Consider the following 230,686-nt stretch of genomic DNA (forward strand, 5'->3'; position numbering starts at 1 on the left):
AACGAAAGTGGTTGGAATACACAACTTGATGATGAATTTGCCAAATGGGATATTCAGCAGCGTGAGGTTATTCATCCTTGGGGGATTTTTAAAAAAACAAACACGTTTCATTATGTACCCTATCATGGATTGGCGTATGACGGATATGCAAAAGATAAAATTACATTTCCAACAGAATTTATGCATGGTTTATATGATGGTGGACATGGGGCAGGTTTAGATGATTATTGGAAATTAATGTGGCAGATGCCTTTAAATGCAGGTGGTTTTTTATGGGATTTTGCAGACGAGAGCGTGGTTCGTACTGATAAAGGAGGTGTTCTTGACGCTGATGGAAATCATGCACCTGATGGTATTGTTGGGCCGTATGGCGAAAAAGAAGGCAGCTATTTTACGATTAAGGAAGTATGGTCTCCTATATTTATTGAAGATAGGTTTATCAGAGACGGCTTTAATGGCAAGTTTAAGGTAGAGAACCGCTATCATTATACGAATTTAAACGCCTGTAAGATGACGGCCAAATGGGTTTCTTTTGAAGGACCAAACGGTGCTGCAGGGGAACAAGTAAATGTTGAAACGAATGTAATGATGCCCTCAATCACTCCTGGGAGCAGAGGTGTTTTTAAAGTTGATTTGCCAGATGCTTGGCAAAAGAATGATGTGTTGTATTTAACAGCGACAGACCCTAAAGGAAAGGAGATTTTTACTTGGTCGTATCCTGTTAAAATGCCAAAAGAACACAACGCATTACAAGTTGTAAATGAAGAGAAAGGAAAATTATCACTGAAGGAAACAGAGGAGAATATAGTGGTTACTGTAAAGAATTTAGAGCTTACATTTTCGTCAAAAACCGGACTTATATCAAAAGTGGTAAGAGGAGATGCTCTGATTCCATTAACAAACGGACCTGTTATTTTGGATAGTAAAAATGAGGTGGTTTCTGTAACGGTTAGAAAATCTAAAAAGAAAGTCGAAATAACGGCGCTTATGAAAGCCAAGAAAAAATATTGGGACTGGAAAGAGAATACAGAAATGTATCAAGACTATATCAAATGGACGGTGCATCCTAATGGTATGGTAGATCTGCATGTTAGTTTTAAAACTTCCCGAAAGACGAAGGTTTGTAAAGGGATTACTTTCACGTTTCCAGAAACGGAAGTTGCTGGTATGAAATGGTTGGGAGATGGTCCGTACCGAGTTTGGAGAAATAGAATGAAAGGAACTCAATTAAAAGTTTGGGAAAACGATTATAACAATACCATAACGGGTGAGTCAGGTTATGTATATCCAGAGTTTAAGGGATTCTTTTCTAGTTTGTATTGGGCAAAAATTAGAGGAAATCATAAAAATGGTTTTAATGTTTATTGTCATTCAAAAAACACTTTTTTGAGGATGCTAACACCAGAGGCTCCAGCAGAACCTTTAAGAGGTTCGGCAGTTACAAAGTTTCCTAAAGGGGATATTTCTTTTGTGAAAAATATTCCAGCGATTGGTTCAAAATTTAAAAATTTAGGAGAAATGGGACCAACCAGTAACGAAGAAATGATTTTTGGAAACGATGATGAAATGATAAAAGTAGACTTAACTTTTGAATTTTAGTGTTGCTTTTATTACAAAGAGAATTTAAATAAACTAAACAATTAACATGATGCATAAATTTCTATACCTACTGATGTTTGCAATGGTAACCGTTGCCTGTCAGAATAAACAAGAAAAACAACAACCAATGAAAGGTGATCAAAAGGAATTTCCTTTTTTTATACCTGCAGAGAAACCAGATCGTCCTTTGAGTGCGGCTGTGCAAAGAAATTATGATGCTTATGAGAACATCCGTCCTGAGCAAACAGAATTGTATACACAGTTTAAGTATACAAAATTAAAAGGGCTTGATTATAATGATGGTGATGGTACGATTACAAGGAGAGATCCTTCAAAAGTAATTTTTGAAAATGGGAAATACTATGTTTGGTATACGGGTAGAAAAACACCAGTAAAACCCGTAGGGATGTCGCGTGCCAAAGAGGCAACGGATGTAATTCCTTCTGCTGATTGGGATTTAGCAGATATTTGGTATGCTACTTCTGAGGATGGTTTTACTTGGAAAGAGGAAGGTATAGCCGTGCCAAGACCGCCAAAACCACAACCTGGATGGAGGTCTGTTACCACTACAGATATATTAAAATTTAAGGGCAAGTATTATTTATATTTTCAGGCATTTATGGAGGCTAGTGGATTAAGAGGTGACTTTTGTCCAGTATCAGTTGCCGTGGCCGATTCTCCAGATGGCCCATGGAAACATACTGGGAAAATCGTTATTCCTAATGGTCCGGAGGGTTCTTGGGATCAATATTCGATTCATGATCCGTACCCTTTAGTACACGATGGTAAAATTTATTTATACTATAAAGGAGATTTTGATAAGCGTCCGGAGTTAAAACCTTCTAAGATAAGAATGCAAGGATTGGCAATTGCAGAAGACCCATTAGGACCTTTTGAAAAACATCCCTTGAATCCCGTTATTAATTCTGGACATGAAACAACTTTATTTCCTTTTAAGAAAGGAGTTGCAGCAATCGTTCAGCGAGATGGGCAAGAGCATAATACCATTCAGTATGCAGAGGATTGGGTGAATTTTGAAATAGCTGCCATTACAGAATTATTACCCGTAGCGGCGGGTCCATATATACCAGATGCTTTTACGGATACTAAAGATGGTAAAGGGATTACATGGGGAATTTCTCATTTTATCAATGCAGGCGGAAATTGGAGACATTCCATCCTGACTCGTTTTGATTGTGATTTGAGTACAGAAATTCATGATGATGAGATGAAAAGACATTATTATAACTACTCTCCAGAGTTTCATTACAAAAAGCACGGTTTAAGTAAGAAACAGCGAAAAAGAATTTCAGAAGAAAACAACAAAATAAAAACACAACAGTAGTTTAAAACAGAGAACACTAGGTGAAACGAGATCGATTAGTTTTTAAGTTTTTTTGCTTCCTAATCTTAGGAGGATTCCATTATGTGTGTACGGCTCAGATAAACCATGTTAAGGTTGATATGAATACGCAACATATTGTAGGTGATATAGAAGAGTTTGACCGTGAAAAGTACATTACGATACACGCGAGTTTGTCTAGTGATTGGGCTGGCGATCATGTTGTGTCAGATATTAGAAAGGATTTTTTAAAGGGGTATGATGTGTATCTGGGTAGAGAAACTGGAGGTTTAAAAGGGGCTTTGAATGCTGTAAAAGAAGATCCAAATAGACCTGGCTTTGCCGATGTTACGGATATTCAAAAATTGGGGGCAAAATTTGTACAATCTTATCAAAAGAAACCCAACTTGTTTGGCTACGAAAAAAGGTTGAACAATATGGTTGTTGGAGCTCAGTTTCATCCAATTTGGCCAGAAGGAAAACTTACCAGAAAGGGTTGGGCGCTATCTGAATCAAGTTTCAACAAGGAACCATTCGGAACTGCTAGTGGTGAATTTATGGCTCACTACCTTAAAAGTTTTTATCCAACTGGGGAAATGAAAAAACCTAGGTTTATAGAAGTAATAAATGAACCGATGTGGGATTTAGTACCTAAAAAAAATAGAGGTATTGCGGAGAAGGAAGAGGCAGCGGTAGCTAAGATGGCTGAATTTCATTCTACCGTGGCTCATGAAATAAAAAAAATAAACCCAGATGTTTTAGTGGGAGGTTTTACTTGCGCATTTCCGGATTTTGAACAGTATGATTTTAAGAGGTGGGAATATCGATGGAAAAAATTCATTGATTTGACAGGTGATGATATGGATTTTTGGTCGTTGCATTTTTATGATTTCCCATGTAAACAGAAATATGAAAATGGCAAACTAAGCTATATTAAAAAGTATCGTAAAGGAAGTAATTTAAAAGCTTCGTTAGATATGTTAGAACAGTATAGTATGATAAAGTTTGGAAAGATTAAACCTATGGTCATCTCGGAGTATTCGGTTCAAGCACATCGGTATAGGGATTTAGCATGGACTCCTTGGAGAGATTTTCTGTATGTAAAAAGTGCCAATGCTATGTTGATGACTTTTATGGAGCATTCAGAATCAGTGGCTATGGCAATTCCGTTTTTTATGTTAAAATGTGAATGGGGTAGAACTAAAGACGGACATCCCTATAGAAGTAGGTTATTTAGACAGCAATTTGAGAAAAAAGGTGAAAGTGGGGAGCAATGGGTGTATTCGGATTTAGTTCAGTTTTATCAACTATGGTCTGATGTTAAGGGAAAGAGAATTGCTATTGAATCAAACAATATAGATATTCAATCCCAAGCTTTTATGGCGGGTAAAAAGATGTATGTTATTTTAAATAATTTATCCGAACAGAAACAATCTATGGCATTAGATGTTTTAAACCCGAAAGGTTATAGATTAAAAAGTATTAAGGTAAAACATCATTATGCTCCTTATAAATCAATTGAAGTTGAAAGAGAGGGAATAATTGAGGAATCCATTTTCAAAAATATGTTGGATAATGTTGTGCTAGAAGCAGAAGGTACCATGGTTTTAGAATACAGTTTTCAGAAATCTATAAAAATAGCCGAAGCACTGGAGGAGTTTAAATATTACTCAAAAGAATATTATCAATCTATTGAAGCGAATACTGAGCTTACCTTTACTGTAAATAGTGTTGTTGTCAATCAGTGTAGAAACGCAGTACTAAGAGTTGGAGTCGGAAGAAACCATGATAAAAGTTTAAAGCCTAGGATTCAAATCAATGGAAAAAGTCTAGAGTATTCAGAGGTTATTGCTGGTGATTTACAAGAGCAAAGAGATCGTTTTTATGGAGTTCTAGAAATTCCAATTCCTGTAGAGTATTTAACAAAGAACAACCATGTAAGTATTGGATTTCCAGATAATGGAGGACATGTAGCATCTGTAACGATGAAAGTTTACAATAAAAAAAATAAATAGATGAATTTGATTAAGTTTTGTAGTGGAGTCCTGTTAGCTGGTTGGATGCTTGCTGCCTGTAGTGGTTTGCCTAATAGCGAGCATAAAAAACCAGTTGTTTATAAGCCAACCTTTGAGTCATTAAAACAACATGGGGCTGCTCCAGAGTGGTTTGCGGATGCTAAATTAGGGATGTATTTTCATTGGGGCCCCTATAGTGTTCCGGCTTACGGAAGCGCTTGGTATCCTCATAATATGTATAAGGATAATAATAAGGTTAGGAAACACCATGAAGAAACTTACGGAAGTATTTTAGAATTTGGGTACGAAGATTTTATTCCAATGTTTAAGGCTTCTCAATTTGATCCCGATGATTGGGCATCTTTATTTAAACAAACGGGAGCAAAGTTTGCAGGGCCCGTTGCGCAGCATCATGATGGTTTTGCTATGTGGGATAGTGAAGTGAATCCTTGGAATGCATCTGATATGGGGCCAAAAAGAGATATTTTAGGGGATATGTTTGAAGCTCTTCAAAAGCAGGGGTTGAAAACCATAGCCACATTTCATCATGCAAGAAATGGACAGCGAAATGCAAATAATCCTGAGTTGTGGAAAACAGCCTATAATAGCCATTATGTTTATCATCCAGATTTGCCAACCGCAACCAAAGATCCAAAATTGCGCAAGTTATTTGGAAACTTTGAAACGATAGAGGAGTTTAATGACTATTGGTTGGATCAGGTAAACGAAGTGGTAGACAAGTACAGTCCAGATATTTTATGGTATGACTCTTGGCTAAACCTTATCCCAGAAGAGAAAAGAAATGAAATGGCTGCGCATCATTTTAATAATGGATTGAAGCAAAATAAAGAAGTGATGTTAGCACATAAACAGCAAGATTTACCTTTGGAGTATAGTGTGTTAGACTATGAGCAAGGTGGTAGAAAAGATTCATGGCCTACTCCTTGGATGACGGATATGACATTAGGTCAAAGCAGATGGATGTATGTGGAAGGGCATCCTTATAAAACTGCAGATTTGGTGGTGAGAAATATGATTGATATTTGGAGTAAAAACGGAGTAGTGTTGCTTAATGTTTCTCCTACTGCAGAGGGTGTAATCAATCAAGAACAAAGGGATGTTTTAAAAGAAATTGGAGATTGGATGCAAGTGCATGGGGAGGCTGTTTACGGCACAAGACCACATAATTTATATGGTTTTGGAAATGCTTCAACAGGGCATGGTCATAATGCAGGACAATCTTCATCCGTTGAGTATACAGCAAGTGACATTCGTTTTACGGTAGCAAAGGATAAAAAAGCCATGTATATTTTCTTTTTAGGAGAACCAAAACAAGGCAAAAAAATTGCCATGAAATCAATTGGAGGGTATCATAGAAATATTCCTCCAGGAAAAATAAAAAAAATTACTCATTTGGGTTCCAATACGAATACTGAATTTGATGTAACAACGGCTTCGTTTTATTTGACGATTCCAAATGTAGAAATGAATAAAATCGCGAATGTGTTTAAATTAGAGTTAGAGTAGTTTAGACATGTAAATTATGTTAGTTGATTTTAATACCCGTCCATATTGGAGGGGTATTTTTTTTACGAAAAAATAGAGAGATATCCTCTGTAGAATTGAAAAGTATAACCATTGTATAAAAAGCATTGAGTTTCTGTCTAGCATATAAAATGGTATATTAAGCAGTCAATTCATAAGTTTGTTTTTTAACAGGTAGTTGTTTGGGTTGATTCTTTTTTGAAGAGTTTGTGCTAGATACCGTAAAGATGTTCTATAATTGATAGAATCTAATGATATGAGAAAACTGGTTTTTGTAAGCGTTTTGTTGAGTTCAATTTCTTTTTGTGGTTTTGCGCAAAAGTTGCAGAAAGAGATGAAAAAACCGAATGTTATATTGGTCTTGACGGATGATCAAGGAATTGGAGATTTAGGTTGCCATGGAAATCCTTGGTTAAAAACACCAAATATTGATAAGTTTTATAAACGGGCTATTCGAATGACCGACTTTCATGTGAGTTCTGTATGTACCCCTACAAGGGGAGCAATTATTTCTGGAAGATATCCTATTAATAATGGAGCTTGGGCAACGTATAAAGGGCGAGATGCTTTATCAGAGGGAACACCTACGATGGCTGATGTTTTCAAGCAAAATGGTTACATAACAGGGATGTTTGGAAAATGGCACTTAGGTGATAATTATCCGGTTAGACCGAGTGATTGTGGTTTTGATTATGTGGTTCAGCATAAGGCTGGTGGCGTAGGAGAGTTGTCTGATTATTGGGGGAATAATTATTTTAACGATGTGTATTTTGTAAATAACAAACCTAAGCAATTTAAAGGGTATTGCACTGATGTATGGTTTGATGAAGCAATGAAGTTTGTTGCTAAGCATAAAGAAAATCCATTTTTTATCTATTTGGCTACGAATGCTCCACATAGTCCTCATTATGTAGACCCAAAATACGCAAAGCCTTATAAAGAAAAAGAGGGGGAAGAAATAGTAAATGCAGATTTTTACGGGATGATTGCCAATATTGATGAGAATTTTGGAAAATTAGATCGGTTTTTAAAAAAGAAAGGACTTGCAGATAATACTATTTTAATTTTTATGACTGATAACGGAGCAACGGGTGGCTTGAGTCGAGATGGGAAGCGAGGTTATAATTATGGATTTCGTGGTAGAAAAGGAGATAAAGTAGAAGGAGGGCATCGTGTACCTTTTTTTATTCGTTGGAAAGATGGAAAAATTATAGGAGGTAAAGATATTGGAACAACAACGGCACATGTAGATTTGATTCCAACCTTAGCGGGATTGTGTGGTATTCAAGTGCCATTAAATGTGCATTCAGATGGGGTTGATTTCTCTCCAGTATTGAGAGGAGAAAAGAAAAACCTGGAAGAACGAACCATTTTTGTTCATAATAGACAAGATTGGCGACCACCAACAGATGTAGCTAAAACGTGCATTGTAAAAGAAAATTGGCGTTTGGTAGATGGTAAAGAATTATATGACATCCAAAAAGATAGAAAACAAAAAAATGATCTTTCCGAGGTTTATCCGGAAGTTGTGGAACAATTGTTAAAGGATAATGCGGCTTTTTTGAAAGTAACTAAACAATACCCAGAATATTATCAGTTTCCATCTTTTGTTGTAGGTGGGGCAGGCCAAGTGGAAACAAAACTTACCATACAGCATGCCATTGGAAACGATAAACCCATTTGGAAAAGTGAGCAGGTAGCAGCGGGTGTTTTAAATCAGAACAATACGCATGCCCTTAGAGTAGCCTCAAAAGGGTTGTATAAAATTTCTTGTAGGAGATGGCCAAAAGAGTGTTCAGGAAAAATTTTAGGAGTTCCTGAAAGAAATCCAAAGGATTGGTTTTCATATAAAGCGATTTCTCCTGAAAAGGTTCGGATACAAATAGCGAACCAGATTTTAGAAAAAAACATTCATGATGAGGATGAGGAGGTTGTTTTTTATGTAGCATTAGATACTGGAAAAACCTTTTTGATTACAGATTTTGTAGAGGGAAAGAAATCTTATGGGGTTTATTATACCTATGTAAAAAAGATGAATGATTGATGCATTTTTAAGAGGTTGTTTTTTTAGAATTACGGGTTAAGTCATGTTTTTGATCTGTGTTTTACTCATGCATAAAAGTTGTAATAATTATATAAACTTCGGATTCAAAAGGGTTTATTAGGGGTAATATTAAGGTAAATAGTACATTTCCTCTAATAAGAAAATCATATGTATAGTCTTGTTTTTTTATAATAAGTTAAGTTTGAGAATCAGAAAATTTTCAACTAAAACTAGGATTATAATGAAAAATACATGGATTAATTTATTAAGCTTTTTTTTGATAATAACGCTAATTTCTTGTGATAAACAAGAAATTTGGGACGTTAGAGATTATGGTGCACTTGCAGACGGAACCACTGTGAATACCGAAGCTATTCAAAAAGCAATTGATGCCTGTGCAAATGCAGGTGGTGGAACGGTTTTAGTCTCGGGTGGGACCTATGTTTCTGGTACGATTCTCTTAAGAAATAACATCAATTTTAAAATTGAAGAAGGGACTACTCTTTTGGGGAGTATCAATCCAAATGATTATCCGGTGGTAGAGCCTTTTATAGATGCAACAGGTCAGTTTAGAGGTCAGTGTTTTATTGGTGCGATAGATGTTTCTAATACTTCTATTACTGGGAAAGGAACGATCAATGGTCAAGGAGAAATGTTTACTCCTAAAAATATAAAAAAGACGGTTCAAAAATTGGGTATTACGTTGGTAGAGCCTAACCTTGAAGGGTTGGTATCAAAAACGAATAAATACGTAAGTGATAAAATTAGAATGTCCAATCGTCCATTTTTGGTTAGAATGGTGAGGTCTAAAAATGTAACATTGAAAGATATTCATTTACGTCAGCCTGCAGCTTGGACTTTACACTTTTTAGAATGTTCTAATTTTCTAGTTGATGGAATTGATATTCATAGCCATGCTAACAGAAATAATGATGCTATCGATATTGATTCAAGCACAAATGGTGAGATTAAAAATTGCACCATCGATTCGGGGGATGATGCTATCTGTTTTAAATCAACCTCACCCAAACCAACAACGAATATAGAAGTACATGATTGTAAATTAAAAAGTTATTGGGGTGCTATAAAGTTTGGAACGGAATCGATGGGTGATTTTAGAGATATTACAGTTAGGGATTGTTTGGTGCATGATACCCGTGGGGGAGGTATCAAGGTGTTAAGTGCTGATGGTGCTCATGTAGAAAATATTTTGATTGAGAATATTAAAATGGAAAATGTAGAGATGCCAATTTTTATACGTTTATGTGAACGTAGATTAGTGTACCGAAATGCAGAGAGAAAACCTGTTGGATCCATAAATAATGTTGTTATTAGAAATATAGATGCGTATGTGTCTGAAAACAATAAGTTGAGGATGACTCCGGCAACGGGATTTTATTTTTCAGGAACTCCAAATCATAAATTAGGCAAAATAACTGTTGAAAATGTAAAGATTAGTTTGCCAGGAGGAGCTACTAAAAGTGATGCTGCTGTTGTAGTACCAGAAAATGAAATTCAATATCCAGAATTCACCAAATTAGGGGCTACACCGGCATATGGACTTTTTGCAAGACATATTGAAAACTTAACAACGAATAATGTTTCTTTTAGTTTAAGAGAGAAAGATGAAAGAAAAGAAGTAGTTAAGATTAATGTAAACTAGTTTGTTATGGTAAAGTTGTTTAAAATTTGTTTGTTAGCAATTCTAGTTTCATCAAATTTAGTTGCTCAAAAAAAGTCTGAGAATCCAAATGTGCTTTTAATTTATACCGATGATCATAGGTATTCTGGTATTCATGAATTGGCCGGCCAAGCAGTAAAAACTCCAAATATTGATGCTTTAGCTAAAGAAGGAATTATTTTTACAAATACGTATTTAATGGGTTCTTATAATGGTGGAACTTGTATGCCAAGTAGGGCACAATTATTATCCGGAAGGAAATTATTTGATTTAAAAGGAATTGGAAGAGTACTTCCAAAGGAGCATACTACAATCGGTGAAACGTTTTTAAAAGCCGGTTATAATTCTCATATGGTTGGAAAATGGCATCAGGATAATTATTCGTTGGGTAGAATGTTCAATAGCGGTAATACAGTCATGAGTAGGGGTATTTATTTAACAGATCATTATAGAATGCCCTTGTGGGATTGGAGAGCTGATGGAAAATACAAAAAAGAGGATGCTTATATTTTTGTGTACGATGAAAAAGGAAATGTAACCAAAAGAAAGGTTAGAAATGGAGAGAAAAAAGGGCCTATGAATACCGAAAAGAATGGGCCTCATACTTCTGAGATATATGCAGACCAAGCTGTAGATTTTATTAGAAATAATAATAATAATAATAAACCATTTTTTATGTACTTGGCGTTTCATGCTCCACATGATCCTAGACAAGCGCCGAAAAAATATAAAGACATGTATCCTGAGAGGAAGATGAAGTTAATGCCTTCATATTTACAGCAACATCCTTTTGATAATGGACACATGACCACTAGAGACGAAGCTCTAGATACATGGCCACGAACTCCTGAAATTGCACGTAAACATTTATCAGATTATTATGCCATTATTACACATTTAGATGCTCAAATAGGAAGAGTAATCAAAAGTTTGAAAAAAACAGGACAATATGAAAATACAATTATTGTTTTATCTGGAGATAGTGGATTGGGTGTTGGAAATCATGGCTTATTAGGGAAACAAAATATTTATGATGAAGATGGAATTCACGTCCCGTTAATCATTTCGGGGAAAATGAAAGGAAAAGGAAAAAGATATGATGCCTTTAGTTATATACACGACATCTATCCTACAATTTGTGATATTGCTAATGTGAAAATCCCTCAATTTTAATAAACGGAAAACCGTTAAAAAAGGTCAAGATTAGAAAAGGTATGGTACGCATAGATAGAAAATTTTCTAACAAGGATCGGATTTCATTAAAACTTCCTATGAAGTTAAAGATTACTCAGTGGGGGCAAAATAAGGAAGGTTTTGCTGTTGAAAGAGGACCTTTGGTGTATTCGATTCCTGTTGAAAAAAAAGAAATTATGTTCCCTTATATTGGAGATCCAAAATTGGTGAACTTTCCAAATAAATTAATGTATCCAACATCTGATTGGAGTTATGCTTTGGAGGTTGATAAGTCAAGTGATTTTCGATTTGTCTCATCAAAAAAAGAAAAAACGGATTACCCTTGGGATGTAGAAAATACACCAGTAAGGATTAAAGTGTCAGCAAAAAAAGTTCATAATTGGAAAATTGATGGGACAAAACACGCTCCTTCATTTCCTAATGAATTAGAACTAGATAATAAAATTGAAACCTTAGAACTTGTGCCTTTAGGAGCAACATATTTAAGAATGACTCTTTTTCCTAAAACAAAATAAAATATTATGGTTAGAAGAATTTTATTGGTTTGGTTTTTTGTGTTTTTCAATTTTCTATTGATGGCTCAAAAAAAACAACCAAATATTTTGTTTGTAGTTGCTGATGACATGTCTCATACCGGTATTTATGGATATGATTTTGTAAAGACACCATATTTTGATTCTTTAGGGAAAGAGGGGTTGATTTTTAATCATATGTATACTCCTAGTAGTAAATGTGCACCTTCAAGGGCTGTAATGTTGACAGGTAGAAATCCATGGCAATTGGAAGCTGCAGCAAATCATCAACCTATTTGGCCCGATAAATTTAAAAGTGTTGTTGAGGTATTAACGGATAACGATTATTTTACTGGATATACAGGAAAAGGTTGGAGTCCTGGAATTCATCCAAAAGGAAGGGATTTAACTGGGAAAGCATTTAATACCAAAAAAATTATCAATCCACCACTAAAAAAAGTATCGGTTTATAATTATTCAGAGAATTTTAAGGATTTTATGAATGACAAGCCGGAACATAAACCTTTTTTCTTTTGGTATGGTAGCAAGGAACCGCATAGAGGTTATGAATATAAAAGTGGTGTTCGACTAGGTAAGAATACCGATAGTGTAAAGTTTATACCACCATTTTGGCCTAATAATGAAGTAGTTAAAAACGATATTTTAGATTATGCAGTTGAGGTAGAATACTTTGATAGGCATTTGGGAGAAATATTGAATCACCTTGAAGAGCTTGGTGAATTGGAGAATACATTAATTATTGCGACTTCTGATAATTCAATGCCTTTTCCAAGGTTTAAGGGGCACCCTCATGAGTTTTCTACTAGGATTCCCTTTGTTGTAAAATGGCCAGGTAAAATAGAAAACCCAGGTAGAAGCTGTGATCAATTTGCAAGTTTTATTGATTTGGCACCCACTTTTTTAGAGGTAGCAGGTATCTCAGAAGAACAGGCAAATATGCAACCGATTCAAGGAAAAAGTTTAACTGACTTTTTTGAGAATAAGGTAATAGGAAGAAATGATGTGCTTACAGGAAGAGAACGAAATGATATGGCTCGCCCAAATGGATGGGGGTATCCAGTGCGGAGTTATCACAAAGATAATTATGTATATATGCACAATTTTGAGCCCAATCGTTGGCCATGTGGTACAGAAGAATCGGGATACAAGGATACTGATTATAGCCCTACTAAAAGAGTTGTAATGGAGTCAGATAGAACTTCGGTTTATTATGAGCTTTGTTTTGGGAAAAGACCTAAAGAAGAGTTGTACGATATTTTAAAAGATCCTTTTTGTATGGTTAATTTGGCGGATGTTGAAAAATATAAAACCCTTAAAGCGAATATGAAAAAAGCACTGTTTACTAAGCTGAAGGCCCAAGGAGATCCCAGAGTGATAGGTGATGGCTCCATATTCGACCAGGCCCGTCCTTCTAGAATGGCATTGTATCCAAAGCAAGTTGAAGATTTGAAGAATAAGCAAAATAAGAAGAAAAAAAATCAGAATAAATATGAATAGGATTAGAAATCTAAATATCAAGTTTGCTTTTTGTTTAGCTTGTTTTATTTTGATAATGTTTCAAGTAAAATCGCAGTCTAAAAAACCAAACATTTTATTTATAGCAATTGATGATTTGAGGCCACAATTGAATGTGTATGGGCACAATCAAATGATTACTCCTAATTTGGATGCTTTGGCTTCTGAAGGAAGGTTGTTTAAAAATCATTATGTTCAAGTACCCACCTGTGGGCCCTCTAGAGCCGTCATGTTAACCGGGAAAAATTTAAAATCAAAGGATGAAATCCAACATCATCATTTAGGGAAAACTTTGGCAAGAGAAACGGAACCTAACACCCCAGAAACCTATATTCAACTTTTAAAAAAGCACGGTTATTATACTGTTGGAATGGGGAAAATAAGTCATAGCATCAGTGGGAAAAGAAAAAATAAATATGAATTGCCCTATAGTTGGAGTGCTTTTATTAGTAATAAGAATGGATATCAAATGTATGCTAATGGAGATAAAAGAGATAAAACAAAAACGCCTCCATTTGAAAAGTTAGATGTTAGTGATGAAACTTATCCTGATGGAAGAGTAGCGCTGCTAGCCATGAAAGAATTGGAGAATAGAAAAGCAGCAGATACACCATTTTTTATGGCGGTTGGTTTTTTAAGGCCACACCTACCTTTTTCTGCTCCTAAAAAATATTGGGATCTTTATGATCGTAAAGAAATTCCGTTGTCTCCAAATCCAGATGCACCTATTGGAGTATCAGATGAATTTTTGCATGAAAGTAGTGAGTTTTTTGGGCAATATTATTCTCCAGAAAGAGGAGGAGCTAGAAAACGTATTTCTGATGCATATGCTCAGAAAGTTATTCATGCAAATTTTGCTTCTGTTTCTTATGTAGATACACAAGTAGGAAAAGTATTGGGTAAATTGAAAGAGTTGCAGCTTGACAAAAGCACCATTGTTATCGTTTGGGGAGATCATGGTTGGCATTTAGGAGATCAATCAATATGGGGCAAACATAGTTCTTTTGAAAATGCTTTAAAAAGTACATTTATTGTTAAAACACCTAAAATGAAAAAGCCTGGTGTGTCAACAGCAGGTCTAGTTGCAGCTGTAGATATTTATCCCACTATTTGTGATTTGACAAATATTCCAAAACCTGATGGAGTAGATGGGAAAAGTTTTATTTCTGTTATAAAGAATCCAGAGAAAATTACGAGAAAAGCAGTGTTGAGTTATTGGAAAGACATCGTTAGCATGAGAACGGAAAGGTATCGATTGGCTGTTTTTAATGATGGAAAGAAACAAGAAATAATGTTGTTTGACCATATGAACGATCCGAATGAAACGATTAACATTGCAGATGAAAATCCGGAAATAATTAAAAAAATGTGGCCAAAATTGAAACAGTTAAATAAAGGTTATCTTCCAAATTTAAAGTAATAAGATATAGAAGATAAAGTTTTAATTTGTTTGTTACTTAGAAAAGAAAAGAGTCTAATATGAAAAAAATACTAATCTTATTGGTTCTGATATTAGGTGTCAGGAGTGTACAGGCACAATCAAAAACAGAAATGTCAACAAATGTAGAAAAGGCAGGGCTGCTTTTTTCTGATGATTTTAGTACAGATTTATCTGATTGGGTGGTTCATGAAAAATTTAATGGTGCATTTTTTGCAGAAGATGGGGTATGGGTTACCAAAGAAATTGAAGGTGCTGGACATGGTTCTACTGCTAGGATATATAGAGAGTACAAGGATATTGTTGTTGAATTTGACTTTATATTTGATGGAGGTAAACGATTTAATATCGTTATGGATGATACTACTTGTAAAACAGTTTGGGCAGGACATATTTGCAGAGTATCATTTTCTAAAACAGGCTTTATGGTTCAAGATGATAAAACTGGAATCATGAATTTAACCCTCCGAAATCAGATTAAAAATGACCCAAATAAAAAGAAAGAATTAAAAGATTTTTTAGATTCTAAAAAATCTTTTGTCAAAATGAATTTTAACCAAGGAGAATGGTATCATGTTAAAATCATTAAAAACAAGGATGTTTTGGAGTGTATTGTGAAAGATAAAATTGCCTGTCTTAGATCGGAGGGAATAAATCATCCGATTTTGGATAGGTTTGGTCCTACCATTACAGGGGCAAATATTCTTTTTGATAATTTAAATATATGGCGAATAAAAAAATATTAGTCTGTTAATACTGGCTTTAGTATAGTATGTGCCCATAACGAACTCAACAGTTATGTTAGACTAAAAGTTTTGTTCTTTAGTAAGAAGTCAAGCAAATTCTGACTTCTCCCTGTCTTTTTATGAGTTTTGTGAATTGTGAAATTTTTAATTTTGGAGTTCACAGTATATATTCATTTTGATGATGAATGCCCTTCATCAGTTGCTTGTTTTATGAATATATGTATACTGTCATTTGAGTTGATTCATATATGATAATAAAATAATCATTTGTTTTATATATGAAACCTTAAATTTTAGATGTTTACCAAACTAAATTTCTAAACCTTGCAAGGTCATTTAGATTAGTTTTTCATCCATTTTGGGTGATCTAACCACAAATTAATCCAAAACAAAATGAACAAATCTTTATTACAAACGTTAGTTTGGTGTGTCTTGTTTTTAAGTCATAATATACATGCCCAAGCTCCTATTGATTTTACAAAAATTGATCAATCTAAAATCACTTCGAATGATGCTGTTGTTTGGCGTCAATTCGGTCCAGGTGGTTCTGGAAATAATTATTATCTGTATTGGCATCCCACAGATCCCAATGTTGTTTTTCAAGGTCCAAATATGATCAACGCCTATAGGTCTTTGGATCAAGGAAAAAATTATGAGGGCTTGTTAGACTATGATGGACCAGGCCATAAAACAGATGAAAGAGGACCGGCAGAGATGACAACTCCTGATTTTTCATATCAAAATCCAGATTTCGGGTTTTGTTCACGTGAAGGGAGAAGTTATATATTTAAAACAACAAATAAAGGAGCTACTTGGACGCGTGAAGATGTTATGTCTGCAAATTTCGAAGGCCAGCTGTTAAATACTATTGAGGTAGATCCTACAGACGACAATATTTGGTATGTAGGTTCGGGTAGTATAAGAGATTGCAACCACTACTTTCATTCAAATGAAAAACCACATGGTTTTAGTTCAAGTCCACATGCTGCCAATCATATTGGGAAAATATGGAAAACAACCAACAAAGGTGCTTCATGGAATGAAATAACACCCGAAGGTATGGATCCGAGTGCCCAGATTACAAGAATATTTGTGCACCCTGGAAATCACAATACTGTTTTTGCGGCAACTACTTTTGGGTTTTACAAAAGTACAAATGGAGGCCAAAGTTGGACGGTAGATTTAAATTCTGGTTTGGATAATAATATCATCCGATCTATGGATATGCATTATAATGAAGTTACTGGAAAAGTAACCTTATATGCTATTGATTTGGTAAAATATATTCCAGATGGAAATACCGTTAGTTATAACGGTGGAGTTTATAAAAGCTCCAATAAAGGTAGCACTTGGCAAAAGATCAATAATAATATGCCATTACCACAATCTATTTTGAAAGATTATTCTGTTAAGAAATTATATTACAAATTGGCTTTAGGGAAGTGGTTTGGACTTTCAGAATCTCAAGCTGCTATTACATATCCTGATTTACCGGATTCACTTTTACATTCGGTAAGTATGGTAAGGGTAAACCCCAAAGATCCTAATAAGATTATTGTTCTTAACAATTATAAGTCACAATATACTTTTAGCGGTGGAATGATGTGGAGATCTGATAATGGAGGAACAGATTGGTTTGTTACATTCAGAAATGGTAAAAATTGGCAAGATAAGCACAAAGCGATTTGGGAAGGAAGAGGGAATCCGGTTTCACACAATGTTTCTTTTAGAGCACAGCATGAGTGGGAATTAAGAGATAATTACGATCGAAAGGCTGGAGCAACTGTAGAATTTAATAGTGATGGTTCCAAAATAATGTTTCAGGTAGCAAAGGTCGTTTGTATTTCAGATGATAATGGGAATACTTGGTTAGAAAATGATGAGGTTGATGCTTCTACAGATGCAAGTGAACATTGGGTTGGAGCAGGAAATAGTAATATGCCTGGTTCAGATATCGTACAAGATCCAAGATTAGAGCATCTTTATTTATGCTCAGGAGAAAATTCTATTTTTAGAACTACTGATGATGGTGAGAATGTGAGAGCAAATGCACAGGCAGTGTATAAAATTAACATTCCTAATAAAGTAGCACCTCAGGAATGTTCTGTTTCTACAATGGTAATTGATCCAAATGATGTAAATACTATGTATTCTGTACATTTTAGACAAAAATATCAAGGTCAATTGATGAAAACGACCGATGGTGGACTAAATTGGGTTGAACACGGAAAAGTACTTGATTTTCCAGAAAATAATATAAATGCAAAGATTCATCAGTCAAGTTTGATTATAGACAAAGAGGATACCAGTATTTTTTACCTGTGTATCCCGTCAAAACCTGTAGATGATGTTGTAAAAGTAGATGTTGGAGATATTGTTGATCCTTTTGGAGTGTATAAGTCAGAAGATGGCGGTTTTACATTTACTCAAATTAATAATGGGTTTGAAAACGTACCAAATAACAAGTTGAATGTGCTTAAGATGAGAATGGATCCTACAGAATCTGGAACTCTTTATGCAACAGTAAGTGGAGCGAGTGGTGGTCTTTATAAGTTAAGCAAAGGAACAAATACTTGGGTAAAAGTAAACACGCCTTCGGGAGTCTCTGATGTGAATGATTTATTTTTCACAAATGATAAACTGTATATTACTTGTGGGTCTCCATCAAATACAAATGCTGCTGTAGGAGGGGTTTTTGTAAGCGAGAATAGAGGAGGTTCTTGGAAGCAACTATTTAAAAGTAGAAATGCAAATCATATAAGGGTTGCAAGTTATGATGAAAAAGTTCTTATGATGTCAATCCCATCTTCAAACATGATAAATCCAGGAATTTATAGGTCCTTAGATTCTGGTGAAAACTGGGTAAAACTGAATGTAGGTAATTCACAGTCTGATCGAATAGTTGATTTGGAGATTGATTTGAAGAAGAAAGGAATCTATTGGGTTACTACATATGGAGCAGGTTTTTATAAAGGCGTTGATTCTGAGTTAGCAACTAGCACTTCAGAAATTTCTAACTTGAGAGGGCCTGATAGTGTTTCAGCAGGAGATGAAGCAAGAGTTTCTGTAAGTTATGATGCTAAGGAGAAAGTAGATTTACATTTTAGATTGGTTCAAAAAAATCCATGGTTGGTCCTTACGGAAGGTGTTAAAAGTGGAGTGGCTATTGGAGTTGGTTCAAAAGGTATAAATCTTGAGGTTCCAGATGATGTTAAAAATGGAAAGCATGTTTGGCAAGTAGGGATAGTTCCTTTTGGAAAGTCATGGTCTGCGAAATTGAGTCAAATAAACATAGATGTTGAGGTAGAGACTTTAAACGATTTGGTAGCTATCCAGAATATCGGAAGCGATAAGTTTATAACCTATGATCCAGCCACTTTAAAATTATCCTGTTCCGCGACTACAATTGGAACCAATGAAACATATGAGTGGATTGATTTGGGCAGTGGACAAATTGCTTTGAAAGCAAGTAATGGTAAATATGTGAGTTCAGAGAACGGAACTAAAACAATAACATGTAATAGAACTGATGTGGAAGCTTGGGAAACCTTTACTCTTATTGAAAAAAGTAGTGATGTATATGTTTTTCAAGGAAATAATAATTTGAATCTAGGAGCTGGTATGCAGTTTAATAAAACGAATTCAGGGTCTTGGCAGCAATTTAAAATAATTCAACAGGGTGCGGTATCTGCAAAAGGTGTTGAGAAAAAGGGTAACGCTGAAGTAGAAGGTGTAAATGATTTTGAGTTTAGAGTGTATCCAAACCCGGTCTCTCATGGGACACTTGGGGTAGAGGTCTCGAATTTTCAAAAAGGAGCAGAATTAAGTTTGTTTAATGATAAAGGTCAGTTAGTTCTTTATCGCGTGTTAAGCGATGAAAAATCTGAGATATCGCTAGAGTCATTGTCTAAAGGCTTTTATGTAGTACGGATTGTAAATAAGGATAAAATGTTTAATCAAAAATTAATAATAGAATAAAAAAACAACCCCTTCTTGCAAATTCAAGAAGGGGTTTTAAATTATTGGGAGATAGGTTTGTTAAAAATGTTTTTTTGATATAGGTAGAGTGCTTTGATTTTTTGTGAGTCTATAGGTGTTGACATTGAAAAAGAGTTAAAAAAATATGAATATATTTGTGCTATCATCGTGAAAAAAAATCACACAAAAAATCTAAATTAGAAGTTTGAAAGAGAGTTTGTTCAAAGTGAAGCTTGTGTTTTTTGTGTAATGATATAAAGGAGGTTTTTGGTCCTTGTTAAATTATATATAGTATGAAATTTTTAGATAAAAGAAATCCCATTGAAGTATTATTAGTTTTATTTTTTCTTGTAGTAAGTTTTGTCGCAACGAGCCAAAAATCACCAAATATAATTTTGATAATGACCGATGATCAAGGATATTTCGACACTGGGTTTAACGGTAATGGAACTATAATGACACCAAATTTGGATGCTTTGGCAGCACAAGGTGTTATTTTCGATCGTTTTTATTCTGCATCTGCAGTTTGTTCGCCAACGAGGGCTAGTGTAATGACAGGTCGTAATCCATATAGAACAGAAATTCCGGATGCGAATTCTGGTCATTTGAAAAATGAAGAGATAACTATTGCTGAATTGGTTAAAGAGAAAGGATATGTTACTGGACATTTTGGTAAATGGCATTTAGGGATTCAAACGAAAAAGGTTATGGACGCTAATAGGGGAGGAAAAGAAGAAAACTTCGCTCATTATAGTATCCCTAGTATGCATGGTTATGATACTTATTTTTGTACTGAATCAAAAGTGCCTACGTTTGATCCAATGGTATATCCAAAGGAGTTTTCTGAAGGAGAATCTTTAAAATATGGATGGACAGCTGTGGCTGAAGGTGAGAAAACTAAAAACTATAATACTGCATATTGGGAGGGAGAGGAGCAACAATCTAAAGGTGATTTTGCTGGTGATGATACCATGATAATCATGGATAAGGTGATTCAGTTTATTCAAAATGCTGTAATGGATAACAAACCTTTTTTTACTACAATTTGGACCCATACGCCACATTTACCAGTTGTAACAAGTGAATACTATAAGAGTAAGTATTCATTATTATCAAATGAAGAACAATTGTATTATGGATCCATCACTGCTTTGGATGATCAAATAGGTTGTTTGTGGGAGGAACTTGTGGAGCAAGGTGTTGCTGATAATACCTTACTTTGGTTTTGTAGTGATAATGGACCTGAAAAGAATACTCCAGGTAGATCAAAACCATTTCGTGGAGGAAAAAGGAGTTTATATGAAGGAGGGTTGAGAACTCCTTCTTTTGTGGTTTGGTGTAATGGAGTGAATGGAGGAAGGCGTGTTAGTTTTCCTGGGGTTACAAGTGACTACCTACCAACGATAACCGCTTTACTTGATATTGAATACCCGAAAACTCGACCTTTGGATGGTGTGAATCTTATGCCGTTCATAGAAAATGATACTTTGAAAAGAGAAAAACCAATTGGTTTTAAATATAAAGATCAAATTTCATGGGTCAACCATCGATATAAGTTGATCTCGAAGAACAATGGAGCTACTTATCAACTGTATGATTTGATTAAAGATAAAGAAGAACGTTATAATATTTTGGCAATAGAGTCTGTTATTGCTGTAGAAATGATGACAGAATTAGAAGATTGGTTGTCTTCTGTGGAAGATAGTGCAGAAGGAAAAGACTATATAGAGTGATTTTTTACTGTTTTTAGTGTTGATAAGATTAAAAAAAATAGATGCAATCCACTTTTTGTAATAAAGGGTGGATTTTTTTGTAAAGTTTCATGTTTGCGTTTTTCGGTGTTTATATGCTGATACTATTTGTTGAATCGGTTATAAGTTCGGGTATTGTTTCTGTTTATATAAAAAAGATTTTGTTTTAAAACGCATGTTTTAAGGGGTGTAGGTTTAGGGAATAAAATAATTTCAAAAAAAGCGATTTTTTTCATTGTTGTAACGATAAAAAGATCTAGTTTTGCATCCGCTAAGGAAAACAGCTATTGTTGTTTTGGAAGGCAAGGAGTTCTTTAAAATGCTGGTAAAATTTAGGATTAAGAGTTTTAAAAAATAAATTAAATTTTATTTTTTTATAACGAAAAAAGGTTTTAGATTTGCAGCCGCTAACACGCCAAGCGTTGTTAGTAAAAAAAGAAACAAACCAGATCTATGATCTGACGTTCATTGAAAATATTGAAATTGACAGCGTAAAATTAAAGATTAAATTACGTGTTTTTAGTAACACGAATTCTGATTAGAGTAAGCTAGTATCGTATAAAAATAAGTCACTTCGGTGACTAAAAAAAATAACGATGAAGAGTTTGATCCTGGCTCAGGATGAACGCTAGCGGCAGGCTTAACACATGCAAGTCGAGGGGTAACAGGGAGAAGCTTGCTTTTCTGCTGACGACCGGCGCACGGGTGCGTAACGCGTATAGAATCTACCTTGTACAGAGGGATAGCCCAGAGAAATTTGGATTAATACCTCATAGTATAACTGAACGGCATCGTTTAGTTATTAAACATTTATGGGTACAAGATGACTATGCGTCCTATTAGTTAGTTGGTAAGGTAACGGCTTACCAAGACATCGATAGGTAGGGGTCCTGAGAGGGAGATCCCCCACACTGGTACTGAGACACGGACCAGACTCCTACGGGAGGCAGCAGTGAGGAATATTGGACAATGGAGGCAACTCTGATCCAGCCATGCCGCGTGAAGGAAGACTGCCCTATGGGTTGTAAACTTCTTTTATATAGGAAGAAACACTCTTACGTGTAAGAGCTTGACGGTACTATATGAATAAGGACCGGCTAACTCCGTGCCAGCAGCCGCGGTAATACGGAGGGTCCGAGCGTTATCCGGAATCATTGGGTTTAAAGGGTCCGTAGGTGGACTAATAAGTCAGAGGTGAAATCCCATAGCTCAACTATGGAACTGCCTTTGATACTGTTAGTCTTGAGTTACTTGGAAGTAGATAGAATGTGTAGTGTAGCGGTGAAATGCATAGATATTACACAGAATACCGATTGCGAAGGCAGTCTACTACGAGTATACTGACACTGATGGACGAAAGCGTGGGGAGCGAACGGGATTAGATACCCCGGTAGTCCACGCCGTAAACGATGGACACTAGTTGTTGGGATTTATCTCAGTGACTAAGCGAAAGTGATAAGTGTCCCACCTGGGGAGTACGGTCGCAAGATTGAAACTCAAAGGAATTGACGGGGGCCCGCACAAGCGGTGGAGCATGTGGTTTAATTCGATGATACGCGAGGAACCTTACCAGGGCTTAAATGTAGGATGCATTAGGTAGAGATACTTATTTCTTCGGACTTCTTACAAGGTGCTGCATGGTTGTCGTCAGCTCGTGCCGTGAGGTGTCAGGTTAAGTCCTATAACGAGCGCAACCCCTATTTTTAGTTGCTAACAGGTTAAGCTGAGGACTCTAAAGAGACTGCCGGTGCAAACCGTGAGGAAGGTGGGGATGACGTCAAATCATCACGGCCCTTACGTCCTGGGCTACACACGTGCTACAATGGTATGGACAGAGAGCAGCCACCTGGCGACAGGGAGCGAATCTACAAACCATATCACAGTTCGGATCGGAGTCTGCAACTCGACTCCGTGAAGCTGGAATCGCTAGTAATCGCATATCAGCCATGATGCGGTGAATACGTTCCCGGGCCTTGTACACACCGCCCGTCAAGCCATGGAAGCTGGGAGTGCCTGAAGTCGGTCACCGCAAGGAGCCGCCTAGGGTAAAACTGGTAACTAGGGCTAAGTCGTAACAAGGTAGCCGTACCGGAAGGTGCGGCTGGAACACCTCCTTTCTAGAGAAAGAGATGTTAGGTTATGAAAATTAAGAATTGTTTAATTCTTTAATTGCTGTTCAATTTTATATTATATACAAGACTAAAAGAAACAGAGTCTCGTAGCTCAGCTGGTTAGAGCGCTACACTGATAATGTAGAGGTCGGCAGTTCGAGTCTGCCCGAGACTACTTTTTTAAAAAAGAGTTAGGTATATAACATATAGGAAATTTTAGAAGTTGAGTATTCGTTAGAAGTCTAACGACTAACTACCCAATACTAGCTACTAGTAATTTTGGGGGATTAGCTCAGCTGGCTAGAGCGCCTGCCTTGCACGCAGGAGGTCATCGGTTCGACTCCGATATTCTCCACAAAAGTCAATTGACAATTATCAGTTGACAATTAGCAATTTTATAATTGTTATTTGTTATTTGAGAATTGTTTATTGCAAAGAGTTCATTGACATATTGAAATACTGATATCGTATGATATTAGAAGTTATATTTTAGAAAAACTAAAATTAATAACGAGCTATAATACAAATAGAGGCATGCATAGCATGCAAACCGTAGAAGGTATTTAGTTTGGGATAAGTATTAATACTTATTTCCTGCTACTAATTACATGATACAAATAATAGAATAAAAGAGCAAAAAGTACAAAAAGCTAAGTAAGGGCGTATGGCGGATGCCTAGGCTCTCAGAGGCGATGAAGGACGCGATAAGCTGCGATAAGCTTCGGGGATTTGCACATAAGAATTGATCCGAAGATTTCCGAATGGGACAACCCAGCATGTTGAAGACATGTTACTCCGCAAGGAGGGCGAACCCGGTGAACTGAAACATCTAAGTAACCGGAGGAAGAGAAAACAATAGTGATTCCGTTAGTAGTGGCGAGCGAACGCGGATTAGCCCAAACCAATCTTGTTTCGGCAAGTTTGGGGTTGTAGGACCACGACATTTGATGTTAATTGAATCAGAACAAACTGGAAAGTTTGGCCATAGAGGGTGATAGCCCCGTACGGGTAAGATTAATTATTGATAGTGGTATCCTGAGTAGTGCGGGACACGAGTAATCCTGTATGAATCCACCGGGACCATCCGGTAAGGCTAAATACTCCTGAGAGACCGATAGTGAACTAGTACCGTGAGGGAAAGGTGAAAAGAACCCTAAGTAAGGGAGTGAAAGAGATCCTGAAACCGTACGCCTACAAGCGGTCGAAGCACATTTACTGTGTGACGGCGTGCCTTTTGCATAATGAGCCTACGAGTTACTGTTTCTAGCAAGGTTAAGTGATTCAGTCACGCAGCCGTAGCGAAAGCGAGTCTGAATAGGGCGTATAGTTAGTAGTAGTAGACGCGAAACCTGGTGATCTACCCATGGGCAGGTTGAAGCTGTAGTAACATACAGTGGAGGACCGAACCCGTTGACGTTGAAAAGTCTTGGGATGACCTGTGGGTAGGGGTGAAAGGCCAATCAAACCAGGAAATAGCTCGTACTCCCCGAAATGCATTTAGGTGCAGCGTTGTGGTTTAGTTTATTAGAGGTAGAGCTACTGATTGGATGCGGGGGCTTCACCGCCTACCAATTCCTGACAAACTCCGAATGCTAATAAATATACACAGCAGTGAGGGCATGGGTGCTAAGGTCCATGTCCGAGAGGGAAAGAACCCAGACCATCAGCTAAGGTCCCCAAATATATACTAAGTTGAACTAACGAGGTTCGATTGCATAGACAGCTAGGATGTTGGCTTGGAAGCAGCCATTCATTTAAAGAGTGCGTAACAGCTCACTAGTCGAGCGATCGAGCATGGATAATAATCGGGCATAAGTATATTACCGAAGCTATGGATTTATGATTTATCATAAGTGGTAGGGGAGCATTCTAGTTGCGTTGAAGGTGTTCTGTAAGGAATGCTGGAGCGTCTAGAAAAGAAAATGTAGGCATAAGTAACGATAAGGCGGGTGAGAAACCCGCCCACCGAAAGACCAAGGTTTCCTCAGCGATGCTAATCAGCTGAGGGTTAGTCGGGACCTAAGGCGAACCCGAAAGGGGTAGTCGATGGACAACTGGTTAATATTCCAGTACCTGCTCACGTTAAAAGTGACGGATTCGTATAGTTGTTGCGTACTGACAGAATAGTACGTTGAAGGGAGTGGTAACACCCCGATAGTACACTGAGACTTCGGTCAAGGTGATAATACAGCGAAGCGAGTTCCAAGAAAAGCGAGTGAAGCAGCCCGTACCCTAAACCGACACAGGTGGTTGGGAAGAGAATTCTAAGGTGCTCGAGTGATTCATGGCTAAGGAACTAGGCAAAATCGCCCCGTAACTTCGGGAGAAGGGGCGCCCATCTATGATGGGCCGCAGTGAATAGGTCCAGGCGACTGTTTATCAAAAACACAGGGCTCTGCTAAAACGAAAGTTGATGTATAGGGCCTGACACCTGCCCGGTGCTGGAAGGTTAAGTGGAGGAGTTAGCTTCGGCGACGCTCTCAAATGAAGCCCCAGTAAACGGCGGCCGTAACTATAACGGTCCTAAGGTAGCGAAATTCCTTGTCGGGTAAGTTCCGACCTGCACGAATGGTGCAACGATCTGGACACTGTCTCAGCCATGAGCTCGGTGAAATTGTAGTATCGGTGAAGATGCCGATTACCCGCTACGGGACGAAAAGACCCCGTGAACCTTTACTATAGCTTAGTATTGACTTTGGATAAGTAATGTGTAGGATAGGTGGGAGACATCGATCATGCGTCGCCAGGCGTATGTTAGTCGTCCTTGAAATACCACCCTTTGCTTGTCTAGAGCCTAACCCTGCGAAGGGGACAGTGCTTGGTGGGTAGTTTGACTGGGGTGGTCGCCTCCAAAAGAGTAACGGAGGCTTCTAAAGGTACCCTCAGCACGCTTGGTAACCGTGCGTAGAGTGCAATGGCATAAGGGTGCTTGACTGCGAGACTAACAAGTCGATCAGGTTGGAAACAAGAGCATAGTGATCCGGTGGTTCCGCATGGAAGGGCCATCGCTCAAAGGATAAAAGGTACTCCGGGGATAACAGGCTGATCTCCCCCAAGAGCTCACATCGACGGGGGGGTTTGGCACCTCGATGTCGGCTCGTCACATCCTGGGGCTGGAGAAGGTCCCAAGGGTTGGGCTGTTCGCCCATTAAAGTGGCACGCGAGCTGGGTTCAGAACGTCGTGAGACAGTTCGGTCTCTATCTGTAGCGGGCGTTAGAAATTTGCGTGGATCTGACTCTAGTACGAGAGGACCGAGTTGGACTAACCTCTGGTGTATCTGTTGTTCTGCTAAGGGCATTGCAGAGTAGCTACGTTGGGAAGGGATAAGCGCTGAAAGCATATAAGCGCGAAACCCACCACAAGATGAGATTTCTTTAAAGGGTCGTGGAAGATTACCACGTTGATAGGCTATAGGTGTAAAGGCAGTAATGTCATAGCCAAGTAGTACTAATAACCCATAGGCTTTTGTACAAAGAACTTCCGCTAGGCAACTAGCGGGAGGGAAACTCTTTATACATTCTATTACTCAATTATTATAGCACTTCTAATTTGAATATTATATCTCTGGCATCTGTGATGCATTTCAATATGTTAATTATTAAATACTGGTTTAAGAAATTAGACTAGCAAAGACCTTAAGGTGGTTATTGCGATAGGGCTCACCTCTTCCCATTCCGAACAGAGAAGTTAAACCTATCAGCGCAGATGGTACTGCCTAACCGGTGGGAGAGTATGTCACCGCCTTTTTTTGAAACCTCAATCAGTAAAATGATTGAGGTTTTTTTTTGTGATAAACTTAAATAAAGCCGATTGCTGTTGTTTTTTGTAAAGGGCTATTGGATTCTTTTGTCCTTATTTCTATCTTTTGTTTTACTATTTAAATCATTTGTTCAATTTGATTTCTTAAGGAATTCTTTAATTTGTAGTATCCAAAACACTATAGATGCGCAATGCTTTAATTTTTCTTTTTTTATTTATTGTGAATTGTGTCACAGCAGGTGGTAGTTTAAAAAAGTTAAGTAGTGTAGAAGGACTGTCCCAAAACGATGTAAATGTTATATACCAGGATAGTCGTGGTTTTGTATGGATAGGAACCAATGATGGTTTGAACCGTTATGATGGTTATAATTTTAAAATATATCGAAAAATACTTAGGGGAAATAACGGGTTATGTAGTAACATTATAAACTCGATTGTAGAAGATTCTTCTGGTAATTTATGGTTTGGCTCTACTTCTAATGGTGTCAGTAAATATGATGTGAAATCTGAAAAATTTACAAGTATTATAAGTGATTCAGATTTATTAGATTCTAATACCGCTGATGGTTCCTTAAAACTTTTTATTGATAGAAATCAACAACTTTGGGTAGTCAAAGGAAATCTTATTCGAATAATTGACATTGATAGTGGTTTGATTCAAAGTGTTTCATCGATAGAAAATGTAGCTTGTACTTATCTTTCCATAAATCAGTTGAAAGATGGAACTATAGTTATTGGAAGCTCTATTGGTTTATTTTTAATCAATGAATTTAATTTGGAATTATTCAAATATATTGAATTTCAGTTTCCTATAATTGATATTAGTTTATGGAAAGAACATTTATTTGCTGCCAACAAACATGGTGTGTTTCGCTATAATCCTGATAAAGAAAAAATGGTACGACTTGGGGGGATTTCTGGTTGCAAAGAGCTGTTGATTAAGGATAATAGGCTATTTGTAAGTTCTGTGTCTAAAGGATTAAAAAGTTACATTCTTTCGGAAAGATTAGGAGGTGTTAATTATATGTCCGATAATAAACTAAATTCCATTTGGAATGAGTTTGATTTTTCTATTGTATCGTCAGTATTAGTGGATCAAACTGGTTTGATTTGGATTGGAACTAGTGGAGATGGTGTGTATCTATATAATCCAAAAGGTTCTTTCTTTAATCATTTTACTTCCGAAGAAAAAGAAGGAAGTCTATCGCATAAAACGATACGCTCGGTAGTAGAAGATTCTGACGAGAATCTATGGATCGGTACTGAAAACGGTGGATTAAATTATTTGTCAGCTGAAAAAGGGTCCAATTATGAAAGTGGCTTTGTGCAGAAAGCAAAAGTGGATGACTTTGTTACGGTACTTCATTTAGATAAAGTGAATGCTCGTGTTTGGGTTGGTACGCCGTCTGGGGTGAAAATATTTGATATTTCCACATCGAAGGAAGACAAAATATTAAAAAAGGCATTACCGCAGATCAATTCCATTTTTTCAATTTTAGTAGATAGTGATGGTATCATTTGGATTGGTACCTATGGTAAAGGTTTATTTAGAGTGAAGTCAAGTGGTGATGGACAATTCAGTACCTCACAGTTTAGTTCTTTTGATGAGGAGGGTAATTTCCCTTCTAATATTGTTAGAAGTTTGATAGAAGACCATAAAGGAAATATTTGGGTGGGTACTGCTGATGGTTTGTGTAGAATTCCCAAGGAATTAAAAGTGACAAATACTCCCCGGTTTGATGTTTTTAAAAATATTAAAAATGATATATCAAGTTTAAGTTTTAATTATATATTACCCTTGTTTGAATCAACTTCAAAGGAATTATGGATTGGAACTTTAGGGGGAGGATTAAATAAATTATGTTATACCAAGGAAGGTGAAATTTATTTTGAAACATATAGTACTGCCGAAGGTTTGCCAAATGATGCAGTCAAAGGAATTTTGGGAGACGAGCTAGGGAATCTTTGGCTTTCAACCAATAAAGGTTTGAGTTGTTTTAATCCTATCAAAAAAACAATTCGGAATTTTGATATGAGTGACGGTCTTCAGGACTTTGAGTTTAGGGATTTATCTTGTTATAAAAGAGGCTCTGGTGAAATGGTATTTGGAGGTGTAAATGGGATAAATACTTTTTTCCCAAATAAAGTGACCATCGATACGACCTCGAATCAAGTGGTATTTACAGATTTAGAAATTTTAAATAAGCCAATTACGGTTGGGGATAAATTTAATGGTAGGATTATCATAGACAAGTCTATTGATTTTGTTCAAAATTTGAAACTTGGCTATGATGAGAACAGTTTTACAATTTACTTTTCTGGATTGCATTTTGCATCCCCAGAAAAGAATCAATTCAAATATAAATTGGAAGGCTTTGATAAAGATTGGGTATCTACTACTTCATTGTCTCGTTTTGCCAAATACACCAATATAAGCCCTGGAAATTATACTTTAATGGTACAGGCTACCAATAACGATGGTTATTGGAATACAACGCCCAAAATGATTAAAATTACAATAGCTACACCTTGGTGGTTTTCTACTGTGGCAATAGGAATGTATTGTATCATGTTTATCATTGGTTTTTGGTTTGTAAGGAGATTTACCATTATCGGTATTCAAAGAAAAGCACAATTAGAAATGGAAAGTTTTGAAAAAGATAAAATTCAGAAATTGGCCAAGCTTAAATTGAAATTTTTCACGAATATTTCTCATGAATTTAGAACCCCTTTGACTTTAATCATTGCTCCTATCACAAAATTGATTAAAGAAACTTCCGAGTCGACAGACGCAACTAAAGTGGAAAGTTATCAGGTGATTTATAGAAATGCGAATCGTTTGTTGCGATTGATAAATCAGTTGTTAGATATTAGAAAGTTTGAACAGGGAAAAATGAGATTACAAGTTGCACCGGTCGATGTTGTTGCTTGTATTCAAGAAGTTGCTAATTCTTTTTTGTTTTTAGCCAATGAAAAGGAAATTGATTTTAGTATAGATTGCCAATTAAAAGAATTGATAATTTGGTGTGATCAGGACAAATTTGAGAAAATTTTAATGAACATTTTATCCAACGCATTTAAATATACTCCAACAAAGGGAGTCATTTCCATTATGATTAGAGAGAAAAGCGCTACTGTTGAGATTTCTATTAAAGATAACGGTATTGGAATAGCCTTGGATCAACAAAAAAACGTATTCAATAGATTTTATCAAACAGAAACAATAGCTGAGTTAGAAGCCGAGGGTTCTGGGATTGGACTGTCCTTTACCAAAGGGTTGGTAGAAATGCATCACGGAGAGATTTTATTAAAAAGCAAAGAAAATATTGGATCTACTTTTATAGTTTGTTTGAAAAAAGGGAATCAGCATTTTCAGAATAATGCGTTAGTGGAACTTCAAGAAAGACAATTGAAAACTAAAACAGCTGCTAGAATGCATAATGAAGCATTGCCATCTCGTTTGGGTCTTGCAAAAGAAACAAAAGAGTTTTCTGTTTTAGTTGTAGAAGATAATGCTGAGCTAAGAAAGTTTATAGTTGAAAATTTATCGATCCATTATAATGTTGCAGCTTCTGAAAATGGAAAAGAGGCTTTACTAAAATTAAAACAAGTCAGCCCTGATATAATTGTTAGCGACGTTATGATGCCCGTTATGGATGGTTTTGAACTTTGTGAGACGGTGAAACAAGATGTAAATTTTAGTCATATTCCTTTGGTTTTATTGACTGCAAAAATTGCTAGTGAAGATAAAATTACAGGATATAACCTTGGTGCAAATAGCTATGTAGAAAAACCTTTCGAACTTGATGTTTTGGTTGCCCAAATAGATAACTTGTTGGATCATAAGAGACAACTAAGAGAAAAATTTCAAAAAGATATTGAAATCAATATTTCTGAATTTGTTACTACAAAGGTGGATGATATGTTTTTATCAAAATTATTGCAGAAAGTGGAAAATGGATTACAAGATAAAAATTTTACAGTTCAGGTGTTAGCTGGAGAATGCGGTATGTCTCAATCAAATTTAAATAAAAAACTGAAAGCACTTACAGGAAAAACCACCAACGCTTTTGTTAGATCTATTCGTTTGAAAAAGGCAGCTAGTTTGTTACAAACTGGAAGGTATTCAGTTTCTGATGTTACGTATGAAGTAGGTTTTTCGGATCTGAAATATTTTAGAAATAGTTTCAAAGATGAATTTTCGGTGTCACCATCTGAATATAAAAAAATGAAGATTTCTGAAGAATAACTACATTGGGTTTTGTTTAAATACCTAAAAATCAATATGTATTTGAATATACCCCCTGTTTTGAGTTGGTTTTCTCCCCCATAAAATATTTTTAGAACTATTAATTTGGCTACTATAATTAACTAAGGATAAATTATGAAGGGTAATGTTTGGGCTAATCAATTAACTATTTGGTTTTTATTTTTTTTCGCTGTTTCGACGGCACAAGAAAGTTCGGTTTTAATAAATATCAATAAAGAATTTAATAGCAATTCAATTCTATTAAAAACTAGATTAAGAGAGCTAAATAGAGATATTAATAATTTTGGAATTTTATTAGATACTGAAATAACCCATAAAAAATTGTTAACAGGTTATAGGTATGAGCAATTTTATGATTGGGATTTGTATTTCGAAAATATTTATATGTCTTATTATGGGATTTCAAAATACAATTTCGATAATTTAGAAGGCTTTTTTACAATACAACATCCTGATGGATTTATAAAGCGTTCTTTTGGTCCCAAAAATTTTGGAGCGGATCATCATTTCAAGCCGTTTATAGCCCAGATTATTGTCCTAGGTTCTCGTCAAACAAAAGACTGGACTTGGGCTAAAAAATATTATAGTCAAACCCAGTTATATTTAAAGCATTGGTTTGAATACGATACTGATAAAAACGGATTAGCTTATTGGTCTGGACAACAAAAAGGAAAATGGTCTGGAGCGGCGGACCACAGTGGTATGGACAATCAAAATACCAGAACTATTGGATTAAGTGAGGGGGTGGATTTGAATTGTTATCTGGTAAGGGAATTACAAGCAATGGCGATCATTGCGGAAAATATAGGAAGGGAAAAAGAAGCTAAAGCGTATAGAAAGAATTCTGAAAGATTAAAAAAATTAATCAATAAATATTTATGGGATGATAAATCAGGCTTCTATTACGATAGAAATGAGGAAAATGGAAACACAACCTTTGTGAAATCCGTTTCGGGTTTTACGCCAATTTGGGCGGGAGTGGCATCCAAGAAACAGGTAGCTCGAATGGTAGAAGAACATTTAAAAAATCCCAAAGAATTCTGGACAAAATTTCCAATTCCTAGCTATGCGTTAACAGAACCAGATTACCGACAGAATTATCAAGGGCAAAAAGGTTGTAATTGGAAAGGGTCTACTTGGATTCCTACCAATTATATGGTTTGTCATGGACTTATGAATTTTGGATATCAAAAATTGGCAAAAGAGATAGCTCATAAGACCTATAATATGGTGTTGAATAATAAGAACACCCGTGAGTTTTATAATGCAGAAACGGGTGAAGGCTTAGGAATGAACCCCTTTTTTGGTTGGTCATCTTTGGCTTATATATTGCCACTAGAATTGGAACTGAACTATAATCCTACGGATCTTAATCAGTTAGAGATTTTGAAGTTGTCAGAAAATATTGGCGTTAATTTTAAATAAAATGCGATGATTAGGATTGTAGTTATTTTACGTTTCGGATTTTTTTTTAGTGTGTGTATGTTGAATACAAATTGTAATTCTAAAAAGGTTGCTAAAAAACCTAATATTCTATTTTGTATTGCTGATGATGTAAGTTTTATACATACTTCGATAAATGGAACCTCAGAAATTCAAACGCCTAATTTTGATAGAGTTGCAAAGAGTGGTGTTTTATTTAACAACGCCTATTGCAATGCCTCTTCTTGTGCTCCATCAAGAGCTTCAATTTTAACGGGAAAGAATATTTGGGAATTAGAAGAAGGTGGTTTACTGTTTGGAGGGCTAAAGAAAGAATATCAAACCTTTACAACTTTATTAAAGAATAATGGGTACACGGCAGGTTACAGCGGGAAAGGATATATGCCTGCAAACAAAAAGGCTCCTTATCAGACAGAGCCTTTAGCAAAAGAATTTAATACGGTAAAATATAAAGCGCCTAAATATGTGTCTAGTAAAGATTATGCAGGTAATTTTGAACAGTTTTTGTCACAAAGAGAAAAGGATATACCTTTCTTTTTTTGGTATGGTTCTCATGAAGCTCACAGAAAGTATTCCCCTGGCATTGGCCTTAAATCCGGAGTAGATATCTCTAAAATAAAAGTTCCCGGATTTTTACCAGATACAGATATCGTAAGGAGTGATATGGCAGATTATTTTTATGAAGTACAATGGTTTGATACTCATTTGGGAAGAATGATTGAAGCGCTTGAAAATTCTGGAGAATTAGAGAATACAATAATTATAGTAACAGCGGATAATGGAATGCCATTTCCAAGAGCAAAATCTACTTGTTATGAATACGGTACTCATATGCCTTTGGCGATTTGTTGGGGAAATAAAATTAAAGGAGCTACAAAAGTTGATGATTTTATAAGTTTTATTGATTTTGCTCCAACTTTATTAGAAGCGGTAGGGTTGGATATTCCTAAAGGAACAACAGGAAAAAGTTTTTTGGATGTTTTGCTATCCGGAAAAAGCGGACAAGTAGATCCTAATCGAAATAAAGTATTTACAGGTTTAGAACGACATGCTTACTGTAGACCAGAAGGGTTAGGCTACCCTATTCGTACCATAAGAAAAGGCGATTGGTTGTATATTATAAATTTTGAGTCGGATAGGTTTCCTGCTGGAGATGCAACATTTAATTCGGTACATCAAGGCTATTATGGTGATATTGATTCGGGTCCAACGAGAAAATATTTGATAGATCACCAAGAAGATTCGGAAGTACGTTATTATTTTGATTTGGCGGTAAAAAAACGTCCTAAATATGAATTATATGATATTAAAAAGGATCCTTTTAACCTAAAGAATCTTGCTTATTATGAGGATTATAAAAATTTATGTAATGACTTAAAATCTGAGCTTTTTGAATATTTAACTAATACAAATGACCCGAGAATGATAGGCAAATCACCTTGGGATGATTATCCGTATTTCTTCAAAGGTTTAGAAAAAAAACACTTGAAACCGATCGGTAAAAGAGACAGCAATTAAAAATATTAAATAAAGAATATGAAATTTAAAACAAACATGCTTTTGGTAGCCGCATTAACCATGGTAGCAATTGCAAGAGGACAAAAAGAATTTAAGCCAGAATGGGAGAGCTTAAAAAAGCATAAAGTAACTCCAGAATGGTTTGCTGATGCAAAACTAGGAGTTTATTTTCATTGGGGAGTTTATAATGTTCCAGCAAACGGAAATGAATGGTACGGTAGATTTATGTATGAAAAAGATCGCAGAAAAACCTGGGGAAAAGATATTTACGATTACCATACAAAAACTTATGGAAGAGATATTCATTATCATGATTTTATACCCCAATGGAAAGCAGAAAATTTTTCAGCAAAACGTTGGGTGGATATGTTTGAAAATATGGGAGCTAAATTTATTGGAACTATAGCAGAACACCATGATGGGTTTTCTTTATGGGAAAGTGAGGTGAACCCTTGGAATTCATTTGACAAAGGTCCTAGAATAGATGTTGTAAAACAAATTTCACAGGAGGTAAAAAAGCGTGATTTAAAATTTATGACAACCTTTCATCACGGTTTTCATATGATGTTTTTCCCTAAAAAAGAAAACAGTGCACTCAGACCCTTAAGTGAGCACAATGCGGTTTATAAAAATCCAGAAGTTCCACAAGACCCTAAATATCGTGCACTTTATGGTACCATGTCTTATCAAGAGGAGTGTGATATTTGGTTAGGGAAATTAGATGAAGTAATAAATGAATATTGTCCAGATTATATATGGATGGATTTTGCCCAAGGGTACATTCAAGAAGCGCATCGTCAACAATTTTTAGCCAATTATTTTAACAAAGCTCAAGAGTTGAATAAAGAGGTTGTTGTTAATACAAAAGGTGATTTTTTTCCTACCGATGTCGCAGTTGTTAATGTTGAGAGAGCAACTATGGAAGATATCACACCTTTTGTTTGGGTAACAGATTTTCAATTAGGAAGTTCTTGGGGATATAATAAAGATAAACGTACAGCAATAAATCCGAATAAAGCCATTCGAATACTTGCTGAAGTTGTTAGTAAAAATGGAGTAATGATACTTGCTGCTGCTCCTATGGCAGAAGGTGTAATTCCTGAGGAACAAGCAAAAGCAATGGAAGGAATTGGTGCTTGGTTAAAATTATATGGAGAATCTATATACAACACAAGACCTTTTGTTGAATTTGGACAAGGACCAACGGAGTTAAAAAGAAATCCTAATGACAATTGGAATGCTTATGGTTCTATCAAAGCAGGTTTGAATAATTTAAATAGTGAAGATGTTCGATATACTAAAAATGGTAAAAATGTTTATGCAATTCAATTAGGATGGCCAGGTTCTAAAAAGGAAACTACATTAAAAACGTTTGCCGGAAAAGCTAAGGATTTAAAAATAAAATCGATAGTTGTATTAGGCTCAAAAGAAAGAATTAAGTGGAAAAAAACTTCAAAAGGATTGGTGGTTACTTCTCCAAAAAAGAAGCCTTCCGAAGGAGATGCTGCAATTGTTTACAAAATAAAATTGAAATAATTTATTATGAAATATAGAATCGGAATTTTCATTTTTTGCTTTGTTATTGGATTAAAGTCCATGAATGCGCAAAAACAACCAAATTTCATTGTCATTTTCACTGACGATCAGGGCTATGAAGATTTAGGATGTTTTGGTTCCAAAAAACTTAAAACCCCTAATATTGATCAAATGGCAAGAGAAGGGGTAAAATTAACTAGTTTTTATGTTGCCTCATCTGTGTGTTCACCGTCGAGAGCGGCGTTACTAACAGGAAGAATGCCAAAACGAGTTGGAGTTCCGGGTGTTTTGTTTCCAAGGAAAAACCAAAAAGGATTGGATCCGAAAGAAATTACCATTGCAGAATTACTGAAACAGAAGAACTACAATACAGCCTTGGTTGGAAAATGGCATTTGGGACATGATAAAAAATACCTTCCCTTAAATCAAGGTTTTGATTCCTACTTTGGTATACCTTATAGCAATAATATGTCTATCGCGGCTGGTATTGATGTTTCTCCGAACATTGTGTTAAATGATGATTATACACTAGAAAAAATGCACTCAGATATGAAGTTGGTGGATGCTTCTTCAGGAAAAGAAGCTAAAAAGATTTTAAAAGACAAACCGCCTCTTATGCGTGGAAATCAAATCGTAGAATACCCAACAAATCAAAGTACTTTGACTGAGAGATATACAAAAGAGGCTGTTTCATTTATTGCAAAAAATAAAGAAAAACCTTTCTTTTTGTATTTAGCCCATTCTTTTCCTCATGTGCCAATTTTTGTGGGGGATAGGTTTAAAGGATCTAGTGGTACCACTCCGTACTATGATGCTCTTCAAGAAATAGATTGGAGTGTTGGGGAAGTAATGAAGGCAATACGAGACAATGGTTTGGAGGAAAATACTATTGTAGTGTTTACTTCAGATAATGGTCCGAATAGTCATGGTTCTGCAAAACCTTTGAAAGGAAGAAAGTTTGATACTTATGAAGGTGGACAAAGAGTTCCAGCTATATTTTGGGGGCCAAAGAATGTCAAATCAGGATGGGTTAGTAACCAAATAACTTCTTCTTTAGATGTTTTTCCGACGATTGCAAGTTATGCAGGAGTTTCGGTTCCAAAGGATAGAGTTTTTGATGGATATGATATTTCTAATTTTTTAAATGGAAAGTCAAAAGTTTCCCCTCGTAACGAAATGTTTTTTTATGGATCAAATTCAACAAAAATTGATGGCGTAAGAGTTGGAGATTGGAAATATGTGATTAATGGTTATAGAAAATCTTCATGGCGGAAATTAAGTGAGGAAGATAAAATACCAAAGCTTTATAATCTAAAGAAACAGATTTCAGAAAAAGAGAATCTTATTGATGTATATCCAGCTAAAGCTCAAGAGTTGATTGCAAAAATGAATGAATTTGATATTCAAATAGAAAAGGATTTAAACAAATAAAACTTTACTTCTCGCTATCTATGAAATATAAGATGATTTTTTTGCTAATTGTGTATGCTATGGGTGCCTGTACTTATGGGCAAAACAGGCCAAACATTATTTTAATAATGGCCGATGATATGGGGTATTCTGATATCGGTTGTTATGGAGGAGAAATAAAAACACCAAATTTAGATCAGTTGGCCCAAAAAGGTATTCGTTTTACACAATTTAAAAATAATACTAGATGTTGCCCCACTCGAGCAGCATTATTAACAGGTTTGTACCCTCATCAAGCGGGTGTTGGAGGAATGGTAGGTAATGGTTATGGCGATCTAAGCAAGGCAGCAGTTACGCTTGCTGAAGCTTTGAAAACGAATGGTTACGCAACTTATATGACGGGTAAATGGCATGTAGCAGATTCTCATACGATAAATGATATCCATAATTGGCCAATACAAAGAGGGTTTGATAAATTTTATGGTACGATTAACGGGGCTGGTAGTTACTTTGACCCCTATACTTTAACAAGAAATAATACGCCAATTCATGTAGAAAAAGAAGAAGAATTTTATTACACAGATGCAATATCGGATAGAACGGTAGCCTTTATTGATGCCCACATGAATGGGAACTCGGAGACTCCTTTTTTTTGCTATGTAGCCTATACAGCTCCCCATTGGCCCTTACATGCAAAACAAAAAGATATTGCAAAATATAAAGGTGTATTTGACAAAGGGTGGGATGTATTGAGAGAAGAACGTTTAAGGAGAATGAAGAAAATGGGGATTGTTCCTAAAAATACTCAATTAAGTGCTCGGGATTTTCGATCAAAACCTTGGGAGTCAATAGAAAATAAAACTTGGGAATTGCAACGAATGCAAACCTATGCTGCGCAAATAGATAATATGGATCAAGGAATAGGGAGAATTATGGATCAATTAAAATCTGCTAATGTATTGGATAATACGGTGGTTATGTTTTTATCTGACAATGGTGGTTGCGCAGAAACATTGCAAGGAGTTGAAAATTGGGTGAGTGAAAAAGAAGTGACTCGTACAAAAGAAGGTTTTAAGGTTGAAGCTGGCAACGATGCAAACATTACACCAGGACCAGCAACTAGCTATATGAGTTACGGTCCTGCATGGGCAAATTTAAGCAATACTCCATATCGAAAATTTAAAAAGTCTGGTCATGAGGGAGGGGTTTCAACTCCTTTTATATTTCATTGGCCTAAAGAAATAAAAAAAGGAAATATCATACAAAACCAATTGGCCAGTATTATTGACATTATGCCTACAATTTTAGAGCTATCAGAAACAGATTATCCGTTGTTTTATAAGAATAATAAAATAATTCCTTTAGAGGGGCTCAGTCTAATGCCTTTACTGCAAAACAAAAAATTGAATCGTGATGAGTGGTTTGTGGAACATGGTTCTAACAAAGCATATAGAAAAGGAGCATGGAAAATTGCATGGTCAAAAGATAAGGGGGATAAAAAATGGGAGCTTTTTAATTTAGAAAAAGACCCTACTGAACAACATAACTTGTCAATGAAATACCCAGAAAAAATGAACAAAATGATAAGTGTTTGGAAGGAATGGGCTAGCCGAGTGAACGTAACCAGGAAAAAATAAATCTAATGAAAAATAACCTAAAATTTTTATATATCGTTTTTACATTTCTGATTCTTACAGCTACTGTAATTGCTCAAAAAACAGATTTTATTATTCATACAGACATGCAAACTGGAGGGATTCAGAAAATTATGAATAAGAATGATAAGTATAATATGAATTGGGTTTTTAACACTGATGGAAGTGAACTAGAATGGTTTACTCCTGAATTTGGTTGGGGATTGGGGTTTGTTACTGTAGACCTGGAAGGCAAAAAGGAGACTTTTAAATGGAATTCAATATCTGATATTTCAGAAAAAGATGGGAAGACTATTTATACCTATAATTTTCCATATTTTAATATGATTATCACAAGATCATTCAACAATCAAGGAGAACTTATAGAGAATTTTAAAATTGAAAATACCGGTTCAATCGATTTGAAAGTTGTTGATATGGGTATTTACACACCGTTAAAAGATTGGTATGCTGGGGGTGCGGAAGTTTGCATGACAAGCCGTTGTAATGTCCATGTTTGGGCTGGAGGATATAATTCCTCTTATCTAAATGCGATTAGGATGGGAACAGAAGCACCTCATTTAGGACTGGTGGTTACTGATGGAAGTATTCGTCATTATGAACTAGTTAATACGAGTACCATGCCAAGAAAAGTTGCAGGCTCTAATCTGCGCGGCGGAATTACATTAAAAGTTGCACCAGCTACTGTGAAGCCTCATGATTCCTATGGGGTAACATGGAAAGTGTTTTGGCATAATGGATATGAAGATTTTTATCAGAAAGCTATGGCTAATGGAACTGTTATTGCAGAGGCAGATAAATATTTTATTCCATTGGGTGAAATTGTAAAACTAAGATTTAAGTCGCACAAAAAGTTAGAAAATGTGAGTTGCACTGTTGAAGGAACAGCCATTAAATTTAAGCAGACAGACAATCTAATTACTGCCGAATTCAAAGCAAAAAAAATAGGAGACAAAGTTGTAACCCTAAATTATAATGGCAAAAAAACCGTTATCAATCTATATTTCTCACTTCCCACAAAAAAGTTATTGAAAAAAAGAGTCGATTTTATCATTGATAAGCAACAAATGAAAGATAAATCTGATTCACGTTATGGTGCTTACATGGTATATGATAATGAAGAAAATGAGATATATCAAAATATACCTTTTAAGGTTGACCACGATGAAGGAGCAGAACGTTTAGGAATGGGTGTGGCTATTGCAAATTGGTTACAACAATTTCCTAATTCAAAAAAGAAATACAAAAACTCTTTAGAAGAGTATTATCAATTTGTTCGTTATAAATTACAAACACCAGCATACAAGGTATACTCTACGGTAGACCATAAAAAAAGACATCGAGGGTATAATTATCCATGGGTAGCTGCTTTTTATGCGGAGTTATATAAGCAAACTAAAAATCCAATTTATATCGAAGATTGTTATCATACCATGAGAAAATGGTATCAAGAATTTGGCTATGATTTTTATGCTATATGTGTGCCTATTAAAAAAAGTATCGATTATTTAAGAGAAGCAGGGTTTAATGACGAAGCTGAAATTCTTTTGAATGATTATAAAATGGTAGCTAAGGAATATGATAAAAATGGAATTAATTATCCAAGTCATGAAGTGGTTTTTGAGCAATCAATAGTATCACCCGCAGTTAATTTCTATTTAGAACTTTATCATATCACAAAAGACAAACATTATTTAGATGAAGGTGAAAAGCATCTTAAAATATTAGAAGCGTTTAACGGACAACAACCTGACTATCATTTGAACGAAATAGGTATTCGTCATTGGGATGGATATTGGTTTGGGAAAAGACAATCATGGGGAGATACTATGCCACATTATTGGTCGGCATTAACAGGAAGAGCCTACATTCAGTATTACGTGGCTACAGGAAACGAAGAATATCTACGAAGAGGAAAAATATGTTTAGAAAACAACCTGTGTAATATTAGAAATAATGGAACGGGAGCTGCTGCTTATATCTATCCAGAAAAAGTGAACGGTGTCAAAGCTGAGTTTTACGATGAATTTGCCAATGATCAAGACTGGGCATTGTTTTTTTTTCTAGAAATGAATGAAATATTAAAGTGGAACTAGTATAACTAGTTAGTGCACAAACCCAAATATGAACCAAATTATAATAATGACTACTTCTAAAATAAAAAACATAGTTCAGATAATAGTGCTGTTTATGATAATTTCCAATATCAATGCTGAGACTAGAACCGCTGATGCAAACAATATCAGTCAGATTATTAATTGGATGAAAGATGGTGTCACCACAAAAATTTTCTTTCCATCTGGGATTTATAATTTCACATCAACTATTAGTTTAGAAAATGACAATTTAATTTTAGAAGGCAGTGGTAATGAGCAAACTATTCTTCGTTTAGCGGCAGTAAAAAACGCACTTATTGATGCTAAAGGGAATAATTCAAAAATTAGCAAACTTACCTTGGACGGAGGGATGAATCAAAAAACATGGGGAAATCCAATTTTTAGATTTAACAAAAGTAAAGGGCATCATTTTGAAGAGGTTTTGTTTACCAACTCAAAATGGATGGGAATTGGAGGAATCAATGCCTATCCAACGGATGGATTAAAGCTTATCAAATGTGAATTTAGTAGTATCAACTTAATGTGTCTCCAAATTTTTAATCGCAATACAAACAAACGAAATGGGGAAGTAATTGTAACCGTAGATAAAGTGATTGTAGACGAATGTATTTTTCACGAAGGCTATGAAACAGCTATTTCTTCAGACAACGGAAATGACAGAGAAGATCCAGGTGATGGAATCGGAAGAAGATATACCGAAAGTACCAGTTTGAGTGGGACAGAAATAACCAACTGTATTTTTGAAAAAAGCAAACAGTTTCATATCGCCATGGTGCAAAGTAAAGATGTTATCATACAAAATAACATTTTTTATGGCATGACTGACGATGCTGGTGGAGGGTGTCAACCTATCCATATGGAGCAATTTACTCATAATATAGAAATCTACGACAATAGCTTTTATATGGACGATACCGTAGAGCAAAAATATATGTATATCCATGTGAACGGTACTGAAGGTCACAAACGAGTAACACAGCAACAACCAAGTAATACCTATGCTACATGGACTTACAATGTTTACGGAAGTAATGAACGTAGAGCAAATACTAGCTGTGCAAAACAAGGAAATATTAATAAAGATTGTAAACGAGATGTGCACGCCTATGGACCAAGAAATATTTATGTTGCGGGAAATACATTTAACCCTTCCACAAAAGTGAGTCATTATGTAAGTGTTCATGAAGGAGAGAATATACAAATAGGTACCAAAAAAGATGGTACTGTCGCTTTAAATAATTTTATTGGAGGAGATGAGAATACTATTAAAATTCATTTTGGAGGGAATGATCAAGGAACGGGAGATGTTTTAATTAAAGCAGGTCAAAATATTGTTGCTTCCAATATTGAGATAAAGGAGGTGTATTTTGATTTACCTCCAATTAGGGAGGAAAAACCTATTGAGATTGAAGTAAAGCTTGATACTCCTGAAAATGAAATCAAGGAGCAGAAATTATCTATTTACCCTAATCCATCTAAGGGAATTTTAACTTTTATAACACCTGTAGATATTGAGAAAGTTAACATTTCAAATTTGTCTGGGAGTGTTTTAAAAACTTACCAAAAAAAGGAAGTAAGCGAAAATATTTTGAACATAGATTATTTGAACGCTGGTTTGTATGTTATCAATATTCAACTTGAAAATGGTGTGCATACAACAAAAAAGTTAATCATTGAGAATTAGATTATACTATGGAGAAAAGAGAATATTTTAGAAAAACTCAAATAAAAATAATAACCTCATTACTAATTCTAATGCTAAGCAATTTAGGTTTAGTGATGGCTCAGGAATTAAAAGAATCTAAACACTATAATTTTGATCCAACCAAAACTGAAGAGTTGAGGGTACGAGATGGTTTACCCAATTTCTTTCAAAAATTAAAAGCAGGTCACGATGTTAAAATTGGATATATAGGTGGAAGTATCACCAACGGTGGTTTATGGAGAACAAAATCATTAGATTGGTTTAAGAGTGAATATCCAAAAGCCAATATTACGCAGGTAAATGCCGCAATTGGAGGTACAGGACCGGATTATGGGGCTTGTAGAATTAACAAGCATTTGTTGGTTCACAATCCAGATATGGTATTTATTGAATACCGTGTAAACAATGGTGGGGCTTTTAACGGAAGAGCTTTGGAAGGATTAATACCGCAAATATGGAAAAGCAATCCAAACACTGAAATCTGCATTGTTTATACCATTTCTAAAGGTATGATTGCAGATATTCAGAAGGGGAACCAAACGAATGCAGGAAAAAATATGGAGCCTGTTGCCAATCATTACGGAATAACTTCCATTGAATTTGGTTTGGAAGTTGTAAAGTTGCTAAGCGAAGATAAACTTGTTTTTCAAAAAGGAGACAGTCCGATAAATGGGAAAATACTCTTTAGTAAAGATGGAACCCATCCCTTAGAAGCAGGTCATGATATTTATAGAGATGTCTTGGTTCGTTCTATGAAAAAAATTGAAAACCACGGAATTCCTGGACTAAACGTCATTCCTAAGCCTTCTCAAAAAAACATTTTTTCGAATGCTTCTTTAGTTCCAGTTTCCAAAGCTAAATTTTCATCCAAATGGGAAAAAGTGGATTTAGGGACTGATATTCATATCAATGATAATTTGACAGATAAAAACGGAGGCTATAAAACGTTGTTTGAAAAAGCTAAAAAAACCGAAGTAATTGGTGAAAGTTTCACCCTAAAGTGGGAGGGTTTTATACTTGGACTTACTGCAATTCTAGAAGCCAAAGGTGCTATTCAATTGGAAATTTCAACAGATGGTGCAAAACCAAAACTTTTCGATTTAAAATCACGCAATGGTAAAACTCAAAAAAAATATATTTTTTTAGATGAAGTTGCATCTGGTTCGCATACAACAACCATAAAGCTTGTGAAACTTGAGAAAGGTAAAGTATTTCAAGTAGGGCAATTTTTAGAGGTTAAAGAATAATAATTAATATGAAAAAAAAGATTCACCTAGCTGTCTTAATATTACTCTTAACAATGAGTTTTCAATCCTTTTCACAAGAAAAGGAAGAGACTTGGCATATGCCTGATTTAGAGGTGGATTTTAAAGAATATAAAGAAGGTGTATATGTAGAATTAAAAGATTCTATCCCGATTCGAGGAACATTATATAGAATCCGTGTCCCAGAAAATTGGAACGGAACCCTATTAAACGATTTGGATTATTATAAATCTGCCAATTCCCCTCGTAATGTTAAATTGTTAGAAATGGGTTATGCCTTGTCAGGCACTAAAAGACGTCCTGGCCGAATGAAAGCTTATGATCCAGCTCATGAAATTCACGATTTAATTTCTGTCTTGGACATATTTGAAGCTCGTTTTGGAAAACCTGCGAAAACTATTCAAATTGGTTGTTCAGGAGGAGGAACTGTAACAATTGCAATGGCTGAAATACATGCCGATAGAATTGATGGAGCTATTGCATTATGTGGAGCAACAAGTCCATGGATGGCAAATACTCATTTAGATGCTTTATTTGTTTTAAAAGCTTTGTTAGCTCCAGAGTTGCCTCTTGTTAATTTACCCCTTAGAGGAAAAGAAACGGAACGGATAACTTTAGCATGGAAAAATGTAGTTGAAGAAGCTCAAAAGACGCCTGAGGGGAGAGCAAGAATTGCTTTGGCTATAACAATAGGTCAATGGCCTGCTTGGGGAGGAAAGGGAAAAGCACCCATACCCAAACCTGACTTAAAAAACACAGAAGATTTACAATTTAGTATGTACAAAAGTTTATTAGGTTTACTACCTAGCCGTGGAACTTTTGGGACTACAATGATAGAATTGGCAGCTCCCGGGCAGATAAAATTCAATACAGGGGTTGATTATCATTTATTCTACAATAATGGAAATGATTTGTACAAAAAAGCGGTTGAAAATCTTTATAATCAGGCAGGTGCAAACTTAAAATCAGATATAGATAAAATAAATGCATTTCCACGAATAAAAGCCGATGCTTCGGCAAAAAAATGGTGGAGCAAACCTGGTAGAACGCACGTGGGTGAACCGAAAATTCCATTTTTACGTATGAGTACTTGCGGTGATGGTTTGGTTTACCCATCAATGGTAAAAGGTTATGAAGACTTGGTGGCAAAAAATGGCTATTCAGAATTGCTTAGAACTGCTTATGTTAATAGATGGGGGCATTGTGCTTTTTCCCTTGGTGAATGGTTGGCTGCTATTGATACAATGGTAAAACGTATTGAAACTGGTGAGTGGCCAAGTACCCAACCTAAAGCCATGAATAAATTGGTAAAATCACTCGCCCCAGATAGCAAGGCTGAATATTTTAATTATAGAACTGTAAAAAAATACAATCGTACTTGGGTACCTGGAGTTGAAGACTTTCTTGGAAAAGACTAAAGTTAAATTTTTAATGAGAAAAAGTAATAGATGAAAACAAAATATTATGAAGAATAAAATAAAATTTCAATTCTTAATTATATTATTTTTTGCAACTACTTTAGGTGCAAAAAACATTAAATTATATAACAATATTTGTATTCATGACACTACAAAATCGATTGCTGTTTCATATGCACAGAAAGCATTAAAGAAAGATTTTCAACGAAAATTTGGAACTACGAAATCACAAGAAAAAACGATTGATATTTTTTTTAAGATTGATGAGAATTGGGATGCATTTGATAAATACAAAATTGAAATAAAAAGTGGTGAAATAATTTTTACAGGTTCTGATGAATTAGGTTTGCTACATGGAATTTATACTTTTTCAGAAGACTATCTTGGAATAGATCCGTTTGTTTATTTCACTGATATTGTTCCACAACCTGTTCATTTTATAAAAGTGAATACAGGTACGATAACTTCAAAACCTTATACTTTCAAGCACCGTGTGTTTTTTGTTAATGATGAAGATTTGATTGTAGGGTTTCAAATGGAAAAACTAGAATATGGTTTTAACCTTGAGTTTATGGAGCACCTTTTTGAAACCATGTTGCGTCTTAAAATGACAGGTGTAATCCCTTCAACTTTGGTACTGGCGGATGAACCTCACCTAAAACTGGCATCGGATATGGGTTTATACATCGCCCAACATCATGCAGAACCGGTAGGAAGTGTGCCTTTGTATTGGCCCAAAAACATTCCCTATTCTTGGACTACGCACAAGGAACATTTTGTGAAATTCTGGAGAGATGCGATAGAAAGACAAAAAGGAAAAAACGTAATTTGGACTTTAAATTTTAGAGGACACTTAGATGGTCCATTTTGGAATGACGATCCGAATGTTTCTCATGATAGCCCACTCACCGACAAGGCCAAAATTGTAAATGAGGTGATTCAAACCCAATACAATTTAATTAAGGAAATTACCGGTAACAAAGAACCGTTGGTATGTGGATATTTATGGAGTGAACTGGGAGGAATGTACCGAGAAGGTTTGTTGAAATTTCCTTCCCAGACAATGATTCTATATTCGGATCAAGGCTATGGTGAGTTTCCTAAAGGAACTTGGGAATCTACAAAAAAAACGGAACTAGGTAAAGGGGTTTATCAACATGTTTCTTACCATAACCGTAAAACACATTTGCGCATCAATACCATTCACCCTGATATGTTACATCGAGAAATGGATAAAGCCATAAGTCATGGGCTTACAGATATGATTGTACTTAATGTGGGGAACTTTAAAGAAAAAATATTTGGCATTCAACAAATGGTAAATTATATGAATGATTTTGATAGTTATAAAAAATACACCACAGGTACCTATTATTTCGATTGGTATGTTAATAACAAGTATCATACAAATTCACCCGCTGTAATTCAGAGTTATAAAGATTTTTTTACAAATCAGTTTCATTTGGGTAACCCGAATCGTAAGCCCGGAGATGAATGGTTTTTTTATTATGTAGAACAATTATTGAACATGGCTTACCAGAAAGAATTCAATAATAAATTTGTCAAAAAAGAATTTCCGGGAAATGGTAAAGAGCAGTTTTTAAAACAAAAAGATTTTCAATCTAAAATGAATTTTCTTCTAAATGCTTATACTAAAATATACCGTTCTGCTGAATCAAAATGGGAAATTTCAGTACAACACGCTCTAGAAGCTAAAAGCGAATTATCAGGTAGTGCCTTAAATTTTTATACTATTGATATGGCTTTGCCTACTGAAAAAATGTTTCATTTAATAGGTATGGTTTCTGATTTTACGGAGTCTTTAGATTACTACTTAAAAAAAGATTATCATAAAAGTCAATTGAGAGCTTATGCCGCTCTAGAACATGCCAAAAAAGCCAATGAAATTGAATCAAAAATAGAACAAAATGGTTCTGGAAAATTTAAAAATTGGTATCGTTGGGATGAAACGGCATTAACTTTTCGAATCGAACTGGTGCTAGAAAACTACTTAGCCCATATAAAAGATCTCAAATATTTCAATTTGGAATATAAAAACAGAAATAGTAAAACACCTGGTGTTCAGCATAAATATCAACCCTTCTTTGAAAGTGAATATCAAAAGGAACTTATTTACATGAAAAATGCAAAGTAAACAATTCAGAAAAAATAAATATATGAATACAAATAAAATGAAATCGATTATTGGAGCAATCACTTTCTTAGCTTTTTTTAGTACGGAGGTTTGTGCGCAGAAAAGCAACAAGCCAAATGTAATAGTGATTTTAGCGGATGACATTGGGACTGGAGATATTTCTCATTATAGGAAATTGCATAGCGACAATATTATTCTGGAGACTCCAAATATTGATAATCTAGCAAAAGAAGGAATGTATTTCACAAATGCGCATTCTCCTGCAGCACTTTGTGCAACTTCTAGGTATTCTATAATGACAGGGAATTATTGCTATAGAAGTCAACTTCCTTGGGGGGTTTGGTCTGGAGTTACAAAATCAGTAATTAAAGAGGATCAAATGACTTTGGGAAGGTTAATGAAACAAGCAAATTATAATACAGCCTTTTTGGGAAAATGGCATATTGGAACTGCTTTTGGTGGAACAAAAAATCCGAATGAAATTTTTGACACTAAAAAAAGAGAAAAAAGTAATCCTAGACTGCCCATAGATATTACAAAAATTCTTTATGGACCAAAACAATTAGGATTTGATTATAATTTTGTGCTTCCAGCGGGAATTCAAAATGTTCCTTATGCTATTTACGAAAACGATCATTGGTTTAAACTGAAAAAAGATTCACATATCAAAGTGATTGATAAAGCATATATGGATGGTTTAGGGACGGATCATTTTAACAAACCAGGATGGGGTGACTCCAATTGGAATCCTAGTGAAATAGGCCCACTTTTAGCAAACAAAGCGGTAGCTTATATTGCTGAGAATTCTCATAAAAAAGATCCGTTTTTTATGTACTATTGTTCCCAGGCCGTGCATACGCCTCATGCTCCTCCGGTTGAGATTAATGGAGTAAAAATAAAAGGAACCACACCTTCCAAGCATATGGATATGATTAAGGAGCTGGATCAGCAGGTAGGAATGTTGGTTTCAGAGTTAAAAAAACAAGGTGTTTATCAAAACACAGTCATTATTTTTACTTCTGATAATGGAGGTTTGCAAGTAGATAAAAATACCGCTAAATCAGGGCATAAGGTTAGTGATATTTACAGAGGATCAAAAAACACGCCTTATGAAGGCGGACATCGTGTACCGTTTATAGCAGTTTGGCCAAACAAAATTAATAAGGAGATAATATCAGATAGACCGATCATAGGACTAGACGTTTTAGCAACACTGGCGGGTATTACAAAACAAAAGCTAAACAAAAAAGTAGCTCAAGATTCTCATAACTTACTTCCCCTGTTTAAAGAAAGTAAAAAGGCGAAAACACGTGATGTATTATTAATTCAAGGGGGAGCAAAAAAGGAATTTGTTATAAATGATAGTGGTTGGAAATTGATCATTCAAGTAAATAAAAAAACAATGGCTTTTGGTGATAGTGAACCCATTGCATTATTTAATTTGAATGATAATATTACTGAAGACGAAGCAAAAAATTACATCAACAATCCTAAATATAAAAATAAGGTGAACGAACTTTTTAATAAATACAAAAAAATTATCAGCGAGGGCCATTTTACAGGGAACCATAAACTTTAATATTGCTGTATGAAACATGTAATGAAATCTGTTTTATTTCTTTTTCTAAGCTTTTTATCTTTGATGAATTTCGCGCAAAAAAAGCCAAATATTGTTTTGATAATGGCGGATGATGTTAGTTGGAATTGTTTTGGAGCATACGGAGCCGAAGATTATAAAACTCCTAATATAGATGCGTTGGCAGCAAAAGGAATGAAATTTAACCACTGTTATTCTATGCCTATCTGTACTCCCTCTCGAGTAAAAATAATGACTGGGAAGTACAATTTTAGAAATTACACTCATTTTGGATATTTGGATCCTAATGAAAAAACGTTTGGACATTTAATGAAAGAAGCAGGATATAAAACTGCTATTGCAGGAAAATGGCAGTTGAATGGTTTGTATCATATGGCAGAAGGCTGTTCTGATAAAAATCGCCCACAGAAAGCCGGTTTTGATGCGTCTTGTCTTTGGCAAGTGACAACAGGAAAAACAGGTGAAAATGGAGGAGAACGTTTTTGGAGTCCACCGTTACTTCAAAACGGAAAATTTTTGACAATTGAGGATAATAAAGGGAAATATGGTCCAGATATTATGTCTGATTTTGTCTGCGATTTTATTGAAGAAAATAAGGATACTCCTTTTTTTGTTTATTACCCTACGGTTTTGGTACATAGTCCCTTTGTTCCTACACCAGCTACTATTGGAAATCAAACAAGAGGTCAAGAGGCTAATAAAACTCCTAAGAATGAGGGACAAAAGAAAGCTAATTATGTTGCGATGGTAAATTATTTAGACAAGCTGGTAGGAAAGATTGTACAAAAACTTGAGGAGGTGGAGCAACTAGAGCATACGTTGATTTTGTTTACATCAGACAATGGAACGGCTTCTATCACTTCTAAATGGAAAGGTGAAAATATTAGAGGAGCTAAGGGGAAAACGGTAGATATGGGAACTCATGTACCCTTGATAGCCTATTGGAAAGGGAAAACACCTAAGGGATATATTAGTAATGATTTGATTGATTTTACAGATTTCTACAGTACTTTATCAGAAGCAGCGCAACATGAACCAACAAACAGTGAACCTATTGATGGTCGAAGTTTTTTACCGCAAATAAAAGGAACCCAAGGAAATCCAAGAGATTGGGTTTTTTGGTATTATCAGCCGTATTGGGGAAGTCCTGAAAAATTTAAAGGAGTAAAATTTGTAAGAAATCAAACTTGTAAGTTATACAGTACAGGAGCTTTTTTTGATATCGAAAATGACATTCATGAAAAAAATAATTTAGAAGTAATAACAAATAATCCATCGTTAAAAGCAACTCAGAAAGAATTGCAAAAAATTCTTGATAAAGCACCTCCAGCTCCTATTGTAAAGGGAGGAAGGAAAGCCAAAACAAGAAAATTATATCCAGAATGGAAAAATATCGTAAATCCAAATGACTAAAGAACAAAAAGTAATGACCATGAAGAATGTTGTTTTCAAAAGAATTGTCTGGGTACTCCTGATGAGCTACATGCACTTTGGAATATCGCAGGAGAAAAGACCCAATATTATTTTTATCCTAACAGATGATCAATCTTATGGAATGATGGGCTGTACAGGAAATACAATAATAAAAACACCACATATAGATAAACTGGTAAATAAAAGTGTGCTGTTTACCAATGCGCATGTTAGCAGTGCTATTTGTACTCCAAGCCGAGTTTCTATTCTGTTAGGTCAATATGAACGTAAACATGGCGTAAATTTTAATTCAGCCACAACGGTTTCAAATGAAGCATGGGAATCATCTTATCCAGTTTTAATGCGTAAATCAGGCTATTATACTGGGTATATTGGGAAAAATCATTCTCCAATAGGCAAAGGTGGTTATGAAAATGGTTTGATAGAAAGTAGTTTTGATTTTTGGTATGCAAGTCATGGAGGGGTTTATTTTTATCCGAAGGAAAAAAGAGAAATTTTTCAGGATGCCATCGCAGACACACAAGTAGAAATTTTAGAAGAGGGGGTTAATCAATTTTTAGATCCGAATGCACGTCGATTGGACGGAGCGATTAGTTTTTTAGATCGTCGACCAAAAAATAAACCTTTTTTGTTGAATTTGAATTTCAATATTCCCCATGGGGCAACAACGGGCACCATGCGTCAAAAGGCAACAGATGATGCCATTTACAGGACACTTTATAGAGATTTAGAAATTCCATTACCTGAAAATTATATTGCAAGAGCCGACATAAAAACACCTAAATTACCTCCAGAGATTCATCATGCAAATGATCGACAAGCGGGTTATAATTATGTAGATACTCCTGAAGGTTTTAGAGAAAGGTATATACGACAATTACAGTGTCTTACTGGGGTTGATAGATTGGTAGGGAAACTTCTTAAAAAGCTAAAAAAATTAAAACTTGATAAAAATACCATCATCATTTTTACCTCTGACCATGGCTTATTTATGGGGGAGCAAGGTTTGGGTGGAAAATCATTGTGTTATGAAAAAACAACACATGTACCCATGTTTATGTATAATCCCAAACAGAAGAAAGGAATTAAAAGTAATGCTTTAGTGCAGACGATTGATATTGCACCAACAATGCTTGCATTGGCCGGTGTACAGATTCCTGAAACCATGCAGGGAAAAGATATTTCTGGTTTTATTAAAGGTAAGGATCCTAAAGTAAGAGGGTATTTATATACAGAAAACCTTTGGTCTACCACCTTTGGAAACCCTAGATGTGAGGCGGTTCAAACGAAAAACTGGAAATACATACGATACTATAAAAACAATAATATTTCTTCGAGAAAAAAAGTTGAACTAGCAAAGGAATATGGTATTTCTCAAAGGGTGATGCTCTATGAAGTACACGCAAGTCAAGTCGCTATTTATAGAAATTTTATTGAAGGCCCAATCAACGGCGAGGAACCCGTTTACGAGGAATTATACGATTTAAAAAATGATCCTCATGAACTTCACAACGTGATTGAAGCTCCTGGAAATAATAAAATTTTGGAAGAATTGAGAGATGCTTGGAAGGTTGAAATTAAAAAAGCCAGAGGTAAAGGAAATCCAAAAGTATATAGTTATTCTAATATCAGGTCAAAAGTGTAGAGAAGAGGGAAGCGGATTTTTATTATTTTTTTTGAGACGAAGTTCTGTTATTAAGGTTAAAATGAGAGTTAAAATTATTCGGTTTGCACATTTGTAGTAACAACCAAAACATTTGATACCATACCTAGAGCATGTTTGTTGCATCTTTGGAATTACTAAAATAACAAAGATGAAAAACACAACAACAGCTTGGGTACTTACATTGTTTCTATCAATTCAAGTAGCTATAGGACAAAATCAAAAACCTAATATATTGGTCATTTTAGCTGATGATTTAGGGTATGCAGATTTAGGTTTTACAGGTGCAAAAGACATTAAAACTCCTAATTTAGACAAACTAGCAAAAGGAGGGGTTATTATTAAAAACGGTTATGTTACACATCCTTATTGTGGACCATCAAGAGCTGGGTTAGTAACAGGGAGGTATCAAGCACGTTTTGGAATGGAGATTAATTTAACTAATTCTCCTTTTGATATGTATAATGGTTTACCCCTAGAAGAAAAAACATTTGCTAGGAGGTTACATAAATCTGGTTATAAAACTGGGGCCATTGGAAAATGGCATTTGGGAGGTTCAGATACATTTCACCCGAACAACAGAGGCTTTGATTATTTTTATGGTTTCTTATCTGGTGGACATTCCTATTTTCCAGAAAATGTAAAGACGAACATGCCTTTGATCAATCCGAAAAATAATAAACCGCATTATAGTGCTAATGAAGGTAGCTATTGGCCTTTGACTAGAAACAATAAACCTGGGGAGTTTGAAGAGTATTTGACAACCGCATTAAGTAAAGATGCAGCAAAATTTGTGACCAGTAGTAAGGACCCTTTTTGCTTGTATTTGGCCTATAATGCACCTCACATGCCTTTAGAAGCTCCAAAAGAAACGATAGAGAAATATGGTCATATAAAAAATAAAAGAAAAAGAGTCTATTCTGCTATGGTAGATGAATTGGATAAGGGAATTGGAATCGTTGTGGAGGCACTTAAAAAGTCGGGTAAATACGAGAATACATTGATATTCTTTTTATCAGATAATGGAGGACCTACTAAAAAAGGTGATGATTGGGCGAACAATGGTAATTTCAAAGAGGGTAAAGGTAGTATGTATGAAGGAGGGTGTCATGTTCCTTTTATAGTGCATTGGCCAAAAGGAAATTTCAAGGTTAAAGAATTTGATGGTTTAGTATCTGCTTTGGATATTGCAGCAACATCAGTAGCTTTAGGAGATGGAGATTCCTCTGGAGAAGCTTTAGAAGGAACGAATTTGATTCCATATTTACAAGGGAAACAAAAAGGGTCACCTCATGACGCTTTGTATTGGAGAATGCAGGATGGAATGGCTTGGGCAGTAAGAACTGAAAAAAGTAAATACCTCTTGAGAAATAAGAAAAATGCAAAACCTGAGTTTTTTGATATGAAAAAAGACCCGTATGAATCGGTGGATTTAGTTTTGAAAGAAAAGAAAAAGAAAAAGGAACTAGCTGAACTTTGGAATGAATGGAACAAGGGAAATAAATCGAATATATTTTTACAGTCGGGTAATTATCAAAAGCTTAGATTGAAAATGTACAAGGATTTATATGATAAATTAGAAAAGAAAGCGGCTGAAAAAGAGTTGCTTGAAATTGAATAATATGAAAATAGGTTTTAAAAACACAGTACATTTTGTTGTGTTTCTCTTATGTATTTATTCGAATGCTCAAAATAAGAAGCCAAATATTTTGGTTATCGTGGCAGATGATTTAGGCTATGCCACCACAGGAGTATATGCGGGGAAAGCATCGAGGTGTCAAACACCAAATATTGATCAAATTTCAAAGGAAGGAGCTCGCTTTACAGACGCATATGTAACGGCATCGGTTTGTGGGCCTTCTAGATCTGGTTTGTTAACTGGTAAATACCAACAGCGTTTTGGTGTTTATGCTAATTATGATAGTCAAAAAGGACCCGGAGTACCTGCTTCTGAAAAAGTGATGGGAACTTATTTCAAAGAAGCAGGGTATGCTACTGCTGCCATTGGGAAATGGCATGTAGGTGTAAAATTAAAAGGACAACATCCATTAGATAGAGGGTTTGATACCTATTATGGTTTCAACAGTGCTCAAACGGATTATTTTAATTCTCCAATTTTATTTGAGGGCAGAAAGAAGGTTAAAAAGCATAACTATTTAACTTTTCAGTTTACAGATGTTGCCATTGATTTTATTGAAAAGAATAAGGCCTCGGAGCAAGATAAACCTTTTTTTATGTATTTAGCGTACAATGCAGTTCATGGTCCGAATCAAGCGCCTAAAGAGTATATTGATAAATATAAAAACGAGCCTAAAGGAATTGCCAAACAAATGGCCATGGTTCATGCTTTGGATGATAGTATCGGACGTTTGATGAAGTCATTGAAAGAGATGAATTTGGAAGAAAATACATTGGTGTTTTTTTTAAGTGACAACGGAGGTTTGCCCAATTGGTGGAAAGGAAGTAATGAACCTTGGAGAGGTTTTAAACGAGAGCAGTGGGAAGGAGGTTATCATGTTCAGTTTTTGATGAAATGGCCGGGGAAAATTCCTTCTGGTGTTGTTAGAAATGAAATGGTTAGTTCTTTAGATGTTTTGAAAACAAGTTTAGCCGCAGCAAACATCAAACCATCCAAGAAAGATATTCTAGATGGTGAAAATATTCTCCCTGTTTTTAAAAGTGAAAAAAAGAAAGAAATTCACAAAACACTATTTTGGGCAGGATCTCATGTTGCTAGATCAGGAAAGGAGTATAAACGAGGAATGAAATTGCCTTATAGACAAGATGATCCACCACCTGCATGGGCCGTTAGAAAAGGGAAATGGAAATTGGTTCAAATGTTAGAATACAATGCTCCCATGTTATATGATTTGTCTAATGATCCAAGGGAATCAAACGATTTAGCAGCATTATATCCTAAGAAAGTGAAAGAGTTTTCTAAAGAATTTAAGCAATGGTTTAAAGATATGGAAAGCCCTGTTGCTTGGAATGTTTCTTATTTTAAACAGCTGCAAGCCATTGAATAATTAGAATAGTTTTTGAATCCTTGAAGTGAGTTTTTTTCATAATTTCTTCAGGGATTCGATTGCTTTCTGGTTTTATTCAAAAGGAATAACCTTTAAAGTTTCTAAATTTAAATTTGTTCTTTCTTTTCCTTCCGCTTCAAAAACTGCTGTAAAATTTTTATTTCCGATCGAATACCTTTTGTTGAAAGCTTTTAAAGAGTCAATATTGGTGAATTTTTCAACGGTTGCTTTGACACCTAAATCATGATTAGAGAAGAATAAAAAAACTTGATTGTTCAACGGACCTTTAAATTTTGAAACGATTGCAAGATCTTTATCCCCTTCGCTACCAACATCAATTCTAAAAAATTTTGTTTTATGGGTTATTGGGTCGATATAAGATATTTTATTTTTTTTGATATTAAAGTTCGGATTGGAACCGTTGAATAAAGAAATAAATTTATTCTCATTTTTCAAGGGACCAGTATAAATGATGTTGGTACGTTTGATATCTTCTACAGAAATTGATGAAGAAAAACGAATGTCAAAAGAATTCTCAAATTTGGTGAATAATTGAGTTAAACAATGAGATGAAATTACACCCATACTAGAAGAATAAGAATAATCTGATGGGCTAGTAGTATGTTCCAGTTCTGGTTTTTCTGAAATCAGATTTAAGTATTGATGAATGTTATTGATGTTATAGGACCTTGTCCATCCACTAGATCCCGTAATTGTTTTCCCTGCAATTCCAAAAACATCTCCTACAATTAACGTTGTTTCTTTTTTATTTGAGAAAAAATCTTTCCAAATTTCAGGATACGTTTTAAAGTAGGTTGTTACTAAAAATATGCTAGTTACAATCCCCAATGTGATATAAGGAAATGCTTGAATAATGTGTTTTTTTGTAAAAGAGGGTTTGTTTTTTGTTTGGTTTTCAAAATCAACATGGTATTGGCCTTTTTCGATAGTTAATTTCCATAAACTGTTTTGACCATCTGTTTGATAATATTTATCTAATTTTTTTCTCAGGTGGTACATGTTAACCCTTACTCTAGGGTTGTTTCTATCAAAATTTGATTTCTCTCCAAAAAACTCAAAATCGATAACATCTTCTTTAAGATAAGTACCCTCAATGGTAGCTTTTACTAAATATCTTAAAAGAGCTGAACTTTTTGGGGACTTCTGAAAAACTTTGCTCTCTAAGATGTTTTCAGTAAGTTCAAGTTTTTTTTCGTTTGAAAGCATTGTTAATTAGGTTTGTACGGTTTTTTTGTTTTTGAATTTAACCGTTACAAATACAGTTAAAAATTGGTTAAATATACTGTTTTTAATTAAAATGAAGTATTTTAGAGCCTAGGTTTGATACAAATACGTGTGCGAACACAAATTTTCCTGTCAAATTTTTTATTACTTATATTATACACAAAACATAACTTCAACATAAATAAATCAATGAGAAAAAAGATCATCTTTTTAATTTTAATCGCGATCGGATTAAATTTAAATGCGCAAAAATCAAAAAACCTTTTTAATGGTAAAAATCTAAGAGGTTGGGAGGTTTTAAACGGAACAGCAGAATTTAGAGTAGAAGATAATGTAATTGTAGGTGTTTCTACGACGAATACGCCTACTACATTTTTAGCCACCAAAAAAGAATACACAAATTTTATTTTGGAGTATGAATATATTATCGGAGAAGGATTGAATTCTGGAGTTCAGATACGAAGTCATAATACGAAAGAGAATCATTTTTATGGATTACAAGTAGAGGCAGATGATAGCGAAAGAGCATGGTCTGGAGGATTGTATGAGCAAGGTAGAAAAGGATGGCGCTATCCTTTAGAATATAATCCTGCCGCAAAAAGTGCAACTAAGAAAAGCGGAGAATGGAATAAAGTAAAGGTAATTGCCTATGGAAACCATGTGGCTACTTGGATTAATGGTGTCAATGTTTCAAATCTTTTAGAGGAAACGGTTGAAAAGGGAATTTTTGCTTTACAAATACATTCTATTGGTAAAAATAAAGAGAAAGAAGGAAAGCTTAATAAATGGAGAAATATCAAAGTGACGGAACTTAAATCTGCCCCAGAATTTGGGGTGTTAACGGCTCCTCAGGTTAGTTATTTACATAATGAATTAACAGAAGCTGAAAAGCAAGCAGGTTGGAAGTTACTATGGGATGGAAAAACATCTGAAGGTTGGAGAGGTGCTAAACGCAATGATTTTCCAGAAAAAGGGTGGTCTATGGAGAATGGTATTTTAACAGTACATGCCTCTGGAGGTGGCGAATCTGAGCATGGTGGTGATATTGTTACAACTAAAGCTTATAAGAATTTTGAACTAGAGTTAGACTTTAACTTTACGAAAGGGGCAAATAGCGGAATAAAATATTTTGTTGATACGAATTTAAATAAAGGAAAAGGTTCTGCAATTGGTTGTGAATTTCAAATCCTTGACGACAAGCATCATCCCGATGCTAAAAAAGGAGTGAATAGTAAAAGAACGATAGGGTCTTTATATGATTTGATAAAAGCAGATTCCAGAATTCATGTGAAAGGTTTAAGACCTTTGAAATATGTAAATGGAGGTGCTAATTATAATAGAGCTCGTATTGTTGTAAATGGATCAAAAGTAGCACATTACTTAAATGGTTGTAAAGTTGTTGAGTACGAAAGAGGAACACAGCAATGGAAAGCACTAGTGGCTTATAGTAAATATAGCAAATGGCCAAATTTTGGTGAAGCATCTGAAGGTTTGATCTTATTGCAAGATCATGGAGATGAAGTACATTTTAAAAATATTAAAATAAAAGAATTGAAATAATTCCAAAAAAGCATTTGAAATGATAACAAGAAGAGAATTTGTAAGAAATACTGCGTTAACAACTGCCGGAATAGGATTGGTTAGTGCAACGGGTTTTTCAAATATATTAGGAGCTAACGAAAGAGTAAATATTGCTATTTTAGGCTGTGGGGGCCGTGCGCATAGTTTGGCTAAAGCCATTGGACAAAGTGGGAATAGTAAAGTAACGCATATTTGTGATGTAGATAAAAATAGACTAGATAAATTTCAGGGATATGTTTCAAATACAAATGGAAATACACCTGTTAAGGAAAAAGACTTTAGAGTTTTATTAGAAAATAAAGATATAGACGCTGTTGTAATTGCAACGCCAGAGCATTGGCATGCACCGATGGCAATTATGGCAATGCAAGCGGGTAAACATGTATATGTAGAAAAACCGTGTAGTCATAATCCTCATGAAAATGAATTATTAATCGCTGCTCAAAAGAAATATGACAAACAATGTCAGATGGGGAACCAACAGCGTTCTTCCAAGACATCAGCTATCGCTATGGCAGATATCAAAGATGGTATTATCGGAAAAGCTTATGCCGGAAAGGCGCATTATAGAAATGCTCGTAAATCTATTGGTGTAGGAAAACAAGTTGAGGTTCCTTCTTTTTTAGATTGGGATTTATGGCAAGGACCTGCTCCAAGAGAGTCATATAGAAATAATGTACATCCTTATAATTGGCATTGGTTTAAAACTTGGGGAACGGGTGAAATACATAATAATGGAACTCATGAAATAGATATCTGTCGTTGGGCATTAGGTGTAAATTATCCAACAAGAGTAGTTTCTGCTGGTGGACGTTTGCATTATCAAGGAGATGATTGGGAGTATTACGATACACAAATGGCAAGTTATGAATTTGAAGGTGGGAAAATGATTACTTGGGATGGTAGAAGCTGCAACGCATACAAACCAACTGGGGGGCGTGGTGCAACAATTTTTGGAACTGAAGGAACAATTGTTTTGGATAGAGGAAAATATGAACTGTTCGATTTAAAAGGAAAGAAAATAAAAACACTTAGAGAAAATCAACAAGGTACTTCTAATGATACTGCTGATACTCGCGGGTTTGACGGTTTAACGGTGAATCATATGAGAAACTTTGCGAATGCAATTTTAAAAGGAGAAGCGTTAAAGTCTCCCATTGCAGACGGAGCCATTTCAACTCAATTGTGTCACTTAGGAAATATATCTCAAGCCTTAGGTGAAAGTTTGGATGTAGATCCCAAAACAGGAAGAGTAATTAAAAATAAAAAAGCTAAAAAAATGTGGAAAAGAGATTACGAAAAAGGTTGGGAGCCTAAACTGTAATAATTCCATTAAATTATAAAGCGTATTTGTTTGTTTTAAAATGCAATTGAATACGCTTTTTTTGTATTTCCATAATAACCAACTAAATTTAAAACCATGATTATTAAATTTATAAACCTAATTGCGCTCGTCTGTATTTTGATGGGTTGTGATGAACCAATAAAGGAACCGAGTTCAAAAGAAATAAAAACGATTGCCACAAAGGTTGCAGATTGGCAAATTGAGACTTTTGAAGATATGGGTACTTACCGTGCACTGCCAAAAGGAGAGCTTAAAAAATGGCAGAATAGAAATCGATATAACGATTTGGATTGGACCTGTGCAGCCTTGTATGCCGGGATGTTTGAGTTTTCTAAAATTACCGGAGATCCAACCTATACGAAATGGTTATATGGGATAGGAAAAAAGAATCAATGGAAATTACATAAAAGAATGTTTCATGCTGATGACCATGCCGTAGGACAAATGTATTTGAGTTTACATACTCTTTTCGGTAAAAAAGGGCTTGTCAATCCAACGAGGAAACAATTTGATGCCATCATGGAAAGTGAAAAAAAAGATGATTTGCATTGGACTTGGTGTGACGCATTATTTATGGCTCCGCCGGTTTGGGCAAGATTATCAAAAGTGACCAAAGATGAGAAGTATTTGGAGTACATGGATCAACAATATCATATGACCTATGATTTGTTGTGGGATACTGAGGAGAAGTTTTTCTTTAGAGATAAATCTTATTTGAAACAAACCGAAAAAAATGGTAAAAAACTTTTTTGGTCCCGCGGAAATGGATGGGTGTTTGGTGGCTTGGCATTGATGATTCCAGATTTTCCAGAGAATTGGAACAAAACCCCTTTCTATATAAACCTGTTTCAGGAAATGGCGAGTAGTTTGAAAAATACCCAAAGAAAAGATGGAACCTGGTCTTCAGGTTTATTGGGTGGAGAAACGGCTTACCCTATTAAAGAAGTGAGTGGTTCTGCTTTTTTTGTGTTTGGTTTGGCATGGGGAATCAATAATGGAATTTTAGATGCAGAGGTATATACACCGGTAATGTTAAAAGGTTGGAATGCTCTTGAGAAATGTGTTTCAAAGGAAGGTATGGTTGGATATATTCAGCCTGTAGGAGCGGCTCCTGGAAATAGTTTTAAAGAGTATACAGAAGTGTATGGAACAGGGGCATTTTTAGCGGCAAGTTCAGAGGTGTATAAATTTATTAAACAGAAAGAACTGTCCTCTCATAAATCCGAAAATACAAAGGAAATTACCTTTATGAAAGATGGTGGTTGGTGTTGGTACCAAGACCCAAGAGCTATTATAAATAATGGAAAATTAGTTATCGGAGGTGTAAGTGGTCAAAATGGTGATGTAAAAGTGAGTGTTTTTGATCTTGATAAAAAGACGGATGAAGGTACGGTAGTTTTGGATAAAAAATTTCAAAGAGATGACCATGATACGCCTGCATTTTACGCAAGACCGGATGGGAGTATACTTTCCGTTTGGGCAAGACATGCGAATGAGAATAAACATTATTACAGTATTTCTTCATCCAAAAATTATTTAAAATGGTCAGATACAAAAACCTTTCGGCATGATTATTCAGGGAGAGGTGGTGTCACTTATATGAATTTACATTATTTGGAAAATGAAAAAACTTTGTACAATTTCTTTAGGGACGGTCCTTCATTTAACCCTACTTATATGACCTCTAAAGATCATGGTTTGACCTGGGGAAATAGAACTCACTTTATTGCTGATGATGTTGAGGGTAGACAGCGTCCGTATGCTAGGTATATACAAAAAGATGCGAATACGGTTGGAGTTTCTTTTACAGATGGTCACCCAAGGGCCTATGGGAATAGTTTGTACTATGCAGAGTTTAAAAATGGGACCTTCTATAATGTAGATGGTTCAAAGATAAAAGTAGCGAATGGTGAGCCATTGAGAACCCCTGAAGCTGAGAAATTGTTTCTAGGTAGTGAGACAAAGAAAAAACCAAAAGGATTTGAAAGTGTACCAAATAGTGCGTGGACCTGTGCTATGGGGAAAGATGAAAATAACAATCCGCATATTGGGTATACTTTGTATTTGAGTAATGATGACCATCGATTTAGAATTGTTTTATGGGATGGATCAAAATGGATAGATAAAGAGATTGCCTATGCCGGAAAATGTTTATACACTATGGAAAGTAGTTATACGGGGCTAATGACTTTTGATCCTGAAGATCCAACACGTGTTTATATTTCTACCGATGTAAACCCTAGTACGGGAGCCCAGATGAATAATATTCATGAAATATATACTGCAAAAATAAATGCCAATGATGATATTTCAAGTATTCAATGGAAAGCACTTACAAAGGATTCTGAATTCAGAAATATCAGACCTATTTTACTTTCGGATGAAGGGCATAAAGTGTTAATTTGGTTAAATGGACCTTGGGATTCTTTTGTGAATTATCATGCTGATGTAAAAGGTTTGATTATAGAATAATATGAGAAAAATACTATTTATATTAGGTTGTTTTATGCTAACTACAAGTGGAATAGTTAGTCAACAAAAACAAAATATTTTATTGATTTGTGTGGATGACTTACGTCCTGAATTGGCTTGTTTTGGAGCGGAATATATAAAATCACCACATATTGATGCATTGGCCAAAAAAAGCAGAGTGTTTTTGAATCATTATGTAAATGCTCCTAGTTGTGGTCCCTCTAGGTATACCTTGCTTACAGGGGGTTATGGACCACCAAAGAATGATGCTTTGTTTTTGAGATCAAAAAAAGCAAAACAAGGTTTGAGTTCACCTAGTATGCCTGAATGGTTTAAGGATGCTGGGTATACTACTGTTTCGATTGGAAAAGTTTCGCATCACCCTGGTGGTCTGGGTGGAAAAAATTGGGATGATCCTAATGTTGTTGAAATGCCCAATGCGTGGGACAAACACCTGATGCCTGTGGCAGAATGGAAACATCCAAGAGGAGCTATGCATGGTTTGGCTAAGGGAGAAATAAGGGTGAAAAGTGGAGAAATGGACGTGTATCAAAGTGTTGCCGGAGACGATTTCTTATATCCCGATGGAAGCATCGCAGAACAAGCGATAAAAACATTAGGTACTTTGACTCAAAAACAAGAGAAACCTTTCTTTTTAGCAGTAGGGTTTATTAGACCTCACTTGCCATTTGGAGCTCCAGAAAAATATTTGAATTTATACAAAAACACTACGTTACCGGAAATTCCAAGTCCACAGAAACCAATAGGAACATCTACCTGGCATAAATCAAATGAATTTATGAAATACAACCGTTGGGGGAAGAATCCTAATGAAGATAAAATATTTGCAGAGCAAGTTAGGTTGCATTATGCCGCTTGTGTGAGCTATGCAGATGCCCAGGTTGGTAAGCTGTTAAAGGAGTTAAAAAGAACAGGTGCAGATAAAAATACTATTGTAGTTTTATGGGGAGATCATGGATGGAATCTTGGCGATCATGGCATTTGGGGAAAACATAATTTATTTGAAGAAGGGGTGCATTCTCCGCTTATGATTTCCTACCCAGCTCTTAAAAAGAAAGGAAAGAAATCAAATTCAGTTGTGGAAACGATTGATCTATTTCCTACTTTATGTGAGTTAACAGGAAACAATGTTCCGGAATTTACGGAGGGTAAATCGTTGCTTTCTATTTTAAAGAATCCAAAAAAGAAAGGTCATAATGCCATTTCGTATAATCCAAGAGCAACTTCACTTCGAACGGATAGATATCGATTTACAAAACATAAAACAGGTGCGGTAGAATTATATGATCATGAAAAGGATCCTTATGAGATGAAGAATATTGCTTCAAATAATGAAGAACTGGTGGAAGAGTTAACGGTTCTTTTTGAGGCTAAATTAAATAGAAAAAAGTAATAATAAAGTTCTAGTCTATATAAGGATCAGTTGTGAAGGGTTTTGATTTTTAATTTTTTCTTTATCTAGGCTAAGTTTTTGTCTATACAAATTGGTAAATAGTGTAGGTATTGTATAATCGGATTCAAAGCTGCCAATTGTTGGTTTAATTATTTTTGGAATCAAGAGATTTCTTTTTGATTTTACAGATAATAAATAAATTCAACTTAATATGTTCAAAAGCTTTAAATTCCCGTACAAAGGGTTGTTGTTAGTTAGTTTAATTGTAACCTTTTCTTGCGGTTCAAGGGATTCTGAATCGATTGAACCATCACAAAAAGGTTTTCCGAATCGATTGCCAATGACAAAACCAAACAGGGAGATGAGTGCGGCATTGAACAGATTATACGATGCATATCCTGCACCAAAACCCCAAGCAAATGAATTATTTTCTCAGTTTAAATACACAAAACTTGAGGGATTTGATTATCATAATCATGATGGAACGATTAGCAGAAGAGATCCGTCAAAAGTCATTTTTCATGAGGGGAAATATTACGTTTGGTATACCTATAGAAACACACCTACTCCGCCACAAGGGGCTGCAAAGAGCACAGACAGAATTCCTTCTTCTGATTGGGACTTAGCAGAGATTTGGTATGCCACTAGTACTGATGGATTTCATTGGGAGGAGCAAGGAGTTGCCATTAGTAGGCCAGAGAAACCTATTGTAGGTTGGAGATCTGTCACAACAACGGATATATTGAAATGGAAAGGGAAGTATTATTTGTACTACCAAGGGTTTATGGAGGCAAGTGGTAAACGAGGAGATGATTGTCCGGTTGCAGTTTCTTATGCAGATTCTCCAGAGGGACCTTGGACACCCTACAATAAAATTGTAATTCCAAATGGAGCGAAAGGAGAGTGGGATGAATTTTCAATTCATGATCCGTACCCGTTAGTCTATAAAGGAAAAATATATCTATATTACAAATCGGATTTTGGGGTAAAAGGAGATTGGATAAGAATGCAAGGTCTTGCTACAGCAGACAATCCTTTAGGTCCTTTTACGAAACATCCCTTGAACCCAGTCATTTCTTCGGGGCATGAAACTTCTTTATTTCCTTTTAAAGGAGGAATTGCTGCAATGGTTTATAAAGATGGTAATGAGCATAATACAGTTCAGTTTGCTGAAGATGGAGTGAATTTTGAAATTGCAGCTATTACAGAGATGATGCCTTACGCAGCAGCTCCATTTGTGCCTGATGCTTTTACAGATACGAAAAACGGTAGAGGGATTACATGGGGAATGGCACATTTTATAGGAATGGGGGGCAGAGGAAAATTCCATTCCATGCTAGCACGTTTTGACTGTGATTTAAGTCAGGATATGAATGATCATGAGATGAAAGAGCCAAGAGTAAAATATACTCCTGAAGATTACTTTAAACGAAGTCTAAGCACAAAACAGAAAAAACGTATTCAGAAACAAAATGAAGCTCTTATTGGGAACTAAATTTTTGTTGGATTGAATAGGTTGATAATCTACGTTCGGAGCTAGTTTTGAAAGGTGAATCTACAGAATCCGAGATCCAAATTAAATCCTTAGGTATAGGTGTTTATTTAGTTAGCGTAGCGGATTATAAAGGGAAATTGATGAAAATATAATTAGCATACAATTCCCCAGTTTTTATAAGTTGGTAACATAGGCCTCCAAGCTGTCTGAACGTTTCAAACCTATTTTTTTTCTGATTCTAGACCTAGATATATTTACACTATGGGCTTCTATGTTTAAAATTCGAGCCATTTCTTTGGTTGTGAATTTAAGTTTGATCAAGGCGCAATGCTTTTGTTCGGTTGGGGTGAAGTTCGGGTGTTTTTCTTTGAGCCTTGTGTAGAATTCAGAATTTACTTCCGTAAATCTTAGGTTGAATTCATCCCAGAGGTTTTCGGCCCCCTTTTTGTATTTGTTATTTAACGATTTGTACGAACTAGGAGATTTTTCTTTGAGTACGTTTAAAAGATCATCAATGGCGCTGTCCTTATCAATTAATTGCAAAGCATAAGAGGTAAGTTCTTTGCTTTTTAGTTCCATTTTAGCTTCGCTTTTTTGCCTGATAAGCGTTGATTGCAATTCTGTTTGTTTTTTTTCAAGAATAGTTTTTTTAAGTTTTAATCTCATTTTTCCTATGATAATAATTACTAGGGTAATGAGGATTACCAATGCTAACACGATTTTTAAAAGAAATTGAGTTTCTTCCTTTTTTTCAATAATTATGTTTTTTTCATCAAGAAGATGATCTTTTTTACGAATGGATTCTAGGTAGCTATTTTTAATTTCGAACAGATCAGAATAGGCATCGGTTCTAGCTCCATTGATACTGTCTTTGATATAGCTCCGTTCTCTTAACAGGTAATAGGCTTTTTTTGCCTTTTTCTTTTTCATGTACTGACCCGCTAATTCTAACATTACCTTGGGTTCTAGTATGGCATTAAAGTGAAGTTTGCGAATTGCCTTTAGACTTTGTTCATAATAATAAATAGCACTATCCGTGTTTTTTTTAGCTTTGTTTAATTCACCTAGAGTAAAATATAATTTAGATTTGTGTCTGATATTTTTTTCATCTTGATTAGCTTTTAGCTTGTAAAGAATTTTAGCTGCTTCTTTGGGATCTTTAAGTGCAAGAAATAAATTGGCTCGTTCTATGTTTGATGATAGATAAACATAATTGTTGTTCGCTATCATATTCTTTGAAAATTCCAAAGAATCTAAATAGGTTAGTGCTTTTAAGTAGTCACCTTCATTTCTTTTTCTCGTTGCTAAGTTTAAGTAGTTTGCATTCAGCTGGTTTTTGTCACTTGCCTTGTTGATAGTTACTTTCTTAGAGAAGTTTAATGCCTGTTGGAAATGATAAGTAGATTCTTTAGGTTTATTGAAAAAATCATACAAAAAAGATATTTTTCTATGGATTACAGCTTTTAAGGAGTAGTTGTTAGTTTGCTCTACATAGTATAAACTTTCCCAAAGTAGTTCAAAAGCTTTGCTTGTTTTTCCTTTTGCTTTTTTATAGTCAGACATTTGATATAGTGTCTGAGCTGCCTTTTCATAGTTGTTGTTGTTTTTAAAATATTCATAACATTTGCTATAAATATAATAAGAATTGTCAGGGAAATATGAGTATTGAGTTGTGGCAGTTGAAAGCTTCTTAGTATAGTATGTTAAGGAATCATTTTCTTTATTTTTTTGGCCTCTAATACTTAGTGTGGTACATAGACTAATAAAGATAATGAGGTTAATCTGGTTGAATTTCAATTACTTGTGGTTTTTTTGGTTAGTTTGAGTTTCTGTTGACAAATATACTAAGTAAAAACCATCAATATACTTCAAAAAAAATATTGTATACTTTTTATATATTTTTTTAATCCATAAATTCAGTGTTTTCGGTTTCGTTTTTTTTCTCAGTTTGTTGTTCGATAGCGTTAAAAAACAAATCTCTCAAATTTTGTTATACAAAACATGAGAGATTGTGTCCTTTTAATTTTGAAACTTGTTTTTTAGCGCTGCAATCTACCGGTTGTATTTCCTGCAAGAATACTATTCACTTCTTCAACAGTTGCAAAATTTACATCTCCTTCATAAGTGTGTTTTAAAGCACTTGCCGCTGTTGCAAATTCCATTGCTTTATAATCATCATAATTTTGTAACGCATAAATGAGTCCAGCTGCATAGGCATCACCGGTTCCAATTCTGTCTACAATGTGCGTGATGTCAAGGTCTTCAGTTTCTCTGAACTCTACGCCGTTCCACATGCGAGATCTTATTTTGTGCCATGAAGAATTTAACGAAGTTCTTATTTTGTCAAATACTTTTTTGATAGTTGGAAATGTTTTCATCAAGTCTTTACTTGCAGCAATAAAGTCCTCTTCAGAATAGCTGTAATTAGTCCCTAATACTTCATTTATTTCATTCACACCACCAATAAAAATGGTAGCATATTGTAATAGATCTTTTAAGACTATTTTAGGATCTGCTCCATATTTCCATAATCCACTTCTATATGTTGGATCTGCAGAAATTTCAAGTCCTTTTTCATGTGCTAACATTAATCCTTCTTTCAGTGTTTTATAGGCACCTTCTGACAAAGCAGGTGTAATTCCAGTCCAATGAAACCAATTTCCCTTGCTTAAAGAATTTTCCCAATCTACCATTTCTGGTTGAATTTCAGAAAAAGAAGAATGCGAACGGTTGTAAGAAATAGAACTAGGTCTCATAACCGCTCCAACTTCTAAAAAGTAAACTCCAAGTGGTCTTTTTGATCTAACAATACATCTTGTGCTTACACCAAATTTTCTTAAATATGATATTGCCGTATCCCCAATAAAATCATCTGAAATACAGCTAATGTGTTTTACTTTTCCTCCAAAATTTGCTATAGAAATACCGACATTAATTTCAGTCCCTCCAAAGTAAAATTCTACAACATTATTTTGAATGAATTTTTTGTTTCCTCTTGGAGAAAGACGCATTAGTACCTCTCCAAATGTAATTACTTTACCCATAGTTTGTGCATTTAAGGTTTCAATTTACGCATTTGTTCGTGGAATTAATATATCTAAGTTCATTTATTCGATTTATACATTATACGAAATACTCAACCGATTATCCTATAATTTCTATTGTGTTTTTTTATGATAAAGTTAATGTGCTTATTACAGTTGTTATTTTTTAGAATCTTATATTTACCTTCCATTCATTAAAAAAGCTATAAATGAAAAATTTATTTTCAAAATCATTTTTAAGAAGTACTCTGTTTTTATTTGTAACCATTGCATTTTTGGTAGTTAGCTGTAATACAACTTCTAACATGAAAAAAGGAGTAAAAACGAATGAAAAAATTTCTAGTATTCCTATTGATTCTAATGTTGTAAAAGGGGTTTTGTCCAATGGAATGACCTATTATATTCAAAAAAATGCAAAACCAGCTCAAAAGGTAGAATTGCGTTTGGTAGTAAATGCAGGTTCTATTTTGGAAGATGAAAAACAATTAGGATTGGCTCATTTTATGGAGCATATGAATTTCAATGGTTCTACACATTTTAATAAAAATGAACTAGTAGATTACCTGCAAAGTATTGGAGTTAAATTTGGAGCTCATCTAAATGCATATACTAGTTTTGATGAGACGGTTTATATTCTTCCGATTCCTTCGGATGATGAAGAAAAATTGGAAAAAGGATTTTTGATTTTAGAAGATTGGGCTTTTAATGCATCCCTTACAGAAGAAGAGATTGACAAAGAACGTGGTGTGGTTTTGGAAGAATATCGATTGGGTTTAGGTGCTGAGAAAAGAATGCTTGGAAATTATTTGCCAAAATTAATGTATGATTCTAGGTATGCAGAAAGGTTGCCTATAGGGACAAAAGAGGTACTAGAGAATTTTACTTATGAAGATTTGAGAAGATTTTATAGAGACTGGTATCGTCCAGATTTAATGGCTGTTGTGGCAGTAGGAGATGTAGAGGTGTCGGTTTTGGAAGAAAAAATAAAATCGCATTTCGGTAAATATAAAGCTCCAAAAAATGTAAAAAAGAGAGAAATTTATAATACCCCGAATCATAAGCAGACTTTTGTGGCTATTGAAAAAGATGTAGAAGCTTCAAGATCTGTAGTACAAGTGTATTATAAAGATCCGGATTTAGCGAAAGAGGTTGCTACGGAGCAGGATTATAAAGAACAGTTGATCAATAGTTTGTTTTCTAATATGATTAACAATCGATTTGATGAGTTAAGAAATAAAGAAAATCCACCTTATGTTTTTGGAGGTGCAAGATATGGAAGTACTTGGGCAAGAAATAATAAGGTGTATCAAAGTTATGCTTTAACAAGTGAAGAAGGGCAATTAAATGCTTTGAAAGCTTTAGTAGTTGAAAACGAAAGAGCATTGCGATTTGGTTTTCAACAAGGGGAGTTGGATCGTGCAAAAATTAGTATTACCAACAGATATGAACGTGCTTATAAAGAACGTAATAAAAATGAATCTAAGAGCTATGCAAATGAGTACATCCGTAACTATCTAAAAGAAGAAATTATTCCTGGTATTGCTTGGGAGTTTGAAATGGTAAAAAAATATGTGCCAACCATAACTTTAGAGGATTGTAATGGGTTGTTAACGAAGTACATTCATGAAGATAATAGGGTAGTTGTATTTACGGGGCCGGATAAAGAAGGAGTTCCTGAGATTACTGAAGCTGAGGTGTTGGGTGTATTGGATAATGTGAAAAACATGGAATTAACTCCGTATGAGGATGCAACTGTAGATGTTGATTTGATGCGTGGAATACAGCTTAAGAAAGGTGTGGTTTTAAGCGAAACAACGGATAGTATCAATGAAATTACCAGGTTAGAGCTTAATAATGGAGCTAAAATAGTATACAAACAAACTGATTTTAAGGACAATCAAATTGTATTTACAGCATTTAGTTATGGAGGCACCTCTTTGTATTCAGATGAAGAGTTTTTAAAGACCGATATTGCTAATTCAGCGTTAACTGAAGCAGGTGTAAACGGTTTTTCTAAAACAGAATTAAAGAAAATTCTTACAGGAAAAGGGGCAAGTGTAACCCCAACGATTCATACTTTAAGTGAGGGTATGCATGGAAGTGCAACTCCGAAAGATTTTGAGTACTTGTTTCAGTTAGTACATTTGTATTTCACCAAATTAAACAATGATCCAAAGGCATATAATTCTCATATTGCTAAGATGAAGGCTTATTTAAAAAACGCTTTATCTGAGCCTAGAACTTTTTTTGGTGTTGAGGTGGATGCCTTTTTGAATAGTGAAAATCCTCGCTATGTTGGTTTTCCAACGGAAGAGAATTGGGCTAATACAGATTATAATTTAGCTGTTGAGAAATATAGAGAGCGCTTTGCAGATGCAAGTGATTTTAATTTTTATTTTGTTGGGAATTTGGATCCGCAGGTGCTCAAGGATTATGCTGAATTGTATATTGGAAGTTTGCCTAGTACTAAAACAAATGAATCTTTTAAAGATAATGGTTATAGACCTTTATATGGAGAGCTAGAAAAGCATGTCCAAAAAGGAACCGAACCAAAAAGTTTAGTGAAAATTCAATTTAGAGGAGAAACAACATATGATGCCGAAGAGGATTATTACTTAAAAAGTTTAGGAGAGGTTTTGTCGATTAAGCTAATTGAGAAGTTACGAGAGGAAGAAGGTGGTGTTTATGGTGTAGGAGCTAGAGGCGGCATGTCCAAAAATCCTTATGGATCTTATCAATTAACCATTAGTTTTCCTTGTGGACCAGAAAAATTAGAGATGTTACAAAAAAGTGCTTTAGAAGAGTTGCAAAAAATTATTGATAACGGGCCACAAGCTAAGGACTTGGCTAAAGTTAAAGAAACGCAATTGTTAGAGCATAAGGAACAAATGAAAAAGAACAGATTTTGGTTGAATAGAATTAAAAATGCGGATTTCAATAAAAAAGAATTAAAGGATCCGAATTTAAAAGTTGATAGAATCAATGATTTGAAGGCTAAAAACATTCAGGATGTGGCTAAAAAATATGGGGTGAAAAACAAGTTTGTTGCTACGCTAAACCCAGAAACAGTAGTTAAAAAATAGTATATGGAGTACAATATTAGATTTGGTGTAAAGGAGGATATGGGTGCAGTTTGGTCTTTGATAAAAGAATTGGCTGTATTTGAAAAAGAACCCGATGCTGTGGAGGTAACCGTGGCTGATTTAGAAAAAGATGGCTTTTCTGAACAGCCAAAATTTCAAGTTTTTGTTGCAGAGCTTTCAGGAGAAATTGTTGGTATTGCCTTGTTCTATTATAGGTACTCCACATGGAAAGGACCAACAGTTCATTTAGAAGATTTGATTGTGAAAGAGGAAAAACGAGGTTTGGGAATTGGGAAAGCTTTGTATAATGAAGTAATGCGCTATGCCTTTGAAAAAAAGGTGCGTAGAGTGGAATGGGATGTTTTAGACTGGAATACAAATGCGATAGATTTTTATGAAAAATCTGGTGCCATTATGTATAAAGATTGGAATGCTGTAAAAATGTATGAAAAAGAATTGGCTGCCTATATAGAAGTTATTGGACGTTAGTTTTATTCTTCGATGTCAATCGGTTCCCAAAGTTCAATTTTGTTACCATCTAGATCGAGAACCCAAGCGAATTTTCCATAAGAGAATATCTCAGGTTTGTCAATTATTTCAACTCCCGAATTGGCTAGGTCTATTAGTAATTGATCTAAATCTTTTACACGAAAGTTGATCATGAATTCTTTAGAGGAAGGTTTGAAATAGTTTGTCTCCTTTGGGAAGGGAGACCATTGCGTGCTTGCCGGTTTAAAAGTTTCATCTTTCCACCAGAAAGTACTTCCGTAATTATCTGTTTCTAAGCCCAAATGCCTACGATACCATTCTCTAGTGGCTTGTGGGTTTTTCGTTTTGTAGAATACTCCGCCGATACCCGTAACTTTTTTGTTGCTGGTTGGTTCAGGTTTTGGTTTTGTGTGAATGTCAAAAAAATGAGCTGCAACTTTATCTACGCAAGTTTGTGCCAGTTTTATTTTAGATTCAACTGTCCAGCCTGCGACATGAGGAGATAATAAAACATTTTCGGATTGAATTAAATACTCGAAAGCAGGTGGTAATGTTTTGTTTTCAAATAAGTTTTCAAAAGAACCTTTTTCGTATTCTAAAACATCTAGACATGCTCCAAGAATTTTTCCCATTTGCATGGCTTGTACAAGATGGTCTGTAACAACAGCACTCCCTCTGGCTGTATTAATCAAGAAAAAAGATTTTTTAAAATGAGAAATAATATCCCAGTTTATCATCTTGTCTGATAGTTCGTTAAATGGAGTGTGAATACTTAATACATCTGCTCGTTCTTGGATTTCTGTAAGCGTTGTTTGTCTGCAATTTTCATCCCCTACATTTTCTTTAATGTCATAACAAAGTACTTCAACATCAAACCCCCTTAGTTTTTTGGCAAAGGATTTTCCCATATTTCCGTAGCCAATCAGTCCAACAACTTTACCATCTAATTCAAGTCCTCTATTTTCTTCACGCAGCCATTTCCCTTCTCTAATTTGGTTGTCTGCTTGTTTGATTTTATTAAAGAGAGCTAATAGCATTCCTAGCGCATGTTCACCTACAGCATTTCTGTTTCCTTCTGGAGCAGAAATTAATTGGATGCCTTTTTTGGCAGCATATTCAATATCTATACTTTCTAGTCCTGCACCAACTCTAGCAATGAATTTTAAGTTATGACCCTTGTCTATAAATTGTTTGTCAATTTTAAAACGACTTCTGATAACAACTCCTTCATAGTTATGTATTTTGGATTCAACCTCTTCCTTGTTTGAGGTAAAATCTTCTTCATTAGAACATCCTAATTTCTCTAAACCTAATTTTAAAACAGGATGATTGCTATCTATATGTAAAACTTTCATGTGAAATGTAGGAACAAATATGTTAGTACTGTTCTGATTTGTTAGGGAAATCTTGTGATTTTACATCTTCGCTATATTGTTTAAAAGCATTTGACATATCATCATATAAGCTCAAATATCTACGTAAAAATCTAGGATTGAATTCATGTGTCATTCCAACCATATCATGAGTAACTAAAACTTGACCGTCTACACCTGCACCTGCACCAATACCAATTACTGGAATTGAAATCTCTTTGGCAACCTTTTCTGCCAAGGCAGCGGGTACTTTTTCTAAAACAATAGAAAAACATCCTAGTTGTTCAAGTGCTTTTGCATCTTTTAAAAGTTTGTCTGCCTCTTCTTCTTCTTTAGCTCTAACGGTATAGGTTCCGAATTTGTAGATAGATTGTGGTGTTAATCCAAGGTGTCCCATTACAGGAATCCCAGCTTTTAATATTTTTTTTACAGATTGTTTGATTTCTGTACCACCCTCTAATTTAATAGCATGTGCGCCAGATTCCTTCATGATTCTGATGGCAGATCTCAAAGCTGTTTTAGGATCTGACTGATAGCTACCAAAAGGTAAATCTACCACCACCAAGCTTCTTGCGCATCCGCGTACTACAGAGCTCGCATGGTAAATCATTTGATCTAAAGTAATAGGTAATGTCGTTTCATGTCCTGCCATTACATTTGAAGCAGAGTCTCCAACTAAAATGGCATCGATTCCAGCAGCATCCACTATTTTTGCCATAGTGTAATCGTATGCGGTTAGCATAGAGATTTTTTCACCGTTGTGTTTCATTTCAATCAGTGAATTGGTAGTAACTCTTTTGTACTGTTTTTGTGCGGTAGACATGGTATGTTTAATTAAAAGTCAGATCGCAAAAATACGGAAAGATTTATGAAAATTGCACAAGGCATTTCAAATAGCCAAAGTTTTTAAAAGAAAATCGGGATAACCATAATGATTATCCCGATAGAAAAATTTAGTGAGTCGCTAATTTTTTCTTCTTTTTATTTTGTTTTTTCTTTTTGGGATATAATTCATCTATAGTCCAATAAGTATCTCTCAATTTTGTTTGATTTCTGATTCTATTCAGTTTCCAACCTGTCACAGGAGATGCATCATTAAGCTCTAGTCTTATATAGGTAAGCACTGCTGCAAGCCAATTGTTGTCTTGATGTCCCATTGGAGCCATAACTCCGGCATATTCTTTTCCATCAATAGGTCCGGTTAATCCGTTGATTACAATTTTTGAGGTTATTTCCCAATTACCAGTAACACGAGGAGATCCTACTAAACTTGGAGCTAGACCTTCAATTCCTTTTCCGTCTCCTCCATGACAAGAAGCACAGATAGATTTAAAATTTAGATATCCTTGAACCACGGATTTACGTACGTTGACGTTTTGTAAAATGTATTTTTTCTTAAGTTCTTCGATTACTGGAGGTACCTCTTTAAGCCCTTCTCTTGCAGTAGTTGCGATCACATCATTTCCAAACTCTCTATAGGCTATGGTTCGCATTGTTTTTTTTGCATTCTCATGAGAACTAGATCTTAAAGAAAGTAGTACTTGTAACAATACCTCTTTGTCTTCATCTTTTTTTAGGGCATCAACAGCCGCAAGGATGGTTTCATCGTTTTGTTTTAAATAAGTTTCACTTATTCTTATTGCTGTTCTTCTAATTCTAGGATCCTCATCATTAAATTTTTCTAGTAAGATCTTTTTATCAATAGAATTTAATCCGTCTAAAGTCCACAAAGCATGCATTCTTTGCAATGGGTTTTCACTATTTGAAACGATGTTTTTTAGTGTTGGCACAACAGACTTGTCTCCTTTGATTACAATCAGCTTTTGTGCGTTCATTCTATACCATGCATTGGCATGACCTAAGAATTCTGTTAATTCCTCTGGTGTTTTATTTAGTAATTTAACTGTTTTACTTGGAGTGTAGTCTTCATGGACAATTCTATAAATTCTACCTTTTCCTATGTTTTTATCAAGTTTTTTTCTTTCCACAACAGGTCTTAAAAAACTTCCTTTTCTAACCCAATTCCCCTCTTGAATAATTCCACGATACATATCTACGATATACAAACAACCATCCGGACCTGTTTTAGTTTCTACTGGTCTAAAGTTCATATCTGTAGAAGCTAAAAATTCAGTTTCATGGTAGGGGTTACTTAATACTTTTTGACCCTCAACGATATTTACTTTTGCACGGCGAATTAAGCGTCCTACAGGTTCAGGAATAAACAAGTCGCCATAAGCAGGTAAGTTGTCTCCTAAAAAGATAGATTGTCCACAGCTTGCGGTAAAGTGATTTAAGGTTCCATCTTCTCTTAATCGCTTCATTCCTCCTTGTACATCAGGGGTACCGATGATAGGCCATACCTTGTCAAAATCAGGTTCCCATTTACCAGGCATTTCAAGATTACCATAAGATGGGTGTTGCTGGTATCCTAAAGCCGGAACCTCACTACCTGCGCTTGAATAAAAAATTTGACCTTGTTCATCTTGTGTTAATCCCCATTGACCTGCTGGAGCATCAGCCAAAGTATCTGTTACAATTTTATTTCCTTTAAGTTTGTATCTAATAGATCCTTTTGATAAATACATGAAATTATCAATACTATAAATCATGCTTGCAGGTTGGTGCTCAAGATTAGAATTATCTCTTTTGGGGATTTTGTGCATTAATTTTTTTTCATCTGCCACCCCGTCACCATTGGTGTCTCTGTAGCCCCAAAGATCTCTCTGAAAAGTACCTCCAACAATTAAACGGTCATCTAAAGGAAGTATAACTCTAGGTAAGATAATACTATCGATAAAAATTGAACTTTTGTCCATTTTTCCATCTCCATTAGTATCTTCAAGTAATTTTACTCTACTCCAAGGCTTGTATTGATCCGTTCCATCAATGTCTTGCATATAAGTTAGCATTTCGGCAACATATAATTTTCCATCCGCATCCCAAGCCATTGTTACAGGTTCATTTACCATAGGTTCACTTGCTACCAGTTCTATTCGATAGCCTTCTGGTAAGTGCATGGTTTTTAGGGTTTCCTCTGGAGAAAGAAAGTCAACTACAGGATCTTTTATGATTTCAGGTTTCTGGTATATTTTGCCTTCTACTATTTCCTTTTTATCACAGCTGGTGGACAAAGATGCCATTCCAAGCAAGGAAAGCATTGAAATTGAAAAGTAAGTGTTTAAGAACTTCATTGGGTATTGTTATTAAAATTGTAAATCGGTCTACTAAAGTACAGAATTTCAAAGTTTTTTATGTACAAAATAAGTCATTGAAGAATCTTATACATATTTTGTATAGATAGAATGCTATCAAAAAGAGGGGAAACGCGACCCTATGGTTTTTTACTAGGATTAATTATTCGTTTTTACTGTGGATAAGTAATTTGAATAATAATTGTTAGGAATTGAAGTTTCCTTATATTTAGCCTCTAATAGGATCGTAACTAGTACAAACTATGGCATCTGAAAAAATACACACTTTAGACCCAGATAAATGGATAACGCTGCATTCAGATTATTTATTTAATTACACTATATCTAGGGTTAATAAAACTGAGATTGCGAAAGATTTGGTTCAAGAAACTTTTTTTGCTGCTTTGAAAGCAATGAAAAATTTTGAGGGGAAAGCAAGTGAAAGGACTTGGTTGGTAGCCATTTTGAAAAGAAAAATCATTGATTACTATAGAAAGATAAATTCAACCAAAGGAAAAGCGGAGGTGAGAATGAATTTCTATAATGATGGTGAAAATGAAGGAGATTGGTTAGAAGAAAGGGTTCCGCAGACTTGGGGGAACGATGCAGATAAAGACATTGAAAATGCTGAATTAGGTGATGCTTTGTCAAAATGTATCGACAAACTACCTGAGAAATATGCTATGGTTTTCAGGATGAAAACATTACAAGATTTTGATACGGAAGAGATTTGTAAGGAGCTAGATATTACATCGTCTAATTTGTGGGTAATAATCCATAGGGCTAGGACTCAGTTGAGAAAATGTATGGAAGATAATTGGTTTATTAAATAAGAGTATTCATGGCAAAATTTAAAATAACTTGTGATGAGGCCACTACTATATGCGACAAATCGCAATATGGAAAGGCGACGATAATGGAAATTATTAAGTTAAGAATCCATTTTTTAGGATGTAAACTTTGTTCAATTTATACCAAGCAGAATAATCTGTTGTCTAAAATTTTGAATAAAAATAAAGGAGGAAGTGCCATTTGTAGTCTGTCTGAAGAGGAAAAAGAACAGATGCGTATTTTGTTTGAAAAAGAAAGTGCAAAAATAAAATAAGTTTGTAGCGTTATATGGATTTTTTACCAGAGAAATTGGATGATTATGTAGTTGATCACTCTCAAGCAGAACCGCAAATTTTAAAGGAGTTAAATAGAGAAACTTGGCAAACGGTTTTAAATCCACGAATGCTGAGTGGTGGATTTCAAGGAAGAGTACTTTCTATGATTTCTAAATTAATTCAACCTAAAAATATTTTAGAAATAGGTACCTACACGGGCTATTCAGCTTTGTGTATGGCTGAAGGGATGCAATCAGATGGTGTTTTGCATACCATTGATAAAAATGAAGAATTGTACGATTTACAAAGAAAGTATTTTGATAAATCAGAATTCGGAACTCAAATAAAACAGCATATAGGAAATGCATTAGAAATTATTCCTACAATTCAAGAGAAATTTGATCTTGTTTTTATTGATGCAGATAAAGCAAATTATTCTAATTATTTCAAGCAAATTATTGATAAAATGAACTCTGGTGGTGTCATTCTTTCAGATAATGTTTTATGGAGTGGAAAGGTAATTGAAAAGTTGAATCCGAAAGATGTTGATACAGCCGCTTTATTAGAGTATAATAAATTAATGAATGAAGATCAACGAATAGAAACGGTATTATTACCAATTCGAGACGGATTGACATTAAGTAGAGTGAAATAATTTATTGAATTGACAAATGCAGTTTTGTTGCAGTTGTTTGAGTAGAGCGTTTAATAAATTAATTAAAATTGTCTTTTGATGGGACCACTCATGTCCTCAAGATCTTCTTTTACTGAATCAATCTCTTTTTTGATGTCTTTGGTAACATCTAAATCAATTCCGTTTTTTTCTGCACTTGTGTTGATTTCTCTCTTGATGTCGTTTGTAGCATCTTTAATTTGACGCATTCCTTTTCCAAGTCCTCTAGCAATCTCCGGAATTTTATCTGCACCAAATAACATTACTACAATAAGTAGAACTACCATTACTTCCGGTGCTCCAATAAATAACATCATAATTTGTATAATTTGTGACAAAGATAGTAATTAGGCATGAGAAAATTTGAATAATATTTTGAATTGATGCTCTATAACTTTACTCATTTGCAGATGAAATAAGCCAAGTTGCAGATTGCATTAGTATACTTTTAGATTTTAGAATAAATTTGTTGTATCAATTTTGAGTTTGTACCTATGAAAAAATCGGCAATAATTTTATTACATATCGGAGTTTGGCTTTGCTACTTTATTGTTGCATTGGGGTTGATGGCTGCTTTTTTCCAGGGAAATGAAAATCCAGAAGAATCTTTAATGGAAAAGGCATTTGGAATTATTACCATGTTTGGTTTGATCCCATCGGTTTTTTCTTTTTACCTCTACTATTTTTTTCTGTTTCCAAATTTCTTTAAGAAAAAGCAATATTTTGAAACCTTGGTTTACGGACTTGTAATTTCTACTATTGCTGGGTTGATTGGTTATGGAATGTTGTATTTGTTTGTTGATGCTACTTGTTCACAAGAAGAAGAAGATGCTTTTTGGGGAATTGTAATTTTCATTTCTTTTATAGCAACCATAAGTGGAGTTATTGCCTTGGTGATCCAGGGATTTATTACTTGGTTTCAGGATATGAAGTTGAAAGAAGCATTGATTGAAAAAAATCATAAAATAGAATTGGCGTTGGTAAAGTCTCAGCTAGATCCGCATTTTTTGTTTAATACGATTAATAATATTGATGTGTTGATATTAAAAGATCAAGATGAAGCGTCAAATTACTTGAATAAATTATCTGATATTATGCGTTTTATGCTTTTTGAAACCAAAACCGAAGAGGTGTTGCTGTCAAAAGAAATTGAGTATATCGAGAAGTATATAGAGTTGCAAAAAATAAGAACTGCTAACACAGATTATATTCACTACAGTTTGGAAGGGGATGCGAAGGACAGAAAAATTGCCCCAATGGTGTTTATCCCTTTTATAGAAAATGCTTTTAAACATTGCACCAACAAAAAGTTGAGCAATGCGATACGGATAAAAATTTCTATTGATACAGATTGCATAAAAATGTCTTGTATTAATAAATATGATCCTAATAGGAAGGTGAAGGAAGGAAGTAATGGTCTTGGGAATGATCTCATTGAAAAAAGATTACAACTTTTATATGAAAATAACCATACCTTAGAGGTTCAAAAAGAACATAATACCTATTCTGTAAACGTAAGTATTTGCCATGAATAAATATAGCTGTATCATTATTGAAGATGAGCCACTTGCTTTAGAGCGTACCAAGTTATTTGTTGATAAAATTCCGTTTTTAAATTTAGAAGCTACATTTGATAATGCTTTGATGGGGCTTGCGTATCTAAAATTACATCAGGTTGATTTGTTGTTTTTAGATATTAATATGGACGAATTAACGGGAATAGAATTGTTAGAGAGTACCCAACTAGATTGTCAAGTAATTATTACCACCGCTTATCAAGAGTATGCTTTAAAGGGGTACGAATTAAATATTACAGACTATTTATTGAAGCCTTTTAATTTTGATCGTTTTTTACAAGCAGTAACAAAAGCTTTGGGCAATATTCAGCAAAAAACTCCCACTACACTAACACAAGATTATATTTTTGTGAAGACAGAAAATCGTTTGGAGAAAATAATGTTGCAGGATATTATTTTTATTGAAGGAATGCGTGATTATCGCAGAATTCATACTATAAATAAGCGAATTATGACTTTGCAAAATTTTAAAGAGTTGGAGGCAATAATTCCATCAGACTTGGTGTGTAGAGTACACAAATCCTATATGGTTTCTTTGCATAAAATTGATTCTATTGAACGTAGTAGAATTCATATCGGTAAAGAAATAATACCAGTTTCGGATACTTACAAAACTGAATTTTTTAATAAAATTCATAACACTTAGTGTTATTTTAGTTTTTGTCATTTTCTCTTTATTGCGTGAACTGAGCCTTACCAATCTGTTGATGTTTACAGAATATTCGTCTTTCTATTACTGTTAGAGTATCGTTTCTTGAGTTGCTGATTAAATAAGCCGTTTTGCAGACACTATTTTCTACTTTGCATAATAGAGTTGAACAGTTTGTTTAGTTGTTAGATATTTGAATAACAATAAAAAATCTAACAGGTATGGAAACAACTACAATTCAAGAAATCAAAGAAAAATGTGAAACAAAAAACTCTTATAATTCATCCATGAGTTGTTTGTATGGGATGGGGATGTTTGGTGCTGCCTTTTATTTTCTATCCAATGCCACTAGTTTTGGAGCAGGTGTAATAGGGTTGCTTAAATCTATTGTCTGGCCAGCGGTTTTGGTATATGAAGTGTTTTCAAAATTAGGGTTGTAATTAAAATAAATAGCGCTATGAGTTTGATGATTTTTAAAACCAATATCAAGTCGAGAAGAAAAGCGAGAATGTTTGGAGCCATTTTTAGAAGGCATCCATTTATTTATTCTTGGTCTATAGATTTTGAAGATAGGGATAAGGTGTTACGCATAGAATCTTCTAACGATTTGCAAAGTGAAGCGGTTGTGCAAATGGTAACCAATCATGGTTTTGTTTGTGAAGATTTACCAGATTGATTGAAGTTTTGTGTTTTAGTTCTGGGGTTATCTTTTTTGTCTTTTTTTAATTGTTGAACTAGTTCAACAAATTGTTCAATGAAAAAATTAAACTTTGTCATCCAAAGAAACCAAAGTTAAAAACAGAACAATTTTTACAGAATTATGAATTTATTTAAAAGTCTAAAAAGCTATTTTGCGATAGCTGTATTTCTGATGATGTCCTTCGGATTAAAAGCACAAATTACTCACGATATTTCCGACGAGCAAGCTTTGAATGCCGTTTTGGTGGCTAAGAAAAAAGCAGAAGCTTCCAATGTTTTAGTCAATATAGCAGTTGTGGATGCAGGTGCCAACCTGAAAGCCTTTTTACGAATGGATGAGTCTTATTTAGGGAGTATTGATGTAGCTATAAAAAAAGCAGAAACCGCTCGTTATTTCAATATTGATACAGGTAAACTTGGAGAATTAACGCAGCCTGGCGGAATTATTTATAATATTGAACACTCTAATGGAGGTTTGATTACCTTTCCTGGTGGGATTCCAATAAAAGATAAAAATGGTAAAATTATTGGAGCCATTGGTGTTAGTGGAGGTACTATCGAACAAGACAGAGAAATAGCAACAGCAGGAGCAAAATCAATCTTAAAATAATATTTAAATCAATCAGATTATGAATCAACTAATGAAATACTTGTTTCTTACTACAATACTTTTCTTTGAAGTAGGAATGGTAACCGGACAAGAAAAACCAACGTTACACAGAATGGATTTTAAAGATCTTTCTGCACAAAACACAGTAACAGTAACTAGTTACAAAAAAGGGGGAAAACAGTTTGTTTATGCCGGTGGTTTTGGAAATATTGATGTTTTTAGCATGGATAGTTTAGGGGTATTGACATCAATAAGTAACCATGAATTGTACATGAAAAAAGGACCTGCAAGAGGTATGGTTGCAGATAATATTCAGGGTAATGATTTTCTTTTTGTAGCAAATAAACATGGAAACGCTATTGAAACATTTGCAATTGATGACAAAGGTTCTCTGAATCGTGTTGCCTTAAAAGAAGATACGGACCAAACGCACTTGGGTACTGCAATTACCTTACAGGTGGTTCATATGAAAAAAGCATCGTACTTATTTGTTGGTGGTTTAGAAGAAACACCTGGATTGAGTTCTTTTAGAATTGAAAAAAATGGAGAACTTACACATATTCAATCTATGAAGGATGATGAAAAAATTCATACGGATGGAATTATTGGGATGTATATTCATAAAATAAAAAGTCGTACTTATTTATACACAAGTGGTTTTCAAGATAACGGAGTAAGTAGCTTTAGAGTTTATGAAAGTGGAAAGTTTAAAAATGTAAATAACATCGATGATAACGAGACAGATCGATATTTGACAGGAGCTTACCCGGTAACAGGTGTTCAGTTAGGGAAAAATTATTATGTGATTGTTGGGCATAGACATCATAAGTATTACAAAAGAGGAAACTTTATCAAAAAGAAAGATTTTGTGTACCATGGTGATGGTGTCAGTGTTTTTAAAGTGGGTAGCAACGGTGCTTTAAAACCTCATTTTGTATTGAAGGATGATGAGCAAACAAAATTATCAGGTCAAACTAGAATTGAAATAATTTCCACCAATAATAACGAGGCTTTATTGGCTGTAGGAACGAGAGATGATGCGAGTATTCAGTTATGTAAATTATCTGAAGATGGAATTTTATCTCCCGTGAATTATTTAGAAACTGGCTATTCTATTTACTATGGTTTGAATTCTTTGAACGTTGGTGGAACAGACTTTTTAGTAGCAGGTTCCTTTCGTTTTGGATTGAAAAAATTGGTGAGTTACAAAATAGCACCTGAGAAAACAGAAAATAAAGCCAAAGTGTTAAGGCATTTGGTTAGCTTAAAATTTAAAGACACATCAAGTGAAGAAGAGGTACAAGGTGCGTTAGCTCTTTTTGAGAATTTAAAAAAAGAAATTCCAGAAATTTCTAAATTAGAATGGGGGGCTAACGACAGTACTGAAGGTCATACCAAAGGTTTGCAATATACTTTTACGTTAACTTTTAACGATGTACATGGAAGAGAGATTTATTTATTTCATGAAAAACATCAAGCTTTAGTTAAAAAAGTAGGACCGCTATTAGCAGATGTATTTGTGTTTGATTATTGGACCAAAGAATAATTGTTTTGGAGTAGAATTTTTAACACCATAGAATTTCTAAAAAATAAAAATTATGGAAAATTTAAAAAATAAAAAAGCAATTATCACAGGAGGTGGAAGAGGTTTGGGAAAGGCCACTGCCTTGGCTTTTGCCAAAGAAGGGGTTGATGTAGCGATTACTGGAAGAAATGAAGCCGCTTTAAAAAATACCGTTAAAGAATTACAAGAATTTGGCGTGAATGCTGTGTATTCCGTATTTGATGTTGGCGTGTATCAAGAGGTGCAAGTTGCAATAAAGGAAATAATAGCAAAACTTGGGACTGTTGATATTTTAGTGAATAATGCTGGAATTGCTTCTATCGGTTCTTTTAATGATATGCCTGTCACAGAATGGACTCAAATTATTCAGACCAATGTTTTGGGGATGTACCATGTTACAAAGGAAGTTTTACCCTATTTAATTGAAAAAAATCAAGGTGATGTTATCAATGTCTCCTCCACAGCAGGTTTGAATGGGAACCCTAATATTTCAGCGTATTCTGCTTCAAAGTTTGCAGTGATAGGAATGTCTGAATCTTTGATGAAAGAAGTTCGAAAGAATAATATTAGAGTTTGTACACTCACGCCGAGTACTATAGAATCTGACATGACGGTAGAATTGGGGATCGCTGCTAAAAATTCTCAAGAATCTGTTTTACAACCTGAAGATTTTGCTGATTTGATTGTGGCTGGGCTAAAATTACCCAGAAGAGCGATGTTGAAAGGAGCATCCTTGTGGTCAACAAATCCATAAGATATAATTGGTTTAAGCATATTTTGGAACTACAATTGGAAGGTAAAACTTCCGTTGTAGTTTTTTTGTTTTGAGGGAACTCCTTTTTTAGGTTTTGCTATATTTGAAGGGGAAATTTAAATTTAGATTGCAATGGAGCAAATGGGTAAAATTACAATGGATTGGTTGACAAATTGGCTTTTGGGATTAGGAGCAGATCCTAAATCTATTCAGTTAATTGAATTTGTGCTGATGGTGTTTGTTGTTGCAGTTATTGCCTTTGTAGCTGATTTTATTGTCAAAAGAATTCTACTTGGTTTTATTGAGTCTATTGCTCGAAAAACAAAAACTACTTGGGACGATCTATTGGTTGAAAATAAAATATTTACCAATCTGGCTCACATAGCACCTGCTCTAATAGTTTATGTAGCCACACCTTATGTTTTTCATGATTTTCCTAGTTTGACACCCTATGTGTTACGATTTGTAAATGCTTACTTTTCGGTTATTTTCATCATTGTAATTGTCCGGTTACTAAACACACTAAAAACTTTTCTAGAGACTAAGAAAATTTTCAGAGAAAATCCGTTAGATAGTTATTTTCAATTGGTCAAAATCGCTGTTTATATCACTGGAGTTATTGTGGTATTATCTTTTTTACTAAACAAATCTCCACTTTATTTCTTTAGTGCTTTGGGAGCTATGACTGTGGTTTTGTTATTGGTTTTTAAAGATACGATTCTAGGATTTGTTGCTAGTATTCAGTTGGCAGCAAATGACATGGTGCGATTAGGAGATTGGGTTTCCATGCCTAATTATGGTGCAGATGGGGATGTGATAGAAATGAAATTGACAACCATAAAAATTCAGAACTGGGATAAAACTGTTACCACCATTCCAACCTATGCGTTTATCTCTGAATCTTTTAAAAATTGGAGAGGGATGTCAGAATCTGGTGGGAGAAGAATTAAACGTTCCTTGCATATAAAAATTAGTAGTGTTGCTTTTTGCACTAAAGAAATGTTAGAGAGGTTTGCTAAGTTTCAGTTGATAGAAAATTATATTCAAGAGCAAGGAAGGAATATTGAAAGTTACAATATAGAAAATCAGATAGATAAAACCCATTTGATAAACGGGAGGCATTTGACCAATATTGGCGTGTTTAGAGTTTATGCAGAGGCCTATGTGAAAAATATTCCTGATATCAATTTAGAGATGACTTGTATGGTACGTCAATTAGCCCCTACAGAAAATGGTTTGCCTATTGAAATTTATACGTTTAGTAGCCGAAAAGAATGGGTAATCTATGAAGGTATTATGTCTGATATGTTCGATCATTTATTAGCAGCAGTTCCAGAGTTTGATTTGGAAGTTTTTCAGAATCCTACAGGGTCAGATTTTGAAAAGTTACGAGCTTAGCGTGTTAATTACAAATTTCATGAATTAAATGTATCGAATACAGATGCATGGGAATTTTGGGTATCTTTACTAGCGTAAAAAAAAATTGCTAGATGATTAAAAAGCTATGCCTTGGCCTACTGATGGTATTGGTAATTGCCTGTGAAAAACAAGCAACTGTAAAAACACCAATATCAAATTTTAAAAATTTTATTTATAGTACTACTAGAGGAGTAATTTCTAAGGAAGCTCCTGTGAAAGTGTATCTTTCTAAAGATGTAACACTTTTTGAGGTCGGGCAAGAAATTCCGACTAATATTTTAGAGTTGACTCCATCCGTAAAAGGAAAGTTAATTCTTTCTAGTAAAAAATCTTTGTTGTTTACCCCTGATCAGGATTTGAAATCCAAGCAAAAGTATAGCTGTAAATTGCAGTTAAGTAAACTGTACGAAAATGTAGGTAAGGAATACGAAAATTTTCACTTCTATTTTAAAACCAAATCGCCAAATTTTTCTATTAAAATGAAGGATTTGCAATCCTATACGCAATCTTCTCAATATGTAAAAGGGCATATCGTCTCTGCAGATGTGATTACTTTAAAACAAGCTAAATCTTTGATACATGCTAATCAAGAAGGGAAAGATTTAAAAATAAATTGGTATGACACGGAGGATAAAAAAGACACTTATTTTGAGTTTGTAATTGATAGTATTGAACGTGGTATTGAAGATTCTAAAGTAGAGATTCAATGGGATGGAAAACCTATCGGTGTTGACAATAAAGGGACTTCCAAGGTTAAAATTCCTGGGAAAAATAACTTCTCTGTGCTAAGTATTTATGTTCGTCAATCTCCCGAGCAGCATCTATGTGTAAATTTTTCTGATCCGCTCTTGAAAAGTCAAAACTTAAAAGGTTTGGTGACTGTAAAAAATGCAGCCAAATTGAAATATGTAATAGAGGGGAATTTATTAAAAGTATATCCTAGCAAGCGTATTGCAGGGAAGGTAAATGTAACTGTGTTTAGCGGAATTAAAAATGAAAATGGGTACAGGTTAAATAAACGTTTTTCTGATGCTATTACCTTTGAGCAGTTGAAGCCTCAAATTCGTTTGATTTCAAATGGTTTGATTTTACCAGATTCTAAAAATCTGAAATTCAATTTTAAGGCCGTGAATTTAAAAGCTGTTGACGTCAATGTTATCCAACTTTATTCAACAAATATTTTAAGTTTATTGCAAAGAGATGATTTAAGCACTTCCAATAGAAATAATTTAAGAGCTTCAGGAAGAAGTATTCTAAAGAAAACCATTCCCTTGGTTCAAAATGATATTGATAATGATGGGAAATGGAAAAATTATGCGGTAGATCTTCAGTCATTAATACGTGCAGATCAAGGATCGGTTTATCGAGTAGAATTATCGGTTAGAAAATCTTATTCTTTGTATGGATGCGAGGGAAATCCATTAGCAGAGAACTATCAAATTCCGGAACAAGACATATTTCAAAAAGGGAATGAGCAGGAAGGGGAGGATGCTTACTGGGATTCCTTTGACTCTCATTATTACTATGATGAAGATTATGATTACAATTGGAGAGATAGAGATAACCCATGTACCGAATCTTATTTTTATGGAGGGAAAAAAATTGGAGCCAATATTTTAGCCTCTAATGTTGGGGTTATCGTTAAAAAAGGAGTTCGTAATTCTTATTTCTTTGCCGTTACAGATATTCTTACAACTAATGTTTTGGCAAATGCACATATAGAATTGTACAATTACCAAAAGCAATTAATCGCCAATGCCGATACAAATGGTGAGGGGATTGCAACAATCCTATCTAAATCTAAGGCGGCTTTTGCCATAGTCTCTTCAGGAGCTAGTAAAACCTATGTAAAGCTGAATGATGGAAATTCATTGTCATTAAGTAAGTTTAATGTTGCCGGAAAAAAAATTAGAAAAGGTTTAAAAGGGTATTTGTATGGAGAACGCGGTGTGTGGAGACCAGGAGATACCATTCATACTTTTTTTGTTTTGAATGATACGGATAACCTTTTGCCATCCGGACATCCTGTAAAAATTGAGGTAACAGATCCTCATGGGAAATTGAAATATCAAACGATTAAAAATGATGGTGTCAATGGTTTCTTTAGGTTTGATATCCCTACAACGGATAGTGATGCTACAGGAAACTGGAACGCTAAAGTAAAGGTGGGAGGTGCTACTTTTTATAAAACCTTAAAAGTTGAAACGGTTAAGCCAAATCGATTGAAGATTAATATCAACTTTGAAGATGAGGTGCTTACAACTAAATTGCCAATAAAGGCAGAGGCTGAGGTAAAATGGCTTCATGGAGCGATTGCAAAAAATTTGAAAACTGAAGTGAAAATGAAGTTGTCTTCTTCTTCAAAGGGATTCGAAAATTTTCCGGGATATATTTTTAAAGATCCAATAAAAGAATTTAAAACAGAGGAACTTACCGTTTTTGAAGGGAAGGTTGATGCTCTTGGGAAAGCGAAAATAAATAAGAAGATAAATTTAAAAAATACGGCACCAGGTAAGTTAAAAGCAACTTTTTTAACGCGTGTGTTTGAAAATGGTGGTGATTTTTCATCGGATGTCGTATCAAAAGACATTGCTCCTTTTACGACTTTTGTGGGTATGAAATCTCCTGAATCTAAACGATATGGGAATTCCTATGAAACGGATAAAAATATTCCCTTTTCGATAGCTACAGTCAACCATAAGGGAGTACCCGTTTCAAGAAAAAATTTAATGGTAAAAGTGTATGAGATCAGATGGTCTTGGTGGTGGAGCTCTAATTCTGACAACCTCGCTACTTATGTGAATTCTGAACATAGATATTTGTACAAAACGATTAAAGTAAGTACAAATGATAGGGGTACGGCGATAGCCAATATCAATATTCCTAATCGTAAAAGTGGACGTTATTTGATTCGTATTACAGATCCGGTGAGCGGACATTCAACGGGTAGGACAGCATATTTCTTTAGAAATTGGTGGTCGAATTCTACAAAAGGAAATGCTGAATCGGCAACGATGTTAGTGTTTAATTCTGATAAAGAAAAATACAATGTTGGTGATGTTGCAGAAATTACCTTTCCGTCTGGTTCAGAAGGGAATGCTTTAGTGAGTGTTGAAAATGGATCAGAAGTATTAGAAACACAATGGGTAAAAACAGTGAAGGGACAAACAAAAGCCAGAATAACTATAACTCCAGAAATGTCTCCCAATGTTTTTGTAAATATTTCTTTGTTACAGCCTCATGCAACAACACAGAATGATTTGCCATTGCGATTGTATGGAGTAATTCCAATTATAGTAGTGGATAAAAACACAAAACTGGAACCTGTAATCTCTATGGAAGATGAGTTAAAACCAGAGACCACTTATGCGGTAAAAGTAAGTGAAGCTAATGGAAAAAGGATGACTTATTCCTTATCTGTGGTAGAGGAAGGTTTATTGGATTTAACTCGCTATAAAACACCTAATTTGTGGAATGTATTTTATACACGTGAAGCTTTAGGGGTTAGGACATGGGATATTTTTGATGATGTAATGGGGGCTTTTGGTGGAGCAATTAGTCAAGTTTTTGCTATTGGTGGAGACGAAGATGGGAAGAATAAAAAGGCAACGAAAGCGAATAGGTTTAAATCTGTAGTTTCTGTACTTGGACCCTATGTGTTAGAGCCAGGTGAGACCAAGCAACATAGAATAAAAATGCCAAATTATATTGGTTCGGTAAGGACGATGGTAGTGGCAGCAGATAATACTGAAGAGGCCTATGGAAAAGCAGATAAAGCGGTACCAGTTAGAAAATCTTTGATGGTTTTAGCGTCGCTCCCGAGAAAATTAAGTCCAACTGAAAAAGTAACCTTACCAGTAACAGTATTTGCCATGAAAAGTGCTGTTAAAAATGTAGAGGTTAGTTTAAAAATTAGTGATGGAATTGAAATCATTGGGCAATATAAAAAGGTAGTTCGATTTGATGCACCAGATGAAAAAATGGTTTATTTTGATTTGGAGGTTCTAAAAGGACAAGGGATAGAAAATATTCAAGTAATTGCAAAAAGCAATGGTGAGGTTTCAACACAAGAGATTGAAATTGATGTAGTCAATCCAAATCCAAAAACAAGTAAATATATTGATTTGGAAGTTGGAGCTAATGAAACTTTAAATGCCGATTTTTCTTGTATTGGAGAGAAAGGAACCAACAAAGTTGATGTGGAAATATCTACAATTCCACCTATGAATTTTGCATCGCGAATGGAATATTTAATAAGATATCCACATGGCTGTGTAGAACAAACAACCTCAAGTGTATTTCCTCAATTGTTTTTAGAAGATATATTTGATATTACCGCTGATAAAAAAACACAGATCAAGTCAAATATAGAAGAAGGTATTGAAAGGCTTGGTGATTTTCAATTGCCAAATGGAGGCTTGTCGTATTGGATTGGAAATACCTATGTGAGTGATTGGGGAACTAGTTATGCAGGGCATTTTATGATTGAGGCTCAGAAAAAGGGATATTCTTTACCGCTTACATTTATGAGTAATTGGTTGAGATATCAAAAGCAAGCTGCTAGAGAATGGAGGTCTAGTTATAAGTACTGGAATTCTGGGATGACACAAGCATATAGGCTATATACGCTCGCACTTGCCGGAGAACCAGATTTAGCAGCAATGAATAGGCTAAGAGAGTATCCTAAAATTTCCAATATTTCTAAATGGAGATTGGCAGCGGCTTATGCTTTGGCAGGTCAAAAAGAGGCGGCTTCCAAATTAATAGCTTCAGCTTCGGTTGATTTTGAAATTAAACAAAGAGATTATTATACCTATGGTTCTTCTTATAGAAATAGAGCAATGGCTATGGAAACTATGTTGATCATGGAGGGTAGTGAGGTGCATGATATGGCAAAAATTATTGCAAAAAGATTGTCCTCAGATCATTGGATGAGCACTCAAACAACGGCATATTGTTTACTTTCTATGGCCAAAATGGTCATAAAAAATGGAGGGAAAGATTTGAATTTGAGTTATACGGTTAATGGTCAGCAAGAGTCAATTGTAACAAAAAGTACCGTAGCTCAACGTAGATTGGAAGTTCTAGAAACACAGCCAAATAAATTTTCGATTACAAATAATATAGGAAATACATGTTTCGTGAGAATTGTGAATTCAGGAACATTGTCATTGGGAACTGAAATTGCGACTTCAAGAAACCTTAAACTCTATGTGAAATATGTAGATTCTAAAGGGAATCCTGTTTCATTTGAGAAACTACGTCAAGGGACTGATTTTGTTGCCATGGTAACACTCACAAATCCAAATACAGAAAGAGTCAATGATATTGCATTGAGTCAAATTTTCCCTTCTGGTTGGGAGATTGTAAATACTAGATTTACTGATTTTGGTGAGGCAACCGATAATCAATGTGATTATACGGATATTAGAGATGATCGAGTTAATTTTTATTTTTCAATGAAAAAGAATGAGGTTAAAACTTTTACGGTTCGTTTGAATGCTGCTTATTTAGGTAAGTATTACTTACCAGGTGTTCAGGCGGAGGCAATGTATGATAATGATTACTTCTCTAGAACAAAAGGGCAATGGATAGAAGTAGTGAAATAACTGAATAAACGAAATTTTATCGGGTGTTGATGGGTCGTGTCTCCAAAAAGAATTTGGTTGTAATCTTTGGGTTTATACTCTTAATAGGGTATTATTTTTCATTGCCAGCAGAGGTTTTTAAGAATCCAAAATCTACAGTAATTCAAAGTAGAGAAGGAGTCCTCTTGGGAGCAAAAATTGCCGATGACGGTCAATGGAGGTTTCCGGATATTGATAGTATACCCTATAAATTTGAACATTGTATTTTACAATTTGAGGATGCTTATTTTTATAATCATGTTGGTTTTAATCCTGTGTCTATTGCAAAAGCTTTGTGGGGGAATGTTACAAAATCAGGTATAAAAAGAGGTGGTAGCACCATTACACAACAAGTGATTCGTTTGTCTAGAAAGGGGAAAAACAGAACCTATACAGAGAAATTATTGGAGCTTATTTTGGCAACCCGTTTGGAGTTTCGCTACTCTAAAAAACATATTTTAAAAATGTATACTTCAAACGCTCCCTTCGGAGGGAACGTTGTGGGTTTAGAAGCTGCATCATGGCGTTATTATGGTCGTTCGCCTTATCAATTATCTTGGGCAGAGAATGCTACTTTAGCGGTATTGCCAAATGCACCGAGTCTTATTTATCCTGGTAAAAATCATGATAAGTTAGTGGTTAAAAGAAATAGACTTTTAAAGAAAATATTAGATAAAAAAATAATTGATTCGATTACTTATAGTCTTGCTATTCAAGAGGAGTTGCCTAAAAAACCACATGCATTGCCTTCCAAAGCCCCCCATTTGTTAGAGTATATGGCAATTAAACATAAGGGGAATTCTATCAAAACAAGTATCCCAAATCAATTACAGGTGAATGCCAATGAAATAGTAAAACGGCATTATTTAAATTTAAAACAGAATGAGGTTTATAATATGTCTGTTTTGATATTGGATGTTCATACGCGTAAAGTTTTGGCGTATGTTGGGAATACACCAACAGATGAGGAGCATCAGAAAAATGTAAATGTAATACATAAACCTAGGAGTACAGGGAGTGTGTTAAAACCTTATTTGTATGCAGCGATGTTAGATTCAGGAGAGATGTTACCCAATACCTTAATTGCAGATGTTCCAACTGAGATAGCTTCCTATAATCCTAAAAATTTTAGTCTAGAGTATGATGGAGCTGTGCCAGCAAGTAGAGCTTTGGCTAGGTCCTTAAATATTCCAGCGGTTAAAATGCTACAGAGTTTTGGTTTGAGTAGGTTTTATGAGTATTTAAAAAAGTTGGATTTAAAAGATGTCAAGCATGATTCTGGACATTATGGCTTGACTTTGATTTTAGGGGGAGCAGAAAGTAATTTATGGGATCTATGTAGAGTGTATGCAGGTTTTTCAGGAACGATAAATCACTATTCGAGTACTTCAGGTAATTATTTTGCAAATGAGTTTGTAGATCCGGTATTTAAAGAAAAAGAAAGGGTGAATTTTGGAAAAGCCTCTCCGCAGAAAACGATTTTTGATGCAGGTTCTTTGTTTCTAACATATGAGGCTTTGAAACAAGTGAATCGACCTACAGGTGCAGAGAATTGGGAGTTTTTTGATTCTTCTAAAGAAATAGCATGGAAAACAGGGACTAGTTTTGGATATAGAGACGCTTGGGCTATAGGTAGTACCAAAGATTACGTAGTAGGTGTTTGGGTAGGAAATGCAGATGGAGAAGGACGGCCAGGTTTGTTGGGGGTGTCAAGTGCAGGACCCGTGATGTTTGATTTGTTCGATCTGTTACCTCAGTCTAATTGGTTTTCAGAACCCTATAATGCCTTGGAGCAAGTTGTTGTATGCAGAGAAAGTGGAAGTTTAGCTAAGGAAATTTGTCCTAATAAGGATACGTTAATGGTACAATATAAGGGAGTTGATACTGAACCTTGTCCCTACCACTATTGGGTACATCTCGATAAAAATGAAGCGTATCAGGTAAATTCTTCTTGTGAAAATATTACCGACATTACTCATAAAAGTTGGTTTGTATTACCTCCCTTAATGGAGTATTATTTTAAAAAGAAAAATCCTTTTTACAAACCATTACCTAGCTATAGGATGGATTGTTTGGGAGATAAGAAACGAATCATGGATTTTGTATATCCTAAAAATAAAGCCAAGATCTATTTGCCAAAGGGATTTGATGGAGCAAAAGAAGAGTTGGTAATGAAGTTAGCCCATAATATTCCTGAAACTAAAGTTTATTGGTATTTAGATGAGCAATATGTTGGGGAAACTAAAAGTATTCACGAGAAATTAGTTCCTGTTACTATAGGGAAGCATGTAATCACAGTTGTTGATGTGTTGGGGAATGAGAATAAGTTGTTTGTGGAGATTTTGAAATAGATTTATTTAAATTTCTTCATTCTCCTATCATACATCACAATACTTCCTGCGACGGATACATTCAAACTCATGGGGGTGTCAAATTTTACTAAATGATGAGATTTTTCAATAGCGAGTCGAGACATACCGTGGTCTTCAGCGCCTAAAAGATATACACAACGCCTAGGATGTTCAAAGGTTTCAAGGGGTACTGCTCGTTCGTCTAATTCTACGCCCACCAACATGGCTCCTTTCGGTAGCTGTTTGTAAAAATCTTCAAAGGTATCATAATGAAAATACGGCATTGCACCAACTGCTTTGTGGGTGTCGCAGGCTTGCTTAGCGTATCTATTCCCGATGGTAAATATATAGCTGGCCCCCATGTTTTGCGCAGATCTCCATAAAACCCCTAAATTCTCTGGCGTTTTACCATTTTGTATTCCTATTCCGAAAAAGCCTTGTTCTAAATTATCAATCATTGTTCTTTTTTGTAAATGTTAGGGAGCGAGATGTTAAAGGTAACTGCAATAATTCTAATCAATATGATCGAACTTATAGGGATGATTTGTAGGTAAGGGTTAGGTAGTTTTAAATACACCAATAACATGTACAATGCACCTCCAAATAAACTTGCTGTGGCATAAATTTCTTTTTGAAAAATAACTGGAATTTCATTTACAATAATATCTCTAATAACTCCACCAAAAACACCTGTTACAGTCCCCAATAATACACAGATAAATGGGTTTAAATGATAATCAATTCCAATTTGAACTCCGGTAATTGTAAATAATCCTAGGCCAATAGCATCATAAAAAAATATAGGTTTGTGAAAAAAATGAAGTTTGCTTCTAAAAATCATTGCAATAAAAGCACCGCTAACAACAGCATAAATAACATGTGTGTCAAATAACCAAAAAACATCTCTATCCGCCAATAGCATGTCTCTTACCGTTCCGCCTCCAACAGCGGCAACAAATGCTACAATCAATACACCAAAAGGATCTAGTTTGTTTTTAAGAGCGACTAAAGCACCTGAAATGGCAAAAACAAAAGAACCCATCACATTTATATGTCCGATAATAATTTCCATTTAGCGTTTTTCATGATGGTTGGATAACGTAGTGAACTTATTTTTTAGTCAACATTCTTTTGATTTCATTAAGCTTCATTAATGCCTCAATTGGGGTAAGTGAATCAATATTAGTTGCCAAAATTTCTTCTTTGATATCCTCTAAAAGCGGGTCGTCTAATTTGAAAAAGCTCAGTTGTAAATCTTCTTCTTCTTTCGCAGCACTTAACTTATTTTTAATATCATCTCCCGTATGATTTTTTTCTAGTTGTTTCAGCATTTTATTAGCTCTATGGATAACCTGTGTAGGCATTCCTGCTAATTTTGCTACATGAATACCAAAACTATGCTCGCTTCCTCCTGTAACTAATTTTCTTAAGAAAATAACAGTGTCCTTTAATTCTTTTACCGATACATTAAAGTTTTTTACTCTCTCAAAAGTATTGGTCATATCATTGAGTTCGTGGTAATGGGTGGCAAACAAAGTTTTCGCTTTGGTCGGGTGTTCGTGTATGTATTCTGCAATAGCCCAAGCAATAGAGATACCATCATAGGTACTTGTACCACGACCTATTTCATCTAATAGGATCAAACTTCTATCGGAAACATTGTTTAGGATACTGGCGGTTTCATTCATTTCTACCATAAACGTAGATTCTCCCATTGAGATATTATCACTGGCTCCAACACGTGTAAATATTTTATCAACAACTCCAATTTTTGCATTTTGAGCAGGAACGTAACTTCCCATCTGTGCTAATAATACAATCAAAGCAGTCTGACGAAGTATGGCTGATTTACCCGACATGTTTGGTCCCGTGATCATAATAATTTGCTGAGACGTTCTGTTTAAGACCACGTCATTTGCGATATACTCTTCTCCGGCAGGAAGTTGCTTTTCAATTACAGGGTGACGACCATTTTTTATTTCTAGATCCGTTGTTTCATCCAGTAAAGGCCTCACATAACTGTTTTCTGTAGCAATTGTAGCAAAAGAACTCAAGCAATCTATTTGTCCAATCAATTGTGCATTCAGTTGCATTTCTTTGATGAAACGAGTCAGATACTGAATTAAATTAGCATAAATTTCTTGTTCTAGTTTTGCGATTTTTTCTTCAGCTCCTAGAATTTTTGTTTCATATTCTTTTAATTCTTCTGTGATGTAACGTTCGGCATTTACAAGCGTTTGCTTGCGAATCCATTCTTCAGGAACTTTGTCTTTATGCGAATTACGAACTTCAATATAATAGCCGAATACGTTGTTGAAAGCTATTTTTAAAGAACTAATTCCGGTACGTTCAACTTCACGTTGCACCATGTTGTCTAGGTAGTCTTTTCCTGAAGTAGAAATTGCTCTTAAATCATCCAATTCTTTAGAAACTCCAGCTGCAATACTATTCCCTTTGTTGATGTTTACGGGCGCTTCTTCAAACAAAGTAGCTTCAATTTTCGCTCGAAGTTCTTTGGTGTCATTTAATTGTTTTCCAATGTTCTTTAAAGAAGCGTTACTGCTTTTTTCTGCGGCTTCTTTAATTGGGATAATTGCTTTTAGAGAGTTTTTTAAAAAGATTACTTCTCTAGGATGAATTTTACCGGTAGCCACTTTAGAAACCAGTCTTTCAATATCGCTAATTTGCTTTATTTGATAGGTAACTAAATCATAGAAATCAGGAGTATCAATAAGATACTTAACAATGTCCTGACGTTTTTTTATTTGTTCGATATCTTTCAAGGGCAATGCCAACCAGCGTCTTAACAATCTTGCTCCCATGGGAGAAATGGTTTTGTCGATTACCTTTAGTAGGGTTACTGCATTGGCTTCCGTTGAGGCATATAATTCTAAATTGCGAATCGTAAAGCGATCCATCCAAACATAATTGTTCTCTTGTATTCTTTGGATGGATGCAATATGTTCTACTTTGTTGTGTTGTGTTTCTGACAAATAGTACAGAACTGCTCCAGAAGAAACTATTCCCTCTTGTAAATCATCAATACCAAAGCCTTTTAAAGAGTTTACTTTAAAATGATTGTTCAGACTTTCATTGGCAAAATCAGCTTGAAAAACCCAATCATCTAAATAAAAAGTATGAAAGTTCGTTCCAAAAACTTCATTGAACTTTAGACGATTTTGTTTTTGAATCAGTACCTCACTTGGTTGAAAATTCTGCAATAATTTATCAATATATTCAGCAGATCCTTGAGCGGTGAAAAATTCACCTGTAGAGACATCTAAAAAAGAGATACCAACCACTTTTTTTCCAAAATGAACCGCTGCTAAAAAGTTATTACTGTTGGATTGTAAAACTTCATCGTTAAAAGAAACCCCTGGTGTTACCAATTCTGTGACCCCGCGTTTGACAATTTTTTTTGTCATTTTAGGATCTTCTAATTGATCACAAATAGCAACACGCATACCCGCTTTTACTAATTTTGGCAAATACGTATTGAGTGAGTGATGTGGAAAACCAGCTAAGGCTGTTTCACTCTCACTACCTGCTCCTCTTTTTGTGAGGGTAATGTTTAAAACGCGAGCACATTTAATGGCATCTTCTCCAAAAGTTTCGTAAAAATCACCGACTCTAAAGAGCAACATTGCATCAGGGTATTTAGCCTTAATGGTGTTGTATTGTTTCATTAAAGGAGTTTCCTTTTTTGCTTTCGTTTTTGCCAAGATATTCGCTTTTAATTCTGTGAAGTGCGAATTTACGTTTTTTGATTCTGTGGTGCAAAACTTTCAGATAGGGTGACTAGAATTACTCTGTTTATCTATGATTATATAGAAGAAATAAAAAACCCTCTTTAATTAAAAACTAAAGAGGGAAAATTGCTATGAAAAAGATGTAATAGCTTAACTATTACATTTGTAAAATTACGTTATAATGGTTTTGGTCCCTCGTATATTTCGATGAACGGCACGAGTTTGAGGTTGAAATGAACTTTTGTAGGGGTGAAGTCCTTTTTAGGGTTGTTTTATTGGTGAGTTAAAGTGTTGTTTGGAAAAAGTGGGGCTTAGTATTTTATAATTCTAATGGCCCATTATATTTGTTCATGGTATTTCCAATTCCGGCCGTTCCAAATTCTTTAATAAGGTTGGCTCCCTTGAAAAGGAGTTCTGGCATATATCGATTTTCTTCTTTAGACCATTCTCCTAAAACATAGTTAGACTGTTTGCCTTTTGAGAAATTTGCACTTACACCAAATCGAAAACGTGGATAGTTTTGATTTCCTAATTTTTCATTGATATCTTTCAAACCATTATGTCCACCCGCACTTCCTTTTGCTTTTAATCTGATGGTACCAAAATCTAGGTTTAGGTCATCTGAAATAATAAGGATGTTTTCTTGGGCAATTTTTTCTTTTTCCATCCAGTATTTTACGGATTTCCCACTTAGGTTCATATAGGTAGAAGGTTTTAGTAGAATAAAAGTTCTTCCTTTGAATTTAAAGTTCCCAATATCACCAAGCTTATCTGTAGAGAATTTGATATTTTCCATAGAGGCTAATTCATCCAATATTTTGAATCCAATATTGTGACGAGTGTTTTCATATTCAGCTCCTATATTCCCTAGTCCTACAATTAAGAATTTTTTCATAATAGTTGTTCTGTATTTCAATTTTCAAAATTAACAATAATGGTGAGATATGAATCAAAAAAAGGTTCCTTTTGAAATTTCAAAAGGAACCTTTAAGTTATAATGCTTGAATAAATTTATTCAGCAGCAGCTTCTTCAGTAGCTTCTTCTTCAGCTTCATCAGCTGGAGCCTGAGCAGCTCTAGACATTCTTACTTGAGCAACAACAGTGTTCTCTGGGTGTAAGATTGTACAGTTAGGAATTTCAACTTCTCTTACAAATAATTTGTCTCCGATATTCAATTTAGAGATATCAGCATCAATTGTATCAGGTAAGTTTCCTGGTAAAGCCTTCACTTTTAATTTACGGTTAGGGAAACGTAAAGCTCCACCAATCATAACCCCTGGAGAGTTACCAACTAAAGTAACAGGGATTTCCATAGTAACTTCTTTATCATCGAATAATTGATAAAAATCAATGTGTAAGATTTTGTCAGTTACAGGGTGAAATTGAATGTCTTGTAAGATACAAGTAGCAGGAGTTTCACCTTCCAATTCAATCGTTGCAGTATATACATTTGGAGTATATACCAAGTTTTTAAAAGCTTTTTCTTCAGCTGAAAAATGAATGGCATTTTCTCCTCCGTATAATACGCAAGGTACCTTGTCAGCATTACGTAGTGCTTTTGTAGCAGCTTTTCCTACGCTTTCTCTTTTCGATCCTTTGATTGTAATAGATTTCATTATATATATATTTATTAATATTCTCTAATTATATGATAAACTGGTCGCTAATTGACTTGTTATCTTGTACTTTGTGCATAATATCCGCGAACAAAGGCGCGCAAGTTACAACTTTTATTTTAGAACTCTCTTTTCTTAATGGAATTGAATCAGAAACAATCAATTCTAATAATTTAGAGTTTTCTATTTTTTCATAGGCATTTCCAGAAAGTAATGGGTGAGTGATAATAGCTCTTACACTTTTAGCTCCTCTTTCCATCATAACATCAGCAGCTTTTACAAGGGTTCCTCCTGTGTCGATCATATCGTCAACAAGAATCACATTTTTCCCTTCAACTTCACCAATAAGTTCCATCGTGTCAATCACATTCGCTTTTAAACGTTGTTTGTAACAGATAACTACTTCACTTTGCAAATGCTTAGAGTAAGCATAAGCTCTTTTAGATCCTCCCATGTCTGGAGAGGCCATTGTGATATTATCAAGTCCTAAGCTATGGATGTAAGGCATGAAAATAGTTGAACCAAATAAATGGTCTACTGGTTTTTCGAAAAATCCTTGGATTTGATCTGCGTGTAAATCCATAGTCATAATTCTTGTCGCTCCAGCCGTTTGTAATAAGTTAGCAACTAATTTAGCTCCAATTGCAACACGAGGTCGGTCTTTACGATCTTGACGTGCCCATCCAAAATATGGCATTACAGCAGTAATGTGTCTAGCAGAGGCTCTTTTTGCAGCATCTAAAATCAATAGCATTTCCATTAAGTTGTCAGAATTTGGAAACGTAGATCCAATAATGAAAACACGACGACCACGAACAGATTCTTCGAAAGCTGGCTGAAACTCACCGTCGCTAAACCTTGAAATATTAATGTTTCCAAGTTCCGTTCCGTAATGTTTTGCAATGCTTTCTCCTAGTTCAAAACTTTGCGAACACGCAAATACTTTTGGTGCTAATTGATTGATAGACATACTATAATGTGTTTGTTTAATTAAATGTGATTTATTGCGGTTGCAAAAATAGAAATAATTTAAGAGCCTACCTCGATATTTTTTAATAAAAATGTTTGTAATTCAATTTTTTTTATAAATTTGCAATCCAATTGCGAAAAGCCTTGGTGGCGGAATTGGTAGACGCGCTGGATTCAAAATCCAGTTCTTTCGGGAGTGTGGGTTCGATTCCCACCCAAGGTACAAAAGCCTCATTTGACTAAAGTTGAATGAGGCTTTTTTTTGTAGTATTTTGATAGATTGGAAGTGTTTTATAGTCAGCTTTTTGAAATTGTTTAGGTTTGGGTTAAAAGTTGTTTTGGTCCTTTAGCTTAATAAAAGGTCTTTTCACCTTTAGTTATGGTCGCTTCACAATAAAACTCTAAAAAATAGGTTGTTTGAACTATATATTTGTTATGTCATAAGGCAAAAAACATTTAAATAGATACAAGATGAGAGGAAAGGTGATAAATACAGCAGAACTACAAATAGTAGAAATTATTATAAAAAACTGTTACAGAAAGCTGGAGACTCATAAATTAGAAGCTCATCTGTATTCAATGTTTGATACCAAAAAATTTGAAGATGCAAGACCTATTGCTGAAGAGTTGTTAGGATGTGTTAATGAGTATATGTATTCTTCTGAAGAGCCTGTTGTGAATATTGATTTCAAACGTGGGATGGATGAACTGAACTTTTGGTGTATGCGATTGACAAAAAGGTTGAATGGAAGGGACGATGTAGAATGCAAGGTGGCAGTGGAGTTGTTGATGGACTTGATAAATGACATCAATTCTTGTGAAGTTAGAATGAATGATAATTTGGCACGGTTGGGTTTAGTAGCATAGATTATTATGTGTATGCCCAATATGTCAGAAATAAATTGTAGATATTTAAACCCTTATGGATTTTGTCCATAAGGGTTTTTTATGGTTAAAGTTTTGTAGGGATGTTGAATAAGATTATTTTTGCGCAAAATAATTATTTTCTTGAAACAGGTATTTTCATATATTTTGCTTTTCTCCTTGGTGATACGCCCTCTATTTATTGTAGGGCATATAGCTTACTATGAATTGAATATAGATTATATCACAGAGAAGTTTTGTGAAAATAAAGAAAAACCTGAGTTGCAATGTAACGGTAAATGTCATTTGGCGAAAGAGTTGAGTGTTGTAGCTGTAGATATTGAAGCAGATTCTGGCAAAGAAGTAAGTTTGATTAGCTCTTATAAATGCTTTACTCCTTTGTTTTTTCAAAAAATCAAACCAGATTTTCTTAAGTTAAAAGCATTGTTTGTTACTTCAAAGGATAACATGTTTCGTTATGATGATAGTTATTCATTTCACAAAGAGCTAAGTCTTTTACGACCTCCAATTGTATAGTTTTTATAAAAGAGTAAGATGTTTTAACGTCTTATGGTATCTCATGGAGCTTCTGTTTCATCGAGTGAAACACTTATTGTTTAAAAACAAATACATTTAAAATGAAAAACTTAAAAAATATATTTTTAGGAGGGGTTGCCTTCTTGTTAATTAGTGCATGTTCTGATAACGATTCAGAAATGGAGCATAATAGCGGAACTCATGTGTCTGCAATAATAAAATTAGACCATTCTTTGGCTATTGGAGATGAATTTACCGTTCAACAACAGATGGATGGTGAGGATCAGACATTAATTTTAGATAAATTCAAATTTCTTATTTCCGATTTAGTTGTGAAAACTGCCGACGATCAGTTGATTGAGATTCCGAATAATATTGCAGGGAGTTTGATTGATTTATCAAAAGCTGATGATAAAGAGGTGCTAGTGTATCTTACAGAAATTCCATTTGGGGAATATAAATCAATCTCGTTTGCAGTAGGAGTAAGCGATGAGGTTGCCAGCGGCAGTGCTGATGATCAAACAAGGCTCTTTGAATTGGCTCAAGTTGATATGAATTGGAGTTGGAATCCGAACTCTTATATCTTCTCTAAAATTGAGGCTACAAACAAAATGAATGTGATGCATCATATGGCAAAATCAGAAGATTTGGCTGATAATTTGTCAATTCATATTGGTAAAAAAGGAGATTTCGATGGGTATAGAACGGTGACGATTGACTTTCCTCAAAACATAACTATAAAATCTGAGGTGTCACCAAGTGTTCATGTGAAGGTGAATATTGAAAAGCTTTTTGTGCCTAATAATGGTGTTTCTGTTTATTTGGGAGCTGTTAGTAAAGCTGACTTTGCAGATAATTATCCAGGTATTTTTGAAATCCATCATGTGCATCCATTAAATGGAGCTGTGGTGTTAGAAGATGTTGAAATGGATATGGAAGATCATACAGAAGAAGAAGGTTCTGAACATAATCACTAAATGCTAATTGCAGTTGTTGGTTGTTTATTGATGATTGTTGTCTTTTATTATGAGGTACCTAAAAATATTTAGTGTAGTTGCGTTGCTGTTTATTAGTTGTGATAAACAGATGGAGCAAGATAATTCTGTTTTTGAGATTGAGCTTGAACAGCCTGTGAATTTCCCGTCCCCCACCTATGATTTAATGGATAATCCAATTGATGCTGCAGGCTTTGAGTTGGGGAGAAGACTTTTTTATGATGTGAAGTTGTCGGACGGAAATTCTATTTCTTGTGCTGAATGTCATAATCAAGCTTTCGCTTTTACACATCACGGACATGATTTAAGTGAAGGAGTTTTGGTGGATCAGTTTGGGGTTAGGAACTCTCAGCCTATCCAAAACTTAGCTTTTATGGATGCTTTTACTTGGGATGGTTCGGTGGAGTTACTTTGGAGACAACCTGTGGTTCCAATAACAGAACAAGTTGAAATGAACGAGACTTTGGAGAATGTAATAAATAAGCTGAAGCAGGATGTGAGTTATCCTTTGGAGTTTGAAAAGGCTTTTGGAGAGGACGCGAACGTTGTAAATTCGGTAAATATGTTAAAGGCTTTGGCTCAGTTTATGGGAGCAATGGTTTCTAGCAATTCAAAGTATGATAAATATGTGCGTGGTGAAGCTGGTGGAGAGTTTTCCAAGTCAGAGAAGGAAGGTTTACACTTGTTCCGTCAAAAATGTGCAAGCTGCCATACGGGTGAGTTGTTTACAAATCAAGATTTTATAAATAACGGGATTGGTGTTAATGCCAAGTTACCGGAGGAGTTGGGAAGGGCAAGAGTTTCAAGTTCAAATCCAGATTTGACCTTAGAGGAAGGAAAATTACATTCAGATTATTATAAGTTTAAAGTGCCTAGTTTGAGGAATGTTGAAAAAACTTTTCCTTACATGCATGATGGTCGGATTGTTTTGTTAAAACAGGTCTTGGATTTTTATGATACAGATACTTATCCTTTTGTTCAGAAAATGGATAATTTGGATCCAAGGTTAATTCAAATGGTGGATGGAAAAGAAGAGTTAGGGATCCCTATGACAGAAGAAGAAAAAGAGTTGATAGTTTTGTTTTTAGAGACTTTGACAGATGATGAATTTTTAAATGATACACGTTTTGCAAAACCTTAAATTTTCTTTGATATTTTTCTTGATGAGTATTACAGCATTTGCTTGTGATGTTTGCAGTTGTGGTTCTGCTAATAATAGTGTGTTTACAAATGCAATTCATGGTAATTTTATAGGAATGAGCTATAACCATATGTTCTTTCAGTATAAAGAAGGTGTGTTTGAGGATAGTCCTGTTGCTGATGACAGAATTAACACAGTAATGGTTACTGGGCAATATCAAATCAATGATAGGATTTTGATAACTGCAATGCTGCCATACCGTTTTAATTATCGTTATACCAGTGAGCAAGATGTAAGTGTAAGTGGTTTGGGAGATGTTTCTATCTATGGTTTGATTAGTGTGTTGAATAAGGCAAGCAAACATGTTTTAAAGTTAGGGGTAGGATTAAAGTTGCCCACTGGAAAGTTTGATTTGCAAAGCTCTCAAGATAATAAAACATCTTCAACACAATTAGGTACTGGTAGTTTAGATGTTGCTCTTCCTTTACAATACGCTTTTGGTTTTGGTGATTTTTCTTTCAATTTGAGTGCAGTTTATTTTGTTAAAAATACCAACAGCGAATCTTTTAAATATGGAAACCAAACTCAGGTAAATACAAGTATAGCTTATGCAGTTCCCATAAATAAAGGTTTTATTATGTCGCCATATGTTGGTGTAAATTATGATCAATTCAAAGCTTCTGAACGTTTTGAAATTATTGATCACCGCACCTCAGGGTATATGACAAATACCAATTTTGGAATTCAAATGGAAACAGAAAGAGTAATTATGGGGGTGAATTCTCAACTGTCTCTGGATCAGAATTTGATACAGCATGAAGTTCTCTTTAAGTATGGATTAGGACTTTTTGCCTATTGGAGGTTTTAAAGTTAGACTCAAAATAAAAAACCGTTAGATGTTATCTAACGGTTTTTTTATGCTTTAGGTATGGGTTTTGTTATACCAACTCGTTTGCGATAAGATACTCTGCAATTTGAACTGTATTTGTAGCTGCTCCTTTTCTTAGGTTGTCAGCAACAATCCACATGTTTAAAGTGTTTGGTAAAGATTCATCTCTACGAATACGTCCTACAAAAACTTCATCTTTATCATGGGCGAAAGCCGGCATTGGATAAGTGTTTGTGTCAAGATTATCTTGTACTACAACTCCTGGGAAATCATGTAATAACTGACGTACTTCAGCTTCGTCAAAATCATTTACAAATTCAACATTTACTGATTCAGAATGTCCACCAGCAGTTGGGATACGCACCGCAGTTGCAGTTACAGCAAAAGAATCATCTCTTAAGATTTTCTTAGGTTCTTTTACCAATTTCATTTCTTCTTTTGTGTATCCATTTTCCATAAAAACATCACAATGAGGAATTGCATTTCTGTTGATAGGATAGTGGTAAGCCATTTCTCCTTTGATTCCTTTCGTTTCGTTTTCCATTTGTCTTACTGCAGCTACTCCAGTTCCTGAAACAGACTGGTATGTAGAAACAATCAAACGTTTCATTTGGTATTTTTCATGCAATGGAGCCAAAGCCATCACTAATTGAATAGTAGAACAGTTTGGGTTTGCAATAATTTTATCTTCTTTAGTTAGAACGTCACCATTGATTTCAGGAACTACCAATTTTTTAGTAGGGTCCATTCTCCAAGCAGATGAGTTGTCTACTACAGTTGTTCCAGCTGCTGCAAATTTAGGAGCCCACTCCAAAGAAGTATCTCCGCCTGCAGAAAATAAAGCAATATCAGCGTTCATTTTAACAGCATCCTCTAAAGTAACTACTGTGTATTCGTTTCCTTTGAAGGGTAATTTCTTACCAGCAGATCTTGCAGAAGCAACAGGAATTAATTCTGTTACAGGGAAGTTTCTTTCAGCTAAAACTTTCAACATTACAGTTCCTACCATTCCAGTAGCACCAACTACAGCTATTTTCATTGTATTTAATTTTAATATTTGAGACTGCAAATATCGGATATTTCAATTTTAATAAAACACGGGATGTGTAAAAATTATGCTAAATGTTTAAATCTTATCAAATTTAAACGAAGGGTGTTGGAATTTAACAATTTAAATATTGTTCGATTATCTCCCCCAATTGCTACCAACGGTAAATTGCCATGTCCATTGCTCTGGGCCCTTGGCAATATCAATACCAGCATGAAGTCCGTAATCTTTTGCTAAAAAATAGCGAAAACCACCACCTCCTGCGGCTTTTATGTTCTGTCCAAAATCAGAATAAGTTTCCATAGCATCACCGGCTCCAATAAAACCTACTAAACTCCAGCGCTTATATAGGTTCCATCTCCACTCAGTTTCTAGGGTTAGTACATTGTTTCCTTGATATCTCAATACTGGAATTCCTCGAAGAGAAATAAAAGGAAGTGCGTAAAAAGGAGTTTCGTCCGTTGTGGATTGAATTTGCATTCTGTATGATGAGAATAATTTATTTTTAACGACTGGTAGGTATCCGTAGGTTCTAAAGTTGGTATCCCAATAATCTTGGTCTCCACCAAAAATCTCAGAGAATTTCCCTACTTCTAAAACAGATTTGATTCCTTTGGTAGGTGTTAAGGTGTTGTCTCGTCCGTCAAACTCAAATACCCCGTGCAGTCCTGCATTTTCTATTTGCCCTTCAATAACATCTAGATCAGGAATATTGATTCCAGTATTAAAAGAGATATGATTATTAAAGTATGTGTAGTTTAATCCAACAAAGAGAGGGGTGTCTTTTTTAACTCGAAATAGAATTTCTTGAAGCGTTAAAAAACCCTGCATGTTAAATTCATGTTTTTTATCAGTGATACCACCAAGTCCTGGGCCGTAAAAAGTTAAGTTAGGAGATACAAACCCTAAAAAACCTAAATAGCGAATATTGTCTTTGTAATAAGATCCTTTGTGTCCTATAAAACCAGCCCAAGTTCCGTTTTCTGTATAAGCTCCCCCTCCGAAAGTAATGGTTGGAGAGAGTCCTAAGGGACGTGTGTCACCTTCTTTTTTCTTGTGAAAATAGGAAAGAACTAGTCCTCCACCGTAACCAACTGCAGGTTCTGTAATGATAATTGGTACAGGAAGAAATCCTGCTGTAGAATTTAGAAAATTACTAGCATCAAATTGATCGTCACTAGCGTGTCTAAATAGGTGTTTTTTTTCCTGAGCAGAACTATTGATTGTTATGGAGTAAAACGCAATTAGTAATAGGAACGAAATTGACTTTTTCAAAGCAGAGTATTTTCGAAGGTTCAAAGCAAAAATACTTAATTATGTTGAACCAAGTAGTATTTAGTTTTTTAATAAAATACTTTATAGTCTTTTCTTATTATATCGATACAAAAGCGTATTTTTGCAAAAAAATAAGTTTAACATAAATTAGTATAGCATGCAACTGTACAATAAGTTAAGCGCGGAAGAACGCGCACAATTAATAGATGAAGCGGGGAAAGACCGTTTGACAATTTCTTTCTATCAATATTTCAAGATAGAAAACCCACAGCTTTTTAGAGATAAATTATTTTTAGAATGGGATGCCCTTGAGGTTCTTGGAAGAACCTATGTTTCGTATGAAGGAATCAATGCGCAGATATCTGTTCCTGCAGAGAATTTTTTAGAGTTGAAAGATCAATTAGATGCGATTTCTTTTTTGAAAGACATCCGTTTGAATGTTGCTGTTGAGCACGATAATAAATCTTTTTTAAAGCTAAAAGTAAAGGTTAGAAATAAAATTGTTGCAGATGGATTAGAGGATTCAAGTTTTGATGTTACCGATATAGGGGTGCATTTAAAAGCTGAGGAATTTAACAAGATGTTAGAGGATCCGAATACAGTTTGTGTTGATATGCGTAACCATTATGAAAGCGAGATAGGGCATTTTGAAGGTGCCGTGACTCCAGATGTAGATACTTTTAGAGATTCTTTAGATTTGATTGAAGAAGATTTGAAAGATCATAAAGAGGATAAAAACCTTTTAATGTATTGCACAGGTGGAATACGTTGTGAAAAAGCAAGTGCCTATTATAAACACAAAGGTTTTAAAAATGTTTTTCAGTTAGAAGGTGGGATTATCAATTATGTACGTCAAGTTGAAGATTCAGGGATAGAAAATAAATTTAAAGGAAAGAATTTTGTTTTTGATCACAGAAGGGCAGAACGTATTTCTGAAGATGTAGTTTCTAATTGTCATCAGTGTGGTGAGCCTTGTGATGTACATGTAAATTGTGATAATCAAGCTTGTCACTTACTCTTTATTCAATGTGCTTCGTGTCAGGAAAAAATGAATACCTGCTGTTCTGAAGAATGTAAAGATATTGCAGCACTTCCTTTTGAGGAGCAAAAAGAATTGAGAAAAGGAAAAGGAAATAGCAATAAAATTTTCAAAAAAGGAAGATCTGAAGCCTTGAAGTTTAAAAAATAGTATCATGCAAAAAATCGAATTGATGGCGCCGGCCGGGAATTTTGAGTCCTTGCAAGCAGCTATAGATAATGGAGCAGATTCTATTTATTTTGGGGTGGAGCAATTGAATATGCGAGCTCGCGCTTCCATAAACTTTACTCTGGATGATTTGGAAGAAATTCAACAACGTTGTGAAGCAAAAGGTGTTCGCTCGTATTTGACTTTAAATACGATTGTTTATGATCATGATTTGTCTATTGTTAAAACACTGATCAAGCGTGCGAAAGAAGCCAATATTACGGCTGTTATCGCCATGGATCAGGCGGTTATTGCTTCGGCAAGAGAAGTTGGGATGGAGGTACATATCTCCACGCAAATAAATGTAACTAACATTGAAACGGTTAAGTTTTACGCAATGTTTGCTGACACCATTGTTCTTAGTAGGGAATTAAGTTTGCGACAAGTTAAAAATATAACAGCGTTAATTGAGAAAGAACAGATTAAAGGCCCTTCTGGTCGATTGGTTGCGATAGAGATTTTTGGTCATGGTGCCTTGTGTATGGCTGTTTCTGGAAAATGTTATATGAGTTTGCATTCTGCTAATTCCTCTGCAAATAGAGGAGCTTGTAAGCAGAATTGCAGAAAAAAATATACTGTTATAGATCAAGAAACGGGTTTTGAGATGGAGCTGGATAATGAATATATTATGTCTCCAAAGGACTTGTGTACTATTGATTTTTTGGATGAAATTTCTGATGCTGGTATCAAGGTGTTAAAAATAGAAGGTAGAGGAAGAGCTCCAGAGTATGTAGCAAGGGTAATTCGTTGTTATCGTGAGGCCATTGATAGTTTAGAAGCGGGTACTTTTAGTAAGGAAAAAGTGATTTCTTGGATGCTAGAGCTGGAAAAAGTTTATAATAGAGGATTTTGGTCTGGCTATTATTTAGGACAAAAACTAGGGGAATGGAGTAAAGGTTCTGGGTCTCATGCTACTCAGAAAAAAGTCTATTTAGGAAAAGGTATCCACTATTACCCAAAAGTTAGGGTGGGAGAATTTAAAATTGAAGCTTATGATGTTGCAGTGGGAGATACCATTTTAGTAACAGGTCCAACCACTGGAGCTCAAGAAATGGAGGTAAAAGAGCTTTTTGTTGATGAGAAACAAGCTGAAAAAGCCCGTAAAGGAGAAACATTTACTTTAAAGGTTGATTTTAAAATCAGACCTTCAGATAAATTATATAAAATAGTAGAAAACGTAGTGGAAGCATAATGGTTGTTATTACACTTCAAAGGAAAAAATGCATCGGTTGTAATTATTGTGTTGAGTTAGCACCTGGACAATTTCAGATGTCTAAAAAAGATGGAAAATCTGTATTGTTACATAGTGCAGAGAAAAAAGGTTTTTTTACTATAAAAACTCCAGATGAGTCAATTTATGAGATTTCTATGGAGGCGAAAAAAGCTTGCCCTGTAAAAATAATTGATGTAAAACAAGTCTGAGTTTCTCTGCTTTAGTATTGAACTAATAGATTTAACAAAATAAAAACTACAGAACGTTTACATGCGTTCTGTAGTTTTTATTTTTATAGTATCTTTACGAATTCAAGGAAATTTGTAAACGATTTTCTAAGGCTAAATAAATCAGCTTTTTAAACGTTTACTTATTGATTATAAATATACATACTGGCAGTACTAAAGTCGGTATCCAAAAGAGAAACTTATATATGGGCTGTACTTCGTGCTCTACAAATAAATCCGGAGTTCCTGGAGGGTGTAAAAGCAATGGTGCTTGTGCAACTGGGAGCTGCGATAAATTAACTGTTTTTGATTGGTTGTCTAATATGGCATTACCAAGTGGACAAAAACCTTTAAATATTGTTGAGGTTCGTTTTAAAAACGGAAGAAAACATTTTTATAGAAATACTAATAATTTTCAGTTAACTATTGGTGAAATTGTTGCTGTGGAGGGTTCTCCAGGTCATGATATTGGAACTGTTTCTTTAACCGGTGAGCTTGTGAGAGTTCAAATGAAAAAGAAAAAAGTTGCTGAGGATAGTGATGAAGTGAAAAAAATATATCGAAAAGCGAGTGTCAGAGATATAGAAATCTGGCAAGCTGCTCGAGATAAAGAAATCGAAACCCAACGACGTGGACGTGAAATTTTAGGTCGATTAGGTTTAAAGATGAAGCTTTCTGATGTTGAGTATCAGGGAGATGGAAATAAAGCTACTTTTTATTATACCGCAGAGGATAGAGTAGATTTTAGACAGTTGATAAAAGACTTGGCAAGTGCTTTTAGCATTCGAGTTGAAATGAAACAAGTTGGTCTGCGTCAAGAGGCTGCTCGATTAGGAGGTGTTGGTTCTTGTGGGCGTGAGTTGTGTTGTTCTACTTGGTTAACAGATTTTAGAAAAGTAAATACTGCTTCTGCGCGTTACCAACAGCTTTCTTTAAATCCGCAAAAATTGGCGGGTCAATGTGGAAAATTGAAATGTTGTTTGAATTTTGAATTAGATTCTTATTTAGATGCGTTGAAAGGTTTTCCAAAGCAAGATGTTGTTTTAGAAACTGAAAAAGGGCGTGCAACTTTTGTGAAGATGGATATCTTTAAAGAGTTGTTGTGGTATGCTTCAAAAGAAGAAGGTTTTAAGTGGTATAAGCTTACTTTAGAACAAGTTCAGGAAGTGATTGCTATGAATAAAAATGGTGAAAAATCACCAAGTTTAGAGGAACTTGAATCAGAAACTTTGGTTGCCACAAAAATAGATTTTGAAAATGTGGTAGGACAAGATAGTCTAACACGTTTTGATAAGCCTAAGACCAAAAGTAAAAGAAGAAATAAAAAGAAAAAACCTGGACAGGGACAAAATCAACAGGGAAATTCTGGACCAAGAAAACAAGGGTCAAGAAAACCAAATAGCGGTCAGCAACAAAATAAAGAAGGTGGGCCAAAAAGAAAGCAGGGTAATAAAAATTCAAATCCAAATCAAAAGGATGCGAATGGTAATCCAAATGCAAAACAAAATGCAAATGGTTCAAAGCAAGGAGCGCCTAAAAAGCGTCGTCCACAAAATAAAAACAAGCAAAACCCTAACGCAAAGCCAAATCCAAATGCAAAACAAAATGCAAATGGACCAAAGCAAGGAGCGCCGAAACCTGCGGGAGCCAAAACAACTGAGGCTGGTGTGAAGAATGAAGGAGGAACTAAAAGACCGAAAAGAAATAATAATAGGAGAAAAAAACCTAATCCAAATAATAAACCTAATCCCAATGCTACAAAAGACGCATAAATTTGGTGCTGTTTTATTGCTGTTTGTCTTGTTAATTAGTTGTGATGAGTATCGCGTGTATGACAAGTATGCATCAGTTGGAATTGATGGATGGGAAAAACAAGATTTTGTGAGTTTTGAATTTGCGATAGCAGATTCTTTACAAGATTATAATTTATTTATTCAATTGAGAAATACGAGTGAATATGAATATTCCAATTTATTCTTGATTACAGAGCTTCAATATCCAAGTGGATTTCATGTTGTGGATACTTTAGAGTATAAAATGACGGATTCCTTTGGGAATTGGTTAGGGACCGGCTTTACGGATATTAAAGAAAACAAACTTTTTTTTAGGGAGAATTTTAAGTTCTCAGAATTAGGAGAATACAATATTAATATTCAACAAGCGATGCGTAAACGTAATGAAATTGAGGGTTTGCAAAGCGTAAAAGGAATATCTGATGTTGGTTTTCGTATTGAAAAGAAAGCTGAATTAAAAGAGTAAAACTGTAATTGTTATAATAAAATTGAAAAAGTTAGCTATATGGCTGAAAAGAAAAATAAAAAAGATAGTACTCCCAATTCCTTTAGAAAATATACAATTTGGTTTTGGGGGTTGATTTTTGGAGGGTTAATATGTATCTCTTCTCTGTTTTTATTGGCTTCGATGGAAGTCTTTGGTGAATTGCCAACGTTTGAAGAGTTAGAAAATCCTGAAAATAATTTTGCAACCGAAATTATTTCAATTGATGGTAAAACCCTTGGGAAATATTATAATGAAAACAGAACACCGGTAAAATATAAAGATTTACCTAAAAATCTTGTGGATGCATTAGTTTCTACAGAGGATGAAAGGTTTTATGAGCACTCTGGGATTGATTTTAAAGGAACTTTAAGAGCTGTAGTGAAACTTGGAAAAGGTGGAGGTGCAAGTACTATTACCCAACAGTTAGCAAAACTTTTGTTTACTGAAGGTTCGGGTACTAGAAATAAGTTTAAAAGAATTATTCAAAAAATAAATGAATGGGTGATTGCCGTTCGATTGGAAGAGCAGTATACCAAAGAAGAAATTATTACCATGTATTTAAACAAGTTTGATTTCTTGTACAACGCAATTGGTATTCGTTCTGCTTCTAGAATTTATTTTGGAAAAGAACCTATAGATTTAAAACCTGAAGAGTCTGCGGTTTTGGTTGCGATGTTGAAAAATCCAAGACAATACAATCCGAATAGAGAAATTTCTAAAAAGAAATCTTTGGCAAGAAGAAATCAAGTATTGTTTCAATTGCAAAGAAATAATAAAATCTCTGAGAAAGAAAAAGATTCATTGCAACAATTACCAATGGATATTGATTTTTCGCCAGAAGGTCATAGTGATGGTTACGCAACTTATTTTAGAGAATATTTACGTGATTACATGAAAAAATGGATCAAAGAAAATCCAAAATCCGATGGAACTTACCATAATATTTACCGAGACGGGTTGAAAATTTATGTGACTCTAGATTCAAGAATGCAACGCTATGCAGAGGAGGCAGTTCAAGAACATGTTTCTAATTTGCAAAGAGTATTTTTCAAAGAGCAAAAACGCAACCCAACAGCCCCTTTTTATGACCTAGAAAAAGAGGAGATTGAGGCGACTATGCTTCGCGCAATGAAAAATACAGATAGATATCGTTTGTTGAAAAAGGCTGGTAAGTCAGATAAAGAAATAAAGAAAGCGTTTGCAACGAAAAGAAAAATGAAAGTTTTTTCTTGGAAAGGAACTATTGATACTGTTTTTACACCGTACGATTCAATTAAATATTACAAACATTTTTTACATAGTGGTCTGTTGTCTATTGAGCCTCAAACAGGGCATATTAAAGCTTGGGTAGGAGGAATCAATAATAAATATTTTCAATACGATCATGTAGAGCAAGGAAAGCGACAGGTAGGGTCTACATTTAAGCCTTTTGTATATGCATCAGCTATTGATCAATTACAGTTATCTCCTTGTGAAAAATATCCAAATACGATGTACACAATCCCTAAGGAAGCTTATGGTATGGATGAGGATTGGACACCAAAAAATTCAGGAGATAGTTATGGTGGTGAGTTGACATTAAAACAAGCTTTAGCGAAATCCATTAATGTGATTACAGCAAGATTGATTCATATGGTTGGACCAAAAACGGTGGTAAGATTAGCCAAACGAGCGGGGATTCATTCTGATATTCCGGCTTATCCTTCTATCGCTTTGGGGACTATTGATGCAAGTTTGTATGATATGGTTGGAGCGTATTCAATGTTTGCAAACAAAGGATTGCGTGTGAATCAAATGATGTTACTGAGAATAGAGGATAGAAATGGTACAGTTTTGCAGGAGTTTACTCCGAAAACAGAACAGGTTTTGAGTGAGGAGTCTGCTTATGTAGTAGTAGATTTGTTGAAAGGAGTTACAGAAGCAGGTTCAGGAGTAAGGTTAAGAGGTAAGTGGGGGAAATATCCAGATAGTATTTCTACAGGATACCCGTATCAGTTTGAAAACCCTATTATGGGTAAAACAGGAACAACACAAAATCAATCAGATGGTTGGTTTATGGGAGTTGTACCGAATCTTGCCACTGGAGTGTGGACTGGAGCCGATGATAGGGCGACCCATTTTGAGGGGATTGTGCAAGGTCAGGGAGCCACGATGTCTTTACCTACTTGGGCATTGTATATGAGAAAATGTTATGCAGATCCAACTTTAAATATCAGCAAGGAAGAGTTTGAAAAACCAGAGCATATAGGGATTCAGTTGGATTGTGAGGCACCCCCTCTTATTGATGAAGAAGGAGTTGAAATTCCAGTTGAAACTGTTGAGGAAGAAACGGAATTTTAAAATATTTATAAGAAGTATTAAAAAAAGTGTAAAGAAGAATCTTTACGCTTTTTTTGTATTTTTAAATCACTTCAAAAAATCAAAAATGAAAGAGTGGACGCCTTCAGAGAAAGTTTTTAAGAATAGTAATATTTATAAGACTATGGAAGAGCTTTCCATGAAAACTTATGCGGAGTTTTATAATTGGTCTGTGACTCATAAAGAATCTTTTTGGAAAGAGACTGTAGCGCGTTTAGGAATTGTACTTAATCAAAACTATAGTGCTATTGTGGATACCTCTCAAGGAGTTGAGAATGCACAGTGGCTATATGGAGCTAAACTCAATATTGTAGATAGTTGTTTTCAGAATGATGATGATGCGGTGGTTTTAATTCTAAATGATGCATTTGGAGGAATTCAAAAAATTTTTCAGGAAGAATTGCTTCAAAAGGTGAATTCAGCTGCAAATGGCTTTTATGAAATTGGTTTGAAAAAAGGAGATACCGTAGCAGTTTTTATGGTGATGAATTTTGAGGCGGTGGTGCTTTATTTAGGGGCAATCAAAGCAGGATTAAAAGTGGCAACGATAGCGGATAGTTTTTCTGTGGAGGAAATTTCTGTTCGTTTAAAAATAACCAAACCTAAACTGTTATTTACACAAGATGGTTTTAAAAGAGGTGAACGAACCCATTTGCTGTATGACAAATGCAAAAATTTGGTTAGGTGTGTTGTAGTAAATTGTTTAGGAGAACCAGTAAGATTAAATAGCCAAGATATTGAGTATGCAGATTTTTTAAGTTCTGAAAAAGAATTTATTTCTGTGAAAGTAAAACCAGATACCATTTCAACAATTCTGTTTTCTTCAGGTACAACTGGTGAGCCTAAGGCAATTCCATGGGATCATACGACACCTATAAAATCTGCTAGTGATGGTTTTTATCATCATAATATTCAAAAAAACGATGTGGTATGTTGGCCTACTAATTTAGGATGGATGATGGGACCCTGGTTGGTATTTGCAGCATTGATAAATAAAGGAGCAATAGCTTTGTACTCTGGTAGTCCTTTAGAAAAGAATTTTGGAGCGTTTGTACAAGATGCTAAAGTGAGCATGTTAGGTTTGGTGCCGAGCATTGTCAAATCATGGAAATTGCATAACTCTATGGAACCGTATGATTGGAAATCCATACAATGTTTTAGTTCTACGGGAGAAGTTTCTAATCCGGAAGAAATGGAATATTTGATGGACTTAGCGGGAGGGAAACCTATAATAGAGTATTGTGGAGGTACGGAAATTGGAGGAGGTTATATCGCGAGTAGCATCGTTCAAAACAATATACCAAGTCAGTTTTCTAGTCAAGCTTTAGGAGGGGAGTTTGTTTTGTTGGATGAGGAGGGGATGGAAAGTGAAGAAGGAGAAGTTTTTCTTGTGCCTCCAATATTAGGGTTGTCTACCCAATTGCTAAATAGAAATCATCATGAGGTTTATTTTAAAGACGTGCCAAAATATCAAGGTAAAACACTAAGAAGGCATGGAGATTCCCTGCGTAAACTTCAAAATGGTTATTACAAAGCCAATGGACGTACAGATGATGCTCTGAATTTAGGGGGTATAAAGGTGAGTTCCGTTCAGATTGAATCTGTTTTAAATACCTTAAGCTTTATTAAAGAGTGTGCAGCTGTGGCTGTTTCTCCCAAAAATGGTGGACCTAGTGCCTTGGTTGTATATTTTGTAGCTCAAGATACTATTGAGAGAAAAGAAGCGTTAAAAAAAGTACAAAACTGTATCAAAATAAAATTAAATCCTTTGTTCAAAGTGATAGATTTAGTGAAAATTGATAACTTGCCGCGCACTGCTTCAAAAAAGGTAAAGCGAAAAGAATTAAGAAATACATATCAGAATTTAGACAACTAACATGAAGGTAATATCATACAATGTAAACGGAATTAGAGCAGCTCTTAAAAAAGGGTTTATGGATTGGTTGACAGCAGCAAATCCTGATGTTTTATGTTTGCAAGAAATTAAGGCACAGGAAGATCAATTGGATTTAAGTGTTTTTGAAGAGGCTGGTTACAAATATAATTATTGGTATTCCGCTCAAAAGAAAGGTTACAGTGGAGTTGCTATTTTATGTAAAGAAAAACCGAACAACGTTGTTTTTGGAACTGGGATTGAATCCATGGATTTTGAAGGGAGAAATTTACGAGTAGATTTTGATACAGTTTCTATCATGAGTTTGTATTTGCCTTCTGGAACTAATTCAGCTAGACTTGAATTTAAATTTAAGTTTATGGATGAATTTCAAGAGTATGTTACAGAGCTTAGAAAAGAAGTTCCGAATTTGATTATTTGTGGGGATTATAATATTTGTCATGAAGAAATAGATATCCATAACCCAAAAATGAAAGGCGTTTCTGGTTTTTTACCTGAAGAGAGAGCCTGGTTAGATACTTTTATCAATACTGGTTTTATAGATAGTTTTAGATTCTTTAATAAAGAACCAGATCATTATAGTTGGTGGAGTTATAGAGCAAATGCTAGAAATAATAATAAAGGTTGGAGAATTGATTATCATTTGGTGACAGAAACTCTTAAAGATAGATTAGAAAGAGCTTATATTTTGCCAGAAGCAAAACATTCTGACCATTGTCCAATTGTTGTAGAATTAAAAAAATAAATAAAATGTTTAAAAAAATCACCCTAAGTATTTTAACTGCTGCGTTGGCAGTATCTTGTGTTTCTAAAAAGGTTTTTGTTGATTTAGAAGATAAATACAATCAGTTAAAAGATGAAAAAAAGGAGTTGTTAGTTCAGAATGATGAATTACAGTTGAACAAAAACAAAAACAACGATTACATTAAAAAATTAGAGGCAAAACAAACAGATTTATTGCAAAAAAATAAAGCTTCTCAGAGAGAAGCGGATGCTTTAAGGAACTCTTATATTGAGTTGAAAAAAACGTATGATATGTTGGCTTCAAAAAGTTCTACAGCTTTGGAGCAAAATGCAGTTGAAAACAGAAAGTTGCTGTCTCAGTTAGATGAAAAAGAAACGAAATTAATGGAGGAAGGAGCTCGTTTGAGAAAATTAGAAGGTGAACTTTCTGCTCGTTCTAGTAGAATTGATGAGTTGGAGAAATTGATTGCTGAAAAGGAAGCTGCGATGCAAGACTTGAAGAATACAGTTGCCAATGCTTTAAAAGGATTTGAAGGGAAAGGATTGACAATTGTAAATAAAAATGGGAAAGTATATGTTTCTATGGAGAACAAATTATTGTTCAGTTCAGGAAGTTGGGCCGTTGGAGAAAACGGAAAACAAGCCGTTAGAAAATTAGCAAAAGTATTGTCAGACAATCCAGATATTAGTGTTTTAATTGAAGGGCACACAGATAACGATCCTTTCAACGGACCTGTTATCAAAGATAACTGGGATTTATCTGTAAAAAGAGCAACTGCCATCGTTAGGATTCTTGAGGATGCCAACGTAAGCGAAAAGCAGATTACTGCAGCCGGTAGAGGAGAATTTGTTCCTGTTGCGAGTAATAACTCAAAAGAAGGAAAAGCAAAAAACAGAAGAATTGAAATTATTTTATCTCCTAACCTAGATGAAATTGCCAAATTACTTACTGAGTAGTTTATATTAAATACCAAACATGAAACCTATTAGAGTAATTACAGCTTTCCTTGCGATTGCTTGTATCAATTTGTCTTATGGACAAGAAAAAGAAGTAGACTCGGTTACAGTTGTTCAAGATTCTATACAGGTTGAAGTTACTGCAGTACAAGATACTATTGTCAAGGAATTAGTAGTCAATCACCCAGTTGTGATTGATAGCTTGTGGTTAGAACTAATGTACAGTTCACCATTATATGAAGCTTTGCCTGTTACCTTTGATGGGGAAATTTCTAAAGTTTCCATAAATGATGTAGAGCTAACTACCGAGTTGTTAAAGGAACGCTTAGAGCACTTAAATGAGCAAACGCCATTTAATTTAGAGTACAATCCAGAGTTGGAACGTTTGATTAAATATTATTTGAAAACTCGTTCTAAGTACTATCCAAAAATGATGGCAAGAGCCTTGTATTATTTTCCAATGTTTGAGTCGTATTTGGATAAATATGATATTCCACTGGAAATAAAATACCTAGCTGTAGTAGAGTCTGGTTTGAATCCAAGAGCCAAATCATGGGTGGGAGCTACAGGAATGTGGCAGTTTATGTATCAAACGGGAAAGCAGTTTGATTTAAATATAAGCTCCTATGTAGACGAAAGACAGGATCCTGTAAAATCAGCTGAAGCAGCATGTAAATATCTTGAGGTGTTGTATAAAACTTTTAATGATTGGGATTTGGCGCTTGCTGCATATAATTCTGGTCCTGGAAATGTTTCTAAAGCAATTAGAAGATCAGGAGGACATCGAAATTATTGGAATATCAGACCTTTTTTACCTCGTGAAACAGCAGGGTATTTGCCTGCCTTTTATGCGAATATGTATATTTTTGAATATGCCAAAGAGCATAAAATAGCACCAACAACACCTATGGTACATCATTTTGCAACGGATACCATACGGGTAAAAGCAACCTTGACATTTGATCAGTTGAACGAAACTTTAAACGTTAGCAATGAAATGTTACAGTTTCTAAATCCTGAGTATAAGTTGGATATCGTTCCTTATGTAAAAGGCAAAAATTATGCGATAAGATTGCCAATACAAAAGGCGGGAGATTTTGTTGCAATGGAAAAAGAAATTTATGCACTCGCAACCAAAGAAGCTGCAGAAAGAGAAAAACCATTGCCACAGTATTTTGAGATGAATCAAAGGATCAGGTATACTGTTAAAAGTGGTGATTATTTAGGGAAAATTGCAAATAAGTATGGAGTGCGTGTTTCAGATATAAAAAAATGGAACGGCATGCGTACAACAAATTTAAAAGTGGGACAAAGATTGACTATTTATCCCAAAAAATTAAATTTTACGGTTTCTAAAGCTGCATCAACATCATCAAAAAAAATTGAAAAAAAGGTTCCGGCAAATGGGAAAAGAATGGAATATATTGTGCAAAAAGGAGATTCTTTATGGAGTATTTCTAAAAAGTATGAGAAAATTACCGTTCAGCAGATTAAAGAATGGAATGGAATTTGGGATGGGAATAGTATCAGTCCCGGAAAAAAAATTATTCTCTATAAAATCTAATGAATACCAATATATGTAAACTATGAAAAATATATTTTTAGCATTAAGTCTAGTAACAGTATTGATTGCTTGCGAATCGAAAAAAGAAGAAAAAAGAGTTTTTTTAGATTCCAATGGTAGAATGAATCATGTTTTAATTGTTATGGATAATAGCAAGTGGAACGGTGACGTAGGGATTAAATTAAAAGAAATTATAATGACCCCTGTGTTAGGGATGCCTCAGCAAGAAAATCAGTTTGATGTGTCTCATGTTGCGGAGTCCTCTTTTGGAAAGATGTTTAAAGCAAGTAGAAATGTGTTAATTGTTGATATAGATTCTATAAGTGATTTTCAAACGATGCAAAATGTTTATGCGAAACCGCAGCAAATAGTAAAAATAACAGCACCAACGGATACGGCATTGATAGAAATGTTGGAATTGTATCAGGAACAAATGATAACGTCCTTTAAGAATTTTGATATTGAGAATGTGCAAAAAACTCATAGGAATAAATCGTATGGAAAAACATCCTTTAAAACATTGAACGATTTGGGCTTAGAAATGACAATTCCAAAATTTTTCAAAAAAGTAGATGATACAGGGGAGTTTTTGTGGTTACGTCAACATTTATCAGGTGGTATAGCAAAAGGAGACGGGACTTCTAATATATTAGTATATAGCGTTCCTATGCCTGCTTCTAAAAAAGGACTAGTTCAGAGGATATCTAATATGAGGGATACCATAGGGAAAAAGTATATTCCTGGAAGAAAAGAAAATATGTTTATGGTTACAGAAAAACTATACACACCAAGAGTATTTCAAACAAAGATGGGAGAATTTCCTTGTTATGCAACCTATGGGAAATGGGAGGTTTTAAATGATTTTATGGCAGGTCCATTTTTAAATTATGCCATCGAAGATACTACGAATAATAGGTGGATTGTTGTAGAAGGATTCGTTTATGCACCTTCTGTAAATAAAAGAGATTATATGTTTGAGTTAGAGGCGGTTTTGAAATCGATTGACATCAAATAGCTTTAATTCAGTTTAAGCAAACTTTTTAATTCCTTTTGTTCAAGTAGATAAATGATTGAAAGGAAAATTAATAGAAAACAACTATTGACAAAATAATTTCCCTTGAAGTAATTAAAGGAGAGGGTGGAAAGGGCAATGGTTGTTGTTAGGTATATAGAAATTCTAGTAATATCATAAGGTACAGGGTAGTGCTTTTGTCCGATTATATAAGAGATAAAAAGCATGCTACCATAAGCGGTAACCGTTGCCCAAGCGGCTCCCATAAAGCCGATTTTTGGAATTAATAGATATAACATTGAAATGGTTATTGCTGCTCCAAAAACAGAAATATACATTCCATAACGAGTTTTATCAGTCAGTTTATACCAAATAGATAGGTTGTTGTAAATTCCTAAAAATAAGTTCGCAATTAGGATCAGTGGCACTATAGAAATTGCTTGGTAATATTCTTTTTTGCCTAAGAAAATTGTCGCTATAAAATCAACATAAGAAACAATTATTAATACAAACAAGGCACCTATGATCACAAACCATTTTAATATAATAGCATAAGTTTTAGGAGCGTTTTCTTTATTTGCTTGATTGAAAAAAAAGGGTTCTGCACCTAGTCTAAATGCCATGATGAATAAAGACATAATTACGCCAATTTTGTAAGCACCTGCATAGGCACCCATAACCTCTTTTCCTAACCAGTCTTCTAGGATCAATTTGTCTAGGTTTTCGTTTGTGGTATAGGCTAATCCAGCAATCAAAATAGGCCAAGAATAGCTCAGCATTTTTGCTAAAATATTTTTGTCAAAAGAAAATTTGAATTTAAATATTAACGGCAGTACACAAATAAAAGTTACACTACTTGCAATTAAATTTGCGATAAAGATATAGCCCTCCTTAAAATTTGGGTCAAAAGAATTTTCTAAAAATAAGATGTTGTTTGATCCCTTTTTAGGTAGATACCACAAAAATAAAAGATTGAAAATTGTATAAACACCAATATTTAAGAGTCTGAATAAGGTGTATTTTTTCGATAATCCGCTAACTCTTAAGTAGGCAAATGGAATTACAATAAGGGTGTCTAAAATGGAAATCCAAACTAATAATGAAAAATAGATGGGGTTAGAAAAACCTAAGGCATTTGAAATACTATCTTTAAATAATAATAATGCAATTAGCGCCATAATGCTAGTGCATAAAATAGAACAAAAAGCGGTAGAAATTACTTTGCCTTTTTCTTTTTCTGAGTTAAAAAAGCGAAAAAATGCCGTTTCCATACCATAGGTCAATATGATGTTAAAGTAGGCTGCCCAAACATAAAAACTTGTGTTTACACTATATTCACTTGGTGTTAGTGAACTAGTATGTAGTCTTACAAGTAATACGTTGATGGCTTTGGGTAAAACTGCGGCAATACCATAGATGATAGTGTCTTTAAAAAAACGCTTAAAAGTACTCAATTGTATCAGTTTGAATTCGGGTCAAATATAGTGATATTTAATGCAGAGTTTAGGGTAAGGAATCCTAATAATGCTATGATTTGTTGCATTAAAATTCTTACTTTTGGTCTTTGCATTAATTGAATTAATATATGAGTGAGTCTTTAAAAGTAGCAGTATTTGGTGGTGGAAGTTGGGCCACTGCAATTGTAAAAATGCTAAGTGAGAATCTTTCAACGGTGGGCTGGTACATGCGTTCTGAGTCTTCTATTGAATATATTAAAGAAAACAAGCACAATCCTAATTATTTATCTTCGGCAGAGTTTAATGTAAGTCAGCTGTTTTTGTCTGATGATATCAATGAAATGGCGGGTTATGCAGATGTGTTGATTTTTGCGATTCCTTCAGCGTTTTTAATGTCTGAACTTTCTAAGGTAACCGTTGATTTGACTGATAAAATAATATTTTCAGCGATTAAGGGAATTGTTCCTGAAACCGGTTTAATTGTAGGAGAACATTTACATATTCAACATCAAATTCCTTTTGAAAATATAGGAGTAATTACTGGACCTTGTCATGCTGAAGAAGTTGCCATGGAACGACTTTCTTATTTGACAATTGCCTGCCAAGATGAAGAGAAAGCAAGTGTTTTAAGCGAGGTGATTTCTGGGGATTACATTAAATGTAAAATCTCTGATGATATTATTGGAACAGAATATGCTGCAATGTTAAAAAATATTTACGCAATTGCGGCGGGTATTGCCCATGGTTTGGGATATGGAGATAACTTTCAAGCGGTTCTAATGTCTAATGCTATTAGAGAAATGAAAGGCTATATTAAAAAAGTTCATAAAATGAAGCGTAACATTAATAACTCAGCCTATCTAGGAGATTTATTGGTTACAGGATATTCTACCTTTAGTAGAAATAGAATGTTTGGGAATATGCTTGGTAAGGGATACACTGTAAAAGCTGCAATGATGGAAATGAGTATGGTTGCAGAAGGGTATTATGCTGTAAAAAGTGCCTTTGAGTTAAATGAAACTTATAAAGCAAGTACTCCTATCATTGATGCTGTGTATAATGTAGTATATCTTAAAAGAAGTCCGAAAAGACAGTTTAAACTTTTAACGGATTTCTTAGACTAATTAAAACTGTAAACAAGAAGGGTTTGGTGATTTAACATCATAGATATAAGTTAATTCTCCACTAGCTTTGTCAATTAAAAAAATGGCAATATTGCTAGATTTTTTGTTTGCAACCAGTAAAAAATTTCCTTTTGGTCCTAGTGTGAAGTTTCTTGGCCAGTCTCCATGACAGCTAATAGATTGTATTTTTCTTAAAGAGCCATCCTTTTTATTTCTTTCAAAAACTACAATTGTGTTTTCCCCACGATTGGATCCATACAAGAATTTTTCATCGTTAGAAAGGTGAATGTCCGCACAAGAATTTTTTCCTTTATAATTTTCTCCTAAGGTAGAAGTATCATTGATTTTTTTATAGTCAGTTCCGTTGTTTTTTAAGGTACTGATAGTCGCTCCATATTCATTAATTACATAAATAAAATCGGCATTCTTTGTCATAGCAAAATGTCTTGGTCCGCTTTTATCTGCCATTGTGATGGTTTGTTTAGGAGTATAAATAGAATCGGAAAAAGAATAGCGTTCTAGGGTGTTGATTCCTAAATCGGCGATAAATAGATCGTTTTTGTAAAATTGCGCAGAATGGGTGTGTGCTTTTATGCTATCGTTGTTAAGATTGACTACTTGTTGAATAGTATCGATTCTACCATCATTTAAGATAGAAAATAAACTAAAGGTCCCTCCCGTATAATTTGAAACTACTAATTTATCCCCTTTGGAGTTTAAACTTAGATGACAAGGGTTTGCGCCATAAGAACTTATTTCAGCATTTTTTTCAAGCATTCCATCACCCAAAACTTTAAAAGACGCTATGGCTCCACTATTGGAATTAAGGTAGTTTTTTGACTCACTAACAGAATAGACTGTTTTTTTATCTGAACTAATGGCTAAATAAGATGGACTTGTTGCTTTTGTAACGAGTTTACCATTTTTTAAGGCTCCGGTTTCACTATTGAATTCAAAAGTATAAATACCTTCACCTTTTGCATCTCCATTTGTGTACCCACCCACATATAGTGTTGTTGTGTTTTGAGCAAACGTTAAAAGTGAAGAGCAAACAAAAAGTGTACTTAAAAATAATTTTGTAGCGATAAGTCTCATTCTTTAGTTTAAAATGGGTTATAAAAAATAAAGATAGGTAATCTCATTAAGATTGCCTAAGAAACCTGTAAACATTGAGTTAAAATAAACCAATGGTGATTTTATTTAACAACTACCCCCTCTTTTTTTAACAAAGGAATCATTCTAAGTGTACCCTCTTTAACGGTTCCTTTTTTAAAAGTGAATGTTTTATCATACATTTTTGATCCTTCGAAAAAAGTTACATCAAAAATATTGTTTAGACGCAGCACTGCAGGATTTATATATTCTACTTTTGCGTAGGATTTTGCAGGTAATTTGTCTATTTTTTTTCTAAGAACTGAGGTTTTTAGTTTGGTAGTTTCTTCATCACCTTTAGAAACTATCAAAAACATTTCTAGATCTACTTCTTTATTGTTTATGATATAGGCATTCCAATCATCGCATTTAAAATCCTCATTGTACTCTTTTACAATGGCCATAAATACATCTTTCACTTCAGGAATAATGATGTCTTTTTTCATTAAAGAACAGATTTAAATTGTTCTAAGAAACGTACGTCGTTTTCGTAAAACATTCTGATATCCGGAATTTGGTATAATAACATAGCAATTCTTTCAATTCCCATTCCAAAAGCATAACCACTATATTTTGTTGGGTCAATGTTGGCGTTTTTCAAAACATTAGGGTCTACCATTCCGCATCCCATAATTTCTAACCAACCAGTTCCTTTGGTAATTTTATAATCAGTTTCAGTTTCTAATCCCCAATAAATATCCACTTCAGCACTAGGCTCAGTAAAAGGAAAGTATGAAGGTCTCAGTCTTATTTTTGATTTACCAAACATTTCTTTAGTGAAATATAACAACGTTTGTTTTAAATCGGCAAAAGAGACATCTGTATCAATATATAGTCCTTCAATTTGATGGAAAATACAATGAGCTCTTGCAGAGATGTCCTCGTTTCTAAAAACCCTACCCGGAGATAAAGTTCTAATAGGAGGAGTGTTGTTTTCCATATACCTAGTTTGTACTGATGAGGTATGTGTTCTTAACAATAAATCTGGATCTTTTTCAATAAAAAAAGTATCCTGCATATCTCTTGCAGGGTGATATTCTGGCAAGTTTAATGCCGTAAAGTTGTGCCAATCATCTTCAATTTCAGGACCTTCAGAAACAGTAAAACCAATTCTGTCAAATACTTCAACAATTTGATTTCTAACAATAGATATTGGGTGTCTAGCACCTAAATTAATCGGTTCAGATGGACGTGTTAAGTCGCCATAAAAACTTTTTGATTCCATTGTGTTCTCAAATGAGTTCTTAAGTTCGTTTACTTTATCCGTAGCAGCTCCTCTCAATTGATTTAAAGCTTGACCAATATCTTTTTTAAGATGATTTTCAACATCTTTAAAGTCGTTAAAAAGATCTTTTAAAACTCCTTTACTTCCAAGGTATTGGATTCTGAATTGTTCTACCTCTTCTTTGGTAGAAGCATTAAATGCTTTTACATCACCAATCAGCTCTTTTACTTTATCTAACATTGTATCTGAAATTAGGCTGCAAATTTAAAAAAAGAAAAAGACCTGTACTATTTTTTTGTGTGAATAGTAAAGTTGTTATTGGAATAGAAAATTTTAGTTTCTTGGTTAAAATTAGGATATTTCTCTAAAACGTTTTTCTTGAAACTAAAATTTTGTGTTATGATATAGTCGAAATCCAAATATTTAAGATTAACTAGTGAAGTTTAACAGGTCAAAATAGCTCAAAAATAAATGAAAGAAGTCCTAAAAATTTTCTAAGGAACTAGTTAAATTTTCAACAAATAGTTTCAACCTTATTTTTCTAAAAAATATTTTCTGTACTTTGGGTAACGGAATTTTAAAGAACTAAACATTATGCAAGAAATAATTGACGAATTTATGGATTTGGTAAGGCAAAGGGATGGGAATCAACCAGAATTTTTGCAGGCAGTACAAGAAGTAGCCGATACTGTTATACCTTATATCAAAAGTCAAGATATATATAGAGGGCAACATATTTTAATGCGAATGGTAGAGCCTGAACGTGTGATAACCTTTCGTGTGTCTTGGGTAGATGACAATGGAATTATTCATGTAAATAGGGGGTATCGAGTGCAAATGAATTCGGCAATCGGGCCTTACAAAGGAGGTTTGCGTTTTCATAAATCTGTAAACATGAGCATTCTAAAATTTTTAGCATTTGAACAGGTATTTAAAAATGCCCTTACAACACTTCCAATGGGAGGAGGAAAAGGGGGATCTGATTTTGACCCAAAAGGAAAATCAGACAAAGAAATAATGCGTTTTTGTCATGCTTTTATGAGTGAATTGTCTAGGCATATTGGTCCGAATACGGATATACCTGCTGGTGATATTGGTGTAGGAGCAAGAGAGATTGGTTTTTTGTTTGGCGCTTATAAAAAATTGAAAAACGAATTTACCGGTGTTCTAACTGGAAAAGGACTTAGTTGGGGTGGATCCTTAATTCGTCCAGAGGCTACAGGTTATGGAAACGTTTATTTTGCTCAAGATATGTTGCGAGAACAACAAGATTCTTTTGAAGGTAAAAAAGTAGTGGTATCAGGTTCAGGGAATGTTGCCCAATTTGCAGCGGAAAAAGCGATTCAATTGGGAGCAACGGTCTTGTCTTTATCTGATTCTTCTGGAAGTATACATGATCCTGATGGGATAAGTGAAGAGAAACTTGCTTTTGTCATGGAGTTGAAAAATGTTAAAAGGGGACGTATATCTGAATATGTAAAAAAATATCCTTCTGCAACTTTTATGGAAGGAGAGAAACCATGGAGTATTGTTTGTGATATTGCTTTGCCGTGTGCCACTCAAAATGAATTAGACGGAGATGATGCGAAAACTTTAATAAAAAATGGATGCATTTGTGTTAGTGAGGGAGCAAATATGCCTTCAACACCAGAGGCAATTCATGCATTTCACAAAGCGAAAATTTTATTTGCTCCAGGTAAGGCATCCAATGCTGGTGGAGTAGCAACTTCTGGTTTAGAAATGACCCAGAATTCTTTACGTTTTAAATGGTCCAGAGAAGAAGTTGATCAGAAATTGAAAGAAATAATGCAAGATATTCATGAGTCTTGCGTAAAGTATGGCAAAGATGAAAATGGTTATGTTGACTATGTTAAAGGTGCTAATATTGCCGGTTTTGTTAAAGTTGCAGATGCTATGCTAGCTCAAGGAGTTGTGTAATTATTAATTTATGAAACTAAAAAAAGGCTACTGAATTAAGTAGCCTTTTTTATTTTTACATCCCTACAAGTTTTAGGGCTTTTTCCATGAGTTCTGGTTTGCTTTTAAAATATCCCATTACAGTAGATAGTAGTTTAGGATTTGAAGTTATATAATCCATTACTTTCTTTTTTGAAGTTGGATTTTTAGCAATAACCTGAGAAATTTCTTTCTTTGTTCCCTCATTGTTTTTTAAATAATTGATAGCTTCATTTGTTAATTCAGGACTTTCATCCAATTTAGCCGCTATTTGCTTTTGAGTTTCCGGCTGGTTAAATAAGGCTTCCATTTGAGCTTGATTTGTTGAACTAGAAATGTTTTTCGATAATCCAGATAAATTCTGAGCAGAAAGATTCGAAAGGCCAGTTAATAAAAAAGCAACGAATAATAATTTTGATATTTTCATGATTAAATTTTTTAGATCAATGCAATGTAATCAATCTAAATTAGCTGTGTGATAGACCTTTGTTAAGCTATTTGAAAAAAAATTAGAAAACTAAAGTAGTTTTCTAAAGAAACCAAGTTAATTTACTTCACTAGGAATAGTGAAAAATTATTTTTTTTACGAAAAAATAAAAATCATTTTAATTATGAAAATCTCCTTCTTTTTATGGAGTTTTAATTTAAATTATTGCGATTTTATTTTTTTGATTTATTGTTGTTTAGTTTCTGCTAAGGATATGATCAGCCTGTTTTATTGAGAAAAATCATCATGTAAATAAAACAACACATATGGTTTAATTTATTGAAAATCATATGATTCCCTTCATAAGACATTTGTTTTGGTAGCGTAATGGAGATGATTGCTACATTGGAAAAGTATTTTTTAACCTAGAATACATAAACCAAAACCAAACTAAATGAACAAATTTAAACTAACCAAAAAACTATTGTTTTTTGTGATGATGGGTATTTTGCCATTTTCAATTTTTTCGCAAACAGTAACTATTGACCAAAGTGTACAACGATTTCTTGGAGGTACTTCAGAATTAGACCGAACCAAGTATTTTACAATCCATTCTGCTACTACTTCCGATGCGGAAATGAACCAGTTTTATGCCGATTATAATGTATCTAGAGGTCGAGGTTTCTGGGGACCGTTTTCCTATGCTAAAGGTCAAACGGGGAGTGTCGCGAATTATCCTGCTTACAAAGGAGGAGGTACACAAGTAAGAAATGTTTCTCGATTTATTTCAACTGAGCATCCTGGAAATATTTTTGTGGATGGTATGGATGCTAATGCTGCTGGAAATTGGGCCGCAGAGTATTGGAAAAATTTTGCGGATGATGCCGGAAGACCGGAATATTTTGAAGCGATGAATGAGCCTTTTGTGCATGCTTCAGATTATTATTCAGGGAATTGGAATTTAGCAGAAGAAGCTAGAATAAAATTGCAAATGGCACAAGTGTATAGTGCCATTGGTGCAAAAATTCATGCGGCTCCAGAACTTGCAAATATGAAGGTATTGGGATATTCATCGGCATGGCCATCCCTAGAAATAAGTGATTTTGGTCACTGGAATGATAATATGAAAATGTTTATGGATACGGCTGGTGCTAATATGGATGGATTCTCTACGCATTTATATGATGGTGTAAATGTTACCGGTCAAAACAATCTAAGATCAGGTAGTAATTCTGAAGCAATATTGGATATGATTGATGCATATAGTTATATAAAATGGGGAAATGTAAAAGAACATGCCATTACAGAATATGGAGGAATTGCGAGTGGTTATAGTGCTGATTATTCTGATATTACAAGCGCTCAGACAGTAAAGTCATTTAATCATATTATTTTTAATTTATTAGAGAGACAGGATAATTTAGCTATTTCTATTCCATTTGCTACAGATAAATCTACATGGCATTTAACAGCAGCAAATAATTATCAACCTTATGGGGCGGTTTTGTTGAGACCCACAAATTTAGGTAGCGCAACTCCTTCAGGATGGACCTATACTCCTAAAGTTTATTTTTACGATTTATGGAAAGAGTTTAAAGGGAAAAGAATTTCTGTAAATACCGATAATCCTGATATTCAGGCACAAGCCTTTGTAGATGGAAAAAAAATGTATGTAGCTCTAAATAATCTGGATAATTCTAATAAAACGGTAAATTTAAATTTTCAAGACGCTTTTGCAGGTTTTCAAAATGTGAGAGTAAAGAAAATGAAAGTTTACGCAAACCAAGCTCCTGTTTTTTCTAATAATTTGCAAACTTCTGCTCCAGGTAGTTTAACTTTAATTGGAGGAGAAACGGTTACTTTAGAGTATACTTTTTCAAATAATATTGTATTTGATAATGCTATTAGAAGTAAAAAATATTACACATCCAAATATTTGCAACCGATTGCAAGTGGCAATCAGATGAATTTTGCGTTTAATAATGTTACTACAGGAACGGGTAAAGCTGTTTTGCGAATGTCTATAGGAAGGAAACATAATGTTTCAAAAGCTCCTGTAGTTAAGGTAAACGGGACTACGATAGCAGTACCAAATAATTGGAAAGGTTATGATCAAGCAAATAGAGATGATTTTTTCGGTACGATAGAAATTCCTGTTCCGATGAGTTTGATTCAGTCAAATAATAATGTAGCGATTACTTTTTCAGATAATGGAGGTCATGTATCTTCTTTAATTTTGCAAGTAGAAAAATATGATACTCCTGTGTCAACCGGACAATCTGCTTATCCAAATGGGGTTGCTCATTCGGTTCCTGGAACAATTGCATTGAAAAATTATGACAATGGAGGAGAGGGTGTCGCATATCATGATACTACTAATGGGAATTCTGGAGGTTTGTATCGTACAAATGAAAAGGTAGATTTAGGATCTGGTGATGGAGATGCTGTTGTGGGGTGGACCGTAGCTGGTGAATGGCAGGAATATACCGTAAATGTTGCTACCGAGGGAGATTATTTATTAGATTTAAGATATTCAGCTCCAAATAATGGCGGAAGCGTTAATGTTGCTTTTGATGGAGTCAATAAAACAGGTAGTTTGGCGTTGCCTGCCACAGGAAATTGGACTACTTATTCCAATATAACAAAGTCTGTTTCTCTTGTGGCTGGAGAACAGGTTATTCGCGTTAATACAGAGTCGGCGGGAATAAATTTAGCAAGTCTGAATTTAACACTTCAAGCGGCTGCTGTAAACACCATAAATTTAACAGCCCCAACAACAATAGCGCCTGGTAGTACCTATACCGTAAGTGTGGCATATGAAGCTTCTCAATCTAGAGATGTTGTTGTAGAGCTATGGAATTCAGGGTGGTTGGGACAGGCTACTGTTACGGTTCCTCAAGGTTCTGGAACAACAGATGTTACCTTAAATTTAACTACCCCAACTACAATAGGATCTGGATATAGTTGGAAATCAAGTATAAGACCTGTGGGTGGAGATTGGACTACAAGTTTGGCTACGGATAATAGTATTACTGGAGTTTCAGTAGCTGCTGCTCCAACTGTAAACACGATTAGTTTAGATGCCTCATTAGCCATTAATCCTGCAAATACGTATACTGTTGCGGTAACATATCAGGCGTCTCAATCTAGGGATCTTGTTGTTGAGTTTTGGGACTCTGGTTGGCTTGGTCAATCAACTAAAACAGTACAGGCAGGTAGTGGAACAACGAACATTACCGTTCCGTTAAACGCTGTGCCAGTTGTTGGAACAGGGTATAGATGGAAATCAAGCATAAGGCCTGTGGGTGGAGATTGGACTACGGCAATAGCTTCTGATAATAGTATATCAAATATTGCTGTTATTGAAGGAAATACAGATGCAGTATTATGTGGGAATATGCCAAGTGTTATAAGTTCTGGTACTTCTTATTCAGTGGATCTTCCGTACTCAGCTACACAGACTAGAGATGTTGTGGTTGAACTTTGGAATTCAGGATGGCTAGGATATGGTTCCACAACGGTTACTTCGGGAACAGGGGTAGCAACCATAAATGTAAATGTGAATTCGGCACCAATAGTTGCTAATAATTATTTATGGAAAGCAAGTATCAGACCTGTTGGAACAAACTGGACCTCAAATATAGATGCTTGTACTCAAAATGGAGTATCCGTCACTTCATCGGCTAAAGAAGGTGCAAAACAAATTGTTTCAGAAGCAGTAGCCTCTGAGTTGAGAGAAACGAAAGTATTTCCAAATCCATTTACAGATAAACTACATGTTTCTTTAGAAAACGGGCATCCATATAAAATGGTGTCATTGATTGATATTCATGGGCGTGTAATAATGGTTGAATCTGTCGAAGGGAAAAATAGTTTAGAAATAAATACCCAGAACTATAGTTTAGTTGCTGGTATGTATTACTTAAAACTCGCAGGAAATGAGGATCAAAAGATTATAAAGATTACAAGTAAATAATTAGGGTGTTTTTAAAAAGGGTCGGTGATTTTTCACTGACCTTTTTTTTGAAAAATAAAAGAGGACTATGATAGTCCTCTTTCTTTTTTTATTTGTTCGTAAGCTTCTTGAATTTTTAAGAATTTATCTTGTGCTCCTTTCACGTGTTCATCTCCTAAATGTTTGACTTTGTCAGGATGATGTTTTTTGACCATTTTTCTATACGCGGCTTTTATCTCTTTGTCTGTTGCTGATTTTGCAATTTCTAGAATCTTATAAGCACTTTCAGAATCATTATAGAACATGGCTTTGATAGATTCAAAATCATGTGGATTGATACTTAAATATCCTGCGATTTTATGTAGCATATCCAATTCATCGGGTGTTACTATTTCATCCGCCTTTGCTAAAGAAAATAAATAATGCATCAATTGTAATCGAGACGCATGTTGCATTTGTTGCCTGATTTGTAAAGATATTTGACGTACTGATACATCATTATTTTTAATGATTCCTTTGAATAATCGGAATGCATGATTAGCTCTGTCTTTTCCATACATTTTTACAAAGTACGCTCGAACAAAATCTAACTCACGTTGGTCTATTTTTCCATCTGCTTTTATTACAAAAGATGAAAGTATTAGTAAACTTACTTCAAAATCACCTGAATGTGTATTGTTGTCGTGGTTTGCTGCTTGTCGTCTAAAATCTTGAATGTCTGATTTGGTAAAACCATCTATTGCATTCCCTACTATAAATCCTAGCAAAGCACCTATAGGACCTCCAAAAGACCATCCCAATCCGGCACCGAGCCATTTTGTAAAACTTGCCATTTTATTAAATTTTAAGACACAAAGATACTTTTATTGTTGTAGTAGCTATTTTAATTTAAGTTAAGATAGTCTTAAAGAAGTAGTGAAATCTATTATACAAAAACCTTTTTCTAACATAAACGAAATCTATGAAACAGAGGTGATCGATTGGGATGCAATCCTTATCTTTGTCGCATTAAAGTTTAATATTCAAAAAAATATAATATATGTATCCACAAGAATTAACTGCGCCAATGGAAGCGCAATTGGTACAAGCAGGTTTTTCAGCGTTGAAAACTCCTGAAGACGTAGAAAACACATTGAAATTAGAAGGATCTACATTGGTAGTTGTAAATTCTGTATGTGGTTGTGCTGCAGGTACAGCTAGACCAGGAGTAATTGCTTCTATTGAAGGTGAGGTTAAGCCAAACAATTTAGTGACTGTTTTTGCAGGAGTTGATGGTGAGGCTGTTGGAAAGGCAAGAGAGTTTATGGTTCCTTTTCCTCCTTCTTCTCCAGCTGTAGCATTATTTAAAGATGGAAAATTAGTTCATATGTTAGAGCGCCATCATATTGAAGGTAGATCTGCTGAAATGATTGCTGATCATTTAAAAGAGGCTTATACTGCTTACTGCAAATAAGAATTTGAAGGAAATAAAAAAGGGGATTGATCATATCAATCCCCTTTTTTTATGTCATTTTTATGTTTAGAACTGTTTCCCCACGGAGATACCAACTCTAGGAACGATACTAGCAGAATAGTCTGTATTAAATAAATTTCTACCAATACCTGCATGTATATCTGCAACAAATCCGCTGGCAGTTACATATTTTCCTCCAAAAGAAAGTCCTAAAGCAAAATCCGTATAGCTAGGTGAATCACCTATTTCCAATTTAGCAGGGTCTTTGTCACCTCTATTTAGGCAACCAAAAAATTCTCCGAAATAATCAAAATTCCCCTTGCTAAAAAATGTTTGTCTGTAATAGGGAGTCAAGGTAAATTCTTGCTCGTATCTAAAACTAGAAGATTCACTAGCAAAATTGAACATAGCAGCAATCCCTATGGAAGATTCTGTATTTAAATTATGCTCAAAAGTAACGTCTAAGGCCAGTAAAGCCAAAATATCAAATACATCTACTTTAATCTCGTTTGTTTGTGCAGAAGACATTTTAAAGACCAAAGCAAAAAGTAATAGAGCGATCGTTTTTTTCATTAATTTCAATTAGGTTGATAGTCAATTTTTATCTGACAAATGTACTATATAAAAATGGAAAAAAAATAACTTTCCTTAGGTTTAGATTCTTAAAAAACAGCTCTTAATTGAATACTTCCGGTATGAATTGTATTCGCGGTTTCACTTTTTCTACCATTATAGTTTATATTTAAGTGTAAGTAACTGGTCAGTTTTTTTTGTGCAATAAGGTTCCATACAAAATTATCCCCTGGCTGTAGTCCTTCTAGCATTTCATAAGCAATGGGGCTGTTTTCAATACCATTAAAATTGTTTTTATAAAGGTTGAAATCTGCAATGATTGCCCCTTTTGTAGGGTGGGCATATTGATAACTAGTTCCTATTTTATGTAACTCTAAAGTGGAGATGCTAGTAGGTTCATCCTTGTTTTTATATTCATATGAAAAAGAAAAATTGCTATTAATAGAGAAGGAGTAAGTGATGATTGGTGTTATTTCTTGACTTTTTATTTTGTAGTTTCTTTCATTATAATTTTCGCTCTTACTTTCAGTGGATTTATGACTTAATTTGGCATCAAGTAACCAAAATGCTCCTAGTCTGTGTTGGAAATTTAGTTGTCTTAGCAATTGGTTATTTTCTTGAAACCCTATTCCTAGATTTGTTTTTGTTCTAGTGTTTGAATAAATGTAGGTTGTGCTGTAGTTTTGTAGTCCCCTTCTAAAGAAAAAGCTATTTTTAATTGTTTGCAATAAGCCTATTACTGAAGGATTGTTGGTGTCAAAGGGATTTAAGTCAAAGCCGTTTCCGTTGCGTTGTTTTTTTGTGTCTATTAAAACAAAGGATTGGTTGGAAAACTGAGAAAGGGTTTTTCTGAAATCTACTTTGTTTTTCCATTGATTCGGGGTAATGTTAAAGGATTGACTAAATTTAGTTTGATTCACACGTATATAAGTTACTGTTGGTAGCGTGACACGTAGGTAATCTGCTTGATCTGCAAATTTTGCTATTTCAAATTCTTCAAATTCTTGAATTCCATTCCCGTTGTAATCTATCCATGTATAAAACCCTTGGCCTGGTTCCGTTTTGATATAGGCAAATTGTTGTTGAGGTGAAGTACCCGATGAGGTTTCATAGATAGTATTCCAACTAATAAAATTTTTAAAAAGACGTTGAGAATAGTTAAGCCTAGAGTTTAACATATTAGTATCATCCTGAAAAATATTGTCAACGGTTCTGTAGTTGATATAAGCCCCTACTTGGGCATTTTTTTGTTGTACCAAAGTAGTATTTATATAATAACTTTTAGAGTTGTTAACACGGGTAAGGACTTCGTTTTGAACACTATCATTCTCTCTAAAGTCTACCCCGATTTTTGCGTATACTTTAGTGCTATCACCAATTCCTAAAAAAGCTCCATAGCTAAAATATTTCTGACTATTTAAGTCCAGTTTATTTGTACTAATGTCTGTTTGCTTATTATTTTCAGTATCTAAGATTCCGCCAATCCATGTTGTTTTGAAATATCTTTTAAATGTTGCAGCAGCTTTTAAAAAACTTCCCTTTTGAGTGGTACTTTCATTGTGCAACAAACTTGCCTTGGCATTTATCGTTGTATTTTTAGAATTGATTCCTCCTTTGAATTTATGTTTGTACCCTGTAAATGAATTTTGAAATTTTAGGGATTCAAAATTGTAGGAAAATTCGCTGTTATTTTTGTTAGAAACTAGAATTTCTGATCTCAGGAATTCTTGAGTGCCTGTTGGATTTACTAAATTCCAATCTCGATTAAATTCTACATTATATATCCTTTGAATACTTGTGAAATTTTGTTGAAGATAATCAAAGTCGATGTTACTTTTTACAAGCCATTTTTTATCAGTATAAACTTGTGTCCAACCTGCTTTGGCTGCAATTCCTTTATTATTTTCGTTGTCTAAATCGGAAAATAAATTCTGATTATTATCGCTCAAAGCAATTTCAGATTTTAAGATAGTTTTGCTGGTAGGACTGTAGTTTGCTTTGGCTACCGCTACTTGAAGTTTGGTAGGGGCAACGAGTTGAATGACGGGCGCATAATTTCCCTTGTTTGTTCCTGCGTACGAAAATATTCTTCCCACGGCAGTGGTGTTTTCAAGTTGATAACTTCCTTGGTTTTCTCCTATATAACTAAAGGTAACCGAATATAATGTGTCTTCAGGATTTTGAGAAAACTCATAGATTTCTATTTCATTTTGTATCGTTTTTTTATAAAGAATTTTATTTTCATCGTATTCCGTTTCAAAACCACTTTCAGAAATCATTTTAGTAGTGTCGTTCCCTGCCTCTGCTAATATTTTTTTTTGGTCTTCCGTCAGGTTCTGTTGCAATGGTTGGTTTTTTGCATCGCTTTCTGTGTAAAAATATCCGCCAATTTCTAATTTCTCACTCTTATGTGAGGCTTTGTTGTAGCTTACAAAACGGGTGTAATTTCTATCGGAATATTGAAATTCTGCTGTTATTCTCATGTTAGAAGTAACTGGGAAGGTAGTGGTAAAAATTATTTCTGCAGTGTTGTAATCTATGGTATAATCGTTTTGATCTCCTCTTTTTAAAGGACGGCCGTTAACATAAATTGTTTCACTCCCAGATAGAATAACAATAAAAGTTTCTCCATTAGGACCGAGTAATTTATAGGGGCCTTGGTTTCCATCTACCCCTACAAATTGATGTCTTGTAAATCTACCTCTTACCAAAGCACCAGATGCTTTAAAATGGTTTTCAGAATCTTTATGGGTAGGAGTAATATCAACAGAAAGTCCCGCTACTTTTTTATCAAATTTTAAAAAATTAGTTTCGTTATTGTTTAAGTTAATGTCTCCTGCTTTCAAACTCCATTGATTGGTGAATAATTCTATAAAAATCCTATCAAACTCTTCTATTTGTTGTGAGTATCCGTTCTTTTGAATAGGGATATTACTGTCAGAAATAGAGGCTTTGATGGTAACATCTTTAGAGAGTTTACCGGAGATTTGTAAATCCAGGCTAGAGTTTGTTACCGCATCTTGATTGTTTCCTACAGTCAAACCACGTGCTAAACTTCCTTGGGTATATAGACCTTCAAAGGGAGCTTTTCCTTCATCTTTTTCGGGTGTATAACGATAAAGGTTTTCATTGTTGCTAGAACTCGGAACAATTACCTGCTGACTCATGGGGGCATAGGTTTCAGTTAAAAAGTCAGGATAGGCTGTATATTCAATTTTAATGTTGGAATAGCGCTTAGCATCTATAACCAAAAGAGCAGTTTCGAAATTTATTTCATAGTCAGCGGAAGGAATGGTGGTTCCATTCGAAATCAGTTTGAAATTTACGGGACTGATACTTACTTCAGAAATATAAATACTATCGGTTTGAAGAATTAATTCTTTCGATTTTGCATTTGAAAATTTGGTTTGAGCAGACACTGTCAAACAAAGAAATAAAAAAAGTAAGGGACCAAATTTATGCATGGAATATGATAACGCTCAGATAACAAATTTAGTTTAAAATTTGAAGTCAATTACAGTAAGGAATAATTTGAAATTTGGAAAAAAATATTTTCTAAAAATATTGAGGACTGCAATGTTGTAAGGTGAAAATAAACGTATAAGGTATGGTTTTAAGTGTCTTAAAATCAGTATGTAATGTTGATTTTTTTGTTTTGTGAATTAAAAAAATAATATATATTTGGCGAAACTAAAAAACTGGTAAACCAAACTAGTTAACCAAAAACTAAGCTTAATAAAATGAAAAAAATTAAACAAAATGAACTGCGTAGTATCATGCTAAGTTTGATGATCCTATTTTCTCTTCCTATGATAGGACAAAATCCTTCAGACTTGATGAGGAATTGTAATGGTTGGAAAATTACCTATCCAACAGGGGAAGAAGACAAGACGCTTTGTGGAGAATCTAACAATGAATTCTTTTTTGTAAACGATTCTAAAGATGCTATTGTTTTCAGAGCTCCCATTCGAAATGACAACGGAACAACTCCAAATTCAGATTATATAAGATCAGAATTGAGAGAAAGAGAAGAAGATGGTTCTTCAGATATTTATTGGACTACAGAAGGTTCTCATATGCTCTATGTAGAACAAGCTATTACGCATTTACCAATTGAAAAATCTCATTTGGTAGCTACCCAAATTCATGGGAATAAGGCAGATGGAATAGATGACTCCATGGTGATGCGTCTGGAAGATTCTCATCTTTTTATTTCTTTTAATGGAGGTAAGTTAAGAGATGATGTTACCATTAAAACAGATTATAACTTAGGAGATAAACATGAAGTTATTTTTCATGTATTGGATGGAAAACACTACTGTTATTACTCAGAAGATGGGAATCTTTTGGAGTCTTTTAATAATGGTACGGCTGATGCTTATTTAGTGAAAGCTGATGGAAACGATTATGTTATGGATTTAAATTATGACCAAACTTATTTTAAGGTTGGGAATTATACACAAAGTAATCCGGAGAGGGAAGGAGACTCTACAGATGATCCTGACAACTACGGTGAGGTTTTAGTTTATGATTTTACTGTGCAGCATGGAGATGCTGTCCCTGAGAATATTGCCGTAACCGGTTTGGTATTCAGTACGAATTCCATGGATATTGTTTTGGGTAGTAGCGAACAATTATCCCCTGCAATTAGTCCGTCAAATGCTACAAATAAGAACATAATTTATACTTCGTCAGATACATCTGTCGCTTTAGTTAATTCTAGTGGAGTAGTAACAGCACTTTCAGAGGGAACTACCATCATTACGGGAACAACTCAAGAAGGAGGATTTGCAGATTCCATTAGCATTCTAGTAAATGCACCTTCTGCTGGCAATGATGTTGCATTGAATAAATTGGTCTATTCTACAGGCTCTGCAGATGGATCAAATATTGATTCCAATTTAGTTGATGGCGACCTTTCTACAAGATGGTCAGTGTCTGGCTTTCCTAAAGAAGCTATCGTTGATTTAGGAGCGAATTTCACCATCGGAAGTACAGAATTGGTTTGTTATTCAGATAGAGCATATCAATATGAAATTTCTATTTCGGATACACAGAATGGTAATTATACTACAATTGTCGATAGATCTTCCAATAGCACACCGGGAACTGAAACGATCCCAATTAAAGATGTGTTTTCTTCTGTTTCAACAAGGTTTGTAAAAATACGTGTTACTGGAGCGACGAGTTATGAAGGTACTTGGGTAAGTTTATTAGATTTTAAGATTTTTTCAGAAAGCGACCAAGAGCCACCTGTGGAGGTTGCCGCGCCTTATGATATTCCTAAATTCCAAACTTATTTGGAACTATGTAAACTACAGTCTCCGTTAAGTAATACTGAAGCGACAACATCCTCTATTATAAATGGTTATTCATCAGTGTCTTTTTTTGTTGCTGATTCGGATAAAATTGCCTTCAGTCAAACACGAGATGCAAATGCTACAAAAGTAAGATCAGAATTGAGGTATGAAAATAATTGGTTGGTAGAGAATCAAAATAGAAGTCTTCATGTTAATTTAGATGTAAAAATTCAAACATGTGAGCAATTGACATTATTGCAAATTCATGATGATGCAAATGCAGGGAATGGTCCTAACAAACCTTTGTTAAGAGTTTATAGCCTAAACGGTAGTTTATTTGCAGCGGTAAAAACAGATTCTGAAGGGGTTGCAACCACGCATATTCCTATGGGATCCTTACCTAACGGATATTTTGATTGTGATATTTCATTAGAAGATGAGAGACTGCTAGTTTCTGTAAATGGTAGTGAATTTGTAAACAGAGATATTTCTTATTGGTCTTTCCCTAGTTACTGGAAAAACGGTGCTTATCTTCAAGACCCTGGTGAGGCATTGGTGTATTTTAATGAGCTTTCAGAGACAGTTTCACCTGTTATTGTTGAGCCAGTAAAATTGAATGTAGCCTTGAATAAGTCGGCAGTTGCCTCCGAGCAACAATCTGAAAACCCTGCGTCAAATTTATTGGATGGCGATGCTGATTCTAGATGGTCTGCCCAGTATTTTCCTCAGTCTGTAGTGGTAGATTTGGGTGGGTTTTATACCATCAGTAGTACAGAAGTAATTTGTTTTAGTGATAGAGCATATCAATTTATAATTGAAGCTTCTACCGATAATAATAATTATAGCTTAATTGTCGATAGAAGTAACAATACAACGTCAGGTTCAAATGACAACCCTATTTGTGATGCATTCTCTAATACAAATGCAAGATATGTTCGGGTTTCAGTTACGGGTGCAGATGGATATTCAGGAAGTTGGGTTAGCTTGGAAGAGCTTAGAGTGTTGGGGTATTCAACATTGAGTTCAAAAGAAGCGGACCAAAATTTGGTACTGAAGGAGGAAGAAGCAAAGGATGAAGTTTTAATTTGGCCTAATCCGGCGCAAAATTCTATTCATATTTCTGGTTATGAAAATTTACATACGATACGAATTTATAATCAATTAGGATCGATAATTGTTGACAAAGGAATTGCTTCAGAAACAATAGATATTTCTCAATTAGCAACAGGAACATACACTGTTATTTTAGTGAGCGATACAGAAACAGTTTTAAAGCGAATTGTGAAAATTTAAGGTATCCATGAAAAGAAAAAGTAGGTGTTTGTATGGACACCTGCTTTTTTATTTTTAGGTTAAAACAAGGCTTGTTGTTTGAGTTTGTTTTCATGGTTTAGCAACCATTCTTTTCTTTCTAATCCCCAGGCATACCCCGTTAAGGAACCATCTGAACCGATGATTCTATGACATGGAATTAAAATGGCTAATAAATTTTTTCCATTGGCATTAGCAACGGCTCTAATAGCTTTAGGTTTGTTTAAAATTTTACTTTGTTCAGAATAACTCATTGTTTTTCCATAAGGTATTTCCTGTAGGCTTTTCCATGCCTTTCTTTGGAATTCTGTTCCTTGTGGATTTAATTTTAAAGTGAAATCAGTTCTTGTTCCATTAAAATATTCATTCAATTGTTGGACACATTCTTCTAATACTTTTGGAATTTCTTTTGTAATAGGAGATTTTTTATTTGAAAAAATTACCGAATGAATTCCTTCTGCATTTCCATTGATTTTTACAATTCCTAAAGGAGTGTTGATTTTTATTTTTTCTAATTTCATGGCCAAATATTAAATACCAAAAATATCTTTGGAGTTTTGTGTGGTAATGTTTGCAATTTCTTCAAATGATAAACCATAGATGTCTACTAATTTATCAATCACATTTGTTAGATAACTGCTTTCGTTTCTTTTACCTCTATATGGAGTTGGAGCTAAGTAGGGAGCATCTGTTTCTAATACAATTTCAGAAAGAGGAATTTCATTTAAAAATTTGTCTATTTTTCCATTTTTAAAAGTAACCACACCACCGATACCTAATTTCATGTTTAAGGAAACCGCTTGTTTGGCTTGTTCTAAATTTCCAGTAAAACAATGGAAAATTCCAAATAAGTCATCGCTTTTTTCTTCCTCTAAAATTTCAAAAACTTCATCAAAAGCATTCCTACAATGAATGTTAATTGGCATCTTTCTCTCTTTTGCCCATTGTATTTGTGTTCTAAATGCAAGTTGTTGTTGCTTTAGGTACGTTTTGTCCCAATACAAGTCAATTCCAATTTCACCTATGGCAAAAAACTTTCTTTTATCAATCCATTCTTTTATCAAGGCTAACTCTTCCGCTACATTTTCTTTTACATGTGTTGGATGCAGTCCCATCATTAAAAATATATTTTCAGGAAATTGAGCTTCAAGATCAAGCATTGCTTGTGTATAGTCACTGTCAATTGCTGGAATAAAAAATCGACTTACCCCTGCATCAATAGCACGTTGAATAACTGTTACTCTGTCTTCGTCAAATTGTTCGCTATAGAGGTGTGTATGTGTATCGGTAATTATCATTTTAGTCAGAATCTTGTTGTTTTGCAGAAATTTTGTTAATTTCTGGTAGTAGTTCTCAAAGTCATTAATATATTTGGTAAAAATACTCTAAAATGTCAAGCCTAAAAAAAAGCATTTCCAAAAAAGGATACATCCATATTCCATTAAAAATCACTAAAACCAATCATTTGATTGTAAAGGCAAAGCTAAATGGTGTGAAAGGTAGGTTTATATTAGATACCGGTGCATCAAATTCTTGCATAGGAGTTGACGATGTGGAAAAATACGGAGTGCAAACAATTGCATCCGATATTAAAGCTGCGGGAGCGGGAGCTACAGGTATGGAAACTTTACAGTCGGAAAAAAATCGATTGAAAATGGGGAAATGGAATACCAAGAAATTCAATTTGGTGGTTTTTGATATGTCTCATGTAAACCAAGCCCTTGAAGAGCACAATGCAAAACGAATAGATGGAATTATTGGAGCAGATGTTTTAATCTCTGGACAGGCTCTTATCGATTACAAGAACTCTTGTTTTTATCTGAAAAAATAAACTTAAGAAACCTCTTTCAATCTTTTCCCCTTTTGATGATCAAAGTGATCGCTTTTAGAGCTACCGATAATTTGTGAGGAATAAATCCCAGAATGTCCAGAATATAAATACGCGACAACACAAGCAATTCCAATAAATACACCTGCTTCTATTCCAAATAGTTCAATTCCCATCATGGTACAGGCAATTGGCGTATTTGTGGCTCCAGAAAACACAGCAACAAATCCCATTCCGGCTAATAATGCCATCGGTAATGGCAAAAATAAAGCTAAGGCGTTTCCTAGGGTTGCCCCTATAAAAAATAGTGGTGTCACTTCTCCTCCTTTAAAGCCTACACCAATAGTAAAAGTGGTAAGTAATATTTTCAATGCGAAGTCGTAAAAAGGCAAAGGATTTACAAAGGCTTCTTCAATAGTGGGTACTCCTAATCCGATATATTTCGTGGTTCCCATTAAAAAAACACTCAACGCAATGATAATACCACCTGCAAAAGGCCTAAGTGGAGGATACTTTATCTTATTGGCAAAACCTTGAAAAAATGGAATTCCCTTGGAGAAGGTTCTCCCTGCGATTCCAAAAATTATTCCTGCAAAAATCGCAACTAAAAAACTGATAGTATCTATTTCTGGAACTAAATCTATTACATAATGAGAGTGATGTACACCCCAAGCTAAACAAACATAATCTGCAACAACAGCTGCTAAAAAACTTGGTACTATGGCTTCATAGCGCATGCGTCCAACAATCAAAACTTCTAAAGCAAATATAGCGCCTGCTAAGGGTGTTCCAAATACAGAAGCAAAACCCGCAGAGATACCAATTACGATAACAATTTTTCTGTTTTCGTGACTGAATTTAAATATTTTAGAAATTTGATCAACCAAGGCCCCACCCATTTGAATGGCAGTTCCTTCTCGACCCGCTGATCCTCCAAAAAGATGCGTAAGAACGGTACCTATATAAACTAAGGGAGCCATTTTTAATGGAATGATCTTTTCAGGACTATGTATTTCGTCAATTAATTGATTGTTTCCTTTTACAACACTTTTACCCCAATAATGATACATCAAGCCAATTACAAGCCCTGCTAATGGTAATAAAGCAATGATCCATTGATTTGCTTCTCTATAATCTGTAACAAAGTATAAGGACTCTAGTAATAGAGCAGATGCAGAACCTACAAATATACCTGATACAATAGCTATCAATAACCACTTTAGTAAGTTTTCTGTGATGTTGAAGTAAATTTTTAACAGTGTGTTCTTTTGAAATAATTCCATAGGTCAGGTGTTCAACTTTGTGGCAAATATAGCCAATCAGAATTAGTTGATTTTATATAGAAAAAATAAAAAGTCTGAGTAAACCACACCCAGACTTTCGAAACCTAACTTAAACTCACATTTTATGTGTTTTCTAATCATATTAAAGTTAACAAATAATTGTATCGAACAGGATTATTAAAACTATACATGGACTTTACATTAATAATTTTTTTTAGAATTTAATCTTTAATATTGTTTTGTTAATTTCGTCAGTAAAAATTATTCAAATGACGAATTTAAAGGGATTGCCAATGTTATTATTAGTCATGATAACACTGGTAAAGGGTAATTCACAAACAACAGGATTAAATTTAGGAGATGAATTGCCAGATTTTTCAATTTTAGATGACACTGGAAAAAGTTGGAATTCAAAAAAACAATCAGAAGAGCAATTCTTAGTGGTTTATTTTTATCCTGCGGCGTTGACAGGTGGATGCACAAAACAAGCTTGTGCCTATAGAGATGATAAAGAGAATTTTGATGCCTTGGCTGTTAAAGTTGTTGGCATAAGTGGTGATGAGGTAAAGAACTTACAATATTTTAAGCAAGCTTATAACCTTAATTTTTCATTGTTGTCTGATAGTTCAGGTTCTGTGGCAAAATCTTTTGGAGTTCCCACAAAAGATGGCGAGAAAAGTTTAAAGAGGGAATTAGACGGCATAGAAGTATTTTTAAAAAGGAGCACAACTACTGCCAGATGGACATTTGTATTTGATACCCATGGGGTTTTGATTTATAAGAACAACGCTGTAAAAGCGGGAACGGATAGTAGTGAGGTTAAAAAAATAATTAAAGCGCATAAAAAAGCCTAACAGATTTGATCTATTAGGCTTGTGTTTTTATAAATAAAAGAATTTATTTGTTTGGTTGAGGTGTCATTCTTAAATAAGGTTTCACCTCTGTATATCCTTTTGGGAAAATAGCATCAATATCTTCCGTTTTAATTGCAGGCACTACCACACAGTCGTCTCCATCTTGCCAGTTAGCAGGTGTAGCTACTTTATGGTAAGCAGTCAATTGTAAAGAATCAATAACGCGAATCAATTCATCAAAATTTCTACCAGTAGAAGCAGGGTAGGTGATGATTAATTTAATAGTTTTATCAGGAGCAATAATAAACACAGAACGAACCGTTAAGTTGTTGTCTGCATTTGGGTGAATCATGTCATATAAATTAGCTACTTTTTTGTCCTCATCAGCAATGATTGGGAAGTTTACGGTAGTATTCTGTGTTTCATTGATGTCTTTGATCCATCCTTGGTGAGATGCAACACCATCAACACTTAAAGCGGCTACTTTTACATTTCTTTGGTTGAATTGATCTGTGTATTTAGCTACTGTACCTAATTCTGTAGTACATACAGGAGTATAATCAGCAGGGTGTGAGAATAATAATCCCCATCCTTCTCCTAACCATTCATGAAAATTGATTGTTCCTTCTGAAGTTTCTGCCGTGAAATCTGGAGCGACATCTCCTAATCTTAACGTTGCCATAGTTGTAATTTTTTTAATTGAATGGCTAATGTATGGAATTTTACAAAATAGTGTGTTAAAATATAACGAAGGTTTGTCTTTAGAGCAGGTGGGAATCAATTCAAATAAAAACCCCACATGTGTATATGGGGTTTATGGATAAATGATTATTTAGTTATTTTCTAATTAATGTTTTACTCTGAGTTCCTTTTTCAGTAGTAATTCGGGTTATATACATTCCAGCAGGGAAATTGGATCCATCAATAACGGTAGATAATGTATTTGGGGTTGTAGTGAAAACTATTTTTCCAGTCACGTCAATTATTTTAATGGATTTAATGTTATGATTCTTTGTGTTGAAATTCCATATAGTAGAAGTCGGATTTGGGTAGATTTCTAATCCTTCGATTTCAAATTTTTGTGTGCTAAGGGCATCACAAGTATCTCCAACGGTATATTCGAAAAGTTGAGAAGTAACAACTCCTGTAGAATGTGCCCCTCTAATGGAAAAACTTATAGTACCTGTTTGATCTGTTAATGTAGCTGAATATGTTGAGCCATCTGCATTCATATTTATAAAAGTAGAAGGAGCAATAAAGACTTGAGGTACGTATCCTACTTTATCTTCGTCTAACAAAGTAAATGTAACCTTTACATCGGTAGCTCCTGTTTCTAATGTTTCAAAATGATAATCATAGCCAACAGAATAGCTCCCTTCCGTAGCATCACTAGAAGTTCCTTCACAGGCGCTATTATTATTTACAGAAAAAGAAATTGTATAGGTTTTTGTTGTGTTTCCATCTTCTGAAGTAACGACGATAGTGGCATCTCCTGGCAATTGTGGTGCTTGAGTAATTACCGCTGTTGCTCCATTGTGAGATTTCGTTGCTAAAGTAATTTGAGGGACGTTAGTGGTTCCTTTCGGTAGAATGACGTCATAGGAGATTACTGCAGCGGAGAAGTCGGTTATAGTTTCGCTGTCCACTTTTATATCTGTTAATGTTGCATCTGTCAAGGGGTCAACTGCAGTTTTCCAAAAATAAATATTATCAATAAAAACGGTTCCATTACCTTCTGTTTTAAACTGGAAGACATCTGTCAAATCTGGAACTGTATAATGTGACAAAGGGATGTCTACTCCGACCCAACTTCCGGTTGTGATTCCAACAAGACCATCTATATCATAAGAGTTTTCTTGACCAGGACTAATTACAGAAAAGTTTAAATCTGTAGCATCACTTGTATAATAATCTAAATGAACATATTCCATAGCACTCACGTTTGAATTCGTGTAGACCATTCCTTGATAGTTCAAGTTGGCATATTTTAACGTGTTGTTTGCTGCGATTTCGATTTCGGACATTGTTGTTGCTTGTCCCCAGCTAGGATTCAAATCGGTAACGATACTGGTGTAGGTGTCACTATAGATAGAAATTACATCAATACTTGCTTTTGTTGGTGCAGGTGCAGAAGTTGCAGGTGTTGGATCTAAAGTAAAATTGATAGTTATTGTATTAGTGGTAGAACCATTTTGGGCAGTTACAAGAATGGTTGTAGCTCCTGGTAAACTAGCTGCTGGTGACACTATATTGCTAGCGTTTGAATCTGTTGTTGTGGCAACAACCGTAGGAACTACTGTTGTGCCAGAAGGAAGTTCAATAGAATAGGTTGAACCTAATGAAGAAAAACCGGAAATGGTTGTATTATTAACAGTTAAGTCACTTAAGGAGGTGTCAGTACCTGCAGCAGCAGGAGCTTTCCAGAAATATAAGTTGTCAAAATACACCGTTCCGTTTCCAACGGTTTTAAATTGGGCTACTTGTGTTAAGTTGGGAACTGTATAGTGAGTGAGTGGTATATCAATGCTAACCCATTGGCCCGTTGTAATACCATCTTCTACGGCAATATCATAAGCGTTTTCTAAGGCAGGACTTATTAAGTAAAATTGTAATGCCGTTGCATCATCTGTATAATAATCTATATGGAGATATTCCATTGCTGAGACATCAGAACTGGTATAATCTAATCCTTGATAATCTAATCCACTATAAGATAATGTCTGGTTTCCTGAGATTTGAATGTCAGTTGCATCTGTTCCTTGTCCCCAGAAAGGGTCAATATTTGTGGCAATACTAGTATAGGTGTCACTATAGACGGAAATAACATCGATACTTGCTTTTGTGGGGGTGGGGGCTGGAGAGCCTGGTTGTCCATATGCAAAAGACATAATGAATAGAGATAAAACTAGAGTAATTTTTTTCATAATAAATTGGTTTTAATTAGTTGTTGGAAATTAGATTTATTTCCTTAAAACGCCGATTATGAGAGCTATACCTAAGCTTAACATATGTTCTTTTTGTCGATTTTCTCAGAAATGAAAGGGTTGAGAAGGATGTGGCTAAGTAATCTTAAACGGTATTTTGTAGAGTTGATGTAAAGTTTTTTTTATAAAAGCGATATTTTTTCTAATGGACAGATATTGCATAGAGGATGAGATTAAGGATGTTATAAGGTTTATGGGTTTTAATTGTGCATTTCTTTAGGTCAAAAGCAAAAAAAATCCCATATCATTCGATATGGGATTTTTTATATAAAAACTTAGAATTTTATAATTCCAATGCTTTTTTAGGATTGTTGTTCATTAACAATTCAATTGGGTTTTCAATTGCTTCTTTTATTGCTACTAAGAAACCAACTGATTCTCTACCATCAACAATTCTATGGTCGTAAGATAAAGCTACGTACATAATTGGTTGAATCACCACTTGTCCGTTTACAGCCATTGGACGCTCAACAATATTGTGCATTCCTAAAATTGCAGATTGAGGAGGGTTGATAATAGGTGTAGATAACATAGAACCAAATACACCACCGTTTGTGATTGTAAAGGTACCACCCGTCATTTCGTCTACAGTGATTTGTCCGTCACGTGCTCTTAAAGCCAAACGTTTAACTTCACTTTCAACACCTCTAAATGATAAGTTTTCAGCATTTCTAATTACAGGTACCATCAATCCTTTAGGTCCTGATACAGCAATAGAAATATCAGCAAAATCATTTTTGATTTGGAAATCCCCATCAATCATAGAGTTTACATCTGGATACAATTCTAAAGCTCTTGTTACAGCCAAAGTAAAGAAAGACATAAATCCTAATCCTACACCATGTTTTGCTTTGAATTCTTCTTTGTATTGATTACGTAAGTCAAAAATAGGCTGCATGTTTACTTCGTTAAAAGTAGTTAACATAGCAGTTTCATTTTTTACAGATACTAAACGCTGCGCAACTTTTCTACGTAACATAGACATTTTCTTGCGCTCTGATCCTCTACTTCCGTTAGAAGTACCCATAGCAGGTGTTGCATTCAATGCATCTTCTTTGGTGATTCTTCCATCTTTTCCTGATCCAGATACTGCAGCATTAGAAATTCCTTTCTCATCAAGAATTTTTTGGGCAGCTGGAGCAGCAGTTCCCGTAGCATAAGTTGCAGGTTCTGCAGATTTAGGGGCTTCTGCTACTGGAGTCGCAGCTGGAGCCTCTTCCTTAGCTGGAGCAGCGGCTGGAGCTTCTGATCCACCTTCAGGTTTAGCAGCATCCATGTCAATTAAACAAACAACAGCACCAACTTCTACAGCGTCACCTTCTTCAGCTTTTAAAGTGATAATTCCACTTTCTTCTGCAGGTAATTCTAAGGTAGCTTTGTCTGAATCTACTTCAGCAATAGGCTGATCTTTTTCTACGTAATCACCATCTTCAACTAACCAAGATGCAATTTCTACTTCTGTAATTGATTCCCCCGGAGAAGGAACTTTCATTTCTAAAATCATTGTTACTAATTTTAAATTTTTGTCCTTTTATCAAGAACAATATTGTTTGTTAATTTTGTTACCCTTTGACAAGCTCTGGGTTTTTATTTATGTACGCTGAGCTTGTCGAAGCGTTTTATTTGAATCGAAGACTTATAGGTCTTTCGAATATTATTTGTTTTTTTCTGGATTGAAAACCATATCAATCACAGCTCTTTGTCTTCTTTTAAATCGTGCAGAAGAACCCGCAGCTGGCACTGAATAGAATTTTCTTGAAGCCACTGTTAATTTTACTTGTGTAAAGCGTTGTAACATATAACTCCATGCTCCCATGTTTCTAGGCTCTTCTTGAGCCCAAACGTATTCTTTTGCGTTTGGATATCTGTCGATAGCCTCTTTTAGTTTTTCTTCATGCAAAGGGAAAAGTTGTTCAATTCTTACCAAAGCAACATCATCACGTTCAGTAGTTTCTCTCTCTTCCAATAATTCATAATAGAATTTACCAGTACAGAAAACAACTTTTGTTACTTTTTCTGGTGCAATTGTATCATCGATAACTTCTTGGAAACTTCCATTAGCAAAGTCCTCAATAGGATTTACAGCTTTAGGATGACGCAATAAACTTTTAGGTGTAAAGACAATTAAAGGTTTTCTATGCTTGCGTTTCATATGACGACGCAACAAGTGGTACATGTTGGCTGGTGTAGTACAATCAGCAACAGTCATATTATCTTCGGCACATAATTGTAAGAATCTTTCAATTCTAGCAGATGAATGCTCAGAACCTTGTCCTTCATAACCATGTGGTAATAATACTACAATACCATTTTGTAATTTCCATTTATGCTCAGCAGCAGAAATGTATTGGTCAAACATAATTTGTGCACCATTGTTGAAATCTCCAAACTGAGCTTCCCATATGGTTAAAGTATTTGGGTTTGCCATAGCATACCCATAATCAAATCCTAAAACTCCATATTCTGATAATAATGAGTTGTAAATATACATCTCACCTTTGTTTTTTGGATTTGTATTTATCAGGTTGATTCTGTCTTCAGTATTTTCATCACGTAAAATTGCATGACGGTGGCTAAATGTTCCACGTTCTACATCTTGACCAGAAATTCTAACATTATATCCTTCTTCAAGAAGCGATCCATAGGCAAGTGTTTCACCCATACCCCAATCAAGAAGATTGTTTTCGAAAACCATTTTTTCACGACCTTTTACAATACGCTCTGCTTTTCGAACAAACTTCACACCTTCTGGTACAGTAGATACTACTTTTGCTATCCCTTGCAGGTTTTCAACTGGATACGTTGTATCAATAGGAGAAAGCATTGCTTCAAGGTTCTCTCTAACAAATTCTTTCCAAGTATGTTGCATAAAAGGAACTACTTTAGAAGTAGAATCTCCTTTGGCTTTTTGGAATTGTTCTTCCAACATACCCTTGAATTCATCCTTTATTTGCTTAGCATATGCTGCATCAATTGATCCTTCGTTGATCAATTTTTCAACATATATATCTTTTGGATTCTTGTGTTTTGATATTGTTTTATACAGATTTGGTTGTGTAAATCTAGGTTCATCTCCTTCGTTATGACCGTATTTACGATATCCTAATAAATCAATAAAAATGTCTCTCTTGAATTTCATTCTAAATTCAAGTGCTAATTCTACAGCATGACAAACAGCTTCTACATCATCCGCATTAACGTGTAATACAGGAGATAAAGTAACTTTTGCAACATCAGTACAGTAAGTACTAGATCGAGCATCTAGATAGTTAGTGGTAAATCCAACTTGGTTGTTAACTACTAAGTGTAGAGTACCTCCGGTTTTGTAACCATTTAGTTTACTCATTTGAGTAACCTCGTAAACAATTCCTTGACCTGCAATGGCAGCATCACCATGTACTATAATAGGTAAGATTTTAGAATCATCACCGTTGTATTTTCTGTCAATTTTTGCTCTAGCAATACCTTCAGCAACAGGAGCTACGGTTTCTAAGTGAGATGGATTAGGAACCAAGTTCATTTTCATCACTTCACCATTTTGGAAAGTCTTACTACGAGTAAGTCCCATATGGTATTTTACATCTCCATCAATATGTTCATCATCGAAATCTTTTCCTTCGAATTCAGAAAATAAATCACGAACAGGTTTTTTGAAAATATTTGTCAACGTACTCAAACGTCCTCTATGTGCCATTCCAAGTACACATTCTTTTACACCAAATTTTTCTGCAGCATCTCTCAAGGCAACAGAAATAGCTGGGATTAATGCCTCTCCTCCTTCAAGAGAAAAACGTTTTTGACCAACATATTTAGTTTGTAAAAAATCTTCAAAACCAACTGCTTGATTTAGTTTTGAAAGAATGTATTTTTTAGAATCTATATTATAACTCGGGTGGTTGTTGTTTTTATTCAAACGATCTTGCCACCATTGAATTTCTTCTGGATTACGAATGTACATGTATTCTACACCTATAGAATCACAATACATTTGCTCTAGATTAGAAATGATTTCAGAAAGTTTTGTTGGTTTTAACCCAAGAATTTCACTTGCGCTAAAAACAATATCTAAATCTTCCTTGGTCAAACCAAAGTTCTCGATCGCCAAGGTTGGCTTGTATTGGCGTCTTTCACGAACAGGATTTGTCTTAGTGAACAAATGCCCACGAGATCTATATCCATTTATCAATTCTATTACACGAAACTCTTTGTTTACATGTTCAGGAATGTCAATGTTAGTGTTTTCTTCACCTGTTAAAGAATAGTCTTCATTAGCAAGGTCGTAACCTTGGAAAAAACTTTTCCAACTTGGTTCTACGGAATCAGGATTTACTTGATACTGATCGTATAAATCGGCAATGAAGCCGGAATGTGCTGCGTTTAAGAACGAAAATTTGTCCATATTTTATAGAATACTCGGTATTTTATTAAAAACCTTAGCAAAAGTACAACGTTTTGGCCAAAAAACCGTGTATCGGTTATCGATTTGTTAATAATGTAAATAAATATAACAGATTTTATTTTTTCTGTTAATTTACATATTAAAAATATGCGATTTGACCATATTTAAATCTGAGCTATGAATAAATTACTATGGTTTTCCAGTTGTAGATCTTTCTAATTATCCTTTAAAAGGTCTTGTTTAATAGTTCTTTTTCGGTGTAGACACCGTTTTTGGGTTTTATCAATCTGAGTTTTTTGATACTTTGTTTGCTCGTTGTTGCTTTTTTGCTGGCAAAGTTTTGTTGTAGGTAATTGATAAGGTTTGCAATGTCATAATCATTATAAGTTACATTGTTAACCAACCCTGGCATGGTTGCGCTTAGATTGTATTGTTTACCATTCACATGTATGGGGCCAGAAAGTCCATGTAAAATGATCAACCCCAGTCTTTCTGAAGGTCCAGATACAAATTCTGAGTTTTTAAGGGGAGGAGCTAGACTGTTGATTCCTTGTCCTTTTGTTCCATGACAAGTGGAGCAGATGTTTTTAAATATTTTTTCACCAGCTTTTAACGACGCTGAGTTTTTTCTGTTTTTTGCTCTTTGGTGTTTTATGTCTTTCTTTTCAGCAATGGTTTCTTTAATTAAGTAGTTTAGTTGGCCTTCTGATTTTTTTTCTTTCTTCATGTAAATTAGAAAGGCTTCTTCATGGTTTCTTAAACTAGCAATAATTGCCTCGTCATAAATAATATTTTCAGGGTGTTTTCTATGAATGTTTTCTAAAATTGGGAATGTTTTTTCTTTTGAATGTGAAATCCAATTTCCCATAGAGTTTGCGATATAGATGTCTAATGAGGGATTGTTTGTAGAAGTCAATCGGGAAAGACATTCAATAAATTTGTTAAGGTTTTTGTTTGAAGCATAGTTCTCAGCAAGAACGATAGCATGATTTAAGGTTTCTATGTTGTTTACATTTTCTAATACTTTGGCTAAGAATTTAAAGTCGATAGCATGTAATCCTTCCAAGGTTTGAAGTGCGTGCGTTTGTGCGTAGGGATGTTTTTCAAATACCATTTTTTTTAAAGCAGGTATGGCAACTTCTTCAAAACGGTAAATTAATATTTGTTGAGCGCGATCTCTTAACCATCCATTGGAGTGTTTTAAAAGCGAAACCCAATCTGGAACAGTTAACCTATCTAAATTAGGAATCTGTTTTTGGTCGCTGTTTTTTGGTGAGACTTTTAAAATCCTACCCATTCCTATTACTGTATCGAGTTGTCGCTTAGCGTATAGGTTTTTAAGGTAAGGTGTAAGGAATGCTTTGTCTTGAATAATTCCTCTATGCATGTCTACTATATAAAGATTTCCGTCTGGTCCGTTGAAAAGATTGACAGGTCTAAATCCTTCGTCAGTTGATGCAAGAAATTCTTTTTTAGGTATTGCTTGTTTTCCCGTTATTTTAATTTTGTTAAAGTCAAGGATATTTCTTTTGATTAAGTTTGCTTCTGGTGCGCACACAAAAGCATTCTGATTGTAAGAGGCAGGAAACTGATCACCTCTATATATCATGGGTCCACATGCTGCAGTGATATTAATAAGTATACTGTCTTTGTCTAATCTTCCGGGAATGTAGCCTCTGTTAACAGCAGTCGAATGCAACGGAAATACTCTATTGTTGTTTATAGTTCTTTGACCAAGTGATGCTGATAGTAGTTGGTGTTTGTTTTTTGAAGTTGTGTTTGGCAGTACGTAATCGCCAATTAATTGTGTAGAATTATTGTTGTAATAAATTCTTCCAAAATTATCATGAGTTATTCCCCATTGTCCTCTAAAACGAGTATGCTCTTTAATCCATTTACCATTTTTTCTTTGGTATCTTGCACTTGATTTAGCGTTGTAAATCCAGTTATCAATATTCATCATCAAACCGTTGGGTTGATGCTCTACATTACCACCGTGTGTATAATGAGCATCTACTAAAACCTTATTAACGGGTTTGTCATCTAGTATATCAACGAACCACAAATTAGGTGGTTCTGCGTATAATAGACCTCCATAAACATGTGCAATGGCTCTTGGCAAAACTAAGTTGTCAATAAAAACTTTGGTATGGTCTGTTACACCATCGTTGTCATAGTCCTCTAAAATGGTAATTCTTCCATTTGGCATTTCTTCTCCAGTACCTTCAAGATTTTGCATGTATCCACGCATTTCAACAACCCAAATTCGGCCTTTGTTGTCGAAATCCATGGCAATAGGAGCTTCAATAAAAGGTTCTGAACAGATAGACTTTAATTCAAAGTTCTCCTCAATTTTGTATGAGTCTAAAGAAACTTTTGGTTCATCATAATCTTTAGGTGAGCAGCTATAAAAGGCAATTGTAATAAAGAGAAAAAATACGGATTTTGGTAGTTTTTTTGAAATTCTAATAAAAATCATGGAGGTGTTTCAGTTTGCAACAAAGATAAGTAATTTCAATGTTAGCTTAGTTTAGCTTGTTGTTTTTTAGATGATTGAATTAACAATAATTATGCCGAATAGATTGTTACGATGCGTTGAATATTTGTTCTTGTTTTTTATTCGATGTTTTTTCGATAAAAAATATAGATTTTTTAGTTTTTTTTCTTGTAGAAATTAAAATATAATCTATATTTGCAAACGCAAAACAGAAATGGTTTGCCTTCTATATGAAACTCCTCCTTAGCTCAGTTGGTTAGAGCATCTGACTGTTAATCAGAGGGTCCTTGGTTCGAGCCCAAGAGGAGGAGCAAAAGTTAAAAGAGCTACATGAAAATGTAGCTCTTTTTTTGTGTTCTAAATTTAAAATATCTCTTATATGCATTTTAAAGTTCTGAGGTAAAAATATTTATACAGAACGATTAAATTTTTGAAAATTTATGTTTTTCAAAAGGGAATGTTTTTTTAGTCAATGGAGTGATAAAATATTTGGTAAAACATTTTTCACAACGGTATGCTTTTATAAAAGGAATTGTTTTTAAAACTCGATTTCGTTTGATTCGCATTCTATAGGAAGAATTGCATTTTGGACATTTTTTCATGGTAATAGGGTTTGTAATAGAAACACTTTGAAATTAAAACACCCTACCTAAACATATGTTAATTTTATATTTTTTTATTTTCTTGTTGCAGAATTTAAAATAATAGTTATATTTGCACTCGCAAAACAGAAATGGGTTGCATTCTATATGAAACTCCTCCTTAGCTCAGTTGGTTAGAGCATCTGACTGTTAATCAGAGGGTCCTTGGTTCGAGCCCAAGAGGAGGAGCAAAAAGCAAAAGAGTTACACGAAAGTGTAGCTCTTTTTTTATTTATAAAAAAACCTCACCATAAATGATGAGGTTTTTTGGTTTAATGTTTTGATATCTTGTTATTGAGCTTGTACTTCTAAATAGCGTACATCATTTAATTTTAATGAGATTGTTGAATTTAACTTTTCTCCATCAAGTAAGTCTGTTATTTTAATTTCATTAAACCCGTCTATTGATAGTGAAATTTCCGTACTTGATTTTCCGGTGTTAACAAGGCAGACCACATATTTGTTGTTTTCTTTTTTTAATGTTCTCCAAAAACAGCCTCTTTTGTCAAGTTCTATGTTTTCGGTGAGTTTTAACTTGTTTTTGTTTCCAATCGATTTTAGTGCCGTAGATCTTATTTCAATTGTAGTGTTCTTGTAGATCAATTTCCCGCCTTTTTTGACATTTAATGGTTTTGTTCTTTTGTGCCCATATTCATTTTTTAATAGACTCTCTTGGTCTACTATTATGGTTCCTCCCGCATTTAAGTAGCTTTGTAATGTCTCAAATTCTGAATCCGTTACAAAGGGGGTTTTGTAGATTAATGTAACATCCCAATTGTTGTTATCTTGTTTGTTGATGATGTTTTCTGTAGCAAAGCCAATTGGTAGTCCATCGAAGAATAGACTCTCATATAAATCTAAAGTATGCTCCATATGGTCGAGAACGTTGATTGCAGTAGTTTCAGAATGGAAAATTCTAATTGGTTTTCGGCTGTTTTGAATTTTATAAATGTCATGAGCATATGCATTCATATCATAAAATACATTCCCAATTTCGTTTACTATTGCAGGTTGGTGTATTAGGCTCGCACCATAGCCGTTATCTTTACCTTGACTAGCTTTTCTGATAGAACCATCCGTTTCTCTTGGCCAATACCAAATTTGACTTGCATTTTCGCCTAACAGGTACGCTAACCAAAAGGCCGATTTTATATATTCTGGCTGTAGGTACAAGTCTCTAAACCCAGAGGTTGAAACATAATGGTTTTCAGAGTTGTAATTGATTGAATTTGGTTTTACAGAGCTTAAAAAGTCAAACGTCAATGCCATTTCAGCCCAATTAAAATTATAGCGTTCCATCCAACGTTCAGTAATACCACTCATCAATTCTTGGTTCATATCTGCATCGTTACCAATGATTTCTTGAAGTTCTTGCAGTGCTTCAAAATCTAAACCTGCGTCTCGTGTTTGTCTCGAACTAAAAAACAGAGGTATTAATTTGATATGAGTCCTCGCATCGGGATCGTTTTCTTTGATGGTAGTATGAATAAAATTAAACCATTCGGTTACACGAGTGTTGTTGAATTTAAACCAATCATATACATATGGGGTTCCAACCTCACTGTTTTTAATAGGAAATTCAATTGCGTAATTTCCTTGTTCATTTGGGGAATAAGTACCTGCAATATCAGCGTAACCTGTTAAATATTTTGCAGTGTTTGTACCATACCAGTTTTTATTTAGTCTTTTCAATCCTTTTTTACCAGTTCCATAAATTGTTTTTAAATGTTTTTCAAACTCTTTCATGGTATAGAAAGAAACTAAATTGTTGTTACAAGTGTTACTTTTGTTGCATTGTTTTTGCTGATTTCCGGTGGTGTTTGGTGTAAAATAATTTTTTTCTATGGACGCCCAATGAGGCTCATTAGCCATCATATAGGCAAAATTTCTTGTCGCAGTCTTTTTATATTTAGGGATGGAGTTTTCTAGAAGATTGCTTACTAATTCTTTGGATTGTGGATTATTAATGTCGTAAGTAGTAAAAAGTCTTGCTCCTGCATATATTGATTTCGTATCGTCTTTTTTGTTTAGGTTTTCGTAACGTATATAATTCGGAATTCCTCTATGGTCGAGAAAGACTCTAGTGATGTTTTTATTTTTTTTAATCTTTTTGTTGAGGTTATTTGTGTAACCACCGTTAAGCGATCCGTCTTTTGTTACATATCTTCCTGTTAAAAATAAGTCTTTAATGGAACCATGATAATCAGTTGTTTTTAGTTTGGTTGATTTTTGGTTGTTTATGTCGGCTAAAACGTATTCAGGTTTAAAGGTATATGTATGAAAGAAAGTCGGAATGTCTTCACCGTTTACTTTCTCTACAATTATATCTTCGTTATCTGTTTTTTTGATTCTGATGTTCTCGAAATTTACTGTCCTGTAATTTGGTCGTTTTAACGTGCCATTTGTCAATGAAGAAATATCAGAAATAGCTTGTCTTGTAATTTTTAAAATCTGCTCTCTGTGTTGTTGTGGTAAATAGGCGGCAGCAGCATGCGCATCTCTTCCTTTTTTATCTTTTTTGTTTTTCCAATAAGTTCTAACAAGTTTGAATTGTTTAGCGTTTAAGTCAACATTATTTTCATCCCAATCCGAATAACTTAAGAATATTTCTGCAGTACGCAGTGTCATTTTTTCTTTTTCTATATTAAGGCCAGTCTGTTCTGCTTTTGAAATTATTTTTTTTAATTCGTTGATATTATCTACAACTTGTTCTCTAAGATCTTGAGATTGCAAGATGCTTGAGAAAAGAATTAGTATATAATAGAATTTTGTTTTAAGGTGTTTTACAACCATGAGTGGTAATTTATGCGGGTGGTGATTTATATTCATATGATTATTGTTTTTTAATTAATTTTAAGATGTTATTCGTTGATGGAATTTTAATAAAATAAACGCCTGCAGCTAAATCTGAAATATCAAATGTGGCTGATGAATTTATAACATTTAACTTTTGGTTTGAAACTACACTTCCTTGTATGTTGTAAACAATTATTTGTAGCATATGTTCATCCGTAATATTGTTGATTTGGAACAAGCCAGATGTAGGGTTTGGAAAGATTGAGATTGGGGGTTTTGCAATATTGGTTATTTTTCCCTCACAGGGTTTGTTGGTTGTAAGCTCTAATGTCTCTATTGATTCTGTTTCTATTGAGAAGTGTTGTTCATTGGTAGAGAAAACTTTTTGCTGGTTAACAAATACATGGTAGGGAGCAGTACCTTCAATAATATCAAATTTTGTTTTATTGTTTTTATTTGAGATAGCTGCCTCTAATTTGTTGCTTTTTTTTATAATAAAACTATATTCTTTATGTTGTTGATTGTCTCTGTTTGTGATGCTTACGCTGTAATTATCGGGAGCTAAGTCTTCTAATGTTAGTTCTTTAGTGAAAATAGTTTCTGTATTGTTGAATTTTAGTTTGTAGTTGCCAACTTGGGTCGCTTTTATTTTAAGCTTTCCGTTTTTTGCATCTGGACATGTTTCTGGAAATATTGATAAAATATGATCGTTTTCAGCAGTAACTTCTAAAAATAGAACTTGTTCAGGTTCCATTAAAAAACTTCCAGTTAAGTTATTTCCGTTTAAAAGATTGGTGCAAATTACCGGAGAATCATTGTCTTTAATTCCTAAAGTTATGGATGCTTGAGTTTTACCAATGTTCACCAAACTAATCACGTTTTTCCCTTCTGGAGTAACAATGGATCTCCAATGACACCCTTTTAAACCTAAATTATTGGTTTCTTCTACTGTTAATAAAGGGAGCATGTTTTGAGTGTTGACGACTTCTAATGCTAGAGCTTTCATTTCTTCGTAACTTGAAGTGCTTTGAAGTATACCTGAGCCCTGTTCTAGCGTTTTTGTGTGTAATTTACCATATTCGTTTTTTTTCAGGCTGATGGCATCAACGATAATATGTCCTCCTTGATTGAGGTAATTTTGTAGTGCGTCTAATTCATCTTCGGTTACAAATTCTGTATTTGCAATTAAAATTACCTCCCAGAGCTTGTTGTCTTGTAGGTTTATGATGTCTTTAGTCGCAAACCCTAATTGAAGTCCTTCAAAATATAATGATTCGTAGAGTTTAAAGGTATTTTTCATATATAACTCTCCCTCGTTTATTGCAGAGGTTTGAGTATTGAAAATTCTAATAGGTTTGGGTAAGTTTTGAATTTGTGTAATTTCTTCAGAATAAGAATTTAGATCCATCATGGTAGATGTCACTTCATTGATTATTTGGGGTTGTTGGTTTATAGTACCGGGGTAGTCTTTGGAGACCATATTATCTCTTGGAGAGCCGTCTTCTCGTCTTGACCAAAACCAGCACTGATCTACATTTAAACCATGTAGATAGGCTAACCAATAAGTCATTCTTGCGTAACTTGGTTTTAGATAGAGGTCTCTAAATTTAGTAGTAGAGAGAAAGTGAGTTTCAGAATTGAATATTATTTTGTTAGGACTAATACTACTAAAAAAATCATAGGTTAATGCGATGTCTTTCCATTCAAAATTATATCGATCTTCCCAGTCTTCTTTGGGTCCCCACATATGGCTGTTGTAAGATTTAGCATCATTTCCGAGAATGTCACTTTGACGTGTTAATGTTTCGATATCTAATCCGTGATCACCTTGATTTTGTACCCAAAAATGAGGGATTAACTTTATGTGAGTTTTTGCCGATGCATCATGTTTTTTAATTTCGTCTTGTAAAAATTGGAACCAATCGTTTACCCTATCCATATTGAATCTTTGCCAGTCATACCACATTGGTGTGCCTTGTAAGCTTCTAAATATGGGGATATCAATAGTTACACTAGAAAAGTCTACAAAATTAGTTTCCCATTCTGTGTTTAGTTTATTAATAGTTTGATGTTTTTGTGTCAACCACAATTTAAATTTTTCAAGGGTGTAATCTGAGACAGGGCCCGAAGCCCATACATTTTTATTGGGTTCTTTTGTGGTGATAAAATGAGGCTCGTTTGCTAACATATAACCTAACTGAGCGTAATTTTTTCCAGCAATTTTGGGTATTGTATTTTTGAAAAGGGAGCTAAAAAGTGTTTTTGCGCCAGGATTGTCAATATCGTAAGCCACAAAGGTGTCTTCTCTCATTCTAAAATCAGGTCCATATTGCTGTTCTGCCCAATCTGGAGTAGATTTATGGTTGATAAAAATATTACCAAAAGTACCGGTAGGTTTAGAGTTTAAACTATTAGTTACATAAGATTTGATGGTTCCGTTTTCGTCATCTGCAAAAGTTGGACTTAAATAAAAACCGTCTCTTGCTCCAAAATATTTTGTTAATTCTGGAATATAGGGTTTCCATGTATAATCAATTAAGAATACGGGTTTGCCATTTTGTGAAATTTTGTTGTCTGAAATAGTCAGGTTGGACCAGTCTATTTCTGGGATGTCTTTTCTTTTAATGTCACCACTAATGATTTTTTGCAAAACGACAATTGCTTCCTCAAGAATAATTAAAATATTTGACCTTTCAAGATCGGGCAAGTCTTGAGCCAGTTGCACGGCATCATCTTCAAAATAAGGTAAGGATGCAAATAAAGTTTGATTGGTATCGATATTATTTTCATCCCAATTGGCGTATTTTAAAAAAACTTGGGCAACACTAATGGTCATTTTTTCTTTGGTAGCATCAAGTTCATTGTTTTCAGCATGGGCAATTAAGGTTTCTAGCTCTGTAATTTTTGCGAGTATTTCATTTTCAGTTTGCCCAATAATACTTTGTTGGGTGAACAAAGAAAGTATCACCACTAAAAAGAGGATAAGACTTCTTTTAAAAATATGATTAGGAGTAGGTGTTTTCATTTTGTTGTTTCTAAACGAGTTTTAATTTCATATCAAATTTAATTTTTGGGTAGGTCATTTTTGTACGAATCTATCTATTTTTTGTACGATTAAGTCATTTATAATCTTTTCAATTAGGCTTGTTTGTGTCTTACTAATATTTTTGTAATAGGTGTTCTTAGGATGCTGAATTATCAAATAAACCTTAATTTTATAAAGATGAAAGTTGTATGTACTTTAGTTGTTAATATTTTTGTTTTTGCGCTTTTTTTATGTTCAAATACTGTTTTTTCTAAGAAAAATCCTATTGTTAGTATTACAACAAAACACACTGTTCTCAAAGTGAAAACTGCTGTTTTTAAAAATAAAACTCATATTATAACGAGTAGTTATGATGGTGTTGTTTCGGCAATAAATTTTAAAGGAGACTTAATTTGGGAACAACCCTTATCAGGTTTGATGAATCATGATTTATGGGTAGATGATATCGATGGAGATGGAAGTGAAGAGGTGATAACAGCGAATGCTGATGGAAGCATCTTTTGTATTAATTATAAAGGAGATTTGATTTGGAGTTTTAAGCAAAATGATTCGCCTATGATTTCTGCTTGTGTAGTACATTCTAAAGAAGGTTTGGCTCCATATATTGCTTGTGGAGGAAATGATCTTAATATCTACTATATCTCAAACAAGGGTGAGTTGTTAACTGAAATTCCATCAAGTTCATATCCAACTTTGTATAAGCCGAATAAAAAATGGCAAGATGATGGAACCCTTCCCTATAATGAACATACGGTTAATTTTTTAAGACCCTTGCCGCAACCAGATGGTTCTGATATTTTATTGTTAGATGCAATATTGTCGCATGCAGATAAATTAAATATGTATTATTATTTCAAACCAAAAGCAAAAAAGCCATTTAAATCTAAAAAGATTTTTCATGGTCCGGTTGGAGATATCACGGTATTTGAAAATCCAATATCTAAGGAATTAGAAGTGTTATTAGGAACATCGGGCATTATGGAAAAACATGATTTGGGGATTTTGAAGCCAAGTAATAATGAAATACAGAAAATAAATTTTAGTGTAAATTCTAAGCAAAAGTTAGGTTTTGGTTATAGAGTTACCCAAACGGAAGTAATTCCCGGTAAGGATACTTTTGAGTATGTTTCCCTAAAAGGGGAGTTTATATTTATTGCAAAACCTACAGCTGATTTTAAGGAAATTGAGGTTTTAAAATCTACTTTTTCATATAACGATATTCATCATGATAAGTTGAATCAAAAAATAATCTTGGCAAGTGCGCAAAGTGGAGGGAATCAAGTTCATATTGTTGATTATACACAAAAAATATGGAAAAAAGCATATGAAGAATTAATGCCAGGAGGTAATATTGCATCGATATTGAAAGAAACAGATGTTGTGAAAAAGAATCTGAAAAAGTATTCTAGGCCAGAGTATGAGAGACAGTCCCTAAAGGTAACTATAATGTCTCCTCCTACCAAGAACAAGTTTACACCTGAAATGCAACGAATAAAAGATCGTTATAAAAATCTTTCTTTTATGGGGTATGCATTTCTCAAAGATGTGGGTACTTGGGATAGGTCTCATATTGAAATTTCTTCGTTTAGAGATATTAGAGATGGCCGTAAGAGGTATAATAATAGTGCTGATAAAGTTGCCCAAAATTTAATTTCAAAATATAATGAAAATGGATTGTGTACTTGGGGAGGTCATGGTGTAGATCCTTATTATTATGGTAAAGAAACTATAAAAAAGGTGATTGATGCAGGTAATGGTAAGCCAACTGTTTGGGTTTGGCCAGAGTTGACAATTTTGCATAAAAAAGATTTTAAGTATGCGTTGGACGATTTAATTTACCCTCTGGCTGATTATAGTAAAACACATAATGCAAAACAGTTTATTCGAAGTAAACATATTTTTTGGCAATCGATTATTTATAAACCAGAGTGGTCACGTTTTTTATCTGGTGAATTTGCAGATGTATTGATTCCATCTATGGAAGAAACTCAAGATGTAGCGATGGAATTAAGCTTGGCTAGTCGATTGGGGTTATGGTCCAGTGGGGTAGCAAATAGTTGGGGTACACGATGTGCTAGAGATAATCCAAGTTTTATGAGATCAAGGCAGTTCTCACATCAAAATTTACCAAATCATTTTTTACGAAATGCAATTTTTCATGCTTCTTATGGTGCATCATATATTAATAATTTTAATATTGATTCTGAGTATTCAGAGTACTTAACTGTATTGTGGGAGTTGATAGGTAAAGGTGCATTGTATGTTCCCAAACGGAATGAAATCCTTAGTTTTTCTCCTGTTCATTTGAGTATGGTTAACCCAGATGAAACTTATTTGCGAGAGGGTAATAGTTCTTCAACAACTTTAAGGTATTCGAAAGAAAAAGATAATTATGTTTTCAGTCGATTGAGTAGTGATTGGACAGGAGGTCAAGTTACCTCGTGGGATTTTTCAAGTTATGCTGCTGGAGTAAAAGATAGAAAATTGAATTTTTTAGCCCCGTATTCTAATGGGATGGTTTTGATTACACCGGTTCAAAATGGAGTTTATAAACAAGAAAAAGCCAAGCGTGAAAGATTGGAAGATAATTTACATCCGATGTATAAAAACATACTAAGAGAGTATATTACGAATGGAAAAGATTATTTATCTGCAGATGGGACTAAAACTATGTCAGCCTCTGAGTATTATAATATTATTGATAATGATATTAAAAAAAGTGCTAAACTGTTACCGATAACGGTTACGGGTGATGTGGCTTGGGTAGTGGCTCAAACATCTGACAAGCATTTAAGATTAACTTTAATCGATAATGGATATTTGAATCCAAAAGAAAGCGTAGCTAAGGTTCAGTTTCATACAATTAAGCCGTTAGCGGTAAAAGATATTTTATCAGGAGAAAATTTTAATTTAAATGCAAAAAAATCAACTTTAGAAATAAAAATTCCTGCAGGGATGTTTAAGTTTATTGATGTGAAATTAGAAGATGCGTTGTGATTTAAAAAATTCTTTGAAGAATAAAAAAAGCTCATTGAAACCTTGGTTTCAATGAGCTTTTGGAGGGTGAGAATCGTTATTTCTTTTGTTGGAAAAATGAGACATCATCTAAGTAAATAACTAAATCAGTTTTTGGTCTTGGGATGTAACTCACGCTACTCCAAAGTTCATTTCCAATGGCAGGATTTCCTTTAAAGTTGGTAGTTAGCTTTGTCCATTGTCCAACTTTTACTTTTGATAAATTAAAGCTTGCCACAACTTCTTTTCCGTTAGATTGTTGTAAGGTTACAGCGAGTCTTCCTGATGGTTTTCCAGATGGGATATAAAACCATGCTGAAACTGAGTAAGCTTCGTCTGATAATACTTCAAAGTCACCTTCGTTGCCACGATTTGATCTCCATGTTTGAAATTTTCCTGATTTAGGTTGTTTGGTAAAGTCCATTTTACAACTATAATTACCAGAGTGTTTGTGTTCTGAAGATAAAATAAACCCAGGATCTTGAGTCCATGCTGTAACGATATCAGCTTTGCCATTTCTATACGTTACGCCTTCACTAATTTCAAAGCTCCAGGCCTTTTCATTGTATTTAATTTGCGCAGAGGTTGAAAAACTCCCAATGATTATTAATAACATTGAGATACGAAATAATTTAGTTTTCATAATAAAAATAGATTTGTTTGTAATTAAATTTTAAACAAATCTATATACCTATGTGCTAGAGATTGTACGAAAATATAAATAATATGTATTGAGTTGTACATATCTAGCCCAAAAACAAAAAAAATTAGTCTAAAGATTTTACATATTTTCCGGGAGGAACACCATACTTTTCTCTAAATATTTTTGAGAAATGCGGTCTGCTTTTGAATCCAGTCATTAAAAACACTTCGTTAACTGAAAGTTTTTCGTGGAGTAATAAATCAGCAGCTTTTTTTAACCTATACATTCTCACTAGTTCTAAAGGAGTTTGGTTTGTTAGTACTTTTACTTTTTGGTAAAAATGAGTCCTGTTTAAATAAAGTTCCTTTGCTAGGGTGTTTAGGTCGAAATTTTGATTGTCTATGTTTTTTTCGATCAAATTGTATAGTTTCTCTAAAAAAGCATTGTCGTTTCTGTTGTTTTGATTGTTTTCTTTGGTTAATGGTATACCTACTTGATACCTTTCCCTAAGTTGTTTTCGGTTTGCTAATAGTGCCTCTATATTTGTAATAAGGTGTTGTGCGTCAAAAGGTTTTCTGATGTAAGCATCCGCACCGTCTTTGATTCCTTGAATGTGATCTTCAATTTTACTTAACGCTGTAAGAAGGATGACAGGGATGTGGCTCGTTTTTAAATCAGATTTTACCTGAATACAGAGTTCTAATCCGTTCATTTTTGGCATTTGAATATCACTTATAATAATATCAGGCCATTCGTCTTCCATTGCTTTGAGGCATTCTTCTCCGTTTTCAAACGATTTTACTCTAAAATATGTGGCTAACAAATCTGTACAATAGGAACGTAGTTCATAATCATCTTCAACATAGAATAGTACTGAATTGCTGTATTCACCTGACGTATTTATGGGGTTAGTTGTAGTATTGTTAGTGAAAAAATCTTTTGGATAGGTAACTTTTTCTTCTTGTGGTAATTGGGGTATGATAATATTATCTTTATCAAGAATTTCTTTTACTATGGGGAGCTTTAATTTGATTTCTGTCCCATTATTTTTATTGCTAAACGCTTCAAGATATCCATAGTGCATTTCTGTTAATTGTTTGGTGAAAGCTAAACCAATTCCTGATCCTTCGATGTTTTGTTGTGATCTATAAAATCTTTCAAAAATATGAGGCAAATCTTTTTTGTCTATTCCAATTCCAGTGTCCGTGATTGAGATGATGAGGTCTTTTTCGTTATAAGAATAGTCAAGTTGAATAGTGTCACCTACATTAGTAAATTTGAATGCATTGTTTAATAAATTATCAAATATCTTTTCTAGCTTGTCTTTGTCGGCGGAGACAATGATTTTTTTACTTGAACTAGCTACTGCAAAGTTTTTTTGTTGGTTTAAAGCAAGTTGTTTAAAATCTTGTGTAACCTCTTCAATAAAAGAATTGAAATCAAATCTTGTATAGTGCAGTTTTAAAGCTCTAGCATCACCTTTTTGAAAATCGTGGACTTGATCAATAAGTCTTAGGATTTTTTTTGTCTGACGCTGAATTAATTCAAGTTTCGTTTCGAGCTCTCTGTTGCCTTTAAGTTTTGATATTACCAATTTTAAAGGCTCAGAAATGAGCGTTATTGGCGTTTTTATTTCATGCGATACATTTGAAAAGAAAGAAAGTTTTGCTCTGTTTATTTCTTGAATTTTTTTAGTTTCAAGTTGTTCTATTTCTACTTTATGACGGAGAGATTGAATTTTTAAAATAACTTTTAGAATAATTACAAGGATGAATAGAGAGAATATAACATAGAAGAAATACGCGCTCTTCGTTTTCCAAAATGGAGGTGAAATTATTATTGTAATAGTTTTTGGCTCCGTCCATTGGTTGAGGGAGTTTGATGCCTGTGCTGTTAATTGGTATATACCAGGCAAGAGTCCATTGTAATTAATAGTTTTTTTTAATGATGAAACCTCTATGTAGTTGTTGTTTAACGGATGTAGTTTATATCTAATTTTATGGCTTTTTACATTTGAAAAATGCAAGCTTGTTACATCCAAAGAAAAAATATTTTCATCATAATTCAGTTCAATTTTTTTTGAAGTTGGGATTTTCTTGATGAAGAAATCAGTTTTAGAAAGAGAGTCGTTGTTATGATAGTTTTGTTGGTGTATTTTAAAATTATCGAATTGAAGTTTCGGCAAAGTTTCGTGGTTTGATATTTCAGAAGGTTTAAAATAACACAGGCCATTCACACCGGACAACATAAATGTTCCGTTTTTTAATATAGAAACTGTGTACCAAAAATCTTCAAAAGGTAGGCCATCTGAACTATGGAAATTTCTGAATTTGCCATCATGTATGCTGTATTTACTTAATCCAATGTTTGTAGGGATCCATAGAACATCTTTTCCTTCGTAAAGTATGTTTTTAACCACATTGTTAGCAAGGCCATTCTTTTCAGTTATTGGGTTGAAATTAGGAATACCGATACTGTTATTCATTTTGCAAAATCCACCCCCTTCAGTTCCAATCCATAAATCATTGTTTGGTATTCGTATTACTGAAGTAATAAAGTTACTAGAGATGGAATTTTTGTTTGGGTCAAATAAAAACTGATCGATTTCTATGTCTTTTAATTTAGAATTCATCGTGTTTTGTAGTCGAAAAAGACCTTCTGATTCTGAACCAATCCATATAATGTCTGATATGGGGTCTGAGTAAATGCAGCGTATAAGGCCGAGTTTATGTGTGTCGAAAAAAGAATTGTCACTTAACTTTTCAATGTTTTTTATATTGTTTTTTGTGTCAATGGATATTTTATAGATTTCATCCCAAATTGTTGAAATCCAGAGGTTGCCAAATTGATCCTCTGTGAAACTTCTTATTTGTACGTTTTCCTCAGGGTTTAGAATTATTTTTTCTGATTTAGTTTTTCCTTTTCTTCTTAAGTATAGTTGGGTGTCTCCTGAGAAACTGTACCAAATATTCTGTTTAGAGTCTCTAAATATGCTTCTCACATTTTTTTGTAACCTCTGGTTTAAGTCAAAAGGGAGTGTTTCAAATTGATGCGTTTTCGTATTGAAAGTTGAAATACCTCCTGTATTTTCGGTCAATAGTATTCTATCTTGATCATAATTTGTCAGGAAAGAAATTAAGTTGGATTTAATGCCGTGTTTTTTGTTGTTTTCAGCAGTATAATGATGGAATCCATTTTGCTTTAAGTCAAATTTATAGACACCTTTGTTAAATGATCCATACCAACAATGGTTTTGACTAGATATAATTAATGAGCTGGATCTTAGTGTGTTACTTTTGTCTTTGAATTTTAATAGATTTTTGATTTTTAAAGGTTGAGTGAAGTTTGGTGAAGGAATTTTGATTAATCCATTATTGAGTAGTCCTAGCCATAAGTTTTTATGAATATCCAAACATAGCGTATTGATTTGAGAGTTGGAAAGGGTAGGATTGTTTATTGCTGTATATGAGTTTTGAGAAATATTATAATCTATCGTTTCCAAACCTTTTAGCTTTGCAACTAAAAATTTTTCATCATTTATTTTAAGAAGTGTTCTTGCATAGTTGATGTTTTTCAATATTTTTTCTAAACTGTTTTTTTTAGAATTATATAAGAGAACTCCATTGTTTGTAGCAAAAAGATATTCTTCTTTGTTAAGAGTTATACCGCTAAAAAATGAAATTTTTCGTGTCGGATGAATTGATTTAGTATCTTTTTTCTTAATAAAAGAATAGTTGTAGTCGAATATAAGAATACCATTTTTCTCAGTACCACAAATAGTTTCATTTGTGGTTTTGTTAAAGAAAAAGCTTCTAACAATGGGTCCACTACTGTTTTGATTGGAATAGATTTTTTTAAAGGAGTTGGTGTTATTGTCGTAGAGGGTTATTCCTTCATCTGTTCCAATCCAAATATTGCCTTTAAAATCTTCAGAAAGGGATCTTATTCGGTTGCTAGTTAGTATGTTGAGGTCAACTGTGTTTTTAAAGGTTTTAAATTCGTAACCATCATATAGGCTTAGTCCTTCGTAGGTGCCAAACCATATATAACCTCTCGAGTCTTCAAGAATACATGTAACGCCATTGTGTGCTAAGCCATCAGAAATCGTTAGTTTTTGCACATTCTGAATGGTGTTTTTTTGAGCAGATAATGAGAAAGAAATTGCCCATATCAAAAGGAAAATGACGATATTTTTTAAAGTATTCAAGATCTTGTGACAATAATATTTTTAAATAATTTTATGTAGAATTATGCTCTGTAATATAATCTATTTTATTTTTTGTCAGAAATTTGAATCTATTTCCTTTTGATATTTGTATTATTCAAAGCTCATTTGTGTGTCGTTTTCTTTTGCATCTATAATTTTGTTCTGAGGAATATTTCCTTGGTAGTTATTGTTTTTAAAGACAATGTTTTTAGATGATTTAACTCTAATAACTGGGTTTTCGGGATGTAATTGAGTAAACGTGTTTGAGTTTGTTATGGTGTTGTTTTGAAAGAGTAGGCCGTCTGTATTTGCTATTTCTAAAATTAGATTGTCAAAATGGTTGAATTTGTTGCCGGTAATTTCAATGTTTTTGAAAGCGATATTTTCGTTGTCATCATCGGTAACAAAGCGAATTACTCCGTGGTTAAATCCGCTGTGTTGACAATCTTGAAACGTATTATTTCGGATAATTACGTTTGCAGCATTACCTGATTCATACCAATAACCGCTTTCTACTGGGATAAGCAAGGCTTCCATTTCGGTACTAAAATAATTATTTTCTATTGTCGTTTTTACAGGATTAGAGATGAGTAAACCGCGCGCTCTGTTATTGCTAATATTGCAGTTTTGGATTAGTAGTTCTGGGTAACCATCTAAATTTTCTACAAGATCACCGACCTTCAGGTTTGTAGGTATTTTTGATTCTAGAGTTATAATTTGATAGCGACTATTAACGTATTTAATATCCTTGATTTTACTTTTTTTATAAGGGAAAAAAGAATCCTCAAGTCGTACAAATCCAATCTTTTCATTTGGTTTTCCTATAACAAACCCCTTTTGTTGATGATGCATCATTCTAACTCCGATTTGATAGTCTCCTAGGATGTCAACTATTTTTTGGTAAGTACCATGCACATTTAAAGCATCGTCGAGTTGGTTCTGGAAAGTACAGTTTTTAAGAGTCACTTTACCACTACAACCAACGAAATGAGTGGCATCTGCAGTAGTAGATACCATTCGTCCTTTTGAAGGAGTGATGTTAAAATTGTCTAGGGTTAAATTTGAAGAGTTTTCAGCAATGATACCCATTCCACCTGCATGGTGTATGTTTACATTTGATGCGCTGAAATTTGTACAATGTGCAACTCTAAAGGCTGGTGAAACTCTGTTGACACCTTGTTCCCCCTTCATAGTTAGAATTGTACCAACTGGGGGGAGATTTTTTTTATGATTGTAGACTCTTACAAGCCCTGGTTTTAATTGTACTACTTTTAATTTATACTCATGTCCAATGTCTTTGTACTCGGGCGCTCTTTTGTCATGATCGTATTTATATTCAATGTCATTTAGCTTAAAATGATGTTTTGTTTTTCCAATTGAGGTAATATCGGTATAAGTTTCTGTGTTAAAAGCGATAGCATTTCTTAATGTATCATATAATATAGATTGACCAAGAGTATGTTCATAGTAGGGCTTTATAAAGTAAATTTGTTCATTCCGTATTTCGTATGGGAAATCTTTCGAAATTTTCATATCAAAAGTTCTGTCTTTTTTATTTATTGCAACAATTTTCGCTTCACTATGAAAGCTATCGTTCCAGTCTATAGTTAGGTTTTTTACTTCGATATTACTGCTCTTGTTTATTAGAAAGGGAATCATTACTCCGTGAAAAACAAAAGTAGACCCTTGCCCATCTATGGTTAGTCCTTTAAAACCATCTACAGGAAAAGCAGTGTTCACCATTAAATCACAATGGTTGGAGATGTATAGAAAATTTTCAATTCCCTTGTTCGGATAAAAATGATATTCTCCTTTTTCAAATATTATTTTTGAATCTGGTTGGTCCTTTAAATCTAGTATTTTTTGAGAAACTGAAAGCGTAGCATCTTCTGATATTTCAGTGGTAAAAGTGATTGTTTTTGACTTCGGTTTTGATTGGCAACATGTTAGCTGGAAAAGAGAATAGGGGATAATTACAATAGCCAAAAGGTGTCTAAGTAGAATTTTACGAATCATAAAGATGTTTTTTTAAAACATGTAAAAATGAGGAGTTTGTGTTTTTTAATTGTACGAAAATGTACATGTTTTGTATCAAGCGGTTAATTTGTATCTGGATTTTTTCTGAGCTTTGGGTTTTTATGGATTCGTACAAAATATTTATAGTTTCAAACATTAGTGGTGAGCTCTAAATTTACATTTGCCACTTAACTTATAATTAAATATGATGAAATTACAATTACTTTTTTTAACGGTTCTTGTGAGTGTAAAAAGCTTCTCACAAGTTGATGGATTTAATAATGATGCTTTTGGGTTTGAGTTGACGAATGTTGCATGGACGAGTAATGGAAACCATAACGGTGCTACTTCCCCAGGAAATATTGTAGATGCTTGGACTCAAGATGATGGTTTTGAACAGTCAAGTGACCAAAAAAAATCCGGTACGTATAGCTTATTAGCTGATTTTTCAGAAACAATTCCAGCCACAAGTCCTAAATTACAAACATGGAGGTCTAATACAGGAGGAGAAGGTAAGTTTGAATTTCAGTCAGTGGCGAATTATACTTTAAAAGCTTATGTGTATATAGATGCTGAATTGACAGATGGTGCAATGAGAATTGCAGTTCAGCAAAATGGTGGACAATATAATTCACTGGCGATTGATTTGTCTTCAATAACACCAAATACATGGACTCCGTTTAGTGTTGCATTTGATCAAAATGATCCAAAAGCTGGATATTGGAGTGATGTGAATTTTACAGCGCTGCCTACGAGTGAAGCCAAAATTTATGTTGATGACATTTCAGTGGTACTTACTTCTGCGCTTTCCACTGAGAATACGTTGCTAGATAATGTAAAAATATTTCAGGATAGAGTTTCACAAAGCTTGCAGGTTGTTGGGTTGCAAAATGCAGATATTCAAATTTATAATTGTTTAGGTGAAGTTGTTAAGATATTTAATTCTAAATCAGATAATTCACAAATTGATATAGCGGATATGTCTAACGGAGTGTATTTCGTAAGAATGAGTTTGGATGGAATAACTAAAACTCAAAAAATTATTATTCAATAATTTGAATTCACTTTCGCTTTAAAAGAGTTACACAGATGTGTAGCTCTTTTTTTATTTAACATGACAGGTGCTTTCATTTTTACTCAGAAATGTGCCTTTTTTAAGTGGGTTTTATACGGTTAAAAGAACAGTTAAATGTATGTTGTTTTCGCTATGTATTTCTATTTGAGGTACATTTGGTAAATCAACTAACAAATGAACCATTGTATGAAAAACCTATATTCAATAAGTTTCTTTATTTTTTTTATTATTTCTTCTTTGTCGAGTCAGGAGATTAATTCTCATTCCGTAAAATCCGATATGCAAAAGGTTGCCAATTGGCAAATGGAACATTTTAAGGATACCTATAGTGGTAGAAAAAAGGCACATCATATTGCAGATTGGACAAATGGGGCATTGTATGTAGGGATGTATAAATGGGCTGAGTTATCTGGTGACTCTATTTATTTTGACTGGTTAATGGGAGTTGCTGAAGAACAGGAATGGAAGTTGCATCATCGAAAATATCATGCAGATGATCACACAGTTGGACAGCTTTATTGCAATCTTTATAAAAAGTACGAAGATAAAAAGATGATTGAGCCAACTATAAATCAATTTGAGTTTATTCGATACCATCCATCACAAAGTAAATTAAATTGGAGCACTCCGTTTCATCAAGATAGATGGAATTGGTGTGATGCTTTGTTTATGTCGCCTCCTGTTTGGGCGCAGTTGTATAAAATAACAGGTGAGCAAAAATATTTAGATTTTATGATGTCTGAATACAAGGCTACTACAGAGTTCTTGTTTGATAAGAAAGAAGGTTTGTATTATAGAGATGAAAGGTTTAAAACTAAGGAAGATCATGGTACTAAAGTGTTTTGGGCTCGTGGAAATGGTTGGGTTTTTGCTGGTCTTGTAAATATTTTGAATGAATTGGATACCTCTCAAAAAGAGTACAAGTATTTTCTGAAAATCTATAAGAAAATGGCAAAAAGTTTAGCTAAGATTCAAACAAAAGATGGTCATTGGGCTATGAGTTTGTTAGGGCAAGAATTTTATCCAACCCCAGAAACCAGTGGAACAGCCTTTTTTACATATGGCCTTGCGTGGGGAATTAATAATGGAATTTTAGATGCAGAACAATATACACCTATCGTTAAAAATGCTTGGTTTTCTTTGGTTAGTCACATCACAGAAGATGGGATGCTGGGGTATGTACAGCCAATCGGAGCAGCTCCGGGTCAGGCTTGGCCAGATAAAACAGAGGTGTATGGCACGGGTGCTTTTTTGAGTGCAGGTTCTGAGGTTTATAAGTTGTTTCGTTAATATCGATTAGAAAACAAGGATTTTTCAATTCGAAGCGTTATTTTTAATAATATTTTTGAATTTAGAAAAATGAATCAAGATTTTAATAGTCGAAGTACCCTTATAAATTATGATGCCAATTCGTTTGTGAAAACTCAAGTATTGGATGTAGATGCCATAAAATTGCCTGCAGAAAATGACAAGATACAGTGGTTGAACACTTATGGTTTTGATTTTAAACAAGATTTTATAAGAGTCGTAAAAAACAATAACTTAGATGATTTTCTTACTAAACTTTTAACAGAAGATATTCATCCGAATAAAGTCATTGAGTTAGATGATTTATCCTTGATTACCATTAGAGTCTTAAAAACGGATGAAGATTCATTTGACGCAGAGCAAATGGTGTTCATTGCAGCTCATAAATATATTTGGTCTATTCAAGAGAAACCTGGAGACCACTTTGGGTGGATTCGGCAACGTTTAGAATCGAATAAAGGAATGGCTCGTAAAAAAAATGCAGATTATCTTTTGTATTTGATTTTGGAGTCTATTGTGGATAATTACCATGATGCTTATGAAGATAGATCGGAATTAAAAGATATTAATTTTTCTAATGTAAAACCAACCCCGGAATTTACAGTAAGTGTAGAGCGAAGAAAGCAGGTTTTATTTAAATTTAAAAAGGCAACAATTAGCTTACGAGATATTATAATTAAACTAGAGAAGTCTACATTAGAAGAGTATGAAACTAAATATTTTAGTGAGTTAAAAGAGCAGACAAATAATTTAATAGGCGAGATTGATTTTGAAATACAAGAACTAGAAAGTAAAATAAATTTAATTTTTAGCATTCAAGGACATCGGCTTAATGAGGTTATGAAAACACTGACTATTTTTTCAGTAGTTTTTATTCCGTTGACTTTTATTGCTGGGATATATGGGATGAATTTTGAAAATATGCCAGAGCTTAAAAGTGAGAATGGATATTTTATTTTGTTAGGTGTAATGTTGGTTGTGTCTCTTATAAGTGTGGTCTTTTTTAAAAGAAAAAAATGGTTTTAATATGTATATTTGCGGCCTAATTAAGTATACATGAACGATAAAATTTCTATTACCGGATTGGCATCGGTTTCTAGTTTAGGAACGAATCCTGAAGAAATTTGGGCTAACTACTTAAAAGATACCTCCTTTTTAAGTGTCAAAGATTTTCAAAAATTTCAATCCTATGTTGGTGAACTACCTCATTCTTTGGAAAAGGAAATAGAGGAATTAAGAAATTCTGATGCTAAGTACAAAGGTTTAGATAAAACAGTTTTATTTGCAATCTATACTTCAAGAAAGGCATTGTCACAGGTGGCATGGGGTGATGATTTTGGTGTAAATATAGGATCTTCTAGAGGGGCTACCGAATTGTTTGAAAATTATTACGATAGTTTTATTGAGAATGAATTTGGTAAAACAGCTACGCTAACTTCCCCAACTACAACTTTAGGGAATATTGCCTCATGGGTTGCCCAAGATTTACAAACATCGGGTCCTGATATAAGTCATTCAATTACTTGTTCCACCGCTTTGCATTCGGTTTTGAATGGAATTGCTTGGATTCGTTCAGGAATGTCAAAAACTTTTTTAGTAGGTGGTAGCGAAGCAGCAAATACAGCATTTACAATCGCACAAATGCGAGCTTTAAAAATTTATGCTCCAGTAATTGGAGAGGAAAAGTATCCTTGTAAAGCCTTAGATTTTAATAAATCCATGAATACAATGGTTGTTGGAGAGGGGGCTGTTGCAATGTGTTTGGAAAAAGGTGTTTCTGAAAAAACCTTGGCTGTGATAGAAGGAATAGGATATGCCACAGAAGAGTTAAAACATAATATTTCCATCTCAGCAAATGCGGACTGTTTTCAAAAGTCTATGAAAATGGCATTGACTGAAGCTGGTTTAACTACAGTAGATGCAGTTGTGATGCATGCACCAGGAACTCTCAAAGGGGATAGTTCTGAATACAATGCTATAAAAAAGGTTTTTGGAAAAGAGATGCCATCTCTAACAACAAACAAATGGAAAATAGGACATACGCTTGGTACATCTGGTGTTTTAAGTATGGAGTTGGCTATTTTGATGTTGAAAAATCAAAAATTTATAGCAGTGCCTTTTAGTGAGATGTCAAAAGCGCCAAAGAAGCTAGAAACCATACTTGTAAATTCTGTAGGCTTTGGTGGAAATGCGGTGAGTATTTTGTTAAGTTCTAAATAATACTTTTCCTGCTTATTATGATTCAAGTCATAATAAAGACAATTTTATTACGTACTTTTGAACCTTTAAATTAAGAAAAATTATGAGTGAAGTAAGACATAATTGGACGAAAGAAGAAATTCTTGACATATATAATAAACCATTAATGGAGTTGTTGTACGAGGCAGCTCAGGTACATAGATTACATCATGATCCTAATGCGGTACAAGTGTCAACTTTGTTATCGATTAAAACAGGAGGCTGCTCAGAAGATTGTGGGTATTGTCCTCAAGCAGCAAGGTATCATACGGATATTGATGGAAATGAATTAATGCCAGTACAGCAGGTAAAAGCACAGGCTTTGAGAGCAAAAGCGGGTGGTTCATCAAGAGTTTGTATGGGAGCGTCTTGGAGAAATGTTAAAGACGGACCTGAATTTGATGAGGTGTTAGAAATGGTGCGTACCATTAATAAATTAGATATGGAAGTTTGCTGTACTTTAGGTATGGTTACGGAAAATCAGGCAAAGCGTTTAGCTGAAGCTGGTTTGTATGCATACAACCATAACTTAGATTCTTCAGAAGAGTATTATAAAGAGGTGATCTCAACAAGAGGTTATCAAGATAGGTTAGATACTATTGATAATGTTCGTAAAACAAATGTTACTGTTTGTTCAGGTGGTATTATTGGAATGGGTGAAACAATTGAAGATAGAGCGGGAATGTTAGTTGCTTTGTCAACTTTAAATCCTCAACCAGAATCTACTCCAATTAATGCATTGGTGGCAGTTGAAGGAACTCCGTTAGAGGAGCAAAAACCAGTTGAGATTTGGGAGATGATTCGTATGGTAGCGACTACTAGAATTGTGATGCCTGAGACACAAGTGAGATTGTCTGCTGGTAGAACTCAAATGAGTCAAGAAGGACAAGCAATGTGCTTTTTTGCTGGTGCTAATTCAATTTTTGCTGGTGATAAATTATTGACAACTCCAAACCCGGATGTTGATGAAGATATGAAGTTGTTTGCGAAATTAGGCTTAAATCCTATGAAGCCTTTTACTAAAAAAGTACAACCAAAATCAGTGGAAGCAGAAGATTCTCAATTACAAGCCAAAGGAGAAAATCCTAAATGGACACGTCCTGAGCATAAAATTGAAAGAAACGAAGAAGCTAAAGCTAAAGCAAAGGTTATTAGAGCTGAATTGAAATAAGAATTCTTTCAAAGAATATAAAAGCCCAACAAATTATTTTGTTGGGCTTTTTTTATGGAGTGATCGCAAAAAAATCCTTCTTATTTTGGATAAAAAGAATTTTTTGTTTGATGTTTTTTAATGAAATAGCTTGATTACATCGTTAGCGTTTGCAAATAATAACAAGGCCATTAATACTACAAATCCTGTTATTTGAGCGTATTCTAAAAATTTATCAGAAGGTTTTCTACCTGTAATCATTTCGTACAGTGTAAATACTACATGTCCTCCATCCAATGCAGGAATCGGTAATAGATTCATAAAACCTAACATAATTGATAAAAAAGCGGTAATGCCCCAAAAAGATTGCCAGCTCCAAGTAGATGGGAAAATACTTCCGATAGAAATAAATCCACCTAAACCTTTATATGCACCAGTTTCTGGGTTGAAAACTTTTTTAAGTTGCTTGATATAGTCAGTTAAAGTTTTAACTCCTTTTGCTGTTCCTGCAGGAATTGCTTCCGCCAGACTGTATTCTTTTGTCTCTAGAGAGTAATATCCTAACCTTTCCATGTCCGCTTCTGGAAGACTTCCAAGGCTAACTCCAATTTTTCCGTTTTCATCTAAGTCTACAGATAATGTAATGTCTTCTTTTTTTCTTTTAACATCTAGTGTTACTGTTTGATTTTTGAATGCAGTTAAGAGATCGCTAGCTTCATCAAAATATTTGATTGGAGTTCCATTTATTGCTAAGATTAAATCTTTAGGAAGTAATCCACTCGCTGAATTTTTTGATTCTGGTCCAAATCCTCCTATGACAAAAGGTATTCTTGGAGAAATAAACGGTCTAACACCTTTACCTTTTTCAATTAATTTTGAAATAAAATCTACTGGGACTTGTTTTTCAATAGTTTCTCCATCTCGTTCAATAACGAAAGAAGTTCCATTGATAAATTCACCTGGTAAACTAGAGAATGCTTTTATTTTATTTCCGTCAACGGTTTTTATTTTATCTCCTGTTTTTAAACCTAGCTCAATCCCTAAAGAGTCGGTAACCCAAATACCATCTTTTACATTGTCATTAGGCAAATAACTTTCTCCCCAAGTAAATAATATTAAGATGTAAATGGCAAACCCAAGAATAAAGTTTACAATCACTCCACCCAACATGATAATCAAACGTTGCCAAGCCGGTTTAGATCTAAATTCCCAAGGTTGTGGAGGTAGTGCCATTTGTTCCGTGTCCATGCTTTCATCAATCATTCCTGAGATTTTCACGTATCCTCCTAAAGGAATCCATCCGATTCCGTAAACTGTATCACCAATTTTTTTCTTAAAAATAGAGAACTTGTAATCGAAAAACAAGTAGAATTTCTCTACTCTCGTTTTGAATAATTTGGCTGGAATAAAGTGTCCAAGCTCATGCAGTACAATTAATAATGATAGACTTAATAAGAATTGTGATGCTTTGATAAAAACTTCCATTATGCTTTTTTAGGTATAAAAATCGAAAGCAAATGTACAATTTTAAATAAAGGCTTTAAATTGATTTGTAGAAAGAATTGCCTTCAGTTAAGTTAAATTGTGTTAAAGAGGCTGTTTTATCAAATAAAAAATAAATTACTTCCAAGGAGAATCGTAATTTTGACAGCACGTATGGATATCAAATATTTTAAAAAATCAATTCCAACACTTTTAGTAATGTTGGTTTTTAGTATTGTAGGAGTGTATGTCTTTTACAAATTATTAACACCAGAAAAACGATTACCGATATACAGTCCTATTGATGTCAATCCACGATTGGTGGATGCTTCACTGCAGCATGTGAAAAAAAATCATAAAATTGCTGATTTCAGTTTAGTGAATCAAAATGAAGAGAATATTACTCAAGAAACCTTTTCTAATAAAATCTATGTAGCGGATTTTTTCTTTACGCGATGCGGAACTATATGTCCCATAATGACCACGAATATGGTTGAGATTCAAAATGCCTTTTTAAACGATCCTGAGGTTTTGTTGTTGTCACATTCTGTAACGCCTGTGATGGATAGTGTTGCTGTTTTAAAGGAATACGCAACATACAAGGGGGTGGTTGATTCAAAATGGCATTTAGTGACAGGTGAAAAAAAGCAAATTTATAATTTGGCAAGAAAAAGTTATTTTGCGGTTCTAGATGAAGGTGATGGTGGTTCCCAGGATTTTATACATACAGAACAATTTATTTTAGTTGATAAAAAAAAGAGAATTCGAGGGTATTATGATGGGACTGATGCCAAAGAGATCCAAAGAATTATTGATGATATTGAAATTCTAAAAAAGGAATAAAGCTTTCATTCATATCACAATAAAAACAATAGAAAACTTATTTTAGAACGATTCTAATTTAATATCTTTGCACACTACTTAAAACAGTGTTGTTTTATAAAATAGCAAAGAATTGATACATACCGTTGCAAACTTACAAAGAGGAGAAAAAGGCATTATTGAAGAGTTGTCTTTTGATGAAATACCATTAGCGTTAATGGAGATGGGGTGTATTCCTGGAAAGGAAGTAACCCTGATTCAGTTTTCTCCCTTGAGGGATCCTCTATACATTCATGTGAACGGAAGTCATTTTGCAATAAGAAGAGAGACAGCAGAACGTATAATTCTTGTAAAACGTTTGTGTGATGAGCTCTAAAAAATTAAATGTAGCCTTAGTAGGGAATCCAAATACAGGAAAAACTTCTTTATTCAATCAGTTAACTGGTTTAACGCAAAAAGTAGGTAACTATCCAGGGATAACAGTAGATAAAAAACAAGGTACTTGTAATTTGTTAGATGGTAGTTCAGCAATTATTACGGATTTACCAGGTACTTATAGTATCAATCCAACTTCCTTAGATGAAAGTATAGTTTTGGAAACTTTGTTGAATAATGAAAGCAAAGAATATCCAGATTTGGTAATTGTAGTTGCTGAAGTTGAGAACTTGAAAAGGAATTTATTGTTGTTTACTCAGGTGAAAGATCTAAAAATTCCTACCATTTTAGTGGTCAACATGGTGGATCAAATGGAGCGTAAGGGAATTTCTTTGGATGTAGCCGAATTAGAGTCCGTATTAAAAACTAAAATTGTACTCACAAGTGCAAGAAAGAAAGAAGGGATTGATACCATAAAACAGGCGATTTCTAATTATCAAGAGTTTGATGTAAATCCGCTTTTTTCAATTTCAGAGAAAATAGATCAAGAATATTTTAAAGAAGTGAAATCAAGTTTGCGTGGTTTTTCTTTATATAAATCCTGGCTGTTAATCACACAGAAAAATCATGTTTCTTTTATTTCTGAAGCTTCTAAACATATCATTGATAAGTTTAAAGTAGATGGTGAGAAATTAAAAAAATATCAACATAAAGAAACCATTTATAGATACCAATATATAAATGAGATTCTAAAAAAGACCTATAGTGTTGATAGAACCAAGGGGACGGACTTGCGTAGTAAATTAGATAAGGTGCTTACTCATAAAATATTTGGGTATGTAATTTTTACGAGTATCTTATTGTTAATGTTTCAATCAGTATTTGATTGGGCTTCAGTTCCAATGGATTATATTGATGTTTTCTTTTCTGAGCTGAGTGGTTGGTCAAAAGAACATTTGCCTGAAGGTGTTTTGTATGATTTAATATCAGAAGGTATTATTCCTGGTATTGGAGGTATTGTAATATTTATTCCTCAAATTGCTATTTTATTTCTGTTTGTAGCGGTGTTAGAAGAGACTGGGTATATGAGTCGTGTAGTATTTTTAATGGATAAAATTATGCGTCGCTTTGGAATGAGTGGGAAAAGTGTAATTCCTTTGATTTCTGGAACTGCTTGTGCAATTCCAGCGATTATGGCGACCAGAAATATTGGGGGGTGGAAAGATAGGTTGATTACTATTTTGGTAACTCCATTTACAACATGTTCTGCGCGTTTGCCGGTGTATGCCATTATTATTGCATTGATTATACCAGAAGGCAGAATTCTTGGGATATTTAGTATACAAGGTTTAGTGTTGATGGCTTTATATGCTTTAGGGTTTATCTCTGCAATAGTGTCTGCTTATATTTTAAATAAAGTATTGAAAGTTGACAGTAAAAACTTTTTTATTGTTGAAATGCCAAACTACAAATTACCTTCTTTGAAAAACATCTTTTTTGATGTGTTGGAGAAAACAAAAGCATTTGTTTTAGGAGCAGGAAAAATAATATTGGCAATTTCGATAGTTTTATGGTTTTTGGCGTCTAATGGGACAGATGATTTTAAAAACGCTGAAAAAATAGTAACAGAAAAATCGGTTGGGAAAACTATAAGTCAAGAAGATCTTGAAAGTGAAATAGCCTCATTTAAGTTAGAAAACTCTTATATAGGTGTGATGGGGAAAATAATTGAACCCGCAATTTCTCCTTTAGGATATGATTGGAAAATTGGAATTGCACTTATTAGCTCTTTTGCCGCAAGAGAAGTATTTGTTGGAACGTTATCGACAATTTATAGTGTAGGTTCTGATGATGAAGGTACCATTAAACAACGTATGGCTGCAGAGGTAAATCCAGAGACTGGTGAGAAAAGATTTAATTTTCCTGCAGGGATGTCTCTTTTAGTATTTTATGCTTTTGCTATGCAATGTATGGGTACCTTGGCAATTGTTAAAAGAGAAACAAAGTCATGGAAGTGGCCTGTTTTGCAATTAATAGGAATGGGACTTTTGGCTTATGTTTCGGCCTTAATAACCTTTGCTATTTTAAAATAATTCAATGATGCAAGAGGTATTAGTGTATATTTTTTTAGGATTGGCCATGGTTTTTCTTTTAAAAAAGTTTATTTTTAAAAGAAAGAATGATGGAGATTGTGATTCTAATTGCGGATGTCATTAAAATTTATATCTTGCCATTCGAAAAAATACTTGAAAAATCCTTTCTGAACCCCGAGAAAGCGATTTATTTATATTGCTATTGATTAAGATGTGTTTTATAACCACTAAAAAAAAACAGATCATGATTAGAAAAGACGTAAACGAAGAATGGAAAGATCTTCAGTTGGAAGAGGGTTTGTATACCAAAAAAAAGAATAGAATATCTAGCCTTGGGAGAGTGATCTCTATAGATGAGGATGGTAAAACTCAGCTTCTAAAAACAACACCTACAAATGGGTATCCAATGTTGAACTCATATCAGAAATCCAATGGAAAAAAATCTGGTAGGTATGTTCATAAATTGGTTGCGCAACACTTTTTAGAAAGAAAAGAAGATGAGGTTTTTGTAATTCATTTGAATTATGATAAGTTGGACAATCGTGTTGAAAATTTGAAATGGGCCACAAAGAGGGAGAAAGAATTGCATCAATTTAGTGGACCTACTCATATCAATAGAAAACCAAGACTTCATTCTGCAAAACTTACAGAAGCCAGAGTGCGTTTGATCAAGAGAAAAATTAATGATCCGAATAGAAAAACCAGAATGAAAATGATAGCCAAACAATTTGGTGTATCAGAGATGCAATTGTATCGAATTAAATCCGGAGAAAATTGGGGTCATGTTACAGATTATTAGGGTTTTGACTTTAGGAATCGCATGAAATTGTTTTGATCTTATGTTTTTCTAATTGTCCTTGTCCCCAGGTACCGATACTTTGAATAAATGGAATTAATAATTTACCTTCGTTGGTCAATGAATATTCAACCTTCGGAGGTACTTCCAAGTATACTTTTCTGTTGATAAATCCGTCGTTTTCTAAATCCTTTAAAGTTTGTGTAAGCATTTTGGTAGTACAGTCTGGAATGGCTCTTTTAAGAACTCCATAACGCATGATTTCTTTACTGTGGAGTTGCCATAAAATCCTTGCTTTATATTTCCCTCCTATTCTTTTAAATGCGTAATCTATGGCGCAGAAATATTTTTCTTCTTTTTTGTTCATTTTATCTTATTGATAATCAGTAATACAATCTTTTTAGTATGTAGGGTACTTTAAAGTACATACTTGACATGTAGATACCAAAGATATAGTTTTGTTCGTATAAAATGAATCTAAAAAAATGAATTATGAATGAATTATCGGGAAAAACAGTTGTTGTTACTGGAGCATCTAAAGGAATTGGTAAAGAGATTGCAAGGGAGATGGCTAGAAAGGGCGCCAACGTTGTAGTAAATTATTTTCAAAGTAAAAATAAAGCTGAATTATTGGTTAAAGAAATTAGAGAGAATGGTGGAGTTGCAATTTCGATTAAGGGCGATGTTTCAGTTCAATCAGATATTACAAGATTATTTGATTTGTCAAATCAAGCGTTTGGAAGTGTAGATGTTCTCGTAAATAATGCAGGTGTTTATAATTTTGAGCCGTTGGATGTATTGAGTGAAACAAGTTTTAATGAACAAATGAAAATTAACGTTCTAGGACCGATAATGTCTTGTCAAGAAGTTGTTAAATATTTTGATAAAAATGGTGGGGCTATTATTAATATTAGTTCGGTAGCGGCGGTACAGCCCACTGTTGGAGCTGCCATTTATACTGCAACGAAAGCGGCGTTGAATGGAGTTACTTCGGTTTTAGCTAAAGAGTTAGGAGAGAAAAATATTCGGGTAAATTCAATTATGCCTGGTTTGATAAATACTGAAGGAACGCAAGAATTAGGAGTTATCGGGAGTGATGCAGAAAAATATATGATTGCTAACACCCCATTGGGAAGAACAGGGGAGCCCTTGGACGTTGCCAAAGTTGCTGTGTTTTTAGCCTCAGGTAATGCAGCTTGGATTACCGGACAACATATAGCTGTATCAGGAGGTTATTAATTTTTTTTAAAACTAAAAAGTTCCTATTTAATTGCGGGTGAAAAAAGCTGTTTTTCGTATCTTTGAGTAAAACTTATCGGGTATGGAAGACATGCTTTTTTATGATAGAATGCAATTCGCATTTACAATTACTTTCCATTATTTATTTCCGCAATTAACCATGGGGCTTTCCCTGATTATTGTTTACTTCAAGTGGCAGTTTCTCCGGTCTAAAGATATCAGGTACAATGATTCAGCAAAATTTTGGATGAAAATTTTTGCTATTAACTTTTCCATGGGAGTGGTTACAGGGATACCAATGGAATTTCAGTTTGGAACCAATTGGGCTAAATTTTCTGAATTGACAGGTAGTGTTGTCGGTCAAACCTTAGCAATGGAAGGAATGTTTTCTTTTTTCTTAGAGTCCTCTTTTTTAGGGCTTTTTTTATTTGGAGAAAAATTACTCGGGCATAAATTGCATTTTTTAACGGGATTTTTAGTGTTTCTAGGTTCTTGGATGAGTGGTTGGTTTATTTTAGCAACCAACGCATGGATGCAGCACCCAGTAGGGTATGAGGTTCTTGAGAACGGAAAATTTGTATTGACTCATTTCTCAGAACTTTTCACCAATCCATGGTTGTTGCCAGCCTATTTGCATAATCAAGCAGCTTCACTAGTTACGGCTTCATTTGTTGTGGCAAGTATTGGAGCGTTTTATGTTTTAAGTAATAAGCATAAAACATTTGGTCCTTTGTTTTTGAAAACAGGGGTTGTGTTTGGTCTGTTTTCCTCTTTTATTGTTGCTTTTCCTACGGGGGATATGAATGCTAAAAATGTGGCAAAATACCAACCTGCCTCTTTTGCGGCAATGGAAGGTATCTTTCATACAGAAGAAGGTGGTGCTGAAATTGTTCTGATAGGGCAGCCTAATATGAAGGAAGAACGTTTGGATAATAAATTTGCAGTACCAAATGTGTTAAGCTTTTTGACATATCAAGATTGGAATGCTGAGGTGAAAGGATTGAATGAGTTTGATAAAAATGATTGGCCTACAAATGTTCCTGGCTTGTATTATTCTTATCATATAATGGTAGGATTGGGAACTTTGTTTATTGGGTTAATGGCATTAGCACTGTTTTTATCATGGAGAGGGTTGCTGGTCAAAACAAAATGGGTTCTATGGGCTTTGTTGTTTGCGGTTCCGTTTCCATATATAGCAAATATTACGGGTTGGTATACTGCTGAACTAGGAAGGCAACCATGGTTGGTATATGATTTAATGCGAACTGCTTCCGGTGCTTCTCCAACGGTTTCCTCAGGGAACACATTGTTCACGTTACTTGGTTTTGTTGGGTTGTATCTTTTGTTAGGCTTGCTGTTTTTAATTTTGATCGGAAAATTGGTGTATAAAGGACCTGAAACTGCTAAATCTTAGTTTATGGAATTATTTTGGTATAGTGTACTAATTGGAATGTTGGCTGTTTATGTGGTCTTTGATGGCTATGATTTTGGAGCTGGAATTGTTCATTTGTTTTTTGCAAAAAAGGAAGAGGATAAAAAATTAATCACCAAATCAATTGGGCCTTTTTGGGATGCCAATGAAGTTTGGTTAATAGCTGCAGGCGGTTTGTTGTTTTTTGCATTTCCGTTATTATATGCATCTGCTTTTAGCGGGTTTTATTTGCCTTTGATGATGATTCTTTGGTTGTTGATATTTAGGGCTATTGGGTTGGAATTGAGAGGACAAATAGAGCACCCTATGTGGTATGTAATATGGGACAAAGCCTTTGGCGTTTCTAGCTTGTTGTTGGCGTTGTTTTTCGGTTTAGCATTGGGTAACGTAGTAAGAGGTGTGAATTTAGGAGGTGTAGAAAATGGGGTTTCAACTTATGAAGCATCCTATTTTTTTCTGCCTTTGTGGAACAGTAGTTTGGATCCTCTTGCAGAACGCTTAGGAGTAATTGATTGGTTTACCTTGTTGTTAGGGGTGATTGCAGTAATTTCTTTAACCATCCATGGTGCCAATTGGGTAATCTTAAAAACAAATTCATCTTTGAATACTCGTTTGAAAAAAATGATTTTCCGATTGAATTTTGTTTTAGTGGTATTTTTGATACTATCAGTTTCTACCTTGAACATCGTTCAGCCAAATATTTTTGATAACTATTTGGAGTATCCTGTATTGTGGGTGTTTCCAATCCTTACGATACTTGGTGTTGTAGGTCTTTTCAGAATTGAAAAATTCAAACATGAAATTTCTGGATTCGTAAGCTCTACCTTATTTTTATTTGGTGGTTTTACAACAACAGCGGCTGCTATGTACCCAGTTTTATTGCCCTCTACAAATGACATAAATAATTCGCTTACTGTTTTCAATACGATAACCGAAGGGTACGGTTTGTCTGTAGGATTGAATTGGTTTCTTGTCGGGATTATCTTAGTGGTGCTTTATTTTATTTTGCAGCATCGCGTTTTTAAGGGAAAGATGGATGCAATTGATTATGGAGATCATTAGAGATGACAAAAGAAGAAGTATTACATAGACTTGAGGTTCTTGGGAATCCAGAAAAAGTTGCTTTCAAAGCTGAAAAATTTGGTATTCAAAGTGCTACCAAATGTTTAGGTATTTATCAGAAGGATTTAAAATTATTAGCTAAAGAGATTGGAAAAAACACCAAACTTGGAGTTACTTTATTTGATACGGGAATTTATGAAGCTAGGATTCTATGCAGTAAAATATGCAAACCCGCTGAGGTTTCTGAGGAATTGTTAGAGTCGTGGGTTCAAGAATTTGATACTTGGGAGATTTGCGATTCCTTCTGTATGGAGTTGATTAAATATCATAAGTTGGCTATTACCAAAGCTTTTGAATGGAGTAAAAGAGAAGAAGAATTTATCAAAAGGGCAGGGTTGGTGTTAATGGCGGTATATGGTTTTGCTGATAAAAATGCTGATAATAGTGTTTTTACATCTTTTTACCCGGTGTTGTTAAGAGAAGCTAGTGATCCTAGAAATTTTGTAAAAAAAGCTGTAAATTGGGCTGTTCGGCAAATAGGAAAAAGAAATCAAGATTTAAGAAACTCTGCAATCGCACTAGCAGAAGAAATTGCCCTAATAGAAAATCCTTCAGCGCAATGGATTTCCAAAGATGCGTTGAAAGAATTAAAGGGAGAAAAGTTAAATGTATTGGATTATCCAAGGGCAATTTATAGGCCTTAATAATCGGGTTTACGTCTATTTGCTTTTTTTTGACTGTGATTTTTTTTATTGTTTAGTCGTTTGGCGATAGAAGCCCTTGTTGGTTTTGATGCTTTTCTAACTTTTGCCTTTTTCAGTCCTTTTAAAAGAATCTCAAAAAATCTTTTAATTATAATGCTCTTGTTTTTTAACTGACTTCTACTTTCATCACATTGAAGTAAAAGGATTTTTTCCTTTGTGAGTCGATGTTTGATAGAAGTTTCAAGTCTACTTTTTTCTGAAGCTGAAAGAGCGTTGGAGGCATTTAGGTCAAAAATTAGTTCAACTTTGGTAGCAACTTTATTAACATTCTGTCCTCCTGGGCCACTACTACGTATGCCTTTTAGTTTTATTTCCGTAAGTATGAGTTTGCTGTTCATTTTAAGAAAATAAAGAGTTTAAAATATCTTGATTTTCTTCAAAAGCAGTTCCTATTACTACCATATCAGCCCCGTTCTTAAAAGCTTTTTGAATAGCCTCTTTTGAGCGTAATCCGCCACCCACAATTATAGGAAGCTTAGAGTTTTCTGAAACCGATTGAATAATTTCTTCGCTTACAGGAGTTTTTGCTCCACTTCCAGCTTCTAAATAAATGAGTTGTTTTCCTAGATATTCTGCTGCTAAGGAAGTATCTGTGATGAGTTGAACAGCTGTTTGACAAATAGGTTCTGTTTTGCTAACTTTTTGTGTACTTGTCTGGGTATTACCATCAATCAAAATATATCCTGTTGGGATGATTTCAATAACGTTTTTCTTGAAGAATGGGACTGACTTAATCTGTTGTTCAATCAGATATTCAGGGTTTCTTCCAGAGAGCAATGATAAAAATAGAACTGCGTCTGCTTTGTTCGTAAGTTGCGTGTGATCTCCAGGAAAAAGCACGATTGGAATATTGGTGGATTCCTTTATTTGTTGCACAAATAGATCTGTAAGGTTCGGTGCTACCATGCTTCCTCCAACAAAAATATAGTCAACTTTGGCGATATCTATATTTTGAATTGTGTTATCAAGAGTTTTAAAATCTAGCTTATCTGGATCCAATAAAACAGTAATTAGTTTTTTTTTGTTTTGTTTTGCTGAAAGGATGTCATTGATGATTGGACTTTCCATGGGATTAATTTAAAGGAGTTGCAAAAACCAAAGTGAATTCATCAATAAAATCAAACTTGATAGTGTACTGCTTGTTCCAAGGTTCTTTTTTGATCCAGCCTGTTGTCTTTCCGTCTTTTATATCAAAAGCATCGATAGGTAAATGTTCTTTAAAAAGTAAACCACCTTTAGGATGAATTTTAAATAGACTTTCTTTGGCTCCCCACAGTACGGTCAATTGTTCAATGATGTTATTTTCTGTTAGGAAACTAGTTTCAGTTCCTACAAACTTATGTGAAATACGTTTGATTTTATCTCTGTTTTTTTCAATATCAATTCCAACAGACTGATTGCTGATTATGATGGTTGCATAAATAAAAGAATGACTTATGGAGATATGTTGACCGTTTTTTAAATTGGGTTTACCATTTTCAGAATAAAAAAGATCATCATCAGAAAAACCCGCTGTTTTTAGAAGATGTCGCACGCTTAGGTAGCCTTTTTGATGCATTTCTGATCTCATGTTATTTATGCGATCGATACTTTTTTCTGCTAAAAAAATAGTTTGCAGTTCTTGTAAGGTCTCGGTTATTTTCCAGACGAGAACCGTTGTATTTTCGTCAACTGTAATTGTTTTTACTAAAGGCATTTATATTGTCAGAGGTATTTCGTAATTTTGCATCCTAATTCACAAATATAAGAACTATGAGTTCAGAAACGTCAACATACACAAAATTTAAGGTAAAAGACATTAGTCTAGCAGACTGGGGTCGTAAAGAGATTCATTTAGCCGAAGCAGAGATGCCTGGTTTGATGAGTTTAAGAGAAGAATATAAAGGTCAAAAACCTTTGGCGGGTGCTCGTATCGCTGGATGTTTGCATATGACTATTCAAACAGCTGTGTTAATTGAAACATTAGTTGATTTAGGGGCTGAGGTAACTTGGAGTTCTTGTAATATCTTTTCTACACAAGATCAAGCTGCTGCTGCAATCGCTGCTGCAGGAATTTCTGTATATGCATGGAAAGGATTGTCAGAAGAAGAGTTTGATTGGTGTATCGAACAAACATTGTTCTTTGGTGAAGATAAAAAACCTTTGAATTTAATTTTAGATGATGGTGGGGATTTAACAAACATGGTTTTAGATCGTTATCCTGAGTTAGTTCCTGGAATCAAAGGATTATCTGAAGAAACTACAACAGGGGTTCACAGATTGTATGATAGAGTAAAGGCAGGAACATTGCCTATGCCTGCTATTAATGTGAATGATTCTGTAACTAAGTCTAAATTTGATAATAAATATGGTTGTAAAGAATCTGCAGTGGATGCAATTCGTAGAGCAACTGATGTAATGATGGCTGGAAAAGTTGCTGTTGTTGCAGGATATGGAGATGTAGGTAAAGGTACTGCAGCTTCGTTAGCAGGAGCAGGAGCAAGAGTTATCGTAACTGAAATTGACCCAATTTGTGCTTTACAAGCAGCAATGGACGGGTTTGAAGTGCGTAAAATGGATAATGCTATTTCTCGTGCAGATATTGTAATTACTACTACAGGTAATAAAGATATTATTGTTGGTCGTCATTTTGAGGCATTAAAAGACAAGGCAATCGTTTGTAATATTGGACATTTTGATAATGAGATCGATATGGCATGGTTAAATGGTAATCATGGTACTTCAAAAGTAGAAATCAAACCTCAGGTAGATCAATATACTATCGATGGTAAAGAATTTTTAGTTTTGGCTGAAGGTCGTTTGGTAAACTTAGGTTGTGCAACAGGACACCCTAGTTTTGTAATGAGTAATTCATTTACTAATCAAACATTAGCTCAGTTAGAGTTGTGGTTGAATGGTGAAAGCTATAAGAATGATGTTTATATGTTGCCTAAACATTTAGATGAAAAAGTGGCGCGTTTGCATTTAGCAAAAATTGGTGTTGAGTTGGATGAGTTAAGCCAAGAGCAAGCTGATTACATTGATGTAAAAGTTGAAGGGCCTTTCAAGCCTGAATATTATAGGTATTAATAGATTAGATTTCTTAGATTAAGAAGTCTAATTCTAAAAAACTTTGAACGCTCTGAGGTATATTCTCAGAGCGTTTTTTTTATTTTTATTTATTGTGTTATGAGTTTTATTTTTTTTTAACAAATGTTACCAAATAGTTGTGATTCCTAGTAAAACGGAGGTAAAATTGTTAATAACTTGTTAATTTTTATTGAAACCCCTATCTTCGTTTTAAAATTGATCAACTAAAAGAGTTTTATGGAAGGAGTTTCCGAACACCATTTCAAAAATGTCAAGGGACTGACGTTTTTGTTTTTCTTTATATTTTTTATATCAACTAGTTTTTATTCAGGTGTTTATGGGCAGAATTGTACTGTGAATGCGGGTATCGATAAAACAATTTGTGAAACAGAAACTCTTACCTTAGAGGGAGTTCTTGGGGGAGCTATTGACTCCTCTTTATGGGTTCAAACAGGGGGTCCTTCCGTGATTATTGAAAACCCAACGAATGAGGTTACGGATGTAATCGGAACTTTAGGAGGGAATGTCTATACTTTTATGCTTACTGCAGTTTGTGGAGATACGGTTGATGCGAATCCACAATCTGTTACGATTACAGTAAATGCAATTCAAGATGCGGTTGCTGGTACAGACGTGGAAGGTTGTCCAGGAACCTATACTTTAAATGCTACACCAACAGATCCTAATATTGTTGATGTGTCTGGGAAATGGACAATTGAAGGTGCCAATAATGCTGGGATCACTTTGACAGATGCTTCTTCAGCAACGTCACAAATAACCTTGTCCAATACTTCTATTGGTACTACTGTATTAAGGTGGACAGTTGAAAATACCACTACTCTTTGTAGTACATTTGACGATATTCAAGTAACAAACTTTGGTGGTGAGCCTATTGCTATTGCTGGAAATGATAAAACTTTATCTCAGTGTTACACAACGAGCACCGGAACTAATTTAGATGGATCGATTGGAGGAGATGGTACGGGTTCTCAAATTGGTGTATGGTCCTTTGTTTCTGGACCTAATGTCCCAAATATAGCTGATGAAAATGATGCAAAAACTCATGTTTCTGGTTTGATAGAAGGAACTTATGTTTTTCGTTGGAGTGTAATAGGTCCTTGTGCGACAGGTAAAGATGAAGTTACAATCATAGTTCCTGCAGCTACACAAGACATAACGGATGCAAAAGTTTTGAATGGAAATCAGCGTTTTTGTGATCCAAATATTACAAGTGCTGTTTTGAGAGGTGAGCAACCTTCCTACGCAGGGGAAACTGTGCAGTGGACACAAGTAGGAGGACCTACCTTACCTGCCGGCTCAATTGTTAGTCCAAATAGCCCAACTACCGAAGTGATTAATTTAGATGGTTCGCTAAGAAAAACATATACATTTGAATACAAAATAATGGGTGGCCCTGTAAACCCTAATTGTAGTTCGGAAGCGGAAGGTAAAATACATTTTAATGCACCTGATGTTTCTATTGAGGTAAATGGTGGTAGTGATATGGTACTTTCCATGGATCAAACTAGAGCGGTAGTCCCTTTTACGCAATCAGGAGGAAATAGGACACGATACGAAATTATTGCAGCTCCAGATCCGTCTGGTTTGGTATCGTTAAAAGGTGCTGGGAGTTCTCCCTTAACGCTTGATTTAGTGGCAGGAGAAGGAGTATATACCTTAAGATTGGTTAGAGATTCTTCAGGTGAAGTTTTAACGGATTGTAATGTTGCTTCAGATCAAATTAATATCGTTGTTTCGTTAACACCGACCGATGGAAATGCTGGTTCTGATTCGGTATTGAACTGTGGACAGACTTCAACAACATTGGCAGGGAATCCTGTAACAGTTGGGACGGCAACTTGGTCGCAGGTTAGTGGACCAAATACAGCTGTTTTTTCAGATGTTAATATCCCAAATCCAGAAGTAACGGGGTTGATCCCTGGAGAATACGTATTTAGGTATTTAGTCACCGGAGGGCCAAACTCTCAAGATTCTTTTTCTGATACCAATGTAACCTATGCAATTCCACCAGTAGCAAATGCAGGTGTTGATGAATCCATTTGTGCTGGGACACATGTTCTTCAAGGGAATGCTTTAGAGTCTGGGCAAACAGGAAAATGGACAGTCACTCCTAGTGCAGGCGTAACTATAATTGATGATACAATTCCTGAGGCTATTGTTACCGGTTTGGCAAAGAATGAAACGTATACTTTCACTTGGACAATTTCTACATTGAAGTGTGGTGACGATTCTGATGATGTAGTACTTACAACCGATGTGTTAAATTCTCCTTCTGTCGCGGATGCTGGAGTAGACCAATGTTTGTCATCTGGAAGTACTTCAGGTGTTCTAACAGCAATTGAAACGGAGACACCTTTTAGTGGAACAGGGGTGTGGACTTTTGTTTCTGGACCAACTACGCCTGTCATTACTTCTACTGGTGATTTTACGGCGAATGTAACAGGAATGACACAAGATGGCGATTATGAATTTAAATGGACTGTAAGTACATTGATTTGTTCAGCTGAAACTTCAGATACTTCAATAATTACGGTTGCACCTGATGCTAGTTTAAATATCGATGCTGGTCCTGATCAAACAATATGCGGTGATCAGGTAGTAATGGCGGCAAATACTCCAGCAACTGGTCTTACAGGGAAATGGGTACAAACCTCTGGAAATGCTGGCTGGACAGTAGATGATATTACAAGTCCAACAGCAATATTTACCAATTTTGTAGATGGTAACTATGCTTTTAATTGGGTGGTGTCAAAAGGAACTTGTGAAACTGCGGATGATGAAATGAAATTCTCCATAAGTACAGGGCCTACGGTTGCAACTGCTGGTCCAATTGCTGATATTTGTAATGGAACTTCAACTAGCTTAACAGGGAATGTGATTACAGAAGGAGTTGGTACATGGTCAGTAGTATCCGGTCCAAATAACCCAAATATTGCTGATATAAATGATCCAGTTTCTGCAGTTTCAAATTTAATATCAGGAGCATATACTTTTAAATGGACAAGTAGTAATGGTATTAATTGTCCGAATTCTGAAGCAACTACAAGTTTTACGGTTGCAAAAGAGGTGAATTTAGATGGTAAGGATCAAGATTTATGTGCCGCAACAACAGTACTGCTGGAGGCGAATCCTGGTGCTCAAGGAGTATGGACACAAACTGCTCCAATAAATACACCGGTAATTTCTTTAAATACTACTTCGGACCAAACTGCGATTGCTGAGTTAGACCCAAATATAACAGATACTTATGTGTTTACTTTTACAGCCAATGCCTCTGGAGTAAGTTGTACAAGTTCTGATGAATTAGAAATAAAAAACACCAAGCTACCAGATGCTCCAAATGCAGGTCCTGATCAAAGTATTTGTACGGATATGGGAACAACGGTTACCATGGCAGCAACTGGAGAACCTGGAGAGTGGATCTTGGTAAGTGGACCGAATACACCAACTATTTCAAGTACTACAGATAAGGATGCAGTGATCTCTAATTTAATTGAAGGTTTGTATATTTATGAATGGAACGTGGGTAGTACACCATGTGTAGAATTGAAAGATGTTGTGCGTATCAATGTATATGATCCTCCTTTAGGAGCTGATGCTGGGCCGGATCAAACGGGTGGTACCGCAGCTTGTCAAGTATTACCTCAATTAGATGCCGAAAATCCGACTAATGGTATTGGTACTTGGACACTGACAACGGATCCTTCTTTAGGAACTGGTATCATTATCGATAGTCCAAATGACCCAAAATCTACCTTAACAATTAATGATCCATTTAATTTACCGATTGGGAATTATGTATTTACCTGGACTGTTTCAAACGGAAATCCTGTTTGCACAGATATTTCAGATCAAGTAACTCTTGAGTTTACTGCACCGCCTGCAACGGATGCAAATGCAGGTTCTGATCAAGAATTATGTGATGTAAATGCGACAACTTTATTCGGAAATTCTATTAGTTTTGGTACTGGACAATGGACTCAAGATTCAGGTCCGAATACAGCAGTAATAGCCAATCAATTTAGTTCTGAAACAGGGGTTTCTGGATTGATAGCTGGAACGTATGTGTTCAGATGGACAATAACAAGTGGAGGTTGTAGTACTACAGACACTGTAGAAATTATTATTTATGATGATACGGTTGTTGGAGTATTAGATGCAGGTCCTGATCAAATTGTTCCTCAATTTGATAATATATTTATGGATGCCAATGATGTGTCTCCAGCGGTAGGAGAGTGGCAATTTAAAAGTGGTCCTTCAACACCTATTATCATTGATGTAAATGACCCGAAAACTCAAATTACAGGAGTGGTTCCTGGGGTATATGAGTTTAATTGGACTGTGCGATTGGGTATTTGTCCTCAAAAAGAAGATGCTGTTTTAATAACAGTTGTGGGGGTTACGGATGTTGCAGTGGATAAAACTGTTGATATTCCTAGTCCAGTAGTGGGTTCTACAGTTTCTTATGCTATTACTTTAACGAATAAAGGGATTAATACTGCAACCGGAATAGAAATAAAAGATTTACTCCCATCTGGAGTGAGTTTGGTTCCAGGTTCTGTCGATAACGGAGGGGTGTTTAACTCTGGTGGTAATTCTATTTTATGGAGCAACCTGTTGTTAGACCCAGGAAAGACCTTAGTATTGAATTATAAAGGTATTGTAAACAATCCTAATGGATCTGTAGATGAATATAAAAATACCGCCAGTCTTGAGAGTCTTAATGAAATTGATGCAGATCCAAGTAATAATATTGATTCTGTTACAATTACTCCTTCTGTAATAGCGGATGTTGTTTTATCGAAAGAGGTTTCAAATGCAAATCCTAATGAAGGGGATATTATATTCTATACTATTAAAATAACAAATAATTCTATCAGTGAGATTACCAATGTGGTGGTAACAGATAATTTACCTACTGGTTTGACTTATATAAATGGAATAGGAACCGTTTCTGTATGGACTCCACCAACATGGAATATTGGAACGATGTTACCAGGAGCAACGGAAGAATTGATTTTAGAAGTACAAGTTGATGCAGGAACTTCAGGTCAAACACTTACAAATACGATTAGTAATACGCAAGATCAGGTGGATCAAAATATTACTTTGGATGACGATTCTGCAACGATCATTGTATCTAGTTCAGATTTAGTAACCAAAAAGAACGTAAATAAAACTTTGGTAGTTGAAGGAGAAACTATCTGGTATACTGTAAACGTTGAGAACAAAGGACCCGATTTGGCGACAAATGTATCATTGGTTGATGTTCTTCCTGCTGGAGTAACTTATTTGAGTGATAATTCAGGTGGTTTTTATAATGCAGGTAATGGACTCTGGACAATAGGTGATATAGAAAATGGAAAGTCTGCAGAGTTAAAAATATTTGTAAAAGTTGATGCAGGAACACAAGGTCAGAAAATATCCAATTTTACCACCGCTGCAACAGGTGATCAAGCGGATCCATCTACTGATGGAGATGATTTAGAAGCTGAAATAATTGTAGATAGTGAAACAGATGTTGTTATTACCAAAACGGTTGATAATGCAACACCAAATGAAGGGGATATTATTACATATACAATTAGAGCGGAAAATAAAGGGCTTGTAAAAGTAACAAATATTGTAGTAACGGATTTCTTACCAAACGGATTGACGCATATTTCAGGGAACCCTTCAGAGGGGACATGGATTACTCCAGAATGGTCTATGGCAGAAATTGTTCCGGGTGGAACAGAAGAGTTAACGTTACAAGTTCAAGTTGGAGCAAGTACTGCTGGACAATCGTTAACAAACACAGTTACAAATGTTCAAGATCAATTCGATTCTAACGTTACTCCTGATGATATGGAGGAAACCGTAGTGGTAACTTCATCCGATCTAGTTACAGTAAAAACCGTAGACAATAATGCTCCAAGTGAAGGAGATGTTGTTACTTTTTCTATCAAAGTTACCAATAATGGAGGGAGTGACGCCACTGGAGTAGGTTTAGTAGACAATTTGCCATCTGGAGTTACTTACATTTCAGATGATTCTAGTGGAGCGTATAATAGTGGTTCTGGTATTTGGAATCTAGGGAATTTGATAAATGGTACTTCAAGTACTTTAAATATTAAGGCTTCGGTAAATGTTGGTACTGCAGGTTCGGTAGTAACAAATACTACAACAGCGGCTATTGGAGATCAAACAGATCCAACAAATGTTGGAGATATTCTTTCTGCGGATATCCATGTTGATAACGCAACGGATATTGTATTGTCTAAGGTTGTAAATAATTCAAATCCAAATGAAGGAGATGCAATTATTTATAACATAGAGGTTACAAATAATGGAATCATAGATGCAACTAACTTGGTGATTACAGATGTGTTAGATCCGGGACTTGTTTATGTGTCCGGAGTTGCTTCTGAGGGGGTTTGGAATTTTCCAACTTGGACATTAAATACTTTAGGTGCCGGTGTGACAGAGACACTATTGGTACAAGTAATTGTTGCTTCAGGTACATCAGGAAAAACATTGACGAATACTATAAGTAACACGCAAGATCAATTGGACAATAATGCAACATTAGATGATGATTCTGAATCAATTTTGGTGACTGCAGCGGATCTTGTAACAGTGAAAACAGTAAATACTGCAACACCACAGGAAGGTGATGTTGTGACCTATTCTTTAGTAGTCACCAACAATGGGCCAAGTGATGCAACCAATGTTACTGTTGTTGATAAGTTACCAAATGGATTGACATATATTAGTGATGATAGAGGTGCGTTTTATGATCCAGCTACAGGGGTATGGTTTATCGGAGATTTAGCAAATGGAGCTACTACAACTTTAAATATTAGTGCTACTGTAGATTCAGGAACAGCCGGGAGTTCAATTGAAAATATTGCTATCGCTGCTATTGCAGACCAAACAGATACAAGTAATGTAGGCGATCAATTAAAAGCAGTTATCTATGTTGATAATGAGACGGATTTAGTATTGTCTAAAGTAGTAGATAATGCAAATCCAAATGGTGGTGATAAAATTAATTACACAATTGTAGTTGAGAACAAAGGTCCAATTGAAGCAACCAATGTTGTTATTACTGATTTATTACCTACTGGTTTAACTATGATTTCAAGTACGCCAAGTTCAGGTGTTTATAACAACCCAGATTGGAGGATAAGTACCTTATCTGTAGGAGAGCAGGAGACCTTAAATCTAGAGGTTTTGGTTAGCGATACTGCAGATGGACAAGTGTTGACTAACACTATCAGTAATTCTCAAGATCAGTTTGATAACAATAATACCATAGATGATTTAGATGAGACTATTGTGGTTGCCTCAGCAGATTTGGTAACACAAAAGACTGTTGATAATGCCACACCAGAAGTTGGAGATGAGGTAAATTATACCATAACAATTAGGAATATAGGACCAGATGCAGCAACGAATGTGAGTTTGATTGATCATTTGCCTTTAGGAGTTACTTATGTAAGTGATGATGCGGCTGGAGCTTATGATGCTAATACTGGTATTTGGACTGTTTCTTCAATTGGCAATGGTGCTATTGAAACCTTAAACATTAAAGCTACCGTTAATGCGGGCACGGGTGGAACAACTATAACGAATACTACCACTGCCGCAGTAGGTGATCAAACAAGCTCTTCGACTATTGGGGATAGACTGAATGCTGTGATTTATGTAAATAATGAAGCGGATATTGCTGTGAGTAAAGTGGTTAATAATGCGAATCCGAATGAAGGGGATCTAGTTGTATTTACAATTGAAGTTCAAAATAATGGACCAATTGAAGTTACTGGCTTAAAGTTGACAGATATTATTCCTAGAGGACTTACATTGATATCGGGAGTTCCAAATGAAGGGGTTTGGAATAGTCCGATTTGGAATATTGGAACTTTAGCAAATGGAGCCTCTGCAACAATGCTTTTAACCGCCAAAGTAAACCTAGGTACGGCAGGTAGTGTTATTACAAATTTTGTGAAAAATACTCAAAATCAATTGGACACAAATGCGACTCCAGATGATTTAGAAGAGTCTATCGTTATTGCTTCTTCAGATTTAGTTACTACTAAAATGGTGGATAACCCATCACCAGGAGAAGGAGATACTGTTACCTATACGATCAATGTTGCGAACAATGGTCCTTTCGATGCTACGAATGTGAATTTAGTAGATCTTTTACCAAACGGAGTGTCGTATGTAGCAGATGATTCAGGAGGGGATTATAATTCTGGTTCAGGTATATGGAATATTGGTGCTTTAGGGAATGGAATGTCGGTAGACTTAAATATCCAAGCAACGGTAGATCCTGGTACGGCAGGAAGTACCATCATTAACTTTACAACTACAGCTTCTGCAGATCAAGCTGATTTATCAACAACAGGAGATGTACTTGAAGCTTCTATTTTTGTGGATAATGAAACAGATATAGCACTTACAAAAGTTGTGAATAACAGTACTCCGAACGAAGGAGAAACGATAAGATATAGTATTACCATCTCTAACAACGGGCTCATTACTGCAACGAATGTTTCTGTTACTGATATTTTGCCAGCTGGATTGACTTATCTTTCTGGAATTCCTTCAACAGGAATTTGGAATTCTCCTATATGGACAGTTAATTCTTTGCCTGCTGGAGCTTCGGAAGTATTAATTATCGATGCCAAAGTAGATCAAGGTACAGCTGGGCAAAATTTAACAAATACAATTAGCAATACACAGGATCAATTGGATACAAACGTTACACCAGATGATTTGGATGAAACCATAATCATTGGAGCATCGGATTTGGTAACTGTTAAAACTGTAGACAACGCAGCTCCAGATGAAGGAGATACGATTACCTACAATTTGACGGTAACTAATAATGGGTTGAGTGATGCTACAGGTGTAAGTTTGGTAGATCATCTACCTTTTGGGGTGACTTATGTTAGTGATGATGGAGGAGGAGCTTATTCAGATGCAACAAGTGTTTGGTTTATAGGTGATATTCCTTTTGGAAGTTCTGCGAGTTTGAATATAGTTGCGACAGTTAATGCTGGTACAGCAGGAACTTCTATTGAAAATAATACTACTGCTGCTAAAGGAGATCAAGCAGACCCTACAAACGTGGGGGATGTATTATCTGCAACAATTTTTATTGAGAATAAAACAGATATTGCGCTGAGTAAGGTTGTTAATAATTCTACTCCAAATGAGGGGGATACAATAATTTATACGATTAAAGTATCTAATAATGGTACTATTAAAGCAACGAATTTAGTAGTGGAAGATATTTTACCTGTAGGAGTAACTTATATTACAGGAACACCAACCTCTGGTATTTGGAACAATCCTTCTTGGAATTTAAACTCATTAGATCCAGGAGAAACAGAAACACTTTTCTTATCTGTTAAAGTTGATGCAGGGACTGCTGGTCAAAGTATTTTAAATACGATTAGTAATACTCAGGACCAGTTAGATACCAATGCGACGCTAGATGATTTAGAAGAAGAGATTGTCGTTGCTTATTCTGACTTGGTAACTGTTAAAACTGTAGATAATCCTACGCCTGATGTTGGTGATACCGTTATTTACACGATAAGTGTTTCAAACAATGGTCCATCAAATGCAACGAATGTTTCAATTGTTGATCATTTACCAAATGGGGTAACTTTTGTCAGTGACGATAGTAACGGAACCTTTGATGCAGTATCTGGGATTTGGAATATCGGTAACATAATAAATGGAGAGGTTAAGGTTTTAAATATTCAAGCTACTGTAGATGTTGGTGCTGCTGGTAAAACGATCACGAATAGCACAACAAAAGCACTTGCAGATCAAGCAGATCCTATAACCACAGGCGACTCTTTGGAGGTTTCTATTTTTATTGAGAATGAAACAGATATTTTATTGACTAAAATTGCCAATAATTTAACACCAAATGAAGGAGATACCGTGATTTATACAATTGAAGTTGAAAATAAGGGACTTATTGATGCTACTAATCTTGTTATTAGGGACATCCTTCCTTCTGGATTGACTTATGTTTCTGCAGTTCCTACATCAGGAAATTGGAATGCTTCCTTTTGGACTATAAATAAATTGATAGCCGGTGGTTCCGAAAGATTATTTATAACGGTAACAGTTGATCCAGGAACAGCGGGTCAGATTTTGACAAACTCTGTAAGCAATACTCAAGATCAATTAGATAATAATGCAAGTTTAGATGATTTAGAAGAAACGATTGTTGTAACCGCTGCTGATTTGATCACAGTGAAATCTGTTGATAATACAACTCCAGCAGAAGGAGAAACGATCACATATTCTATTTCGGTAACGAATAACGGAACTAGTGATGCAACAGGGGTTAGTCTTATAGATGTATTACCAAATACGGTTACTTATTCAGGAGATAATAGTAGTGGTCAATATAATAATGCAACTGGAGTATGGGATATTGGAGCATTAGCAAATGGTGATACGACCACATTATTAATACAGGCTATAGTTCAAACAGGAACTGCAGGAACGACCATTATTAATACGACTTCTGCAGCCAAAGCAGATCAGGCAGACCCATCTTCTAATGGAGATATCCTAGAGGCCGCAGTTTATGTTGACAATGAAACTGACATTGTATTAAGTAAATCTGTCAATAACAGTACGCCAAATGAAGGTGAAGATGTAGTGTATACTATTATCGTTGAAAATAAAGGCTCGATCACAGCTACAAATGTTGAGATAACGGATGTTTTACCGACAGGTTTAAATTATGTTTCGGGTACTCCAACGGCGGGAAGCTGGAATTCTCCAACATGGACCTTAACTGCATTAGTACCAGGTGCGATAGAGTATTTATCTCTAAAAGCAAATGTTGGACAAGGAACTGCAGGTCAATCATTGACAAATACAATTTCTAATACCCAAGATCAATTAGATATTAATGCAAGTCCAGATGATTTAGATGAAACAGTGATTGTAGCTTCTGCGGATCTTGTTACCGTTAAATCGGTTGATAACCCTTCACCAGATGAAGGAGAGGTTATTACTTATACCATAAATGTTACCAATAATGGTTTAAGTGATGCAACTGGGGTAAGTTTGATAGATCATTTACCTCAAGGAGTTGTTTATCATTCTGATGATAGCGGAGGTAGCTTTAACTTTGGATCTGGAATATGGAACATTGGTTCCATTGCAAATGGAGCGTCCGTTAGTTTGAATATTGAAGCGGTAGTTTCAATAGGATCTGCAGGTACAACTATTATCAATACCACGACGGCGGCTATAGGAGACCAAACGGATGTTACCACGGTTGGCGATCAATTGCAAGCGGTTATTCATGTGGATAACGAGACTGACATAGTTTTAGAGAAAAATGTAGATAACGCTTCTCCAGACGAAGGTGATACCATTTTGTATAGTGTGAAAGTATCAAATAACGGAACAGTACGGGCTACAAATATGGTTATTACAGATATGTTGCCTACCGGTTTAATCTATGTTGCAGGAACAGCTTCTGCAGGTAATTGGAATTATCCTAATTGGTCAATTAACGAATTGGATGCAGGAGCAACAGAAACCTTAATACTGCAGGTTAATGTTGGATCTGGTACTGCTGGCCAAACGATCACAAATACGATCAGCAACACGCAAGATCAGTTTGATACCAATGCAACACCAGATCAGCCATCTGTTTCCGTAACTGTTTCTTCAACAGATTTGGTTACTGTAAAAACTGTGGATAATTCTACTCCTGATGAGGGGGATACAGTGAATTATACTATTGCTGTAACGAATAATGGAGTGAGCGATGCTACTGGTGTTATGCTGGTAGATAATCTTCCGAATGGGGTTACTTACTCAAGTGATACTGGAGGAGGAGATTATAATGCTGGGTCAGGTGTTTGGATGATAGGGGATGTGTTAAATGGAGAGACAAAGACTCTTAGTATAGCAGCTACAGTTGATGTTGGTACTGCTGGTTCTACTATTTTAAATAAAACAACTGCTGCGAATGGTGATCAGGCGGATCCTACGAGTACTGGTGATATTTTAGAGACTGCGATTTACGTTGATAATGAAACCGATATTGTACTTTCAAAGGTTGTTAATAATGCTACACCAAATGAGGGAGAGCATGTTATTTATACGATCAGGGTTACTAACAATGGTACTATTGATGCAACTAATTTAGTAATTGAAGATGTATTGCCTGCAGGTCTTTCTTACGTGTCTGGAATTCCAACTGAAGGAATATGGACAGCTCCAAATTGGTTTGTAGGAAATTTAGCAGCCGGAGATACCTATACTTTATTGCTTAGAGTATTGGTTGAGCCAGGTGCATCAGGAAATAGTTTTACAAATACAATTTCAAATACTCAAGATCAGTTAGATAATAACAATACTCCTGATGATTTGGAAGAAACTATTGTTGTTACAGCATCCGATTTAAGAGTTTCTAAAACGGTAGATAATGCAAGCCCAGTAGAATTAAGTACTATTAACTACACAATTTCTGTTACAAATGATGGACCTAATGATGCGACAGGAGTTAGTATAACGGACGTTATTCCTGCGGATTTAAGATACCTATCGGATGATAGTTCAGGGATGTATAATAGCGGTTCTGGTTTATGGTCAATAGGAACCCTAGCAAATGGTGAAACAAAAACGTTGGTTATTTCCGCTATCGTGAGAATAAATACTGTTGGGAATGTTATTGTTAACACAACAAGTAATTTGACAGCAGATCAGAATGATCTAGATGCTTCAAATAATATTGGTAGTGTAACGGTAGTTCCAGTGAGGGATGTGGATCTAAAACTAACAAAATCTTTTAGTAATGGTACGGACGTAGCGGCTGTTGGAAATCAAAAAACTTTTGAAATTCATGTAACAAATGAAGGGAAGTCGATTGCAACGGGTGTTCAAGTGACGGATATTTTACCTTCTGGGTATAAATTTATCAGGTATAACTCTACAACGGGTGTTTACGATTATAATTCAGGAATTTGGGATGTTGGACAAGTATTACCAGGTGCTACTGTTATTTTGACGATGGATGTTTTAATTTTGGGTACAGGTGATCATGAAAACTGTGCTGAAATAACAGCTATGAATGAAACGGATTTAGATTCTACTCCTGGGAATGGAGATCCATCTGAAGACGATTATTCTTGTGTAGATATATCTTATATCACTTCATTGAACTTAGGAGTGGAAAAAACAGTGTTAAATAATAATCAGACACCTTTTGTTGGAGATGAGGTTACATTTAAAATTCAGATAAACAATTATGGTCAATTAGATGCTCTAACGGTTCAGTTAATGGATGTTTTACCTTCAGGATTTACGTACTTGGCATACAAGTCTTCTGCAGGTGTGTATGATGTTGGTACAGGTGTTTGGACGATCAATACTTTGGCTAAAGGTAGTAGCGAAATCTTAACAGTAGCTGCAACAGTAAACGCAGTAGGTGATTATGAAAACTGCGCTACGATTATTGGGTCGTCTAATATTGACACTAATCCGGCAGATGATGTGAGTTGTATCACCGTTACTCCAGTTTCTTTGGTAGATCTAGAATTGGTAAAACAGGTAAGTGATAACAAACCGACAGCAGGAGATGAAATTGAGTTTTTAGTCCGATTGATTAATAAAGGACCAAGCATTGCAACAGGTGTTACTGTAGAGGATGTATTACCAACTGGTTATGAATATATATCGTCAAGTGCATCTCTAGGAACTTACGATGCATCTGCGGGTATTTGGAATGTAGGTACACTTCAAGTTTCAGTAGAAGAAGATTTGACAATTATTGTTAAAGTTAAATCTACCGGAAAATGGGATAATACAGCTCAGGTAGAAACTTGTAACGAACAAGATGTTGACTCAACACCAGGAAATGACAATCCTGATGAAGACGATCAGGATACTGTGGAAGTTGATGTAGATATTGATTTCTTTATCCCAGAAGAGTTTACTCCAAATGGAGATGGGTTAAACGATACTTTTGAAATTACCAATTTGTCTGTATTATATCCAAACTTTAAGATAGTAATTGTTAATCGTTGGGGTAACAAAGTATTTGCTTATCAGCATTCTGGAGATCCAAATGCTGAGGCTAAGTGGTGGAATGGTTATTCTGATGGTGGAGTAAACTTAGGCTCTGGAGATGTACCAGATGGAACATATTTCTACACGATTGAATTTAATAATAATGATAGAGCACCACAAACAGGATGGGTGTATTTAAGAAGATAATCATATATGGGAAAGTTTAGAATTTTAATCATAAGTGTTCTGCTATTAAGTGCTCTAGATTCTATAGCGCAGCAAGATCCTCATTATACCCAGTATATGTATAATATGACTGTGGTGAATCCTGCATATGCTGGATCTAGAGGTATTCCGGTACTTACTTTATTAGGGCGTACACAGTGGGTAGGTGTAAAAGGCGGAGCTAGAACTGCCACCTTATCATTAGATGCGCCAGTTGGAAGGGCAGTAGGACTAGGTTTTTCAGTGATTCATGATGAGATCGGGCCTGTGAAAGAAAATAATGTATATGGTGATTTTTCTTTTACTGTGTTTACAGGAGAAGAAGGAAGGTTGGCTTTTGGTATAAAAGCGGGTGCAACATTTTTAGATATTGGTTTATTATCAACCGTAACTCCTGGCGATCCTTTGAATGTTCCTGTAAATCAAATTTCACCAAATTTTGGGGCAGGAATTTATTATTACACAGATAAGTTTTATGCCGGTTTGTCTGCACCAAATTTTTTAGAAACGAAACATTTAGGAGACGATAGTGGAGTGGCTAGTGTTGCTTCTGAAAAAATGCCAATATTTTTAACTTCAGGATATGTATTTGATGTAACGGATGAGTTTAAGTTAAAACCATCTACTATGATTAAAGGAACGTCTGGTGCACCAATCTCTGTTGATCTGTCAATAAACGCGATGGTTCAATCTGTGTTAGAGTTAGGATTGTCATATAGAATAGATGATTCTATTTCTGCCATGATAGGAATTCAGGCTTCTGAAAAATTGAGATTAGGGTATGCTTATGATTACTCAACAAGTAGTTTTGGTGTCTATAATTCGGGATCACATGAATTGATATTGACTTATAGCTTTAGCCGACGTAACATGAAAAGTCCTAGATTCTTTTAATACTGATATTTATGTTTAAAAAAAATATATTCTTTTTATTGATCATCTTGGTTTCTGTAACTTCTTTTGGACAGGAACAGGAATGTGTGGTGAAAAATATTAATATCAATTCCAAAAATCAGGATTTTGGAATGATTCATTTTTCAGATTCTTTAGTGTTGTTTTCTTCCTCGAGAAGAGACAAGTCCATTAAGCAAAGAAAATGGAGTGGAAACCATCAGCCTTATCTTGAGTTGTATAAAGCAAAATTAACAAAAGATGGAACGTTTGATTCTGTTGCTAGATTTTCGGAAAAGGTAAATACCAAATATCATGATGCTGATTTGGTTTTTACAAGGGATGAAAATACAATTTATTTTTCTCGAAGTAATTACTACAAAAAGAAATATGTTACGGATACTTTAGGAAGAAATTTAATCGAACTGTATCGTGCTGAAAAGGATTCGGTAGGAGAGTGGGAGATTTTTGAAATGCCATTTAACAATAGAAATTATCAAACGGGACACCCATCCCTTAGTGATGATGAGACAAAATTATATTTTGTTTCTGATATGCCAGGAGGTTATGGGAAAACAGATTTATATGTTGTAGATATAAACCCTGATGGAAGTTATGGCATTCCGAAAAATTTAGGACCAAATGTGAATACAGAAGGAAAAGAAATGTTTCCTTATGTGTGGAAAAATGAATTGTATTTTTCAAGTGATGGTTATCAAATTGGACAAGGAGGTTTAGATGTTTTTATGGTTGATCTTGTTGATCATCTGCCAACAAAATCAGTTGTTAATCTTGCGAGACCCTTGAATAGTTATAGTGATGATTTTGGGATTGCTTTTAATAAAACCAAGAACAAAGGTTATTTTTCTTCTAATAGACCAGGCGGTAAAGGGGATGATGATATATATACTTTTGAATTTGCTTGCAGTCAGATTATTAAAGGTATTGCACATGAATTTGAAACCGAAGTTGATACTATTACAACGGTTAGGTTATTCACAAAAGATAATAAACAGCTAGATGAAACGATTGTTTATAGTAAGGGAGATGAGGCTTCTTTGGATAGTACTCTTGTAGTAGGGAAGGAAAAAGATAGTATTTATAAATCTCAAATATCTAATGTTGTTTTAGATAGTGCAAGAGTGTTTTTGTTGGACGAGAATAATTTTAAATTAGATAGTGTAGTAACCAATGCGAAAGGTGAATTTCAGTTTGCCGTGGATTGCAGTACAAATTATAGGTTAGTAGCAGAAAAAGATCAGTATGAAGGTACAGAGTTATTTGTGAAGACAACAGAAAATAATTTAGATACGATAACAGCTGATTTATTTTTAACGCCTTCCGATATAATTTTGACCAGGGGTGAGATGATGCTGAGAGTTGATCCTATTTATTATGATTTTGATAAAACAAATATACGAGCAGAGTCGTTTAATGCTGCGAAACGCGTAGTGTTGTTGATGCGTAAGTACCCTCATATAAAAGTACATATTAAAGCGCATACTGATAGTAGAGGACGTGCAGAATATAATTTAAGTTTGTCTGAGAGAAGAGCAGCTGTTTTAAGAGTTGGTATTATTCAAAGTGGAATTGATGCAAGTAGAATTAGTTCTAAAGGGTATGGAGAAACTCAGCCAATCAATGCCTGTTCTGATGGAGTAAAATGTACCGAGGAAGAACATCAACAAAATAGACGAATCGAATTTGTAATTACAAATCCGGATGAGCATGAAAAGCAAACCGTTGAAGAAATGATGCTAGAAGATTCTAAGAATTTAGATATTGAAGTAAGCAAAGAGAAATAACGAGTTATTTAGTATAAATAAAAAACTCCTAGAGAAATCTAGGAGTTTTTTTTGTGATTAAATATCTACACGTTCAAAATAACTTTCTAAAAAGTCGTCAACTTTTTCTTTTAAAATATTGATTGAGATATCTTCGTCTCTAAAAATGGTTAAATTTTCTTTAACTCGATTTCTACTCATACTTTCTTGAACTTCTACAATTCGTACCCCTTGTATTTTTTCTAATAAGGTTTTAAGTTCTGCGTCAAGAGAAATATCACTTAAATAAATTTTTATGGTTTGTTCTTTTGGGGAATTTCTGATTTCTGATCTATATGGTAACATAAGCAAATAAATTTAAGAGGTTCATACTATTTGTTACAATTCTGCAACTGTTCTAAGTTAAGATTTTTGATTAAAAATTACAAGTGTTACTTTTTTTTTGTTCTTCTGAGGTTCCTGTCTTTTTATAAATTAACAACAGCTGTTTTTTGTTTATCAAAAACGCTATTTAATTAAACAAAAATATTTATCTTTATATTATAATTCAAGAGAGATATGAATTTACATGATGTACATAAATTGAGCGACAGAGAATTTGATAGAATTATAGAAATGGCATGGGAGGATAGAACTCCTTTTGAAGCTATTTATTTTCAGTTCAAACTTCAAGAAAAAGAGGTTGTTAAAATAATGCGTTCTTATTTAAAAGAAAGCAGTTTTAAAAGATGGAGAAAGAGAGTGCATAGTGGTGTTAGTAGTAAACATTTAAAGAAAAGGTCTTCAGAAATGAAGCGATTTAAATGTTCAAGACAACATTTTATTTCGAGTAATAAAATATCCAAGCGATCATGAAAAAAAGTGGCGTAAAAAAAATAATTTTCCCTACCGATTTTAAGTCTATTTTAGATAGAGTAGCAGCGATCGATCCTATTTCCTATGGTGAAACGCGAAACTATGTAAACGGAGCAGTTAGTTATATTTCACCGTATATTTCACGAGGAGTAATTTCAACGAAATTTGTTTATCAAGAGTTGTTGAAGCGTGAACTTCCGGTTGAAAGGGTTATGAAATTTATCCAAGAATTGGCGTGGAGAGATTATTGGCAACAGGTTTGGAAAGATAAAGAAGATGGTATCAACTATGATATGAAGACTCCACAAACAGATGTAGTTTCATATGGTATTTCATCGGCACTACATACGGCTAAAACGGGTATAAATGTGATTGATAAGGCTATTTCAGATTTATATAAAACGGGATATTTGCATAATCATGTACGTATGTATATTGCATCGATTGCTTGTAATGTTGGAAAAAATTATTGGAAAAAACCGGCACAATGGATGTATTATCATTTATTAGACGCGGATTGGGCAAGTAATGCTTTAAGTTGGCAATGGGTGGCAGGTTCGAATAGTAAAAAGAAATATTTTGCGAATCAGGAGAATATTAATACTTTTTGCTTTGATGATCAAAAACAAAGTTTTTTAGATGTATCCTATGAAGATTTTGACAACTTATCAATACCTGAAGTGTTACTTACAAGTACTATTTTAAGGTTAAGGACTCCCTTACCAGAAAATAAAAAAATTGTTTTAAATCCTAAGTTGCCAACTCTGATCTATAATTTTTACAATTTAGATCCTCTTTGGAAAAAAGAATTGACCTTAAATAGGATTTTACTCTTAGAACCATCAGTGTTTAAAAAATACCCAATATCTCAGAAAACTTTAGATTTTGTGTTGTCTTTAGTTCAGAATATTTCTGGAATACAAATTTATGTAGGAGAGTTTGATGCTCTTGTAACAGAATATAATTTGGAAAAAATAAGATTTAAAGAACATCCTCTAAATAAACATTATAAAGGAATCAAAGAAGAAAGAGATTGGATGTTTTCTGTGAAAGGCTATTATCCATCATTTTTTGCTTTTTGGAAAAAATGTAAAAAGGAATTAAGCTATTGAAAAAGCAAAAGATAAATATAGTATGGTTAAAGCGGGATCTTAGACATCAAGATCAAGATGCGTTGTATGCGGCGGAAGAACAAAAGATCCCTTATTTGGTAATTTTTGTTTTTGAACCGAGTTGTATGAGACAGCAAGATACAAGTCTTAGACATCTACAATTTCAGTATCATTCTATTTTAACCTTAAATGATAAGTTTAAAGAGTATGGAAGGAGAGTTGAGGTGTTTGAAGCAGAGGCGTTGCAAGTATTTGAATTTTTAAATTCTAAGTATGCTATACATCAAATTTTTAGTTACCAAGAAAGTGGTACTCAGTTTACTTGGGATAGAGATAAGAATGTGAAAGTTTTTTGTGATATTCAACATATTTTATGGAAGGAGTTTCAGCGAGATGGAATTATTAGGGGAATAAAAAACAGAAATCAATGGACAGAGAAATGGCATGCGAACATGCACGCTCCCATAAAGGTGAATAAATATTCAACTTCGGTATTGAAAAAGCTTGAGCATCCTTTTCCTTTATCACCAAAGTTACTTTCTGAATTGAAAAATTATTCAAAGGATTTGCAATCAGCTGGAGAAGATTTTGCATGGAAGTATCTTTATTCTTTTGTTGCCAAACGAGGGTTTGATTATCATAAAAATATATCTAAACCAACAGAAAGTAGAGTCTCTTGCAGCAGACTATCTCCCTATTTAGCATGGGGTAATATAAGTGTAAAACAAGTTTTTCAATTTGTAGGGACACATCCAAATGGAACCGCAAATGATAGGGCTTTCTCAGGTATGTTAACCAGGTTGTATTGGCATTGTCATTTTATGCAAAAATTTGAAGTTGCTTGTTCTTATGAAACACATTGCATAAATATTGGCTATGAATTATTAGAACATAAAAAAAATGATTTTTATGTAAAATCATGGGAAGATGGAACGACAGGATATCCATTAGTAGATGCTTGTATGCGAGCATTAAAAAAAACGGGTTGGATAAATTTTAGGATGCGAGCTATGGTGGTTTCTTTTTTGACTATGAATTTAGACCAAGATTGGAGGTTAGGTGTTTATTATTTGGCGAGATTGTTTTTAGATTACGAGCCTGGTATTCATTACCCTCAATTTCAGATGCAAGCGGGAACCACAGGTGTTAACACGGTTAGGCTGTATAATCCGGTAAAAAACTCCAAAGAGCTAGATCCTAAAGGTGTTTTTATAAAAAAGTGGGTGCCAGAATTAAAAAATATCCCAGAGGCCTATATTCATGAACCATGGAATATGAGCATGATGGAACAAATGTTTTGTGAGGTTCGTATTGGAGCAGATTATCCGATGCCAATAGTTGACTTAAAAGTAAGTTCAAATGCTGCTAGAGAAAAAATATGGAACCATAAAAAACATCCAATGGTTCAATCTGAGAGAGTTAAGATTTTGGAGGTTCATGTGAATAAAAGAATATGAAAAAACATCATTTGCCATCAAAGATATGTAAGGTTTGTAATCGTCCTTTCTCATGGAGAAAAAAATGGTCAAAACACTGGGATGATGTTCTTTATTGCAGTGAGCGTTGTAAACGAAATAAAAAGAAATGAAAGAAATAAATTTAGTATTTCCGCATCAATTATTTGAAGATTCTGTTTTGATAAATAATCAAGCTCAATTCTACCTTGTAGAAGAGTTTTTGTTTTTTAATCAGTACTCATTTCACAAACAAAAAATTGCATTTCACAGAGCTTCAATGAAACAATATGAGGTGTTTTTGAAATCAAAAAACTGTAAGGTTACCTATATAGAATCTAGTGATAGAAATGCAGATGTTCGAAATTTGATTGAGGCTATAAAGCAAGAAGGGATTTCTTTAATTAACTACATAGATCCTACAGATGATTGGCTTCAAAAAAGATTGATTAATCAATGTGAGTATTATAAAATTGAACGTAAAGTATATGATTCTCCTTTGTTTATAAATACAGATGAAGAATTGAAGTTATTCTTTAAAAAAGATAAGAAAAAATTCCACCAAACTACTTTTTACACACAGCAAAGAAAGAAAATGAATATTTTATTGGATTCCATTGGAAAGCCAATGGGTGGTAAATGGACTTTTGATAGTGATAATAGAAAGAAATACCCTGCAAAAAAAACACCTCCAATAGTCATGTATCCAGATAGTAATCGTTTTCATAAGGAGGCAACTAACTATGTGGAAGATAATTTTTCTTCAAACTTAGGCGAATTAACAGAGTATGTAGCTTATCCTACAAGTTATAAGGAATCTGAGATCTGGTTTCAGCAATTTTTGGAAAACAGATTTTTAGAGTTTGGCCCCTATGAAGATGCTATTGTTTCAGATAATTCCATTTTAAATCACAGTGTATTAAGCCCTATGTTAAATACAGGCTTGTTGAGCCCCAAAAAAATTATTGAACAAAGCGTTTCTTTTGGGATAAAAAATGATATACCAATTAATTCTATAGAGGGGTTTGTAAGACAAATTATAGGATGGAGGGAGTTCATTAGAGGAATTTATATTGCCAAAGGAACTGAAGAACGAACGAGAAATTTTTGGAATTTTAATAAAAAGATTCCCGATTCGTTTTATAGTGGAAATACCGGGATTCCACCTGTAGATCAAACGATTAAAAAACTTTTAAAAACAGGCTATTGTCATCATATTGAGCGGCTCATGGTTTTGGGGAATTTTATGCTCTTGTGTGAATTTGATCCTGATGAAGTTTATAAATGGTTTATGGAATTATTTATTGATAGCTATGATTGGGTTATGGTGCCAAATATATATGGGATGAGTCAGTTTGCTGATGGAGGTTTAATGTCTACAAAGCCATATATAAGTGGAAGTAACTATTTGATGAAAATGAGCAATTATAAAAAAGGACCATGGCAAAAAATATGGGATGGACTTTTTTGGAGGTTTATGGATACGCATCGAGAATTTTTTGTTAAAAATCCAAGGTTACGGATGCTAGTGGCGATGTTTGATAAAATGCCTGAGGAGAAAAGAAATGAGCATTTAAAAATTGCAGGAGAATATTTAGGAACCTTAAAAGAATAAAGAGAGATGGTTTTTGACACAACTTATAGAAATGACGAATTTGACGAGGAAAGCGTGCGTTTGGTAGGCAAACCTTTCTCCTTTTTACAGAGAGTAAAAATGGGAGGGATTGGTTCTTCAAGATTTATGATAGCTTCTTTAAGTTCAAATTTAGATTTAGGAAAACTTCAATTCTCTGAAATAGATTATGGAAATATAGAATTACGTCCTAATGGAATTATTGTGCATTATTCAAGAAAACTGGAGCGATTTAGTTGGGTAGTTCCTTATTATAAATTAGTTGTTTACAGTACAAGTAATTTTAGTATTCATGCCGATGGAAATTTTGTAAAGTTTTTAAAAAATAATAATTATAAAGCGAATAGAAAATTTATTTCTAAAATGATGAACTTAAAAATTTTGTCGCTGAAATTAGAATATTATGGGTAATCTTTTTAGTGTGTTGAGAAATTTTGTAACTTATTGATGCTTATGAAAAAGAAAATTCACATTATTGGAGGTGGAATAAGTGGACTTATTGCTGCCTTAGTTTTAGAAAATCATGGATATCATCCTGTTTTAATTGAGTCTAGTGATCGTCCTGGTGGAAGAATTAAAACAGATAAAGTCAAAGGTTATCAATTAGATCGCGGATTTCAGGTATTGTTAACAGCCTATCCCGCAGCAAAAAAATATTTGGATTATGATGATTTAGATTTACAACATTTTATTCCCGGTTCCGCAATTTTTAAGGGCAAGTCAAAAAAAATTATTGGAGATCCATTTAGGAATTTTAGCTTGTTACTACCAACTCTTTTTTCAGGGATTGGCTCTGTTTCTGATAAATTGAAAATATTAAAATTAAATAATATTTTGAAAAGGATATCTATCAATGATATTTTTTTAAAAGAGGAAAAAACAACTTTACAATATTTAAAGGATTTTGGGTTTTCTGATCAAATTATTTTTGATTTTTTTAAACCATTCTTTCGTGGAATTTTTTTAGAAGCGGAATTACATACTTCTAGTAGAATGTTTGAGTTTGTCTATAAAATGTTTGCGGAAGGAAATGCTGCGTTGCCTAAGTCGGGAATAGAAGCGATTCCTAAACAGTTGTTCTCTAGGTTGAAGCATACAGAATTTTTATTCAAAACAATGGTTACATCTATTGATTCAGGTAAAATAACACTTTCAAATGGAGGGATAATTGAAACGGATTATACAATAATTGCAGCAGATCCGGGTAGAATAATGCAAAGCCTGAACAAACAGCCCAAAAAATGGAAATCTTGCGATACGTTATATTTTGAAGCAGATAAGAGAAGCATTAAAAAACCATTGATAGGTTTGGTGGCCGAAGAATCTTGTTTGGTGAATAATGTATTTTATCCAACGAGTCAGTTGCAAACTGCCATTGGAGGAAAAGAATTATTATCTGTTACCATTGTTAAAAAACATAATTTATCAGTTTCAGAATTAATCGAAAAAGTAAAAAAGGAACTTGATGAATATTGTAATATTTCTTCTTTAAAATTTTTAAAACATTATTTTATTGAGCATGCATTACCCGATTTAAAGAGGATAAAATACACGATTAAGCCGGAAAACACTAGGCTGACAAAAGATGTGTTTTTAGCGGGAGATACATTGTTAAACGGTTCATTAAATGCTGCTATTATCTCTGGTGAAAAGGCTGCATTAGGAGTTATAGAGGCAATTGAAAAAAGTTAATATAAATTATATGTGATGATTTTTTAATAATCTAACTTTCAGGATAGATACGTCGGTTTTTAGTACTATTTTTGACTTTTGATAGAATTAAATTTCAAAAGTTTCCTTGATGAAGAGTACAAAGTCGATTCTATATATGATATTTAGTGTAATTGCATTTTCATTAATGAATACAGTAGTAAAGTATTTAAATGATTTTAGTGCATACCAATTACTTTTTTTCAGATCTATTGGAACTCTTTTTTTTACAATTCCTCTTTTGTTAAAATCAAAAGTGTCTATTTTAGGGAATCATAAAATTTTATTACTCTCAAGAGGTTTGGCAGGTGTGATTTCCCTGACATGTTTTTTTCAGTCATTAAATTATTTAGCGTTAGGTACTGCTGTATCTTTAAGATACACGTCGCCTATATTTGCAGCAATTTTTGCTTTTTTGTTTTTAAAGGAGAAAATAAAACCGATCCAATGGTTTTTGTTTTTGGTTGCATTTTCTGGAGTTTTGGTGATCAAAGGTTTTGGAGGCAATGTTAATACCATTGGTCTAATGTTTATTTTAATGTCGGCTATTTCTCTTGGGTTGATTTTTGTTTTAATTAGAAAAATGGGAAATACCGAACACCCTTTAGTAATTATCAATTATTTTATGGTAATGGCTTTTACGTTTGGGGGACTTATGTCTATAAATATCTGGAAAAGTCCATCCTATCAGGAATGGGTAATGCTTTTGAGTTTAGGTGTGTTTGGTTATGTTGGACAGTTGTATTTAACAAAAGCATTTCAGTCTGATGAGACCAGTGTGATTGCTCCATTAAAATATTTGGAAGTTGTGTTTATGATCGCCATTGGTGCTTTCTGGTTTGGTGAAATTTATAATTTATGGACTCTGTTAGGGGTTGTAATGATTATGGTCGGACTAATTTATAATGTATATTTAAAAAAGAGTAGGGCCTAACTTAACCAGCCTTCTCTATCTAAACTTCGGTATTGAATCGCTTCAGATATATGGTGAGATTGGATATTGGTTGCTCCTTCTAAATCTGCAATAGTTCTACTTACTTTTAAGATTCTATCATAGGCTCTTGCTGATAAATTTAATTTTTCCATTGCGTTTTTTAAAAGCTCTTTTGATTTGTTATCAAGAGCACAATATGTTCGAATTTGCTTCACAGACATTTGTGCATTGTAATGGGTATTCTTTAACTCTACAAATCTTTTAGTTTGTGTAATTCTTGCCCGTATCACTCTCTCTCTAATAGTAATGCTAGGTTCTCCAGTTCTAAGTTCTGTTAGTTTTTCAAAGGGTACAGGTGTAACCTCTACATGAATGTCAATTCTGTCTAAAAGAGGACCAGATATTTTTCCAAGGTACCGTTGCATCTCATGAGGAGAGGAACTCATTGGACTATCTGGATCATTAAAAAATCCACTTGGACTCGGATTCATACTCGCAACTAACATAAAGCTACTTGGGTAAGTTACGGTAAATCTTGCTCTTGAAATGGTAACTTCTCGGTCTTCTAAGGGCTGTCTCATTACTTCAAGAACAGTTCTTTTAAACTCTGGTAGTTCATCTAAAAATAGAACGCCATTATGGGATAGGGAAATTTCCCCAGGTTGAGGATATTGACCTCCACCGACTAAGGCGACGTCTGAAATGGTGTGATGAGGAGAACGGAATGGCCTTTCGTTCATCAAACCAAAGTTGTCTTTTGTTTTTCCTGTGACAGAATGAATTTTTGTGGTTTCAAGGGCCTCTTCCATAGTCATAGGTGGTAGTATGCTAGGTAATCGTTTTGCTAGCATTGTCTTTCCTGATCCAGGTGGACCAATTAAAATAATATTATGTCCTCCTGCAGCAGCTATTTCCATACATCTTTTGATAGATTCTTGTCCTTTTACGTCGGAAAAATCAAACTCAGGATTGTCTAAGGTTTTGTTTATTTCTTCTTCTAAATTTATGCTAGTCTCTTTAAGGTTTGTCTTACCATCAATAAATGAAATTAATTCTGTTATATTTTCGATACCATAAACTTTAAGTCCAGAAACAATTGCTGCTTCTTTGGCATTTTGTTTTGGTAATATAAAGCCTTTGAAACCTTCTTTTTGTGCTTGAATCGCAATCGGCAAAGCCCCTTTAATCGGTTGCAAGCTTCCATCAAGAGAAAGTTCTCCCATGATGATAAATTCTTCTAAAAAATTTGAGCTAATTTGATTAGAGGCAGCTAAAATCCCAATAGCTAACGTTAAGTCATATGAAGAACCTTCTTTTCTCAAATCGGCTGGAGCCATATTAATGGTTATTTTTTTGCCAGGCAACTTGTAGCCTATGTTGTTTAAAGCAGCAGATATCCGATAACTACTTTCTCTAACCGCGTTGTCAGGGAGCCCTACTAAATGGTATCCAATTCCTTTGTCAATATTTACTTCTACAGTGATTGTGGTTGCTTCAATACCGAAAACGGCAGAGCCAAAAACTTTTGTTAGCATAGTGTATTATTTAGCAATTTTGTTTGCTCTTAAGTAGCATAACACTTATCACTTAAAAGCCCTTTTCTATTAAAGATAGCGAATTTTTAAGTCAAATAATAGAATGAAAATTAGAATTACTCATAAGGATTAGGTTTTTTAGAAAACATAAATCGTAATAAAAAACTAACTTAGCCACAGAATTAAATTATCCCAAAAAGCATATTCATGAATAAGAGAATAACTCTTAAAGAAATTGCCAAAGAATTCAAAGTCTCCATTGCAACGGTGTCAAAGGCCTTAAAAGACAGTCATGACATTAGTATTGCAATGCGTATGAAAATTCAAGAATACGCTAATGAAAAAGGCTATATGCCCAATATTTATGCTTTAGGATTAAAAAAGTCAAAGACTAAAACTATTGGACTGATTCTTCCTAATATTTTAAATAGATATTTTGCAAAAGTGTTTAGTGGGGTTGAACGGGTGGCAAATGAGTATGGTTATAATGTAATTATTTCTATTTCACATGACAGTTATGCTAAAGAGGTTGAAGCCACAAATTATTTTTTAAAAGGTACCGTAGATGGTTTTATTGTTTCTCTCGCAGAAGAGACTCAAAAATTACAACAATATGATCATTTTAAAGGAGCAAAAAAATATGGGGTAGACATGGTTATGATGGATAGGGTGACAGATGAAATTTTATGTGATAAAGTAATTGTGGATGATTTAAAAGCGGCCCATGAAGCTACTTCTTTTTTTATTGAAAATGGAAGAAGACATATAGTTATTGTCTCTATAATTAGTCATACCAGTGTTGGGAAACTCAGAATTCAGGGCTATAAAGATGCTCTCAAAGAAGCAAATATTTTGGTCGATGAGAACTTGATTTTAAGAATTGGAAAAAATGACGATTTAGAAACGCTTTTAAAAATTGTGCTTGGAAGTAGAAAAGTAGATGCCATATTGTGCTTAGAGGAATCTGCTACCATTGACACTTTGGAAATATTAAAGAAAAGTGGTTATGGAGTTCCGAAAGATATTTCTATTGTAGGGTTCACGAATGGGGAGTTAGCACAACATGCTACACCTAGGGTTACCACAGTTAGTCAGCATGGTGTATATATGGGGGAACAAGCGATGCGTTTTTTAATTGATAGATTGACTAAAGAAAAAGATGATGATGAGGTGAAACATCCGAGAATTAAAACCATAAAAACGAATATTATGGAAAGGGAGTCAACCATGCGAATTGATTAAAATAATTGCCTGTGGCAATTATTAAAGGTTTAAGCATAAAAAAGCATTAACCTTATGTGATTTACATAGGATTAATGCTTTTATATAAAAATAAAGGCTATGTTATTTTCTTTTTATAACTTTTTGAACAGCCTCTACGATAGCTTTGTCATTTAAGCCATATTTTTCCATTAATTGTGCAGGTGTACCAGATTCACCAAAGCTATCCTTAACAGCAACAAATTCTTGTGGAATTGGATTGTTTTTAGCTAAAATACCAGATATGCTTTCTCCTAAACCACCAATGTAATTGTGTTCTTCAGCGGTAACAATACAACCTGTTTTTGCTACAGATTCCAATACTGCATTAGCATCTAAAGGTTTAATGGTGTGCATGTTTAAAACTTCAGCAGAAATACCTAATTCTTCCAGTTTTTCAGAAGCTTGTAAAGCCTCCCAAACCAAATGACCTGTTGCAACAATAGTTACATCTGCACCTTCTGTTAACTTGATAGCCTTACCAATCACAAATTTATTTTCATGAGAGGTTTCAGTATACTTAGGCATGTAAATAGGTACAACTGGACGACCAAAACGTAAATAAACAGGTCCTTCATGTTCAGCAATTGCAATAGTAGCTGCTTCCGTTTGGTTGTAGTCACAGGTATTGATAACGGTCATACCTGGCAACATTTTCATCAAACCGATATCTTCTAAAATTTGGTGTGTTGCACCATCTTCACCCAATGTCAATCCTGCATGTGATGCACATATTTTGACATTTTTATCTGAGTAAGCAACAGATTGACGAATTTGATCATAAACTCTACCAGTAGAGAAGTTTGCAAAAGTACCTGTAAATGGAATTTTTCCTCCAATGGTAAGTCCTGCAGCAATACCAATCATATTTGCTTCAGCAATTCCTGTTTGGAAAAATCTGTTAGGGTTTTCTTCAATGAATTGATTCATTTTTAGTGAACCGATCAAATCAGCACATAAGGCTACCACGTTTGGATTCGTTCTTCCTAATTCTGCTAATCCTGCTCCAAATCCAGAACGAGTGTCTTTTGATTCTGTATATGTGTATTTTTTCATAATCGAATATTAATAATCTCCTAAAGTTTCAGGGTTTTGAGAAAGTCCATTAGCTAATTGTTCATCATTTGGGGCTTTCCCATGCCAAGCATGCGTATGCATCATAAAATCAACTCCGTTACCCATAATGGTATGCAGCAATATACATACTGGTTTTCCTTTACCTGTTCTAGACTTGGCGTCTTTAAGACCTTCTATAATTACAGCGACGTCATTTCCTTTTTCTACGTGTAAAACATCCCAACCAAATGCTGTGAATTTTGCACCTAAATCTCCCATGTTTAAAACATGATCGGTAGATCCATCAATTTGTTGACCGTTAAAATCGATAGTTGCAATTAAATTATCAACGTTTTTAGCAGCTGCATACATAATAGCTTCCCAGTTTTGCCCTTCTTGTAGTTCTCCATCACCATGTAAGGTATATACTAAATGCGGGTCATTGTTTAACTTTTTAGCTTGAGCAGCTCCAAGAGCGTTTGACAATCCTTGACCTAATGAACCAGATGCAATTCTCACTCCAGGCAATCCTTCATGAGTTGTAGGATGCCCTTGAAGACGTGAGTTTAATAGTCTAAATGTAGCCAATTCTGAAACTGGAAAATAGCCTCTGTGAGCGAGAACACTATAAAATACAGGAGATATGTGACCATTAGATAAGAAAAAAACATCTTCGTTGATTCCATCCATGTCGAATTCACCTTCCTTTAGTTCCATAATTTCGTTGTACAAAGCAACTAAAAACTCTGTACATCCTAAAGATCCTCCTGGGTGTCCAGAATTTACTTTATGAACCATTCTCAAAATATCTCTACGAGTTTGAGAAACAATATCGTTTAATTCTTGAATTTCCATATTAGTTTCCTTTGGCGTAATCTTCTAAGAATTTTGCCAACCCACTATCTGTTAAAGGGTGTTTTAATAATCCTTCAATTGCAGATAAAGGCCCCGTCATAACATCAGCTCCTAATTTTGCACAATTCATAACGTGCATTGTGTGTCTTACAGAAGCCGCTAAAATTTCTGTTTGGAAACCATAGTTGTCATAGATGTGTCTGATTTCTTCAATCAATCCCATTCCGTCTGTAGAGATATCATCTAATCTCCCGATAAACGGAGATACATAAGTTGCTCCAGCTTTTGCAGCTAATAATGCTTGTCCGGCAGAGAAAACTAAAGTAACGTTAGTTCTTATTCCTTTTGAAGAAAAATATTTACAAGCTTTTACACCGTCTTTGATCATTGGTAATTTAACTACAATCTGAGGGTGTAAAGCAGCAAGTGCTTCTCCTTCTTTAACCATACCTTCAAAGTCTGTTGAAATAACTTCAGCAGAAACATCTCCGTCTACGGCTTCACATATGTCTAAATAGTGTTGTAATTGGTTTTCTTGACCCGTAACTCCTTCCTTAGCCATCAATGATGGATTTGTAGTTACTCCGTCTAAAACTCCTAAATCTTGTGCTTCTTTAATTTGTTCAAGATTTGCTGTATCGATAAAAAATTTCATTGTAATTCTATTTAATTGTTTTTGGTTTGTTTTCAAACCGATGATTTAATTTATTGTTTTTTGTCCCAAAGACTTTCCATTTCTTCCAAAGTTTTACCTTTGGTTTCTGGTACATATTTTAAAATGAATAGTGCTGCTAAAACACTCATAATTCCATAAATCCAGTAGGCAAATCCATGATTGAATTTTTCTGTTAGGTAAGAATTATCATTCATCATAGGGAAGGTTAAGGATACTAAATAATTAGAAATCCATTGAGCCGCCACGGCAACAGCTAAGGCTCTACCTCTAATTTTATTTGGGAAGATTTCTGCCAATAATACCCAAGCAACAGGTCCCCAACTTACTGCAAAACTTGCAACATATAACATCATGCAGAAAAGAGCAATGTATCCAGATGCTTCAGCGAAGAAAACAAATCCTAAAGAAAGCATTGCGACTGCCATACCTACAGCTCCAATAATCATAAGTGGCTTTCTACCGTATTTATCAACCGTTTTTACAGCAATAATTGTAAATAAGAAATTAACAATTCCTACGATTATTGTCATTAACAAAGCACTATCAGTTCCTGATGAGATTGTTTTAAAAATTTCTGGTGCATAATAAAGAACCACATTGATTCCAACAAATTGTTGAAAAACAGATATCAAAACTCCAATAATAATAACCAACCAACCGAAAGACAATATATGTCCGCTTGTCTTTTCGTTCATTGAGATTTTTATTTCTTCAAGAATTGAGTTCCCTTCTTTTTCTCCATTAACTTTAATTAGTACATCCAAAGCTTCTTCAGGTTTGTTGCGTAGCATTAAAGATCTTGGGGTATCCGGAACTAAGAATAAAAATCCAAGAAACAAACCTGCTGGAATTACCTCTGAAGCAAACATCCATCTCCAACCAATCGCATTCAACCACTCATCTGAACCACCTGCTCTAGAAATGAAATAGTTTACAAAGTATACTACCATAAAACCTCCAACGATAGCAAGCTGGTTAAAAGAAACCAATTTACCTCTACTGTCGGCAGGTGCAATTTCTGCAATGTACAATGGTGAAAGCATAGAGGCAAGTCCTACTCCAATTCCTCCAATAATTCTATAAATGATAAAAACAGTAGACAAAGTATGATCTCCTTCTCCAATAGGAGAGATTAACATTTCTGGCATTGCAGAACCTAAAGCAGAAATTAAAAACAAAACTGCAGCAAGGATCAATCCCTTTTTTCTTCCTAGTTTTTTACTGATAACACCACCAAAAACACCACCGATTACGCAACCAATTAAGGCACTAGAAACTAAAAATCCCTTAAAGGCACTTGCGGCTGTTTCACTTAATCCTTTTGGGATTACGAAAAAGTGATCTAATGAACCTACCGTTCCAGAGATTACACCCGTGTCATAACCAAATAAAAGACCACCCAAAGTGGCTACTAATGTTAGTTTTAAAAGATAGCTAGAATTTGCTTTATCCATGTGTTTTGAAGTTTAAGTTATAAGTAAAGTATAAAAAAACAGGGTGTTTGATAATTCGAACACCCTGTTGTATAGTTGTTAAATGTTTTCGTTTACAATATTTTCAAATAGTTCTTGTTTACCACTGATGCTTGGTAATTCACCATTTTCTTTTGCTATTGAATAAAGATCTTCGAAAGATAATTTCCCTTCTTCGAATTCTTTTCCTTTTCCTGAGTCGAATGAACTGTAACGATTTTCTCTTAAATCATTGTATTTCGATTCTCTCATGATTTTGTCAGCAATAATTAATCCTCTAGCAAAAGTGTCTGCTCCACCAATGTGTGCTAAGAAAACATCCTCTAAGTCTGTTGAGTTTCTTCTGATTTTGGCATCAAAATTAACTCCTCCTCCTTGTAATCCACCAGCTTGTAAGAATACCAACATTGCCTCAGCAGTTTCTTGAATGTTGTTTGGGAATTGATCTGTATCCCAACCATTTTGGTAATCACCTCTGTTCGCATCAATACTACCTAACATACCTGCTTGAGCAGCTACATCCATTTCGTGTTGCATTGTATGGCTCGCTAAAGTCGCGTGATTTACTTCTAAGTTGATTTTAAAGTCATCTTGTAAGTTGTGCTTGTTTAAGAATCCAACTACGGTTGCAGCATCAAAATCATATTGGTGTTTTGTAGGTTCCATAGGTTTAGGTTCGATAAAGAAATTTCCTTTAAATCCTTTTCCTCTAGCATAATCTTTGGCTAAACCTAAAAATTGTCCCATATGGTTTAATTCACGTCCCATGTCCGTATTTAATAAAGACATATATCCTTCACGTCCACCCCAGAATACGTAGTTTTCACCACCTAATTCCATGGTAGCGTCTAAAGCTAATTTTATTTGACCACCTGCTCGTGCTACAACATCAAAATTTGGATTTGTAGAAGCACCATTCATGTATCTTGGGTTAGAGAAACAGTTTGCAGTTCCCCATAATAATTTAACACCAGAAGCTGCTTGTTTTTCTTTTAAGTAAGCAACAATTTCTTTTAAACGTGCTTCAGACTCTTCAAAAGTTGCCCCTTCTTGAATTAAATCAAAATCATGGAAACAGTAGTAGTCAAATCCCATCTTTGTAATAAACTCAAAAGCTGCATCTGCTTTGTCTTTTGCTGCTTGTACAGGGTCTGCATTTTGATCCCATTCAAAGCTTTGCGTACCAGGTCCAAATGGATCAGAACCTTGCCCACAGAAAGTATGCCAGTAAGCGATAGAAAACTTAAAGTGTTCTCTCATTGTTTTACCAGCAATAATTTGGTCTGGATTGTAGTATTTGTAGGCTAAAGGGTTTTTTGAATCTTTCCCTTCAAATTTAATTTCTCCAATTCCTTTGAAGTACTCTTTACTTCCGATTGTTAACTTAGACATATGATATAATTTATTTTGTTATTTGTTTTTAAGTAAATTTTCTAATTCTCCTTTCCAAGCATTGTAGGCTTCTACATATGGAGTTTTGTTTTTTAATGGCATGTATGTCATAACATGGTCATTTTGTGTAATGTTATCCCCAAATTTTTTGAAATCTCCATCTGTCAATCCTGCCGCTCTTGCTGCTCCAACAGATCCTGTTGTATTATAGATTTCAATTTCATGGCCTATTAGAGTAGCTACCGTGTTCGAGAATATTTCAGAACGGAAAAGGTTGTCATTTCCAGCTCTAATAACATTGATTACTGCGTTGTCATTTTTCAATATATCCATACCATAAACAAAAGAGAATGCAATACCTTCTAGTGCTGCACGATACATATGACCATCTGAATGTTTATTGAAATTTAAGTTGCAGTATTGAGAACCTACATTTTTATTATTTAAAATTCTTTCAGCTCCATTTCCGAAAGGTATTACAACAAGTCCCTCAGAACCAACAGGTACTTCACCTGCCTTATTGTTCATTTCTTCATACGTTTCTGCCGCAAGGTTATCTTTCATCCAGCGGTATTGTATTCCAGAACCATTGATACACATTAGTTTCCCTAAGATTTGATTGTCTTTAGAGTAATTTACATGTGCGAAATTGTTTATTCTAGAAGATTCTTTCGAATTTTTAGAATTTGTCACCGCATAAATAACTCCGGAAGTACCTCCTGTTGCAGCAACCTCTCCATGGTTAAATACATTTAATGAAAGTGCATTGTTAGGTTGGTCTCCTGCTCGATAATTTACGGTAGCGCCAACAGGTATACCTGATTCCTCAGCTCCTTTTTGGTTAACAGCTCCTTGATTGCTAAAATTTTCAACAATATCAGGCGTTAATGATGGATCAATACCATAGTTTTCTAGAAGAAAATTAGCTACCGAATCTGCTTCATAATCCCATAGTATCCCTTCGGATAAACCATTTTTTGTAGTATTAAAAACTCCTGTTAATTTGTAGGCGATATAATCTCCAGGTAACATGTACTTGTAGATCTTGTCATAGGTTTCTTTCTCGTTGTCAAGAACCCACTTTAATTTGGATGCGGTGAAATTTCCTGGCGAGTTCAATAGTTTTGTAGCACAAACATCTTCACCAATTGTTTCAAAAGCTTTATTCCCAATTTCTATGGCACGACTATCACACCAAATAATTGAGTCTCTTAATGGAGCTCCGTTTTTATCAACAACAACCAAACCATGCATTTGGTAAGAAATACCGATTCCAGTGATTTTGCTAGCATCAATTTTAGATTCCTTAATTGCTCTTTTTGAAGCGATGCATGCATACTTCCACCAAGTATCTGGGTTTTGTTCTGCCCAATCTGCATGAATAGCATTAATTTCCATTTCGCTTTTTGGTTCGTGAACTGCTGCTAGATTTTCTCCGGTATTAGCGTTTACAATCGCAACTTTTACAGAAGAACTTCCTATGTCAAATCCTATATAATACAATGCTGTTATTTTTAAAAGTTAGTGAGTCAAAATTAGAGCAAACTGAAGTTTTATTCAATAAAGACGCTGGAATTGATAGGTTTGGTGATGTTCCTGTAAGAAATATTGATGAGCCTAAACCCGCTTTTTTATTGATGTTTTAGCTGTATCTGATTTTACTTAAACCTTTAAGTAAAATTATGGTTGTGCTAAGGTATTGGCTTTGCTGTGTAAAATAGCATTGTCGATAAAAATGAATAGATTTGCGTTAAATACTTTTATGGTTCTATGATAACAATTAAGGAAATAGCAGCTTTAGCCCAAGTTTCACCCGGAACGGTAGATAGGGTTATTCATAATAGGCCAGGTGTGTCAAAAAAAACAGCAGAGCGTATTAAAAGCTTACTGAAGGAGCATCAGTTTAAATTAAATGATGTTGCAAGTAAATTAGCTAACAGAAAAAAATTTCAATTAGCTACTTTACTGCCAAAATTTGATGCACAAAATGCTTTTTGGAAATCACCTTATTTGGGGGTCTTGAAGGGAAAAGAAGAGGTAGGTTTTTATGGTATTCAGACATCAAATTTTCAGTTCGATCAATTCGACGAAGCTTCCTATTTAGCTCAATTTGATGCGTTAATTGAAAGTAAGCCAGATGCTGTTATAGTGGCGCCTATTTTTAAAAACGAAACGGAAAGAATAGTTGCGAAAATGGACAAGGAGGATATACCTTATATTTTCTTAAACATAGATATTGAGGGACATAATAATTTGAGTTTCATTGGGCAAAATTCAATCAAAAGTGGTAAGCTAGCGGCCAAATTAATGGATTTATGTTCTCGAGAAGAAGATGAGTTTTTAATAGTAAAAGTTAGAAAAAACATCAATAATTATACGGCGATATCGGAAAGGATTTCAGGGTTTTCAGGTTATTTTAAAGAGATTAACTCTACGGCTACGATTCATAGTTTGACTTTTAATTCTTTAGAGGATAAAGAATTTTTGACAAGTGAGTTAGGTGCATATTTTAGAATGAACTCCAAAATAAGAGGGGTGTATATGCCTTCTAGTCAGATTGCTTCTTTGGTAGCTTGTTTTTCAAATGAAAAGTTGAATCAACTTTCTGTAATTGGGCATGATACTACTGAACAAAATCTAGCGGCATTAAATGAGGACAAGGTTTCGTTCTTGATTTCTCAGAAGTCTTTCAATCAGGGATATGACGCTATAGCAGTGATGTCTGATTTTTTGTTACAGCATAAAATTCCTGTAAAAAAAATATATTCTCCTTTAGAGATAATCACCAAGGAGAATATATAAAATTTATTAGATGTAGGCTACTTCAAATTTTTCCTTAGCCGTCTCGCAAACGCTACAAACATAGCTGTCTGGTAGGTCTTCGAAAGCTGTGTTAGGAGTTATGTTCACACTAGTGTCTCCAAGTTTGCTATCGTATATAGTCATGCAATCTGGGCATTGGTGTACTGCTGTTTTTTGAGATACAATTTTCTTTGCCTTTTTGTCTTCTTTTTCTTGAGGAGTGTCTCCTAATTGGTCAAAATACATTTTACTCAACTCCATTAATAACCCTGGAAGTTCTATTTTATCTACATCTTGAGCATAGACAATGTAGTCTTGGGTATTTGGATTAAAGTTTTTTGAGTACAAGACGTTGAACGTTGGGCGAACTTGGAAATTTTTTACAATAGATGGTGTTTTGTTTTTTTCTACCATTGCCGTTGTAAAGTAGGCTTTGTTCTCACCAAAATTACTTATACCAAAGGTCATCCCGTAGGTGCTAATGTCATTTTGATCAAAACTCTTTACAATGAATTTTTTTAAATCAAGGGCAGTTTCATCTGCAACTGGGATATGCCAATTCATTTCCAAAGATGAGTGTCTAACGTTGATACCTCTTTTTCCAAGAAATTTTTCAAGTGTAAGTTTGTCTTCTTTGTAAATACCCTTTACAATAAAAGATTTCCATGAAGTAATACATATTTTTCCAACTTTATGATCTAAACAGAAATCAGAGAAGTCCTTAAGGAATTTTAAATCATATTTATTATTTCTCCAATATAGACCCAACCAATATCTGTTGATCCCCATTTTGTTCATTCCTTCATAATAAGGAAATGGTTCGTAAGGAATTTCTAAATCCTTTTCTATGGTTCTATTGTTAGTCTCGAGATTTGCATTTACAAGATCAAATAATTCTTCAACATCATCGGCATCTGTGTGTATTTCCTCAATCTCTTTGGAGATTTTATGTATGTCAAAAGTGAAAATGAGAACTGGGTAAAATACAGCTTCTTCCCAGTGCGGTAATTTTAAGTTTAGGTACCAATAGTCCTCATGTTCAGAAGCAATAAAATTCAATTCACCGCTAAACAAAGGAACAAGCTGTTGTTTAGGGTCTGTAATATTGATTTTTAGTTTTGGATTGTATCGAAAATTCTCTAATATGTAAAGATACTTTACCCCGTTTAACCAAGGTGTATTTTTAAAAATATCTGAAGAAACATAAGAACAAACTATGTTTTGATTTTGTGCATCGGTAACAGAAGCCATAGTCAGGTCAGGAAACTGATCTAAAATAGACTTGTTTGTTTCCGTTACAGGAAAGTTAATGTCTTGACGTGAACCAAAAGATATGTCGTCTAAACCTAATGCTTCTGCAAGTTCAATTACTCTTTTCAGTTCACCAGGTGATAAAACACCACCTTTAATGAAAATACGTTGTAATTCGTTTGTCATGATTTTATCTTTTAAGTGGCTTATGCCAATTGTGTTTGTGTTACTTCTTTTAAAATATCTCTAACTTCAGGTTTACAGCTTCCACAACCTAGTCCTGCTCCAGTAGATTTGCAAAGAGCTGTAAATTCAGTGCAACCACCTTTAATAGCTTCTTCTAAGTTTCCTTCACCAACTTGACTACAAGAACAAATAAGTTTTCCGATTACAGGGACCGAGTTACTTTGTCCTCTTAAAAGCTCTTCTCTTTTGTCAGATAATTCTGTACGATCTTCAATTAAACTTTTGAATTCTGCAAATTCACTTTTGTCACCCATCATTACGGCTCCAACCAATTTATCGTCTTTAACGATACATCTTTTGTAGAAACTTTTACTCACATCCATCAATAATATTTCTTGATAGCTAGGGTCGTTTTCAGGATATTCAATATTTCCAATACTACAAAGATCAAGGTCTTCAAATTTTAAAATATTCATTAAAACGGAACCTTTGTAAGTACTATTTAGGTCTCCTAAAATAAATTTGGCTGCGATGTCGGCTTGTTGCTCAGCGGCAGACGTAATTCCAAATAGATTGTTGTTGAATTGTGCGATTTCTCCCATTGCAAAAATATTAGGGTCGCTAGTTTGTAAATATTGATTTACCACAACACCTCTCTGAGAGGTAAGTTTACATGATCTTGCTAATTCAATATTTGGAATTGTGCCAATTGCATATACTATAGCATTAGCAGTAATCGTTTTTCCTGTTTTTAAATTGATTGATAAAGAGTTGATTTCATCATCTTCAAACACCGTGTTTACTTCGTTATCAAAATAAGTTTGAATACCTCTTTCTTGTACGTCTTGCGCTAGTAGTCTACTGGCAACTCTATCTAATTGACGTTCCATTAATCTTGAGGCTCTTTGAACGATAGTGATGTTAACACCTCTTTTATTCAAGGCTGCAGCTAATTCAAGACCTAATAAACCACCTCCAACAATAACAACATGTTGTTGGTTGAAAGGCAATCCTGTTTGATCTAAGTAGTTTTTAAGACCATCAGCATCTGCTTTGTTACGCATGGTGAATCTACCAGGTAAATCCAATTGTGCATCTTTAGGTACAAAGGCCCTACTTCCAGTAGCCATGATCAGTACGTCATAGTTGTGGGTCTTATCATTGCTATCAGTAATGGTTTTGTTTTCTCTGTCAATAGCAGTAATTGAAGTGCTTGCGTGTAATTTTACTTTTAACTTGTCAAGTTCTCCTTTTTTGATTTTTTGAAGCTCTTCCCAGGTCATTTCCTCACTCACATACTCTGGTAAAAGTACCCTGTTGTAAAAAGGAGTTGGTTCCATAGAGAAAACTTCTAGATCATCAGTTTCATTATTTTCTCTATAAGTTTGAACGAATCTATACGCGGCCGCACCACCACCAATAACGCATATTTTCTGTTTTTCTTTTTTGTATTTAGATACCTGAACCGCACAATATTTAAAGTCAGGTTCCTTCGATATAGGATCAATTAAATTATTGGTTAGGTTGTTTGCTCTACCGTGGTCACTGTTTAATAGTTTACCGAAATGCATTGGCATAAACACAACACCAGTTCTTATATCATAGTTGATTTGAACGGTAACTCTAACCTCACCTCTGGTATTTTTAACAACTACAATATCTCCTTCCTTAAGGTTTCTGTTGTGGGCATCCACACCATTCATCTCAAGATAAGGCTTTTCTATATGTGTCAACAAACGTTGTACTTTACCTGTTTTGGTTCTTGTGTGCCACTGATCTCTAATTCTTCCAGTGTTTAGGATAAGTGGGTAATTAGTACTGGTTTGTTCTGATTTGTTTTCCGTATTTGTAGGGATGTTAAATGCAGCTCTTTCTGTTGGTGTGTCAAATTTATGGTCTGTATACAATCTAGCAGTTCCTTTATGTGTGCTATGGGGAACAGGCCATTGCATGGTTCCTTCTTCAATAAGCCTGGCATGAGAAAGTCCAGATACATCAATATTTGTTCCTTTTGTTAAAAGACAATGTTCATCATAAACTTCACTTACTGTTTTGTAGTTAAAACCAGGGAAGTCCATTTTTTGAGCGAATCTCCAAAGTATTTCTGCATCGGGAAGTGCTTCTCCTGGTGCATCTATTCCTTTGGGTAAATAGCTTACACGTCTTTCTGAGTTGGTCATGGTTCCTTCTTTTTCTAACCAACCAGCAGCTGGTAGAAGAAGATCTGCAAATTCTGCGGTTTCAGAGTTGTGGGATATATCTTGAACTACCACAAATTTGGCTTTTTTCAAAGCGCGTTCAATTTTGTTTGAATCAGGCAAACTAACTACTGGATTTGTACAGATGATCCAAATAGCCTTTAGCTTTCCGCTATCAAGAGCATCGAACATTTCGGTTGCTGTAAGACCTGGTTTTTCTGATATAGGTTTTGAACCCCAAAATTCAGCTACATCTTGTCTGTCCTTAGCACTTGCTAAGTTTTTATGAGCAGCCAAAAGGTTTGCCATTCCTCCAACTTCTCGACCTCCCATTGCATTCGGTTGTCCAGTTAAAGAGAAAGGTCCAGAACCTGGTTTTCCGATATGCCCGGTTAAAAGAGAGATGTTTAAAAGCGATACATTTTTATCAACACCAATAACGCTCTGGTTTAATCCCATGGTCCACATAGAAATGAATCCTTTAGCGTTTCCAATATATTGAGCCGCTAATTTTAGATCAGACAAAGAGATACCACAAATTTTGGCAGCATCTGCCAATGATGTTTCTGAAACTGCTTTTTTCAGAGCTTCATAATTGTTTGTATGTTCTTTTATAAATTTAGAGTCTACTCTTTTTTTATCAATTAATCTTTTGGCGATGGCGTTATTTAAAACAACATCAGTACCTGGTAAAATTTGTAAATGTAAATCTGCAATGGCACAAGTTTGTGTTTTTCTTGGATCTACAACTATTATTTTCGTGTTTGGGTTTTCTTCTTTATGCTTTTCAAGTCTTCTAAAAAGAATAGGATGACACCAAGCTGGGTTAGCCCCGGTAATTAAAAAAGTATCAGCAATCTCAATATCATCATAGGCAATAGGTACATTATCGTCTCCGATTGTCTTTTTATATCCAACAACAGCAGAACTCATGCATAAACGTGAGTTTGTGTCTATATTGTTTGTTCCAATAAATCCTTTGGTAAGTTTATTTACAAGGTAGTATTCTTCAGTTAAACATTGGCCTGATACATAAAAACCAACGCTATCAGGTCCGTGTTTTTTTATGATGCTTTTGAAAACAGAGGCAGCTCTATCAAGCCCTGTATCCCAACTAACCTTTTTCATTGGATGGTCCTTGCTCCATCTCATTTCAGGATATTTGATTCTGTCAGACATGTCCTGTGCAACATAATGTAAATTCATACCTTTTGAACAAAGCATTCCTTTGTTTGTAGGATGATCAGGATCTCCTTTAACTTTTAAGGTTCCATCATGGTTTTTATCTACAATTATACCACAGCCTACACCGCAATATGAACAGGTAGTTTTATAGGATTTTGATATTGACATATATATATGTTTTTTCTCAGTTTATAACATTCTACCAAAGTAGAATTTGCATCAGTATTGTTTAAAGTCTTAAAAGCTTTGAAATACTTACTTATGCAAAGTTACAAAATTACGTAGAAATACGTAGCTGAATACGTAATTTTTATCTAAATAGGAATATCTGATAAAATCCTTGCTAATTTTATGATAATTGGCAGGTTTATTAAGAAAAGCCTAATTCTTTGGCCTTAGAAGAGAGTTCAATTAAGTTTTTTACATTCAATTTTTTCATTAAATTGAATCGGTGTGTCTCAATAGTACGCTTACTTTTACCTAAGCTATCAGATATTTCTGTGTTGGTTCTTCCTGAAAGAATGAGTTGTAAAATCTCAACTTCTTTTTTTGTTAATCCGTGACTGCTAGAGGGTGCAGCAGGTTTTTTAGGAGTGCTTGTTGCATTTTGTAGAAAGTTAGAAACAATCACATTAGAGATGTCTCCGCTAAAATATTTACCTCCTTTAGAAATGGTATTGATTGCCTTTATAAATTCAGGTTTGCCAGTATCTTTTAACAAATAACCGCTTGCTCCTGCCTTGATTGATTTTAAGATATATTCTTCAGAATCATGCATTGACAGAACAATAGCTTTTGTGTCTGGTGCATATTTATGCAGGTGACCTACGGCTTCAATACCATCCATAATCGGCATTCGAACATCGATTATTAAAAGGTCTGGCTGTAATTCTTTTGCAAGATCTAAAGCTTCTTGGCCATTGGCTGCTTCACCAATAACTGTCAGAGAATCTTCTTCTTCTAGCAAAGATTTAATACCATTTCTTACTAATAAATGATCATCTGCTAATAGGATTTTGATAGATTTTTCCACGGTCATACAATTTTATTTCTGATACAAATATAAGTCAAGTTCTGAGTATTTTAAAATATAATACGTATAAATTTAAGTAGTTAACGCAGGTTTTGATTGATAATACCAGTAACGGTTGTTGGTTTTTGGATCTAAAAATGAGAAATTATTTTCGTTTTTTACTTGATAACTAGGCTTTTTGCTTGTGTTCTTTTTTCTCTAAAAGAGGTATTTTTATGAGTTAGATGTTGTTTGTAATTGGGTATTGTAAGGTTTAAATATAT

152 protein-coding genes, 5 tRNA genes, 3 rRNA genes and 1 pseudogene (1 of these 161 only partly in view) are annotated in these 230,686 nt (G+C 34.5%); 109 read left to right on the forward strand and 52 right to left on the reverse strand.

Features of this window, described 5'->3' with window-relative positions:
- The 34 genes from AC2DGP_RS11520 to AC2DGP_RS11685 form a co-directional block, all read left to right on the forward strand.
- Window positions 1-1,599 carry the 3' portion of a glycoside hydrolase family 2 protein gene (locus AC2DGP_RS11520; RefSeq protein ID WP_484490214.1) on the forward strand. Its footprint begins 1,239 nt before the window's first position, so the window shows 1,599 of its 2,838 coding nt (coding positions 1,240-2,838); its start codon lies off the left edge, out of view; it ends in the stop codon at window positions 1,597-1,599.
- Window positions 1,600-1,645: 46 nt separating this feature from the next.
- Window positions 1,646-2,944 carry a glycoside hydrolase family 117 protein gene (locus AC2DGP_RS11525; RefSeq protein WP_484490215.1) on the forward strand — a complete coding sequence of 433 codons (1,299 nt, stop codon included), beginning with the start codon at window positions 1,646-1,648 and terminating at the stop codon, window positions 2,942-2,944.
- 119 nt (window positions 2,945-3,063) lie between these two features.
- Window positions 3,064-4,956 (forward strand): hypothetical protein, encoded by a 1,893-nt coding sequence (locus AC2DGP_RS11530; RefSeq protein ID WP_484490216.1) that lies wholly within the window; start codon window positions 3,064-3,066, stop codon window positions 4,954-4,956.
- Complete coding sequence (locus AC2DGP_RS11535) at window positions 4,957-6,483, forward strand: alpha-L-fucosidase (protein WP_484490217.1); 1,527 nt, start codon at window positions 4,957-4,959, stop codon at window positions 6,481-6,483.
- A gap of 274 nt (window positions 6,484-6,757) precedes the next feature.
- Window positions 6,758-8,545: an arylsulfatase gene (locus AC2DGP_RS11540; protein ID WP_484490218.1), complete on the forward strand. Its 1,788-nt coding sequence runs from the start codon at window positions 6,758-6,760 to the stop codon at window positions 8,543-8,545.
- A 241-nt stretch (window positions 8,546-8,786) separates the two neighbouring features.
- Window positions 8,787-10,208: a glycoside hydrolase family 28 protein gene (locus AC2DGP_RS11545; protein WP_484490219.1), complete on the forward strand. Its 1,422-nt coding sequence runs from the start codon at window positions 8,787-8,789 to the stop codon at window positions 10,206-10,208.
- Between the two features lie 6 nt (window positions 10,209-10,214).
- The gene (locus AC2DGP_RS11550; protein WP_484490220.1) at window positions 10,215-11,399 is read left to right on the forward strand and encodes a sulfatase-like hydrolase/transferase; all 1,185 of its coding nucleotides are present in this window, start codon (window positions 10,215-10,217) and stop codon (window positions 11,397-11,399) included.
- Between the two features lie 98 nt (window positions 11,400-11,497).
- Window positions 11,498-11,935, forward strand: a complete 438-nt coding sequence (locus tag AC2DGP_RS11555; protein ID WP_484490221.1) for a hypothetical protein — start codon at window positions 11,498-11,500, stop codon at window positions 11,933-11,935.
- 6 nt (window positions 11,936-11,941) lie between these two features.
- Window positions 11,942-13,450, forward strand: a complete 1,509-nt coding sequence (locus AC2DGP_RS11560) for a sulfatase family protein (RefSeq protein WP_484490222.1) — start codon at window positions 11,942-11,944, stop codon at window positions 13,448-13,450.
- Window positions 13,443-14,888 (forward strand): sulfatase, encoded by a 1,446-nt coding sequence (locus AC2DGP_RS11565; protein ID WP_484490223.1) that lies wholly within the window; start codon window positions 13,443-13,445, stop codon window positions 14,886-14,888. The genes AC2DGP_RS11560 and AC2DGP_RS11565 overlap by 8 nt, the downstream gene beginning before the upstream one ends.
- A gap of 59 nt (window positions 14,889-14,947) precedes the next feature.
- Window positions 14,948-15,652: a hypothetical protein gene (locus tag AC2DGP_RS11570; RefSeq protein ID WP_484490224.1), complete on the forward strand. Its 705-nt coding sequence runs from the start codon at window positions 14,948-14,950 to the stop codon at window positions 15,650-15,652.
- Window positions 15,653-16,045: 393 nt separating this feature from the next.
- A complete protein-coding gene (locus AC2DGP_RS11575) occupies window positions 16,046-19,630 on the forward strand; it encodes a T9SS type A sorting domain-containing protein (protein ID WP_484490225.1) in 3,585 nt (1,194 codons plus the stop codon).
- Between the two features lie 293 nt (window positions 19,631-19,923).
- On the forward strand, window positions 19,924-21,363 hold the full coding sequence (locus tag AC2DGP_RS11580) for a sulfatase family protein (protein WP_484490226.1): 1,440 nt from the start codon (window positions 19,924-19,926) through the stop codon (window positions 21,361-21,363).
- A gap of 611 nt (window positions 21,364-21,974) precedes the next feature.
- A 16S ribosomal RNA gene (locus tag AC2DGP_RS11585) occupies window positions 21,975-23,498 on the forward strand.
- Window positions 23,499-23,593: 95 nt separating this feature from the next.
- A tRNA-Ile gene (locus tag AC2DGP_RS11590) sits at window positions 23,594-23,667 on the forward strand.
- A 106-nt stretch (window positions 23,668-23,773) separates the two neighbouring features.
- Window positions 23,774-23,847, forward strand: a tRNA-Ala gene (locus tag AC2DGP_RS11595).
- A 287-nt stretch (window positions 23,848-24,134) separates the two neighbouring features.
- Window positions 24,135-26,964 (forward strand): 23S ribosomal RNA (locus tag AC2DGP_RS11600).
- Window positions 26,965-27,129: 165 nt separating this feature from the next.
- Window positions 27,130-27,240 (forward strand): 5S ribosomal RNA (gene rrf, locus AC2DGP_RS11605).
- The 16S, 23S and 5S rRNA genes sit together here with 2 tRNA genes alongside, the layout of an rRNA operon.
- Before the next feature lie 196 nt (window positions 27,241-27,436).
- Complete coding sequence (locus tag AC2DGP_RS11610) at window positions 27,437-31,501, forward strand: hybrid sensor histidine kinase/response regulator transcription factor (protein WP_484490227.1); 4,065 nt, start codon at window positions 27,437-27,439, stop codon at window positions 31,499-31,501.
- Window positions 31,502-31,636: 135 nt separating this feature from the next.
- A complete protein-coding gene (locus AC2DGP_RS11615; protein WP_484490228.1) occupies window positions 31,637-32,947 on the forward strand; it encodes an MGH1-like glycoside hydrolase domain-containing protein in 1,311 nt (436 codons plus the stop codon).
- Between the two features lie 6 nt (window positions 32,948-32,953).
- Entirely contained in the window at window positions 32,954-34,483 is a 1,530-nt protein-coding gene (locus tag AC2DGP_RS11620; RefSeq protein ID WP_484490229.1) for a sulfatase family protein, read from the forward strand.
- A gap of 18 nt (window positions 34,484-34,501) precedes the next feature.
- Entirely contained in the window at window positions 34,502-36,019 is a 1,518-nt protein-coding gene (locus tag AC2DGP_RS11625; protein WP_484490230.1) for an alpha-L-fucosidase, read from the forward strand.
- Window positions 36,020-36,025: 6 nt separating this feature from the next.
- A complete protein-coding gene (locus tag AC2DGP_RS11630; RefSeq protein ID WP_484490231.1) occupies window positions 36,026-37,450 on the forward strand; it encodes a sulfatase family protein in 1,425 nt (474 codons plus the stop codon).
- A gap of 32 nt (window positions 37,451-37,482) precedes the next feature.
- The gene (locus tag AC2DGP_RS11635) at window positions 37,483-39,066 is read left to right on the forward strand and encodes an arylsulfatase (protein ID WP_484490232.1); all 1,584 of its coding nucleotides are present in this window, start codon (window positions 37,483-37,485) and stop codon (window positions 39,064-39,066) included.
- Between the two features lie 5 nt (window positions 39,067-39,071).
- Entirely contained in the window at window positions 39,072-41,180 is a 2,109-nt protein-coding gene (locus tag AC2DGP_RS11640; RefSeq protein ID WP_484490233.1) for a glycoside hydrolase family 88 protein, read from the forward strand.
- Window positions 41,181-41,274: 94 nt separating this feature from the next.
- Entirely contained in the window at window positions 41,275-42,885 is a 1,611-nt protein-coding gene (locus tag AC2DGP_RS11645) for a T9SS type A sorting domain-containing protein (protein ID WP_484490234.1), read from the forward strand.
- Between the two features lie 8 nt (window positions 42,886-42,893).
- Window positions 42,894-44,153 (forward strand): SGNH/GDSL hydrolase family protein, encoded by a 1,260-nt coding sequence (locus AC2DGP_RS11650; RefSeq protein ID WP_484490235.1) that lies wholly within the window; start codon window positions 42,894-42,896, stop codon window positions 44,151-44,153.
- A gap of 8 nt (window positions 44,154-44,161) precedes the next feature.
- Window positions 44,162-45,589, forward strand: a complete 1,428-nt coding sequence (locus AC2DGP_RS11655; RefSeq protein ID WP_484490236.1) for an alpha/beta fold hydrolase — start codon at window positions 44,162-44,164, stop codon at window positions 45,587-45,589.
- A gap of 46 nt (window positions 45,590-45,635) precedes the next feature.
- Window positions 45,636-47,744 (forward strand): glycosyl hydrolase 115 family protein, encoded by a 2,109-nt coding sequence (locus AC2DGP_RS11660; RefSeq protein WP_484490237.1) that lies wholly within the window; start codon window positions 45,636-45,638, stop codon window positions 47,742-47,744.
- A 22-nt stretch (window positions 47,745-47,766) separates the two neighbouring features.
- Window positions 47,767-49,323 carry a sulfatase family protein gene (locus AC2DGP_RS11665; RefSeq protein WP_484490238.1) on the forward strand — a complete coding sequence of 519 codons (1,557 nt, stop codon included), beginning with the start codon at window positions 47,767-47,769 and terminating at the stop codon, window positions 49,321-49,323.
- A gap of 9 nt (window positions 49,324-49,332) precedes the next feature.
- A complete protein-coding gene (locus AC2DGP_RS11670) occupies window positions 49,333-50,754 on the forward strand; it encodes a sulfatase family protein (RefSeq protein ID WP_484490239.1) in 1,422 nt (473 codons plus the stop codon).
- Window positions 50,747-52,420 (forward strand): sulfatase-like hydrolase/transferase, encoded by a 1,674-nt coding sequence (locus AC2DGP_RS11675; protein ID WP_484490240.1) that lies wholly within the window; start codon window positions 50,747-50,749, stop codon window positions 52,418-52,420. Before AC2DGP_RS11670 ends, AC2DGP_RS11675 begins: the two co-directional genes overlap by 8 nt.
- Before the next feature lie 169 nt (window positions 52,421-52,589).
- Window positions 52,590-54,059, forward strand: a complete 1,470-nt coding sequence (locus tag AC2DGP_RS11680) for a sulfatase family protein (RefSeq protein WP_484490241.1) — start codon at window positions 52,590-52,592, stop codon at window positions 54,057-54,059.
- A 1-nt stretch (window position 54,060) separates the two neighbouring features.
- Window positions 54,061-55,464 (forward strand): sulfatase-like hydrolase/transferase, encoded by a 1,404-nt coding sequence (locus AC2DGP_RS11685; RefSeq protein ID WP_484490242.1) that lies wholly within the window; start codon window positions 54,061-54,063, stop codon window positions 55,462-55,464.
- A 72-nt stretch (window positions 55,465-55,536) separates the two neighbouring features.
- Here AC2DGP_RS11685 and AC2DGP_RS11690 read toward each other — a convergent pair whose 3' ends face one another.
- The gene (locus AC2DGP_RS11690; protein WP_484490243.1) at window positions 55,537-56,691 is read right to left on the reverse strand and encodes a hypothetical protein; all 1,155 of its coding nucleotides are present in this window, start codon (window positions 56,689-56,691) and stop codon (window positions 55,537-55,539) included.
- 207 nt (window positions 56,692-56,898) lie between these two features.
- Here AC2DGP_RS11690 and AC2DGP_RS11695 point away from each other — a divergent pair, with 207 nt between their 5' ends.
- The 5 genes from AC2DGP_RS11695 (at window position 56,899) to AC2DGP_RS11715 (ending at window position 65,016) form a co-directional block, all read left to right on the forward strand.
- Entirely contained in the window at window positions 56,899-58,269 is a 1,371-nt protein-coding gene (locus AC2DGP_RS11695) for a 3-keto-disaccharide hydrolase (RefSeq protein ID WP_484490244.1), read from the forward strand.
- A gap of 19 nt (window positions 58,270-58,288) precedes the next feature.
- Window positions 58,289-59,614, forward strand: coding sequence for a Gfo/Idh/MocA family protein (locus tag AC2DGP_RS11700; protein ID WP_484490245.1), 1,326 nt, complete (start codon window positions 58,289-58,291; stop codon window positions 59,612-59,614).
- A gap of 96 nt (window positions 59,615-59,710) precedes the next feature.
- On the forward strand, window positions 59,711-62,107 hold the full coding sequence (locus AC2DGP_RS11705) for a glycoside hydrolase family 88 protein (protein WP_484490246.1): 2,397 nt from the start codon (window positions 59,711-59,713) through the stop codon (window positions 62,105-62,107).
- Window position 62,108: 1 nt separating this feature from the next.
- A complete protein-coding gene (locus AC2DGP_RS11710; RefSeq protein WP_484490247.1) occupies window positions 62,109-63,521 on the forward strand; it encodes a sulfatase in 1,413 nt (470 codons plus the stop codon).
- A gap of 211 nt (window positions 63,522-63,732) precedes the next feature.
- Entirely contained in the window at window positions 63,733-65,016 is a 1,284-nt protein-coding gene (locus tag AC2DGP_RS11715; protein ID WP_484490248.1) for a glycoside hydrolase family 117 protein, read from the forward strand.
- A 174-nt stretch (window positions 65,017-65,190) separates the two neighbouring features.
- Here AC2DGP_RS11715 and AC2DGP_RS11720 read toward each other — a convergent pair whose 3' ends face one another.
- Together AC2DGP_RS11720 and AC2DGP_RS11725 are read right to left on the reverse strand one after the other, a co-directional pair.
- Window positions 65,191-66,579: a helix-turn-helix transcriptional regulator gene (locus AC2DGP_RS11720; RefSeq protein WP_484490249.1), complete on the reverse strand. Its 1,389-nt coding sequence runs from the start codon at window positions 66,577-66,579 to the stop codon at window positions 65,191-65,193.
- A 476-nt stretch (window positions 66,580-67,055) separates the two neighbouring features.
- Window positions 67,056-68,060, reverse strand: coding sequence for a sugar kinase (locus AC2DGP_RS11725; RefSeq protein WP_484490250.1), 1,005 nt, complete (start codon window positions 68,058-68,060; stop codon window positions 67,056-67,058).
- Between the two features lie 209 nt (window positions 68,061-68,269).
- On the opposite strand from AC2DGP_RS11725, the gene AC2DGP_RS11730 reads away from it, so the two are divergent.
- A complete protein-coding gene (locus AC2DGP_RS11730) occupies window positions 68,270-71,143 on the forward strand; it encodes a M16 family metallopeptidase (RefSeq protein ID WP_484490251.1) in 2,874 nt (957 codons plus the stop codon).
- Between the two features lie 3 nt (window positions 71,144-71,146).
- The gene (locus AC2DGP_RS11735; protein ID WP_484490252.1) at window positions 71,147-71,632 is read left to right on the forward strand and encodes a GNAT family N-acetyltransferase; all 486 of its coding nucleotides are present in this window, start codon (window positions 71,147-71,149) and stop codon (window positions 71,630-71,632) included.
- Window positions 71,633-72,054: 422 nt separating this feature from the next.
- On the opposite strand, the pseudogene AC2DGP_RS11740 reads toward AC2DGP_RS11735, so the two are convergent.
- The 3 genes and pseudogenes from AC2DGP_RS11740 to AC2DGP_RS11750 form a co-directional block, all read right to left on the reverse strand.
- Window positions 72,055-72,987 (reverse strand): annotated as a pseudogene (locus AC2DGP_RS11740) (2-hydroxyacid dehydrogenase); the annotation flags it as partial.
- Between the two features lie 22 nt (window positions 72,988-73,009).
- The gene (gene panB, locus AC2DGP_RS11745) at window positions 73,010-73,828 is read right to left on the reverse strand and encodes a 3-methyl-2-oxobutanoate hydroxymethyltransferase (RefSeq protein WP_484490253.1); all 819 of its coding nucleotides are present in this window, start codon (window positions 73,826-73,828) and stop codon (window positions 73,010-73,012) included.
- Between the two features lie 130 nt (window positions 73,829-73,958).
- Window positions 73,959-76,199, reverse strand: coding sequence for a DUF7133 domain-containing protein (locus AC2DGP_RS11750; protein WP_484490254.1), 2,241 nt, complete (start codon window positions 76,197-76,199; stop codon window positions 73,959-73,961).
- 263 nt (window positions 76,200-76,462) lie between these two features.
- On the opposite strand from AC2DGP_RS11750, the gene AC2DGP_RS11755 reads away from it, so the two are divergent.
- The 3 genes from AC2DGP_RS11755 to AC2DGP_RS11765 are packed head-to-tail and all read left to right on the forward strand — an operon-like array spanning window position 76,463 to window position 77,960.
- The gene (locus tag AC2DGP_RS11755) at window positions 76,463-77,032 is read left to right on the forward strand and encodes a sigma-70 family RNA polymerase sigma factor (RefSeq protein ID WP_484490255.1); all 570 of its coding nucleotides are present in this window, start codon (window positions 76,463-76,465) and stop codon (window positions 77,030-77,032) included.
- An 8-nt stretch (window positions 77,033-77,040) separates the two neighbouring features.
- Entirely contained in the window at window positions 77,041-77,304 is a 264-nt protein-coding gene (locus AC2DGP_RS11760) for a hypothetical protein (RefSeq protein ID WP_484490256.1), read from the forward strand.
- A gap of 14 nt (window positions 77,305-77,318) precedes the next feature.
- Complete coding sequence (locus AC2DGP_RS11765) at window positions 77,319-77,960, forward strand: O-methyltransferase (protein WP_484490257.1); 642 nt, start codon at window positions 77,319-77,321, stop codon at window positions 77,958-77,960.
- A gap of 62 nt (window positions 77,961-78,022) precedes the next feature.
- Here the strand turns inward: AC2DGP_RS11765 and tatA are convergent, their stop codons facing one another.
- Window positions 78,023-78,295: a twin-arginine translocase TatA/TatE family subunit gene (gene tatA / locus AC2DGP_RS11770; protein WP_300320711.1), complete on the reverse strand. Its 273-nt coding sequence runs from the start codon at window positions 78,293-78,295 to the stop codon at window positions 78,023-78,025.
- 177 nt (window positions 78,296-78,472) lie between these two features.
- Here tatA and AC2DGP_RS11775 point away from each other — a divergent pair, with 177 nt between their 5' ends.
- The 10 genes from AC2DGP_RS11775 (at window position 78,473) to pbpC (ending at window position 93,228) form a co-directional block, all read left to right on the forward strand.
- On the forward strand, window positions 78,473-79,513 hold the full coding sequence (locus tag AC2DGP_RS11775; RefSeq protein WP_484490258.1) for a sensor histidine kinase: 1,041 nt from the start codon (window positions 78,473-78,475) through the stop codon (window positions 79,511-79,513).
- Window positions 79,506-80,201, forward strand: coding sequence for a LytR/AlgR family response regulator transcription factor (locus AC2DGP_RS11780; RefSeq protein WP_484490259.1), 696 nt, complete (start codon window positions 79,506-79,508; stop codon window positions 80,199-80,201). The genes AC2DGP_RS11775 and AC2DGP_RS11780 overlap by 8 nt, the downstream gene beginning before the upstream one ends.
- A gap of 224 nt (window positions 80,202-80,425) precedes the next feature.
- A complete protein-coding gene (locus AC2DGP_RS11785; RefSeq protein WP_484490260.1) occupies window positions 80,426-80,644 on the forward strand; it encodes a hypothetical protein in 219 nt (72 codons plus the stop codon).
- 17 nt (window positions 80,645-80,661) lie between these two features.
- Window positions 80,662-80,880 (forward strand): hypothetical protein, encoded by a 219-nt coding sequence (locus AC2DGP_RS11790; RefSeq protein WP_484490261.1) that lies wholly within the window; start codon window positions 80,662-80,664, stop codon window positions 80,878-80,880.
- 144 nt (window positions 80,881-81,024) lie between these two features.
- Complete coding sequence (locus AC2DGP_RS11795) at window positions 81,025-81,513, forward strand: GlcG/HbpS family heme-binding protein (protein ID WP_484490262.1); 489 nt, start codon at window positions 81,025-81,027, stop codon at window positions 81,511-81,513.
- Window positions 81,514-81,532: 19 nt separating this feature from the next.
- A complete protein-coding gene (locus AC2DGP_RS11800; protein WP_484490263.1) occupies window positions 81,533-83,059 on the forward strand; it encodes a Dabb family protein in 1,527 nt (508 codons plus the stop codon).
- A gap of 52 nt (window positions 83,060-83,111) precedes the next feature.
- Window positions 83,112-83,831 (forward strand): 3-ketoacyl-ACP reductase, encoded by a 720-nt coding sequence (locus AC2DGP_RS11805; RefSeq protein ID WP_484490264.1) that lies wholly within the window; start codon window positions 83,112-83,114, stop codon window positions 83,829-83,831.
- A 141-nt stretch (window positions 83,832-83,972) separates the two neighbouring features.
- Window positions 83,973-85,229, forward strand: a complete 1,257-nt coding sequence (locus AC2DGP_RS11810; RefSeq protein ID WP_484490265.1) for a mechanosensitive ion channel family protein — start codon at window positions 83,973-83,975, stop codon at window positions 85,227-85,229.
- 92 nt (window positions 85,230-85,321) lie between these two features.
- A complete protein-coding gene (locus tag AC2DGP_RS11815) occupies window positions 85,322-90,859 on the forward strand; it encodes an alpha-2-macroglobulin family protein (protein ID WP_484490266.1) in 5,538 nt (1,845 codons plus the stop codon).
- 29 nt (window positions 90,860-90,888) lie between these two features.
- The gene (gene pbpC, locus AC2DGP_RS11820; protein ID WP_484490267.1) at window positions 90,889-93,228 is read left to right on the forward strand and encodes a penicillin-binding protein 1C; all 2,340 of its coding nucleotides are present in this window, start codon (window positions 90,889-90,891) and stop codon (window positions 93,226-93,228) included.
- A 2-nt stretch (window positions 93,229-93,230) separates the two neighbouring features.
- Here the strand turns inward: pbpC and AC2DGP_RS11825 are convergent, their stop codons facing one another.
- The 6 genes from AC2DGP_RS11825 to AC2DGP_RS11850 all read right to left on the reverse strand — a co-directional run bounded on the left by AC2DGP_RS11825 (window position 93,231) and on the right by AC2DGP_RS11850 (window position 99,564).
- Window positions 93,231-93,686: an RNA methyltransferase gene (locus tag AC2DGP_RS11825; protein ID WP_484490268.1), complete on the reverse strand. Its 456-nt coding sequence runs from the start codon at window positions 93,684-93,686 to the stop codon at window positions 93,231-93,233.
- Window positions 93,683-94,300, reverse strand: coding sequence for a trimeric intracellular cation channel family protein (locus AC2DGP_RS11830; RefSeq protein WP_484490269.1), 618 nt, complete (start codon window positions 94,298-94,300; stop codon window positions 93,683-93,685). Before AC2DGP_RS11830 ends, AC2DGP_RS11825 begins: the two co-directional genes overlap by 4 nt.
- A 37-nt stretch (window positions 94,301-94,337) precedes the next feature.
- Window positions 94,338-96,950, reverse strand: a complete 2,613-nt coding sequence (gene mutS / locus AC2DGP_RS11835) for a DNA mismatch repair protein MutS (protein ID WP_484490270.1) — start codon at window positions 96,948-96,950, stop codon at window positions 94,338-94,340.
- A 346-nt stretch (window positions 96,951-97,296) separates the two neighbouring features.
- Window positions 97,297-97,872: an aminoacyl-tRNA hydrolase gene (gene pth, locus AC2DGP_RS11840; RefSeq protein WP_484490271.1), complete on the reverse strand. Its 576-nt coding sequence runs from the start codon at window positions 97,870-97,872 to the stop codon at window positions 97,297-97,299.
- Between the two features lie 116 nt (window positions 97,873-97,988).
- Window positions 97,989-98,594, reverse strand: a complete 606-nt coding sequence (locus AC2DGP_RS11845; protein ID WP_484490272.1) for a 50S ribosomal protein L25/general stress protein Ctc — start codon at window positions 98,592-98,594, stop codon at window positions 97,989-97,991.
- Window positions 98,595-98,622: 28 nt separating this feature from the next.
- Window positions 98,623-99,564, reverse strand: a complete 942-nt coding sequence (locus AC2DGP_RS11850; protein WP_484490273.1) for a ribose-phosphate pyrophosphokinase — start codon at window positions 99,562-99,564, stop codon at window positions 98,623-98,625.
- A gap of 140 nt (window positions 99,565-99,704) precedes the next feature.
- Here AC2DGP_RS11850 and AC2DGP_RS11855 point away from each other — a divergent pair.
- From AC2DGP_RS11855 to AC2DGP_RS11880, 6 genes are all read left to right on the forward strand, one after another.
- Window positions 99,705-99,786: transfer RNA gene (locus tag AC2DGP_RS11855), tRNA-Leu, on the forward strand.
- Between the two features lie 248 nt (window positions 99,787-100,034).
- Window positions 100,035-100,430 carry a hypothetical protein gene (locus tag AC2DGP_RS11860; RefSeq protein WP_484490274.1) on the forward strand — a complete coding sequence of 132 codons (396 nt, stop codon included), beginning with the start codon at window positions 100,035-100,037 and terminating at the stop codon, window positions 100,428-100,430.
- A 141-nt stretch (window positions 100,431-100,571) separates the two neighbouring features.
- A complete protein-coding gene (locus tag AC2DGP_RS11865) occupies window positions 100,572-100,964 on the forward strand; it encodes a hypothetical protein (protein WP_484490275.1) in 393 nt (130 codons plus the stop codon).
- A 101-nt stretch (window positions 100,965-101,065) separates the two neighbouring features.
- Window positions 101,066-101,941 (forward strand): MbnP family protein, encoded by an 876-nt coding sequence (locus AC2DGP_RS11870; RefSeq protein WP_484490276.1) that lies wholly within the window; start codon window positions 101,066-101,068, stop codon window positions 101,939-101,941.
- 109 nt (window positions 101,942-102,050) lie between these two features.
- Entirely contained in the window at window positions 102,051-103,100 is a 1,050-nt protein-coding gene (locus AC2DGP_RS11875) for a cytochrome-c peroxidase (protein WP_484490277.1), read from the forward strand.
- 22 nt (window positions 103,101-103,122) lie between these two features.
- Window positions 103,123-103,968, forward strand: coding sequence for a transporter family protein (locus tag AC2DGP_RS11880; protein WP_484490278.1), 846 nt, complete (start codon window positions 103,123-103,125; stop codon window positions 103,966-103,968).
- Between the two features lie 70 nt (window positions 103,969-104,038).
- On the opposite strand, the gene AC2DGP_RS11885 is transcribed toward AC2DGP_RS11880, so the two are convergent.
- Together AC2DGP_RS11885 and AC2DGP_RS11890 are read right to left on the reverse strand one after the other, a co-directional pair.
- Window positions 104,039-105,028: an aspartate-semialdehyde dehydrogenase gene (locus AC2DGP_RS11885; RefSeq protein ID WP_484490279.1), complete on the reverse strand. Its 990-nt coding sequence runs from the start codon at window positions 105,026-105,028 to the stop codon at window positions 104,039-104,041.
- Between the two features lie 147 nt (window positions 105,029-105,175).
- Window positions 105,176-106,312, reverse strand: coding sequence for a hypothetical protein (locus AC2DGP_RS11890; RefSeq protein WP_484490280.1), 1,137 nt, complete (start codon window positions 106,310-106,312; stop codon window positions 105,176-105,178).
- A gap of 157 nt (window positions 106,313-106,469) precedes the next feature.
- On the opposite strand from AC2DGP_RS11890, the gene trhO reads away from it, so the two are divergent.
- From trhO to AC2DGP_RS11945, 11 genes are all read left to right on the forward strand, one after another.
- Window positions 106,470-107,501: an oxygen-dependent tRNA uridine(34) hydroxylase TrhO gene (trhO, locus tag AC2DGP_RS11895; protein ID WP_484490281.1), complete on the forward strand. Its 1,032-nt coding sequence runs from the start codon at window positions 106,470-106,472 to the stop codon at window positions 107,499-107,501.
- A gap of 4 nt (window positions 107,502-107,505) precedes the next feature.
- Window positions 107,506-108,750 carry a peptidase U32 family protein gene (locus AC2DGP_RS11900; RefSeq protein ID WP_484490282.1) on the forward strand — a complete coding sequence of 415 codons (1,245 nt, stop codon included), beginning with the start codon at window positions 107,506-107,508 and terminating at the stop codon, window positions 108,748-108,750.
- Entirely contained in the window at window positions 108,750-108,980 is a 231-nt protein-coding gene (locus AC2DGP_RS11905) for a ferredoxin (RefSeq protein WP_484490283.1), read from the forward strand. Before AC2DGP_RS11900 ends, AC2DGP_RS11905 begins: the two co-directional genes overlap by 1 nt.
- A gap of 224 nt (window positions 108,981-109,204) precedes the next feature.
- A complete protein-coding gene (ricT, locus tag AC2DGP_RS11910; protein ID WP_484492501.1) occupies window positions 109,205-110,770 on the forward strand; it encodes a regulatory iron-sulfur-containing complex subunit RicT in 1,566 nt (521 codons plus the stop codon).
- A complete protein-coding gene (locus tag AC2DGP_RS11915) occupies window positions 110,751-111,257 on the forward strand; it encodes a gliding motility lipoprotein GldH (protein ID WP_484490284.1) in 507 nt (168 codons plus the stop codon). The genes ricT and AC2DGP_RS11915 overlap by 20 nt, the downstream gene beginning before the upstream one ends.
- A gap of 39 nt (window positions 111,258-111,296) precedes the next feature.
- A complete protein-coding gene (locus AC2DGP_RS11920) occupies window positions 111,297-113,618 on the forward strand; it encodes a transglycosylase domain-containing protein (RefSeq protein WP_484490285.1) in 2,322 nt (773 codons plus the stop codon).
- A gap of 85 nt (window positions 113,619-113,703) precedes the next feature.
- Entirely contained in the window at window positions 113,704-115,512 is a 1,809-nt protein-coding gene (locus tag AC2DGP_RS11925; RefSeq protein ID WP_484490286.1) for an AMP-binding protein, read from the forward strand.
- Between the two features lies 1 nt (window position 115,513).
- The gene (locus AC2DGP_RS11930; RefSeq protein WP_484490287.1) at window positions 115,514-116,275 is read left to right on the forward strand and encodes an exodeoxyribonuclease III; all 762 of its coding nucleotides are present in this window, start codon (window positions 115,514-115,516) and stop codon (window positions 116,273-116,275) included.
- 5 nt (window positions 116,276-116,280) lie between these two features.
- On the forward strand, window positions 116,281-117,231 hold the full coding sequence (locus AC2DGP_RS11935) for an OmpA family protein (protein WP_484490288.1): 951 nt from the start codon (window positions 116,281-116,283) through the stop codon (window positions 117,229-117,231).
- A 19-nt stretch (window positions 117,232-117,250) separates the two neighbouring features.
- Entirely contained in the window at window positions 117,251-118,795 is a 1,545-nt protein-coding gene (locus AC2DGP_RS11940) for a lytic transglycosylase domain-containing protein (RefSeq protein WP_484490289.1), read from the forward strand.
- A gap of 22 nt (window positions 118,796-118,817) precedes the next feature.
- Window positions 118,818-119,810, forward strand: a complete 993-nt coding sequence (locus AC2DGP_RS11945) for a DUF4837 family protein (RefSeq protein ID WP_484490290.1) — start codon at window positions 118,818-118,820, stop codon at window positions 119,808-119,810.
- Window positions 119,811-119,812: 2 nt separating this feature from the next.
- Here AC2DGP_RS11945 and AC2DGP_RS11950 read toward each other — a convergent pair whose 3' ends face one another.
- Window positions 119,813-121,261 carry an MATE family efflux transporter gene (locus AC2DGP_RS11950; protein ID WP_484490291.1) on the reverse strand — a complete coding sequence of 483 codons (1,449 nt, stop codon included), beginning with the start codon at window positions 121,259-121,261 and terminating at the stop codon, window positions 119,813-119,815.
- Between the two features lie 131 nt (window positions 121,262-121,392).
- Between AC2DGP_RS11950 and AC2DGP_RS11955 the strand changes: the two genes are divergently transcribed.
- Entirely contained in the window at window positions 121,393-122,388 is a 996-nt protein-coding gene (locus AC2DGP_RS11955; RefSeq protein WP_484490292.1) for an NAD(P)H-dependent glycerol-3-phosphate dehydrogenase, read from the forward strand.
- Here the strand turns inward: AC2DGP_RS11955 and AC2DGP_RS11960 are convergent, their stop codons facing one another.
- From AC2DGP_RS11960 to pheS, 3 genes are all read right to left on the reverse strand, one after another.
- Window positions 122,389-123,483, reverse strand: a complete 1,095-nt coding sequence (locus AC2DGP_RS11960) for a lactonase family protein (protein WP_484490293.1) — start codon at window positions 123,481-123,483, stop codon at window positions 122,389-122,391. It lies immediately after the preceding gene.
- Between the two features lie 101 nt (window positions 123,484-123,584).
- On the reverse strand, window positions 123,585-123,986 hold the full coding sequence (locus tag AC2DGP_RS11965) for a hypothetical protein (RefSeq protein ID WP_484490294.1): 402 nt from the start codon (window positions 123,984-123,986) through the stop codon (window positions 123,585-123,587).
- Window positions 123,986-125,005: a phenylalanine--tRNA ligase subunit alpha gene (pheS, locus tag AC2DGP_RS11970; RefSeq protein WP_484490295.1), complete on the reverse strand. Its 1,020-nt coding sequence runs from the start codon at window positions 125,003-125,005 to the stop codon at window positions 123,986-123,988. Before pheS ends, AC2DGP_RS11965 begins: the two co-directional genes overlap by 1 nt.
- Window positions 125,006-125,359: 354 nt before the next feature.
- On the opposite strand from pheS, the gene gdhA reads away from it, so the two are divergent.
- A complete protein-coding gene (gdhA, locus tag AC2DGP_RS11975) occupies window positions 125,360-126,703 on the forward strand; it encodes an NADP-specific glutamate dehydrogenase (protein ID WP_484490296.1) in 1,344 nt (447 codons plus the stop codon).
- 55 nt (window positions 126,704-126,758) lie between these two features.
- Here the strand turns inward: gdhA and AC2DGP_RS11980 are convergent, their stop codons facing one another.
- On the reverse strand, window positions 126,759-127,148 hold the full coding sequence (locus AC2DGP_RS11980) for a hypothetical protein (protein WP_484490297.1): 390 nt from the start codon (window positions 127,146-127,148) through the stop codon (window positions 126,759-126,761).
- A 454-nt stretch (window positions 127,149-127,602) separates the two neighbouring features.
- Here AC2DGP_RS11980 and AC2DGP_RS11985 point away from each other — a divergent pair, with 454 nt between their 5' ends.
- Entirely contained in the window at window positions 127,603-131,124 is a 3,522-nt protein-coding gene (locus AC2DGP_RS11985) for a carbohydrate-binding protein (protein WP_484490298.1), read from the forward strand.
- 65 nt (window positions 131,125-131,189) lie between these two features.
- Here AC2DGP_RS11985 and AC2DGP_RS11990 read toward each other — a convergent pair whose 3' ends face one another.
- Window positions 131,190-131,936 carry a TerB family tellurite resistance protein gene (locus AC2DGP_RS11990; protein ID WP_484490299.1) on the reverse strand — a complete coding sequence of 249 codons (747 nt, stop codon included), beginning with the start codon at window positions 131,934-131,936 and terminating at the stop codon, window positions 131,190-131,192.
- A gap of 206 nt (window positions 131,937-132,142) precedes the next feature.
- Between AC2DGP_RS11990 and AC2DGP_RS11995 the strand changes: the two genes are divergently transcribed.
- Window positions 132,143-132,556 (forward strand): BrxA/BrxB family bacilliredoxin, encoded by a 414-nt coding sequence (locus AC2DGP_RS11995; RefSeq protein ID WP_484490300.1) that lies wholly within the window; start codon window positions 132,143-132,145, stop codon window positions 132,554-132,556.
- Window positions 132,557-132,622: 66 nt separating this feature from the next.
- Here AC2DGP_RS11995 and AC2DGP_RS12000 read toward each other — a convergent pair whose 3' ends face one another.
- Together AC2DGP_RS12000 and AC2DGP_RS12005 are read right to left on the reverse strand one after the other, a co-directional pair.
- Complete coding sequence (locus AC2DGP_RS12000) at window positions 132,623-133,129, reverse strand: DUF3575 domain-containing protein (protein ID WP_484490301.1); 507 nt, start codon at window positions 133,127-133,129, stop codon at window positions 132,623-132,625.
- 89 nt (window positions 133,130-133,218) lie between these two features.
- Window positions 133,219-136,548, reverse strand: coding sequence for a hypothetical protein (locus tag AC2DGP_RS12005; RefSeq protein WP_484492502.1), 3,330 nt, complete (start codon window positions 136,546-136,548; stop codon window positions 133,219-133,221).
- A gap of 321 nt (window positions 136,549-136,869) precedes the next feature.
- On the opposite strand from AC2DGP_RS12005, the gene AC2DGP_RS12010 reads away from it, so the two are divergent.
- Window positions 136,870-139,722 (forward strand): polysaccharide lyase family 7 protein, encoded by a 2,853-nt coding sequence (locus AC2DGP_RS12010; protein ID WP_484490302.1) that lies wholly within the window; start codon window positions 136,870-136,872, stop codon window positions 139,720-139,722.
- 59 nt (window positions 139,723-139,781) lie between these two features.
- Here the strand turns inward: AC2DGP_RS12010 and AC2DGP_RS12015 are convergent, their stop codons facing one another.
- Window positions 139,782-140,261 carry a methylated-DNA--[protein]-cysteine S-methyltransferase gene (locus AC2DGP_RS12015; protein WP_484490303.1) on the reverse strand — a complete coding sequence of 160 codons (480 nt, stop codon included), beginning with the start codon at window positions 140,259-140,261 and terminating at the stop codon, window positions 139,782-139,784.
- 9 nt (window positions 140,262-140,270) lie between these two features.
- Window positions 140,271-141,038, reverse strand: coding sequence for a TatD family hydrolase (locus AC2DGP_RS12020; RefSeq protein WP_484490304.1), 768 nt, complete (start codon window positions 141,036-141,038; stop codon window positions 140,271-140,273).
- 92 nt (window positions 141,039-141,130) lie between these two features.
- Between AC2DGP_RS12020 and AC2DGP_RS12025 the strand changes: the two genes are divergently transcribed.
- On the forward strand, window positions 141,131-141,571 hold the full coding sequence (locus AC2DGP_RS12025; RefSeq protein ID WP_484490305.1) for a retropepsin-like aspartic protease: 441 nt from the start codon (window positions 141,131-141,133) through the stop codon (window positions 141,569-141,571).
- A gap of 2 nt (window positions 141,572-141,573) precedes the next feature.
- Here the strand turns inward: AC2DGP_RS12025 and AC2DGP_RS12030 are convergent, their stop codons facing one another.
- Window positions 141,574-142,851 carry a voltage-gated chloride channel family protein gene (locus AC2DGP_RS12030; protein ID WP_484490306.1) on the reverse strand — a complete coding sequence of 426 codons (1,278 nt, stop codon included), beginning with the start codon at window positions 142,849-142,851 and terminating at the stop codon, window positions 141,574-141,576.
- 269 nt (window positions 142,852-143,120) lie between these two features.
- Between AC2DGP_RS12030 and AC2DGP_RS12035 the strand changes: the two genes are divergently transcribed.
- On the forward strand, window positions 143,121-143,705 hold the full coding sequence (locus AC2DGP_RS12035; protein ID WP_484490307.1) for a peroxiredoxin: 585 nt from the start codon (window positions 143,121-143,123) through the stop codon (window positions 143,703-143,705).
- A gap of 43 nt (window positions 143,706-143,748) precedes the next feature.
- Here the strand turns inward: AC2DGP_RS12035 and AC2DGP_RS12040 are convergent, their stop codons facing one another.
- From AC2DGP_RS12040 to AC2DGP_RS12060, 5 genes are all read right to left on the reverse strand, one after another.
- Window positions 143,749-144,387 carry a peroxiredoxin gene (locus tag AC2DGP_RS12040; RefSeq protein WP_484490308.1) on the reverse strand — a complete coding sequence of 213 codons (639 nt, stop codon included), beginning with the start codon at window positions 144,385-144,387 and terminating at the stop codon, window positions 143,749-143,751.
- 154 nt (window positions 144,388-144,541) lie between these two features.
- Window positions 144,542-146,629 (reverse strand): T9SS type A sorting domain-containing protein, encoded by a 2,088-nt coding sequence (locus AC2DGP_RS12045; protein ID WP_484490309.1) that lies wholly within the window; start codon window positions 146,627-146,629, stop codon window positions 144,542-144,544.
- Between the two features lie 343 nt (window positions 146,630-146,972).
- Window positions 146,973-148,193 (reverse strand): 2-oxoglutarate dehydrogenase complex dihydrolipoyllysine-residue succinyltransferase, encoded by a 1,221-nt coding sequence (gene odhB, locus AC2DGP_RS12050; protein ID WP_484490310.1) that lies wholly within the window; start codon window positions 148,191-148,193, stop codon window positions 146,973-146,975.
- A gap of 150 nt (window positions 148,194-148,343) precedes the next feature.
- A complete protein-coding gene (locus AC2DGP_RS12055) occupies window positions 148,344-151,088 on the reverse strand; it encodes a 2-oxoglutarate dehydrogenase E1 component (protein ID WP_484490311.1) in 2,745 nt (914 codons plus the stop codon).
- A 226-nt stretch (window positions 151,089-151,314) separates the two neighbouring features.
- Window positions 151,315-153,567, reverse strand: coding sequence for a DUF7133 domain-containing protein (locus tag AC2DGP_RS12060; protein ID WP_484490312.1), 2,253 nt, complete (start codon window positions 153,565-153,567; stop codon window positions 151,315-151,317).
- A 255-nt stretch (window positions 153,568-153,822) separates the two neighbouring features.
- On the opposite strand from AC2DGP_RS12060, the gene AC2DGP_RS12065 reads away from it, so the two are divergent.
- Together AC2DGP_RS12065 and AC2DGP_RS12070 are read left to right on the forward strand one after the other, a co-directional pair.
- Window positions 153,823-153,896 (forward strand) — tRNA-Asn (locus tag AC2DGP_RS12065).
- A gap of 445 nt (window positions 153,897-154,341) precedes the next feature.
- A tRNA-Asn gene (locus AC2DGP_RS12070) sits at window positions 154,342-154,415 on the forward strand.
- Between the two features lie 102 nt (window positions 154,416-154,517).
- On the opposite strand, the gene AC2DGP_RS12075 is transcribed toward AC2DGP_RS12070, so the two are convergent.
- Both AC2DGP_RS12075 and AC2DGP_RS12080 read right to left on the reverse strand, forming a co-directional pair.
- Window positions 154,518-157,055 carry a hypothetical protein gene (locus AC2DGP_RS12075; protein ID WP_484490313.1) on the reverse strand — a complete coding sequence of 846 codons (2,538 nt, stop codon included), beginning with the start codon at window positions 157,053-157,055 and terminating at the stop codon, window positions 154,518-154,520.
- 4 nt (window positions 157,056-157,059) lie between these two features.
- On the reverse strand, window positions 157,060-160,047 hold the full coding sequence (locus AC2DGP_RS12080) for a T9SS type A sorting domain-containing protein (protein ID WP_484490314.1): 2,988 nt from the start codon (window positions 160,045-160,047) through the stop codon (window positions 157,060-157,062).
- A 198-nt stretch (window positions 160,048-160,245) separates the two neighbouring features.
- Here AC2DGP_RS12080 and AC2DGP_RS12085 point away from each other — a divergent pair, with 198 nt between their 5' ends.
- Window positions 160,246-163,065 (forward strand): hypothetical protein, encoded by a 2,820-nt coding sequence (locus AC2DGP_RS12085; RefSeq protein ID WP_484490315.1) that lies wholly within the window; start codon window positions 160,246-160,248, stop codon window positions 163,063-163,065.
- 76 nt (window positions 163,066-163,141) lie between these two features.
- Here AC2DGP_RS12085 and AC2DGP_RS12090 read toward each other — a convergent pair whose 3' ends face one another.
- The 3 genes from AC2DGP_RS12090 to AC2DGP_RS12100 form a co-directional block, all read right to left on the reverse strand.
- Window positions 163,142-163,726, reverse strand: a complete 585-nt coding sequence (locus AC2DGP_RS12090) for a hypothetical protein (protein WP_484490316.1) — start codon at window positions 163,724-163,726, stop codon at window positions 163,142-163,144.
- A 124-nt stretch (window positions 163,727-163,850) separates the two neighbouring features.
- Complete coding sequence (locus AC2DGP_RS12095; protein WP_484490317.1) at window positions 163,851-167,933, reverse strand: response regulator; 4,083 nt, start codon at window positions 167,931-167,933, stop codon at window positions 163,851-163,853.
- Window positions 167,934-168,044: 111 nt separating this feature from the next.
- Complete coding sequence (locus AC2DGP_RS12100) at window positions 168,045-169,949, reverse strand: right-handed parallel beta-helix repeat-containing protein (RefSeq protein ID WP_484490318.1); 1,905 nt, start codon at window positions 169,947-169,949, stop codon at window positions 168,045-168,047.
- Window positions 169,950-170,154: 205 nt separating this feature from the next.
- Here AC2DGP_RS12100 and AC2DGP_RS12105 point away from each other — a divergent pair, with 205 nt between their 5' ends.
- The 5 genes from AC2DGP_RS12105 (at window position 170,155) to bioB (ending at window position 175,741) form a co-directional block, all read left to right on the forward strand.
- Window positions 170,155-171,003 (forward strand): T9SS type A sorting domain-containing protein, encoded by an 849-nt coding sequence (locus AC2DGP_RS12105; protein WP_484490319.1) that lies wholly within the window; start codon window positions 170,155-170,157, stop codon window positions 171,001-171,003.
- Window positions 171,004-171,210: 207 nt separating this feature from the next.
- Window positions 171,211-172,314 carry a glycoside hydrolase family 88/105 protein gene (locus tag AC2DGP_RS12110; protein ID WP_484490320.1) on the forward strand — a complete coding sequence of 368 codons (1,104 nt, stop codon included), beginning with the start codon at window positions 171,211-171,213 and terminating at the stop codon, window positions 172,312-172,314.
- A gap of 69 nt (window positions 172,315-172,383) precedes the next feature.
- Window positions 172,384-173,358, forward strand: a complete 975-nt coding sequence (locus AC2DGP_RS12115; protein WP_484490321.1) for a CorA family divalent cation transporter — start codon at window positions 172,384-172,386, stop codon at window positions 173,356-173,358.
- A 30-nt stretch (window positions 173,359-173,388) separates the two neighbouring features.
- Window positions 173,389-174,552, forward strand: a complete 1,164-nt coding sequence (locus AC2DGP_RS12120) for a beta-ketoacyl synthase N-terminal-like domain-containing protein (RefSeq protein WP_484490322.1) — start codon at window positions 173,389-173,391, stop codon at window positions 174,550-174,552.
- Between the two features lie 82 nt (window positions 174,553-174,634).
- Window positions 174,635-175,741, forward strand: coding sequence for a biotin synthase BioB (gene bioB, locus AC2DGP_RS12125; protein WP_484490323.1), 1,107 nt, complete (start codon window positions 174,635-174,637; stop codon window positions 175,739-175,741).
- Between the two features lie 117 nt (window positions 175,742-175,858).
- Here bioB and rseP read toward each other — a convergent pair whose 3' ends face one another.
- Window positions 175,859-177,205, reverse strand: a complete 1,347-nt coding sequence (rseP, locus tag AC2DGP_RS12130; RefSeq protein ID WP_484490324.1) for an RIP metalloprotease RseP — start codon at window positions 177,203-177,205, stop codon at window positions 175,859-175,861.
- A gap of 171 nt (window positions 177,206-177,376) precedes the next feature.
- Between rseP and AC2DGP_RS12135 the strand changes: the two genes are divergently transcribed.
- The 4 genes from AC2DGP_RS12135 to AC2DGP_RS12150 all read left to right on the forward strand — a co-directional run bounded on the left by AC2DGP_RS12135 (window position 177,377) and on the right by AC2DGP_RS12150 (window position 181,291).
- Window positions 177,377-178,045, forward strand: coding sequence for an SCO family protein (locus tag AC2DGP_RS12135; RefSeq protein ID WP_484490325.1), 669 nt, complete (start codon window positions 177,377-177,379; stop codon window positions 178,043-178,045).
- A 112-nt stretch (window positions 178,046-178,157) separates the two neighbouring features.
- Window positions 178,158-178,400 carry a FeoA family protein gene (locus tag AC2DGP_RS12140; RefSeq protein WP_484490326.1) on the forward strand — a complete coding sequence of 81 codons (243 nt, stop codon included), beginning with the start codon at window positions 178,158-178,160 and terminating at the stop codon, window positions 178,398-178,400.
- A complete protein-coding gene (gene feoB, locus AC2DGP_RS12145) occupies window positions 178,390-180,492 on the forward strand; it encodes a ferrous iron transport protein B (RefSeq protein WP_484490327.1) in 2,103 nt (700 codons plus the stop codon). Before AC2DGP_RS12140 ends, feoB begins: the two co-directional genes overlap by 11 nt.
- Window positions 180,493-180,736: 244 nt before the next feature.
- Window positions 180,737-181,291, forward strand: a complete 555-nt coding sequence (locus AC2DGP_RS12150; RefSeq protein ID WP_484490328.1) for an HNH endonuclease — start codon at window positions 180,737-180,739, stop codon at window positions 181,289-181,291.
- Between the two features lie 10 nt (window positions 181,292-181,301).
- Here the strand turns inward: AC2DGP_RS12150 and AC2DGP_RS12155 are convergent, their stop codons facing one another.
- Entirely contained in the window at window positions 181,302-181,655 is a 354-nt protein-coding gene (locus AC2DGP_RS12155; RefSeq protein WP_484490329.1) for a winged helix-turn-helix transcriptional regulator, read from the reverse strand.
- A gap of 125 nt (window positions 181,656-181,780) precedes the next feature.
- On the opposite strand from AC2DGP_RS12155, the gene AC2DGP_RS12160 reads away from it, so the two are divergent.
- The 4 genes from AC2DGP_RS12160 to AC2DGP_RS12175 all read left to right on the forward strand — a co-directional run bounded on the left by AC2DGP_RS12160 (window position 181,781) and on the right by AC2DGP_RS12175 (window position 185,725).
- Complete coding sequence (locus AC2DGP_RS12160; RefSeq protein WP_484490330.1) at window positions 181,781-182,527, forward strand: SDR family NAD(P)-dependent oxidoreductase; 747 nt, start codon at window positions 181,781-181,783, stop codon at window positions 182,525-182,527.
- 82 nt (window positions 182,528-182,609) lie between these two features.
- The gene (locus AC2DGP_RS12165) at window positions 182,610-183,941 is read left to right on the forward strand and encodes a cytochrome ubiquinol oxidase subunit I (RefSeq protein WP_484490331.1); all 1,332 of its coding nucleotides are present in this window, start codon (window positions 182,610-182,612) and stop codon (window positions 183,939-183,941) included.
- Between the two features lie 3 nt (window positions 183,942-183,944).
- A complete protein-coding gene (cydB, locus tag AC2DGP_RS12170; RefSeq protein WP_484490332.1) occupies window positions 183,945-185,021 on the forward strand; it encodes a cytochrome d ubiquinol oxidase subunit II in 1,077 nt (358 codons plus the stop codon).
- 2 nt (window positions 185,022-185,023) lie between these two features.
- The gene (locus AC2DGP_RS12175; RefSeq protein ID WP_484490333.1) at window positions 185,024-185,725 is read left to right on the forward strand and encodes a DNA alkylation repair protein; all 702 of its coding nucleotides are present in this window, start codon (window positions 185,024-185,026) and stop codon (window positions 185,723-185,725) included.
- On the opposite strand, the gene arfB is transcribed toward AC2DGP_RS12175, so the two are convergent.
- From arfB to AC2DGP_RS12190, 3 genes are read right to left on the reverse strand one after another with little or no spacing between them, the layout of a single operon-like run.
- On the reverse strand, window positions 185,722-186,123 hold the full coding sequence (gene arfB / locus AC2DGP_RS12180) for an alternative ribosome rescue aminoacyl-tRNA hydrolase ArfB (protein WP_484490334.1): 402 nt from the start codon (window positions 186,121-186,123) through the stop codon (window positions 185,722-185,724). The genes AC2DGP_RS12175 and arfB overlap by 4 nt on opposite strands.
- Window position 186,124: 1 nt before the next feature.
- Window positions 186,125-186,853, reverse strand: coding sequence for a phosphoglycerol geranylgeranyltransferase (locus AC2DGP_RS12185; protein WP_484490335.1), 729 nt, complete (start codon window positions 186,851-186,853; stop codon window positions 186,125-186,127).
- A gap of 4 nt (window positions 186,854-186,857) precedes the next feature.
- Complete coding sequence (locus tag AC2DGP_RS12190; RefSeq protein WP_484490336.1) at window positions 186,858-187,481, reverse strand: 4'-phosphopantetheinyl transferase family protein; 624 nt, start codon at window positions 187,479-187,481, stop codon at window positions 186,858-186,860.
- 56 nt (window positions 187,482-187,537) lie between these two features.
- Here AC2DGP_RS12190 and ahcY point away from each other — a divergent pair, with 56 nt between their 5' ends.
- From ahcY to AC2DGP_RS12210, 4 genes are all read left to right on the forward strand, one after another.
- Window positions 187,538-188,854 (forward strand): adenosylhomocysteinase, encoded by a 1,317-nt coding sequence (gene ahcY / locus AC2DGP_RS12195; RefSeq protein WP_484490337.1) that lies wholly within the window; start codon window positions 187,538-187,540, stop codon window positions 188,852-188,854.
- Window positions 188,855-189,091: 237 nt separating this feature from the next.
- Window positions 189,092-203,131 carry a PKD domain-containing protein gene (locus AC2DGP_RS12200; RefSeq protein ID WP_484490338.1) on the forward strand — a complete coding sequence of 4,680 codons (14,040 nt, stop codon included), beginning with the start codon at window positions 189,092-189,094 and terminating at the stop codon, window positions 203,129-203,131.
- Between the two features lie 6 nt (window positions 203,132-203,137).
- Window positions 203,138-204,043, forward strand: coding sequence for a PorP/SprF family type IX secretion system membrane protein (locus tag AC2DGP_RS12205; protein ID WP_484490339.1), 906 nt, complete (start codon window positions 203,138-203,140; stop codon window positions 204,041-204,043).
- A gap of 11 nt (window positions 204,044-204,054) precedes the next feature.
- On the forward strand, window positions 204,055-205,845 hold the full coding sequence (locus tag AC2DGP_RS12210) for an OmpA family protein (protein ID WP_484490340.1): 1,791 nt from the start codon (window positions 204,055-204,057) through the stop codon (window positions 205,843-205,845).
- 57 nt (window positions 205,846-205,902) lie between these two features.
- Here the strand turns inward: AC2DGP_RS12210 and AC2DGP_RS12215 are convergent, their stop codons facing one another.
- Complete coding sequence (locus AC2DGP_RS12215) at window positions 205,903-206,169, reverse strand: hypothetical protein (protein ID WP_484490341.1); 267 nt, start codon at window positions 206,167-206,169, stop codon at window positions 205,903-205,905.
- A gap of 213 nt (window positions 206,170-206,382) precedes the next feature.
- On the opposite strand from AC2DGP_RS12215, the gene AC2DGP_RS12220 reads away from it, so the two are divergent.
- From AC2DGP_RS12220 to AC2DGP_RS12255, 8 genes are all read left to right on the forward strand, one after another.
- Complete coding sequence (locus AC2DGP_RS12220; RefSeq protein WP_484490342.1) at window positions 206,383-206,679, forward strand: TIGR03643 family protein; 297 nt, start codon at window positions 206,383-206,385, stop codon at window positions 206,677-206,679.
- Window positions 206,676-207,791, forward strand: coding sequence for an FAD-binding domain-containing protein (locus AC2DGP_RS12225; RefSeq protein WP_484490343.1), 1,116 nt, complete (start codon window positions 206,676-206,678; stop codon window positions 207,789-207,791). The genes AC2DGP_RS12220 and AC2DGP_RS12225 overlap by 4 nt, the downstream gene beginning before the upstream one ends.
- Window positions 207,788-209,248: a cryptochrome/deoxyribodipyrimidine photo-lyase family protein gene (locus AC2DGP_RS12230; RefSeq protein ID WP_484490344.1), complete on the forward strand. Its 1,461-nt coding sequence runs from the start codon at window positions 207,788-207,790 to the stop codon at window positions 209,246-209,248. The genes AC2DGP_RS12225 and AC2DGP_RS12230 overlap by 4 nt, the downstream gene beginning before the upstream one ends.
- Entirely contained in the window at window positions 209,245-209,379 is a 135-nt protein-coding gene (locus AC2DGP_RS12235) for a DUF2256 domain-containing protein (protein WP_484490345.1), read from the forward strand. The genes AC2DGP_RS12230 and AC2DGP_RS12235 overlap by 4 nt, the downstream gene beginning before the upstream one ends.
- A complete protein-coding gene (locus AC2DGP_RS12240; RefSeq protein WP_484490346.1) occupies window positions 209,376-210,860 on the forward strand; it encodes a cryptochrome/photolyase family protein in 1,485 nt (494 codons plus the stop codon). The genes AC2DGP_RS12235 and AC2DGP_RS12240 overlap by 4 nt, the downstream gene beginning before the upstream one ends.
- A gap of 6 nt (window positions 210,861-210,866) precedes the next feature.
- Window positions 210,867-211,289, forward strand: coding sequence for a hypothetical protein (locus AC2DGP_RS12245; RefSeq protein WP_484490347.1), 423 nt, complete (start codon window positions 210,867-210,869; stop codon window positions 211,287-211,289).
- Window positions 211,290-211,331: 42 nt separating this feature from the next.
- On the forward strand, window positions 211,332-212,570 hold the full coding sequence (locus AC2DGP_RS12250) for an FAD-dependent oxidoreductase (protein ID WP_484490348.1): 1,239 nt from the start codon (window positions 211,332-211,334) through the stop codon (window positions 212,568-212,570).
- Between the two features lie 109 nt (window positions 212,571-212,679).
- Window positions 212,680-213,522, forward strand: coding sequence for a DMT family transporter (locus tag AC2DGP_RS12255; RefSeq protein ID WP_484490349.1), 843 nt, complete (start codon window positions 212,680-212,682; stop codon window positions 213,520-213,522).
- Here AC2DGP_RS12255 and AC2DGP_RS12260 read toward each other — a convergent pair.
- Window positions 213,519-215,057 (reverse strand): YifB family Mg chelatase-like AAA ATPase, encoded by a 1,539-nt coding sequence (locus tag AC2DGP_RS12260; protein WP_484490350.1) that lies wholly within the window; start codon window positions 215,055-215,057, stop codon window positions 213,519-213,521. The genes AC2DGP_RS12255 and AC2DGP_RS12260 overlap by 4 nt on opposite strands.
- Window positions 215,058-215,264: 207 nt before the next feature.
- On the opposite strand from AC2DGP_RS12260, the gene AC2DGP_RS12265 reads away from it, so the two are divergent.
- Entirely contained in the window at window positions 215,265-216,299 is a 1,035-nt protein-coding gene (locus AC2DGP_RS12265; RefSeq protein WP_484490351.1) for a LacI family DNA-binding transcriptional regulator, read from the forward strand.
- Window positions 216,300-216,401: 102 nt separating this feature from the next.
- Here the strand turns inward: AC2DGP_RS12265 and AC2DGP_RS12270 are convergent, their stop codons facing one another.
- The 6 genes from AC2DGP_RS12270 to AC2DGP_RS12295 form a co-directional block, all read right to left on the reverse strand.
- Window positions 216,402-217,373, reverse strand: coding sequence for a transketolase family protein (locus AC2DGP_RS12270; RefSeq protein ID WP_484490352.1), 972 nt, complete (start codon window positions 217,371-217,373; stop codon window positions 216,402-216,404).
- Window positions 217,374-217,382: 9 nt separating this feature from the next.
- Window positions 217,383-218,228, reverse strand: coding sequence for a transketolase (locus AC2DGP_RS12275; RefSeq protein WP_484490353.1), 846 nt, complete (start codon window positions 218,226-218,228; stop codon window positions 217,383-217,385).
- A gap of 1 nt (window position 218,229) precedes the next feature.
- On the reverse strand, window positions 218,230-218,883 hold the full coding sequence (gene fsa / locus AC2DGP_RS12280; RefSeq protein ID WP_484490354.1) for a fructose-6-phosphate aldolase: 654 nt from the start codon (window positions 218,881-218,883) through the stop codon (window positions 218,230-218,232).
- A 50-nt stretch (window positions 218,884-218,933) separates the two neighbouring features.
- Entirely contained in the window at window positions 218,934-220,358 is a 1,425-nt protein-coding gene (xylE, locus tag AC2DGP_RS12285) for a D-xylose transporter XylE (RefSeq protein ID WP_484490355.1), read from the reverse strand.
- Window positions 220,359-220,436: 78 nt separating this feature from the next.
- The gene (xylA, locus tag AC2DGP_RS12290) at window positions 220,437-221,768 is read right to left on the reverse strand and encodes a xylose isomerase (protein WP_484490356.1); all 1,332 of its coding nucleotides are present in this window, start codon (window positions 221,766-221,768) and stop codon (window positions 220,437-220,439) included.
- Window positions 221,769-221,786: 18 nt separating this feature from the next.
- Window positions 221,787-223,271: a xylulokinase gene (locus tag AC2DGP_RS12295; protein ID WP_484490357.1), complete on the reverse strand. Its 1,485-nt coding sequence runs from the start codon at window positions 223,269-223,271 to the stop codon at window positions 221,787-221,789.
- Here AC2DGP_RS12295 and AC2DGP_RS12300 point away from each other — a divergent pair.
- Together AC2DGP_RS12300 and AC2DGP_RS12305 are read left to right on the forward strand one after the other, a co-directional pair.
- A complete protein-coding gene (locus AC2DGP_RS12300; RefSeq protein ID WP_484490358.1) occupies window positions 223,271-223,414 on the forward strand; it encodes a hypothetical protein in 144 nt (47 codons plus the stop codon). The two genes, AC2DGP_RS12295 and AC2DGP_RS12300, sit on opposite strands and share 1 nt — an antisense overlap.
- A 124-nt stretch (window positions 223,415-223,538) precedes the next feature.
- Window positions 223,539-224,570: a substrate-binding domain-containing protein gene (locus AC2DGP_RS12305; RefSeq protein ID WP_484490359.1), complete on the forward strand. Its 1,032-nt coding sequence runs from the start codon at window positions 223,539-223,541 to the stop codon at window positions 224,568-224,570.
- Window positions 224,571-224,576: 6 nt separating this feature from the next.
- On the opposite strand, the gene AC2DGP_RS12310 is transcribed toward AC2DGP_RS12305, so the two are convergent.
- The 3 genes from AC2DGP_RS12310 to AC2DGP_RS12320 form a co-directional block, all read right to left on the reverse strand.
- The gene (locus tag AC2DGP_RS12310) at window positions 224,577-226,007 is read right to left on the reverse strand and encodes a rubredoxin (RefSeq protein ID WP_484490360.1); all 1,431 of its coding nucleotides are present in this window, start codon (window positions 226,005-226,007) and stop codon (window positions 224,577-224,579) included.
- A gap of 20 nt (window positions 226,008-226,027) precedes the next feature.
- On the reverse strand, window positions 226,028-229,558 hold the full coding sequence (locus tag AC2DGP_RS12315; RefSeq protein ID WP_484490361.1) for a molybdopterin-dependent oxidoreductase: 3,531 nt from the start codon (window positions 229,556-229,558) through the stop codon (window positions 226,028-226,030).
- Window positions 229,559-229,760: 202 nt separating this feature from the next.
- Complete coding sequence (locus AC2DGP_RS12320) at window positions 229,761-230,423, reverse strand: response regulator (protein ID WP_484490362.1); 663 nt, start codon at window positions 230,421-230,423, stop codon at window positions 229,761-229,763.
- Window positions 230,424-230,686 lie beyond the last annotated feature (263 nt).

This window comes from Flavicella sp. IMCC45537 (assembly GCF_057197705.1).

Excerpts from the sequence above, each read along its gene's own strand:
- AC2DGP_RS11815 (WP_484490266.1), top strand. The coding sequence starts at position 85,322 with ATGATTAAAAAGCTATGCCTTGGCCTACTGATGGTATTGGTAATTGCC.
- AC2DGP_RS11560 (WP_484490222.1), top strand. The coding sequence starts at position 11,942 with ATGGTTAGAAGAATTTTATTGGTTTGGTTTTTTGTGTTTTTCAATTTT.
- AC2DGP_RS12020 (WP_484490304.1), bottom strand. The coding sequence starts at position 141,038 with ATGATAATTACCGATACACATACACACCTCTATAGCGAACAATTTGAC.
- AC2DGP_RS11575 (WP_484490225.1), top strand. The coding sequence starts at position 16,046 with ATGAACAAATCTTTATTACAAACGTTAGTTTGGTGTGTCTTGTTTTTA.
- AC2DGP_RS11760 (WP_484490256.1), top strand. The coding sequence starts at position 77,041 with ATGGCAAAATTTAAAATAACTTGTGATGAGGCCACTACTATATGCGAC.
- AC2DGP_RS12210 (WP_484490340.1), top strand. The coding sequence starts at position 204,055 with ATGTTTAAAAAAAATATATTCTTTTTATTGATCATCTTGGTTTCTGTA.
- AC2DGP_RS12120 (WP_484490322.1), top strand. The coding sequence starts at position 173,389 with ATGAACGATAAAATTTCTATTACCGGATTGGCATCGGTTTCTAGTTTA.
- AC2DGP_RS11700 (WP_484490245.1), top strand. The coding sequence starts at position 58,289 with ATGATAACAAGAAGAGAATTTGTAAGAAATACTGCGTTAACAACTGCC.
- AC2DGP_RS11985 (WP_484490298.1), top strand. The coding sequence starts at position 127,603 with ATGAACAAATTTAAACTAACCAAAAAACTATTGTTTTTTGTGATGATG.
- AC2DGP_RS11755 (WP_484490255.1), top strand. The coding sequence starts at position 76,463 with ATGGCATCTGAAAAAATACACACTTTAGACCCAGATAAATGGATAACG.
- AC2DGP_RS11995 (WP_484490300.1), top strand. The coding sequence starts at position 132,143 with ATGTATCCACAAGAATTAACTGCGCCAATGGAAGCGCAATTGGTACAA.
- AC2DGP_RS12055 (WP_484490311.1), bottom strand. The coding sequence starts at position 151,088 with ATGGACAAATTTTCGTTCTTAAACGCAGCACATTCCGGCTTCATTGCC.
- AC2DGP_RS11710 (WP_484490247.1), top strand. The coding sequence starts at position 62,109 with ATGAGAAAAATACTATTTATATTAGGTTGTTTTATGCTAACTACAAGT.
- AC2DGP_RS11545 (WP_484490219.1), top strand. The coding sequence starts at position 8,787 with ATGAAAAATACATGGATTAATTTATTAAGCTTTTTTTTGATAATAACG.
- AC2DGP_RS12060 (WP_484490312.1), bottom strand. The coding sequence starts at position 153,567 with ATGATTTTTATTAGAATTTCAAAAAAACTACCAAAATCCGTATTTTTT.
- pheS (WP_484490295.1), bottom strand. The coding sequence starts at position 125,005 with ATGTTAGATAAAGTAAAAGAGCTGATTGGTGATGTAAAAGCATTTAAT.
- AC2DGP_RS11845 (WP_484490272.1), bottom strand. The coding sequence starts at position 98,594 with ATGAAATCTATTACAATCAAAGGATCGAAAAGAGAAAGCGTAGGAAAA.
- xylA (WP_484490356.1), bottom strand. The coding sequence starts at position 221,768 with ATGTCTAAGTTAACAATCGGAAGTAAAGAGTACTTCAAAGGAATTGGA.
- AC2DGP_RS11530 (WP_484490216.1), top strand. The coding sequence starts at position 3,064 with ATGAATACGCAACATATTGTAGGTGATATAGAAGAGTTTGACCGTGAA.
- AC2DGP_RS11620 (WP_484490229.1), top strand. The coding sequence starts at position 32,954 with ATGATTAGGATTGTAGTTATTTTACGTTTCGGATTTTTTTTTAGTGTG.
- AC2DGP_RS11960 (WP_484490293.1), bottom strand. The coding sequence starts at position 123,483 with ATGAGACTTATCGCTACAAAATTATTTTTAAGTACACTTTTTGTTTGC.
- xylE (WP_484490355.1), bottom strand. The coding sequence starts at position 220,358 with ATGGATAAAGCAAATTCTAGCTATCTTTTAAAACTAACATTAGTAGCC.
- fsa (WP_484490354.1), bottom strand. The coding sequence starts at position 218,883 with ATGAAATTTTTTATCGATACAGCAAATCTTGAACAAATTAAAGAAGCA.
- AC2DGP_RS11785 (WP_484490260.1), top strand. The coding sequence starts at position 80,426 with ATGGAAACAACTACAATTCAAGAAATCAAAGAAAAATGTGAAACAAAA.
- AC2DGP_RS12205 (WP_484490339.1), top strand. The coding sequence starts at position 203,138 with ATGGGAAAGTTTAGAATTTTAATCATAAGTGTTCTGCTATTAAGTGCT.
- AC2DGP_RS11925 (WP_484490286.1), top strand. The coding sequence starts at position 113,704 with ATGAAAGAGTGGACGCCTTCAGAGAAAGTTTTTAAGAATAGTAATATT.
- AC2DGP_RS12045 (WP_484490309.1), bottom strand. The coding sequence starts at position 146,629 with ATGAAAAAAATTACTCTAGTTTTATCTCTATTCATTATGTCTTTTGCA.
- AC2DGP_RS12085 (WP_484490315.1), top strand. The coding sequence starts at position 160,246 with ATGAAAGTTGTATGTACTTTAGTTGTTAATATTTTTGTTTTTGCGCTT.
- AC2DGP_RS11940 (WP_484490289.1), top strand. The coding sequence starts at position 117,251 with ATGAAACCTATTAGAGTAATTACAGCTTTCCTTGCGATTGCTTGTATC.
- AC2DGP_RS11625 (WP_484490230.1), top strand. The coding sequence starts at position 34,502 with ATGAAATTTAAAACAAACATGCTTTTGGTAGCCGCATTAACCATGGTA.
- AC2DGP_RS12250 (WP_484490348.1), top strand. The coding sequence starts at position 211,332 with ATGAAAAAGAAAATTCACATTATTGGAGGTGGAATAAGTGGACTTATT.
- pbpC (WP_484490267.1), top strand. The coding sequence starts at position 90,889 with ATGGGTCGTGTCTCCAAAAAGAATTTGGTTGTAATCTTTGGGTTTATA.
- AC2DGP_RS12105 (WP_484490319.1), top strand. The coding sequence starts at position 170,155 with ATGATGAAATTACAATTACTTTTTTTAACGGTTCTTGTGAGTGTAAAA.
- AC2DGP_RS12030 (WP_484490306.1), bottom strand. The coding sequence starts at position 142,851 with ATGGAATTATTTCAAAAGAACACACTGTTAAAAATTTACTTCAACATC.
- AC2DGP_RS11765 (WP_484490257.1), top strand. The coding sequence starts at position 77,319 with ATGGATTTTTTACCAGAGAAATTGGATGATTATGTAGTTGATCACTCT.
- AC2DGP_RS12100 (WP_484490318.1), bottom strand. The coding sequence starts at position 169,949 with ATGATTCGTAAAATTCTACTTAGACACCTTTTGGCTATTGTAATTATC.
- AC2DGP_RS11690 (WP_484490243.1), bottom strand. The coding sequence starts at position 56,691 with ATGCTTTCAAACGAAAAAAAACTTGAACTTACTGAAAACATCTTAGAG.
- AC2DGP_RS11955 (WP_484490292.1), top strand. The coding sequence starts at position 121,393 with ATGAGTGAGTCTTTAAAAGTAGCAGTATTTGGTGGTGGAAGTTGGGCC.
- AC2DGP_RS11930 (WP_484490287.1), top strand. The coding sequence starts at position 115,514 with ATGAAGGTAATATCATACAATGTAAACGGAATTAGAGCAGCTCTTAAA.
- AC2DGP_RS11735 (WP_484490252.1), top strand. The coding sequence starts at position 71,147 with ATGGAGTACAATATTAGATTTGGTGTAAAGGAGGATATGGGTGCAGTT.
- AC2DGP_RS11730 (WP_484490251.1), top strand. The coding sequence starts at position 68,270 with ATGAAAAATTTATTTTCAAAATCATTTTTAAGAAGTACTCTGTTTTTA.
- AC2DGP_RS12010 (WP_484490302.1), top strand. The coding sequence starts at position 136,870 with ATGAAAAAAATTAAACAAAATGAACTGCGTAGTATCATGCTAAGTTTG.
- AC2DGP_RS11720 (WP_484490249.1), bottom strand. The coding sequence starts at position 66,579 with ATGTCTGACTATAAAAAAGCAAAAGGAAAAACAAGCAAAGCTTTTGAA.
- AC2DGP_RS11870 (WP_484490276.1), top strand. The coding sequence starts at position 101,066 with ATGAAAAACTTAAAAAATATATTTTTAGGAGGGGTTGCCTTCTTGTTA.
- AC2DGP_RS12075 (WP_484490313.1), bottom strand. The coding sequence starts at position 157,055 with ATGAATATAAATCACCACCCGCATAAATTACCACTCATGGTTGTAAAA.
- AC2DGP_RS12165 (WP_484490331.1), top strand. The coding sequence starts at position 182,610 with ATGGAAGACATGCTTTTTTATGATAGAATGCAATTCGCATTTACAATT.
- AC2DGP_RS12260 (WP_484490350.1), bottom strand. The coding sequence starts at position 215,057 with ATGCTAACAAAAGTTTTTGGCTCTGCCGTTTTCGGTATTGAAGCAACC.
- AC2DGP_RS11535 (WP_484490217.1), top strand. The coding sequence starts at position 4,957 with ATGAATTTGATTAAGTTTTGTAGTGGAGTCCTGTTAGCTGGTTGGATG.
- AC2DGP_RS11680 (WP_484490241.1), top strand. The coding sequence starts at position 52,590 with ATGAAAAACACAACAACAGCTTGGGTACTTACATTGTTTCTATCAATT.
- AC2DGP_RS11525 (WP_484490215.1), top strand. The coding sequence starts at position 1,646 with ATGATGCATAAATTTCTATACCTACTGATGTTTGCAATGGTAACCGTT.
- AC2DGP_RS11640 (WP_484490233.1), top strand. The coding sequence starts at position 39,072 with ATGAAAAATAACCTAAAATTTTTATATATCGTTTTTACATTTCTGATT.
- AC2DGP_RS11655 (WP_484490236.1), top strand. The coding sequence starts at position 44,162 with ATGAAAAAAAAGATTCACCTAGCTGTCTTAATATTACTCTTAACAATG.
- AC2DGP_RS12235 (WP_484490345.1), top strand. The coding sequence starts at position 209,245 with ATGAAAAAACATCATTTGCCATCAAAGATATGTAAGGTTTGTAATCGT.
- AC2DGP_RS11780 (WP_484490259.1), top strand. The coding sequence starts at position 79,506 with ATGAATAAATATAGCTGTATCATTATTGAAGATGAGCCACTTGCTTTA.
- AC2DGP_RS11610 (WP_484490227.1), top strand. The coding sequence starts at position 27,437 with ATGCGCAATGCTTTAATTTTTCTTTTTTTATTTATTGTGAATTGTGTC.
- AC2DGP_RS11750 (WP_484490254.1), bottom strand. The coding sequence starts at position 76,199 with ATGAAGTTCTTAAACACTTACTTTTCAATTTCAATGCTTTCCTTGCTT.
- pth (WP_484490271.1), bottom strand. The coding sequence starts at position 97,872 with ATGAAAAAATTCTTAATTGTAGGACTAGGGAATATAGGAGCTGAATAT.
- AC2DGP_RS12190 (WP_484490336.1), bottom strand. The coding sequence starts at position 187,481 with ATGCCTTTAGTAAAAACAATTACAGTTGACGAAAATACAACGGTTCTC.
- AC2DGP_RS12220 (WP_484490342.1), top strand. The coding sequence starts at position 206,383 with ATGAATTTACATGATGTACATAAATTGAGCGACAGAGAATTTGATAGA.
- AC2DGP_RS11630 (WP_484490231.1), top strand. The coding sequence starts at position 36,026 with ATGAAATATAGAATCGGAATTTTCATTTTTTGCTTTGTTATTGGATTA.
- AC2DGP_RS12310 (WP_484490360.1), bottom strand. The coding sequence starts at position 226,007 with ATGACAAACGAATTACAACGTATTTTCATTAAAGGTGGTGTTTTATCA.
- AC2DGP_RS11875 (WP_484490277.1), top strand. The coding sequence starts at position 102,051 with ATGGAGCAAGATAATTCTGTTTTTGAGATTGAGCTTGAACAGCCTGTG.
- AC2DGP_RS12175 (WP_484490333.1), top strand. The coding sequence starts at position 185,024 with ATGACAAAAGAAGAAGTATTACATAGACTTGAGGTTCTTGGGAATCCA.
- AC2DGP_RS11830 (WP_484490269.1), bottom strand. The coding sequence starts at position 94,300 with ATGGAAATTATTATCGGACATATAAATGTGATGGGTTCTTTTGTTTTT.
- AC2DGP_RS11945 (WP_484490290.1), top strand. The coding sequence starts at position 118,818 with ATGAAAAATATATTTTTAGCATTAAGTCTAGTAACAGTATTGATTGCT.
- AC2DGP_RS11800 (WP_484490263.1), top strand. The coding sequence starts at position 81,533 with ATGAATCAACTAATGAAATACTTGTTTCTTACTACAATACTTTTCTTT.
- AC2DGP_RS12000 (WP_484490301.1), bottom strand. The coding sequence starts at position 133,129 with ATGAAAAAAACGATCGCTCTATTACTTTTTGCTTTGGTCTTTAAAATG.
- AC2DGP_RS11650 (WP_484490235.1), top strand. The coding sequence starts at position 42,894 with ATGGAGAAAAGAGAATATTTTAGAAAAACTCAAATAAAAATAATAACC.
- AC2DGP_RS12245 (WP_484490347.1), top strand. The coding sequence starts at position 210,867 with ATGGTTTTTGACACAACTTATAGAAATGACGAATTTGACGAGGAAAGC.
- AC2DGP_RS11580 (WP_484490226.1), top strand. The coding sequence starts at position 19,924 with ATGAAATTTTTAGATAAAAGAAATCCCATTGAAGTATTATTAGTTTTA.
- trhO (WP_484490281.1), top strand. The coding sequence starts at position 106,470 with ATGCAACTGTACAATAAGTTAAGCGCGGAAGAACGCGCACAATTAATA.
- AC2DGP_RS11880 (WP_484490278.1), top strand. The coding sequence starts at position 103,123 with ATGAGTATTACAGCATTTGCTTGTGATGTTTGCAGTTGTGGTTCTGCT.
- AC2DGP_RS12080 (WP_484490314.1), bottom strand. The coding sequence starts at position 160,047 with ATGAAAACACCTACTCCTAATCATATTTTTAAAAGAAGTCTTATCCTC.
- AC2DGP_RS12300 (WP_484490358.1), top strand. The coding sequence starts at position 223,271 with ATGCTGTTATTTTTAAAAGTTAGTGAGTCAAAATTAGAGCAAACTGAA.
- AC2DGP_RS11570 (WP_484490224.1), top strand. The coding sequence starts at position 14,948 with ATGAAAAAAATACTAATCTTATTGGTTCTGATATTAGGTGTCAGGAGT.
- AC2DGP_RS12155 (WP_484490329.1), bottom strand. The coding sequence starts at position 181,655 with ATGAACAAAAAAGAAGAAAAATATTTCTGCGCCATAGATTACGCATTT.
- AC2DGP_RS11555 (WP_484490221.1), top strand. The coding sequence starts at position 11,498 with ATGAAGTTAAAGATTACTCAGTGGGGGCAAAATAAGGAAGGTTTTGCT.
- AC2DGP_RS12270 (WP_484490352.1), bottom strand. The coding sequence starts at position 217,373 with ATGAAAAAATACACATATACAGAATCAAAAGACACTCGTTCTGGATTT.
- AC2DGP_RS11915 (WP_484490284.1), top strand. The coding sequence starts at position 110,751 with ATGCTACAAAAGACGCATAAATTTGGTGCTGTTTTATTGCTGTTTGTC.
- cydB (WP_484490332.1), top strand. The coding sequence starts at position 183,945 with ATGGAATTATTTTGGTATAGTGTACTAATTGGAATGTTGGCTGTTTAT.
- AC2DGP_RS12135 (WP_484490325.1), top strand. The coding sequence starts at position 177,377 with ATGGATATCAAATATTTTAAAAAATCAATTCCAACACTTTTAGTAATG.
- AC2DGP_RS11795 (WP_484490262.1), top strand. The coding sequence starts at position 81,025 with ATGAATTTATTTAAAAGTCTAAAAAGCTATTTTGCGATAGCTGTATTT.
- AC2DGP_RS11565 (WP_484490223.1), top strand. The coding sequence starts at position 13,443 with ATGAATAGGATTAGAAATCTAAATATCAAGTTTGCTTTTTGTTTAGCT.
- AC2DGP_RS12275 (WP_484490353.1), bottom strand. The coding sequence starts at position 218,228 with ATGGAAATTCAAGAATTAAACGATATTGTTTCTCAAACTCGTAGAGAT.
- AC2DGP_RS11705 (WP_484490246.1), top strand. The coding sequence starts at position 59,711 with ATGATTATTAAATTTATAAACCTAATTGCGCTCGTCTGTATTTTGATG.
- AC2DGP_RS11685 (WP_484490242.1), top strand. The coding sequence starts at position 54,061 with ATGAAAATAGGTTTTAAAAACACAGTACATTTTGTTGTGTTTCTCTTA.
- AC2DGP_RS12315 (WP_484490361.1), bottom strand. The coding sequence starts at position 229,558 with ATGTCAATATCAAAATCCTATAAAACTACCTGTTCATATTGCGGTGTA.
- AC2DGP_RS12090 (WP_484490316.1), bottom strand. The coding sequence starts at position 163,726 with ATGAAAACTAAATTATTTCGTATCTCAATGTTATTAATAATCATTGGG.
- AC2DGP_RS11860 (WP_484490274.1), top strand. The coding sequence starts at position 100,035 with ATGAGAGGAAAGGTGATAAATACAGCAGAACTACAAATAGTAGAAATT.
- ahcY (WP_484490337.1), top strand. The coding sequence starts at position 187,538 with ATGAGTTCAGAAACGTCAACATACACAAAATTTAAGGTAAAAGACATT.
- AC2DGP_RS12185 (WP_484490335.1), bottom strand. The coding sequence starts at position 186,853 with ATGGAAAGTCCAATCATCAATGACATCCTTTCAGCAAAACAAAACAAA.
- odhB (WP_484490310.1), bottom strand. The coding sequence starts at position 148,193 with ATGATTTTAGAAATGAAAGTTCCTTCTCCGGGGGAATCAATTACAGAA.
- ricT (WP_484492501.1), top strand. The coding sequence starts at position 109,205 with ATGGGCTGTACTTCGTGCTCTACAAATAAATCCGGAGTTCCTGGAGGG.
- AC2DGP_RS11675 (WP_484490240.1), top strand. The coding sequence starts at position 50,747 with ATGACTAAAGAACAAAAAGTAATGACCATGAAGAATGTTGTTTTCAAA.
- AC2DGP_RS11790 (WP_484490261.1), top strand. The coding sequence starts at position 80,662 with ATGAGTTTGATGATTTTTAAAACCAATATCAAGTCGAGAAGAAAAGCG.
- AC2DGP_RS11550 (WP_484490220.1), top strand. The coding sequence starts at position 10,215 with ATGGTAAAGTTGTTTAAAATTTGTTTGTTAGCAATTCTAGTTTCATCA.
- rseP (WP_484490324.1), bottom strand. The coding sequence starts at position 177,205 with ATGGAAGTTTTTATCAAAGCATCACAATTCTTATTAAGTCTATCATTA.
- AC2DGP_RS12305 (WP_484490359.1), top strand. The coding sequence starts at position 223,539 with ATGATAACAATTAAGGAAATAGCAGCTTTAGCCCAAGTTTCACCCGGA.
- AC2DGP_RS11670 (WP_484490239.1), top strand. The coding sequence starts at position 49,333 with ATGAAACATGTAATGAAATCTGTTTTATTTCTTTTTCTAAGCTTTTTA.
- AC2DGP_RS11825 (WP_484490268.1), bottom strand. The coding sequence starts at position 93,686 with ATGATTGATAATTTAGAACAAGGCTTTTTCGGAATAGGAATACAAAAT.
- AC2DGP_RS11850 (WP_484490273.1), bottom strand. The coding sequence starts at position 99,564 with ATGTCTATCAATCAATTAGCACCAAAAGTATTTGCGTGTTCGCAAAGT.
- AC2DGP_RS11965 (WP_484490294.1), bottom strand. The coding sequence starts at position 123,986 with ATGAAAAAAGACATCATTATTCCTGAAGTGAAAGATGTATTTATGGCC.
- AC2DGP_RS12200 (WP_484490338.1), top strand. The coding sequence starts at position 189,092 with ATGGAAGGAGTTTCCGAACACCATTTCAAAAATGTCAAGGGACTGACG.
- AC2DGP_RS11920 (WP_484490285.1), top strand. The coding sequence starts at position 111,297 with ATGGCTGAAAAGAAAAATAAAAAAGATAGTACTCCCAATTCCTTTAGA.
- AC2DGP_RS12110 (WP_484490320.1), top strand. The coding sequence starts at position 171,211 with ATGAAAAACCTATATTCAATAAGTTTCTTTATTTTTTTTATTATTTCT.
- AC2DGP_RS12115 (WP_484490321.1), top strand. The coding sequence starts at position 172,384 with ATGAATCAAGATTTTAATAGTCGAAGTACCCTTATAAATTATGATGCC.
- AC2DGP_RS11695 (WP_484490244.1), top strand. The coding sequence starts at position 56,899 with ATGAGAAAAAAGATCATCTTTTTAATTTTAATCGCGATCGGATTAAAT.
- AC2DGP_RS12015 (WP_484490303.1), bottom strand. The coding sequence starts at position 140,261 with ATGAAATTAGAAAAAATAAAAATCAACACTCCTTTAGGAATTGTAAAA.
- AC2DGP_RS11660 (WP_484490237.1), top strand. The coding sequence starts at position 45,636 with ATGAAGAATAAAATAAAATTTCAATTCTTAATTATATTATTTTTTGCA.
- AC2DGP_RS11900 (WP_484490282.1), top strand. The coding sequence starts at position 107,506 with ATGCAAAAAATCGAATTGATGGCGCCGGCCGGGAATTTTGAGTCCTTG.
- gdhA (WP_484490296.1), top strand. The coding sequence starts at position 125,360 with ATGCAAGAAATAATTGACGAATTTATGGATTTGGTAAGGCAAAGGGAT.
- AC2DGP_RS12225 (WP_484490343.1), top strand. The coding sequence starts at position 206,676 with ATGAAAAAAAGTGGCGTAAAAAAAATAATTTTCCCTACCGATTTTAAG.
- AC2DGP_RS11885 (WP_484490279.1), bottom strand. The coding sequence starts at position 105,028 with ATGAAAATAGCTGTAGTTGGTGCTACTGGAATGGTAGGAACTGTAATG.
- AC2DGP_RS11615 (WP_484490228.1), top strand. The coding sequence starts at position 31,637 with ATGAAGGGTAATGTTTGGGCTAATCAATTAACTATTTGGTTTTTATTT.
- AC2DGP_RS11635 (WP_484490232.1), top strand. The coding sequence starts at position 37,483 with ATGATTTTTTTGCTAATTGTGTATGCTATGGGTGCCTGTACTTATGGG.
- AC2DGP_RS12255 (WP_484490349.1), top strand. The coding sequence starts at position 212,680 with ATGAAGAGTACAAAGTCGATTCTATATATGATATTTAGTGTAATTGCA.
- AC2DGP_RS11980 (WP_484490297.1), bottom strand. The coding sequence starts at position 127,148 with ATGAAAATATCAAAATTATTATTCGTTGCTTTTTTATTAACTGGCCTT.
- AC2DGP_RS12215 (WP_484490341.1), bottom strand. The coding sequence starts at position 206,169 with ATGTTACCATATAGATCAGAAATCAGAAATTCCCCAAAAGAACAAACC.
- AC2DGP_RS12035 (WP_484490307.1), top strand. The coding sequence starts at position 143,121 with ATGACGAATTTAAAGGGATTGCCAATGTTATTATTAGTCATGATAACA.
- AC2DGP_RS11775 (WP_484490258.1), top strand. The coding sequence starts at position 78,473 with ATGAAAAAATCGGCAATAATTTTATTACATATCGGAGTTTGGCTTTGC.
- AC2DGP_RS12160 (WP_484490330.1), top strand. The coding sequence starts at position 181,781 with ATGAATGAATTATCGGGAAAAACAGTTGTTGTTACTGGAGCATCTAAA.
- panB (WP_484490253.1), bottom strand. The coding sequence starts at position 73,828 with ATGTCTACCGCACAAAAACAGTACAAAAGAGTTACTACCAATTCACTG.
- AC2DGP_RS11805 (WP_484490264.1), top strand. The coding sequence starts at position 83,112 with ATGGAAAATTTAAAAAATAAAAAAGCAATTATCACAGGAGGTGGAAGA.
- AC2DGP_RS11645 (WP_484490234.1), top strand. The coding sequence starts at position 41,275 with ATGATAATTTCCAATATCAATGCTGAGACTAGAACCGCTGATGCAAAC.
- arfB (WP_484490334.1), bottom strand. The coding sequence starts at position 186,123 with ATGAACAGCAAACTCATACTTACGGAAATAAAACTAAAAGGCATACGT.
- AC2DGP_RS11935 (WP_484490288.1), top strand. The coding sequence starts at position 116,281 with ATGTTTAAAAAAATCACCCTAAGTATTTTAACTGCTGCGTTGGCAGTA.
- AC2DGP_RS12025 (WP_484490305.1), top strand. The coding sequence starts at position 141,131 with ATGTCAAGCCTAAAAAAAAGCATTTCCAAAAAAGGATACATCCATATT.
- AC2DGP_RS11725 (WP_484490250.1), bottom strand. The coding sequence starts at position 68,060 with ATGGGTAAAGTAATTACATTTGGAGAGGTACTAATGCGTCTTTCTCCA.
- tatA (WP_300320711.1), bottom strand. The coding sequence starts at position 78,295 with ATGATGTTATTTATTGGAGCACCGGAAGTAATGGTAGTTCTACTTATT.
- AC2DGP_RS12040 (WP_484490308.1), bottom strand. The coding sequence starts at position 144,387 with ATGGCAACGTTAAGATTAGGAGATGTCGCTCCAGATTTCACGGCAGAA.
- bioB (WP_484490323.1), top strand. The coding sequence starts at position 174,635 with ATGAGTGAAGTAAGACATAATTGGACGAAAGAAGAAATTCTTGACATA.
- AC2DGP_RS11715 (WP_484490248.1), top strand. The coding sequence starts at position 63,733 with ATGTTCAAAAGCTTTAAATTCCCGTACAAAGGGTTGTTGTTAGTTAGT.
- AC2DGP_RS11540 (WP_484490218.1), top strand. The coding sequence starts at position 6,758 with ATGAGAAAACTGGTTTTTGTAAGCGTTTTGTTGAGTTCAATTTCTTTT.
- AC2DGP_RS11990 (WP_484490299.1), bottom strand. The coding sequence starts at position 131,936 with ATGGCAAGTTTTACAAAATGGCTCGGTGCCGGATTGGGATGGTCTTTT.
- AC2DGP_RS11905 (WP_484490283.1), top strand. The coding sequence starts at position 108,750 with ATGGTTGTTATTACACTTCAAAGGAAAAAATGCATCGGTTGTAATTAT.
- feoB (WP_484490327.1), top strand. The coding sequence starts at position 178,390 with ATGAGCTCTAAAAAATTAAATGTAGCCTTAGTAGGGAATCCAAATACA.
- AC2DGP_RS12150 (WP_484490328.1), top strand. The coding sequence starts at position 180,737 with ATGATTAGAAAAGACGTAAACGAAGAATGGAAAGATCTTCAGTTGGAA.
- AC2DGP_RS12265 (WP_484490351.1), top strand. The coding sequence starts at position 215,265 with ATGAATAAGAGAATAACTCTTAAAGAAATTGCCAAAGAATTCAAAGTC.
- AC2DGP_RS12240 (WP_484490346.1), top strand. The coding sequence starts at position 209,376 with ATGAAAGAAATAAATTTAGTATTTCCGCATCAATTATTTGAAGATTCT.
- AC2DGP_RS11665 (WP_484490238.1), top strand. The coding sequence starts at position 47,767 with ATGAATACAAATAAAATGAAATCGATTATTGGAGCAATCACTTTCTTA.
- AC2DGP_RS11810 (WP_484490265.1), top strand. The coding sequence starts at position 83,973 with ATGGGTAAAATTACAATGGATTGGTTGACAAATTGGCTTTTGGGATTA.